The organism is Paenibacillus sp. GCM10027627 (genome assembly GCF_042675505.1).
Classification (GTDB): Bacteria; Bacillota; Bacilli; order Paenibacillales; family Paenibacillaceae; genus Pristimantibacillus.
In genome coordinates this window covers 572,465-803,150 of the sequence record NZ_JBHTHB010000001.1, presented here as the reverse complement: position 1 = coordinate 803,150, position 230,686 = coordinate 572,465, and the positions used below count along the sequence as shown (strand labels likewise).

Genomic DNA, 230,686 nt, shown 5'->3' with positions numbered 1-230,686 from the left:
TTCCTTCTACAACTTGTCCAGTTGATATTGTGATGGACGAATCCGCTTTCAGCTCTGTGCCGCCTGCGGAGGCAAGCGCTTCCGTGCTTGGAAGCTTAGTCGTGCCCGTCGCTTGGAAAGGTGCGATGTTTTGGAACGCTTCCGCAGTCTTTACGTATCCGGCGCCGCCTGAGAGGATTAACGTTCCGCCCTTTGCCACCCATTCTTCAATGGCTGCGATCCTCTCCTTGCTCCAATTGCCAGTCGCAAAATCATTGATGACCAGCGTATCCAGCATGTCCAGTTGGAAAGCTTCTTGCGGAAGATCCTCCTCATCTATAGGAAGGACGTCAATCCCGTATCCTTTCTGGTTGAGTGTCGGCATAAAGTTAAAGGTGTCCGGGTCGCGGGAAACGACACCGATCGTATAGTTCGTCCCCAACGCTCGGCCAACCAAATAATCGGTTCCAAGGATTGGAATAGAGTTCCCTTTATTCAGTCCGCCCTCGAAAAAGCGGATCAAATTGTTGCCTTTCGCCACATTGGTTTGACTAATGCCGATGACGGTTTCAACCGACGTGCCGATTGGCAGCTCAAGCGGAACGATATAATCCGTTGTTGCCGTAATATGATTGGATAAAACGGATAGAACAACCTCACCCGTTAAATCCCGATCCGTTTTATTCGTAAGCGTCAGCTTGACTGGAAATCCCTTCGTGTCTTTGTAAGCCCCTTGGAAACCGACTTCTGAACGAATTTCAATGCCTTTTTGATTTGGCTCCGCCTGTACATGGATGAACGGAGGCGCCGCAATTGCCCATATTGCCAAAACAACAATAAATGAGATCAACCCTCTGGAAGAAATAAGCCTTGCGTTCACGCAACATCCTCTTTTCTATATAATTTTGTTCATCTTAATATTAACGAAAATATTGAATAATTGGTTGCTATTTTTCCCAGTCTTTTCATTATAAAAAAGAAAACCGTCCCAGTTCTGCCGTTTACTTCGGCTAAAAACTGAGACGGCTTATATTAGGGTCGTCCTTTTTACTTATTTCAGCTCGTTTAAATGAACGCTTACCAACGAATCGTTATTTTCCTGAACCGTAACGGTAACTCGCACGCCAAACGATTTTCCTTCCCGGTTCAACCATAACACAAATCGTTCCTCCGCTTGTCCGTTCCTGCTTACGGTACGGCCTTCGTATTTGTAATCTACGATGTCTACGCCATTATAGCGTTTGGCCGTCTCCTCCATAACCAGTTTTCCCCATTTCACATTGCCGGGTACTGCATATTGAACCTGTAAGGCATTGGCCGATTCGATTGCCTGAAGTCCTTCCGGATTAGACATACTCATCAAAAAAAATATCGCTTTTACCACTATTTGTCCAATGATGGCGAACTCGCCCTCCATTTTCCCAAAATTGCCGGGTGAATAGGGTTAGTATATCCCACCCTTGGACGATTTAAACGAGACGGGATAAAGACGTATTAGTCCCAAGCGAAATAAAGCGCGTGAGTGCCTTTATCCCCTAAGCCCGCTTCTGAAATACGTTCGTACAATTGTTTGGCAAGCGAGAGGCCAGGGAGGTCAATTCCCATCTCTTTAGAAGCCTCAAGCGCAATACCCATATCTTTAATAAAATGTTTGACATAAAAGCCCGGCTCAAAATTGCCAGCCACAATACGCGGCGCCAAATTGGATAGCGACCAGCTGCCCGCAGCTCCGGTACTAATGCTTTGTAGCACGGTATCCGGATCAAGCCCGGCATGTTTGGCGTAAATGAGCGCTTCGCAAACACCGATCATATTGGATGCAATCGCGATTTGATTGGCCATTTTCGTATGCTGTCCCGCGCCTGGACCGCCCTGCAGCAAAATTTGTTTGCCCATGCGCTCCAAAATCGGCAGCACAGCTTCAAACTGCGGTTTGTCCCCACCGACCATAATGGATAGAGCCGCATTGCGCGCTCCAACATCTCCGCCTGAAACGGGAGCATCGAGGGCATATTGCTCCAGCCTTTGCGCTTCGGCATGAATCCGTTGCGCCAGCTCGGGGCTGGACGTTGTCATATCGATAAAATAAGTTCCTTTGCGTGCGGAGAAGAGCAATCCTCCTTCACCAAAGTATAACTGCTCCACATCCGACGGATATCCGACCATTGTAATGATGATATTGCAAGCTTTCGCAAGTTCGGACGGGGTATCGTGCCAAACCATGCCCTGCTCGATCAAAGCTTCCGCTTTCGATTTTGTACGCGTATAAATATGAGTTTCGTATCCACCTGCTTGAATATGGCTTGCCATGCTGCTGCCCATTACGCCGACCCCGATAAAACCAACTTTAATGTCTTGACTGGATGTCATAGTCATATTTAATGTCACTCCCATTTCTATTTCTTATGGAGTTATTCTACAAAGAAAACGTCATTTTAGATAGCCCTTGAATAAGAAACTTGATATCTGCCTTCAATAGAAACAAGAATAAGGACGATCCCGTTTGGGATCGCCCTATCAAAACTTATTTTGCAGCTACTTGCTTTTTAATCTTTTTGCGATTCAAGAATTCGTAAACGATTGGAACGATGATTAACGTCAAAAGCGTCGAGCTTGTCAAACCGCCGATAACGGTAACCGCCATCCCTTTGGAGATTAGACCGCCGCCGCCGGATTCGAAGCCGACTGCGAGCGGCAACAAAGCGCCGACTGTCGCGATAGCAGTCATCAGAATCGGACGAAGCCGCGTAACACCAGCCTCCAGCAACGCCTCGCGTACCGTCAGACCTTCTTTCTCTTTATGAATAACGCGGTCGATCAATACAATCGCGTTGGTCACGACAATACCGATTAGCATCAATGCCCCGATGAGGGCAGTCGCGCTGATCGTCTCGCCTGCAATCAACAAACCGACCATTGCGCCAATGACCGTAAACGGCAGAGAGAACAAGATCGTAAGCGGAGTCAGACCGCCGCCGAATGTGAGAACTAGCGCCAGATAAACAACGGCTACAGCAGCTAGCATCGCAAGTCCAAGCTGAGTGAACGTTTCCGTCATTTGCTCCGTAACGCCGCCCATTTCGATATCGACATTGTCCGGCAGCTTCATTTCATCGATTTGCTTTTGCAACTCTTGGGAAACAGCTCCTACGTTTGATGCTGTCACGTCTGCGGATACTTCCGCATAAATGCGGTCATCCTTCCGCGTAATTGTATTTGGCGATTCGCCAACTTCAATTTTAACTACATCTTTAAGCGCAACTTCCATTCCAAGCGGGGAAGTGAGCTTCACATTTTCCAAATCGGCTAATGTGGAATACGTTTTAGCTTCCGTTTTTACATAAACGTTAAACTGTTCGCCTTCTTTTTCAATCGTTGCGAGTACAGGACGTTCGCGAACTGGGCTTAGCGCCATTGCGACTTGGCCAGCAGTCAGACCGTATTGGCTCAGCTTCTCGCGATCCGCAACTAAACGGTATTGCTCATACGTTTCGGACAAGCTGGAATCGATATTTTTCAAATCTTTGTTTTCGCCAAGTTTTGCGGTCAAGTCTTTTACGACTGGACGGAGAGTTTCCATATCCGGGCCGTATACGAGCATTGAAACGCCGGAACCGCCAAGGCCGCCGCCGGCAAAGTCCTGCTCTTTCCATTCGCCTTTGCCGCCAAGTTCTTTCAGCAGCGGTACAATTTTTTCTTTTTCTTCGGCAAAGCCTTTAAAATCTTTGTTATAGGATAAATTGAACAAGGCTTGTTTGGAAGCTCCAGGATTCATCGGGTTTTGCCCGCCAACCCCATATTGCATAATGTCGAGACCTTCACGCTCAAGCAAAAGCTTCTCCGCTTCAAGCGCCATCGCCTCTACTTGCTCGCGCGTCTCACCCGGCGCAGGGTTGTAAGTGATCATCACCGCTTTTTGCTCGTCAGCCGGCATAAAGCTGAAACCAACGACCGGAGCCAGCAGCAAGCTGCCAATCAGCAGCAAGACAGCCCCACCAAATGTAACCAACTTATGGTTAAGCGTCCACTGAAGCACTTTTTTGTACCAGAGCGCCAAGCGTCCCGGTTTCTCTTCATGAATTTGGTTGGCTTTCAATCCATTGCGGAACATCATATGCGCCATCATCGGCACGACCGTAATGGCCACTACGAGCGAAGCGGCAAGCGCAAATACGACGGTTAACGCAAATGGCATAAAGATTTCGCCAACCATGCCCGATACGAAGCCAAGCGGCAGGAATACGGCAACCGTTACGACGGTCGAAGCCATAATCGGCACAAACATTTCTCTCGTCGCTTCCAAAATAAGCTCGCTTCCTTTGAGCTTCTCTGTAGAAAGCGACATCCTTCGATAGACGTTTTCTATAACGACAATGGAGTCGTCAATGACACGTCCGATGGCGACTGTAATCGCTCCAAGCGTCATAATGTTCAGGGTAATATCCATTTGCTTCAGAATAAGCATCGCAATCAAAATCGAAAGCGGAATGGACACGACAGAAATGATCGTCGAACGGATGTTGCGCAAGAACAACAAGATGATAAGGATGGCTACGCCAGCACCGATAAGAGCTTTGCTCAGCATCGTGTGGACGGAAGCTTCAATCGGTTCGCCTTGGTCAAATGAGATCGTTACGGCAAGCCCTTCGTTAGCGGACTCCAAATGTTTAATCTCATCCTTAACGGCATTAACAACTTCTACCGTATTGGCATCCGCCGATTTGACGATGCTGACACCGATCGATTCTTTCCCGTTTGTACGGGAGATGGATTCTGCTTTGTTTGTAATCGTTAAGTCGGCTACGTCGCTAAGCTTGACGCCCGGCAACAGAACTAAATTTTTCAGGTCCTCTTCCGTTACGACGTTGCCGTCAACGACAATCGCTTTTTCTGTATCGCCAAATTCATAAATGCCAAGCGGTACGGAAATGGTCGAAGCTTGAATGATGCCTCTGACCGCGTCTTCGGTCAGCTTGACTGCGGCGAGCGCTTCAGGCTTGAAAGCAAGTTCGCCTTCGACGATATTTTGACCGGAAACTTGTACGTCGGCTACCCCTTCAATCCCTTGCAAACGGGTCAAAACGTTGTCGTTTACTTGCTTGGTCAACTGGTCCAGCTTCAGGCTGTCATTGGACATGCTGAGTGAAATGACCGGAAATGCGTTAAAGCTGATCCGAGATACGTCGGGATCATGAACGCCTTCAGGGAAACCGATCTCCGATAGTGCATCGCGCACTTCGTTTTGCGCCTTTTCCATATTCGTTTCATAGGTATATTCGATAACGACGGATGAAGCATTTTCGAACGAGGTCGAGGTTACGCTTTTCACTCCGCCTAAATTGCGGGTCCGCTGCTCGATCGGCTTCGTAATTTTGTCCATAACTTCTTCAGGCGCAGCGCCTGGGTAAACGGTCGTGACGCTTACGATTGGGATCGTAATGTCCGGAATCGTCTCCATCTTCATGCTAGTGCCCGCATTCAAGCCCGCGAACAGCACGATGAGAGTAATGATCCATAGCGCAAACTTGTTGTTTAGCGAAAATCGAATAACACCTTTCACTCTTCTCCACTCCTCTAATGTCTTTATACTTTAAACCGATACCCAACGCCCCAGATCGTTTCGATATATTGAGGGTTGGATGGGTCGTGCTCAATTTTTTCCCTAAGTCTGCGAATGTGAACGGTAACGGTTGCCGCATCGCCATTGGAATCCAGTCCCCATACTCGCTCAAACAACTCTTCCTTTTCAAAAACGCGATTGGGATGAGAAGCGAGCAGCAGCAGCAGCTCATATTCTTTAGAGGTCAGCATCGCTTCATTCTCATGAATCGTCACGCGCCTCGCCTGCTTGTCGATTTGCAATCCGCGAATATGGACGACGTCGCCCCTGCTTGGCCTCTCCGCCGTCAGTCGCTCGTATCTGGCCAAATGCGCCTTGACGCGGGCGACCAGTTCGCTTGGGCTAAACGGTTTGGTCATGTAATCGTCCGCACCGAGTCCAAGTCCGCGAATTTTATCGATATCTTCTTTTTTGGAGGTGACCATCAAAATCGGAATGTTCAGCTTGCTGCGAATTTCCCGACAAATTTCAAAACCGTCCAGCTTGGGAAGCATGACGTCGACAATAATAAGATCAAACGATCCTTCCAGCGCCTTCGCAAGCCCAGTATCGCCTCGCCCTTCTATGTGAACCCCATAGCCGTGACTTTCTAAATAATCCCGTTCCAATTCGGCGATTGATTTCTCGTCTTCAATGATCAGGATGTTCTTCACATTCATTCACCGCCTTATCTCCTCTCGCCACGGGAAGCTTCAGGCAAAATCTGGCCCCGCCCGACTCCCGGTTTTCCGCCCATACCGTGCCGCCATGTCCATCAACAATTTGTTTGACGATGGCAAGCCCAAGTCCGCTTCCACCCGTCTCCGAATTGCGCGACTGCTCTGCCCGGTAAAATCCATCAAAAATGTGGGGGAGATCCTCGGTGCTGATTCCAGGGCCGTTATCTTCAATAGCGATGAAAGCCGTACCATTTTTTTCACCGACGCTTACCGCTATAATGGGTTCCCGATCCCCCGTATTTTGAAGCATGTACTTAACGCTGTTGTTCAACATGTTGGCAAATACCCGATTAAGCTTGTCTGGATCGGCCGCGACGGGAACTGGCTCTAACGTCTCTTTGGAGTACTGGAGCTTCACTCCTGATTTTTCGAGATCAAATTTCTGCTCTTCCATAAACTGCTCTACATATAGGCCGACGTCCAACACTTTGAAATCGTAATTTACTTTTTGCAAATCGAGTTTGGAAAATAAAAATAATTCATCAATCAGCTGATCCATGTCCGTCGCTTTCCGGTAAATCGTGTGCATGTAGCGAATACGCTTTTCGTCCGTATTGGCAATGCCGTCCAAGATGCCTTCGACGTACCCTTTAATAGCCGAAATTGGCGTTTTTAGATCATGCGAAATGTGGGACAGAAGCAGCTTTCGGTTATCCTCGTACTGCAAGCTTTGGTCAATCGACTGCTTCAGTCTGATGCGCATTTCCTCAAAAGCCGAGCTAAGCTGGCCGACTTCATCCATTCTGCCGCTTTTTCTTGGACGCGGAGTACGAAGCTCATACGACAGGTCTCCTCCTTTAATCCGCAAAGCAGCTGTCCTAAGCGATTGAATCGGCTTAATAATGCTTCTCGACACAAAGTAGGTTAGCAGCAAGCTCGTCAACCCGACAAACAATAATCCAACGATCATCGAAAGCTTGTGCCAAAACACAGGGACCGGTTCCGTTCGGTGCAAAAGAACAACTTCCCCATCCTTGCCGTCTGGGTAGGAGAATGGGATGCGATGAACGGTGTAACGAAACAGCTTAAACGATAATTGTTGTTGCTCAGGAAGGTTTACAATCCGTTGCCAATCTTCTTCCGGGGACAATTGCTGCAAAAAGGCCGCAACATTGGTGACGGCTCCATCGCGTACGACGATAAGCCCCGCCCATTGCTCCTCCAACCGCTCCTGCAAGCTTTCCAAAAACTCGGTCTGCTCAAGCTTCCCGGAATCTTCGCGAAGGACGTATGCCAATTCGCCATAAATGAGAGCTTGATTGAACCTTTCGTTTTTTTGCGCCTCGGAAAACTCCCTTACGTCCTGCTGCCCTCCCGCCAAAAAGATAAAAAGCGTAAAGAGCGTGAACAGGATGACCGGGACAAAAGCCATAGCCAGATAAGACATATACAGCTTAACTTTTATCGACACCGCATCACGCTCCGTCAATCCTTCTTAGTTGAATCTATCGTTTATCATAAAGGTCAATTCTAAACGGAATTGAAATCATTTCTTACAAAATTATTACGTTTTGAGTTTAGGTTCGTAATTAAAGATTGCCAAATACGTTAAAAGGCCAAATGCGCCAAACCGCTTTACCTTCCAAATCCGTTATCGCTACTGCGCCGAAAGCACGGCTGTCCAGACTGTTTTCCCGATTGTCCCCCATCACAAATACATGGCCTGGCGGTACGGTAAACGGCATCGCGATTCCACCTGCATTCGTTTGTCCTTTAGCGTAGCTTTCCTCAAGCTTGGCTCCGTCTACATAGACGCTGCCTTCTTTTATATCCAAAACTTGTCCTTCCAAAGCAATGACTCGTTTGACCAATCTTCCTTCATGCTGCGGGCCGTTAATGATGACGATATCGCCCTGACCCGGACCATGGAAGCGGTACGACCATTTGTCTTCGATGAGCCTCTCTCCAGCCACCAGCGTATTTTGCATGGAGACGTTATGTACTTCCGTTTGCGCGTAAACATAGTTTTGGAACAATAAGGCGACTACAATTGCGATTCCGAGCGACAAAGTCCAGTCTTTCAGTTCTTTTACCCAGCGGTTTGCCGGTTTTTTCTCCGCTTTTTTCACAGTTACGCACCTCATTATCGATTAATTTGTTGAATGAACGGGAAATAAGTCCATTAACCTATAGTGTATACGAAAATGGCTGGATATGGTTTCCTTGCCCAATCTTTTGGATGCCTCTCATAAGCAAATGTTTTATACTTTATTAAAAACCGACTTATTTGGAGGAGACGCAATATGTTTGCAGATGGGGAAAAACAAAAGAAGTATGTTGCGGGGCAAATTGCGGGGGAAGAAGCAACTGGACGCATTGCGCGGCCACAGCTTGTTTTGGATATCGGCGGTGTGCTCGCGACCAATTTGTCGCCGTTTTTTTGGAACAAAGTTAGTGAAGCAGGTTCTATACCGATTGATAGGCTATATGCAAAGTATAAACAAGAGCTAAGCCATGCTCTTTGGACTGGAACGGCGACGGAGGAACAATTTTGGCAATGGATGGAGCGCGAAACGACTGTAAATGAGAGATTGGGCAAAGCGATTTTGGCCCAGAGCCTCCAGCCTCTGCCTGCGCTGCAAATGATTCCGGAATGGAGCAAACGCGCAGACATTCATATTTTAAGCAACCATGTGGAAACTTGGGTAGAGCCTGTTTTAAGGCCGCTGCGTCCCTATTTGTCGGAAGTTTTCATCTCTAGCAAAGTTGGCATGCGCAAGCCGGACAAGCTTGTATATGAGCATGTCGCGGCTGCGCTGCCGCTTGGTTCCCACGTCTTATTTGTAGACGACCAGCCTAAAAACCTAGTTCAAGCGATGTCGGTCGGCTGGGACGTCTTGGTTGCGGATGAAGAGGGGCAATGGACCCGCTTTGCAGCCAATTGGCTCGGACAAGGCTAAAGGAACGAACCAAAAGCTAGAATGAGCAGGCCGCCGCATCCAGCCGCTACTATGAGCAGAAAGTCCTGCTTCCGAAAGCGTACGCGAAATCCGTACGTCGCTTTACGCGGCATGCTGCCGTAACCCCTTGCCTCAAGCGCGTCGGCCATCCCTTCCGCCATACGCAAAATCGCTCTTATAAAAGGAATAAATATAATACGAAGCATGGGAATCGGAATAGCACCGATACGGGCTGCCGATTTTCCTCTTGCATGGGCGATTTTGGAAAATCGGCCCCATTCTCGCGATAAAAGCGGAATAAAGCGGAATATTAATGTGATTAACAATCCAAATGTATGAATCGGCAAACCAAACCTTGCCGTCCATCCGAATGTTTGCTGGATCGCCCTTTGCAATCTGAGCGGGGTCATCAACGCAAGCATCGGCATCCCCGCAACCATAATAAGCAGCAATTGCAGCAGCCGGATGGCGGTTGGCTCCGCGCTCGACCATTGAAACTGAAGCGGAGACAAGGACGTTCCTCCGATGGCGATCAAAATAGCCGTAATGATGGCAAATCCTCTAATAATGCCAGCCATGCCGCGCACAAGCGGCCAAAAAGGAGCTATTGCCGCAGCAACAACGAAAGCGGAAAGTCCTAATCCCGCGATGCTGCCCAGCCATAAAATAGACGCCGTCAGCATGAAATAGGCAGCAACAAGCGCTCTTGGATCATAGTGATCGGAGCGGAGCCATGGCTTCCTCTCCGATTTCACCTGCCCCGCTGCTGGCTTGAACTGTTCCTGAGCAGCACGGTCAACGGTTCCCCGCCGCTTAACATCAGCTGCCGGATGTTCGCTCTGCTCTGAATGGCTTATATTCGCGGCAATCGCCGCAGCCATCTCCTGCGGCGATTGCCACAACGCGCCGCCGCCTCGGCCCGCGGCAGCCTCCGGCGGCAAAGCCGCCGCCTCGCGGAGCAAAGCTCCCGCGCGTAGCGCCTGCGGCGCAGCCGGACCGAGCGTCTCCGCCGCCTCGGCCGGAGCCGCTTCGCGGACTTTGCCGTCGCGGACGACGACGACAGCGTCCGCGAGCGGCAGCAGCGCCTCGAGGTCGTGCGTAGCCACGACCGCTCCGCGCCCTGCCTCTCTATGCGCGGCAAGCACCGCGCATAATCGGCTGATGCCGCCAGCGTCAAGTCCCGCTGTCGGCTCATCCAGCAGCAGCCAGTCCGGCTCGCACGCGAGCAGACAGGCTAATGCAAGTCGACGCTGCTGGCCGCCGCTCAGCGTCCAAGGATTGCGCTCCATCATGTCCGGATGGAGCCCCACCGCCCCGAGCGCCTCGTAAGTTCGGCGCTCCCTCTCGCCGGGTTCCAGCTTATATGGCCGCATGGAATAGAGCATTTCTTCATATACCGTGGAGGAAAACCATTGAGACTCCGATTGCTGCATTGAAATGCCAAGCTGAAGAAGCACGTTGCGGTTAAGCTTCTTTCTTCTTTTACGAATCCATAGCGGATCTTCTCCCAAGCTTATATGGCCCGATTGAAGTTCTCGAAGTCCCGCCATCGACTCCAGCAAAGTCGATTTTCCCGAGCCGTTGTGTCCGATCAGCAGCGTAATCGTTCCCGCAGCAAATGAAAGCGATACGTCTTCCAGCAGTAGGGTCCCTTCCTGCTTTTGTCCAGTTGGCCCGACGGCAAGACGATCCAGTATCCAGTTATCGGCCATGACGCGTCACCGCCTCTGCCAATTCCTCCGGCGTAAAGGGAAGCTGCGACAGCTTAATGCCGCTTTTCTCCAGCTCCCAGGCGACTTGCACGGAGTAGGGAGCGGTAAAACCGAACTGCTCCGCGGCGCTTAGCGAGGCGGATTGCCCATCGCCACGGCGGAACAACTTCTCGGCTGTATCGTCGAATGACAAGCAACCGTCATCAATGACGAATAACCGATCTTGCGGACGAAGCTCGTCCATATTTTGCGTCACCCAAATGACGGCTGTGCCAGAGGCATGCAGCGACCTTGCCTGTTCCAACACCTCTATAGACATTAACGGATCAAGCATCGAAGTTATTTCGTCGAGCAGCAGAAGCGACGAATTTACAGCCAAGCAGGCGGCTATCGCCACAAGCTGCTTCTGCCCGCCGGACAACGTTTCGACCGGCTGATGCATCCGATCGCCGAGCCCTACAGCCCGAAGCGCCTCTTCTGCCTGCGCGGCAATCGTACCGCCCTCTTCCGAGTTTTTCTCCAGCATCGCCACAACGTCTTCCCATGGCGTCGCGCCAATAATGCCGCCCTCCGGCTGCTGCATCACAATAGGAACGACAGCCCCATCAGTAGACTTGCGTCCCGTATAGTGGACGCGGCCTTGCGCACCGTTTACCGGCATGCCCGCAATCGCTTTCAGCAACGTGCTTTTTCCGCTGCCATTTGCTCCAATGAGACTGATCCATTCCCCTTTTTGCACGGTAAACGAGGTCGGCTTTATGAGGGTTGTTTCCCCCAGACCGGTCACGGAAGGAATCGCTACAACAAGCTCTTGAACGATCAACTCTAGCTGTTCCTCCAAAATCATTCACCCTGCCTCTTCCCATGTCCTAATGACTATGCTACAATTCGATTTGTTAACCTTGAATAATGATAGGAGGTTAACAATAAAAAAGCAACTACATAAAGGAGTCGTCATCATGCAAACCGTCAATATCCGTTCGCTTGTGTTTACCGCATTATTCGCCGCGTTGTTTATCGTTTTAAGCTTACAGCAGCTTAAATTAACGTTTACTCCGGTTCCTATTACACTGCAAACATTAGCCGTTATTTTGGCGGGCGTCTTTCTCCGGCCGAAACAAGCGTTTGCCAGCATTTTAATCGTCATTGTATTAGCCGCGTTTGGCTTGCCCCTCTTTGGCGGCAAAGGAGGCATTTCTCATTTAATCGGATATACGGGCGGCTTTATTATGGCCTTCCCGTTCTGCGCCCTGCTCATCAGCTTGTCGGTTAAGGCGCTTTACAAAAATGACATCATGCGTAACAAGCCGCTTGCAGCCATCCTTTTATTCATCATTTTCGAACTGTTCAGCTCGCTGCTGTCTTATGTGCCGGGCGTGCCTTGGATGATGCATGTGCTGGAATGGCCGCTAGACAAAGCGCTGAAAGAAGGCTTCTACCCGTTCCTGCTTGGCGATGCAATCAAATCGGCGGTAGGCGTAATCATTACTTTGTCGCTTGCCTCTTACGTTCAGCATATTCGCACTTCTACGATTAAGAAGAAACAAAAGGGAATCACTTTCCAAGGTTAAAGAAGACGACGCAAACAATGCCCGCAAGCGCTTTTGGACGCTTGCGGGCATTGTTTTTTTTCATTAGTCGCTGCAGTTTTCAGGAGCAGGCTCGCTTGCGTCCTGTACATTGATTCGGTCGGAAACGGTGTCGCGAATAATCGTAACGACTAGCTGGAGCAAGTAGTTGATGTCGGATTGGCTTTGCTGGAACTGGCTAACAAGCGGGATATTGTCCAGCTCATCTTGCAGCGTCTCCATTTCCGTCTCGATCTTTTTGACCATGTCCGGATTTTTGAACGTCGTTTCGAACGCCACAACTTCTTTTTGCTTTTTCTTAATCTGGTTAATTAACACCTGTACGCGCTCGTTTGTGTTAATTTGCTGTTCCGCACGGCGGTATTGTTGAACCTCGTCGGAGTGGAAAATGACTTCCGCAAGCTCTTTCGTTTTGGCCATAATATCTTCTTTCACGATCAAATCGCGGGTATGGAACGACGGCATATCTGTTGTTCCGTTATGAAAGCTGCAAGCTACTCCGTTTTCGTGGTCATGGTTATGTCCCATTTGCTATTCTCTCCTATTATGCCGTCATCAGCTTACGGCTTCGTCTAAGGCCGAATCGATCGGCTCCGCTTTGATATACCAGGTTTGCGCGTCTACGACGCGGGCTTGCACTAACTCCCCGATCCATTCTTTGGGGCCTTCCAAATGAACAAGCTTATTGCCGCGGGTACGTCCGGAAAGCACATGGGCATTGTTTTTGCTTTCGCCTTCCACCAGCACTTCAATGACCTTGCCCATCATGTCTTCGTTTTTCTGTTTTGCAATGTCAGCAAGGAGATCGTTTAATTGCTTCAGCCTGCGTTTTTTCGTTTCCATCGGTACATTGTCTTCCATCTCGGCTGCCGGAGTTCCTTCTCTAGGAGAATAGATAAAGGAATAAGCGAAATGAAACTCCACTTCACGGACAAGAGAAAGCGTATCTTCGAACTGCTCGTCCGTCTCGCCGGGAAACCCTACTATAATATCCGTAGTCAACACGACATCCGGAACTGCGGCTTTCAGCTTAGCTACCAAATTCAAATACGTTTCTCGCGAATATTTGCGGCTCATCCGCTTCAGCACCTCCGTGCTGCCCGATTGAACCGGCAAATGGACATGCTCAACGAGATTGCCGCCCTGGGAAAGCACTTCGATCAGATGATCGTCAAAGTCGCGCGGATGACTGGTCGTAAACCGAACGCGAGGGATATCGATTGTGGACATATCATGCATCAAGTCGCCAAAACGATATTCCCGGTCTTCAAAATCTTTCCCGTAAGCGTTGACGTTTTGGCCGAGCAGCGTAACCTCTTTGTATCCTTGCCTAGCCAGCTCCCGAACTTCGGCAATAACGTCTTCCGGCCTTCTGCTGCGTTCCTTGCCTCTCGTATACGGCACGATGCAATACGTGCAAAACTTGTCGCAGCCGTACATGATATTGACCCAAGCACGCAAGCCGTCGCGCTTCTTGGGCATATTTTCGATAATGTCGCCTTCCTTCGACCATACCTCCACAACAAGCTCTTTGCTGAAGTATGCGTTTTGCAAAAGGTTAGGCAGACGGTGAATATTATGTGTGCCAAAAATGATGTCGACAAAGGAGTGTTTGTTCAAAATTCGGTTAACGACAGACTCCTCCTGCGACATACAGCCGCACACGCCGAGCACCAAATCCGGCTTTTCGGTTTTTAACACTTTCAGATGGCCGAGCTCTCCGAACACTTTGTCTTCCGCATTTTCGCGAATGGCGCAAGTGTTAAGCAAAATGACGTCGGCAAGCCTGCGGTCTTCCGTTGGCGCATAGCCCATCTCCTCGAACATGCCCTTCATCACTTCCGTGTCATGCTCGTTCATTTGGCATCCGTATGTTTGAATCAAATAATGTTTGCCGATCCCCATTGTGCGCAGCTCTTCCGGAATCGAAAAGTCGTAATGAACCTCGATCGATTCTTTGCCGCGTTTTTTCTCATCCTTGTAAGATGGCGCAGAGCTGAGCTGAATTGTGCGGCCTTTTATTCTCATCGTGGTCACGCCGTCTTCCTCACGGAGTATTTTGGCGTCGCTGAAATCAAAATATTTGGAGTAGTCCTTATCGCTTTTGCCCTTGGAAGTTGCGCTTTGCGACGGATAAGTCTCCTTACTCATTTTTTATCTCACGTCCTTTATGGGTAACTCAGAAGCTGAGTAACTTTACAATCTAACAACATAGCAATACAAAATTATACCACAACCTTGCCCGCTAATCCATTGGGATAAACAAACGGATAACGTCTTTGCTAAACCGTCTATACCTCCGGCTTCTCTTTAAATAAAGTGTCGATATAAAAGCTGCAAAAGCGGTCATGCACTTCTTTTTTCGTATACCCTTTTGTATTGACCAAATGGCAATACGTATGCGGCGATATGGTGGCAATGTACGTATGCGCCAAAAATTCCGGGTCGATCCTCTGAGTCAGGCACTCGCTGTCCGCACTGGCAAGCAAGCCGCTTAAAATCCCGTGCAAATATTGATACGGCGGCGAACTGAAAAAATCTTCTCTCTTTTTCTCCATCAGCTGTTGAGCTTGAATGACCCCTAGCACTTTTAATTTTTCATCTAAAAAGTCTATGATGATAGCGAGCAAGCCCCGCAGCCTGAATTGGGCGGACTGATGGGCATTCGACTCTAAGAAGTCGGAAACGCGGCAGCGAAACTGGTCGAAGTTGTTTTGCATAAGCCCCATGCATAAATCCGCTTTGTTGGCGTAACGGCGGTAAAGCGTCCCTTGGCCAACCCCTGCGGACTTGGCAATTTGATGCATGCTGACCGCTTCCACTCCGTATTCGTTAAACAGCCTGCTGGCTGTTTGCAAAATCGCGCTGCTAAGCTCTTCCTTTGAACGGTTTTGGTCTGGAGGTGTCATTTGCGTATCCCCTCACGTTTAAACAAAAAATTAGTTTGACTTTTACTGTTAAGCTCATTATGATTCAGTAATGCGGACAATTGTCCGCTGTATGCACACAACACTACTATTGTAGCTGTGGCGGTGCGGAAGGTCAATGATTCAAAGAGAGAGTACCCTTACAGGGATAGGAGGAAATTAAATGTCATCCGTAGCACATCAAGGCGGTAAAGACGAGGCGCTTTCGATCAAGTCGATCATGCTGCCTTTGCTCGCTATTATTGTAGGCATGTTTATGGTTATTTTGGACGGAACGGCGATGAATGTCGCGCTGAACCAGTTTATGGAGGATTTCGGCAGCAGCTTTAATTTAGTCCAATGGACCGTTACGGGGTATGCGCTTGCTCAAGCAGCCGTTATTCCGCTCGCGGGATGGCTGTCCGATCGCTTTGGAGCGAAACGCGTATTTTTAATTTCTATCGTTATGTTTACAATCGGCTCCGTGCTTTGTGCGCTCGCCGGAACGGTAGAGCAATTAATTGTGTATCGTATTATCCAAGGCTTAGGCGGCGGAATGGTCGCTCCTATTGCAATGGCCTTTACTTACCGGCTTAGTCCTCCGGGCAAACAAGGAGCCGTTATGGGCATGATCGGCATTCCGATGCTGCTTGCTCCCGCGCTGGGCCCTGTAGTTGCAGGCTGGCTCGTCGATTACGCCACTTGGCACTGGATCTTTTTGATCAACTTGCCAATCGGAATCATTGCCGTTATTATCGGCATTCGCACCCTTCCTAATTTGGGACGTCAAACCGTTCCAACGCTTGATCTACTCGGCATGATCTTTGCTCCAATCGCCTTTGCCGCACTGGCTTACGGCATCAGCTCGGCTGGCGGAGAACATGGCGCTGGCAGCGGCTGGACGGCTCCCGAAACGTTGATCGGCTTAATTGTAGGCGGGATCGCTCTTATCGTCTTTATTATTGTAGAGCTTAACCGCAAGCAGCCTTTGCTTGAGCTTCGGGTATTCAAATCGAGCGACTTCACGCGCGGCATTATTTTGCAATGGATCGTTCAGATTGCTCTGTTCGGCACCTTATTCCTAATTCCTGTTTTCTTAATTCAAGCAAAAGGCTACAGCGCCTTTGAGACGGGCCTTATTTTATTGCCGCAAGCGTTGTCTGCTGGCATATTTATGCCGATTGGCGGGAAGCTGTTTGATAAATTCGGGGCCCGCCCAGTCGTTATTTTCGGTCTGTTGCTTGTTTCTACAGGAGCTTATTTGCTCTCCAACATCTCGGCAAGCACAAGCATTCCGGAAATTATGATTCCGCTTGTGTTGCTTGGCTCCGGCATGGGCTTCTCCATGATGCCGCTGAATACACATATTATACAGTCTGCGCCAAGAGAATTGGTCGGACGCGTTACGTCGCTGACTAGTGCGGCGCAGCAAGTGATGAGCTCGTTTGCAATTGCGGGCCTTTCGACTTTGCTCGCCAGCAGAGTTAAACACTATTCTGCAACAAACCCTGGACCTGACATTCCTTACTTGTCCTTTGGCGATGCTTTCCATGCGTTGATGCTTATCGGCATCTTCGGCATAGTGGTCGCTTTATTGCTTCGCAAGCCGAAGCAGCAGGAGCAAGGGGACGGAGCCGGTGAAAAAGCCGAAATGTCTATGATGATGGGGCATTAATAATAAAAAGGGCAAGCGGACGATGGTCCGCTTGCCCTTTTTTTCGCAGTAACTTCTTCTTCGGTTCATCCATACCTTCATTTGCTGAACATTTTATTGGCAGCCCTTAATTAACCACATTAACCTTTAAGCTCCGGCACCACATGTGCAGGCTGCTCCCCTTTTAAAGCAGCCACAAGGTTGCGGGCCGCAAGCACAGCCATGTCGTCGCGTGTTTTGGCCGTAGCCGAACCTATGTGAGGAAGCAGCACCGTGTTCGGCAATCGGAACAAGGGATGATTTTCCGGCAATGGCTCTGTTTGAAATACATCCAGTCCGGCTCCTCTAATGGTACCTTCGCGCAACGCTTCGATCAATGCCTCTTCATCTACGGTGGCCCCTCTAGAAGCGTTAATGAAAATAGCAGATGATTTCATTAAGGAAAATTGCTTTTTCCCCATAAGCGCTTTAGTCTCTTCCGTCAGCGGTGTCATCAGAACGACAAAATCCGACTGGGACAGCAGTTCCTCTAGCCCCCGATATTGGGCGTCATACTTCTCCTCGGCCTCGACTCTGCGGTTCCGATTATGGTACAGCACCTTCATGCCAAAACCTAATGACGCTCTTCGTGCAATCGCTTCCCCGATCCGTCCCATTCCAATAATCCCTACCGTGGCATGATGAACATCCACGCCGAACAGTTGATCTCCGTCGCTGCGCTTCCATTGTCCGTCCCGAACGTAACGATCAAGCTCGGCAACTCGTCTTGCCGTTCCTAGCATGAGCGCAAAAACCAAATCGGCTACCGTCTCATCGAGCACTCCTGGAGTATGAGTGCCGATTACGTTTCTTTTTTTCATTTCGGCGAGATCAAAGTGATTGTATCCGACTGTAACGGTGCTGACGGCTTTCAGCCCTGGAGCCGCATCCAGCAAAGCTCCATCCACTCTGCGGCCAACCGTCAAATAACCATCGGCTTTCGAAAGCCGGTTATACAACTCCCCTCTTGGAATCGTATCCTCCTCTTCCCATACATCAAGCGAGCAATGCTGTTCCAAATAAGCTCTTGCTTCGGGCGGGATGCTGCGGTCTGCAAAAACATGCGGTTTCATTTGGGAATCCTCCTATACGTAGGTTTTACAACAGCCCAGCTCTCCTTTGCACCATGCTGGACAACTTTCCCTGTCGTTCTCCTCACTAGAGCTTGTTTTCCGTGGGAAAACTACATAAGCATTTATAAATCCATTTCCGGCAAGGAGGGTTTACATGGCTCATCATAAGCATGGTTCGAAAAAACAAGCTACGGATCAGTCTTACGAATATCGATCCAGACAAGCCGAAAATCAAACCGCGGCTTCAGTTACGAAAAACCGCAATCAAAAAGGACATGTCCCGAATAGCCCCTCTACCGGCTAAAGCTAAAGCTTCAAACGAAGCGGCTCTCCCGTCATAACATGGGACAGCCGCCTTCATTAGCTTTATTTTTTAATGGATACGACGATTTTGCCGCGCACGTGGCGTTCCGAAAGTCTGCGCAGAGCGTCTGGCACTTCCTCAAGCGAAATGAGTTCCACTTGAGGCGTCCGAATCTTTCCTTCTTGCATATATCTCATAAACTGATCAGCCATCGCCGCAAGCTCTTCTTCCACCTGGCGACTGCCTGAACGGTATGCGCCGCCAAGCATCAGCTTATGAATCGTAAATGATTTGGAGGCGGGCTGAAAATCAGCCACCGTCTCAGGCGCTCCGGCAATACAAACGAGCTGTCCTCCAAACGACAGAGCGCTTAAATCAATCTGTGATGTCTTCCGGTCCACTGTATTTAAAATAAGGTCAAAGCCAAACCCGTCCGTCAATTCAAGCGAGCGCTCCAGCACATCTTCGGTCGAATAATCGATGACATGATCTGCTCCAAGCGATTTTACATATTCCGCATTGCCGGAGGATGCGGTTGCCGCAATCATTCCTGCGCCCAATGCCTTAGCCAGCTGGATCGCATATCCGCCAACTCCACCCGCTCCGGCATGAATTAGAATACGCTGACCCTGCTGAAGATTCATTTTTTTAAGGAGGGCTTGATAAGCTGTAAGACCTGCGCACGGAAACGTTGCCGCTTCCTCAAATGTCAGCCCTTCGAGCATTTTGGCTGCCGTATGGGCGCTCGTCACGGCAAACTCCGCACAAACGCCTTGCTTAGCGAAGTCGGCATGAAATACCGCCCGATCGCCAGGCGACCATCCCGTTACGCCCTCGCCAACCTCAGCAACGATCCCAGCTGCGTCAACGCCGGGAACATGCGGATACGTCCAATCGGGATGACCGCCCGCCATTACCTTGTAATCGACAGGATTTAATCCCGCCGCATAAACCTCAATCAACAGCTCGCCGGGTCCCGGCTTCGGAATGGCCAGCTGCTCCAATTGGAGCTTGTCCGGACCTCCTGGAGCCTGTTGCGCTATCGCCTTCATTACCAATTTCCCCGCCTACTTTCCTTTCAGTTTTTGAACCAAAACATCGCTAGCAACTTCTGGACCGCCATTTATCCGCTTTAATGCAAACAAGCTGTCCTGATCTCCTTTTACGATCGTGCTGATGCCGGAAGTAGTTGAGAGCGTGATGCGATAACCCATATCTTTAAGCATCTGCTCAGACAAATGCGAATAAAAGCCGAATGGATACGTAAATACGTCGACCGTATTGCCAAGCCGGGATTCAATCATGTCCTCCATCTTGCCAATATCGGCTTGAAATTGACGGCTGTATTGACCGTCGCTTTCCTTCTCCTTGCGCAAAACGCCGCTGCGAACGCTCGGATCGTCGGGGTTCGATTCATGCATATCAAAACTGTGGTTTTGAATATCGATCACACCGGAATTTTGCATTTCTCTCGCCTCCGCCCATGTAAAATGCGGATAAAACTGCTTGCCTGGAATGCGGTGCTCCTCTAAGCCGACCGACCAGCCTATGATGGAGATGGTGGCGTTCATGCCAAGCTCTTTTAGTACAGGGTAAGCATATTCATAATTGCTGTAATAACCGTCGTCAAACGTAATGGCCACCGGATTTGGCGGCAGCTCCTTCTTTCCGTCTACGTAATCGATTAGATCACGCACAAGAATGGCGTTAAAGCCCGCAGCTTTCACCGCTTCCATATCGGCCTTAAATTTGGACGGAGGCGTAATGAGCGAATTAGGCTCATACGGATCGTCGTCGATATGATGGTAGACGAGAATCGGAATGTCGACCGTATCTTTGGAAGGCGATGGAGGCTTTGTAAAGACACGCTCAGCATGCTCGCGTACATTTGCCTTTGTCGTATAATGACCGAATTGCTTCGGAACATACACCTCCGGATCTTCAAAAACAAATCCAAGCATCATTTTGCCAAGCGTATTGCGGTAATGCATCGTATCATAGAAATAACGCGGATCACCGCTTACATTCGTATAGCCGGTAAAATCCCAAAAATCCGTTACTTCGGCAATTTTAGCCCAATACTCCTTTAGCGCATTCATATCGTAGCTTTGAAGCTCCTGCTGTGACGTGGCTCCGGTTATGAGCCGGAATGTCGCTCCGTTATTTTCAGCGTATTCCTTTATCCGCTTCAAAGCTTCCACGTTTTTGTCCAGCGCCACCGCTTCCAGCTTTCCAAACGGAGCAAAAGCCGCTTTGTTGGCTTCCATGTAAGCTTCCAGATTGTCGATTTTCTCCGCATCCCGCTTTACCTTGTTGTAAACGCCCGTTTCGGGAACAAATTGCGAATATTCAAAGGAATCGACCGAGCGTTTGGCAAGTCCTTCAAGTTTATCGTAGCTATAAGAAGGATTCAGCTTCAAATAATCCAAATAAAAGGATAGCTTCGATTCGCCAGACACCTTCGCATGAAGCGATTGCTTAAAATCGGTCGGTTGTTCGTTAAAATGGCTGATTTCTTGGAGACTCATATGAAGGACGATATTTTTGGGCTTATATTGATCCATGATATAGTATAACGTTTTTTCATAATCATGGAAATCTCCTCCATACATAAGCATGCTGTAAAACTTCGCATCATCTCCATAATACTTGTTCAAAAGCTCAGGAGAAATGGAGCTCGACTTGGAGCCCCCGATAATGTAGGAATTATAGCGTTCATGGTTCTGGTCGAGATAAGCGATTTTCGCTACCCGCGGATTGTTGACCATATTATAAGAATGCCATTTTAGCACTTTGTCGCCGAACACGCCGAATGGATCGACGATCACATTGAAGCTCGCCACTACTGTCGCAGCAAGCGCAAGGGAAGCGATAAAGGCGATCAGCCATTTGCGCAAAGTCATTTTGCCACCTCAAAATTGGAAGTATAGAAAATTGGATACGGATGTCATTTGCGTCAAAGAAACGCCTAGCAGAAAAGCGGCAGCCACGGCATGTCGAACGGTTGGCTTAAAATCTTGCGTAATCTGCATCGTATTTTTTCCAAAAAAGGAAATGCCCATGCCGATTAGCAGCAATACAATCGTATAGGCGTTATAGGCGGCAAAAGCGGTAAGCTTGTCGATGACGGCCGCAGCTCCTATTCCGGTAAAGTCGGCCGTGCTGACCATTTTTGTTAGAACATGCCATGCCTCTCCCATCGTGTCTGACACAAACAAAACTCTCGTGGCGATCACGCCGGCAAACGTCAAACACCAGGCGAGCAAAAACGGGAGCTTGAGCTTGTTGCGGTACATGAAATGAGACGCGCACACAAACAGTCCGTTAATGAGCCCCCATACGATAAATTGCCAGCCTGCCCCATGCCAGAAGCCCGACACAAAAAAGGTCATCATGACGGCAAAATAAAAGTTGAAGCTGCCGCTTCCTTTCTTGTAGAAGCTGCGAAAAACATAATCAGACAAAAACTTGGACAACGTCATATGCCAGCGCTGCCAATATTCTCTGAAGTTTCTTGCTTTGTAAGGCGAGTTGAAATTATGCGGCAAGCGAATATTGAACAATAGCGCCAGGCCAAGCGCCATGTCTGCATAACCGGATAGATCAAAATAATACGAAATCGTATAGCCGAGGGAAGCAAGCCAAGCCGACAGCGTGTCGCCAATTGCGGGATCGGCATAAAAAGAAGCCGCGTAGCCGGTCAGCGGATCGGCGAGCATAATTTTTTTGGCGCAGCCTATCGAAAACAAAAACATCCCCAGCATCAGGTTTGCAGAATTGAACAACCGCATTTTTTTGTCCTGCACTTGCGGCATAATGTCGGCGTGATGCACAATCGGGCCTACAATAAGCTGCGGGAAAAACGTAATGAATACCAAAAAGTCGATGATCGGCGTATCTTTTGTATACCCTCTGTAGCAGTCCACCAAAAAGGCGATGAGCTGAAAAGTATAAAACGAGATGCCTAGCGGCAGCGCAATTTCCAATAGAGGGAATGCTTGTCCGCTAATTAAATTAATATTTTCAATGGCAAAGTTGGCGTATTTGTAATAGCCGAGAAAAGCGATGTTAAGCAGCAACCCGATCGTAAGCAACAACCTTTTGAGCCAGACCGCCCCGTTTTTGTTTGCTTTCATAATCATGCTGCCGATTGTAAAGTTGATCAAAATATCCGCAATGAACAAAACGACAAAGTTGCCGCTGCCCTGCGCATAAAAATAAATGGAAGCCATGACGAGCCACAGCTTCGATATATTCGGATTTTTAAATAAAGTCAGCAGCCGATAACCTAAAAAAGTAATCGGCAAAAACATAAAGATAAACGTGTATGTAGAAAAAATCAACGATACAACCTTCTTTCGCTAAATGCGTATGATGGGCTTTTATTAAGGAACCAGCTTTTTGATCATGCGAATATGCGGAATTCCTTCTTCCATAAACGTTTCGGAATCAACGCTATAGCCCAGCTTCTCGTAAAAACCGGCCGCATGCGTCTGGGCATGCAGCTTCGCCTTCGCAAGTCCTTTGTCTAGTGCAAGAGCTTCCAGCTCCTTCATGATTGCTGCCCCTACCCGATGCTTGCGATGAGAGGCTAGCACACAAATCCTCTCCAGCTTCGCAATGCCGTCCACCTCGCGCATTCTGCCAGCTCCCGCCGGTTCTCCGTTATACAAAACAAGAACGTGGCTCGACACCGCTTCGTTGTCGTCAATTTCAAGCTCCTGCGGAACGCCTTGCTCGTGAACGAATACTTCCGTTCGAATGCGGTACGCCTCTTTTAGTTGTTCTTCATGTTCAATTCTTATCGGTGTCAACATGGCCGCCGCCACTCCTTTCATCATTTCCCTATCTATTATAATGCGCCTGCGTCCCAATTGCCAAAATCAATCATTTTTCGACGATGGCCTTCTTTTTCCCCATTGATTGACAACCTTTTCAATCCGGCTCTATAATAGCTCTAGTTCATTGGAGCGATAATGATTATCACAACAACGAGGAGGCATTCCATGCCTAAGTCAGAGATGCTTGATTTCAGTCTGGTTAAATCATATTATCATATTTCTCCTGAAGGAGCGGACGCCCCTTTTTACGAGCTTCCGGCAGCTCAGCTTCTAGAGAGAAACTATGCGCTTGAAGCGCTCGCGAAAAAAGGAGCTAGTTGGAAAGCGATTGGCATGGAGCTGCCCGTTTCTTTTACGGGGATTCCCTTTTTTTATTTAGGACTGATGAATTTGCTGTTCAGCGCTCAATACAATCAGTTTATAAAACTGCCGCTCAGCGCGTTAACTCTGCAATTGGAAAATCACAATGATCATGTTCATATCGGCTTTAAAATCAATGAACTGCAAACGGTCGATATCCCGACCGATCCGGTTGAAAGAGCGTCCGTAATAGCTAACGAATGGTCCGAATTTATTGGAGAGACCGTTATTCCCGCGTTTGACGCTCTTGCGGAAGCAGCTGAACTGAAACCCGATATTATCTGGAACCAATTTGGCGCTGCCACTCACTCTGTGCTGGCCTATGTGCGGGACGAGCTTCAAGTCCCCGGTCTAATCGATCTTATTGAAGCTGATTTTAAAATCATTGAGGCATTGCCGGCCGAAGTCTTTAAGCGCAGACGCAATCCGTATGTACATAAGCCTCGTTATATCGACAATCCTTGGTCGCCGCCGGACGGACAGCTTATCATTCGTTCGTCTTGCTGCATGTACGACCGCCGGGAAGAAGGAACAAAATGCTACAATTGTCCTCAAATGCTCCCCGCCGAGCGTGAAGAGCGGAGACAAAAAATATTGGTCGAGCAGCACTAACATAAAGCTTAATCGTCGCTTCGGCAGCGGTTAAGTTTTTTCTTTTTGTGTCTTGTGCTTCCATAGTATACTAACCTAATCTGATCCGTTTATTTTTTAGCGGAGCCAGCCATTTTATACGATATTATGCTTGTAAGGAGGCTTGTATCTTTGAAACCATTGTTCAAGTGGCTGCTTCTTTGTCTATTGATCGGAGCTGCGGCAGGTACCGCTTCCGCCTTCTTTTTATATTCGTTAGATGTGGCAACCGCACTGCAAACTTCGTATCACTGGCTGCTTTGGCTGCTCCCGCTAGGCGGGGTATCGGTTCAATGGCTTTATATCAAATATGGGCAAAATACCGTACGCGGCAACAATCTTGTATTGGAGCAAATCCACGACGGCGACGGCTCAGTTCCACTGCGCATGGCTCCGCTTGTCTTGATCGGCACTCTCATTACGCATTTGTTTGGAGGTTCTGCTGGCAGGGAAGGTACTGCCGTCCAAATGGGCGGCAGTCTAACCTCTGGTCTTACCCGCCTCTTCAAGCTTAACTCTGACGAACGGAGAATGGCGCTGTTATGCGGGCTTGCCGCAGGCTTCGGTTCGGTATTCGGCACTCCGCTTGCAGGAACCGCATTTGGCATCGAAGCGAGCGCACGCGGCGCAATGAAATTCAGAGCGCTCATTCCATGCCTTGCAGCGAGCTACACCGGGCACTACGTCACTATCCTATGGGGAGCCAAACATACCCATTTTCACATGGGAACAGTACCCGCCTTCAGTTTCAACGTCATTGGGAAAGTTATATTGGCCGCGATAGCGTTTGGACTAGCGGCGAAACTATTTGTCCTGTCTGTTGCCGCAATCAAAAAGCTGCTGGCGCGTTGGATGTCGAATCCTCTGCACCGCAGCTTTATCGGCGGTATTGCAATCATTGCCTTCGTATATACGCTAGGTACCAGACAATATCTAGGCCTTGGTCTTCCGCTTATGGAACAGGCTTTCCACGAGGCGGTCTCCCCTGTTGTTCCGCTGCTTAAAACGATGTTTACTGCGATGACGCTTGGTTCAGGCTTTGTTGGCGGAGAAGTAACCCCTTTATTTGTCATCGGGTCAACGCTTGGGAGCGCGCTTTCTCCCGCCTTGGCGCTGCCTGCTTCTTTTTTGGCGGCTTTGGGACTTGCTGCCGTGTTCGGTGCAGCTTCCAAAACACCGTTTGCCTGCACCATTCTCGGACTGGAATTATTCGGGGTTCAAGGCGCCTTTTTTATATTGCTCGCTTGCCTTGTCAGTACATTCGTTTCCGGCCGCTCCACCATTTATGAATCCCATATTCGATTCTACGTGCCAAAACGTTTGCGATAGCCGCATTTTCTGCATAGCTCTTCGACGGCTTGTCTATTCGAGAAGCCGTCATAGAGCCGATTAGCCCTTTCCCCTTCAACAATATCTGAAAAATGACTTTCATGAATATTGCCTAGCTTAATTACTCCTTCGCCGTCTAGGCAGCACGGAATAACGGTACCATCGATCAAAACGCCGGCCTGGTTGCGCAGCGCATGGCAGAACCCTCTGCCATCGTCCTCAGGCTCGTTCAAATCGGGCCATTTAAACTCCGGATCTTGATTCAAATAGATGCGTTCCGCAATTTTCACCCCGGTACCGGGTTTAAATTTTTCCTCGATCCGATAATCCAATCCGAATGCCTCTTCAATCATTGCAAGCAGCTCACGGTTTTTTTCTTTTTGAATATTCGCTTCGTTATCCATTTCCAAATTCCAAAGCCGGAATGAAATAATAACATTGCTTGCTGCCGTGGCCTCTCTGACAAAGGATAAGATTTCAGCTAAATAACCCGCTTTGTCCTTGGAACCGGGATGTCCATCAAAGCTGTGCAGCGAAAAATTAATTTGCCGCAGCGCCGGCTTGCCGAGCAGCTTCGCTTTATTTTTTGTGATGAGTGTGCCGTTGGTCGTAATATTGACTTTAAATCCTTTTTCGTGGCTAATATCGAGCAGCTCGTCTATTTTAGGATGCAGCAGCGGTTCGCCCTTAACATGAAAATATATATAGTCCGTATGCGGTTTAATTTGATCCAATGTTTTTTTAAAATCTTCAACGGATACAAACCCTTTAGCGCGCTGGGTCGGCGGGCAAAAATAACAAGACAGGTTGCAAATGCTTGTTGTTTCGATATAAAACTTTTTAAATCTCTTCACTTTATGCTCCACCGTTCTTTATCTAGTATTCGTGCCGTATCCGTCTTTCAAAAAACGGGACATCACTTCTTTTGTAGGCATCAAGCAAGCGTCAGTGCGCCCAAACCAGCGGTAACGATTGCGCGCAACCCACTCATACACATAATCTCGAATGGGAGCCGGGACAATTATAAAAACATACAGGAAGCTCCACCAGCCGCCAAGTCGCTTCGCAACTCGCAGCGCTGCTCCGGACTTGATATGCAATCCCCCATTTTCGATTAAAACAAAGGAATCCCAAACGGCCTGGTTCAGTCCATGATGCTGAAGCAGGTTTTGTCCTGCCTCGGACTGAAGCGCTGCAAACGCAAACCGAAAATGCCGGTCATGTTTCACCAGAAAACGGGTAATGGTTTGGCACATTTGGCATTCTCCGTCGATGAGAACGATCGATTTGGCAGGGCCCTCCATCCTCTTCATCTCCTTCGTTTTCAACCTCTCCTCTTATCCTATCATATTCTCAGCCCCCATGCACTTGACCCCTTGATGGGGATGGTATATAATCAAACGAAACTTCATCAAAAACGGTCTTCTAGGGTTCCGCGGCTTATGCCGGACTGGTCCGAGGGAAGACACGCGACAGTCGTCGCGGACACACGGAGGGACAAAAGCCCGGGAGAACATCGAGAGATGCTTCCAGGGCTTTTTTTATTTGCTTTTTTTCCTTGCCGGCAGGAAAAAGCAAAGTTTGTTCCTTTATGGTGAATGAGAGAAGTGCCTGTTTCAAAAGCTACAAAGAGAAAAGGAGTGAGCGTTTATGGGGCAAAGTCAAAATAAATATTGGCTGCTTGTCGTGGTGGCTGCCTGTTTTGAAGTCGTTTGGGTCATGGGGCTTAAACATGCCGATTCCATCGGCTTTTGGGCGTTGACGATTGTGGCCATTATGATCAGTTTTCTATTGTTGATTTATACAGCCAAAAAGCTGCCCACCAGTACGGCCTACGCCGTATTCGTAGGGCTAGGAACGGTCGGCACGGTCATTGTGGAAATGACGGTATTTGGAGTTCCGTTCAGTTGGGCGAAAGTGCTGTTGGTCGGTCTATTGCTGACCGGCATCATTGGCCTCAAGATGGTCACTCATGAGCCGGAAGAGCAGCATTCGGATAAGCGAGGTGAACCCGCATGAGCTGGTTGTTCGTCATTTTGGCAGGATTGTTTGAAGTCGTTGGCGTTGCGGGCATTGCCCAAATCAATAAAAAAGCTTCCGCCCGCAATATTTTGATGATGGCCGGCGGCTTTACCATCAGCTTCCTCTTTCTATCGCTGGCCATGAAAGACATGGCGATGGGAACGGCCTATGCCGTTTGGACCGGAATCGGCACAGTGGGAAGCGCAGTTGTCGGCATCTTGTTTTTTAAAGAGCCCCGCAGCCTGATGCGCATGGTCTTTATCGCGCTCGTTTTAGGCGCTGTCATCGGATTAAAGCTGATTGAATAGCCTACCTTAAAAAAAGAGTTGTCGTGGCAGCCGCTATAGGGCTCCTTAGACAACTCTTTTTTATAACTAAAACTGCGATTTTGGCTTGCGCGGCTGAGGTTTCGGTTTATTTTGAACGGGAGGCAAATGTCTCATGCTTCGGTGCATAGGACCTTTGCAAATGGGACAGCTTTGTTCAGTAGCGGCGAACTCATCCCGCACCCATGCCTTGCAATCCGCGTTTTTGCATTTCCATATCTTTGTTGGTTTTAAATTTGAAGTCGTATCGCTGTTTGTAGTCACTTATTTGATGATTCCTTTCAAGCATATCTGCCTATTGTTAATGTAGTTAATTATTTAAGCCGTTAAACAGAAAAATAAGTCGGAACAACGCAAACCGGTTTGGAAACCTGAGCATGATATCCAGTCGACTCCAGAGTTCCCTGCTCCCCATCGATTCGGAACGTCACAAGGTTGTTGCCGTCACGATTCGCCGCAATTAAATAATTGCCGTTTGGCGTCAATGCAAAATGTCTCGGATGCCCGCCTTCAACCGAAATATGCTGAATAGGCGCCAGTTTTCCCGATTCGGTATCGACGGAAAAGACGACGATGCTGTCGTGGCCTCGGTTGGAGCCGTAAACGAACCGGCCATCCTTCGAAATCGCGATTTCCGCTGTGTAGCTTTCCCCTTCGAAGGTTTCCGGCAGTGTGCTTACCGTTTCAATCGGTTCAAGCTTGCCTTCCACCGAATCAAACGAAAATGCGGATACGGATGATTTTAATTCGTTAATGGCATAAACAAATTTTCCATTCGGATGGAACGTCAAATGGCGAGGCCCCGCCCCCGGCGGAAGATCAGCTGCGCTATGAAGAATCAGCTTGCCGTTCTCCGGATCAAAACGATATACAATAATTTGATCCTTGCCAAGATCCTGAACGAGCAAAAAGCGCTCATCGTGGCTGAAAAAGCTGGAATGCGGATGAGGTCTGTCCTGAACTTCAGGATCAACTAAGCTGCCGCCTTCATGCTGCTGAACGTCGAGAAGCTCTCCGATGCCGCCATCCGGCAGCAAGCTAATGAGCCCGATCATCCCTCCGTGATAGCTCGCAACGATAGCGTAACGACCTTCTTTATCCCGCTGAATATGACAGGTCGAGCTTTCGACCGTGGTCTTGCTGTTGATTGAAGCCAGCGTCCCAGCACTAGCGTCAATCCGGTATGCCGCCGCCGAGCCAACCCGATTACCGGCCTCGTTCGTTGTCTCCGCAATGGCGTACAAAACGCCTTTGTCCGCATCCACATTTAGGAAAGTCGGATTTTTTAGTCCGGCGTAATGGGATAATCCCGATAATTGTCCGGATTGCTCGTCCAGTTCAAAGACATGAAGTCCTTCTTGATCAGCCTCCGAATAAGAGCCGACAAATACAAGCAAACGGTTTTCTTTTTCCGACACTGGCTTACCCTCCATCACTTTATTTCTGCTCCCCCGGAACGCAATAACCGTCTCCGCAAACGCCATCCCCTTGATCTTCTCCAACTTGCTGGAGCGAAGGGTATAACTCACCCCATGCTTTGTTCAGCGTATCTAAAAAAACAGCGGGTGATTGCGCTCCCGATATTGCATATTTCCGGTCAATGACCAAAAACGGAACGCCGCGAATGCCAAGCTTGCTGCCTTCATCCTCCTGCCCTCTTACCACATCGGCAAAACGGCCCGTTTGAAGCACTTCCAAAGCGGCCTCTTTCTGAAGTCCGGCTTCTTCGGCAAGCTCCGCTAGCCGATTGTAATCCGAAATGTTGTCGGTATCGGTAAAATAAGCGCGAAACAGTCGTTCCGCCATCGCAGCCCCTTTGCCTTCCTGTGCCGCAAACTGAGTTAACCGGTGAGCATGGAACGTATTTTGCTCCAGCATACCGTCAAACACGAATTCCAGGCCGACAGCCGCAGCTTGCTCCGCTACGCCTGCGCTCGTCGCTTTTGCTTGCTCTGGGCTCATGCCGTATTTTTTCGATAACATGTCATGAGTGCTGATTTTAGCCTCTGAATCCGCATTCGGATTAAGCTCAAAACTTCTGAATTCCGTAACGACATGCTCTCTATTCGCAAATTGAGACAATGCGTCTTCAAATTTTCTTTTGCCAATGTAGCAAAATGGACAAACAAAATCGGACCAAATTTCCACCTTCACGATTGGTACACCCCCCGTATGCATAATCAGATTCTCATTATAGCATGAACGATCGGAGAGAACGAATATTGTCAGCGATTGCATGCAAAAAAAACATGCCAAGCGGCCGTCGCAAGGCATGTTCATACGTTTATACTGCAAAAAGATGTCTTCCAATTTTCCCCGTCTGCTGTCTGGACCATATCCATGAAGACGTAGCCGTCTTCGGGTTAAAGTAATACATAGCACCGTTTGTCGGATCGATACCCCGCATCGCATCCATTGCTGCTCGGTAAGCCTTTTTGTCCGGTTTAAGGCTGTATTGCCCGTCGTCGACAGCAGTGAAAGCCCGCGGCTGTTCAATAACACCCTTGACCGTATCGGGAAAAGCTGTAGAATCGAGCCGGTTCAACACAACCGCACCGACGGCAACCTGTCCTTCGTAGGGTTCGCCTCTTGACTCTGCGTGTATAATTTTGGCGAGCAGCTCCAATTCATGGCGATAAATCTGTTTGATCGTTGCCCATGACAAATGGCCCGAAGCGTCGTCCATGCTCATATCATACTCTTCTTGAAGCTGAAGCACCGCTTTTTTAGTGGTCGGCCCCAAATAAGTGGCTACGCTAGCGTCAAAGTGATGAAGCGATGAAGGACGATTTTGAGCGTCGAATGCGTCCTCCCGTTGCATGAATGTATTTGAAGCTGCCGCATAAGCGGCAGGAGCTGAATTGCCGAACCAGGCCGACATCCCTTGCAATAATGTAAATGTAATAGCAACAAGTGTTTTGTTCATTTTGGCGAGTGCCTCCCTGAGTGGATTTGTCGTCGCCAAACGACTCGTTGAAGTGTACCATAGAGGGAATTCAATTGTAATTCATTTTTAATCATTACATATATTTACTAGGTACCGTTATTCATTTTGCTTGAGCTTGCGTTTGCTCCAACTGCACATAAGAATCTTTTATGAAATCCAGACTTTGAGTATGTTTAACAATATTATGCCCAGCCGTTGTCAACGTGAAAATGAGGATGACGATACAGCCGATTGTTTTGAGCAAACCTTTTCGGAGTCCAATGATAAAAGATGCCGCAAGCAAAAACGGTGCGAACAAGAAATGTCCCGCATACATGTACAAATCGTTTTGAAAAACGGCTAAACCAAAACCAATCACCAGATGCAGCCCAATGCCCGCTCCCACATACATGACCAGCATCCATGCTTCCTTCGTCTTAATGCCGCGAATGAACCCCGCAATTGCAAGCGCCAGCAAAGAAAAGCCGATAATGTTTACATACAATGGATATGGAATACTAAGGCTGCTCGCAAACGCCACAATACCAGGGCTCACGAGCACGATGTCAGGCGTAAGCACCGGGTTAATAAACATTAAATAAACCGACTTCCAATGCGCGCTGAAGGAGAAAGGCGCCACATAAGAAAAGCCGCCGTTTTCAATGCCTTTTTGCCAGCTGGTAAACCAAGCTTTCCCGTCAAACGCGGCCATTTGAATCAAGCCAAACAGAATGATAAACAATACGATGATGGCACCGGCCAGCAGCCAGCGGCGAATGAGCGCCTTGTGCTTGCCATTTACGTTTGCAATAAATAAAGCCGCCATATAGGGAATAATATTTGTGGACGTAATCGCAAAATGAAAAAATCCCAATATCGCGGAAGGCCAAAGCCGCGCCTCTCCCCTCTCCGAGCTGTATGCCAAATAAACAAAAGACAGCACAAGAACAAACTGAGCATACACATAAGAATCCGGAATGAGCGATGAAAAAATGGAATAAGAGCTAAATCCGAAAAAAGCGGCAAACAACAGCGGGATGAAGCTCGTTCCTTCCGCTTTGCGTTCTTCTTTCCTTTTTAAATAATAAAAGATGGCCGCTACCGATAATCCGTTCAGAGCGCTTTGCAAAAACAGAAACATCGCATTGCCGCCCAAAGACTTAGACAGTTCGCCAAGCGCCCCCGCCACAAAACTTAAATAGGGATGAGTGACTGTCATGTTTAAATAGCCATAATAAAAGGAGGGGTCGAAATTGAATAAATTGAGTGAAAACGGAACCCCATAAAACGGACTCAGCTTAAGCAGCGTCTCCGCATTTTCCTTCATGTAAGAAATAAACGGCATATTTATAAAAAAATAAAAGACGGAAAATCCGATAAACAAGCACAATGCTTGCATATTGTCTCTGCGGTTATGAAAGAGATAGCCGGCAAAAGTTTCTTTGGCTCCCGCCCATTTCACCGTATTGCTGCTTGCGTACATGTTTCTACCACCTGTCTGTTTTCCTTATTCAAATAAAGCCATGATGAGCACAACGACGATCCCATAAAGCAATACAGTAATCAAAATAGGCTTGTCCTCCAGCAAAACCTTGTCTGGCGACCCGCCCTTTTGCTCCATATGAACCAAATATAAATAACGGAATATGCCATATACGACAAGCGGAATGGTCCACATCAAATGTACCGTTCTTCCCGAAGTAAAGGTAAACAACGAATAGCATATAATGGTAGCGGCGGCCACAATGCCCATTAGCTGGTCCAACAAAGCAAGCGAATATTGACCAAGCACTTTGCGATGCGATGCTCCTTCCCCTTCCATTACGAGCAGCTCATGCCTCCGTTTGCCTACCGCCAAAAACAGCGATAACAGCATCGTACATAGCAAAAACCAAGGGGTAAACTCCACTTCAATGATAAGCCCCCCCGCAAGAGCGCGGAGCACAAAACAAGCGGCAATAATCATCACGTCGATAATGACGACACTTTTTAAATAAAAGGAATAAAGCAGGTTTATTAAAAAATAGACGAGAAGCACCGTTCCGAACAATGGCTGAACCAAAAAAGCGATCGTCAAAGATACGATCAAAACGATCAGTCCGAAGCTAAGCGCCGCTTGCGGCTGAAGCTTTCCGGATGCCATAGGCCGATACTTTTTCGTTTCGTGCAGCTTGTCCTTCTCCCTGTCTACGTAGTCGTTCAAAATATAGACGGAGCCCGCTACAAAACAAAATAGGATAAATCCTAGAACCGACAGGAGCACATCCATCCGCTCCGCCTGCTGGAAAGAAAACAGGAGCGCAGCAAACAAAAGCAAATTTTTGGTCCATTGCTTCGGTCTCATTTGAACTATAAGAAGAGTCAGCACATTTTCATTCTGCCTCAACCGTTTGCCGGCCAGCTCTTCCTTCGTTACTTCCATAATCAATTCACACCTTCCAAAATATTGAATCCTCTATAAATCTAACATATTGTACCCCATGTATTCCATTGATACAATAATTGAAAACAATAAAAAATGATTATAACACATATTGAAGGAGCAACAACGTATGAATGTCATCAAAATGAAAGACCGACAGGAATTGGATGCCAAGCTGCCTTCCATGCCGTGGTATATCGAGCAATTCATCAATTATAAGCTGCCCGATCTGTCTCCTTCGACACTCGTAGAATACATTAGAGATTATGAGACGTTTATGAAGTGGATGATGATGGAGGGCTTGACGCAAGGTGCCAAGGTGAAAGAGGTTACGCTGCTGGAACTGGAGACGCTGAGGATGGAGAGCATCGACAATTATCGGATGTTTCTCTCTACCTACAAGCCTGAACGAAACAATCGGACTACGATTACAAGAAAGCTCTCCTCTTTGCGCTCGCTCTTTCACTATTTGAGCCAAATTGCGGAAGATGACGATTTTTATCCATTGCTGAAAAGGAACGTGATGGCGAAGGTGGCGATTAAGCGTACACACAAGCCGAAGGATACAGCCGCCAAGCTAGAAGGCAAGCTGCTGCAAGAGGAGGAAATAACGGAGTTTCTATCGTACATCAAAGTCTATTATGGAGAAGAAGTGGCAGCCAACAAGCAAGCAAGCTATTCCTACGGGCTTAATCGTATGAGAGATGCATGCATTATTAGCTTGATTCTCCATTCCGGTCTGCGCGTATCGGAACTCGTCAACTTAAACGTCGAAGACCTCGATTTGAAAAAAAGGCTTTGTTACGTGTACCGCAAAGGCAAAAACGACGATACGTTCAAAACGCCCGTTTATTTCCGGCAAGATGCAGTAGACGATTTAACTGCCTATCTGGAAATGAGAGATTCCAGGTACAAGGCTCCGAAACGGGAAAAAGCGCTGTTTCTCGCTATAGCCAACGGAAATAAAGAAGGCTCGCGCATGACGAAGCGAGCCATTCAAGCTATGGTATTAAAATATGCGAAACGGTTTGGCAAACCGTATTTGTCCGTCCATAAGTTAAGGCATTCTTTCGCCACCGACTATTACTTGCAAAACGATATTTACAAAACGCAAGAGCAGCTTGGCCACGCATCCCCGGAGACGACGCAAATTTATGCTCATCTAACCGACAAAACGATGTCTGAGGCGATTGATCGCCGGAAAAAAGAAAACGGCGAAGACGAAGAACGCTAGAAGCTGTTTACAATTCCATATCAACCGGAGAGATGCCCTCTTCCACTGCAAATTCAAAATCTTCAATGTCGTATACTTGAACAGGCACTTCCGCTTCAATCAATTTATCCTGAAACTCGAACTGATCCGAAAGCAATGGAATATTCAGCTTTAGCCCGGTGAGCAGCAGCTCCGTTTCAATCGGGTCGAACAGTTCTCCGTATTGAGCATTGTCTACGGCGTGGACGACAGTAAATTGAATTTGATTGCTGAGCAAAAGCGCGGAGCTTTCCCGCCAAGGGACTTGCAGCGCTTTTTCGATTTTTTTGCGGTTTAAGGAATCTTCAAAAAAGGCAATTAATTCATTGATTTTCTCTTTTACGTGTCCATCGTCATCGGGATCATCCATTACGGGATCGGAGCCGTCCCTCATATCGTAAAGCTCTGCAATAGAGGAATACGGGACAACGTAATCGACCGGACGGCTTGGCACCAGAAGATGTCCATACGTAGCTACCATCACGGCCTCGATTACAAAACGTCGACGCATGGTCTCACCCCCCTATTTTTAAACTGCTTTTGGCTGCGCTACCCTACTATTATACAATAAACCAAACGCGGTACAAGATGGGCATTGCCGCAAATTTGCCAAGCCGCTTTAACACGAAGTACAATGGCATTGACTTTTAGAAAATCGATTCACGACCTATTATTGGGGTTTTAGGAGGACATTCCGTTGCAAATTGAACATACGATTATTATCGGCGCAGGTCCATGCGGGCTGGCTGCTGCTATCGAGCTGCAAAGCATCAGCGTTTCGCCGCTTATCATTGAAAAACGCAATATCGTTTATTCCATTTCCCAATACCCGACGTACATGCACTTTTTCAGCTCGCCCGAGTTGCTTGAAATTGGCGACATTCCGTTCACAACGGCCAATGACAAGCCATCCAGGCTTGAAGCGTTGAACTACTACCGTACCGCCGCCCAGCGGCATAACGTCCGCATTCAGCCTTATGAAACGGTAACCGGAATCGTACGGGAAGCGAACGGCTTGTTTAAGCTGTCCAGCCACGACCGATTTGGAGAGCCTATCGAAAGAACTTGCCGCCATGTCATTATTGCGACCGGATATTTCGATCATCCTAACAGACTAGGCATACCGGGCGAAGAGTCGGATAAGGTCAGCCATTTTTTTCGCGAAGCCCATCCTTACGCCGGTATGAACGTCGCTATTATCGGTGGCAGCAATTCGGCAATTGATGCAGCTTTGGAACTGGAGAGAATTGGCGCCAAAGTGACAATCGTTTATAGAGGCGCCGATTACTCGAGGAGCATTAAGCCTTGGGTTCGGCCTATGCTCGAAAGCAAAGTATCGAAAGGCTTGATTGGATTCCGTTTTTCCTCGAAGGTTATTGAAATTCATCCCCGGCATATTGTAGTCGAAAACGGGGATGAAACGGTTGAGCTCCCCAATGACTTTGTGCTCGCCTTAACCGGCTTCCACCCCGATCGGCAGTTTTTGACGCAATCCGGCGTTACGATCGAAGAAGAAGGTTACCCGACGTTCTGCGAAGAAACGATGGAAACTAATGTGAGCGGAATCTATTTGGCTGGCGTTGTCGCTTCCAAACATGAAGCCAACGAAATTTTTATTGAAACGGGACGTTATCACGGCCGCAAAATCGCCGCCCATATGACGGAGCGAATGAAGGAGACGAATAGCGAAACCTAGCTATAAAAAATGCGGCTGGGAGCAAAAAGGTTCATGGGGACATGAACCTTTTTGCTTCCGGCCTATTCACATTTAAATTGCTTTCCCTTCGTTACCGCTTACTGCGCCGGCTGTCTACCCATGCTTTTTGCTCATCCAATTCTTGATTGGCAGGCTCCTTTCCCCCGTAACGCGTATCTTCATATAGGGAGACGAATGAATCTAGTTTGTCGCGATCCGTCTCGCCAAAGGGAACGGACGTCGCCCATTGTCCAGCCGTTTCTCTTGGAGTCAAATGCTCCTTGTGCTTATAGCCAGAGCGCACATTTTCACGAAGCAACAGACGGTATAAATAACGTATCCTCTCACCGTTGGATTGAAGCTGCTCCCATTTCATCTCCCGCTGAAGGCTATCCTCTTTTCCGCTCCGTTTCCTTAGGCGCAAATTGCTTTTTTGAAGCTTCTCCGTCTCGTCCCGGTAACTTTCTTCGCCTATTTCTTCTATATCCCGTTTAAATAACAGCTTGTCCCAAATCGCTTGCAGAAGGCCCTTTGATTTTTTAATTAGGAAATAAAGAGCGAAAACTCCTGCAACAACCGCTGCGATCGAAGCCGCCACAACGATGATCCGTTCCAACACTTCCATAAAGACATTGTCTTTTGGTTCCGACATCCATTCCGGCCATTCTGACGGCTGTGCCGTTTGTTCCGGCAAAGGCGCCTGCTCGCTGCTATTTCTAGAGAAAAGGGCTCTAAGTAGAGCACGAAGCTTTTCTTCAAGCCATTGCCGAACTTCTCCAAAAGCGAGAAAACCAATCATAATTCCAAGCAGAATACCCATTAAAGCGCGATTTTGCTTGCGGGAACTGCGTAACGCCGGAGTAGACCGCTTATCGATCGTCTCCTTCCACACAAGTCTTTCATTAATCATAATAAAAAATAAAAGAATAGCGGCAACTCCGCCTGCATTTAACATCAGCTCGTAATCGAGCAGCTTCTCAAGCAATAGCACTTTTAGCGGTAGAAGGACGATATAGCCCATAATGCCGACAAACATATGGACGGAGTGGAAAGAACCCTCCCAGCCCTGCTTTTGAAGATAGCCCCGATCGGCAAAAAAAGCTCCAAGCAAGACGAGTGGAACGAGCTTAACCGGATTAAGCGAAGCCGCCCCCCCTGCCATAATGACCGCAAAAGAATGTACAAACGCCAGCAAAAGCGACATTGTATAGCGGGATATATTGCGTGCTGCCATTTGGCTAGGCCGCCAAACTCCAGATCCAATATAAATAAGCGGCAAGGTGAACACCCACCACAAAATCGAAGGTTCAGGGACAAAATAAACGGCTGCCGCAACCAAAAACGGAAAATAAAAAACGAGTTCGAGCCAGCTTCTACCTATCGTTTTCCAAAAAGGAGCACCCGTGTCCATCTTCACGCGCCCCTCCCTTCCACTTGGCCAGTTGTAGTCTCCCTGTTGCCAATCGGTTCGTCGTCTGTCAGCTCGTTCAGCTGCCAAACGGATACGGAATTACCCTTTGCGCGAAGCCTATTCGCCGAAAGCTCCAGCTCATCGTTCCAATAGGCCGAAATGACAAGCACATCGCAATTGGAATACGCTTTCAAGCTTTCTGTTTCCAGCAGCTCCTTAAACGACTCCGTCCGCTCCAATATAAGTCTTGCCAACGTTTCATAGATCAACACTAGATGCTCTTGGCCCCGGCCCGGCTCCACCGAAACGCTTTGCCGCGATGGATCCATCGGCATATTGGTGCAAAATCCGACCTCCATACTTTGAGCGACGGCTCTTTCCGCCACTCCTGCAGCCCACTCGATTCCGTGCTCAATCAGCTTTTCGTTGGAGATGGATTTCCACATCTGTTCGCCATCTTCCCCATTAAGGCAAATAAGCAGCTTGCGATCAGCTGTAAAATCGTATTTGTGTACTTGCAGCTCACCTCTGCGCGCCGTCGCCTTCCAGTTGATTTGTTTCATGGAATCGCCAGCGCTGTAAGCTCTTGCTCCGGCTACAACAAAAGGATCCGGCACGATAAACCGACGCACGGAATGATCGCCTTGCCAACTGCATGAGGGCAGCTCATCAAACGGCACATCTGCCGGCTTTGGATATACGACCAGTCTGTCGTTCAACGGAATTTGCATGCATACATGCGTATGGCCAAACAAATCTCCGCCCGTCATCGTGACCGAGTTAAGCTCGTAAACCCCTCTTCGCATCGGACGAATCGTATGGGTCCGCGTCAGTCTCGTATAACCGCCCAAGCTGAACAAGCTGCGATGATTTTGATAGACTTCGCCGCTGCTAACGTCAAAGTTTTCACCTTTGCGAAAAGCCAGTTGCGAAGAAAGCTGCGATTCGACCCGGAGCCACGGAATTGGCAGCCGTTTTTTGTTGTCCAGCCGTTCCACCAGCTCAATTTCGTCTCCGCGAAAGCAAACCGTTTGTTTAAAAGCGCGGCTGTATTCCAACTGGTGAAAAATAAACCTTCTGAACAGTAGAACTTGACCGTACAAAAGCATTAATGCAAACAAGGCAAACCAAAAAATAAACATGAGCGGCTCCTACCCCGCCGTCACACCGGCTTCGGCCGGCACGGCGATTTCGGACAAAATAAGCTCCAGCACCCTTTCGGCTCCACCAGACGTTCTGGCAAGTCCTTTCATCGAAATCCGATGGGACATAACAGGCACCGCCATCGCCTTAATATCATCAGGCGTCACATAGTCTCGCCCTTTCAAAACCGCATGCACTTGCGCCGCCCGCAGCAAAGCCTGACTTCCACGCGGGCTTACGCCAATGGCCACTTCATCCCGCGCTCTTGTCCGTTCCACAATCGTCAATAAATACCGGAGCACTTCATCCGAAATCGCGACAAGAGGATAAGCTTTTTTCGCCGCCTCTATGGCGCCCGCGTCCGCAACGGGACGCAGCTCGGCAAGCGGATCATGTTCTTTAAACCGTCTGAGCAATTGCAAGCTTTCTTCCGTGGTCGGGTAGCCCATTTTAATTTTGAACAAAAAGCGGTCGAGCTGCGCTTCCGGCAGCGGAAACGTTCCGTGCTGCTCAACCGGATTTTGTGTGGCAATGACCATAAAAGGGGAGCTTAGCCCTTTTGTTTCCCCGTCGATGCTGACTTGCCTCTCCTCCATACATTCCAGCAAGCTCGATTGCGTTCGCGGCGTCGCGCGGTTGATTTCATCGGCGAGCAGCAAATGAGTAAACAACGGGCCAGGGCGGAACTGAAAATCGCCTTCCTTCTGATTATAAAAATGAATGCCGCTCAAATCGGAAGGCAGCAGGTCAGGCGTAAATTGAACCCTTTTAAAATCCAGACTAAGCGACCTCGCAAACGATTTGGCCAGCAATGTTTTCCCAGTACCCGGCACATCCTCAAGCAGCACATGCCCTGATGTAATTAATCCCGTTAACAATAAGTCCACAACTTCTTCTTTGCCTACAATGACTTTGCCCACATTGGCTTTAACCGCATGCGCCAGTTCCCGTATCGCTTGAAATGTCATAGTTGCTTCCCCTTTTTATTCGCTTAGGCTTATACCTTCGCCCGGTTTCTTTGAAGATTTTGCAGCTCGCGCCATCTAATCAGCTTAATTCCTTCATCCTCCAACGTTTGGCGCACATCCGCATCGCGGAACAGCTCAAGCTCCATCGCCCGTTTCTCCGGTTCGAAATGAAAAGCTTTAAGCTCATCCGTCAATAACGCCGGGTGGATGAACAGCTCCGTCACCCCAGCCTTTAACGAACGAAGCAAGCTCTGCACATCCGACTTTAAAGAATCAAATGTTTCGCCGGCTTGCAGCTGGAACGGATAGCTGACCAAATAATCCAAAATGACGACTCCTTTGGAGTCCGCAAGAGCTGCGATTGCATTTGCTCTCTCTTGCATTTCCGGAGGCGCGGCCCCGTGCTCTGCGCTGACATAACGCGGCAAACGGAACGGCAAGCCATAAGCGGCGCATACGTCCATCACTTCAACCATAAAGTGATTGCCTGTCTGCAAGCCGTACAAGCTGCCCATATGATTGTCCGCATGCGTTGGCTTCATGCCAAGCTTCAGCGCTCTATCCAGTTGACTGATCAATTCCAGCTTAACGTGCTCCGAAGTGGCATTTTGCTCAAAAGCCAATGTTCCTTGATGAAAATAACCTTCCTCCGTTACTAAAGAAGAGACGTCGGCTCCGGCCGAAATCGGGCCCCATTTGTAGGCATCCCATTCGCTTGTAAACGTAAAATGAACGCCGACGTCGTACTGCGGATTTTGCGCGCTCCATAGCGCCGCTTCTCTCGACCAGCCGCATGGCGGCATAAGCGTTGCCGAACTGATCACTTCCTCTTGCAGCAGGTTCTGCACGCCTTTATTTACCGAATGGCACAGTCCATAATCATCCGCATTTACGAGCAGCAAACGATCCTCTTCCTTGTACCCCAACGCTTTAGCCAAACTCATTTCTTATCCCTCCATGCTCTATTATAAAAATGCTAGGACCGCAGCTTCATTAGCCGTTTCTCCAGCTGACTTTGCCAGCTTTCGGCCAGCTCCCTCACGCTAAGCAGCCTCTCTATTTCTTTTATATTTTCTTTTTCGATATACATAACTCGGTTCGCTTCCGCTAGGGTCAGCCTTGAAGGATGGCGCTCTTCCAGTTTAACGGCGTCTCCCTGCTTCACAAAACCTTCTACCAATACTCTAAAATAAAACCCGGTATAGCCCGTTTCCTGAGCCAGTGCCGGCAGCATCGGCCAATCGTTGCGAAGACCAAGCTTGAAGCAAGGCTGGCGCGGCTGACTCACTTGAAGCGTCGTTTCTCCGACCGTCAAAATGTCGCCGATGCACACATCTTCTTCGGTCCACTCTGAAAGCGTGAAATTTTCCCCGAAAGCGCCGTTTGTCATCGGTTTCCCCATAAGGGTCGTCCAATAGGGATACCGTGCTTCAAAATAAGCGCAAACCGCTTTGTCGGGGCCGCCATGATGGATCGTATCGCCTTGCCCGTCGCCCTGAACGCCAAGCGTGCCGACAAAGCGGGCCTCCTCTGAAGCCTGTTTAAAAATGCCGCTCAGCACCTCTTTGGAGCCATGCTTAATCATTTGAGGTTCGCCCACTTGCAGCGAGGCAAGCTTAGCTTCGATCTGTTTTACTATCATGAATATGGATTCTCCCGCTTTCTAGATTCTATTCTTTTCCATTATAAACGTGGTAGGGAGATGTTGGCAAAAAAAATGCCGCGATTGCGGCGCACACGATTTTTTGTTTCTATTTAACGGGGTTAATGTTCGGATTTCGACAGCTTTTCTCTCACCTCGCCCCGGCATGTCGAAACTGTTACATTTTATGTCCCTTATTGCGCTTCCCCGGGAAATGATCACGAAGGAAATATTCATTTCCCAACCCCCCCCCTCTTATTTCTTATTGCTAACCCATAAGCCGCCGCTGCTATCCAAAGAACTCCCGCTACCGCTATGGCGATAAAATCTAAAAACAACGCAACCATTACAATACCGGCTGCCAGCCAGATTAAAGCAACAACATGAATCGTTTTGCTCCAGCTTCCAAGGTGCCAAGGCGCATCTCGGAAAACGGCAGCCCCGCTCCCAATGCGCGAATGGATGCGGGATCGCTTCTCTAACCTCCATTGCCTAAGCCTGAGGCCTAGCGGGATGGCATACGCGAGATGCAGCAGCACCACAGCAGCCGCTACAAGTAAAATAAACATCCCTTCCGGGCGAAAAAGTTGCACCGCTAAGAGCAAAGCGACGGAGAAGCCCGCGCTAAACCAAAGTGCAGCATGTGGACTTCTGCCGCTTGGCGCCACCTGTACAGCTGCATGGGCGAACGGAACCAGCTTATCTCTGCCTAAGCTAAAAAGCGCCCTAGAGCTGCCCGCCATCGCTTGCAAGCCGCTCCACCAAAGTGAAGCCAAGACGAGGAGCACAACAAAACCTGATCCTCCCCATCCCGACAAGGCGCCTTGAATAAAAAGCTGATCGCCTTGCAATCCCGGTATAGCGGAAGACGAGAATTGGGGGCCTCCCATGTAAATTCCGGCTGTCAGAGCCATAAACGTCAACAATACCAATGCTGCGATATACGTATAGCTGGTAGACAAATAAATGCCCCATGGCGTTCGGACTCTAGGCTCCACCGTTTCCTCGGACTGCAAAGCGGCCCCGTCCATTCCTAAAAACAGCTTCATAAGCAGCAACAATCCCGTTACATACATACCCGGCTCTACGCCGCCTTCCAACCCCAGCCCTTGAAATTGATATAGTACCGCAGGAGAATAAGTTCCTGGCCAAAACATCCATGCCAGTCCCCCGAGGATAAGCGCGATCGTCATCAGTTGCAGCCACAACCCTACCGTTCCCGCCCATGGCTTCCATTTCGCGCCCCAATAATTAAATGCGGCTTGCGAGCCGGCAACGATGGCAACCATGCTCCAAAAGCTGATCCAGGTAGGAGCATACCCCCATTTCCATGAGGCGATGCTGTCAGCCAAATATGCGCAGCCTCCTATCATCAGAGCCGTCATGCACAAGTTGCCGGCAGCGTGAAACCAGCCTGTGTGCAGCGCCCACCTTTTGCCGCCAAACAGCTTGGCGGCATGCGACAAGCTGCCCGCGGTAGGAATAGCTGAAGAAAGTTCAGCAAGACCCGCGCTAACGCAAATATAGAACAAAGCCAATATAGGCAGCCCGAAGCCGACTACGGAAAAACCGCCATGCTGCAAAGCCGGACCAAACAGCAAGGCAGCGGCTCCGACTAACCCCATTGAATTAAACGACGCGCTTAGAGCGGAAATGCCGCCTCCGTTTCTTTTGAGCAGCTGCTCCAGCCCTAGCCGATTGAGTTCCTGCTTGTCTTGGAGCAATTGCGTGTCCTCTCCGTAATGCGCCATGCTTTGATAACCTGTAATATGCAGCCCTTGCTGCGCCTTCCAGGCTACCGCGATAGCGAATGCGCAAACGCCAGCAGCGAGCAGCATGCCTAAATAGATTGCCGTCAAGCTCCCACCTCCATAAAGTAAATCTATGTATGGACTGCTTCCTCCATAACCGCCGCCAATGCAAAAAAGCCCTCTAGCCTTGCCAATCGGCAAGTTAGAAGAGCCCCAATGTTAGTCGTTTACGATCATCGGTCCAAGCGGGCCGTCCTCGCGGATAATATTTTGCAGGTCATAAACCGATATCGGAAAATAGAGAAATCCGTATACATACGCAGCCAGCTCATACAGCTGAAAATAGACGACGAGCGAGCGATCGGCAATGTAAAAAGACTGCTCCGGAGAAATCGCCTTAAACGGCTCCAACGTTTCAATACCTCGCTGCTTGATTTGCTCCGACACGATGCGGCTGATACGTGCAACATAGTCGCTCCCCGGCTTGAACAGATCTTTTAACGCATAGGCTTGACCGGTAGACGCTTTGAACGTTAACGATTGCTGAAGAGTCATGCCATGCGCTCCGCCCGTGTAAGCGTAATTGTATAAAGAGAGGCTGAGCACATCCTTTTCATTCGTTTTCAGCTCATAATAGCCAATCATCTCCGCCCTCGGATCCTCCAGACTGCCTTGGCTGTTAACTAGCTTCTGCGCATGAGCGACTATGGAGTTGTTTATTTTGCGGTCCGCATCCGCGCTGACCCCTCCACTGGCATGAGGGATCGCCAAATGAGCCTTCGGAAAAACGGCTTTTGCCGTTTGGACAACGAGAGGAGAAGATACAGCCATCGAACCATCCACCACCCCATCCGGCTTGATGGTACATTGTATGAGTCAACCGGCTTTTCCCATTCACCCTCGCCCAGTTATAACTACAACAATTGCTTCTCTCGCTCCGTCAGCCTTCTGCCGTACACGTCCAAAACTAGATTTCCTTTATTTAATCCTAAAATGCGATCCGCGTATCTCTCTGCCCAATCCCCTTGATGAAGCACCGCAATGACGATGATCCCTTCATTTTTGCAAAGGGATTTAAGCTCCGCAAGCACCGCGTCCGCCGCATGCGGATCTAGGCCCGATACAGGCTCGTCGGCGACAATGACCTTCGCGCCATGGACAAGCGCTCTTGCAATAGCCATCCTCTGGCGTTCGCCGCCGCTTAAATGTCTGGCATGCACATGCGCTTTGTCCAGCAGCCCTCTTTTTTCGATCAGATCCATCGCGCCCATATAATCGTCGCTGCGAACCATGCCCGTCCATCTGCGCCAAGCCGGAGTTTGGCTGACAGAACCGATGATCACATTTTTAAGCCCGCTTTTATTGGGGTATAAAAAAGGCTTTTCTTCCAAATAAGCAATTTGGCTCCTTACCTTCAGCTTTCCGAACCAGCTCTTTTTGAGGACATCTTTTCCGTTGAATTGAAACGCTCCGGAGCTCCATCCCTCTTGCAGAGCCAAACATTTCAGCAGCATCGACTTGCCGCTTCCACTGCTTCCTTTAACCGCTATAAAATCGCCCTCATAAGCTTCAAAACTAATATCGTTCAGCACTTTTGGACCGCCGGGAATCCGTTTGGTCAACCCTTTAATTCTAAGCATGTTCCGCTCTCCTTCTGCTCGCCTGTAAACGCTTCTATTAATCTAGTTTACGGTAAATAAAAAACACTTTCCATACGAACAAATGTTTGCTATAATGGAAATAAGAACAAACGTTCTCTATGATCTCTAATCCCCATATAAAGAAGGAGGCTAGATCACCATGAAATCCAACTGTGAAAATTTCCGTTTTGTTGAGAAGATACGCCCTTATCGAGATTTAACTTTTAAGTTTTATAAGGACGGAAAGCTTGTCATTATCGATAATGCCACGGAGGAGGTGGTCAGGCCTAAAGATTTAAGGGCAGATAGCCGAGATTTTTATGTTCGTCAACGGATCGCTTTTATTAAGAATCAATTGGTCGAATCCCAATTAAAATATGCCTAATGGAAGAGGTGTAGAACATATGTTCTACACCTCTTCTTTTGTTGCCTAACGCAACCTCTTAGGATTGTCCCTTGTTGATGCCTATAAGCTTGGAAGACGCTTTGCAAAAGTGCCCTCAGACATCCATACATTGACTTCATGCCGTCATTTGCGGTAGATTGGTCATACAATAGCCATGACTGCCACAAAGGAGATTTTACACGTATGAAGCAACAAATTATGTTTGACCTGGACGACACTTTAATTTATTGCAATAAATACTTTTTTTTCGTGATTGATCAATTTATCGACTCCATGACAACTTGGTTTGGCGGATCATCTTTGGTTACGGCTGAAGGGATCCGGGACAAGCAAATGGAGCGGGACATAGCCTTGATTGGGAACACGGGCTTTAAAAGCGAACATTTTCCGCAATCTTTTGTTGATACATACCATTATTACTGCGATTTAACCGGTAAAAAACGCTCTGCATCGGAAGAGCAATTTTTATGGAAACTTGGCATTGGCGTTTACGAGCATGATACGGAACCGTATCCAAACATGGAGCGTACCCTCGATACTCTTGCCGAAGCAGGTCATGAGCTTCATCTCTATACAGGCGGAGAAGCACTTATTCAGCAGCGCAAAATCGATCATATGGGCCTTACGCGTTATTTCGAATCGCGAATCTATATTCGGCAATTAAAAAATTACGATGCTTTGGAGCAAATTTTGTCTACTGGCCCTTTCGACCGCTCCCGTACTTGGATGATCGGCAATTCCATTAGGACGGATGTTGTTCCTGCCCTGACGGCAGGCATCCATGCCATTCATATGAGAACCCATCAAGAATGGCATTACAATGTCATTCAAATCGACGTTCAGCCCAAAGGAGCCTTCTTTACACTGGATCAGCTACAGGATGTCCCACCCGCCATTCAGGACTATTTAAACCGCAGCTAGTGTATGCCAGGCGCTATTGCTCGATTGAAAGCTCACCCGTGTTCGGGTTGCGAAGGACAATGCGTCCATCCGAAGTTGTGCCATCTTGCCGCTTAAGCTTTAGCTTGGCGGTTTTTCCTTTTTCAGCCAATGCTTTAACCTGTGCATCCGACAAGCTGCGGCCGAAGCTTTCTTTCCAAATGACAAAACCGCAGCCTGACCGGTAGTTGGAGCAGCCATATCCCTTTTTCCCCATAAAAAGGTGGCCTCCGCAGCCTGGGCGCGGACAAGCGGCAATGACCGAAGGCGCAGCCGATGCCCCCGTGGCCGAAACTTGTTTTGCCGCAGTTGCCACTCTTGATTTGCTGCCGCTTGCGCGTGATTGCGAGCCTCCGCTACCTCTAGTCGTTTTGCCGCGGCCTCTGGCAGGCGCAGCATCCCCCTCAAATGAGGTTTTATCGGCTCTCGACTGCTGCTTGACTTTATCGACAATCATCGTTGCAAACTTTTTGACATTTTCCATAAACTGAGCGTGGGAAGCAGTGCCTCTCGAAATTTCCGTCAGCCGTCGCTCCCACATTCCTGTCATTTCAGGCGACGTCAACAATTCGACTCCCGCTGCGCGAATGAGATCGATGGCGGTACGCCCCTTTTGTGTAATCATAATCCGTTTTCCTTGCATATCTACATATCCGACGTTTTTTAACCGTTCGATCGTGGCGGCGCGCGTGGCCGGCGTTCCGAGGCCGGAATCCTTCATCGCGTCCCGCACTTCCTCGTCTTCGATTTGCTTCCCTGCGCTTTCCATCGCTTTGAGCAGCGTGCCTTCTGTAAAATGTTTAGGCGGCTGCGTATCTTTTTCCTTCACCAAAGCGTTATCGCAAAGGGCAGCGGCGTTTGCTACAACACGGAAAGGCTCTGTTACTTCTTCCTCTTCGTCCGCCTCTTCCTCTTTTTTGCTGGATTTCGTTTTTTCCTTCTTTTGATCGGCGTATAAAACTTTCCACCCTAAGCTCAGCAGCTGTTTGACAGAGGTTTTAAACGTTTCCCCTTCAACTACCGTCAGAACAGTATGGGATTTATATTCTGCCGCCGCATAAAATTGCGCCAAAAAACGGCGAACAATTAAATCGTACAGCTTCTGCTCATCGGCCGATAAGCCGCTCGCTTTTCGATAGGTAGGCAATATCGCATGATGGTCTTCCACTTTGGCGGGATTGCAAACAAACTTGTTGCCCTTGTGGACCAAGCTTTTGTTGGCGCCTTTGGCCCATTCGTCATATTGCGTTCCATGAAGGGCATTTAGCGTCTTGTGCATTTCGGCGATATTTTGTTCTGTGACATAGTTGGAGTTCGTTCTCGGATAAGAAATCACTTTATGCTTTTCATAAAGGGCTTGCGCTGTATCCAGCGTTTTCTTCGCCGAAAAACCGTATTTCCCGTTTGCTTCCCGTTGAAGCAACGTCAGATCGTACAATTTGTAAGGATATTCTTTAACATCCTTAACTTCATATGAAGTAATTTGCCCCCTCTTGTCCTTCACCTTGGCGACTATTGATTCCGCCTGCTTTTTGTCCGTTATCCGTTCTCCTTGCCAAAGTCCGCGATAGCTTGTCTCCCCTTGGGTGAAATGGCCCTCCACTTCAAAATAGGTTAACGAATCAAAGGTTTCGATCAGCTTTTGCCGATCGTAAATAAGCGCAAGCACCGGCGTCTGGACACGGCCGACCGACAACAGCACATTATGTTTCGTTGTGAACGCCCGCGAACCGTTCATGCCTATGAGCCAGTCCGCTTCGCTTCGCGCAGTAGCCGCTTTTGTCAAATTATCGTATTCCGATCCATCCTTCAGCTCTGCAAAACCTCTGCGAATCGTCTCCGGCGTCAGGTCGGAAATCCATAGCCGTTTAACAGGCTGATTCAGCTTTAGATGCCTTTGAATAAGCGAAAAAATATATTGCCCTTCTCTCCCGGCATCGCAGCAGTTGATTAGAGAGTGGCAGCGCCCCGCCAATTGACCAATCACTTTAAGCTGATCGGCCGTCTTTTTATTCGGCACAAGCTTAAACTTAGTCGGGATAATCGGCAAATCTTGAATATTCCATTTTTTGTAGCGTTCATCATAGGCATCTGGTTCGGCAAGTCCGATCAAATGCCCAATCGCCCAAGTAATGATATATTGCTCGCCTTCTATATAAGTGCGGAAATTTTTGGCCTTTGGATCGATAGCGGCGGCAATGTTGCGACCCATGTCAGGCTTTTCCGCCACAATTAATATTTTTCCCATAGGATGGTCGACCACCTTTCCGTTCTTCCGCTTTGTAAATGAGTTTGGGTAAAAGCTTATTTTATTTAACTAGCTCGAAAATATCAATCCGCCGTGCACAAAGAAACATACGGATTTACCGGGTTTAACATGACCGGCAATGCCTATACATATGAAGACTGAATTCAGCAACTGAAGCTAAAACAAATACTAGTATGCAAAACGGATTTACTCTGTCTTTCTATGTCTCACTCATGAGGAACTGGTAGGTTGGATATTTTCGCATTTTCCATTTTGGCTATATTTTTTTGTTTTTCTCTCTTTACACTGCGCGCCATTCATGTAAGGAATAAACATTTTACAACACTTGCTCTCCTTACATAGCTATTAGCAGGTATTGTTTTTTGGGTGCTCATTGTTGATATAGACGCTTAACTTCAAGTTTATTTTTTATTGGGCTCATTCAAATGTTGCTCAATGCGGGCAAAAATAGACCGGACTCCCTTGGACCAGTTAGGGTCCTCGGCATATTCTCGATTAATCCAAGTGATGGGATCAACGGAATCCGGCTTATTTTTGCTTAAACGAGCAATGGTACGTGCCGCTATTTCAGACGATTGCTCTATCGTCGTGTTAAATTCCTGCCAGCTATGGAACACGTTAAAAGGATTGTTGGCGATTTCCTTCGCCTTCTCATGCGATCTCGGGACAAAGGCTTGCTCTTGGCCTGTAATAGCAACAAGCAAAACGGGATGAATATCAAATTGCTTCGCGGCTTGAAAAATAGCATCCAAATAGAGGGGCTCCGCCAAAATAGAGTCCTTGCTGTTCAAATAAGCAACCAGCTTCTCCCGATCGACCCCAGCATACCGCAGTTCTGCTGAAAGTCCATTAAGGTCCCCCAAAGGTTTGACCGGCGCAACTTGCTGTTGCACGGCTTTAAGCTTGTCCGGCTGCGGAGTTTGCCCCACCGTCATTAACGACCAGCCGTACAATAGCGAAACCGCCGTCAGGCAGAGAGATAAGCCTCCATATAAGTAGGCTTTTTTTCTATTATTTTTACGAATAAAAGCTTCTCCGGCTATAGAAAGCTCTAAAGCCGCTTCATTCGATTCGTTTAGCTCGATATCGACTTTTCGAGAAGCGTGATCAGATGAGAGAAATGCACTGGAATTGCGAACCCACTTTTGCAATGGAAGGGATATTCCTTCGTCCGTATGATCAAGATCCATACATAAGCAATAAATATCGTCCGCCGTAACAGCCCTCTGCTGATCCAGTACCGTAGTCCGGATAAGAGTGCCCGTTAATTGGCGTTTCAAGGCATCGTCAAAGTCAGGCAGCTGCTTATGAATAATGCGCGTGACGGCATCCGCAACGATTTCCGCCCTTTTCTCATGCGGCATCGCCGCATACTTGGCTTGCACATAGCTTCGTATATTGCGGACGTCTCTTGGCGTCAGTACATAAGCATGATCGGCATGCATGACTTGTTCTCCCTTCACGTCATCTCAAACCGATTTTACCACAACTTTCCTAGACCGGGGAGGACAGATTTTGAATCGCCTGCTGAATTTCTTCGCTTTCCACAAATGATTTGATTTGTTCCTTTTCGCTGAAAGTAAATTGATATTCACAGTCGCAATCTTCATCCTGAGGCACCATTTGGACAACTGTGCCGTCCAGCGTGCAAATAACGAGCGCAGAAAATTGAATAAGATCATCCGGAATAGGCGTTGCTTTATCCAAAACGGGATGCAATACAATATCGATCCACTGTTCATCTCTTTTTTCAATGACTGGCCGGAACTCAACAAACTTCAGCTCCATGACCCGGTCCAAACCATACTTTATCATCTTTATTTCCCTCCAGTAATGTGAACTTGTCCAATCTGTACCCGTTCTCTCCTTAGAAGCAAGAAAAGCGCCCGTAGGCGCTTTGGCTGCTTGCTAGCGTTAAGGGAGCATAGACGATCCCATCAAATATTTGTCGACCTCGCGAGCTGCCTCACGGCCCTCGTTGATCGCCCAAACGACCAAGCTTTGCCCACGGCGCATGTCGCCCGCTGCAAACACTTTTTCTACGTTTGTAATATATTTGCCGTATGTCGCTTTAACATTGGAACGGCGGTCCTGCTCAAGACCCAGGTTTTCGATCAATGTCGATTCCGGTCCTTCAAAGCCTACTGCAATAAATACGAGATCGGCAGGCCATACTTTTTCCGTTCCTGCAATCTCGGTATAAATTCTACGTCCCGTTTCATCGACGGTACGTTCGATTTGCACCGTGTGAAGCTCTTTCAAGTTGCCGTTTTCATCACCGACAAATTTCTTTGTCAGCACCGAAAATGCGCGCGGGTCTTCGCCGTACAAAGCTTTCGCCTCTTCTTGCGCGTAGTCCAACGTGTACACGTTCGGGAATTGCGGCCAAGGATTGTTTATGGAATCCCTTTGCAAAGGGGCTTTGGCATGCGTGCCAAATTGGGTTACCGATTTGCAGCCGTGGCGCAAAGCTGTAGCTACGCAGTCCGTACCGGTATCGCCGCCGCCAATGACAATGACGTCTTTTCCTTTTGCCGAAATATATTGGCCGTCTTCAAGATTGGAATCCAGATAGCTTTTAATCGTGCCGTTCAAATAGTCCATCGCCATATGGACGCCATTCAAATGACGGCCTTCCATTTCAACGTCACGAGCACGAGTAGCTCCTCCGCACAATACAACTGCGTCAAACTGCTCCAAAAGCTCGGAAGCGGAAATGTCTTTGCCGATTTCCGTGTTCGTCACAAACTGAATGCCTTCTTCAGTCATCAAATCGACACGGCGCTGAACGACATGTTTCTCCAGCTTCATCGTCGGAATGCCGTACGTCAGCAAGCCGCCAATCCGATCAGCGCGCTCGTATACGGTAACAGTATGACCAGCTTTGTTCAATTGAGCAGCTGTAGCAAGTCCTGCAGGACCAGAGCCTACAACGGCAACACGTTTGCCAGTACGCACTTTCGGAGGCTGCGGTACAACCCAGCCCTCTTCAAAGCCGCGTTCGATAATGGCATGTTCGATTGTTTTAATAGTAACCGCATCGCCAATCAGGCCAACCGTACAAGAACCTTCACACGGCGCCGGACAGACGCGGCCAGTAAATTCAGGGAAGTTATTCGTCTTATGAAGCCGCTCAAGCGCCTCTCTCCATAATCCTCTATAAATCAAATTATTCCATTCTGGAATGAGATTGTTGACGGGGCAACCCGAAGTTCCGCCTGTCAGCTCTATGCCCGTGTGGCAATACGGCGTGCCGCAGTCCATACAACGGGAGCCTTGCGTACGAAGCTGCTCGTCTGACAAATGCTTATGAAATTCATTCCAATCCTTGATGCGCTCAAGCGGGTCGCGATCGGCCGGCAATTCGCGCTGATATTCCATAAAACCAGTTGGTGTAGACATGATCGAATTTCCCCCATCCCTGTTTCCCGGTGCTGCTGAAACGATTCTCTTTCAAACTATATCGGGAATCCATATATTATTCAACCATAAACTTCGCTTTCAAATCCGCTAACTATATTATAACATGCTAACATTCCTTTGTTTAGCGCGTTAATGGATTAACCGGACAATGATTTGCACTTTATGACGAATTGTTCGTTAAATCGTCATTCTCGCCAGACGGGCTTATGTCTAGACTCTCTTATACGTTTGAAAGGTAAAGGCGAATGGATTTTTTTCATCGCGTTCTCTATGTTCGCTTTCCGTGAGCTTCCACTCTTCCGCGTCCATTTCAGGGAAAAAAGCGTCGCCGCCAGAAACCTCTACTTCAACATCAGTTAATAGAATTGTGTCCGCGTACGGCAAAAAAAGCTCATAGATTTCGGCGCCGCCGATAATCATCAGCTCTTCGCTCCCGTGCTGCTCCAAAGCTTCTTCGACGGTATGGATAACTTCACAGCCAGCCAGTTCCAGACCGCGCTGCCGGGTCAAAACGACATTTTTGCGGTTTGGCAGCGGCTTTCCAAGAGATTGGAACGTCTTGCGCCCCATCAGCACCGTTTTCCCCGTTGTATTAGCTTTAAAATAAGCCAGTTCGGCGGGCAGATGCCATGGCATCTTATTCCCGATGCCGATTGTCCGGTTCCGGTCCATGGCCGCAATCATTGCGATCGCCATCTCATTTCCTCCTTTGAACAGCTGCGCTTGCGAATGTCCTTCTCTTAAACGGCGACTGGAGCCTTAATAGAAGGATGAGGATTATAGCCCTCTATAGTTAAATCCGATAGTTCGAAATCAAAAACGGATGTTTTGTCCTTGTTCAAAATAAGCTTCGGCAACTGTTTCGGCTCGCGTTCCAGCTGAATTTCAATCTGCTCTAAATGATTGGAATAAATATGCGCATCTCCAAGGGTATGAACAAAATCGCCTACGCCTAGTCCGCATTCGTGAGCGATCAGATGGGTAAGCAGAGCATAGCTCGCAATGTTAAACGGGATGCCGAGGAAAATGTCGGCGCTGCGCTGGTAGAGCTGACAAGACAGCTTGCCTTCCGACACATAAAATTGAAACATCGTATGGCAAGGTGGAAGTGCCATATTCGTTGGCACATCCTCCGGATTCCAAGCGGATACAATATGCCGTCTAGACTCAGGATTCGTTTTGATAGCGGTAATAACATCCTTCAATTGATCCATTGTCTCACCCTGCGACGTTTTCCAAGCTCGCCACTGTTTGCCGTATACGTTGCCTAGCTCGCCAAATTCAGCTGCAAAAGCATCGTCGCTCAGCACTTTCGCTTTAAACAGCTCCATTTGTTCATCGTATTGTTTGGCGAATGTCTCGTCGGTTTGGGAGCGTAAGCCGAAATGGGTCATATCCGGCCCTTCATAAACATCGCTTTCCACCCACTTTTTGAACGCCCATTCATTCCAAATATGATTATTGTTTTGCAACAAATAGCGGATGTTGGTGTCCCCTTTTATAAACCATAACAACTCGCTTGCCACCAAACGGAACGGCACACGTTTTGTCGTCAGGAGCGGAAAACCTTCTTCAAGCGGAAACCTCATTTGATACCCGAAGGTTGAGATGGTCCCCGTGCCTGTCCGATCCCCTTTTTTAGTACCCTTGTTCAATACATCCCGGAGCAGCTGCAAATAAGCCTGTTCGCTTGTACTCATTTCAGTTCCTCCTCTATCTTTAAGCACAAGGCTTATGTAAACTCATTTGTGCAAAATAACTCTAATTATAACACTAGCTGCGTTTAATTTCCTAGCCTGTTTTGCTTCCGTTTTTTGCGCAACTGATGGCGTTCCGGCGCGGTGTCGAACAGTTCGCGCTCCAGTTCGCTTTCCGGCAGGACAGCCGGAACGGGCGAAGGTTTGCCATTTTCGTCGAGTGCAACAAACGTGAAGAAAGCAGTAACCATAACAGCACGATTTCCTGTGTATAAGTTTTCGGATGTAACCGACACATAAATTTCCATAGAACTTCTATGCGTCCAAGTTACAAAAGCCTCCACCTCGATCACCTCTCCGACGCGAATCGGCGCCAAAAAGTCAAGGCTGTCCGTCGAAGCCGTCACGACCCGCGATCTGGCATGGCGCATAGCGGCAATGGCCGCAACCTTGTCCATATACTCCATCAGCTTGCCGCCAAACATCGTATCGTAATGATTGGTGTCGAGCGGAAAAATGAGCTGCGTCATTAACGTTTTGGATTCGCTTGCCCGTTTTGTTGGCGCTTCTTCCACGAATAGGTGCCCCCTTTTTAAATGAAAATCGTTATCATATGCGAAAAGAGGCCTCGACGGCTGTACAAAACCGTCGTGACCTCTCTCCTTTCAGCGCTATATAACTGAACTGAACGATTACTTCACAAATGTGTGGATAGGATGGCCTAGCGCTACTTCCGCAGCGTCAAGCACGATTTCGCCCAAAGTCGGGTGAGCGTGAATAGTCAGTGCGATATCTTCAAGCGTAGCGCCCATCTCGATTGCCAGAGCAAGCTCGGCGATCATGTTGGAAGCTTCTATGCCAACGATGTGCGCGCCCAGCAGAAGACCCGTGTCAGCATCTCCAACCAGTTTCACGAAACCTTCGTTCGCATTAAGCGACATAGCGCGGCCGTTGATTGCAAATGGGAATTTGCCCACTTTAACGTTGTGGCCTTGCTCTTTAGCTTCTTTTTCGCTGAGACCAACGCTTGCGCACTCCGGATCGGAGAAGCAAACCGCTGGAACGCATTTGTAGTCGATTACGCTTGGCAGACCGGAGATCGCTTCCGCAGCAACGCGGCCTTCGTACATCGCTTTGTGAGCGAGCGCAGGGCCAGCGATGATGTCGCCGATTGCGTAAATGTGCGGGATGCTTGTGCGGCATTGATGATCAACTTCCACGAGACCGCGGTCAGTCGTTTTTACGCCGATCAGGTCAAGCCCAAGCTCTCCGTCTGTATTTGGACGACGGCCAACTGTTACGAGCAAGTAGTCAGCTGTCACTTTTTCTTCTTTGTCGCCTACAGTATAAGTCACTGTAACGTCTTTGTCCGTTTGCTCAGCGCTTTTTGCTTGTGCGCCAGTTACGATGTCCACGTTAGTGCCTTTCAGCTTCTTCGCAACGATGGATGACATGTCTTTGTCGAAGCCTGGCAAAATGGAGTCGGAGCCCTCGATAACCGTTACTTTAGTGCCGAATTTGGAGTACATTTGGCCAAGCTCGATGCCGATGTAGCCGCCGCCGATTACGACAAGGCTTTTCGGAACTTCAGGCAAGGACAATGCGCCAGTCGAAGATACGATGCGTCCGCTGTAAGGGAACGCCTTCAACTCGATTGGACGGGAGCCCGTTGCGATAATGCAGTTTTTGAAACGGTAGCGCGGCGCTTCTTGATCGTTGAAGACGCGTGCTTCGTTTTCGTTGATGAACATCACTTCACCGTGGAAATATTGCACTTTGTTAGCTTTAAGCAGCGATGCAACGCCGCCTGTCAGCTTTTTCACGATGCCGTTTTTGAACTCTTGCACTTTGCTGAAGTTAACTTTCGCTTCTCCCACTTCAATGCCGAATGCCGAAGCGTGGCTTATAGCCTCGTATTGATGCGAAGCGGAAATTAGCGCTTTGGACGGAATACAGCCTACGTTCAAGCAAACGCCGCCAACATGCTCTTTGTCTACAACCAAAACACTTTGTCCAAGCTGAGCTGCGCGAATAGCAGCTACGTAACCGCCGGGACCTGCACCGACAACTAGAGTATCAATATCCAAGGAAGCATCTCCAACTACCATTTGTTAGACCTCCATTATGAACAGTTCCGGCTGTGCCAGAAGCTGTTTGATATAGTTCATAAAGTTTTGAGCTGTTGCGCCGTCGATGAGACGGTGGTCGAAGCTAAGCGACAAAGCCATAACCGGAGCGGCTACGATCTCGCCGTTGCGAACGACAGGTTTTTCCGAAATACGGCCTGTGCCCAAGATGGCTACTTCTGGGAAGTTGATGACAGGCGTAAAGAACATGCCGCCAGCGGAGCCGATGTTGGAAATTGTAATCGTGCTGCCTCTTAGCTCGTTTGCTGTCAATTTTCCGTCGCGGCCGCGTACAGCCAGATCGCGGATGGAATCGGCAACCATAAACAAGTTTTTGCGGTCGGCGTCTTCGATAACAGGAACGATCAAGCCGTTGTCCGTATCGGTTGCGATACCGATGTTGTAGTACTTTTTGTACACGATTTCTTGGTTTTGCTCATCCAGCGTGGAGTTCATGATCGGGAACTGGCGGCAAGCCGCAACAAGCGCCTTCACGATAAACGGCAAGTAAGTGAGCTTGGAACCTTTTTTCTCTGCATATGGCTTATACTTGGAGCGTAGTGCAACAAGCTCGGTTACGTCCACTTCGTCCATAATTGTAACGTGCGGAGCTGTGTATACCGATTTAACCATTGCATTTGCAATCGCTTTGCGGATGCCTTTGAACGCTACGCGCTCTTCCGGACGGTAAGCTGTACCAGAAGCAGCAGCAGGTGCGGACGATTTCGCTTCGCTCTTCGCAGCAGCTTCAGTTGGTGCCGCATCAGCCGCAGGAGCTGACGTTTGTGCTTGTGCAGCAGGTGCGCCGCCAAAGCCGCTAACGTCTTCGCGAGTAATACGTCCGTTTTTGCCGGATCCAGTCACTTGCGTCAGGTCTACTCCCTGCTCGCGAGCAAACTTGCGCACGCTTGGCGTAGCAAGAACAAGCTCGTTAGAAGGTTTTGCTGCCACAGCAGGAGCTGCCGAAGCTTCGCTTGCTGCCGCCTGTGCAGGAGCTTCTTCTTTCTTCGCTTCATCCGCAGCAGGAGCCGCCGCTTGCTCAGGAATGTCGCCTTCCGCTTCAATGACGGCAACAAGTTCGCCAACATGGCATACCTGTCCGTCCTTCACCAATACTTCCAGCACTTTGCCGTTAACCGGGCAAGGCACTTCAACGATAGCTTTATCGTTTTGCACTTCCATAATAATATCATCGTCCGTCACTGTAGCGCCCGGCTGAATCAGCACTTTAATGATTTCGCCTTCGTGCAAACCTTCGCCCAGCTCCGGGAATCGATATTCGAATTTAGCCACCGATGGTAACCTCCTTAAAAATATATCTGTTCTCACCGCCCGCGAGGGAGCGGCGAGCCTAATCCAAGTTCAATTAAAACTGAATAACTTTTTGCGCTGACGCTACGATGCGGGCTGGCGATGGAAGCCATGCGTCTTCGATTTGAGCAAAAGGATAAACCGTGTCCGGGCCCGCAACGCGAAGAACCGGTGCTTCCAAATGAAGAATTGCTTTTTCGTTGATTTGAGCGATTACTTCGGCTGCTATGCCTGAAGTTTTTTGCGCTTCCTGTACCACAATCGCACGGTTCGTTTTCTTGATGGACGCGACGATCGTGTCGATATCGAGTGGAACAAGGGAACGAAGGTCGATGATCTCAGCTTTGATGCCTTGTTTCTCCAGCTCATCCGCCGCTTTAACCGCTGTGTGAACCATCATGCCGTAAGCGATGATCGTTACGTCGCTGCCTTCGCGAACAACGTTAGCTTTACCGATTTCAACCGTGTATTCTCCCTCAGGAACGTCTGCCTTGAATGCGCGGTACAGGTTCAAATGTTCCATGAAGAACACTGGATCGTTATCGCGAATAGCGGAAATCATAAGGCCTTTTGCGTCGTATGGGTTAGATGGGATTACTACTTTAATACCCGGAGTTTGAACAGCCAAACCTTCAAGGGAATCCGTATGAAGTTCAGCCGCTTTAACGCCGCCGCCGAAAGGCGTACGGAAAACGATTGGCGAGTTGTAGCGTCCGCCGGAACGGTAGCGCATACGAGCCGCTTGGATGAACATTTGGTCCATCGCTTCATAAATAAAGCCTACAAATTGTATTTCGGCAATCGGACGGAATCCTTGAAGACCCATGCCTACCGCGAGGCCCCCAATTGCGGATTCCGCAAGCGGAGTATCGAATACGCGGTCTTCGCCGAACTCTTCCTGCAAACCTTCCGTTACGCGGAATACACCGCCTACTTTACCTGCGTCCTCACCGAAGATGAGTACATTTGAGTCACGTTTCAGTTCTACGCGCATCGCATCGCGAATCGCTTCAAGCATATTCATTTGAGCCATGATCGTATTTACCTCCCCTTCTATTGAAAATCAGCCTTTTGCTCTTCCAAGTATTGCGGTGTCGTTTCGAACATCGTGTCGATCAAGCCGGCAACAGTCATTTTTTCAACTGCTTCAGCTTTTTTGATGTTTTCAGTAACGACCGCTTTCGCTTCTTCCTTCACGCGATTCGTATCCTCTTCAGACCACAAGCCTTTTTTCTCCAGAAACTTGCCGAAACGGATAAGCGGATCTTTAAGAGCCCATTCTGCTTCTTCATCTTTTGTACGGTATTTCGTAGCATCGTCCGCCATGGAATGCGGGCGGAAACGGTACGTCAACATCTCGATCAAAGTAGCGCCTTCGCCATTGCGGCCGCGCTCAGCTGCGTCTCTTACCGCTTTAATAACGGCAAGAACGTCCATTCCGTCTACTTGCAAGCCTTTAATGCCTGCAGCAACCGCTTTATGAGCGATGGACAACGAAGCCGTTTGCTTGGAGAATGGAGTTGTAATCGCATAGCCATTGTTCTGAACGGCATAAATAACAGGCAGTTTATAAACGCCTGCAAAGTTCATACCTTCGTAGAAGTCGCCTTCCGACGAACCGCCGTCGCCTGTGTACGTAATGGCTACGCGTTTTTCGCCTTTTTTCTTAAATGCCATTGCAACGCCTGTCGCGTGCAAAATTTGTGCGCCAATAATAATTTGCGGCATAAGAACATGTACGTCTTCAGGAATTTGGCCGCCATGCTGATGGCCTCTGGAGTATAGAAACGCCTGGTACAGCGGCAATCCGTGCCATACAAGCTGTGGCATGTCGCGGTAGCCCGGGCAAATAAAGTCATCTTTATTTAGCGCATATTCACTGCCGATCATGGAAGCTTCTTGTCCGGAAACCGGAGCGTAGAAGCCAAGACGGCCTTGGCGGCCCAAGTTAACGGCACGCTCGTCCCATGTGCGGGTAAATACCATGCGATACATAATCTCTTTTAGTTGATCATCCGTTAAATCCGGCATTAGGTCCTGGTTAATTACGTCCCCATCGAGTGACAATACAGATAGCGGCGTGACCGGTTCTGTTTGAACTTCGTATGGCAATTTGCTCATTTTGAACGCTCACCTCAATCGAAATATTTGAAAAACGTGTACCTCTGTTATAGAATTATTATAACCCTGTTTCACGAAAATGGTCAAAGCAAAAAACAAAAAAACCGTTGTTTTTTCGCCAATTCTAATCTTTCTGTTAAGAAATTGTATATGCTACAGCTTCATTTTTTCACTGTAACAGCATAATACAACAAACAAAAGGACGCACCATTTCCTTCTTCACCTTACTATTGTTTACCCACATCCCGCGCATTCCATGCAATGGTTGAAAGGAGTTTTAACGTTGACTGAAGCCAAGTATTTAAAACGAACCATTTTGAAAGAAACGGTAAACAGCCGCTATTTGCCAGAAGGGGAAAGAAATCTCCGTGTTTTCCTCCCTCCAGGCTATAATGAAGTGCTCAGCTACCCTGTCGTCTATTGTCAAGACGGGGAAGATTTTTTTAATTTCGGCCGAATTGCTACAACAGCGACCAAGCTCATTTTGGACGAGGGGCTAGAACCCTTTATTATTGTAGGGGTAGATGTCGACAAAAAAGTGCGGACAGAAGAATATGCGCCCGATGGTTCGAGACATGTTTCGTATTTGCGTTTTTTTGCAGAAGAGCTGCTTCCTTTTATAGAAGAAAAATATCCGGTCAGACGCGAGCCGGAGCACAGACTTCTCGCTGGCGACTCTTTGGGCGGAACGGTTTCCCTGCATTTGGCGCTCCAGTATCCGCAGTTGTTCACCAGAGTCATGTCGCTGTCGGGCGCGTTTTATGCCAGCTCGCAAAACATCATCGGTAACAGCGAAGATTTAAGCTGGCTTTCGATCTATATGATCGTAGGCCTTCAAGAGAACGACTACGAAACGGATCGCGGCGTTTATGACTTCGTGGCGCTTAACCGCAACGCGCGCGCTTTGCTCCAGCATAAAAACGCCAACATCTTTTATGAAGAAAAAGACGGCAAACATCAATGGGGCTTTTGGCAAATGGAAGTTCCGCAGGCGCTGCGTTATTTTATCGAAGTGGAGTAAAAGAAAAGACCGGCTTAGCCCTGATTAACTCAGAGCCAAGTCGGTCTTTATCCGTTTCAGAAGCGCTTTACAGCCTTCCTCCACCAATTCGTACACGTAAGGGAAATTCCCTTCATAATAAGGGTCTGGAACGTCCAAAACGCCTTTTTCCGGCGTAAGCTCCATAAACGGAAACACTTCAGCCCGATGCTCTCCTTCGTTCCCCTGTTTAGCGAACATTTCGGTTATGTCCCGCAAATTTTTACGATCCATCGCCACTATATATTGGAATTGTCCATAATCGGCAGCTTGCACAAGGCGGGCCCTCATCCCGGCATAAGAGATGCCATGCTCGTCTAGAACTTTACGCGTTCCTTCATGCGGCGGCTTGCCTAAATGCCAATCGCCCGTACCTGCCGAATCGACTTCAATGGCCTTTTCCAACCCTTCGGCAGCAACTACATTTCTCATCACCGCTTCCGCCATCGGCGAACGGCATATATTTCCTAAACAAACGAACAAGACTTTCACTTTTGCTTCCATCCGGGCACCTCCTTATTGGCTTTCCTGTTTGCCTTTTACCGGCACTGAATTTGATGCCGGAACGGCAAACGCACCTTTTAAAGATCGGCGCGGCAGCTTCCATTTGAAATAAACAGACAACATGCGGAATGTAATAATAATGACAAACAGAATGAGCAGCTCAGTCGTCGACTTGAACCAGCCAAGACCGATCGCGAGACCCGCAAGCATCGCCCATACCGCATAAATTTCATCTTTAAGAACAAGCGGTTTTCTTCCTGCGAGCACATCGCGAATAATGCCGCCGCCAATGCCGGTCATCATCGCCGCTACAAGTACCGCGCTAAGCGGATGCCCCATCTTGGTTGCATACAAGGCGCCTTGAATGGCAAAGGCCGACAGGCCAATCGCGTCAAATAAAGCTTCGCTGCGCCGCCAGCGCAATATCCATCTCACCGGTAGCAAAAAGGCGATCGTCATTGCGATCAATGCTATTTTTAGCAAATAGCCCTGACTCCATAACATCGTCACCGGCATACCGATAAGCAAGTTACGAACAACGCCTCCGCCAAACGCCGTTACCAGCCCAAGGACGTACACTCCCAAAATATCATATTCTTCCTCCATTGCTACGACAGCTCCACTCACTGCAAAAGCAATCGTCCCGATAAGGCTGAATATATTAAAGATATCCATACTCACCGTCTGTATCCCCGCTTCCCGTACGTATTGTTCAGGCAAGATTGAAACATCCCTTCCCAATTTTAGCGTCGCCCAAGCATAAGCGCAACGACAAATTTCCGGAACATTGCCCAAATTTCGCAGAAAAGTTATACTGATACTCATGCTTTATTCGTTTTTGCAAAAGAAACCAATTCACTCAGGAGGTTAGACTCCATATGCATCATCGTATCGTCATTTGTTCGGGAGGCACGCTAGGCGATTGGGCGCTCGGCCATATTGCTCCCGATGATATGTTAATCGGCGCAGACAGTGGCGCCAGCTTTCTCATTCAAAACGGCCTCGCCCCCGATATTTCCATCGGCGATTTTGATTCCGTCAGCGTTATGGAAATGGCAACGATTCGCAAACATAGCGGTAAAACGATAAGCTGCGATCCAATCGATAAAAATTATACAGATACGGAAATGGCATTTCGACTGGCCCTTGATATGAAACCTGACGAACTGATATTGCTTGGCGGGCTCGGAACAAGATTCGACCACTCCCTCTCCAATGTGCATCTGCTTGCTTTGGCGGATGAAAACGGAGTGGCCGCATCTATCATCGACGAGCGTAACGTCATTATGCTTATTTCTTCGACTTCTATTATTCGGGGAGCGGGTCATCGGCAAGTTTCGCTGCTTCCTCTGACGGAACAAGCAACCGGCATTACACTAACCGGATTCCAATATCCGCTCACTAACGCCACTCTAAAAATAGGCATGTCGCTCGGGATCAGCAATGTTCTTCTAGGCGACGAAGGAACGATAGAGCTGACCGGAGGCAAGCTGCTCGTTATGCGCAGTCGTGATTAACGGCTATTCATCAGCAGGAGTGACAATTTGCAGCCCTTCCACATGCTTGCGATTCATTTGATGACGCGCCTTCCTGTTATCCTTCGATTCGAACACAATATCCAAATCGTACGACTGTCCCGGGTACAGTTTCTCTTTTTCAATATAGAGCTTCAATCGCTTCTGGTTGAAGCTCAGCTTCTCCCCTTTTACTTGAACGATGACATTTCCCCGCTCATCCGCTGTCCGAAATACGACTCCTGCCCTTTTTAGCGGATAAATCCAAACGGAGTCGCCTACTTGCAGCAATTGCTTCGGTTTGCTCCGTGCCGGCTGTTCTTCTTTTTCCGATTCGGTAATTTTTGGGACAATTTCTTTCTCGATTAGAACCTTTTCCTCTCGTCGCACTTCTTCCTCACGGTGAAATTCATCGCTTTCCGTTGCTCTTTCCCCTTGATCGGCAACATATTGTTGTCTAGTTCCCTTCTTCTGCTCAAGCAATTGCTCCGCTCTTGACATGACCGTCTCTGGCAATCCGAATCTTCTGGCTATCGCAAAAGCGTGGCTGTCTCCGGCTTCCCCGATTTCCAAACGGTAAAGCGGCCGCAGCGTTTCAGGATCAAAGGCCATTCTGCCGTTTTGGCAGCCTGGTGTGCGTGAAGCGAAAATTTTAATCTCGTTAAAGTGAGTGGTTGCCGCAACTAACGATTTTTTCTCCAAAAGAATCTCCAGCACCGCGATCGACAGGGCGATCCCTTCCGACGGATCGGTACCGGCAGCAAGTTCGTCAAGCAGGAGCAAAGACCGCTCATCGGCTAAGTCCATCATTTCCTTCAGGACAGAGATGTGGGACGAAAACGTGCTGAGCGAATGCTCCAAGCTCTGTCCGTCTCCCAAGTCGGCAATAATATGACGAAAAATGCCTATTTCTCCTCTTTCCACCGGAATGAGCAAACCGCATTGCGTCATAAGCGCCAGCAGCCCCATCGTTTTGAGCGCCACCGTTTTCCCTCCGGTATTAGGGCCGGTAATCATAAGCTGTTTCCACCGCATTCCCAGTTCGATATCGAGAGGCATAGAAGCGGCCCCAATGAGAGGATGCCGCGCTCCCTCTAACTTAAGAACAGGCTTGTCGCTTAGCGCTATTCTCCTGCCGTTGTAACTTCGGGACAACTTTCCTCTCGCAGCAATAAAATCGAAGCTGGCCATTGCCTGGACATTTAGCGTCAGCATACTCCCATAGGAAGCAGCGAGTTCGGACAATCCGGCCAGTACAACCGTCCTTTCTCTTTCTTCGGCAGAGCGCCATTCCAGCAGTTCAAGCTGCAACTCGGCAACATCGTTTGGTTCCACAAACAAGGTTTGGCCGCTTGAAGATTCGTCCAGCACTGTTCCGGGCACTTGTTTGCGAAGCTCGCGTTTTACTGCAAGGACAAATCGGTTTCTTCTTTTGCTAATAACCGTCTCCTGCAAAAAGCTGCGATATTTATTTAACGCTTGGTTCATTTTTCGCTCGATTTTGTCTTCCGCCCCAATTATATGCCTTCTGATGTATGCTAAATTCGGGCTGGCGTCGTCAAGCAAATTTCCGAACCGAATACATCGATTCAGCTCATCCCGGAGCGGCTGGCATTCATTCATTGATTCTGCGTAGCCGGCTATTGTAGGCGCAATATGCGCTTTGCCCCGCATATACTTTTTCATCTGTGCTACGGAAGTTAGCCAAACGGCCAGCTGCTCCAGCTCTCCTTCAACATAAATTCTCCCTTTGCCAAGCAGCGACAGAAACGGATCGATTCCTTCCATTGCAGACAAAGGTATGCTCGCTCCGCTGGCCAGCAACGCTGACGCTTCCTCCGTTTCTTGCAGCCATGATGAAATTTGTTTCAGCGAGACGCTTGGGCTCATTCGTTCGGCCAGCGTCCTTCCACCCGGCGATACCGTAAACTCAGCGGTCATCCCTTTAATTCGGTCAAATTCCAGTTTTCTCATTGTCGTTTCATTCATTTCTTTCGTCCTCCTAAAAATAAAATAAAAAAAGACAGAAATGAAAACGCGGGCGCGTTCCATTCCTGTCTCGATTGATGATTGCCCAATCCCCTTTCTACGCATAAAGTACATTTGTATGCTTAAAAAAGGGTATAAAAAAACCGCGCTGCGTGAGCACGGTGATTGGGCCTCATCTACAAAGCATGCAGGCGGAAATCCTCATGTTCTCAACTCATGGGATCAGTTCACGAAATAAACCTTCCTTCAATGCTTCTAAAAGCATAGAAAAGGCTAAGCCATTCGCTCTGATCATATCCAATTACGAGTTAAGAACACCATTAATCATTAAAATTTCCCCTTTGCTATACACTCAACGATAATATTACCGAATCAAAACTGAATCGTCAACCCCAGGGGCCAATAACTACATTTCCTCAATAAGCTCATCGAGCTTTTTCTGGCGTTTTCTTTCTATTTTTCGTTTGGCACGATCCTCCTCGCGCAAACTTCTGAGCAAGGCAGCGCACATGCCGACAATAATAACGGCAAACGGGAGCGAGGTGATTATTGAAGCGGTTTGCAAACCCGATAAACCTCCACTAATGAGCAAAACGATCGCAATAGTAGACTGCAGCAAACCCCATGTTATCTTTGTTTTTGCTTTTGGATTTGGATTCCCATCCTCCGAAAGCATCCCAAGTACAAAAGTAGCCGAATCGGCAGAAGTAATAAAAAATATAACAATAAGCAAAGTGGAAACTGCGCCGGCAATAAGGCCTAGTGGAAGCTGCTCCAGCATTAAAAACAATACAGAAGTGACATCCTCTTTGGCTGCCTCCGCAAGCGGTATATGTTTCATCAATTCCATATGCAAACCCGTTCCTCCGAATACCGAAAACCAAATGAAGCCGAGCAGGCTTGGAACGATTAAGACGCCGAGGATAAATTCTTTGATCGTACGCCCCCGCGACACTCTTGCGATAAAAGTGCCGACAAACGGTGCCCATGCGATCCACCAAGCCCAATAAAACAACGTCCAATTTCCGATCCATTCGCTTTGGGAAAACGGCGTCAGCCTAAGACTCATTCCAATAATGTTTTGGGTGTATGATCCGAACGTATTGGTCAGCATATCCATCAAAAATGCAGTAGGTCCTGTTAAAAAAACAAACAACAACAGTAAAAACGCAATAATTAGATTAGTGGAACTTAACAATTTAATGCCCTTATCCAGTCCACTAAGCGCCGAGCCCATAAAAAGAACCGTTACAATCGCAATAATCCAAATCTGCAGCGTTGTTGTATTCTCCATTCCAAAAAGCGACTGCAAACCTCCTCCGATTTGCAGCGCGCCAAGGCCTAAAGAGGTTGCAACTCCAAAAGCAGTTGCAATAACTGCCAATGTATCTATTCCTTTTCCGATAGGTCCGTTTACTCGTTCGCCAAGCAACGGGTAAAACGTTGAGCTAATTAATGCTTTACGTCCTTTACGGAATTGATGGTAGGCCAAAACTAAACCCACGATGGTATATATGGCCCAAGGATGAAGGCCCCAATGGAAGAAGGAATAACGCATCGCCACACGCGCCGCTTCCGGCGTCCCCCCTGTTACTCCTTCAGGAGGCGTTAAATAATGAGAAAGCGGCTCGGCAACTCCCCAGAAAACTAAACCTATTCCCATCCCCGTACTAAACAGCATGGCAAACCACGGGAATAGCCCATACTCCGGTTCATCATCATCTCCGCCCAATTTGATGCTTCCGTATTTGCCGAATGCCAATATAAAAGCAAATACAAGAATGCCAAACATCGTAAGCAAATAAAACCAACCGAATTTTTCGATCGCAATATCATAAACAGCACCTACAACGCTTGCGAACTGATCGGGCAAAAGAGCCCCCCATATTACAAAAAAACCGATAATGACAATGGATATCCAGAAAACCATGGTACACACTCCTTTTTATGCCATAGCATTTCCGAATACGGCAATAAATATAGGGCAATGCAGCAAATTTTACACCGGCTGCACTGCCCTTCGTTTTTAAAAGCAATTATAGTGGCAGCAAAGCAACCGTTTCTTTTGCTTTGAGTCCCCTTATCATCTCATGCCACGCGTCTGGTTTATTTGGAAGCGCAGCATAATAACCTTCTAGAAAACGTGCAACAATTATAGCATCAAGCTCTAATAATGTTTCATCTTTAGGCAAAAAGCCCAGATCAAGCTCAGTTACCGCTGCCCCTTCATGATCCCAGGATGGGTGTACATAAGGGAGATCCAGCTTCATATAGCCGATATGAGAAAGAACTTCCCTTCTGACAAAAGGATTCATTGGAGATACTCCGCCGAATTCATGGGAAGCTGCCCGGTAAGGATCATAAATTTCCGCGAACATGCCAATCGGTTTCGTGCCGGACTGTTCAGCCAGCCTTGCTAAATCCTCCTCTCTCTGACGCAATAGAAACCTGCCTACCCCCAAAGAAGGTTTTCCTATAATCGTAAAATCAGTCATCGCTACTTTTAGCTGTGGATAATAGCGATACTCCGTTGAACCTACAACTTCACCGTTATGTAAAGCGACATAAACATGAATGCCGTCGTCCTTAAGAGGTTCCTCCCACAATTCATAAGCGAGCACTTCTTCCGGTGGAAAAATCGAACCTAGCAATTGATGCAGCGGTTTAAAATAAGGATCGTCAATTGAAGTAATTCGATGGTAGCCTAACATATATACCACCCTTTCAGTAGTTTTGAAACACTGTAAACGGATTGCGCCATTCCATCAAAACGGCATTATGATGCGATTCCTCATCTTCCAAATAATGCTCAGCAATGCCTATCGGCACTCTGCCGCAGCGCAACAGAAAGGAAACGACGGGATCGCTCCACTCTCCCGACATAATGTTGTCCAAATATTGCTGCGGAGTGGCCTCCGCCGCTTTAGACGAATACCCTGGCATCCTCGCCCCGCCAAGCAGTCTGGCCAATTTCATATGGACGACCGTCTCATACATGGTCTGCATCAGCCATTTTCCGATTCCTGATTTTCTATATTCCGGGACGACGCAAATGTCGACCACATAAAGAGTTTCCCCGTCTGGTCGATGATTGCGGATATATCCGGCATCCGTAATGGTTTCCCAATTATGCGAGCCGCCGAAATCGCTCATTTTTACAATAAGTCCCGTCATAGAGCCAACGATAGCTCCATCTGCCACTGCGCAAAGAGCCCCCTCAGGAAATCTTGACACATGCTCCGAAAGCTGTTCCTTGTTCCATAAAAGTTCTTCGGGAAATGGAGGCGGGAAGCTGGCTCGCTGGACGTCTATCAATGCTTTAAAATCGGCTTTGGTATAAGGTCTTATGACCGTATGCAACGGCTTGCCATTATGAGCAATATAAAGCTCCTTGTGCATCACGACCCCGCCCTTCTGCTTACCGAAAAAGTATGGATTAACTCCAATCCGTATAAAGATCGACTCTTCTGTCTCGCCAAGTCATGACAGAGCCGTTCTTTCTCACGTCTTCCAGAAGACTAAGATCAAGATCGCCTACGACCAGCATATCGTTGTTAACCACTCCTTCGGCAATGATGCCGCCGGGAGGAAACGGAATGTCGTTCGGGGCAATAATAGCGGCTTGACCGTAGTTGGCGCGCATAAAGTCTACCTTGCGCAGCGATCCTACCGTTCCTGTTGTGACGACATAGATTTGGTTTTCAATCGTTCGGGCATGGCAGCAATACCGCACGCGGTGGAAGCCATGACGGTCATCCGTACAAGAAGGACAGAAAATAACATCGGCCCCTTTTGCTCTCGCCATCCTAACGATTTCAGGAAATTCAATATCGTAACAGGTTAACATCGCGATCGTTCCAAACGGAGTTTGGAATACTTCCACTCCATCGCCCGGAGACATGTCCCATTCCGTCACTTCGGTTGGCGTCAAATGGATTTTGTGCTGGACATCCACCCGCCCATCCGGGTGAAAAAGATGAGCCGCATTGCGGCGTTTCCCGTCCTCCATTTCAACGATATGCGTTCCGCCAATCAAATACATGCCGTATTGCTCTGCCAACCCGCGAAACAGCTTCAAATAAGCATCTGTAAAACTTGGCAGCCCATCGATTGTTAGCGGTTCCCCGTTTTCATCCCCAATCGACAGCAACTGAGTCGTCATAAACTCCGGAAACAGCAAAAATTGAACGCCATACTCCGAAGCGTTGCGAACATAATGGGATACTTGCTCCTCAAATTGTTGAAATGAAGAAATATCCGCTAGATGATACTGAACGGCCGCAACCCGGTATTTCATCTCTCCTACACCCTCTCATGATGCAATTGCCCGCTTTATTTTCTTTGTTTGAACTGAAGCGTAATCGTCGTCCCCAAATTGGGCAAGCTGAACACATCAATTTTTCCTTCGTGCAAATCCACAATTCGCTTCGCAATGGACAAGCCTAGTCCTACGCCGCCAGTCGAACGGCTTCTTGCTCCGTCCACCCGGTAAAACCGCTCGAACAGATGCGGAATTTCATTTTCTGGAATACCCATGCCTTTATCTTTTACTTCAATTTTAACGATATTGTTTTTCATTAAAGTAATTGAAATATCGATGGGGTCTTTGGAATATTTGATAGCGTTGTCCAAAAGAATGACCAGAAGCTGTCTGATTTTATCTTTGTCTCCGGTCATCCGAACCGATTTAGAGAGCGCCTTCACCCGAATGGATCGTTGGAACGTTGTCTGCAACATCGTTGAAAGCTCGTCTACCACCTGCACTACGTCAAACATTTCCAGCCTCAGCCAATCCTCTTGCTCCGCTTCAGCCAGCATAAGCATCGATTTCGTCAAATTTTGCAGACGGGTCGCTTCCTTCGAGATCGCTTCAATCGCTTCATCTCTCAAGCTTTCGTCATCTCTTCCCCAACGCTTCAACATGCCCGCATAGCTGCTAATAACGGTAAGCGGCGTTTTCAGCTCGTGGGAAGCGTCCGCCACAAATTGCTTCTGTCTGGCAAAGGTGCGGTCCAGCCGCTCAATCATTTGATTAAATGCTCTTAACAACTGCTGCAGCTCGGCAGATTCCTCGCGATTTCCCATTTCAATTTTTCTTAGCTTGCCGCTTCGATCAATTTCCCGCATCGTATTGACCATTTGCTGAATCGGAGCGGTAAGTCTAGATGTGAACCAGTAGGTGCCGAAAATAGCAAACAAGATGGCTCCCCCGCTCGTTACGCTAAGCGCCGCTACCAACACTTGCAAATAGTTGTTGAGCTCATCCAACACGCGTGTGAATTCCAGCATATATTTTACGCTGCCGGTACTGTTGTCGTACAAAGGCACGCGCATGTAAATAATTCTCTCTCCGCCTTTTGTAATCATTCCAGACTGGTGGTAAGGAAGGAATTCGGCAGGCAGCTCCTGCAAGATCGGGTGAGCGACGGAAGAATCGGCCATTCCGATGTTGACAACCCGGTTGTTAGGCGCGATAATCCGCACCATTTCATTAATGTTGCGAAACTCCTCCAGCAACTCCCCTGAGCTGATGCCCCGTAAGCTCTGAATTCTCGGATTTTCCAATATTAAATTGATTTTGGTCGTAATGACTTCTTCTTCGCTTTCCGTCGTAATTTTGATGACGTAGAAATAAACGAAAATATTAAAGAAGATAAGAATCAAAATAAGCCAAAAAATTGTAAAAAGCGTAAACCGTTTACGCAGTGTCATGCATCCGGCTCCTTAATCATATAACCGACTCCGCGAACCGTATGAATCAGCTTATGGCGGTAGCCTTTATCCAGCTTCTGCCGCAAATATCGAATATAGACATCCACCAGATTCGTCTCCCCGATAAAATCGTAACCCCATACCTCGGATAAAATATCTTCCCTAGACTTTTCTTCATTCCGATTTTCCACCAAATAAACGAGCAGCTCAAATTCGCGAGGAGTCAGCTCGATTAAAATATCTTTGCGGTATACTTTTCTAGTCCGCAATTCAATGGTGAGGTCTCCTAGCTTAATAATATCGGAGCCTTCCGCTTCTTTTGGATATTGCTGAAAAATACGCAAAATGTTGCGCACACGAGCCAGCAGCTCCTCCATGGCGAATGGTTTCGTAATATAATCGTTTGCTCCATGCTCAAATCCGCTAACTTTATCGGGAACCGTGTCTCTGGCCGTCAGCAAAATGATCGGAACAGGATTGCCGGCTTGTCTAATCAATCTCAACACTTCAATTCCGCTCATCTCCGGGAGCATCACATCCAAAAGGATAAGCTGCCATTCACCGGAAGAAGCCATTTCATAGCCTTTGCGTCCGTCAGGGGCTACCCCAACGATATAACCTTCGTGCTCCAATTCAAGCTGCAAAATGCGGGCAATTCCCGCTTCGTCTTCAACAACGAGAACGCGCTCGTTCATACTCCGGGCACCTTCCTCTTCTTCAGAATAATACTATCATCATAAAGAAGGGGAGGTTGAATTGCAAGCCGTCTACTATGCGCTGGAAGTAGGTTGGAAGTGAAAAGGCGCTTTAGAAGCAGGGAAAAAAGCTATCTTCATAGCCCGTTTTGCTTGGATCCAAGATCGCTTAAAATAAGCTCGCATAATGGCATAAGAGCCCTCGAAACTCTGTAATCCAGCACGGTATTGTCCGTAATCCATTTGCTGCTCCATAAGGCGTTGAGGACGGCATCTTGCGGTAGAAGCGGCACCGCGCATAACGGATTGTCGGGAAATAAAGAAAGCCACTCTCTTCTGCCGCGAAACCTTACGTCCTTATTGGCAATCCAATGAAGATGGTTGCCTTTTGATTTGAGCTCTTTTCCAAGCTTGACCAGCTTCTGCACATGACCGACCTGCCATTTGGCAATAAAGGGATCTCCAACTACGACAACATGACGGGATTCATTCAGCCAGTACATGGCATGAGGATCTTGCCAACGGCTGGAAAAGTCGATTACATTGACGTCGCTGCCGTAATCTCTCAGCTTTTGCTCAAAAATGCGCTCATCCTGCAACCGTTCGGAAAAATTATGGCTATTGACAGCAAGCCAGTTAATTCCGCTGCTTCCATCCCTCCGGCGTACAAAGCGATCTGTAAAACTAATGATTCCATCATCCTCCGAAGCTTCTTTTTTCGATTTGGAGGGCAGCAATTCTATCCATTCCGGGGAGGCGCCGTAATATTCGGCAGCGGTTACGGAGCAGTCTCTTCGGCCCATCATCATGGCAAGCGTAATCGACAGCAGCGTGGCTCCAGAGCCAGGAGATAAAGATACAACGCTGACGAGCGGCGGCTTTGTTTGATTCATATGGATATCCCAACGTTTCGGCTCATCCTCCAGCAGCGGTGCTTGAGATACAAATGCGAGCAGCGCCTGTTCCACTTCTTTCATCGTTTGATAACGATGCTCGGGCTTTGGCTGAATCATTCTTTCCAGCACCATGCCAAACGATCTCGGCACATGTTTCGGAAGTGGAAGAATCGATGATTTTCGAATGGCCGGATCCAGCAGCTCTGAAAAGCCTGTCCCGTTTGACGCCATGCAATACAGCAGCGCGCCAAGTCCATAAATATCCGTTCGTGCATCGGTTTGTCTTCCGCTTAGCTGCTCAGGCGCCGCAAATCCTTTTGTACCTAGCCTGACCGTGTCTGAACTTTGGCCTTCTTTGAATTTTCTCGAAATTCCAAAATCGATCAGCTTGGCGTGGCCTTTGCGGTCTATCATGACATTGGACGGCTTTACATCCCGGTGAATAATTGGCGATGGAAGAGTATGTAAATAAGAAAGTGCGGAGCATAGCTGCAAGCCGATATGAAGCATTTCCGAGAACGTGAATCCCGCCATGGAATGCGCTAGCATAGAACCAATCGTATCCCCTTCTACGTAATCCATGACGAGCGCTTCTTTACCGCCTTGATGATCCGCGGTGAAATAATCCGTAATTAACGGCAAATAAGGATGGCTTAGTTTCATTAACGTAGTCGATTCTTCCGAATAAGCGCCTTCTCCCCATTTGGCTTCCGTTACTTTCATAGCTCTCAAAGTACCCTCAAGCTTCAAATCTTCTACAGCATAAACGACACCCATCCCTCCTTGCCCAAGAGTACGAATAACTTTGTATCTTCCCCCAATGATCGACCCTTTTTCTATATCGTGGAGTCCATTCTCTTGCTTCTCCATCCCTATTCCTCCTCGCGAATTGACGAAAAAAAACATCCCGAAAATGACTGCCGCAAGCAGACGTTTTCGGGATGCTTTCCCTGACAGATATATAATTGTAATTATTGTATCATAGCCGCTCTAAAGGCTACAATGCGTATTTGATGAAGCGGTTTACTTTTTCCTCAAATAAAGAGTAATCTCTTCTCGATTGTGGAACAGCTGCTTCGCTTTCAAAACGGTAAACGCTGTTTCCAGCCGCTCCGTTACTTCTCGTATCGTTTGCATAGGCTTGCGGTGCATCAGCTTCACGGTAATAATCGCAGTCGCGTCTTCCTTTAACGCCACTTTTAAATCCAAAACCAGCCTAGCCATCATCATCGGACTCCAGCTCATATCGCAAACGATCAAATCGAATGCGCCAGTCGCAAGCTTCGCTTCCGCCGCATTGCATTTCAAATGGGTAAAGGACGACCCGTATTGAAATAGAGTAGGATGCATGTCCGCAGGATCGATAGCCGTTACGCGCAGCCCTCTTTCCAAAAGCAACGAGCTCCAACCCCCGGGTGCCGCTCCAACGTCCAGTGCTTGACGGTAGTCCGAATAGTGCAAGCCAAAAGCCCGCTCCGCCTCAAGCAGCTTAAATTTGGCTCTGGACACCTGCCCTTCCTCCCGCTGAAAGCGAACAGCTCCACCAGGCCAGTCCGAAAGCATGTCTTTAGGATGGCCGAAACCCGCGTACAGTGTGTTCTCCCCAGCATAAATGGACACGATGACTTCGGGATTTTGCACGGCAGGTTCGGCGTCGACTTCCTCCAAAACCGCATCCAACACCGCTTTTGTATCCGAAGATGAGTAAGGAAAAAGCGTCTTAGAAGTGCGGCGGATATGGACAGCCGTCCGCTTGTCCGCAAAAATGTTGCGGGCATTTCGTATCATGTCAGACAGCCCTTCCAGATCATTGGCGCTGCCTGTTATGGCGAGCGTTCGATCCACAGACTGAATATGCCGCAAAAAAATAGGTTCTTGCCTGTGAATAGCATCCAATACAATGTGAGGTTCACCTTCGGCCTCCATCAAGAACACCTCTCCAGGTGCCAGCTGAGTAAACCGAATGCCGGGCAGCAGCCTGCGAAGCTCTTCCATCGCATAAGGTGCATAAGTTTGATTTGCCGTTCCAATCCATTGACTCACGTTATCAGTTGCCTCTTTCATTAGGTAGTGGGAGCTGCTGCGCCTGCTCTAGCCGTTCGCGGCGCTTGCAACCTCGTCCAGCAAGCTTTGCGGCATCGGCCCGCCATGCAGCATAACCTCTGCGGGAAGATGTGCCGATAGCAGATGATACATTTGCATTTTGCCGGACTCGCTTGATGTATGCAAATAAATTCGTTTAGGAAATTTTCCGCTTTGAACCAAATGGAGCACCGCTTCATAACCAGTCGGCTGCCCCCAGCCCAAATCATAATCCAGCGACAAAATATCGATGCTCTCTCCATCGATCAGCCATTTGCATTGTTCTGCCGTTTGGGCTAATACAAATCCGTCCGGACATTTGCGGAAATCGTCCAAATAGACATGAATCATCCGGTTATTTCCTCCAATCTCCCGCTTGGCCTACTTATTCTCCCTTTTGACAGGCGCCGCATGCAAATGTTTTGCGATTGCCGGCAATTCCTCTTTTTATTTCTCCTCCGCAACGTGTGCAAGTTTCCCCTTCACGGTTGTAAACCTGGAGCCGCTCCTTAAATCCGCCTGTAAAAATATCGCCAGCAAACAATGGGCGCTCCCCGGCGCCCCCATGAGAGATTGAATCACGCAGCACGCTGCCCAAAGCATGATGCAGCTTCTCCCATTGCTTCTCGTCAAAAGACGCCACTTTTGTATCAGGCGCCAATCCAGCCGCAAACGCAATTTCATCCGAATATACAGGACCGATGCCAGACAATAGCTTCTCATCCATCAGTGCGGTTTTGAGTGAGCTTTTCTTTTTGGCAAACTGCTCCTTTAGCCGGATTAAAGAAAACCTTTTGTCCAGTGGGTCGAGCCCTCGGTCTTTCATATACTGCTCCACAGCTTTTACAGTCATAATGGCGATATCGCCAGCTTTAAGTCCAAAAAAGGATAATCGTCTTCCGTCAAAATGCAACGTTAAGGAAGCGTCCGCCTTCTCCTGCTCCTCCGGTTGCGAACAATAGACATATGCAGAATTGGAAACCAAAACGAGCAATCTTTTTCCATTATCCAAATGAAAAATAAGATGCTGCGCTCTTCTTTCGACAAACCACACCGTTTTGCCGACGATTTCATTTTCGAGAAGGGTAAAGTCTTCCTCTTGAATCAACTTCTCCTGTTTAACAGCCACTTTTGTAATTAACGCTCCGGCGAATCTCTCCGCGAGTACCGCCCGGTATATTTCCAACTCCGGCAACTCCTGCATCTAAGCTCTAATCCTCCCTGCGCTCTATTCAAATGGCGTACTTCATTAATAGCAGCCTTATAGGTATGAAATAAAATCGTATAATGTGCCGCATACGGCGTCCGGCTTGCAGCCGGCTTGTTGCGCGTATAATTCGTAATTATCGCTATTTGTCAGTCCCGTAAGCACAAGCACGGTCGTGCAGCCCGCTGCTATTCCCGCAGCAATGTCGGTTGCGATATTGTCGCCTACCACCCAAGTGTCTCCCGCTGCAACTCCAAGCCGCTCAAGCGCATAATTCATCAAGATCGGAGAAGGTTTCCCGATCAATATAGGCTCGCAGCCCGATGCCGCCTTGAGCATAGCGCCAATGGAGCCTGCGCCAGGAATAAGACCGTTAGTAGACGGCAACAGCAAATCGGGATTCGTCAACAGATAAACTGCGCCGCCACGTATATATTGAACAGCCTTCGCTAACCGTTCATATGTGACCTCGCGATCAATACCTTGCACGACAAGCTCCGGCGCTTCCTCCGTTAATCGGTGTCCTGCAAGCTGGAGCTGTTCACGCAAACCGGATTCCCCGATGACAAACACGGATGAAGCGCCGTATTCCTCCGCCGCGTATCCGGCAGTCGCTTGAGCCGACGTGCATACTTCATGCGCTTCAGCCGGAATCCCCATCCCCCGAAGCCGCTCTGCAACCTCTTCAGGTGATGAAGCGGAATTGTTCGTCACAAACAGGTAAGGGTAACCTCTTTCCCGTAATGAGGCAATTAAGCGATCGGCCCCCTCTATTTTGCTAGAGCCGTGATATAACGTACCGTCCAAATCTATAAGCAATCCTTTTGGCTTTTGAAGATTTTTGCTCATTGCTACATCCCTTTATCGCGTTGTTTTTCCAATTTGCGGCGCAGCCGCATTACCCGATTGCGCATTCCTTCTTGCTCCGTCCTTTGCTTCTTGTCTATGCGCTGATATGCATAAGCGCTTTCCGACAATTGCAATGCTTCAGTCGCATATGCCAGTGCTTGGGGCAAATCTTTTATTCGATGCTCATAATACATAGCTAGTTCAATACAAGCCTCCTTCGCCTCGGAAGCGGGATGCCCCCGTGACAACAAGTCGGCTTTCTGCCACAATAACACAGCCCGTTCCCAATTGCCAGCCTTCTTGTCTCTAGAGGCGAGCCTTAGCAGGGGAGATGGATCCGCATCTTCCATTTTGCAAACGAGAGCAAACAGAAGCTCAGATAAACGGCCCTTTCCCATTTTTTCCAGCCATAATCCGGTACGCACCAGCTCTTCCGCTTCAGTCGGATATGGAATCCGGTCAAATATCCCCTCCTGGAGCAAATATCCAAACCGAATAGACAAACAAGCGAGTGAAAGCAAGTCGCTTTCATTATGCTTGAATACGCCTTCAAGCGGCGACGGATCGCCATCCGCCAAAAACTGAAAATAAAGCTGCGGCGCAAGCGAACCCGGCACATCGTCTTCCCGGCTTATGCCTAGCCGCTCTTCTTCTATGTGGCTTAATTTGCACGAGGTGAGAGTATTTCTCCATATCGACCGCGACGGATGCAAAAAATCGAGATGCAGAGGCTGCCACGGCTTTCTGTCAATCCCGTTCATAATAAAGCGGTTTTGCACGAGCGGCCAATCAAACGTCTTTCCATTATATGTAGCAAGAAACGTATAATTGCGAAGTTTGCGGCGCAAATCATGCAGCATGGCGTATTCCTCTGCGGGATGCCGGATGAGCGTCTGCTCGATTACGAAAAAATCTCCTTCCAAATATCCAATTCCGATCATAAAAGGAACGTTGCCCGCACCCACGCCAAGCCCCGTCGTTTCCAGATCCAAATAAAGTACCCCTTCCGGCGCAACTCCCTCTTCATTTGGATGAAATTCAATGAGTCCAGATGCGGCCGCAGTCAGCTCTCCTATCGCATGCGTGCCATGGCAATGGGCAAGCGGATAAGCTGTTTTCCGAACCAAATATTGTCCCCATTCGTTTTGCGCCAGCTTCACGCCAAAGCCGGACCAGGCAGGATGCAGCATTTCCGTATCGTTTGACTCTATAAAATCGTGGCCTTCTTGACTCGTTGCCTCATCCCGTTGAGAATCCGCCAAAGCCTCCTCGATGTGCCCCGATCCTTCATTCAAACTAGCGCTGTTTCCACTTGCGGATACGCTGCTGCCCCGCAGCCGGCCCATCCTTTCTTTTAATCGGCTCATCGTTTACCCTCCGCTTCCTTCAGAAGCTCCAGCGCCTGCAATTTCCCCATCAAACCAACTTCCTCGATAGGGCCTACGCAAGCAGGACAGCCGCTTAAGCAGCCACAGGATTGAATCATAGACTGGGCGTGCCGGATCAACTCATCGTGAACTTCATATAGCCTCTCGCTTAGACCAATTCCGCCCGGATAACGGTCGTAAAAATAAATGGTCGGCCGCTCCGTATGAACGGCTTTTACTTGCGGCACTACCCGGATGTCGTACGGATCGCACATGAGATAGAGCGGCGCGATATGCACAAGCACGTTTGCAATGCCGAGCAGCGCGAACTGCATCTCGTTTTTGCTTTTGCGTGCGGCCGCCTCTTCGCTGAATGAAAACCAATACCCGCTCGTATGAAGCTCTTCCTCAGGTAAATGGATAGGCCCCGAACCGATATTTTCATGCGTGCGCAGCTTAATTTTTTTGAAAATAGTCGCTTTTGCGTTAAGCGTCAGTTCTCCGTATTGCCGCAGCAATTCGCCCGAAGCCGCTTCTTTGTCCACATGAAGCACCTTAAGCTCTACTGCCATATTCGCATCTGTATAATAATCAACGTCCACTTCACGGACATACGCCTTTTTCTCTTCAAAATCAAGCTTTTCCACCTGAAATTGGATGCCCTCATGGATATAAATAGCTTCCTCATGAATTAAAGTAGGAGCGCTGAACCGGTCAACCTCTCCAAGCACCCTATGAGTCGCCGTGGTGATATCGATAATGACAAAGTTTTCTTGTGCGGCGGAGCGAAGCGAAATATTGTGCGCGGGAAAAGACTGCTCCATCCAAAACCAGCGGTCTCCCGCATGATGCAAAACTTTTTCCTCGACGAGAAATTCCATCATATCTTCCAGCCGCTCCGAACCGAACGTATCCCCTTTTTGAAACGGGAGCTCGTATGCCGCGCATTTGACATGATCAATTAAAATCAATAAATTGTCGGGATGAATAAGTGCTCTCTCTGGCGGCCGATTAAAAAAATATTCCGGGTTCTGAATCAAATATTGATCGAGCGGATTGCTGCTTGCCACAAGAAAAGTGACGGAGCTTTCCTGCCTTCTGCCCGCCCGACCCGATTGCTGCCACGTACTGGCGATCGTTCCCGGATAGCCGTTCAATACGCAGGCTTGCAGCTGACCGATATCGATGCCCAGCTCAAGCGCGTTCGTACTGACAACCCCCCGAATTTCCCCGCTTCTTAGTCCTTTTTCAATTTCCCGCCGCAGCTTGGGCAAATAGCCGCCCCTGTAGCCGCGTATCGTTTTGCCGTCCAGCTTGCCGCGGGTCAGCTCCTGCAAATAAGTAAGCAGCAGTTCAACCCGTACTCTGCTCCGGGCAAAAACAATCGTTTGAACGCCTTGCTTAAGCAGCATAGCGGCCAGCTTTTGCGTCTCCAGCACGCTGCTGCGCCGAATGCCAAGCTGCTTGTTAACGACGGGAGGATTATAAAATACGATATGTTTTTCGCCCATTGGCGCCCCGTTGTTGTCGATCAGCTTCACCGTTTCTCCAATTAGGCGCTCCGCATGCTCTTTTGGATTGTCTATCGTGGCCGATGCGCAAATAAATTGTGGATTAGAGCCGTAGAAGCGGCATATCCTCTTTAATCTGCGGATCACATTTGCCACATGGCTGCCAAAAACTCCACGGTAGGCATGTACCTCATCAATGACGATAAATTTAATATTTTCAAATAGTTTGACCCACTTCGTATGATGAGGGAGTATCGCGGAATGGAGCATATCGGGATTTGTGACCACAATATGGCCCGCATTGCGGATAGCCGTTCGTACGGCAGGAGGCGTATCTCCATCGTATGTATGAGTTTTAATTCCGCTATCCATCAAATCTGCTACAGCTTGCAGCTCGGCCACTTGATCTTGAGCCAAAGCTTTAGTAGGGAACAAATAAAGCGCTCGTCCCTCTTCATTTTCCAGCAGGCTCTGCATGACGGGCAAATTGTAGCATAACGTCTTCCCGGAAGCCGTTGGGGTGACGGCAACGACATGATTGCCGCTCCTTGAAGCGGCATACGCTTCCGCTTGATGCACATAAAGCCCATCAATACCGCGCAAGCGCAAAGCTTCCCTCCAGGCTGGATGCAAGCTCTCGGGAAGAGGCACGCTTCTTGCATCGCGAGGCGCGACCGTTTGCCAATGGGTCACGTTCGCCATAAACTCCTTATTGGATCGAAAATGGGCGAGCCACTCCGACAAGTCCTCCGCTCTGCCTGTCCATCGATTCATACCGTCACTCCTTAGCCGTGCCTTCCAACTACGCTATTGTTCTTTTATTCATTATCTTCTCATTTTACAGAATGCATGTTCGCTAATCAATTACATTTTCAGGGATGACGACGCTTAATTTCCACCATCATCAAATCTTGTGCCGCTAACGTGTCAGGAAAAACGGATTGAGCCTCCTCGGTGAGCAGGATCAGCTCCTCATTGCCGTACCGCCCGCTGAAATGGGTCATCGCAAGCTGTTTCGCCCCCGACTTGCTTGCGGCAAGCGCCGCTTCCACCGTCGTGCTGTGCCCGAACTCATGGGCCTTTTCTTCCATTCCGGTTGCGAAGGTAGCTTCGTGAATTAGCAAATCCGCGTCTTTGCCCAGCTCAAGAACGGCATCGCAAGGGCTTGTATCGCCAAGCACCGCAACTACTCGTCCTCGGGTGACGCCGTCCGTTACCATTTCTGGACTAATCGTTCTTCCATCCGCCAGTACGACGCTTTCTCCGTTTTTCAGCTTGCCAAAAAGCGGCCCTTCCTTTACGCCTAGCGCACGCAGCTTGTCCGCTTGCAGCTTGCCCGGCATATCCGCTTCCTCTACTCTGTAGCCAAAGCAAGGTACCCGATGCTGCAGCGGCATAGCCGTTATTTTGAGGCGGCCGTTATCCATAACGACAGTCGGCTCCTCCGGCAATTCTTGAATATTCAGCTCATAGTCCAAAAAGGTTCCAGTTAGCTCAAACGTAGTTTCGATATATTTTTTTAAGCCGATTGGTCCATAAACCGTTACAGGAGTCACTCCGCCATCGAACGAGCGGCTGCTCAGCAAGCCCGGCAAACCGTATAAATGATCCCCGTGCAAATGCGTAATAAAGATCGCTTCCAGCTTGCTGAATTTAAGCGGCAGCTTCATGAGCTGATGCTGAGTTCCTTCGCCCGCATCGAACAGCCACCATCCCGGCATCGGTTCAGGCAATTGCAAAGCCATTGCGGTTACATTCCGATGTTTGTTGGGTCTGCCCGCCCCTGTTCCCAAAAACCACATTTTCATCCCTTTCGACTCCCTCTGCCTCTGGCTTGCAATTGTTTACGATATGAAGGAGCCTTCCGTATACGATGGGATGATCCAACGAATAACGGAAGGCTCGCCGCGCAAATATTTACACTTTTTCTACATTAAAATATTGCGCTTCAGGATGCGCAAATACCATGGCCGAAACGGAAGCCTCCGGCTCCATCATACACCCTTCCGTAAGCTCGACACCGATATCTTGCGGTTTCATCAGTTCGAACAACGGCTCCTGATCTTCCAGGTTAGGGCAGGCCGGATAGCCGAACGACACGCGAATGCCTTGATAACGCGCACCAAGACGCTGCTTCATCGTCATTTCCACAGGGTCGGGATATCCGCATATATCGCGCATCATATGGTGGACTCGCTCAGCAAGCCCTTCCGCCACTTCAAGCGCGACAGATTGCAGCGCATGAGAGCGCAAATAATCCCCATCATCCTTCCACTTATTAGCAAGATCGCGAATGCCTTGACCCGCCGTCACGACCAGGAAACCGACATAGTCCATAACTCCGCTTTCCACCGATTTCAAGAAATCCGCCAAGCAGAGATAAGGTTCCACGTTTTGCCGCGGGAACGTAAAACGTTTGAGCTCTTTCGAATGATCGGCCGGATCGTAAATAATAACATCGTTTCCGGAAGATTGGGCCGGGAAGAAACGATACATCGCCTGAGCTTTCAAATATCCTTCCGCTGCCCCTTCACGCATAATGGAGTCAACGGTTTCTTTCAAATGAACAGCCTTTTCGTTGCCTTCCGCGAGCAGCTTTTCAACCGTTCCCTTCAAGCCAAGATGATGTCCCAGCAGCATCTGCATATTGACATACGGTATAATCTGCGGAATCGGAACGTCGCGCAGCACGCGCCGCTCTAAATCCGGCGGCATAAATACCGGCGCATCCGGATTAATGTTGGAGCGAACCGCTCTTGTCAATTGCGGCAACGGCTTGCTGACTTCCTCTTCAGCAGCTCCCGCTGCTTTGTAAGCTGCAAGCTCTTCCTCCAGCCGCTGGCGATGCTCAGGGTCCATCAGCTTGTTTGCGATATCAAGACCGTCCATCGCATCTTTGGCGTACAAAACAAGGCCGTCGTATTCGGGTCCGATCCTTGTTTTTGTAAATTTGCGAGTCAACGCAGCCCCGCCAACGAGAATCGGCACGTCGATGCCTGCGTTTCTCATATCTTGAGCTGTAATGACCATCTGCTGCGCCGATTTGACCAGCAGGCCGGACAAGCCGATCGCATCGACCTTTTCGTTGCGGTAAGCCTCAATGAGCTGCTCCGGCGGAACTTTAATGCCAAGATTAATAATTTTGTATCCGTTATTCGAAAGAATAATTTCCACCAAATTTTTGCCGATGTCATGAACGTCGCCTTTTACGGTTGCCAAAATAATTTTCCCTTTAACCGAGGATTCGTTCTTTTCCATAAACTGTTCCAAATGAGTAACGGAAGCTTTCATTACTTCGGCGCTTTGAAGCACTTCCGCTACGATCAATTCATTATTGTTGAACAGTCGGCCAACTTCCTCCATGCCTTTCATCAACGGCCCGTTAATGACTTCGAGCGGAGCATATTTATTGAGCGCTTCATCCAAATCGGGAATCAATCCTTCTTTGGTTCCTTCAATAATATAGGAAGCGAGCCGCTCCTCCAGCGTCAGGTTCGAAATTTTTTCTTTCTTTTCTACCTTCTTATTACGGAACGCCGCTACAAACGCCGCGAGCGTGTCGTCGGTCGTATTGTAAATCAGTTCTTCCGCCAGCTTACGCTCCTCATCGGGAATAGATGCGTATCTTTCCAGCTTCTCCGTATTTACGATAGCGTAATCCAATCCCGCTTTGGTCGCATGGTACAAATAAACGGAATTCAGCACTTCCCGGCCCGCATCCGGCAAACCGAACGAGATGTTGCTAAGGCCAAGAATCGTTTTTGTTTTTGGAAACTTCTCTTTAATCATCCGTATACCTTCGAGCGTCTCAACCGCGGAACCAATATACTGTGGATCGCCGGAGCCGACAGGAAACATATTCGGGTCAAAAATAATATCTTCAGCATTAATGCCGTATTTGTTCACAAGCAGGTTGTAGGACCTCTCCGCTACTTCCAGTTTGGCCTCGCGGGAGACGGCCTGCCCTCTCTCGTCAATCAGAATCATGACGACTGCTGCGCCATAACGGTGAATGAGCGGAACGATTTGTTCAAACTTTGATTCGCCGTCCTCTAAATTAATCGAGTTGATAATGGCTTTTCCTTGCGAATATTTTAAACCGAGTTCAATGATATGATCATAGGTCGAATCCAACATTAAAGGAGCTTTAATTTTTTTAACGACTTGCGGCAAAAATTGATGGACGGCATACGCTTCGTCGATATCGGTGTCCTGCAAGTTGATATCGATAACATGCGCGCCTCCCTTCACTTGTGAACGGGCGATTTCCGATGCCTCGTCGAACTTTTCTTCCTTAATGAGGCGCTTGAATTTCCGCGAGCCGGAAATGTTAGTTCTCTCCCCGATCATAATCGGGCGGTTGTCGGCTTCAATAAACACGGTATCAATGCCCGATACCGCATCAGAATGGCTTCCCATTTGCGTACGCGGCGCATACTTCGCCATCGTCTCGGCCATTTTGCGAATATGTTCCGGCGTCGTGCCGCAGCAGCCGCCTGCGATGTTCAACCAGCCCTGCTCTGCAAAAGCGGCTAATTTGGCAGCGAGCGATTCTGGCGATTCGTGATAATGGCCGTTTTCATCGGGCAATCCCGCATTGGGATAACAACTGACGGAAGTATCGGCAATTTCGCTTAACGTCCGAATATGGTCGCGCATAAATTCTGGACCGGTCGCGCAGTTCAGGCCAATGGATATCGGCTTCAAATGCTCAAGCGAAATATAAAAAGATTCGATCGTTTGTCCAGCGAGCGTTGTTCCCATCGGCTCAATCGTGCCGGAAATCATAATCGGCAGCTCTTTGCCCAGCGTTTCAAAAGCGTTTCGTATCCCGATGCTGCCCGCTTTTACATTAAGCGTATCTTGCGAGGTTTCCAGCAGCAGCGCGTCAACATCAGCCTCAATTAGCGCAAGCGCCTGCTCGTAATAACTTTCGACCAACTCGTCGAATGTAACGCCGCCGGTAACGGACAACGTCTTGGTCGTTGGGCCAAGCGCCCCCGCAACAAATCTCGGTCTGTCTGGAGTGCTATATTTATCTGCCGCCACTCTCGCAAGCTTAGCCGCAGCCAAATTGATTTCCCGCGCTTTCTCCGGAATGTCGTAATCCGCCAGAACGACGCTGGTCGCACCGAACGTATTCGTTTCCAAAATATCGGCTCCAGCTTCCAAGTATTGCTCATGTATCGTTTGAATGACATCCGGACGTGTAAGAACGAGCATCTCGTTGCATCCGTCTAGTTCCGGTCCTCCGAAATCATCCTCCGTTAAATTAGCCTGCTGAATCATAGTGCCCATGGCGCCGTCCAAAATAAGAATGCGCTCCTGGAGCAGCTGCTGTAAAGTCGCTTTCGACAATTTGCTACACCCTTCCCGAAATCGTTACAAAATAGTTTATCAGAATCGTTATGCGCTGAAAAGGAAGATCCATCGACATTGGAACTCATTTGATTTATAATTATTATATCATTTAATTTCTATTGGAAAAGAGGGAATGATCATGGCTGAAATTAGAATTCGCAATACCGAGGAACGGATTCAAGGAGAACAAAATGTCCGCGCATTTTTGGAGAGCCAGGAAGTACTTTACGAACATTGGAATCCTAGCAAGCTTTCCGAGGATTTGAAAGATAAATTTGTATTGTCCGATGAAGAAAAGGGACAAATTTTGTCTACGTTCGACGCGGAAATTCGTGATCTGGCAGAACGCCGCGGCTACCGCACATGGGATATCGTCGCATTGTCCGATGCCACTCCGAATTTGGATGAATTACTTAAAAAGTTCGAAAATGTCCATACACATACCGAAGACGAAGTACGTGCGATTACAGCCGGACGCGGCATTTTTATTATTAAAGGAACAGACGATGTCGGTTACTTCGACGTAGAATTGGAAGCTGGAGACGTCATTTCCGTGCCAGAACATAAGCCGCATTTCTTTACGCTTATGGAAAATCGTCAAATTGTGGCCGTTCGCCTCTTTATTGAAACAGAAGGCTGGATTGCACATCCTTTCGCTGACGCCGCATTCCAATCGAAATAAAGCGAAAGCCCCTCGAAATCGCGCAAAAGCGCCTGACGAGGGGCTTTTTTTGTTCTACTGTTCCAAAAGCTGAAGCAGCTCGTTTAAGTTGGAAATTTCAAATGTCGGCACAATTTCGTCGTCACGAACCATGTCATGACGGTTTATCCAGACCGATGTCATGCCGATCGTATTGGCTCCCAAAATATCGGTAGTCAGCTTGTCGCCAACCATAATGCCATGCTCGGGCTCGATTCCAAGCTTGTCCAATGCATGCTGGAATATAGGAGCGGCAGGTTTGCCTTGGCCAAACTCTCCGGAGATAATAATGTGGTCAAAATAAGGGATCAGTGCAGGCACGCCATCCAGCTTTTCCTTTTGCAAGTCAGGCGAGCCGTTCGTCAGCAAAAGAAGTTTATATTTGCCCTTCAGCTTGTCCAAGACAGCAAACGTTTCATCGTAAACAAATGGTCTAGAGCGTCTTTCAGCAGGAAATTGCTCCGCCAGCTTGGCGCCAAGCTCTTCATTGTCTACGCCTAGCGCTTTTAATCCTTGGGTCCATGCCGCCTTGCGGTATTCCGGGGCAAGCTTCTGAAGCTTGCGGAACTCTTCTTGCTCTCCGCCGGAGAAATGAGCCCATAGCCCCTCAAAAGGGTTAATGCCGATCATTTTCGTAAACGGAAAGGTTTCGTACGATTCGTAAAGCGCTCTCGCTTCCTTGCGTACAGCTTGCTCCAGCTCCTCCGCGTCGACGCCTGCCGCCTGCGCACCCGCTAGGCAAGTCGTTTCGAACGCTTCCTTCACGCTGCGGTCATCCCACAGCAAAGTATCGTCTAGATCGAATAAAACCGCTTGCTTGGCCATCTTGGTTTCGACTCTCCCTTATTTATGTTATTTCTCTTCGAAGGAAATGCCGTTTGCTGCGGCAAAACCCTTCAGCTTCTCCGCCATTTCATCCGTTTGGAAACGGTTCAGCAATCTAGAAAACGTCCAGCCCGCGCCTTTATTCGGCATTACCGTCACATATCCGTCTTGAACACGAATCGCTTTAATTGCATCAGCGCTAAGCCTTCTGTCTCCTGAAAAACGACGGGTTTGCACATAGTCTTTGCCGATGGTCAAATAAGGCTTGCGCAAAAAGAAGATTAGAGCAAGCAGGAAATAGGCGCCAATCGTCACCCAGTACATCGTCCCGGTTTCAAATTTGGGGCTCGTTTGAGAGATGAAAATGTAAGCCACAATAAACATAATCAATAGAATCGGGAAAACAAAATTTCTCCCGGTAAACCGGGCAGACTTCTCGGCGTTAAAAACAAGTTGCCCGCCTCCCTGCTTTTTGCGAGTGTGGTTCACTTTGCTCATATTTTTGCGAACTTTGCGTTCCCATGAACGTGACAATATCTTTTCCTCCTTGTAATAACAACTAGACGAACACATAGCTTAGTGCTTTATATTGTCCTCTTCGTCCTCGACATATTTGATAGTGTCCAACTGTTGCCTAAAGTTGCGCTTAAAATTGTTTAGATATTGCTGCCTAAGATCATCCCGTTCCTTTGTTTCCTCATCTGTAAGGCCAACCGTTTTATTTTTCCGCGACAGCTCGTTAATTCGCGCGATTATTTTGTCGATATCCACTTCTGTTTCCACTCCTCTCTAGCTGCAAACACGCTACTCCCTATTTTGACTTTTTAAAGGATGCATTGTCAAGGTATCGCAGCGGACAAGCGGAACAAATAGGCAATAAAAAATAGAGCGAGACAGCCCATTATTGGACTGCATCCCTCTATTCATAAATTCAATGAATTATTCCACTTGAAAAGTAAGTCAAAAGTCCGGAATAATGAGCTTCTGCCCCGGCTTAATCGTTGCGTCTTCTAAGTTGTTCCGGTTCTTTATCATAAAAACCAGATAACCGGTATCATTGCCCTTACTGGCGAGTTGGTTGGCAATCCCCCACAAGGTGTCCCCGCTCTTTACGGTTACGATGCTTTCGTTTTCATGAAGCACGTTTGATCCCGAAGCGTTAATACCTATTAATAGAAAGCTTGAAAACAATAACGCAGCCAACAATAGGCTGGCAATGACTTTTGCCCCATTCCTCTTTAAATGACGAATAAAATGCATGGCTATATTAGGTCTATGCTCTCTGCTGTTGTTATTATGTATTGAACGGTACGAGCTTTCATTTATCATCATCATATTCAGCACCCCAAACATTTGTTCTGCTATTACAATAACACGAACAAATGTTTGCAGTCAATCTTAAATACGAACATTTGTGCTCAGAACTTATGTTTGTACGAACGGCGGTTCTGTGTTATAATTTGACACAACTATACGAATGGAGTTGATACTAGTGTCGAAGCTGTCCAAACGGCAAAATTCGATTCTTGAATTTATTAAGCTGGAAGTTCGGGAGAAGGGTTATCCGCCCTCCGTTCGGGAAATCGCGGAAGCCGTAGGCTTGCTGTCCAGCTCTACTGTTCACGGACATCTGGACCGTCTGGAGAAAAAGGGATTTATTCGTCGGGACCCGACCAAACCGCGGGCCATTGAAATATTAAGCCAAGATGGCGATGGCGAAGACAACGTTATTCCATTCCCAGTCGCACAAGTGCCGATTGTAGGCAAGGTTACGGCCGGCGTACCGATTACGGCGACGGAAAACATAGAAGATTATTTCCCTCTTCCTTCTCACTTCGTTGGCGACAACAATGTATTTATTCTTAACGTCATTGGAGAGAGCATGATCGAGGCCGGTATCCATAACGGCGATTACGTCATTGTCCGCCAGCAGCAATCCGCGAACAACGGAGATATTGTTGTAGCGATGACGGAAGATGACGAAGCCACTGTTAAAACCTTTTACAAAGAAAAAGATCACATTCGGCTTCAACCCGAAAACTCTACTATGGAGCCGATCCGGCTGCATAATGTTACGATTTTGGGCAAAGTCATCGGCCTTTTTCGCGATTTTCATTAGCACAGACAAAAGCAGGGTGTTCCGCAGACTGAAGTCGGCGAAACACCCTGCTTTTTCTATTAGCCTGAGATTAAATACGGCGAAACCCGATAGGCAAAATGCCGGTAGCGCGAATACGGCGAATTTCGCGTTCGGATAAGAAGCGGTCCGAAGAAATTATTGACTCCACGTCGCCGCCGCGAATCAGATTGTCCAGGATGCGAAGATTCGTGTTGCCGCGAAACACTCTAAAGGCTCCACGGAATCTCGTTCTGGAAAACACAACTAAAGTTGCGCCTGCTCTTGGAGAAAAGAATTTCAAGCTTTCAATTCCGTCCAAAATCAAATCCGTATTCCGAATGCCAAGATTGCCTCTTAATATTCTCCGGCGTCCTCGGAAATTTTCATCGGAATAAACCGTCAGCCTGGGAAACGATTGCGATACTTCTACTTCCTTGCTCATTGCTTCATCATCCTCCTTTATTTTGCTACTTAATATGATATGTACGAGCAAATTCGTTGGAATGGATGAAATGGAAAGGTTGATGCACATTTTCATAGAGTGCCTTGTGTTATATAATTGTATGGGCAGAAATATAATCCATTTTTATAAAGCAGATCCGAGAGGGGTTTTTACCATGGAAATAGGGACAGTAAAACGACCGAATCGATATAAATGGTTGAAACGAATTGGGAGTGCAGCAGCAATACCGCTTGCCTTTTTGGCCGCTTTTCTTATTTACATTACCGTCATGGACTATAAACCTGCAGCTAAGGTGGAGCTGCTTTCGGTTGGTCCGAAAAGCGCTGATCCATTAGACGCAAACACTTCTTTTACAATTACGACCTATAATATTGGTTATGCCGGGAACGATCAAGGCCAAGATTTTTTCATGGATGGCGGCTCCATGTCGCGGTCTAGCAGCCAAGGACAGACCGATCGAAATCTATCCATAATGGCAGATTTTCTTAAGACAACCGGTTCTGACATTTACCTGTTGCAAGAAGTCGACAAAAATTCTTCACGCAGTTATGGGATTGACGAGGTCGACTATCTAAGTCAGTTTTTACCCCATTATGAGCATGTTTTCGCGGCAAATTATCGTGTTCCTTGGGTTCCGGTTCCTGTCTTTAAGCCAATGGGAAAGGTACATAGCGGATTGATGACTTCATCAAAGCTTAGCGTCGGCTCCAACCATACGCGTTATGATTTGCCAGGCAAAGAAAGTTGGCCTGTTCAGCAAATGGAGCTTGACCGTGCTTTTATTGAAACCCGAATTCCCGTCAGCAACGGCAAAGAGCTTATTATTGTCAATCTGCATCTGTCCGCTTTTGACAAGGGTGGCGCTATTCGGAAAAAACAGCTGAATTTTTTGTCCTCCTATATCGAACAAGAAATGAAAAAAGAAAATTACATAGTCATAGGTGGAGACTGGAATCACTCCTTACCCGAAACTGATCCAGCAGCGTTCCCTTCTGAACAAGAATGGCCGGAATGGCTGCAACCTTTCCCGGAAGCATTTACGCCAGAGGGCTTTAATTGGGTAGTCGATCCCAGTATCCCTACCGTCCGCACTTTAGATAGGCCCTACAAGGAAGGAACAAACTTCCTTGCTGTAATAGACGGCTTCCTCGTTTCGCCTAACATTGATGTCGCTGTCGTTGCAGGCCACGATCAAAAGTTTACAGTCAGCGACCATAATCCGGTAACGGCTACTATGCGATTGAAGTAGCGAGTTTGCCCAATACATTTTGATCCCGATCAAAAATGACGCTATGTATTTCCCCCCAAAAATCTTCCTCTGAAACGATACGAAATAAAAATACCGGGCCAACCGATGAAGTGAAAAACTTCTACGGTTGGCCCGGTTTATATATTGTAGCTATATTCTTTATTAATAAAGAGTCAAATACTGATCTCTTTCCCATTGATGCACTTGGGTTCTGTACATATCCCATTCGATTTCTTTCAGCTCATAGAAATGGGCCAAAGCGTGATCGCCTAGCGCCTCGCAAATGATGTCGCTTCTCAGCATTTCATCCAGCGCTTCCTTCAAATCGACTGGCAAGCTTGGAATGCCTGCGTCCAAACGCTCTTCTTCCGTCATGATGTAAATGTTGCGATCCGTTGGAGCCGGCAGAGGAAGCTTGTTTTGAATGCCGTCGAGCCCAGCCTTAAGCATGACTGCAAGCGCCAAATACGGATTCGCCGCTGGATCAGGATTACGTACTTCTACGCGAGTTGATAATCCGCGCGAAGCCGGAATACGGATCATCGGGGAACGGTTGCTGGCCGACCAGGCTACATAACATGGCGCCTCATAACCAGGCACCAGACGTTTGTAGGAGTTGACCGTCGGGTTCGTGATCGCCGCCATCGCTCTTGCATGCTTCAAAATACCAGCCATGTAATAACGAGCTGTCGGGCTAAGACCCAGTTTGTCCTTTTCTTCGTAAAAAGCGTTGGTGCTGCCTTGGAATAACGACTGGTGACAGTGCATGCCGGAACCGTTTACACCAAACAGCGGTTTTGGCATAAAAGAAGCATGCAGCCCGTGAACGCGTGCAATCGTTTTGACAACAAGCTTAAACGTTTGAATTTGGTCCGCCGCTTTAATGGCATCGGCGTATTTGAAATCAATCTCATGCTGACCCGGGGCAACCTCGTGATGGGAGGCTTCGATTTCAAAGCCCATTTCCTCCAGCGTCAACACGATTTCGCGGCGGCAGTTTTCACCGAGGTCCATTGGCGCCAAATCGAAATAACCGCCTTGGTCATTAAGCTCTGTCGTCGGTTCTCCTCTTTCGTCCGTCTTGAACAAGAAAAATTCCGGTTCCGGACCTACATTCATCGCCGTATAGCCGAGCTCTTCCGCTTCTTTAAGCGCACGTTTCAAAATACCGCGCGGATCTCCCGCAAACGGAGTTCCGTCCGGCATATAAATATCGCAAATCAATCTGGCTACGCGATCTTGTGCAACCCATGGAAAGACGACCCACGTATCCAGATCGGGATATAAGTACATATCCGACTCTTCAATTCGAACATAACCTTCGATGGAAGAACCGTCAAACATCATTTTATTGTCAAGGGCTTTATCGAGTTGACTCACTGGAATTTCCACATTTTTAATAGTGCCAAGCAAATCGGTAAATTGCAGGCGAATGAACCGCACGTTTTGCTCTTGCGTTATTCTTTTGATGTCCTCTTTTGTGTAACTCACAGAATCATCTCCTCTTGTCTTATATCATTACCGTTTGTTCAAAAATCGGGTTAGCTGACCTTGAATGAGCGACGCTTGACCTGGTCTCTTCTCCAGCAACTGCTGCTTCAGCATGCGATGCAACTGTTGATCCGACAATTCGCGTCTTTTCACTTCAGACTGCTCGCTTACAATCGTTGCATCGTCGGATTCCTTCGAAACCGGATTCATGACCTGCTTAATGCCGGCTATGTTGACACCCTTCTCAATCAGAGACTTAATTTCCAACAAACGTTCTACATCGTTGAAAGAAAACAATCTCTGGTTACCCGCCGTGCGGGCGGGAACGATCAGCTCATGCTGCTCATAATAACGGATTTGTCTGGCCGTTAAATCCGTCAGTTTCATTACGATACCAATAGGAAATAAGGCCATATTTCTGCGAATTTCATCAGCCATGTCGCATCAACCTTCCAGTTGCTCATTTATAGCTACATTGTATCGTCGCCCCTGAAAGGTGTCAAGTTATGTGAGGTTTGGTTACAACCAACCCTTTATCGACCATTTTTTTCAAAGCGGTCAAAACGCCATACTTCGCATGCGAATAAGTAAGTCCTCCCTGCATATAAGCGATGTAAGGCTCACGGATAGGGGCGTCAGCGGACAGTTCCAAACTTCCCCCCTGAATAAAGGTTCCGGCTGCCATAATGACCGGATTTTCATAACCAGGCATGTCCCACGGTTCCGGAACGACATGCGCGTCAACCGCGGCCGCTTGCTGAATGCCTTGAACAAAAGCGATCAAATGCTCCGCGCTCTTGAACTTCACCGCTTGAATCAAATCGGTGCGCGGCTCATGCCATTTCGGCTTAGACTCAAAGCCCAGCCGCTCGAACAAAGCAGCGGCCAGCACACTGCCTTTGACAGCTTGTCCAACGATATGAGGGGAAAGGAACAATCCTTGGTACATAGAGCGCAACGTTCCTAACATTGCCCCTACTTCTCCGCCAATGCCCGGCGCCGTGAGACGGTAAGCTGCCGCCTCCACGGCAAAACGCTTCCCGGCGATGTAACCTCCTGTTTCCGCGAGGCCTCCGCCGGGGTTTTTAATCAAGGAACCTGCCATCAAGTCTACACCTACTTGCGTCGGTTCCAGCAGTTCCGTAAATTCGCCATAACAGTTGTCTACAAAAATAATCAGGTCTTCTCTAATCGCTCTAATTCTTTCCACGATTTCCGCAATCTCCGCAACGGTGAAGGAAGCTCTCCAGTCATATCCCCGTGACCGCTGTACGCCGATGACTTTTGTTTTGTCCGTAATGGCCGCTTCAATGGCATTCCAGTCTAGCCCACCTTCCGGCAATAAGGATACTTCGGAATAATCGACGCCCCAATCGCGCAGCGAACCTTTGCCGTCACCCGGCTTGCCAATCACTTTGTGCAGCGTATCGTAAGGTTTGCCCGTTACATACAGCAGCTCATCGCCAGGGCGCAGCACGCCAAACAAAGCGCAGCTGATCGTATGCGTGCCCGATGCAAAATGTGGCCGTACCAAAGCAGCCTCTGCACCGAATACATCCGCATAAACCAGATCAAGCACTTCCCTGCCGCGATCATTGTAGCCGTAGCCCGTTGACCCGGCAAAATGATAATCGCTTACCCCGTGACGTTTAAAGGCTTCAATGACTTTCCATTGATTGCGTTCAGCGGTTTTGTCGATTTTTTTGAACGCCTCCGCCGCCACTTCCTCAGCGGAGTCAGCAAGCTCCAGCAAATGATCCCATAATTGTGTATGCTCTTGTTGCCCGTTATTCATTTCCATTCTCCTTCTGCGTCGTTTGCTTCAGTACCTCTTCATTACATTTTAAGGTCTTCCGGCCTGATCGACATCAGCTCACCTCTACCGGGAACTGAGCTCGAATATTGGCCTATCAACCTGACCGCCTGATGGCGGATTGCCTTTTCAATTGTGTTGCGAACAAATCTGGCGTTGCTGAACGAAAACATTTCGTTTATTTTTTCTTGCATTAGAGATTGGCGCAGCTTAAAAAGCGTTTGAGGCAGCATGACATAATCCCGCTCTTTCACCATCAGCTCCCCGATTTGCATCAATTGGTCAACGGAGTAGTCGGGAAATTCAATCTGGATCGGAAATCGGGAAGGAAGCCCCGGATTCGTCTGCAAAAACTGCTCAATTTCAAGCGGATAACCTGCCAAAATAAGCACAAATCCATTTTTATGGTCTTCCATAGCTTTTACAAGCGTATCAATCGCTTCTTTCCCAAAATCCTTTTCCCCGCCGCGCGCCAAACTATAGGCTTCATCTACGAATAAAACGCCGCCCATCGCTTTCCGCACCAGGTCTCTTGTTTTTTGAGCGGTATGTCCAATATATTCGCCAACAAGATCGGCACGTTCTACTTCAATTAGATGGCCTTTGGACAATACCCCCATCTTTTGGAACAGCTTCGCTACAATACGCGCTATGGTCGTTTTCCCAGTCCCCGGGTTGCCTCTAAAAATCATGTGGTACACCTGAGAGCCGCCATATAGTCCCGCTTCCGTTCTCATTCGGCTAATATACAGAAGGGCGTAAATCTCATAGATCAGCGACTTTACATTTTCCATTCCGACCATCGGCTCCAGCTCTTTCTGGATATCGGCAAAATGGTCTACTCCTGGAAGCGGCTTAACGGCCGGCAATGGCTCAGCTTCTAGCGCATGTGCGGAAGATGTGCTCCCAAACGTTTCATGACTGCGAAGCACCACATTAATTTGACGAGAAGGTCTTGTCGTTCCGTTGCCTGGTCCCGATATGACATGTCCGTTCATCTGACGCATCACCATTCCTTTGTACATAAAGCTGCTCGCACTACAAGCTTATTCTATCTTGCAGCCGCATATTAGCAGATTTACAGCAAGGATTCGGGAGAGCGAATACCTAGAACGAGCGACAGCCAGTCCAGTTTCCACTTCGTAAACGCCAGCACTTCACGGGAATCGTTATAAAACTCGTTTAGTACGGTCGATTGAACGCCGGCCGCCGCAACAGCGTTTATTTCCGCATAGTCCGCCATTTCTTTTGCCCGCGCGGCATGGTAATCATGCGTAATAATTATATAAGTACGGAAGCCTTCGGCTTGTCCGAGCTGCTGACTGAACAACAAATTTTGATACGTGCTCGCCGCTTTTGTCTCTAGCAACAACCTGTCCTCCGAAATGCCCTTGGCCGTTAAATAGTTGCGCATCCCTTCCGCTTCCGTAAGCGTAGAAGAACGTCCGCCGTGTCCGCCGGACAAAATAAGCGCTTTGACCGTTCCATTTTCGAGCAGCTTTGCGGCAAAATCGAGCCGTTCCCGCAGCGCTGGACTTGGCTGATCGTTCCATAACGCAGCTCCGAGAATGATTCCGGCGTCCGCTTGTGGATAACTGTCTTTTTCGCTGTAGCCGTTAATGAGCCAAAACAAGTAGCCGCACCATAAAATAGCCGCCGCCAAGAGCCACAGTGCGGAACGAAATAAGAGCAGCCAAGGTCGAACAACGGTCTTCCGTCTCCGCGGGCTGCTCCTTCTCTGCGATTGGGTTTTCATGATTCGCTAAGCTCCCCTGTTCGCTGTACCAAACTTTTTTTGTGCTTTAGGCTAAGTGTAAAATAGCGGAACCTTCCATTGCGTATGCTCGACAGCAGTCGGCCCGCCGTTTTTCTCGCCAGCGCGGCATCTTTGTTGCTCACATCGCCTTGTCTAACCGCCTCTTCCAGCTCATCTTCATCCATTAAATAAACTTCGCCGCTTGGAAGCACGACAACATCCAAATACAAATCGTCAAACCATGGCACCTGTTGATCCGTCAGCCCTTGCGTTTTGCAAATATCAATATACCATTGAACGACTCTTCCCTTATCGTCAAACATTGTTGTGACAACAAAGTGCTCGCCTTTCGGAAAATGCTGCATCCAAAGATATCCACGGTCTGCCAAACACAACTTGCGACCGTCATACTCTTTCCAGAGCGGCTCCCGAAGCTCATGTATTCGGTAAAATGTAACGAGGCCCCTGAATTCATCGCCGTCAAGCGCTAAGCAGGAGTAGCTTCTTCGCAATATGCGGCGCCAATTTGCGCGGTCAGAAAATTTTCTTTTCATACGGAACGTACCTTTCCGTTCAATTGGAATTCCCTATAGAAAAAGATTACCATATCTTAACGTCCATCTCCAGCGAACGAAAAAAATAAAAAGGACGCCTCGTCCAGCAACTTGCCATTTGGACTTGTACATGAATGAGACGAAAGGCGGCTCATCGGACAGTTCAAACTGCCTGGAGCCGCCTTGCGCATCAGCTTTCTTTAATTGTAATGGATTCCACAACGACAGGCGTAAGCGGTGCCCCGTCTTTGACTGGTGTAGAAGCGATGGCTTTCACAATTTCCATGCCACTGTTCACTTTTCCGAAAATCGTATAGTTCGGCTGCTGATTCAAATTGGCCGCATCAGGGCCTGTACAAATAAAAAATTGGCTGCTGCCCGAGTTGGGCGAACCCGCATTAAACATAGCAACGGTGCCCTCCGTATATTTGTCCTCCGAATCGAGCTCGTCTGGGATACGATAGCCCGCCGTGCCTGTTCCATTTCCTTTCGGATCTCCGGTTTGAATCATAAAAGACTCGATAACGGAATGGAAGGTCAGCCCTTCATAAAAACCTTGCTTCGCTAAAAATACAAAGTTGTTGACTGTGACAGGCGCTTTGTCGGAAAACAGCTCCATTGTAAAAACGCCTTTTGTTGTCCGAATAGTCGCTTCATACCGCTTGTCCAGATCGATCGACATCTCCGGCATTTTGTTCCAGCTAATCGTTTTGGCCGAAGATGTAGATTTTCCGTCCATATTGCTGCCGTTGCCACCATTTCCCTTGCCGCAGCCGGCAAGGAAAATGAGAAGCGACATAAGAACGATAACACTGCGGTAAACCTTTATCCTTCCACTTGTCATATCCAACCACCTATTCTAGAACAGTGTCGCTTTATTGGCCCGGTATCGCAGCTCAGTTCCCAGCTTGACCGAACATTTCTCCACCTGCCGCTTCCGGAGGAATGGAAGTCGTCTCCGGCGAAGGAGTTACCTCTCCGCCTGGCGGCTGCGTTTCAGTTGGAGGCACCGATTCGCTAGGCTGTCCGCCGTCGCCTCCGTTGCCCGTACCTGGATCGGTCGTTGGCGGCAGCGTAGGTGTTGGCGTCGGCTCAAGCGGGATATCCGGTGTTTCGATTTCCACTTCGGGAATCGTGACCGTTATCGCTTTCGTCGGTTCGCTTCTTTGGTCGTTTGCTGCGTCATATGCTACGACATAATACTCATAGCTCATGCCCGGGAATGCGCTGAAATCGTCGAGGGAAGGGCTGGCCGCATCGCTGAAATGGGTGAAATCCGCCGCTCCGCTTTCCTTACGGAAAACTTCATAGGTGACTCCCTGCTCTTTTACTGGATCCCAGCTCAGATGCACTTTACCCTCCGCTTCCACAAAAGCGGCATTAAAGTTCAAAATTTGCATTGGCGGTTTTTCTTCTTTAACCCCGCCTGGACGTTTAAAGCTTCCTTTTTCTACGCCTTTCATTGCAGGACGCATGACTTTGGCAAACATAGCGGCGGACTCGCCCCCGCCCTTTTTCAAAACATGTTTTACATCCGTTTTATCGTAGCCCATCCATACAGCTGCTGTCCACTCTGGCGTATAGCCTACAAACCAGGCATCCTTTATTCCTCTGCCATTATAATCTTTAATGCCATGCTGCGTTGTACCTGTTTTGCCGGCTACCGGACGATCAATGGCCGCTCGTACACCTGTGCCGCCTTTTTGTACGACGGTTTGCATCATCTCGGTCAAATACCATGCCGTCTCAGACGATATAAGCTGCTTCGACGCAGGCGGGTTGTACGTATATTTCCGTTTCCCTTCGATACGAGTAATCGTATGCGGGTCGACGGATTTTCCTCCGTTAGCCATAATGCTGTACGCTGTCGCCATTTGAAGAGGCGAAGTTCCCCGGGTCAATCCGCCAAGCGCCGCAGCAAGGTTTTGATCTTCTTTTTCAAGCTTGATGCCCAATTTCTCCGCGAATGCGCTCGCCTGCCTAATGCCCACTTCATTCAACAGCCAAACGGCGGCAAGGTTACGGGAGTCCTTCATCGCTTGAGTCATTGTAACGGGAACTGCTCCCCATCTATCGGTAGGACAGTAGTTCGAAAAACATTTTTGATCGTTTTTGAGTGTTGTCCCCGGTAAATACTTTCCAGATTCAAGCGCAGGTCCAAAAGACATTATCGGCTTGATTGCGGAACCTGGCTGACGCAGCTTGTCAACGCGGTTCCAGCCCTTCTTCTCATAATCGCGTCCGCCGGAAAGAGCTTTAATTTCTCCGTTGCGGTGATCGATAATAATCATTGAGCCTTGGACAATTTGCTCGTCAACGCTTTTCTCAAAATTGTTTGCGTCGGCGAATTCTTTGTCCATCGATTTCTGAGCCTGCTGGTTCAGCGTTGTGTAAATATGCAGACCGCTGACACGAAGCTCTTCTTCGGTCATGTTCGTTTTTTGCATCGCTTCTTCGATGACAAAATCAACAAATGCATGGTAGGAACCGGATTTCATCTCTTCGTTATTGGCCGGCGGCGTGTAGACAACCGCTTGCGCTTCTTTCATCTCAGGTTCCGTTATATAACCTTGGTCGTACATCAGCTTCAGCACAACCGCTCTGCGATTGGCCGACTCCTCAGGATTGTTCAGCGGGTTGTAACGGTTTGGCGCTTTCGGCATAGCTGCGAGCGTGGCCGCTTGCCATAACTCCAGCTCCGACAGCTCTGCTCCAAAATAATATTCGGCCGCAGCTTTTACACCGTGGATACCTTTGCCGAAATAAATCCGGTTCAAATACATCGTCAAAATTTCGTCTTTCGTCATATCCTGCTCCAGCGCAACGGCAATGGACGCTTCCGTCGCTTTGCGGAAAAACGTTTTGTCAGCGGACAAAAATACGTTTTTCGCGAGCTGCTGGGTGATGGTACTGCCGCCCTCTACCGCGCTTCTTGCAATGACGTCTTTCACAACGGCGCGGCCGATCGCCCAGAAATCGAGCCCGGAGTGTGTATAAAACCGCTGATCCTCCGTTGCGACAATCGCTTCCAGCATCTCCTTCGGTATTTCAGAAAACTCCGCTACTTCGCGGTGGTCAAGCACATCGTAAAGCCTTGAAATTTCTTGTCCCTCCGCGTCGTATATGATGGACGCCTCTCCGAATTCCAGCTTGCTTCCATGTTCTGCAAGCAGTCTTTCTCCATTAACTATAATAAGCAAATATCCGATAATGCCGCATACGATGCCGATCACGACTGTAAAAAACAAACCGTAAAACCACGCTTTGCCGGATATCCTCTTTTTCTTTTTTGTTTTTGTTTTGGCTGTCGTTGATGGCCTTCTCTTAGGTTGTTCGTTCATGATGTCTCCCCCTCCTGCTCTTTCAAGCTTTCGTTTTTATTCTAGCATTACCTCGAAATGACAAAGGCAACCCAGCTTAAGAGCGGGTTGCCCTTGCATGCCGCTATCTAGTTAAACGAGAAGCTCTATAAGAAAGTTTCAACCTCATCTTCTGACTAGACCTCAGGCGGGTTATTGTCCTGCTGCATTAAGGAAACGTTACGCTGCGGTACAAAGGTCGAAATGGCATGCTTGTACACCATTTGCTGGCGCCCTTCGCTGTCGATAATGATTGTGAAATTATCAAAGGCTTTAATAACACCTCTTATTTGAAATCCATTCATCAAAAAAACGGTAACCGGAATGTTATCCTTGCGCAACTGGTTCAGGAACGTATCTTGAATATTAATTGATTTGTTCATATGGCTAACCCCCGTCTAAAAAGATTGATTAGAAGTATATTCAAGATGATCTTGAAACTTTCCTGCTATTATACCATGAATTAGACTTAAATTGTTGTGAAAATTTTCCCCCATATCAATCCAGTGAATGTCTTCCATATGACGGAACCAGGACAACTGCCGCTTGGCAAACCTTCTCGTATCCCGTTTCAGCAGCTCCACCGCCGCATCGTAGCTGCATTCCCCCCGCAAATAAAGTGCAAGTTCCTTATAGCCTAACGCCTGCATAGGAACTGAATTTGGCGGAAGCTCTCGGCCAAGCAGACGTTTCACTTCCTCCAAAAGCCCTTCTTCCAGCATGAGGTCAATGCGCTGCTCAATTCTGCGGTAAAGCTCCGCCCGATCCATCGTAAGTCCGATGATACATAGTTCGTAAGGAGATTCTTTTTTTTGTCCGGCTTGCTGCTCTGTAAACGTCTGCCCGGTCATATGATAAACTTCAAGGGCCCGAATGACCCGGCGCGTATCGTTTGGATGAAGCCTGCCCGCCGCGATGGTATCAACCGCCTCTAGCTTGCGGTGCAGCGCTTCAGCGCCATGCTCGGCTGCATAAGCTTCCTGCTCCCTGCGAAACGGCTCGTCCGAACCGTGATCTGCAAATTGATAATTGTAGCACAACGATTCTACGTACAGGCCCGTTCCCCCGACGATAAACGGCAGTTTGCCTCTACTTGCAATTTCGAGAATTTTTTCCTTAGCCCCGGCTTGAAAATCAGCCGCAGAATAAGCTTCCTCCGGCTCGCAAATATCAATTAGGTGATGCGGAATGCCTTCCCTTTCGCTTTCCTTGATTTTTGCCGTGCCAATATCCATCCCCGTGTACACCTGCATGGAATCTCCGGAAATGATTTCCGCATTCCACGCCTTTGCGAGGCTGAGACTTAAAGCGGTTTTCCCGACTGCCGTCGGTCCGACGAGAACAAGCAGCGGCTGCTTGCGGCCGGAAATATCGGAAGGCTTCTCTATCTTCTCGCCTTGCTGTTCAGCCAACATGTATCACTCCATATGCAATTTTGGAAGAGTTGATCCGGCTTCGAACGAATCCTAACCGTTCAAATTCTCCGCTATCTTGGTTTTCCTTCATTATAACCGTTTTCCGTGCGACACGCTTCGCATGCCAGATGGCTTCTTCCGACAAAGCATCCGTGTTCGCGAGCGTACGGAACGCTCCGATTGCGGCGGATTCCAAAATGGGCTGTCTGAACATCGGATCAAAATAAACGATATCTACGCTATTGTCTGGAAGTTTCTTCAAATAGCTCACATTATTTTCGCAAAGCAGCTCTATTCTGCGCATAGCCTCGTCCACCTCCGGCAATCCGGACTTGTATTCCGCAAGACCGCTTTGGACCAGCGCGCATAACACCGGCTCGCTTTCGATCGCCGTCACATGGCCAGCGCTCCCTACCGCATACGAAAACACCAACGAATCGGAAGCCATTCCCGCCGTGCAGTCTATGACGCGATCGCCCGGCCCGCAGCCGGAAAGCTGGATGAGCGGGTCACTTTCCCCTTTTCGCATCCGCTTTACCCTTACATACGCCATGCTGGGATGGAAAAAAAGCGGGGGCTGCTCCGCATCCTCATAATATCTCGTTTCCGTTTCCGTTACGATGATGACGCGCCCGTCAACGCTTGAGGCAAGAAGTTTGCCGATTGACATTCCCTTGCGGGGCCGTACCGCTGCCGACAATTGCTCTCCCAACCTTTTGGCCTGCTGCCAAACCTTCTCCGTTGGGCGCGGAGCGGTCGTAATAATCATGACATCACCCGTTTAAACATTTTTTCAAGCTGATAGGTAGACAAATGAACAATAATAGGACGACCGTGCGGGCAAGTATACGGTTGATCGCAAAGCGACAGCCTTGCAAGCAGCGTCTCGCCTTCCTCACGGTTCATTCGGTCGTTTGCTTTAATAGACGCTTTGCAGGCGCACATAATGGCCGCCTTTTCCCGAAGCTTTGCAAGATTAATTGATTTCCGCTCTTGAATAAGAAGCTCCGCCATTTCTTCCAGCAGCGCCTGCTCTTCTCCCGCAGGCATCCATTCGGGGTAGGCCCGCACAATAAACGTTTGCGAACCAAACGGCTCAATTTCCACACCCGCTTCCTGGAATAAACCTGTCATCTCCCGAAGCTGAGCAGCCTCTCCCGGCGTAAACTCAAGCGTTAAAGGCACAAGAAGGCCTTGACTTGCCGCAACAGGATTCCCAAATTTATGAAGGAAATACTCATAGTTAATTCTTTCATGAGCCGCATGCTGGTCGATTAAATAAAGCCCGTCCTCGGACTGCGCTACAATATAGGTGCCATGATGTTGGCCAATCCAATGCAAATCCGGAAAGGAAGGAGTATCCGTTCTGCGTACGTCTTGGGACGTCGGCATCTCAGATTCCGACTTTAGTCCAGACTCCGCCTTATGCATAAGAGTCTCTTTTGACTCCGAATCATAACGGGTATCCTTCACTTGGTCCGATGGAGAGACCGTCTCCCTAACTGCCGGAGCTTCGCTTCCCGCACGTAATGGATAGGTCATGTCAGATTCTCGTTGGACTGCTGGAGCGGTTGAAGTCTCCTTCAACGATCGCCCTTCAGCCAAGCCGTATATTCGCTCCGTCGCATCTCTAGGAACGTATTCACGGTCGGTTTGCGCCGGCATGCCTACAGGTCTGGAGGAGTAGTTAAAAGAGCTGGCCTGCGTCCTCTGTACATTCTCCCGCGTATCGCTGGGACGAGGCGCCGGGCGTTCCGCAGGCTTGTCTCCCAATCTATCCGCCATATGAAAAGAGATGGAGTCCTGCACGTACAGCGGCTTTGACCTCTCTCCCCGCCTTGCTGAATCCGGTCCCGGAATGTGGCGCTGCTTTCCAAGAGCCGTTTTCACGGCGCCTTCCAATAAAGCTTTTAATTCCGCTTCTTTGCTGAAACGAACCTCCATTTTGGAAGGATGGACGTTGACGTCGAGAAGGCTTGGATGCATGCCGATTTCCAAGACGGCAAGCGGAAACCGGTTGATGGGCAGCAGCGTATGGTAGGCTTGCATTAGCGCTTGATTGACGGCGTGGCTGCGAATATAACGCCCGTTGACAATAACCGTTATTCCGTTTCGGTTCGCTCTTGTCAGTTCAGGCTTTGAGACATAACCTGAAATCTCATAATCGGAATCCGACGCTTCAACGGGAATCATAACCTTCGCCGTGCTGGTGCCGTAAACCGCCGCAATGACTTGCAGCCGGTCTCCCGTTCCGAGCGTTCGCAGCAGCGTGTTTCCATTATGCTTTAATGTAAAGGCAATGCCGGGATGGGCAAGCGCAATTCTATTAATATAATCCGATATATGGCCAAGCTCTGTTTGAATCGATTTCATATACTTTAACCTGGCCGGCGTATTATAAAACAAATCTTTGACGGTCATGTCCGTTCCTTGTGGGGAACTCGTCGGCTCATCCGCCGTCACAGTACCGCCCTCGATCAGCAATTTGCGGGCAAGTCCGCCGCCGGAATCCGCCGATACGCATTGCAACCTGGAAACGGCCGCTATGCTGGGCAGCGCTTCTCCTCTAAACCCAAGGCTCGCAATACGGAACAAATCGCTGCCGGACGATATTTTGCTCGTGGCATGCCGCTGAAATGCCGTCCTCATGTCGCCTGCTTCGATTCCACCGCCATTGTCCGAAACCCGAATGAGCATCAGTCCGCCTTCCTCGATTGTAATATCGATCGTTGTGCTTCCTGCATCCACCGCGTTTTCAACTAGCTCTTTGACGACGGAAGCGGGCCGCTCCACCACTTCACCCGCCGCAATTTGGTTGGCTAGCTGCTCGTCAAGCACTTTAATTTTCGACAAGACGCCTCACTCCTTCCGCCGTATCAATCTCTTAATTTACTCTTCATATCGTTAATCCATTGCATCGCCATCATAGGCGTCATATTAAATAAATCGAGCTTTCGCAGCTCCTCTGCAAGCTGCTCCGCTTTTGGCGAAGCTTTTTTGACCTTGGACGGCTCAGAAGCGCGGGCGGGCTCATCAAACATGGAAAGTTGTACGATTGGGTTGCCATTCGCCGCGGTTTCCGTTGCCTCTGGCATTAACGATTGTTCAGCTGTGGCAACCGAGACAGCGCCAGCAGTGTTGACCGTGTCCACACTTTCGTCAAACGCGTCATATCCGCTTGCCGCAGCCGTCTCCTGAACAGCCCAACGGCTATCGCTTCGCGGCCTAATCGGCACAGCCTTTGCTATCCGCTCTTCTTCGCTTGGCTCTTCCAACAATTCGTAAGCCCGTCCAATAATGGATTCAGGCAATCCTGCCAACTGCGCGCAATAGATGCCGTAACTTGTGCTGGCTGCGCCGGAGACCAGTTTTCGCAGAAACGTAACATCATCCCCGCTTTCCTCAACAGCCATTCTAGCATTGGATAGCGACGGCAGCGATTGCTCCAAATGGGCAAGCTCGTGGAAATGCGTCGAGACTAGCGCCTTGCAGCCGATATGGTGATGAACATATTCGATCACCGCTTGCGCAATTGCCATTCCTTCCGCAGTTGAAGTGCCTCTGCCAAGCTCGTCGATAATGACTAGACTGTTAGCGGTCGCTTTTTCCGTCATGATTTGAATATCTTTCATCTCTACCATAAATGTGCTTTGGCCGCCAATCAAATCATCCGCTGCGCCGATGCGCGTAAAAATACGGTCGATCAGCGGGACGGAAGCCGATTTCGCCGGTACAAAGCAGCCGATTTGCGCCATTACGCTTACAAGCGCGGCTTGACGCATGTAAGTGCTTTTGCCCGCCATATTCGGTCCTGTAATAAGCAAAATCCGCTGTTCATCCTTACGCAGAACCGTATCGTTGGCTATAAAAGGGACGCCGTCCATCATCGCTTCAACGACCGGATGCCTCGCCTCTGTTACGGTCATATCAAACGATTCCGTAACGACAGGGCGAACAAGGCGGCGTTCGGCGCTTACTGTTGCAAGCGATTGGTATACGTCCAGCTCCGCAATGATCGCCGCCGCTTTCTGCAAGCGGTGCAAATGAAGCGCAATATGGTCTCTTAGCTCCAAAAATCGGGCGTATTCCAAATCGACCATTTTGTCCTCGGCTTCCAAAATAAGACGTTCCTTCTCTTTAAGCTCCGGAGTAACAAAACGTTCCGCATTCGCTAAAGTTTGCTTGCGCTCGTAACGCCCTTCAGGCAGCATCGACAAATTGGATTTGGATACTTCGAGATAATAGCCGAATACTTTGTTGAAGCCGATTTTCAGCGATCGGATGCCCGTCGATTCCCGTTCGGCGCGCTCAAGCTCTGCAAGCCATTTCTTCCCATTCGTGCTCGCTTCGCGCAACTGGTCGAGGTAGTCCTCATATCCGTTTTTAATAAGTCCGCCCTCGCGAATGGAAACCGGAGGCTCTTCAACCAGAACCGTATCGATCATATCCGCTAGGTCGGAGCAATCGTCGCTGCCGCTTACTAGCTCCCGAAGCACATCCGATCCGGAGTTCTCGCATAGCGACGTTAGTGCCGGAATTCGGCGAAGCGAAAGCTTGAGCGCATGAAGATCACGGCCGTTTGCATTTCCGTAAGCGACTCGGCCTACGAGCCTTTCCAAATCGTAAATCGGCTGAAGCTCCGTACGCACATCCTCGCGCAAAATCAAGTTGCGGTGCAAAGTGTCAACCGCATCAAGCCTTCTCTCGATGGCCGCGCTGCTAAGCAGCGGTTTGTCGATCCAGCGGCGCAGCAATCTGGCCCCCATGGAAGTGCCTGTCCGATCGAGCAGCCAAAGTAAAGAACCTTTTTTGCTGCGGTCCCGCACCGTTTCCGTCAGTTCTAGGTTCCTTCGCGTATAATGATCCAAAATCATATATTGGTTAGGCTCGTAAGCCCGAATGGCTCTAACATGGGCCAAAGAGCGCTTTTGCGTCTCGGCCAAATAACCCGTCAACACGCTAACCGCTTTTAGTCGCGCTTCCGTCAGCTTTTCCAACTCTATTGAATCAAACTGCTCGGTCAGCCTTTGAGCGGATAATGGCTCGCGTGCCGTCAATGGGATGTTTCTGCTCCACGCGGCGGATGTTTTCAGCTTCTCCAGCAAATCGGCATCACCTACCAGCTCGGAAGGCGAATACACATTCAGCTCATCCATCAGCGATTCAATCGACACCGGAAAAGAAGTGACATAAAGCTCCCCGGTCGACAGATCGCAGGCAGCGAGGGCGGCCATTCCGCCCGATAGAACGGCGGATGCAATAAAATTGTTGGCGCGGCTTTCAAGCGACTTGGTTTCCATAACCGTGCCGGGCGTAACGATACGGACAATTTCCCGGCGAACGACGCCTTTGGCAGCGGCAGGGTCCTCTACCTGCTCGCAAATCGCCACTTTGTAGCCTTTGTCGATCAGTCTCGCGATATAGTTTTCGGCAGAATGATAAGGAATGCCGCACATCGGAATTTTGGCGTCGCCTCCGCCTTCCCTGCCCGTCAGTGTAATCTCCAGCTCTCTAGAAGCCTGAATGGCATCGTCAAAAAACATTTCATAAAAATCGCCTAAGCGAAAAAACAGAAAAGCATCTTTCGCTTCTTCTTTTATCGATAAATATTGCTGAATCATCGGAGTATAGCCGGCCATCTTGTTTCCTCCCGGTATGTATATAATAGGAATCAGCCTCGATCGGACTGAATCCTCCCATAAAAAACATCATCATACCATTATACCAAGAGGAACAGATGTGCGCTATAACCTAAACCTAGCAGCGGCACGCTTCGGTTTGACTGAAGAGAAGGTTGTTGGGACAAAAGTCGAGTTGGGAGTGTCAGTGGGATGCAATGTGGTTGACGGAAAGTGAAGATAGATGTGGATTGCGAATATTTCAAATGGTTATAAGTGATGGATTGAAAAATAGATGTGAATCACCGAAATTTCGATTTGATTAGAGACGATGTTTTTAAATTAGATGTGGATTCATAGGCATTTAAAGTTGTTACGAATGGCGGACATTTTTATAGCAGTACTTAGAAAGAGGCTAATTTTTCATGGTGATGCGCCATTTCTGACGGATATCGGAGCGTTCGTCCCATGTTTTTCCTTGCCTAGCCGCTTCAAAAAGGGGCTCGATATAGCGGGCTTGCTCCTCGTAGCCCTCTAATGAAGTCAACGCCTCTGCAATAGGGTCAAGACTGGCGGCAAGCTCTGTGCGGTCTCCAGCGTAATAGGCCGCAGCAAACCGTTCCTCGCGAGCAGGAATTCGGTCGATGCGATGAGCTTCACGCGCGCATAACAGAGCAAGCGCGAAAGCAGCTTTGGCCGCTGCCGGCGAAACAAGCCAGCTTGGCAGCGTTCGATATTCAAACCCGCCATACGGCTGCCGGCGAAAGTCCCCGAGACTGCCGTAACGGGGACGCCGACCCCGCCCGGCGGGATCCTCTACTAGCGCGAGCGGATATGCCGCGCAGCTGTCCAGCATGCGGAGCAAGCGCCCCGTCAGCGGCGCTCCGCTTATATGGATGTGCCCGCCGAGCGCCAGCCCCGGCAAGGGCATTGCCCCGGCGACCCAGCGCAGCTTGGGATCGCCAATTTGGGCTGCGGCGGCGTGCAATAGCCGCCGCACGTTCGCGGCCAGAGCGGCGGGCGTCGCCGCCGGCTCGGGCCTGATCTCGGCGACGGGGTATAACACCCGTCGCCCCACAAGCATGGCGTCGGCGCCGGCAGCTCCCCCGGCGCCCTCGCCAAAAAAGCGCGACGCCAGGGCAAGCTTGCCCTCTAGCGTCAGCAGCGCAAACTCAGGATCGGCGCCGAGCAATATGCCGCGCCGATCCTGAGTGCGGGCTATCGCCGCGGCATAGCTCCCGGCGAACCGCTCCAGCGCTTCCGCGCCTTGCCGCGTCCCCGGCTGCAGCGGCCAAGCGTCGATGACGGCGACTTTGCCGTTGTCGCCGACCCAAATATCGGCCTCCCCGATATCGAGGCCGAGAATATAGAGCGCTTTGACGGCCATATTCGCCGCGCGCCTCAAACTGGCGTTTTGCTCAGCAGCCGCCAAGCTGATGGAGCCGCCGCCAAGGACAGCGGCCTCGCCGGAAGCAAGCGCTGACTGGCCGATTAAATAGCGGCTTGCGCGCCAGCTTTTGCCAGACGCGTTCGCCTCCTCAATTCTGCCGATTCGATAAGGCTCAAGCATCGCGGTCATAATACGAAAGGTTCGTCCACTTACCCCTTCCGTCACGCCTGTCCTGAGCCCCCCGCGCCGCCACAGTTCGGATCGCCCAGAAAGGCCGATGCGCTGTGCATTTGCTGCCCCTTCATTTAAAACCCATATTCCCTGCCCTAAGTGGGGCACAACATCCGTTTGCGGCACTCCCGCAATGATCGCATCTCCGGCTTGCGGTCTCTTGTGAGCAGCGGATGCTGACTTGTCCGCCAAAATCGGACTTTTTCCCGGCCCCCGCCATATCCAGGTGAAAGCCATGATTAACCGCCTCTTTTCGCCTACACCGAAATATTTCGAAAAAAAAGGAGGGCTTTCGCCCTCGATTTTGCCGTACGCCCGGCATATAATGCGTTATCCGCCCCTGAAGCGGACCACAGTTCCTTACAACTCGTCGTCGAGCAAATCGGGATCCAAATCCTCGTAATCGCCGTCATCATCGCCGAGGCTGAAGTCTAAATCCTTGTCGTCCAGGTCGTTGCAGCCGCCTGGAAGGACCGCTACGCAAACTTTCGTCTCGGCAACCATTTCAACCGCGAACTCGCGCTCCACCCGAACAATAACGCTTGCGCCGTTTGTCGAAATATTCGCTTCGATCGCATTCGGCTCCTGAAGCACTTCCGCGGCCACTTCCTCCGTTGAAGCCCTATGTTTAGGATCTACATACGAGAGCGGTACATTTTCGACGAATTGTACAGATTCTTTTGCTACGTCGGTTTGCGAGTTTTTGTTATACGAATACCAAACGTTGATATCGTAAGTACCGATCACCTCAATACCGTCGCCCGAGCGGACCGCTTCATACTGATGGTTGATGACCCACGCTCCCAGTATACTGGTCGGATGATGAGGCGGCGTAACGGTATGGGTTACAGTGGAAAACTTACGACCTTTGCCGCAGACAGCTTTTGTAATAATTTCTCTGTATTGGAGCTGTTTATCTGCATTAGCCATTGATTTAACCTCCTCCACACAATCATTCATTTAAAGTGTATGCAGGTCATAGGCGTTTGTTGATAAAACAAGTCTAAACAAACAAATTTATTTTACATGCCCCCCTGCCGCAATCCCCATTCCCCGCAGGAAACGATAGCAGCGGCCGTCAGTTCATCCCTCTTGATTCATCTATATTCGCTCCGCTTATTGAATATGAAATATTTCAAACAATCTAGCATTGCGATTTCAACCATCAAGTTTAATGTATCCATATAAAAAACTGGCCTATCCATCAAAGGTATAGACCAGTCTAATATGTAACCGTGCGTATAGAAAGTTGTGTATGTAACTAAACTAGCTGCTTGTGTAAACTGACTCCCCCCGGAAAAATAATGGCTTTCGCTGCCTCTAACTATTTCGAGCCGCGCTCAACCCGTTAATTAACGAATTATCGTACATCTAACTGGTACGGGAGGGAACCCCTATCACTTAGTTGTTTCTCACACCACTACATGACCTAAAAGGCGCCCAGCTGTGCTTCTAGTTATTTCTCACAACACTAAACCACCCAAACGCTGCCCAGCCATACTTTTAGTTGTTTCTCACACAACTAAACCACCCAAACACTGCCCAGTTGTGCTTTTAGTTGTTTCTCACACAATTAAACCACCCAAACACTGCCCAGCTATAATTTAGTTGTTTCTCACACCACTACACCATCCCAAAGGCGCCCAGCCGCGCTTTTAGTTGTTTCCCGCACCGCTAAACTGCAGCGGAGGCCGATTCCTCCGGCTTTTTCTTAAGCCGCTTGGCAATGGCCAAATAACGGTCAACCTCATGCAGAAGCGTGTATAGCGCAGCCCGAATTTCAAACTCCTCGCGCGTTTGCGGCAGCTCCATTTCTCGGAACGATCTCATAAGCTCGAACACCTTTTTCTCCGATTGTCCCCGGTATACATCCGATTTGACGTCGTCCGACAATTGATCCAGCAATTCCGCAATCAGCTCTCCTTGCGGCCATTTTTCGTAGACGAGGGCAAGCTCCGCCATCATTTGCTGGATGCAGTACAGCTGCTGGCGCCGCATTTCGAAATATGTCGACCAGTAGGAATGCGAGCTTCTGATCCGATTTTCGCGATTGCGCACAGACAGCCTCGTTCCTTCCTCCATGATGACATGGGCATCCAGCAATTCAGCGCCGTTCCAAAGATGGCTGGGATTACGCAAAGTAAAGGCCATCTCGCGAAAAATCGAGCTGAAATCCTCCTCCAGGCGGGATCTGATCGACAACAGCCCCGCTTCTTCCCTCGGCATATAGATGAAGTTAATGATGGTAGCGCTGCCTAGACCCACTAACAGCAGCAGCACTTCATTGACGATAAAATCGACCGTCACCATTTTGTAATCGAACAAATGAAAAACGATGACCGAACTCGTAATGATGCCGTCCTTCAATTGGAATCTCGACAAGATCGGGAATGTGATCAAAATAAAAATAGCCACTACCCAGTGGTGGAAACCGAATACCGTAAAAATAAGCGAAGCGAAAAAAAGACCCAGCACAGATGCGACAAAGCGGACGGAAGCGCTCTTCAGCCCTTTCATCCGCGTCACTTCCACGCCGAGTATAGCCAAAATGCCCGCCGATAAAGGCGGCTCAAGCCCTAAATAAATCGCGGCATAAATAGCCGCAATGGCGGCAGCCGCCGTTTTGATGACCCGAATTCCCATAATATCTGTCTCAGCTCCAGTAAGATGATGTCCTTCCATCATCCTACCGCTCCCTCCAGCCCTCCGTCAACCTTCTCTCAAGCGCCGACACTAGCTGATACATGACCGTCGCCACAATGGCAATGACGACAAGGCTGGACAAAACAAGCGTAAAATTGAACACTTGGAACCCGTAAATAATTTGGTAGCCGAGCCCGATTCGCGCCACTAGAAATTCGCCGACAATGACGCCTACCCACGCGAGTCCGACATTGACCTTAAGAGTCGCGATAATGACGGGAAACGAGCCCGGCAAAATGACGAGCTGAAACAGCTGCCAACGCGATGCCCCAAACAGTCGAACCACTTTAATGTATCCGCTGTCGATTTCTCTAAACCGGTTATAAATGTTTATAGTCGTAATAATAACGGTAACCGATAGGGTGATCGCTACAATCGACATAAATCCGGGACCAAGGCCTACAATAAAAATGGGGCCGAGCGCAACCTTCGGCATACTGTTCAGGACGACGAGATACGGATCAAAGACACGCGATAAAAAAGGAAACCACCACAGCGCTGCCGCAAGCAAAGTGCCAAGCAGCGTACCTAGCGCAAAACCCGCTACCGTCTCCGTGACCGTCGCTCCGACATGCGGCCAAATGGAGCCGTCCAGCATCGTAGTCCAAAGCTGGCGGAACAGCTTGGTCGGATAGCTGAATAACAGAGGATCAATCCATTTATTGCGGCCAGCCGCCTCCCACCAGCCGATAAACAACGCGAGAATCGTAATTTGTGTAGCGGTCACCGCTCCTGAAACTCGTCGGGACCGGCGTTTATGTTTGCCGTACAACCGATCCAGCAGCTCTGTCCTATCTTCACGTAGCCCGGATATTTCAGCCATTTCGGCTCCATCAGGCAACTCTGCCCTATCTTCACGCAATTCTGCTATTTCCGCTGTTTCCGCTCCCGCAAGCAGCTCACGCTCCCAATCTTGTCTGCCGTCTCCTCCGCTAGTCAAAAGGAATACCTCCTTCCTCGCCGTCTGGACCCAGTTCAGCCCATAGCTCCTCAAACAGCGGCTGGAAGCCGGGTAATTTTCGAGCCGTCATCGGGTCCGCCAGCCTGATTTCATCGGGAATTCGTATTTCTTTGCGAATATGGCCGGGATTCCGTCCCAGCACGATGACACGATCGCTCATCGCAGCAGCTTCGGCCAAATCATGCGTGACAAGCACAGCTGTTTTACCGAGTCGCTGAAGCGTCCGGCAAACGAGCACTTCCAATTGAAGCTTAATTTGAAGATCAAGCGCCGAAAACGGTTCATCGAGCAGAAGTACCTCCGGCTCCGTTACAAGTGTCCGCACAAGCGCGACCCTTTGGCGCATGCCTCCCGATAGTTCATGGGGATACCGCCCCCCGAATCCTTCAAGCCCCAGCTCGGTCAGCCACTGTTCCACAGAATCCATCGCAGCCCTCGTTTTTGTTCCGCTTATTTCAAGGCCGACAGCCGCATTGTCTCTAATCGTCCGCCATGGAAACAAAAAGTCTTGTTGCAGCATATAACCAACTTTGGCGGAAGGACCGGTCACAACTTCTCCTGCAAGCAACACTTGGCCACTCGTCGGAGGGAACAAACCGGCAAGCAAGCTTAGCAAAGTCGTCTTGCCGCAGCCGCTTGGTCCGACCAGACTGACGAACTCCCCCCTGGCAACCGCAAGCTCAATCCCTTCCACCGCAAGCGAAGCGCCTTTATCATTAACATATACATGAGAGAGGCCGTGCAGCGCGAGCGCCGAAGTCTCTGTCATCTTAACGCCCCCTCCTCCATCAGCCCTTCGTTCATTTGACCGTATCTATCGCTTGATTTGCAAAATCAACGTTAACCAGAGCATGATGCTCCGTCCGTTCTTTCAATTCACCTGCCGATTGGATCACGTCCAGCAAATTGTTCCATTCGCTCTCATCAATAACGGGATTGGAAGCGAAGGAGCCTTGCGATTTGTACCTGTCGATGGAGCTGATCAAAATGTCGCGGTCGACGTTTTCAAAATAAGGCAGCACCGTATCGGCAATCGCCTCCGCGCTGTTGTCCTCGACCCAGCGCTGCGCTTTATAAATCGCATTTGTAAACGACTGCACCGTTTTTTCGTTTTTGTTGATAAAGCTGTTTTTCGCCATGTACACCGTATAAGGCAAATGTCCGCTTTCCGTGCCAAATGAAGCGACAACGTATCCTCGGCCTTCCTTTTCAAAAATGGACGCCGTCGGTTCGAACAGCTGCACGTAATCGCCCGTCCCGGACGAAAAAGCGGGCGCAATGTTGGCAAAATCGACATTTTGAATTAATGTCATATCGGCATGGGGGTCCAGTCCTTTTTTCTTTAAGGCGAATTCCCCAGCCATTTGCGGCATTCCGCCTTTTCTTTGGCCCAAAAAAGTGCTCCCTTTGAGCGAATTCCAATTGAACGGCTCCTCTTTATTTCTTGCAACTAAAAAAGTACCGTCCGTTTGCGTAAGCTGGGCAAAATTGATGATGGGATCGTCTGCGCCCTGCTGATGAACGTAAATCGATGTCTCGGAACCGACGAGCGCAACGTCCACTACGCCTGACAACAGCGCCGTCATCGTTTTGTCCCCGCCCGGAGTGGTCGTCAGCTCAATGTCGAGTCCCTCTTCTTTAAAAAAACCTTTTTCAATCGCTACATATTGCGGCGCATAAAACAAAGATCTCGTTACTTCTCCAATTCGAACCAGCTTCTTATCCGAGTCGCCTTTGCCGCAGCCTGCAAGCGCCGTTGTCGCTGTCAGCGCAGCTACCAGCAGTAGCGTTCCAACGATACGTCTGCTCATTTTCCATACCTCCTGCCGATAGGCATAAATTGATGTACCATAGCCTATGCGGCGGACGCATTGAAAGTGAGGAAAATGGTTTTGTCTACAAAAAAAGGCCGTGCCTCAAACATCCGAAAATGTTTAAAGCACGGCCACGCCGTCTCTATGACTACAGCTTATAAATATCGCTGTATTTTTTCGTCAAATAGTGAACCAAATGCTGCGGATCAAGCGGCTTTCCGGTAATGGACTGGATCAGCTCGGACGGGGAGCGCAATTTTCCGTAACGGTAAATGCGTTCTTTCAGCCAGTCCTTGATCGGATGCAGCTCCCCATTTCCAACTAATGACCACATACCCGAAAGCTCCTTCTCCATCGTATCCGCAATTTGAGCCGCGTACATATTGCCAAGCGAATATGAAGGGAAATAGCCGAACGCTCCGCCTGACCAATGAACGTCTTGCAATACGCCTTCCGCATCGTTAGGAGGAACAATCCCTAAATACTCTTTGTACTTGTCGTTCCACAGAGCAGGCAAATCGGATGCTTTGGCTCCTTCGTTAAAGATCAGCTTCTCCATCTCATAACGAATAATGATATGCAAATTGTAAGTCAGCTCATCCGCTTCAATCCGAATAAGCGAGGGCTGAACGGTATTGTTGCCACGATAGAAAGTATCGACCGGCATATCGAGCTGGCCGGGGAATTTCTTTTGCAGCTCGGGGAAATAACGATCCCAGAACGGACGGCTGCGACCGATCACATTTTCCCAGAAGCGGGATTGCGACTCATGAATGCCCATCGAAGTACCGGTGCACAGCGTTGTAAATGTCAGCTCCGGCATAATATTTTGCTCGTACAAAGCGTGTCCGCCTTCGTGAATCGTACCGAACAAAGCGCTTGTGACGTCATCCTCCAAATAACGAGTCGTAATCCGTACGTCGCCCGGATTCAGCCCCGTCGCGAAAGGATGAGCGCTCTCATCAAGTCTTCCCGCTTCGAAATCGTAGCCCATTTGCTCCAAAATATAGAGGCTGAATTCCTTCTGTGCCGCTTTGTCAAAGGTTTGACGCAGGAAAGAAGTATCCGGCTGATGAGGCGAAGCCGCAATGGCCGCAGCCAGCGGAACAAGCTGATCACGCAGTCCGCTAAACACTTTGTCTAGCTGGGCAACCGTCATCCCCGGCTCATATTGATCGAGCAGCGTATCGTATCTCGTTTCCTTCGCTCCCCATAAGTCGATAAACTGATTCGTATAGGAAATCACTTTGTCCAAATAAGGCTGGAATCCGGCATAATCGTTGTTTGCCTTGGCTTCCTCCCATTTGTTTTCCGACTGGGCAGCGAGAACTACATATTCCTGATACAGCTTTGGAGGAATTTTAACGCTTCTGTCGTATTCTTTTCTAGTCTCCGTAACAAGTCTTTGGTCGATTTCAGTCAGCTTTTGGAACTGCTCCTTCTGCTCCAATTGCGCGAGCTGTTCCCCTAGCTCCGGAGACGTAGACACTTTGAACATATCGCCGGACAAAACGCCGATCGCTTCCGATCTGACGTCCATCCCTTTACGGGGCGCTCCCGTACGAAGATCCCAATAGAGAAGGCCTAGCGATTCTTCGTAGCTTTTGATCTTATGTATCGTTCCTTTAAATTGCTCCAACACCGTTTGTTTCGTTTCTGACATGGGGATGCCACCTTTCTCTTATAAGCCTTTCTTTCACCATAGAGCCTTGATCTTGAGGATTTCACTCCTTATAATCATCTTAAACCTGCGAGACCGGCAATCGCAACACCAAAAGGAGTGAAATCACCTTGCATATTACATTTACGGCATCCGCTGTACAGAAATTGACTCCTTATTTGAAAGACGGGAGCGCAAAGCTGAAGCTGCTGCATGATACGGAAGGCTGCGGCTGCGTGATGAGCGGAGTGCCCGCCCTACAATTAATTAAGGAGCCGTCCGTCGACGATGCAAAAGCGGAAGGCGATCCGTTCTTCTTTTATTATGAGCCTAGACATGAAGTATTTTACGAGTCTAAAATGAAAATTGATTACAATGCCGCATTGGGCAGCTTTACTCTAAAGAGCGACAGCCAAATTTATACGACGCATCTTCGTTTTATTTCGAATGTGTCTAACCATACATAGGAGGTTGTTTGATTGAGTACGTTAAGCGATATCTTATCCTACAACAAGGACTTTGTTGCAACCAAAGGTTATGAGCAATACGCAACAAGCCGTTTTCCGGACAAGCGAATGGTCATTTTGACATGTATGGATACTCGTCTGACTGAGCTTTTGCCAAAATCGATGAATTTGAAAAACGGCGACGCCAAAATTATTAAAACGGCAGGCGGCATTATTACTCAGCCGTTCGGCAACATTATGCGAAGCGTGCTTGTGGCGCTCTATGAGCTGCAGGCGGATGAGGTTTTTGTCATTGGCCATCATAATTGCGGGATGACAGGCCTTAATCCTCAAGAAATGGTGCAGCATATGAAAGAACGCGGCGTCCCTGAATCGACCATCGAAACGCTCAAGCATTCCGGTCTCAATTTGATGAGATGGCTGACCGGCTTTGACAATGTACGCGACAGTGTCGTGAACAGCGTCGGCATTATTCGCAATCATCCCCTGCTGCCAGCTGACATCCTTGTACATGGACTTATTATCGATCCCGATACGGGAGAGCTGGAACTGGTCGATCCGGCTGGTTAACCTTTAATAGACACAAATAAAGGAACGAACCGTTTAGCGGTCGTTCCTTTCTCCTTTTTCACGCAGCGCTTCCGCTCTCGCAGCAATCACGTCCGATCGGTCTCTAAGCTTATGCCGATGGATAATGGACTCCAGGTGCATTGGACTGGCAGCTCCCCATATGAGGGAACGCTGACCGCATAATTCCAAGCATTGGTCCAACAGCTTCGAATCAACGATACGGATCTGGATATCCTCGTAATCGCTCTCCCCCGCTTCCGCGGCTAATTTTCGTTGGGAAATTTGATTAAGCAACGATGGCCCGTCTAGCCCAAAACCGGAAAGATCCGCGCCGCCCAGTCTGGACTCCGCTTGGCTGTACATCATGGCAGCGCCTCTCCTATTGCCTCTTCTTTCATGGTATTGTCCAACCGCAAGTTGTATAAGTCCAACCCAAGCCTCTCCGAGACCGTCCTCGGGATTCTCTTTCCAATACTCCTCCAGCAGCTCGTGGCATTCAAAATAATCGCGTGTTGCATGAAATTCCACTAAATACGCAATATAAGCGTCAGGGTATAAGGTCATGTCTGCCCCCAATGTATCAAAATGAATCCATGATCTATTCATATTTTTGAAACCTTCCTTCATCTTAGCCGTATTCTAGGATGATAGCAAACATTGCAAAACATATAGCAGGAGGAGAAAGATTAGCATGAAAAAAGGATTACTCGTAATGATGGCGCTCACACTATTCCTCGCCTTTGGTTTTGGACAAGTCGCGGATGCCAAGCGTGGCGGCGGCGGTGGCATCAAGTCGCCTAAGCAAAGCATCACGCAACCGAAGAAAACGGATAACGTAAACCAAACGAATCCCGGCTCCAAAGCAACGCCTGGCACAACGGCAAAGCCAAAAAGCTTTGGCGGCAGCTTGATGAAAGGTCTTATGATCGGCGGTTTGGCGGGCTTGTTGTTCGGCGGTATTTTTGCAAACATGGGTGCCTTCGGTGAAATTTTGGGACTGATGGTTAACTTGCTTGCCATCTTTGCGATTATTATGTTCATCCGCGTCGCATGGGTGTATCTCAAAAACAAAAAGAAGCAAACGCCAGATAACCGGAGACCTTACTAATCGTGAGAATCTATACGGATGAAATAATAAATGCGGTATGCTATCATATCGCGGAGCGCCGCGGCGTTCAGCCGACGGATGTTGAAGTCCAGCTCGCATGGGACGAAGAATACGGTTTTACCGCAGAGCTATGGGTAAACGGCCGCAGCCAATATATTATTGAAGCCAACTTGCTGGAATCCATTGAGCAGTACATGTTTACTCAATACAATTGTCGCGTATTCCGCTCCGACATCAAGCTTGACGCAGATGAAGAAACCGGCGAATTTTGGGCCGAAATTCAAGCCTAACGCTTTATCTCTAAAATATCCTCTTCCTTACCGGAAGGGGATATTTTTTTGTCTATATGCCGCTTCCACTTTTTACATTCTTTTTTTCCAGCAACTCTCCCATTTAATTTGCGTCTAATAGAGTAGATTTCTAGAGGAGAGTGATCATGAAAACGATGAACAAAAAATGGAGCCTGCTTGTAGCTATTCTCCTGTTGGTGCAAGCCTTTGCCGCCACAGGTGCAAGCGTATCGGCAGCATCACAAGCAGGGATGACAAAGTATCGCGTCTATCAAAACGACAAAGCGCTGAAAGAATTTGTGAAAGAAGCCGATGCGATTCGGTACGCGCAAGGATTCGGCTACAGCCATGTCGAGCAAATTGCGGACCGCAAATGGCTATGGGACAATTTCCCTCGCTACAAGGTGTATCAAAACGGAAAGTCAACGGCTAAATGGGAGTTCCGAGATTACAACGGCGCTTTAGCCATTGCCAAAACGATGAAAAATGTACATATTCGCGACTTGGAGACGGTGGGATGGGCTTATGAATCCTTCAGCAAATACCAACTGTACCAAGGCGACAAAACGATGCCCGGCTGGTCGTTCCGAACGCTGGACGAGGCAAAAAAAGAAGCGAAAAAATGGGGCAATGCCCACATTATCGAACTAAGCAGCAACTCTTGGGTTTGGGATAACTTGACGGCGTCCCAAATAAAAGCGCAAAGCTCTGCCAAAGCCGTTTATCAGCTCGTTGTAAACGGTGAAGCAGTCGCAGGCAAACAGCCCTCTTCCTTCTTGAAAACCGCCGTTCAAGCCTCGCAAAAGCTGGCGGGCAGCGAAGTGCTGAATACGGCTACGGGCACCATTGTTTATTCGAACGTACCATCTTATGAAGTGCGTCAAAACGGCAAGTTGATCAAAAGCTACATCGGACTTAACTCTGCCGTCAATTACGCCAAAACATTGGCCAATGCCGAAGTGTTAAAAGACGGCGCGGCGCTTTGGTCCAGCTATCCTTATTTAGAGGTTTACCAAGGCGACAAAAAAATTAAAACCTACCACAAACTAAGTACGGCCTTATCCTATGCAAAAGGATTTGCAAACAGCTCTGTTCGGATGTTGGATGGCCGAGCAGTTTGGAGCAATGTCAAAACGCTGCAGTTTTTGGGATGGAACGGGAGCAGCAACAGCTCTACCATTTTGAGCCATGTTGCCAATACGCAAGGCCTGTCCATCGATTCTCCTACCTGGTTTGAGCTGACGGCGGCGGACGGCACACTTAAAGATATGTCCGACCCTGCTATCGTGAAAACGTTGAAGGAAAAAGGAGTTGCAGTTACGCCGCTTGTACACAACGGCTTTAACCGTGCTATGACTACAGCGTTTCTGAAAGACGAGGCAGCGCAAACCAAATTCATTAATGCGCTCGTTAACCGCTCTGCCGAGCTTGGCGTCTACGGCATTAATCTTGATTTTGAAGAGGTGGCTGGAGCGGATCGTGCCGCTTATACCGCTTTTGTCAAAAAACTGACGACAGCCGCCCATGCCAAAAAGCTCAAGCTGTCCATCGATTTGCCAAGGGGCAGCGTGAGCTGGAACCATTTGACGGCTTACGATCATGCCGCCATTGGAGCAATTGTTGATACCGTCATCATTATGGCTTATGACGAACACTGGAAGGGCAGCGAGGAGCCGGGTTCCGTCGCCGGTCTAAAATGGGCCGAGGATGGCGTCAAACAATTTCTCGACTATGGCATTCCACGCAGCAAGCTGATGCTGGGCATTCCATTTTACGTCAGGGAATGGCGCATCGGAGTGGATGGCAAGCTGGTCGATAACCGCGCTATCTTAATGAAAGAAGTACCTCGAATCATTGCCGAAAATAAAGCCAAAGGCGTATTTGACCCGGAATCCGGGCAATGGAAATATTCGTACAGCAAAGACGGCTACACGCATGTGTTTTGGGCAGAAACTCATGATACCGTTCTGGCACGGATCAACATTGCCAAAAAATACGATCTTGCCGGCGTTGCCGCATGGCGTTTAGGCTATGAAGATTCCGAGCTGTGGACAAAAATGTTACAGGCCAGATAATTGTAAAAGCCTTTCAGCTAACATGTGAAAGCTTGATCCGCAAGTATCCACTTACGGTTCATAAGCTCCATGGCTGGAAGGCTTTTTAATTAAAAGCTTTTCAGTATCGTTTATTTTTGAAATGAAATGACGATTTTACCGAAATAAGAACCTGCGGCAAAGGAATGGAAAGCATCCAGCGCTTCATGAAACGAAAACACCCGATCCACCACCGGATGAAGCTGACCGGCTTCAAGTGCCCGATTCATCGCCTCAAACATATCCCGGCTCCCTACATTGATCGCTTGCAAGGCCGCTCTTCTTACGATAGCCGGAACAATTTGAAAGCCCCCTACCTCAAAACCCGACAGTCCGCCGATCAAACTAATTTTCCCGCCTACGCGCAAGCATTCTACCGATTGGTTAAGAGTCGCTGCCCCGCCCAGCTCGACAATATGATCCGCACCTCGTTCTCCGGTCAGCTTCAGCACTTCCTTCTCCCAATTCGGATTTTCCTTGTAGTTAATGCCGTGATCCGCCCCCAAGCTTTTGGCACGGACAAGCTTATCATTGCTGCTGGATGTAATGATCACTTTTGCTCCATGAAGTTTGGCAAATTGCAGCGCAAACAAAGAAACGCCGCCCGTTCCTTGCACAACGACCGTATCGCCTGCCTTCACCTTGCCTTGTTCTACAATAGCGTGCCACGCCGTCACTCCCGCACAAGGAAGAGTCGCCGCTTCTTCATCGGTTAAATAGTCCGGTACACCGACCAATCCCGTTTCCGGCAATACCGCGTATTCCGCAAGCAAACCTGGAAGCGGTCCGCCAAGCGTGCTTTCAGCCGTTTGTTTCGTCGCCTCTCCGCTTATCCACTTTTGTGTAAAAATACCGTTAACCCGATCGCCGAGCTGAAACCTCGTCACTTGGTCCCCTACCGCAACCACTTCTCCGACGCCATCCGATACGGGGATTAACGGCTCGGACAAATCGGGAAAATAAAATCCGTTAATGACGCCTAAATCACGGGAATTCAGCGAAACTGCCCTCAGCTTTACAAGAACTTCCGAAGGACCCGGTAACGGCATCTCCTTTTCTTTCACTTTCAAATGCTCCAGCCCAAATCCATTTTCAATGACGATTGCTTTCATGTCTATCACTCCTCTGCCGGATGGAATAGACATACGATAATATATAAACTAAAATTAGGTAAGTAGGCACTTTAAAGTATCCAAGGAACAAAAAGGTGCAAGGAGGCTTGAGAGATGACCCCTTTGAAAAAACAAACACAGCCAGATATTTCGGTAACAGTGTGCAGCTATAGCAAGGTTTTGGATATCATTTCGAGCAAATGGTCTGCGTTAGTAATCTACGCGCTTGAAGACGGAACGATCCGCTATGGCGATATCCAAAGGAGAATTGAAGGCATTTCCAAAAAGATGCTGACTCAGACGCTGCGGCAATTGGAGCGCGACGGCTTGATCTGGCGCGAGCTCCATGCTTCCGTCCCTCCTATCACACAATACACGCTCACTCCTTTGGGCGAAACGCTTCTTCTGCCTTTGAGGGAGCTCAAGCAATGGGCAAACAGCCACTATGCCGATGTAAAAAAAGCAAGGGTCGATTACGACCTGCTCCACGGCAAAATAGATTCTGAATAGCGAACCCTTGCGCATCATCCTTCAATTGGCGGCGATTGGTTGAAATGCTGCAGCTTTTCGGGATTTAGCATAATATAAAGCTCTTCTATTGCATGTTTCCCATACCGGAAAGAGATGACGGAGAAGGTATACTCTCCTGTTTTCATAACAATGCCGGGATTGCCGTTCAACTCACATATTTCGCAACTGAAAATGGCGGGCACTTGCGGTCTTAACGCAGTGAAAAAACGAACAATAAGAGTGGAGCCGACAATCGGACGCAACGCCGTTTTTATTTGGCCGCCTCCGTCCGTGTACATGACCGTTTCGGCAGAGAAAATGGCAAGCAGCTGATCGAAATTGCCCGACATAATTGCATTTACAAAATGTTCTGCCATGGGAGCCGCTGTTTCTTTTGGCGCTATATTGCGATTTGATGCGGAACCGATACTCATTTTTGCCCTGTAATAAATTTGCCGGCAATTTCCGCTGCTTTTGCCAAGCATTTCGGCTATGTCCTGAAAAGGATATTGAAACAGCTCGCGCAGCAGAAAAACGACACGCTCCACTGCGGTTAACTGCTGCAATAACAGCAAGTAGGCAACGGTTAACGATTCTTTGAAAATGTACTTATCGAGCGGGTCGCTGCCGAGCCCGGCACCTGTATCAAGCGGCTCCGGCAGCCAAGGTCCCACATACATTTCCCGCCGCCTGCTGCTCGACTTTAAGCTGTTCAAACATTTATTCGTAACGGTTTTACACATATAAGCTTTCATAAACTGGATAGAATCCGGCCGATTTTCCTGCAACGTTATAAAAGACTCCTGGACAATGTCTTCCGCATCCGCAACGCTGCCCAGCATTTGATACGCAAGAGAAAACAATAACGGCTTTAACTCGATGTACAGTTTTTCTATATCCACATTAACCATTCCGTTTCTGAGTTTGAAATTGGGCTATGACGGCGTCTGCGGCTCTTTTTGCGCTGGCAAGCACAGCGTCTGCCAATGTTTCTTCTCCGCGGCCGCACCAATCCCCTGCTGCATAAAGTCCCGGGATGTCCGGAATTTCCGGTCCGGCATGGCCGCCCCGCTTGTCAATTGAGCCAAAATCGCTGGCGACCATTATGCTCGGGAGAAACTGACGGGCGACTTCTTGTTTGCGCCACCCCGGCTGGACTACATCCAGCGCCCGTTCCAATTGCCGTTCATCTTCTTTAGGATCGCTTGGATTTTCCCCGAGCTGTTTCGTCATATGGATAACGATTGAACTGCTGTCGTCGTTATATTTTGCAACGGAAGTCGGGTTGTTGTAAAAGATCGGCGCGTCAAGCCAAAATCCGGCTATAAAAGTTGATTTGGGATTCGGCAGACGGCGCAGTACGAGATCAAGGCAGGCCGCTTTTATGGGATGCGCTTCAGCCCTCCATTTTGCAATTCGGGCCCCTTCTTTAACAAGCTTGCTTGCGTCTGCGAGCGGTGTTGCGACAACAACGCTCGAAGCCTTTATCTGCTCTCCATCTGCAAAACGAATAGAAAAGAGGCTCCCTTCCGAAGCAAGCTCAATGGCAGAACATCCCGTTGCGATTGTTACACCGGCCCGCTCCGACTCCTCCCGCAAATCGTCCACTAAAGTGGACCACCCCTTCTCCATATAAAACGCTTTTCCGCCAAACGTCCTCTGCAACTGCCTGACAGCTGAAGCGGCTACTTGTAGCTCAGGATGCGGCACAAACGTGTTGGTCCGGCAAAGCGAATAGACGATATGCCGAATCATCGGATCGCGAATTTCTTGCTCCGCCCATTCCCGCAACGATATTCCGCTCAGTTTGGCTGTATCGAGCTTGCCAAGCTGCCCCATAAACTTCGCCAACTCTACCTTTCCCGATAATGATAATAGGCGAGAGCTCAGAAGTTGAACCGGGCTGGCAGGCAGCGGAAACACCTTATCATTCCATACGGCAACCGCATGGGCTGAAGGATTGCCCCCTTTTAGCTCCACTCCAAGCTCCTTCAAAACTTCTTCGCCTTTCCCGCCTTGATAAAAGGCATGAACGCCCAAATTAAGATAAGCGCCTTGCTTCTTAGCCGTCATAGCCCTGCCGCCTAGACGACTCGCCTTTTCGGCTAGCAACACAGATAAACCTGCATTAGCGATATAGATAGCGGCTGTAAGACCCGCCAAACCGCCGCCAATGACAACGGCGTCATACGTTGTTTTTTCTGTTTGCATAATAAAACACCTCCTATTTTTGTCTCTATGACAAATAACGGAGGTGTTTTGTTACATTTTTTTATTTTCACACTATAGAATGTATCTAACAGCCGACAGCAGCATAATCACGCCAATTGCAAAGCAAAGTCTCATCAGCCACAAATCGTGGCGGTCAAACCGGTTCACGACGCTTCTCCCCTTACATATTTGGCATTAAACAAAAATAGGCGAAGCAGCAAATATAGGGCCGGAACAAGCAGCACAAGCCCCGCTACAAACGTCACGACAAGCGTCCTCCCCATCACTGGGTTCGTAATGCTGCCGGACAACGTCAAGTAGGGGTACAGCAAATAGGGCAAGTGCGAGCTGCCGTACCCGAAAAAAGCAAACGCAAACTGCAGCATGACGAAAATAAACGCCGTTCCGTAGTTCCGTTTTTTCCAAATGAGCCAGACGGCGATGACAAAACTAAGAAGCGACAGCCCGAACATCCACCATAAGTCGAGCGTGTTTTCGAAATGCTCCAAATTGTGATTGCGAAGAGCGATAAAAACAAACAGGCTCGAAATAATCGTTGGAACACCTCCCCAAAGCGCAAACGACCGAAGCCATTCCAGCGCTCTTTGGTCTTTGGCATGAGCGGCGTAATAAGCGAGAAAAGTCGAGCTGATAAACAGTACGCTGGAAATAGCCAAAAGAACGACCGCCCAGGAGTAGGTGCTGAAAAACAGCTCGTCCATGTGGAGGGTAATCGTTTTGCCGCTCACGGACAAAAAGCCGCCTTCCGAAATAGTAAATACGGTGGACAGCGCCGCTGGAATAAGCAGTCCCGTTGCTCCATAGGCAAGCAAATAAAGATGGCTTTTTCGTGCTCCGTAATTGGAAAATGCGTAGAAGGAACCGCGAATGGCAAGCAATACAAGCGCGATACTGCCGGGGATTAGCAGTGCAGTCCCGTAATAATAAGCCGTCTCCGGAAAAAAGCCGACGATGCCGACAAAAAAGAAGACGAGAAATACGTTCGTCACTTCCCATACAGGCGACAAATATCTGGAGATGACCGGCCCGATCACCGTTTCAATTCCGATCACTTTGCCGTAATACGCATAAAACCCAGCCCCGAAATCGATGGAAGCGACGATCAAGTAACCGTATAGAAACGTCCATAAGACGGCAATCCCGATTTGTTCTAGCGACATGGCCGAGCCCTCCTATAAAATGATGCGTCTCTCTTCAAGCTCCATTTCCGCCGGCTTGTTGCGGAACAATCGGCTAAGCACAAGCAGACAGACGATGCCAAGCAACAAGTATAAAGCGGCAAATAGCCAGAAGGTGAACTGAACGTTGGGGTTCGTCGTCGCCGCCTCGGACACCCTCATATAGCCCCTCAAAATCCACGGCTGCCTGCCAACCTCCGCATAAAACCAGCCCAGTTCAATCGCCATTAATGAAAATGGACCGCCCGCCACAATGGCCGCAAGAATCCACTTGTTGTATGCGTTCCACTTTTTAACCCAGCTAAAAAGAAGGAAAAAAATGGGAACCGCAAGCAAATAAAACCCGATGCCTGCCATGGCGTCGAACAAATAATGGACATACAGCGGCGGCCAGTCCTCTTTCGGAAACTCGTTTAAGCCAATGACGGTGCCATCCGGGTCGTTCGTAGCCAGAATGCTCAGCACCCATGGAATTTCGATAGCGCGCTTAATTTCGAGTGTTTCGGGGTCGATGCGTCCCCCAAGAATAAGAGGCGCCCGACTCCCGGTCTCAAAGTGCCACTCCGCTGCCGCCAGCTTCTCGGGCTGGACTTCGGCCAGAAACTTTGCAGAAAGATCGCCTATCCCAATCGTTGCCGCCGCCATGATCAATCCGGAAATCATGGTGAGACGAATCGCCTTTTGATTGTATTCGTTTTTGCGTCCGCGCAGCATGGAGAATGCCGCTATCATTGCCAGTACGAAGGCCGCTGTCAAATAGGCGGATGACAGCACATGCCCCGCTTTGGACGGAGTGGCGGGATTAAACATCGCCGCAAGCGGGTCAAGATGCGTAAGCACGCCATTTTCAAGCGTAAAGCCTTGTGGAGTATTCATAAAAGCGTTCACCATCGTAATAAACAACGCAGAGGCCGATGCCCCAAGAACGATAGGCAAAGTGAGCAGCCAGTGCAAATAAGGATTGGAGAACCGATTCCACGTATACAAATAGATTCCCAAAAAGATCGCTTCAAAAAAGAAAGCGAACGTCTCCAAAAATAACGGCAAACTGATGACGTTGCCCGCAAAATGCATAAATTCAGGCCACAGCAAGCTAAGCTGGAGACCGATGCAAGTTCCCGTCACTACACCTACCGCCACTGTAATGACATAACCGCGAGTCCAGCGGCGCGCCATCAGCGTGTAATGAGGGTCTTTTTTTCTGATCCCGATCCATTCCGCAATTGAAATAAAGATAGGTATGCCGACCCCTACCGTCGCAAATAAAATATGAAACGCCAGAGTCATTTCCGTTAACCCGCGACTCCAACCCACTGAATCCACTATAACCCCTCCAACCTTTGCCCTTCGCCTTGCAGCGAGTGGACATGCACTTTCAGGTTAATATGGCTTTCCTTGCCAAAGCCTATTCTTAAATAAGCTCGGAGCTTAACGACAGATACTCAGCGACAATAAAAAAAGACCGCATTTCGCGGTCTATTGCATAATTTTTTTTCATCATCATTATTTGGAATATATCATTCAAAGCTTCAATTTTTCTATCGGGACAACCTTTCCGTTTAGTGTGACTGATGGAATGAGTTCAATACCGCGCTCCTTCAACCTTTGTGCAAATTCGGAATCCTCCGTCCTGTTCCGATCATACACGACGATTTTACATTTATGGCAAGCAATTTTCCGTACTTTATGGATAAGTTCATTACTTTCTAGGCTTCCATCCACAAACACCTCTATAATGGCTCCCATCTTTCCTCCTCCTCCCCTATGCACCTTTGTATAATGGGGCATTCCGATTTAGCAACCGGCTGGCTATTATTGGGCTGCCCAGACACTTGCTCAAGCAACGCTTTAAATGCTGCAAGCCGAATCATTTGTTCTTCGATAACGGCGATTTTAGCCAGAGCATAACGTTTCATTTCTTCCGCCGGCAGCGGGTCTTCCATTTTGTACAAAGCGAGCAACTGTTTAATTTCCGCGAGTGTAAAACCGATCGTTTGCGCTTCTTTAATGAAACGGATATCATGAACGGCCGACCTCGGGAACATGCGATAGCCGGCATCGCTGCGCGGCGGCTTTTCGATGAGCCCTCTTTTTTCATAATAGCGAACGGTCTCTATTGGCACTTGGGCTCCAGCCGCGACTTGACTAATCGTTAACCCCATCAACTTGACCTCCTTAAACCCTATCTTAAAGTCTGTACCTAGGAACAGAGTCAACCTATAAAAAGCCTCTTTTCTAACAAAAAAAAGCCGCATGCATGAGCAAACAGCCAAATAAACCTTTCTATGTATATGTTTACTATTACATAGCAACCAGAATGTCCAATGCCTATAGACGGCCCCATTTGCTATTCTGAATAAATAGAATGAATATGCCCTTCTGGATCTGCAAAAAAAGCGGTCGTATGCCCCCACGTCATGAGTGATGGCCCTTTGATTGGAGTGGCACCGGCTAGGACGATTCGCTCATATGTGGCTGCTACCTCTTCAGGGGAGTCGCATGGAAAACACAATTCAAGAGCTTGTCCGCGGAAAGGTGTATGGTAGGAAGAATGTCCGTCTGTTTGCTCAAACATCACACTTCTTGCACAGATCGAAAACCGCACGCCCTCGTTTTTGAACTCTGTATAAGTTTCCGATTCGACGAGCGGTTCAAATCCTAGAACATCTCTATAAAACGCCGTCAAATGAGCGACATCGTCCGTCATAATCGTAATTACGGTAATTTGCGGTCTCATGCTCTTCTCTCTCCCGTCTTGTTGATTTGCATTCATTAATGATAACCCGCCGCCGATATTTATAGCAAGGAGGTGATTTTATTGGATATAGCAGCACTATCGACATCTTTAAGCCAGGTATCGCTATCCCAGTCCGTCGGAATCCAGGTTTTGAGTATGGCTAAGTCGCAAGCAGAGCAGCAAGGTCAAAATTTGGTGAAGCTAATGGATACCGCTAACTTGAACCCAAACCTAGGCCACAGTCTCGATATACGAGTTTAAACAAAGGGACCCGCTTATATGGCGGGTTTTTTTATACGGCGGAACTCGCCTTTTCAGCCCCTTGCTCTCCCTTCCCATTAGAAATATTCAAGAGTGTCACACCGCCAATAATAAGCACAAGACCCATTAGCGTAGTCGCATCAAAAGGCTCGCTCCATACCAAAATGCCGATTAGTGCGGTCAAAGCCGTTCCAACACCGGACCAAATGGCATAGGCCAAACTTAAAGGTACCGACTTTAACGAAATCGATAAAAAATAAAAGGCAATGACAAACCCAACCACAACGCCTAGCGAGGGAACGAGGTTCGTAAACCCCTCCGAAAGCTTTAACATCGTTGTCCCAAAAACTTCGGACGCAATCGACACGGACAAAGCAAGATATCCTTTATTCATAGTTGAATCCTCCTTTAATGAGAGCCGTCAGATGCAAGCTTCATCACGACTACCCCGGCAATAATACAAACAAGCCCTAGCGCTTTTTTCCAATCTAGATGTTCCTTCCATACTACGATTCCTATAGTAGCGGTAAGCGCCGTACCGGCACCGGACCAGATCGCGTACACCGTTCCAAGCGGCAACGTTTGAAGAGTTTGCGACATGAGGTAAAACGCCGTTCCCATACCAATCAGCACGCCGATTGCCGGCAGCTTCTTCGTAAATCCTTTCGACAGCTTCAGCATCGTACTCCCGAATACTTCACTTACAATGGCAAATGCCAGCATAAAATAAGGGTTCATATGCAATCTCCTATTCCGTCATTTTCATTAAACGTCCAATAACTTCTTCCCTCACCGCATCCTGCAAAGGCGGAATGTTATAGTGCAGCCCGTAATAAAATCCGTCAATCGTCAGCCGGATGATGCTTGCCGTTGTGGCGTCCAGTCCGTCATCTAACATTTTTTCAAACATCTGCTGGCAGCTTTGAGACATTGTCGTCACAAATGCCGAACTGGTAAGCGCCGCAGACATAAGACTTATATCAAGCAATCCATTGTTTTTAAGATCGTAATCCGAAGCTCGAATATAGGCACGGCACCATTTCCCTTTCTCTATCGAATCGTCATTTGCAAAGCGGTAAAACATTTCCGAAAAGTCATCAAATATGTGAAGCGCCAACTCTTGAAGCAGTTCCTCTTTGTTCGCAAAGTGATACAGAAGTCCTCCTTTGCTCACCCCCGCTTCTTTGGCTGCGGCTTCCAGCGTCAACGATTGAATGTTGCCGTCCGTAAGCAGTTTTATAGCTGCTTTAAAGATCATTTTACGAGTTGCGTTCGCTTTTGAATCCAATGTTTTCACTCCTTTACTATACCGTCTGGACGGTTTTTTTATTTACTATACCGTCTGGACGGTTTTTTGTCAAATTCCGCTTCTAAAAGGGGTAGTCCAACCTTTCACCCGCACCACAATGTGTTAAACTAAGTGTTCAAGGAGGGATTCAACATGAATGCAACTATAGAGAGAGCCATTGCTTACTTGGATCAATATGAGCAAAACTGGCCACTCAGCGGAAATGTGTTAATCGCACAAAACGGCGAAATCGTATTTGAAAAAAGTTTGGGCTATGCCAACCTAGAGCATGCGATTGCTAACCGTCCTTCAACGAAATTTGGCATCTGGTCGATTACAAAATCGTTCACCGCTATGTCATTAGCACTGCTGGAGGAAAACAAGCGTTTGCGGCTCGATGACCACCTCAGCGATTATATCCCATCGTTTAAACGATACGAGCCTATAACGATCAGGCAGCTCATGCAGCATACTTCGGGAATGCCCAATTTTACTAGCCTCCCGGAATTTAACAGCATGTGGAACAAGTGGACGCTGGCGCCGGACAAGTGGCTACAATTGCTCGACGACAAGCCGCTTCACTTCTCCCCCGGAACAGCCTTTTCTTACAACAACACGGGTTATTACTTACTTGGTAAAATTATTGAAATGGTTTCCGGCGAACCGTTCCACCAATTTGTTCAGCGTCGAATTCTAGATCCGCTTGAGATGAAGGATACTGGCGTAAACGACGGAAAAACGGTCATTACTGGGCTCGCTTCTCCTTATCAAGCTTCAGGAGGGGAGCCTAGGCCATGTGAATTTGTCGAGATGAGCACCGTCTCCGCCGCCGGCGGCATGTATTCCACTGCCCAAGATTTGTTGAAATGGGATCAATCGTTTTATACGGGACAACTGCTTGCGGCCGACAAGCTTTCCTATTGGCTGGATCTGGAGACGGAAGGCTACGGTCTTGGCTGGTTTCAGGACAGCAAATTCGGGAAAAAAAGAATCTTTCATGGGGGCGCATATCGGGGCTATCGCAGCGAGTTGCACCGGTTCCCTGAAGAGAATGCGACGATTATCCTGTTGACGAATTACGACTACATCCCAGTTACCAAAATTGCCGATGCGCTAGGGGGGTCTTTTGTCGGGTGAAGCGGTGGAGATACCGGTTTTTCCACAAGTCCATCCAATGTCGGATGATGAATATGAACAGCTCGCAGGAATATATGAAGGGTACGGCTGCAAGGCGGAAGTGGCCCAACAAAATGGCGAGAAGTTTTTTATTTGGAACGATCGCGAAGTAAATCCGTTTTATCCGATCACGGCTACTCGATTTCACCACACTCTTTATCAACTGGAATACCCTTTTAAGCAAAACGGCGACGGAGAATGGACTTTTCTCGGAATGAAAAAAACTACGCTGCAGTGAGCGGCTTGCCGCTTGTGGCGTTGCATCACTCTACGCTACATAGATTGTTCACAACTTGCAGGATTGAAGAAGTCGCTCTCTTGCTATAATAAGGCCAACAACTACTTCTTTCTGGAGACGATTTCATATGAACACTGTGGATAAGCCGCTGCTGCTCGAGGAAGCAGCAAATTTCATTCAACTAGCCTATACGGAATTAGGAAAAACCGACTATGACATTCAAATGCGATTATTAGATATAGAAGCAGAAATAGCGGCTACAGCAACTTACACACACACGGCGGAAGAATTGCAGCATGGCGCAAAGCTCGCTTGGCGCAACAGCAATCGCTGTATAGGGCGGCTGTTTTGGGAAAGTCTGTCCGTCCTTGACGCCAGGCATGTCCACACGACTACGGCGATGGCGGAAGCTTTGTTTGAACATATTAAATTGGCCACAAACGACGGCAAAATCCGTCCTGTCATGACCATTTTTCCACAAGCCGATTCCAAAGACGATTTTACAGGGCCATGCATTTGGAACCATCAGCTTGTTCGATATGCAGGATATAATACCGCTGACGGCGGAGTTGTAGGCGATCCCCATTCCGTTTCCTTTACGGACTTCTGCCAAAAGCTTGGCTGGCAAGGGGGCGGAACGCCGTTTGATGTGCTGCCGCTTGTAATCAGCATAAAAGACGGGCATCCCGAATGGTTCCCTATTCCGCCTGAACTCATTTTGGAGGTCCCGATCTCCCATCCCGACATTCCGGGCATCCGTGATCTCGGGTTGCAATGGTATGCGGTTCCCTTTGTTTCGGATATGCGTCTGGAGATTGGCGGGGTCCATTACTCCGCCGCGCCTTTTAACGGCTGGTACATGGGAACTGAGATTGGGGCCAGAAATTTGGCGGACGAGCAGCGCTACAATATGCTCCCGCAAATTGCCCGCTTAATGGAGCTCGATACGTCCAAAGCATCGTCGCTTTGGAAGGATAGAGCGCTAGTTGAGCTAAATATCGCTGTGTTGCATTCGTTTAAAGAAAGAGGCGTCACGATAGTTGATCATCATACGGCCGCCCAGCAGTTTATGCGGTTTGAAAAAAATGAAGAAGCCGAGGGACGGAATGCGACAGGCCGCTGGTCTTGGCTAGTCCCCCCGCTCTCCCCCGCCACGACGCCTATTTATCATAAAAGCTATTCCGATACAATCGCATCGCCAAATTTTTTTTACAGGGTGGAAAAAAGGCCGTAACTGGCCTTTTTTATTTGTTTTTGAGGGGTTTATTTTCTGTCAATAGTTACTTTCGATAAAAATAATCTATCATGTTCACATTTGTTATAAATGTTATTTAGAGGGATAAATTTCAATTAATAAAATAATTCCCCCTCCACAGCCATATCAACTTCCTCTATACTAAACACATCCACAACATGTGTTAATGGCAATTAACATGACATACTCGTTTCATCACTCGCCTTTATTCGATTTTCACCTACTCCATATCCAGTCTTTCGACAGCACTCTTTTCTCACTTACATCATTGCCCCTACAAAAACTTACGTTTTTCGACCCTCGTGTATAGGCTCAATTGAGTTTATATAAATTTGATTTCTCATGGAAGGAGGCCGTTTTTTCCGCATTACCGCGAAACTTACGTTTGACTAGCTGCAGCATCTATCCCGTCAGAAAGGAGAACACGGCGTACGTTTTTTCAATTTTCGGACAAGTAAGCGTTATCATGAATTTACCACTACATTTTAGGAGGTTATTTATTTATGACATTGCTTCAGAACCCGCGTCAAATTATGGTTAAAGCACTAGTAGCAGCAGGATTTATGTTAGTATTGATAGCTATTATGACTATTATGGCCGACAGAGCTTCCGCTCACGGTTACGTAGAATCTCCTGCAAGCAGATCGATTCTTTGTAAACAAGGCGTAAATACAGATTGCGGCGCGGTTGTGTACGAGCCACAAAGCTTGGAAACGCTTAAAGGCTATCCGGCAGCTGGTCCTGCCGACGGCAAAATTGCAAGCGCTGGCGGCATCTTCCCTAAACTTGACGAGCAAACTAGCACACGCTGGAGCAAAGTAGCATTGTCCGGCGGTACGCAAACGTTTACATGGAAGTTTACAGCTAACCACGCTTCCACAAAGTTCCACTACTACATCACAAAGTCCAACTGGAACCCGAACCAACCGCTTACTCGCGCTCAGTTCGAGTCCACTCCTTTCTGTACTGTAAACTACGGTGGCGCTCAGCCTCCAATGTCTTATTCCCACACTTGCAACGTTCCAACTGACCGCACAGGCTACCATGTTATCCTGGCTGTATGGGATGTCGACAATACTGTAAACGCATTCTACAATACAATCGACGTTCAATTGGGACCATCCACTGACCCAACAGCACCAACAGCTCCATCCAGTGCTGCGGTTTCGAACATTGGCACGACTACAGCTACTGTTTCCTGGAACGCTTCCACGGATAACGTAGGCGTAACTGGCTACCGTATCTACAACGGCGCTAACCAAATCGCTGTAACTAGCGGCGCAACTACGGTTAACCTGACAGGACTGGTATCCAATACAGCTTACAACATTACGGTAAAAGCAATTGATGCTGCAGGCAACCTGTCCGCAGCCAGCAACGCTGTATCCTTCACAACGGCTGTTGTAGTTGGTCCTGACACTGTAGCTCCAACTGCACCTGCAGGCCTGCACTACATGGGAACGATTACTCAAACTTCCGTTCCATTAATGTGGAGCGCTTCGACTGACAACGTAGCGGTAACTGGCTACCAAGTATTCCGCGGAACGACTTTGGTCACTACAGTACCGGCCAACACGCTGGCCTACACAGTGACTGGACTAACTGCAAACACAGCTTATACATTCACGATTAAAGCGATCGACGCTGCAGGCAACGTATCCGCAGCAAGCAATGCGCTGACCGTTACTACAGCTTCCAACACAACGACATACCCTGCTTGGAACGCTACCACTGCTTACCTTGGCGGTGCCAAAGTAACGCATAACGGCGTAAACTATGAAGCTAAATGGTGGACTCAAAACCAAGCTCCAGGCACAACTGCTGGCGCTGACGTTTGGAAAGTTATTCCTTAATAAGATCACTTACGTTTAACTCTTATCTCCTACTCACCAACAAGCCAGCCTCGATTCCAAATCGGTGCTGGCTTGTTTTTATTTATTAAACCTACGTCCTAAGGACTAAAAATAGGCCTTTTTTGACAAAATTTTGGTTTACAACACCTACATATTAAGGTAAAATTCTCTATAAAGAACTACTAAGTTCTTTATATTGCACATTCAGGAGTGAATCCAAATGAAGAGGACAAAAAGGGTCTTACTATTAACCGTACTCCTTGCTCTCATGGCTTTTCCTGCATCTGCGTTCGCTTCCAGCTATTCGGGATATGAGGAACAGAAGAACAAAGGATTTTTTTCCTCCGTCTTCTCTTTTCTCGGATTCTCGTCCAACAAGGGGGACAAGGACAAGCACGACGACAGCAAAAGTTCCAGCTCGACAAAAGGTGGCAATAAAGACAAGGACGATAAAAAGGGCGGGAAGAAAAAAGACAAATGGTGGGACGACTGGTTCGACGATGACGACTGGTGGGACGATGACGACGATGATGATGACGATGATTGGGACGACGACGATGACGATGATGATGACGACGACGATTGCTGGACAGAATCCAAAAAAATATGGGACAAGTATTACGGGTATTAAAAAAAAAAGGACTGGTGAAGCGGAAACGTCCGCTTCATCAGTCCTTTTTCCCCTTTATTAGGCAATTACTCCCGCAGCAGGGACTACTTTTTGAGCATTGTACATGTTAACCGAGGAGGTAATGATATAGCTTGGCGGTTCCTCAGTGCGCTTCTCCCGATGTCCAGCTAGATGCACAGGGTCCTTCTCCCAATTTTTCCATGCGTCTTCCGACTCCCATCTGATCATGGAAATCACTTCCTCAGACTCGCCTTTGCCGCGGCTAATCATAACGGTACGGTCAATTAATCCTGGCATTGTATCGATGTGGCCCGGCTCTCTGAAACTTTCCGCCAGTTGCTCCGCGTAACCCGGTTCCACGACTATAGTTCTAAGTTGGATAAGCAATACGATTCCACTCCTTTACCGTTGTCCATTCCTTTCCATTTTATCGATAACGATTATCAATGTCAAATGGACGAATCATATTGCTGCAGTTTGTATCGATACCCGCAAAAGGAACAACGAAACACAACGTTGCCCTCCCCTATTTGAAACGTAAAGCGGTCTTCGTCCTCAAACTCAATAAATTCTCTTCCATGCTCATCACGGTCGCCAGTCGCAAATAATGGGGTGCGGTTGCCGCATTCACATTCAATATGCATCATTTAGCATTTTCCCTTCTTTATTATATACAAGTTTCATTGCTTAGTTTTCCTCGCTTCGTTATAATAAGCGATGATATTATTTCATGACAAGACTGATGTCGCAAAAGGAGTTTGAATGATGTATTTGGCAGATAAATGGACCGATTACGAAGTAATAGACACGGGCGAGGGGGATAAGCTTGAACGTTGGGGGGCCTATACATTAAGACGTCCCGATCCACAAATTATTTGGCCTATCACAAGCGAAACAAAAGAATGGAAAAAACCGGATGGCTACTATCATCGCAGTACGTCCGGCGGCGGGCAATGGGAGTTTTCTCCTAACTTGCCAGAGAGATGGACGATCTCCTATGGGGAGCTGTCTTTCCACATTAAACCGACCAATTTCAAGCATACGGGCCTATTTCCGGAGCAAGCGGTCAACTGGAGCTGGATGATGGACAAAATCCGCTCCGCAGGACGTCCTATTCGCGTGCTGAACCTATTTGCTTACTCTGGCGGCGCAACGGTAGCCGCGGCTGCAGCCGGCGCAGAGGTATGCCATGTCGATGCAGCTAAAGGAATGGTCCAATGGGCCAAAGAAAACGCCCAGCTGTCTGGTCTCGAATCGGCGCCTATCCGCTACATTACCGACGATGTGTTCAAATTTGTGCAGCGCGAGCAGCGGCGCGGCCGCCAATACGATGCAATCATTATGGACCCTCCGTCCTATGGACGCGGGCCTAACGGAGAAACTTGGAAGCTGGAAGAAAACTTGTATCCGTTTTTGCAAACCTGCACGACAATACTATCTGACAATCCGCTGTTTATGCTAATCAACTCTTACACAACCGGACTGTCGCCTACCGTTCTCCACAACCTGCTGCATATGGCGATGAAGCCAAAATACGGCGGAAACATTCATTGCGGAGAAATCGGACTGCCGATTACGAAATCGGGGCTTCACCTTCCTTGCGGCATTCTCGGCCGCTGGGAGTCGGAGTAATGTCGATCGACATTTTGTATGAGGACAATCATTTGCTTGCCGTTGTCAAACCGCCCGGCATTCCTTCTCAAGAGGATGAAACCGGCGATGCAGATATGCTGACTTTGTTGAAAGCCGATTTGAAAGAGCGCCATAACAAACCAGGCAATGTGTTTCTTGGATTGGTACATCGGCTGGATCGGCCAGTTGGAGGCGCTATGCTGTTTGCCAAAACGTCGAAAGCCGCCTCCAGGCTGTCTGAGGCGATCCGCAGCCGCAGCTTCGGTAAAACCTATCTCTGCGTTGTACAAGGGGTTCCAGCGAGGCAAAGCGCCCGTTTGACGCACTATATCCGCAAAGATAACAAAAGGAATCAAGTAACGGTGTTTGATCGCCCTACTGACGATGCTAAAGAAGCGATTTTAACGTTTTCGGTTGCGGCTGCAATGGATCGTTACAGCCTTGTCGCCGTTCAGCTTCATACAGGAAGGCCGCATCAAATTCGGGCACAGATGGCTCATATCGGACATCCGCTTGTTGCGGATTTAAAATATGGCGCTGCCAAGCTAACCGGAATTTCGGATATCGCTTTATGGTCGACATCTGTATCCCTTTCTCACCCTGTTTCGAAAGAGACTCTCGTTTTCCGCTCTGTTCCAGGAGGCGCAGCCCCGTGGACTTGGTGGCCAGCCGATGACCTTGAGGCAGCTTCGAAACATTTTACCTAATGCACTCTGTCAGGCAAGGCGGTTAGATTAAGCTTCCTAATTGCTTGCCTGACAGACTACGAGAGGACGAACGGCCGCTATGCGACGCAAAAAAACATGGATTACCGCCTTTACTGTGCTAAGTCTGCTTACTGTCGGACTGGCTTATTTGTGGATTCAGCCTCTTTTCGGCGGGGAATCCGGCGGCAATGGGCAAAGCTCAACGGGACTCGGAGCAAAAAACAGCTCAACCGAAACGGCCATCGCTTCAGCAACGCCAACGCCGGAGCCGACTCCGGCTGAGCCGGTTTATACGGAAGCGGTTTGGATTGGCGTTGGCGATATTATGAGCCATTCCCCCCAGCTACCGGGCGCATACGATGCCCAAACAAAAACGTACAATTTTAAGCCGTATTTTGAACATGTAAAGCCAGTACTCTCTGGCGGCGACTGGATAATGGCCAATTTGGAGACGCCAATCGCAGGCCCCGACTTTGGCTATACCGGCTACCCTACCTTCAATGCTCCGATTGAGCTTGCGGAAGCGCTGAAAGACGCCGGTTTCAATCTTCTCTCCACAGCAAACAATCATTCGCTTGATAAAAGAGAACAAGGGCTGCTCAAAACACTCGATCATTTAAAAGGACTGGGGCTTCAAGCCGTTGGCACAGCGGCCTCTCAGGAAGAAGCGGCTAAACCCGTCATTGTGGAAAAAAACGGGATTAAAATGGGATTTCTCGCTTACACTTACGGGACAAACGGCATTCCTATTCCCGAGGGAAAACCTTATTTAGTCAATATGATAGACGAAGTCAAAATAATAGCCGATATCCAGACATTAAAACAATCCGGTGCCGATCTCGTATCTGTCTCGCTTCATTTTGGTAACGAATATCAGACAGAGCCAAGCGAAGAGCAAAAAAAGCTGGCCAGATCGCTCGTCGCAGCCGGAGCGGACATTATTGCCGGCTCACATCCCCATGTCGTTCAGCCTTACGAGGTCATCGAAACGACGGATGCGAACGGAGAGGTTAAACGGTCATTGATCATTTATTCAATGGGCAATTTTATTTCAAATCAACGTGGCGACTCCAAAGATTACGGCGTTATTTTTAAAGTGGGCATCCGCAAAAACAGCACCGCGGGAACGGCAACGGTGACCGAGGTGGAAGCGATCCCGACTTGGGTTCACCGTTACAAGCCGGATCGCTCATTCCGCTACCGGATATTGCCGATCAAAGAAACGCTCGCCGCCAAAAATGATAAATTGCTGAAGGCGGGCGACTACGAAACGATGCAAAACGATTACGACATGCTTGTCACGCGACTGGATTCTATGAAATAGAACTCTAGCAGCAAGAAACGGCCGCCGTCTCTGTAAGAGACGTGCGGCCGTTTCACATTTAAGCGTTAGCTACCTTGCCCAGCAAATATACAAGAAGCTGTTGATTGTGGGAAGAAATGCGGTCTAGCGATTGCTCGATCAATTGACTGCGAATCGTTCTGCCTCTCTCCGTTTCCGATTTCCCCTTATCCGAAACGGTAATCCACACAATTCTTCGGTCCTGATCGTCTCTTGTTCGGGCGATCAGCTCGTTTCGCTCCATCCGATCCAGCAGCGTCGTAATTGCAGCTGGCGTCGTTGATAAATGCTGAATGAGATCAGAGGGCTTCATCGTCTGGGATTCCAGCAGCAATTCTAGCACATTCAGTTGTCCTTCTGTTAATGGAGCAAGCGATTGCTCCAAGTTCATCTTCCACTCGCGCGACAGCTTTGTCCACAATCGAGTAAAATCTTCAGAAATCAAACCCTCCACCCGCTTCCTATCCAATTTCGCTACTATATGAATATTATAACAATTGCTAATGTCGAATAAAAGATTAACGGAATTAATAGTTTGCGCGATTAATCGCTATTATCCTGAACCGTTTGACAGCAATAGACATATAATGAGGCGTCAGCCCATACTATGCGCTTGATGAATGTTGCCGTCGCCAATGACTGAAGGAGAGTGATCCCATGGACGTGAAAAAAGCGGAAACCATTAAACGTATCCGAATGTATGGCATATTAAAAGACCCGCAATGGCTTGATCGCCCGGATGAGCTCGTGCCATTGTGGGTCATGCTGGATGCTTTGATTGAGCTAATTGAACGTTTTGATCCGCCTAATCAGCCTTTTGATTGAGGTCTGGGACGCTGCGAATAAAAGAAGCGATGATCGATTCATTTTTTTCGACGGAAAAAAGTCCTTTGCCTACCGATTTGCGCTCGTCGATTGGAGCTTTTTCGGAGTCGCAAACCAGTTTGGAGCCGCCCGATGTGAGCGCCACGATCTCGATCGGCTTTCGGCAGTAATAAGCCGCAACAAGCCGTTCCCCGTTGGAGCGCACACGCTTTCCTTCTTTGAACTCAAACGTTTGTACGCCGCGCCCGCCGCGCCCTTGAATCGGATAGTCAAGCAGGAGCGAACGTTTCGCATAGCCGATTTCCGAGATGACGAGCACTTCCCCTTCGTCATCGGCCACCCATAAGGCCGCTACCAACTCATCGTCGTCCTTCAATTGCATGCCTCTTACGCCGGCGGCCACTCTTCCCATTGCATTCACTTCGGATTCCGTAAAACGAATGCTCATTCCGTTTTTGGAGACAAGCAAAATATGTTTGAACCCGTCGCTTACCGTGACATTGATGACTTCGTCTCCATCCGCCACTTTGCAAGCCGCAACGGCAGTCGAACGCGTGGTGGCGTATTCCTTCAGCTCAGTCCGTTTGACTTGTCCCCGCCTCGTTACAAACACAAGCGACAAGCCCGACTCCTGCAAATCTTTGATCGGAATGACGCTTACGATGGCATCGTCCTTTGGCAGAGGGACAATATTGACAATAGCCGTTCCCGTATCTTTCCACTTGAACTCCGGAATTTGATGGACAGGCAGCAAATAATATTGTCCTTTTTTAGTGAAGAGCAGCAAGTTGTCAATGGTATTGACCTGTAGCAGCTCGCGGACAATATCTCCTTCTTTTACGCCGGCGCTTTCCACCTCGCCTCCCGAACGGGTAAACGAAAGCATGCTCGTCCGCTTAACGTAACCGTCTTGGCTGAGTGTAACCAGAACATCCTCCGGAGTAACAAGCACCTCCAGATTGACCTTCAGTTCCTCAACTTCGCCTTGAATATCGGATCTGCGATCAATTCCGTATTGATCGCGAATTTCCGTCATTTCATCTTTAATGACGCCGATCAGCTTCTTTTCGCTTTCTAGAATGGAGCGCAAGTAGGCAATCCGCTTTTGCGTTTCTTTCCATTCTTTCTCCAGCGACGTAATTTCCAAATTCGTAAGCCGGTAAAGCTGCAAAGTAAGAATAGCGTCCGCTTGACGCTCCGTAAACGCAAATTTGGCCATTAAATTGTTTTGGGCATCGCCACGATTTTTGGAAGCTTTGATCGCTGCAATGACGTCGTCCAAAATGTTTAGCGCCTTCACTAGACCCTCTACAACATGAGCCCGGTCTTCGGCTTTTTCCAGCTCATATTTCGTCCGGTGGGTCACCACTTCTTTTTGGTGATCGATATATGCGGCAAGCATTGGAATCAGTCCAAGCTGCTGCGGCGCCTTGTTGACGATAGCGACCATATTAAAGTTATAGGTCACTTGCAAATCCGTCTTTTTCAACAAGTAAGCCAAAATACCGTTTGCATCGGCATCCTTTTTGAGCTCGATGACGATTCTGAGGCCCGCGCGACCGCTCTCGTCCCGCACTTCCGCAATGCCTTCTACTTTTTTCTCAAGACGAATCGTCTCCATCGCCGTCACTAGTCTCGATTTCACTACTTGGTACGGAATTTCCGTAATGACGATTTGCTGTTTGCCGCCGCGCATATCCTCGATAGACGTTTTGGAGCGGATATGAATGCGGCCTTTGCCCGTTGAATAAGCTTCGCGAATCCCTTCTTCGCCCATGATGAGACCGCCCGTCGGGAAATCCGGTCCTTTTACAATCGTCATCAACTCTTCCAGCGGCATGTCGGGCTTCGCCATATAGGCGATACAGGCGTCCACCACTTCGCGCAAATTATGCGGCGGTATTTCTGTCGCAAATCCGGACGAAATGCCGCTGACGCCATTTACGAGCAAATTAGGATACCGTGAAGGCAGCACAACCGGCTCTTTTGTCGTATTGTCAAAGTTGTCTTTGAATTGAACCGTCCGCTTCTCGATATCTCTTAGAAGCTCCATCGCAATTTTGGACAACCGCGCTTCGGTATACCGCATTGCAGCAGCCGGGTCATCGTCCTGAGAGCCCCAGTTGCCATGGCCATCAACGAGCGGATGCCCCATTTTCCAAGGCTGTGCCATCCTCACCATACCTTCGTAAATCGACGAGTCTCCATGGGGATGGTAGTTGCCCATCACGTCGCCCACCGTTTTGGCCGACTTTCGGTACGGCTTGTCCGGCGTATTTCCGGCATCGTACATAGCATACAAAATGCGGCGCTGCACCGGTTTCAGTCCGTCGCGGACATCGGGGATCGCACGGTCTTGAATAATATATTTTGAATAGCGTCCGAAGCGGTCTCCAACGACCTCCTCCAGAAACGCCGGCAGAAATTGCTCCAGCATACTCATGTTTGCTCCCCCCTATTCCTCGTATTCCGTAAAGTCCACATTTTCGATAATCCAGCGCTTGCGGGGATCCACCTTATCTCCCATAAGAGTGGATACACGGCGCTCCGCTTTGGCGGCATCCTCGATCTGAACTTGCAGCAGCGTACGGGATTCCGGGTTCATCGTCGTATCCCACAGCTGATCCGGGTTCATTTCGCCAAGTCCCTTATAGCGTTGAAGCTCGTAGCCTTTTCCGTATTCCTTCAAATAATTTTGCAGCTGCTCGTCCGTCCAAGCGTACCGCATCGTTTCCAGCTTGCCCGATTTTCTCGTAATTTTATATAGAGGAGGCTGAGCGATATAAATCCGTCCGCTGTCGATAAGCGGCTTCATATACCGATAGAAAAACGTCAGCAGCAGCACTTGGATATGCGCGCCGTCCGTATCCGCATCCGTCATAATAATAATTTTGTTGTAATTGCTTTCTTCCGCTTCAAACTCGGAGCCTACTCCGGCGCCAATCGCGGAAATAATGGCCTTGTATTCGTCGTTTTTCAAAATGTCGACGAGCTTGGCCTTCTCCGGATTCATCGGCTTCCCTTTAAGCGGCAAAATCGCCTGATGCTTGGAGTCGCGGCCTTGCTTGGCCGAACCGCCTGCGGAGTCGCCCTCTACAATAAACAGCTCGTTGCGGGCATAATCCTTCGACTGGGCGGGCGTCAGCTTGCCGCCAAGATTGGAGCTTTCGCTTTTTTTCTTGCCGCTGCGAATTTCTTCCCGCGCTTTGCGCGCCGCTTCGCGTGCTCTGGACGCTTGAATCGCCTTTTTGAGCAGCGTTTGCGCCACTTGCGGGTTTTCCTCCAGAAACACTTGCATTTTTTCCGTCACTACGGCATCAACCGCACTGCGGGCGGATGCGCTTCCGAGCTGGTCTTTCGTTTGGCCGACAAATTCCACTTCGGACATTTTGATGTTGATAACCGACATCATGCCTTCGCGAAGATCGTTGCCCTCCAAATTTTTGTCCTTTTCCTTCAGCAATGCCGTTTTGCGCGCGTAATCGTTCATGACCCGAGTATAGGCCGTTTTGAAGCCCGTCTCATGCGTGCCGCCGCCTCGCGTCGGAATGGAATTGACAAAAGAAGCTATCGTTTCCGTATAGCCGTCATTGTACTGCAACGCGACTTCCACTTCGATATCGTCCCGTTCTCCGGCAAAATGGATGACGTCATGCAGCACCGATTTGTCTTCATTCAAATATTGCACAAATTGGCTGGCTCCGCCCTCGTAATGAAACACATCCGCTTTGCCGCTACGATCGTCTTTAATCGTCACTTTCAAGCCTGAATTCAGAAAGGCGATTTCTTGCAGCCGCTCCGCCAGCGTATCGTAGTTGAACGAAGTTCCGTTTTGGAAAACGCGGCCGTCCGGCTTAAACGTTACTTTCGTTCCGGTCCGGTTCGTATTGCCTGTAATCTCAAGTCCGGTTACAGGTTCGCCGACATGCTCTTTGCCGGCATTGTCGACCCAATATTCGAATCTCATTTTATGTATTTTGCCGTCGCGGAAAATTTCCACTTCGAGCCACTCGGACAGCGCGTTCGTAACGGAAGCGCCAACGCCGTGCAAACCGCCGGACTTCTTATAGCCGCCGCCGCCAAATTTTCCGCCCGCATGAAGTATCGTATAAACGACCTGCGGCGTAGGAATACCCGTTTTGTGCATGCCGGTTGGTATGCCGCGACCGTTGTCATGAACGGTGATGGAGCCGTTTTTGTGCAGCGTCACTTCGATAGCGGAACAAAATTTTGCCAAATGCTCGTCCACTGCGTTATCGACGATTTCCCATACCAAATGATGCAGTCCCGAGGTGCTTGTGCTGCCAATGTACATGCCCGGCCGTTTGCGAACGGCGGTCAGTCCCTCTAGCACTTGTATGTCATCGGCCTCGTAATTCCGGTCCCCGGCCGCTGTACTTGTGAATAGATCTATATGCTCAGCCATGAGCTTCCCCCAATCCAAAATCGTACTTCTCGTATCTTCAAGCTATTTTAATTCAAGATATCCCCTTTCGTAAAGACGCGGAATGAAACGCCAACCCCCACAATTCCCCACATCGCAAGCACCGCAAGGGAAAACGGAAGCGTCATTCCTTCTATTGGAGGCGGCGCTCCTTCCAAAAAACCGGTCAGTTTCAAATTGACGGAAAATAAATATTTGGCGCTTGTCCATGAGGACGACATTGACGATAATATCGTACCCGCTATAATAGCCGCCATCATCGTAACCATGCTTGCCGCCGTGCTTCGGATCAGCACGCTGACCATTAACCCAAGCGTCGCCACCGTCATGGCGGAAAACCAGCAAAGACCCGCTTGCATAAGCAAAAACCGCCATTGCGGCATCGCATAGACACCCGTACTGTCTATCGTCGATCCTGTAATTTTAAATCCGCCGAGAACGGGTGCGCTCCATTCCCCATATCCAAAAACAAAGCCGGATATAAGGTAACACAATATGATCGTAACCGCAATGGTCAAGGAGACATATAACGCTAAAGCGCAAAGCTTGCTCAGCAATATTTTCCACCGCTTGACCGGCCTTGTGAGCAGCATTTTGATCGTTCCGGCCGTTCGCTCGCCGGAGACAATATCGGAGCCGATAGCCAGCACCAGCATAGGAAAAAGCAAGGAAGTCGCATTTCCGAGAAAATGCCGCGTAAATTGAACTCCGCTCGGCGCATGCGGGTTCACGTCATGATCCAAATAATATTGAAGCTGTTTAACCGCAATACGTCTGCTTCGCTTCCATTCCTCCGGAATTCTATCACTTGCCAGAGTGTTTTCCAAATCCGCAATTTGCTGCAACGTCTGATTTCGCCAATCGGAAAAATGTTCGGCGTTATTTCTAGCCAGCTTCAGCTCCGCATAGGTAAAGACAGGAATAAGGACAAATAAAATAAGAACAATGACTAAAAAACGCCGCTTCAGCCACAATTTCATTGTTTCATTTTGAATAAGCGCTCCTAATTTGCCCAAGTGCTTTCCCCCTCCGTAAGCGCAAGAAACAGATCCTCAAGCGTTGGCTCCGATCTGCAAACGGACAATACCTGGATGCCGCCCCGTACAAGCCGTTCAACCACGTTCGGAATATGCTCATCCGCCATAACAGCAGCTATGATCCCCTCTAAAGCCCCGTTGCCGGGCACTTGCTCTTCTACCCGTATCATGGGATCAGAGCGCAGCATGTCTCTGCCCGCTTCCAACGGCGCAAGACGCCAATGGACATAGCTTCTCGCATGATGGATCAATTGCTCCACATGTCCTTCCGCCACTATTTTGCCGCCGTCAATAATGACAACCCGGTCGCAAAGCCACTGAATTTCACTGAGCAAATGGCTTGAAACGAGCAGACTCAGTCCATCGTCCGCCAGCTTCCGCACGAAAGCCCGCAGCTCTTTGATTCCTTTTGGGTCAAGCCCATTGGTTGGCTCATCCAAAATGAGGAGTTTGGGCCGACCAAGCAAAGCTTGTGCGATGCCGAGCCGCTGCCGCATTCCGAGCGAATACGTCTTGACTTTGTCATGAATTCGATCGTCGAGCTGAACGATGCTTGCAACTTCTTTCAGCCGGTTATGCCCGATTCCGTCCAGCATTCTAGCAAAATGCTCTAGATTTTGCCATCCCGTCATGTAGCTGTACATTTCCGGATTTTCCACGATACACCCGACATGCCGCAAAGCTTGCTCCGGCCGCTTCGCAACGGAATAACCGCAAATGTTTACCTCGCCGGAGGAAGGCTTAATAAGATCGACCAGCATTCGGATCGTCGTTGTTTTCCCAGCGCCGTTCGGGCCGAGAAATCCGACGATTTCTCCCTCTTGAATACGAAAATTGATGTTTTCTACAATCATTTTTCCGCGTATGCTTTTGCTTAGGTCACTAACGTTCAAAACCGTCTCATTCATGAAAATCGATCCTCCATTCCATGCTATTTCAAAGATTCCAGCATCCGGGAAGCTATCCGTTCGTACCCCACATCGCCGGGATGAAAATGATCCGAAGACAAATAATCGCCGATTTTGCCCTCAAATAAATCAAAGGTAGGCACCATTAACATGTTCGGGTAAGCATGAAGCGTCTCATAAGCTTCCTTGTTCCAAACTTGTATCTTTAAGCTAATGTCCCTTAACCCTTCGATATCGTAAAAAGGGTTGTACAATCCCATATAAACAATCGTCGCCGCAGGATTGAGCTCATGCAACAGCCGAACCACTCCTCGAAACCGGTCCAGTGCAACATCCATATCTACCGTCAGCTCTTCAACGCTTACCGCCTTTAGCTCGCGCTTCCCCATTTTCGCTCGTGCAGACATAAACAAGTCGTTGCCGCCTATCGTGAACACAATCAGATTTGCTTCCTCGACCGCCATACGGTAACCGTTATCCTTCGCCAACCTTTCGCTGAGCTCGCTTGCCCGCATGCCTCCAACTGCCAGATTGTTCAATACTTTTGCGGGCTTGTCCGCTCTTTTGTTCAGCCCCTCCGCAAGTCTCGTTACGTAACCTTTGCCACTTGAATCCCCCGTTCCTTTTGTCAATGAATCGCCTAAAGCGACAATGCGGATTTCATTCGCCTCTTCAAGCGGAGTCGCTTTAGTCGTTGACGGTGGAGATTTAACCGTTTCGCCACTCGCGGTTGAACTGGGCAGCCACATCTCTTTTACCACTAGTCCAAAGCCGGCAATAAGCGTTAAGGAAGCCAAAAGCGAGGCCGCAGCGAGCAAAGGCCATATCGACCGCTGTTTCATAGAGATATCGCTCCTCTTGGGAATGTGGTCGTTATTAAGCAAGTGTCAGTTGTTACCATGGTTTGCATTTCCGTCTTCGCTTATGCCCAAAACGAAAAAAAAGAGAGCGCTCAGCGCTCCCCCTCCTTGGCTTATTTAGATATAGCTGTCAAAATGATGCTTAATGCCGCTTCATACATGTCATTCAATTGGCCGAGCGGAAGCGGATTAACGCCGAGACCAAACTCTACCGTAAAGCCGGGGCGTCTCCAATTCTGAATAAACCAATCTTTGTATCCCGCCGTGCTATCGACATAGCGTACCGCCCGGTAGCCGCTTGCGTTCGATAGCTCATTGGCCAGATTCTCCGATTCCGGAGGCTCCAACCCTTCAAATCCCCAAAAAATAACTTCGCCTTGCGTATGAAAGGCAAGCACCCGCAAAAAGCTGCTTTCTCGCGTAAGCTTTGCAAGCGCCTGAACTTCAGGTTCCGTTAAGGGCGCCGATCCGGAATAATCTCGCGGAGACGGCTCCTGAGGTCCATTAACCGCATCCCTTTCCCATAAAGCCGGAAATTGCTTGTTCAAGTCGACCCCGCGAATGTTCGCTTTCCATCCGTTAAAATCGGTGCTCCCGTCATTGATATCCAGTACATTTTGCCGATAAGGCTCTTCCCTAGGGAGACCCTCTGCCACAAGCTCGACACCGTCCGGGTTCAGCATAGGCACAATCGATAAAACCGCATCAAAATAAAGCGGATAGGAGGGCTCGCCTTTTAAATCAAGGCTATTCGTTAAAGCGAGGGCATATTCATTCATAAAGCGGACGAGCAGCGGCGCGGTTATCCATTCATTGGCGTGGATCGCAGCATTAAAATGGACGATTCCGGGGCCGCGGCCAATCCGGATTTCAGGAATGGCTTTGCCCATCACCGAATTTCCGATCGACCGCCTTTGCAAAAAAGGATAGATGCCGAGCAAACGCTCCAAATCCTCCTGCAAAGCTTTATAACCGTATATACGGTCCGTTTGGACAACGAGCGTCTCGATTCGCTGCGGTACGCGGATATTGGCTCCGATTTGCAAGGAATGGAGCTGCAAGCCCGGATTGCTTCGAATCAAAAGATCCGGGGATATTCCGTTTGCTTTGGCAATTCTCCAAACGCTGTCGCCCGCTTTGACCGTATAATCCGCCCATACATATCCGGGAATTTGCATCTGTTGCCCTACGGTCAAAGTGTTCGCATTAATGCCCGGATTGGAGTCCGCAATTAATGGAAAAGGAACCCCGAAGAGAATACTGTAGCCCCAAAGAGTATCGCCGGGGCGAACTGTAATTTGCATTCTGCATTCGCCTCCTTCCTATTTCCTGCCGAGAGGGGGAATCATCGCAGCCAATCCGCTTTCATATTTCGATCAAACAAATGATATCGTGTTAATGATATGGCCTTTCCTTGCAATTCATGTTAAAAAAGAAAGGCATCCCGTTAACGGATGCCCCATCGTTGTTTATTTGTATTTGCTCCAATTTGAATCGCTGTTGTCGAGCAAATAGGAAAAGTCGTTTTCCTTTTGCTTCTGCTCCAGCTTTTTCGCTTCATCCGCTTGTTTCTTCTGAAGCTCCTTCTTATCGTTTTCCTCAGCCTTAAGCTGCTCGGCCTGTGCTTTGAGCTTGCTTAATATATCCGCGCCTAGACGCTCTTTCAGCGTTGCACCTTGTTCAACAGCTTCTGTCTGCTGCTGAGGCCTTTTGGGAGCGCCGCCCTTTGATTTTTTTGCCATGTTTTGCACCTACTCGTTGTCATATTCAATATAAAGCGATTCTGCGGCCGTTCTTGCAAGCGCTCTGGCGGATTCCGCGTCGGCCGCGGAGCTAAGCGCCACAGCCATCCGTCTGCCTGGCTTGGTCTCGGGCTTGCCGAACACGCGAACCGCTGTATTCGGAACGGACAAAGCTTGTTCTAATCCGCCAATACGGAAAGATTGCGAATTGCGGTCGGCTTTTAGTGTATGCGATGCGCCCGGAGTTAGCAAACGAATGCCCGGAATCGGAAAGCCTAGTATCGCTCTTATATGAAGAGCGAATTCCGACAAGTCCTGAGTCGCCATCGTCACCATCCCTGTATCATGAGGTCTTGGCGAAACTTCGCTGAACAATACGCCTTCCGGCGTAATAAACAGCTCTACGCCATAAATGCCGAAACCGCCCAGTTCGTCCGTTATTTGCAGAGCAATCGCTTCCGCTTGCCTAATTTGCTCCTCTGTCATCTCATGCGGCTGCCAAGACTCAATATAATCTCCATCCTTCTGAACGTGACCGATTGGAGCACAGAAACTTGTGCCGGAAACGGAACGAACCGTTAGCAGCGTAATTTCCGATTCAAAAGTAACAAAGCCTTCCACAATAATACGCTGCTTTTTGGCGCGGCCGCCTTCCATCGCGTAATTCCAACAACCCTCAAGCTCCGACTCGGAACGGCAGACGCTTTGCCCTTTGCCTGAGGAGCTCATAATCGGTTTAATGACGCATGGATAGCCCAGTTGTTCCGCCGCTTCCTTAAGCTCTTGGAAAGAGTCAGCAAACTGGTAAGGCGCGGTCGGAAGTCCAAGCGTCTCAGCCGCTAAACGTCGAATGCCTTCCCGGTCCATCGTCAGACGCGCCGCCCTTGCGGTCGGAATGACATTATAACCTTCCGCCTCTAGCTCCAGCAGCGTTTCGGTCGCAATCGCCTCGATTTCCGGCACGATATAATCCGGGCGCTCCCGTTCAATAATGCCACGAATAGCAGCTCCGTCCAACATATCTACTGTATAGCTGCGATGCGCCACTTGCATTGCCGGCGCTTGATCGTAACGGTCAACGGCAATGGTTTCTACGCCGAGACGTTGCGCCTCCACTATCACTTCTTTTCCGAGTTCTCCGGAACCTAATAAAAGCACTTTGCGAGCATGAGCAGTAAGCGGTGATCCATACATAAAAATAAGAACCTCCTGGAACGTCTGCCGACCTGAAGCAATCGACAAACCTTTTTTATTTCCATTGTGGAGGTTCCCTTCGCAAAAATCAATATATTTTCGGATCACGACTCTAAATTGTTCGGAATTAGACTATAAAAAACGGTATTGCGCTTCAATCAAGCCGTTATACATGCCTTTTTTCGCAATTAGCGCCTCATGATTTCCTTGTTCTACAATTTTGCCGTGATCTAAAACGATGATGTCGTCCGCATGACGGATAGTAGAGAGGCGGTGCGCAATTATAAATGAAGTTCGTCCCGCCAGCAGCGTTTTTAAAGCTTCCTGTATGCTCAGCTCCGTTTCTGTATCGATGCTTGCCGTCGCCTCGTCCAAAATCAATAGCTTCGGATCCGCGAGCAATGCCCGGGCAAAGGATAGCAGCTGGCGCTGTCCCATCGAAAGGACATTTCCTCGTTCCTCTACCTGAGTGTTATAGCCGTCCGGCAGCGACATTATGAAATCGTGGGCATACACCGCTTTTGCCGCTTTCATGACCTCGTCATCGGTTGCGTTCAATCGTCCGTACCGAATATTATCGCGAATCGAGCCCGCAAAAATAAATGTATCCTGTAGGACGATACCGACCTGCGAGCGCAAGCTTTCAATGGTGACGTCGCGTATGTCGACTCCGTCAATTTTGACGCTGCCTTGGACGGGATCGTAAAACCGGCACAATAAATTAATGATCGTGCTTTTCCCGGAACCGGTATGGCCGACTAGAGCAATGGACTGTCCGGCTTTGACCTCTATGCTTATCCCTTTTAAAGCAGGCCGGTTCTTTTCATATTCAAATACGATATTTTGGAAAGACACATCGCCTTTAATGGACGGCAGCTCCCCTGCTCTCTCCGACTCCGCGACTGTGGTCTCTTCGTCGATAAATTCAAATATGCGCTCAGACGATGCCATAGCAATAAGAAGCTGAGAGTACATTTGGCCGAGCCGGTTGATGGGGTCCCAAAAGTTTCCGATATAGTTGGCATAGGCGACGAGCAGTCCGACCGTGATAGCGCCGCTTTGAATCAAAAAGGAGCCATACCAGAACAGAATGCATGTTCCAATTGCAGCCGTAACGTCAATGACGGGACCAAACGATTGATTAAGCGCCGAAGCTTTGTTCCACGATTTCATATTGTCCGTATTCATATGGTTAAAAAAGGCCATATTGTCCTTTTCCTGCACATAGGCCTGAGTTACTCTCATCCCTTGAATGCTTTCATTCAAATGCGCGTTGATGCGAGATTGCTTCATCCGAACGTCCTGCCAGGCAAAGCGGATTTTTTTGCGCAGCGAGGCCGAAACCAAAAACATAACAGGTACGGTAATCATAACCGCCAACCCGAGTTTCCAGTTGAACGCCAGCAAAATAACGACTATGCCAGCAAGCTGAATACAATCCATAAGCAAATTGACGACGCCGTTCGTAAACAAGTCTTGCAAGGCGTTGACATCGTTAGTCACCCGAACGAGCACGGAGCCAGCCGGCCTCTTGTCATAGAAGCGGAAGCTAAGTTTTTGAATATGGCGGAACAAATGATTCCGAAGATCGTAGATCACTTTTTGCCCGATGATGTTCGTATATTTAATCCGGTATGTATTTGCAATCCACTGCACGACATACAACAACAGCATACAAGCGCCCGTCAAAAGAAGCGCGCCCATGCTGCCGGAGCCCTTATCCGGGTCCACGATCCGGTCGATCACGACGATCATAAGCGAAGGAACCGCCAATCTTGTGAGCGTTCCGATGATCATCATCAAAATAACGGGCGTCATTTCCTTTTTGTACGGCTTCATATAGGAAAACAATCGGCGCAGCTGCTCCCAGTTAAACGGTTTCTCGATGGCATCGTCGTCTTGGTAAACAAACCGTTCATGTCGACTGCGGCCCTTTAACGTCTTTTTGCTGGCACTCATATTCCGGCTTCTCCCCTCAGTGGCGCAATGACTGTGGCTGCATCCACTGGTTCAAATGCCGAATAATCGCCGTATTGAATAAGATATGTGTCCCGGTAAGGCCCATCTTGCGAAATAAGTTCCGAATGAGTGCCGCTTTGGACGATCCGGCCTTGATCCAGTACAAAAATTTCATCCGCATGGCGCAGCGAAGAAATCCGGTGAGCAATAATAAAGGTCGTTCTGCCGGCCATCAATTGTTTAAACCCGGCTTGAATCTCATGCTCCGTTTCCATATCGACGGCGCTTGTCGCATCGTCCAATAGTAAAATACGCGGATTTTTAATTAGCGCTCTCGCGATGGCAATCCGCTGCTTTTGTCCCCCTGAAAGTCCCATGCCGCGCTCTCCCACCACTGTGTCGTAGCCAAGCGGCAGCTCCATAATAAAATCATGCGCTTTGGCCAGTTTCGCCGCATGCACAATTCCCTCGTCAGTAGCATCCTTAACGCCATAGGAAATGTTGTCGCGAATAGAGGCGGAAAACAGAAAGGTTTCTTGAAATACCGGAGCTATGCAACGGCGCAGCGAAGCTACATCCAGCTGGCCGATCTCGATGCCGTCTAGCGTAATACTGCCTTGCTTCGTATTGTACGTCCTCATAAGCAGTTGAATGATCGTTGATTTGCCTGAACCGGTGCTGCCAAGCAAGCCGATGACGGAGCCGCTCGGTGCGTGAATGTTAATATTCGTTAGTGCCGCCGATTTGTCCGGATAATGGAACGTGACGTTTTGAAAGCGGATATCGCCCTTTACGGTTGCCGCATCAAGCTCTATCGCCGCTTCCTCATTTTTGACATGGACGGGCTCGCCCAGCAGCCCTAGCACTCTTTCACCGGATGCTTTAAACTGCGTGTAGTTGTTGATATGAAAGCCAAGTCCCCACATCGGGCCGATAATGTACCAAATAAGACTGAAAAAAGCGACAAATTCGCCGAGCTGAAGCGATTCGTTCATAACCATCGCTCCTCCGGCTACGAGCAAAATAACGGCGCTTATATTGGCTGCAAGCTCCATCGCTGGAAAATACTTGGCCCAGAGCAGCGCGGCGCCAACTTGATTGTTTTTGTACTCTTCGCTTCTAACGGAAAATTTGGACACTTCATGGCTTTCCCTTGCAAAAGATTTGACCGTGCGGACGCCCGTAATATTTTCCTGAACCGCTGTCGTGAGGTTGCTCATCGCCTGCCGCATTTCTCGGAAGGCGGGATGGATCAGCTTTTCAAACCGCAAAGCCAAAAATACAAGCACCGGAATCGTCGCTAGCGTAATGAGAGTGAGCTGCCAGTTCAAATAAAGCATCATCGCTCCGCCAAATACGACCATAAGCGCCATGTTTAAAATTTGTGCAAAGCCGAATCCGATAAAGTTGCGGATCGCCTCCAAATCGGCCGTCAACCTCGACATTAAATCGCCCGTTTTGGCTTTGTCATAGTATTGTGCGGATAACGTTTGAAGCTTGTCATAGAGGGCGTTTCGCATCCGAAATGCGACCCTGTTGCCCAGTCTTCCGCCAAAAAAACCATGCAGAAATTGATTGAACGCTTTTAAAGTAATGACGCCAATGACAACGAGCGCCAGCTGCGGCACAAGATCGAAGCGTTCCGGACGAATGACATCGTCAATCAAATATCGAAGCAAATTCGGATAAACAAGTCCTAACGCAGTCGCGCACATTAAAAATAAGATGGATAGGATCAAAAACTTTCTCTCCGGCATATAAAATGCTTTCAACTGCTTCAGTACGTCCAACTCGGCCAGCTCCCTCTCTCTTTTTTAGTATGAAAGAATCGTATCAGCATCGGTTTAGCGGATCAAATTCGAAAATTTTGCGAATTTTTAAGTGAAACCGCTTAAACTGCCAATATGGAAACGGAGCAGCGCTTATGCTTTCTAATCGTCTTAAATCGTTGCCAAAATGTGCGTATTACTCCGTTTTTGCACAAAAACACACTAATAATAAAAAATGCTTATAACAGGCAATACATGCCTGGTATAAGCATTTAGCGATTTTTGCGATCATAGGAGGACGTTCCTAAGCCGATTATAGATGAATTAGCTTATCGTGAAGCTGCTTCATCTGATCCAACTGAGTATGATCCGTAAGCGAAGTCCGTTTCCCGTCCGCATAGGCGGTTAAATCTTGGTGCAGCTCTGTTTTTGCTTGAAGGGCCGCCTTCTCCCATTCTTGTTCGTAGTGATGGGTCCACATAACCGCTACGTTCCCCGTCCATTGCTGCAAAGCAGGAGCAAGGAGAGCTTCCAGCTCTTTGCGGAGCAGCGTTTTGCCATCGCCTTCAAAAAATTGCCTTGGCGATTTAAATCGGCCCCACAGCCATTTGGCGTCGATGCCCTCCGCTTCCCAATCTTTTGCCTCTTCAGGCGCAATCAAGCTCTGGATGGAAAATGGCAACGCCGAGTACTCCGCCACATACGATTCAACCGTTTCACAGCACCGTTCGTACTGTTGCTTTAAAGAAGCGACAATCGCCCGCTCCATTCGAAGTGTCGTCGCAAGTAGCTCTTGTGAAAGCTCCCTTTGCATCAACCGCTGCAGCTCTAGCCAAGCCGTCCAAATGACGCGGCGCAGCTCTCTGCCATCATCCTGAAGCGTAGAGGGGTTAAAAGCCAAGTGGTAAAAGTCTCCGAATCGGTATTGCAGCCTTTGGATGACGTAATATAAAAGTTCCTGAGCTTCTTGCTTCATGCCTTCCGGCAACGATCCGCCCTTCAGCTCTTCAAGCGGAAGCTCTGCACGCCGAAGCGATTGTTCCAGTTCAACTAGTTCCTTCTCCCGCACAGAAGCGTCGCCTTCGGCTCCGCGAAGCCAGCCTCCAACCCGCTCGATTGCGCGCCCCAGCTCCAAATGAGCGGATTCTACGGCAAGCCGGCCAAGATCATTTTGAATAAAGGAAAGGAAAGAATGTTGAAACTCAAGCATCCGGGACTGCTCCAGCAGCTTCTCGTTTCCGTCCATTTTGCCATCCAGCGCTTGAATGCTGGAAACCGGGAATAAGCGAGGCGAACGAATGGAATGTTGCAGCAGGTTGCTCTCTACATGTCGCAGAACACCTTGAAGCTCCTCTTCATCCGAAGCCAAATCGGCCGCGTTGACGATAAAAAACATTTTATCTAGCTCAAACTGGTCCTTCACCCGGCCAAGCTGATCCAAAAATTGACGGTCCGCTTGGGAAAAGGCATGGTTGTAATACGTCACGAACAAAACGGCATCGGCATTTTTAATATAGTTGAAAGCAACTCCCGTATGCCGCGCATTGACGGAATCGGCTCCCGGCGTATCGACAAGCACAATACCCTCTCTTGTTAACGGACAATCATAGTGGAAGTCGATTTCGCTAACAAAACAAGAACGAGACTCCTCTGCGACATAACGGACATATTCCTCGCGCCCGCATTTTAACTCCTTGCCAAGCAACTGCTCATGCTCCTGCCAGCCTGCTCGTGCCGCACGCAAAAAGCTGTAATGAGGCCGCCCTCCCGCTCCAATCGATTGCGGCGTAAGACGGTCGATCGCCTTCATCAATGCGCTGGCATCCGGCAAATGCTGCTCTGTCGCCTGTTCGCCCAGCAGCGATAATGAATAACGCAAATCCGCCAATACCGCCTCTTTCGATTTCATCACTACGCGCGCTTCCCCATGCGCGTAATGCTCGTTGGAGGGCATCAAGCGGTTAATGGCTGCTGTAGTCGGGTTAGGAGACACAGGAAGAACGGAGTCTCCTATTAACGCGTTGGCGAGCGACGATTTGCCCGCACTAAAGGCGCCAAACAAAGCGATTGTAAATTTGCTGCTTTGCAACCGCGCTGCTTTTTCTTTCATGGCTGAAGCAGCGGAACGAAGCGTCGGATGCGGCTCCAGCATTTCTGCTGCTTCAAGCAACCGTGCAGCCGCTTGCCTTTGCGCGGACAAAGCAGGTTTGCCCTCCGTGCCAAAACCGGAATCTATCGCGGCAACGTTGTTTGTCGCAAGCGCCCGCTGCTGCGCTGCTTCCAGCCCAGCTGTTTCGGCAGACGCCGATCCGTCAGCTTTTGCATCGCTTACCGCACTTGCCTCGCGTATAGGGTGGGCACTTGTCCCGATGCTTGCTGAATCGTTTGAAGCCGGCTCCGGCAAAGAAGGTACAGCTGCCGGCTCCGGCAAAAAGCTGCGCAGCTTCTCCGCCCGTTTATCGGCATTAGACTCCATGGCCGTGAGCCGTTCAAGAGCGCCTGCCTGTTCCGTCAAAGAAGCCAGCTCTTGCGATATTTGTTCGGATTCCTTTTCGCTGGCAACGGATGCAAAGGATGTAAGCTCGTCGATGACATCGAGCCCGTGTTGCCTGTATACGCCTTTAATATCTGCAGCCAATTCTTTGCTGTAGATCATTGTGTATTCATTGCCCATGACAGCGCCTTGCTTTACGCGCGCGATCATCCAGCTAGAGTCGGGAAGCCACGATAAATGCGCGGCAAGCCTCTCCTCCATTTTTTCGGATGGATATCGAATCGCTGAGCCTGCGTTGCGAAGCAACTGCTTGACATGCCATTCGATTGCTGCGCCGATTAAGGCGCTCAGCTCGCCAAGAAACGCGTTTGCACGACGCTCCTGCTCTGCGGCGGTTTTGGCGCCAGAAAACAACAAACCCGTTTTAAAACCCGGCTTTCGGCTTTCCAAAAACTGATGAGCCAAATCTCGCAAACCCGCAGGCGTAATATTGGCATTGTCCAGAATCGATTGCAATTCCAGACGAAGCTTCCCTCGGTAATTGTCCCGCTCGGAAGACAACCGGCTAAGCGAAGCTTGCAAGCGCGCTCTTTCCTCCGCCACTTTTTTGGCTGTCTCTTCTCCTCCGGCCTCTTCCAGCAAACGGTCGCGTTCCGGCTGCTCCAAATCATCGGCCCATTTCAAATGAGATTCCAATAGATGACGAAGGGAAGCATCGACGCTATAGACGCAAAGCTCCTGCCTCATTGTAGCAAGCGTCTTTAATAACCCGGCCAGCTTATCCCATTCGTGATGAGGATGCTGCGGATGCCGGAGCGACAAATAAACGATCCCTGCCGGCTCCAAATGCCAGGCTTGAAACGCTTCCTCCACACTCCTCCGATAGGCGTCGAAACTAAGCTCGCGATCGCGATGTTTATCAATCTGATTTACGATAAAATATAAGGGCTTTCCCCAATCCTTTAATTCTTTTGCAAACGCAAAATTAATTTCGGACTGGACATGATTGTAATCCATTACATAGAAGACGACATCCGCCAAATGAAGCGCCGACTCCGTCGACATCCGATGAGCGTCATCGGTCGAATCAATGCCCGGCGTATCAAGAAGTACGATGTCAGAACCAAGCGTTTCGCTCGGATAAACAATCGACACAGATAAGTAACGCTCGCCGTCTACGCAATATTGATCCAACTCGTCAATCGGGACTTCTGCCTGAATCGTCTTGCCGTTTTCCGCTACCTTTACTACTGCCGCATAAGCCCTCTCGCCGCCGCGAATCGAAACGACATTCGCGCTTGTGGGGATAGGACTTGAAGGAAGCAGTTTTGCTCCGCATAATTGATTGACCAATGTCGATTTGCCCGCCGAAAAATGTCCGCATAAAGCGACAGTAAGCCGACCTTCGGTCAGCTTACTGTTCAGCTCGCGCGCTTGCCGCCCGCGGGTATGATCTCCAGCATCGGTCATCGCAGCGGCTGCCGCCTGTATAGCTTCCGCTATGCCCTGTACCGTCATCACTGTCATCTCCTGATGTTCTCCTAAACGGCTTCCTCTTCGTCAGAAGGCAAGCAAATTTCGAATACATTGCCATGCTGCAAGATCATGATGTTACGCTCTTTTTCTTTCATCACAACAACTTCCGGCTTAATCCGCATACGTTCGATATATTGGTCCGGCACGTCTCCCGATCCGCTTACTGTAATGCCTTCAATAACAATATCCTCATTTTCCGCTGGAGGGGATTGCAACACTTGCTCGTAAATGTCGGAAAAAAGCTCAAAATTATTGGTATACACGGAAATACATTTCATATTCATCATCCTTCGTTCGCTATTTTGGTTTTTATTGCTTTATTTTTGGTTTTAACCGCCGGCTTCATACGTACCTTGCCTTCCTTGCAGCCATCCAGCAAGGGGCAAATTGGACATTGCGGATTTTGTGCTTTGCAATGATAACGTCCAAAAAAGATAAGCCGATGGTGCGTGATCGTCCATTCATCCTTCGGAACAAGCTTCATGAGCTTCTGTTCTACAGCTAAAACGGAATCTTCCGCTTTGGCAACGCCGAGTCGCTTTGATACCCGGTCAACATGAGTATCCACCGCGATCGCAGGTACGCCAAAAGCGTTTGACATGACCACATTTGCCGTCTTGCGGCCAACGCCGGGCAGCTCTGTCAGCCCCTCGTGACTCTCCGGCACTTCTCCATCGTATTTGTCGATTAAAATGCGGGACAACTTTTGAATATTGGACGCTTTGCTCCTAAACAGGCCAATTCGTCTAATATCGTTTTCCAGTTCCTCCAAAGGCACCGCCAAATAATCTTCAGGAGTCTTATACTTTTGAAAAAGCGTTGCCGTAACTTTATTTACAGTTTCGTCTGTACATTGCGCCGACAACAAAACGGCGATCGTTAATTCAAAAGGATTGTCATGGATCAGTTCGCAATGCGCATCCGGAAACATATCGGCGATGGTATCCAATATATGACGCATCTTTTGCTTTGCATTCATGGCAAGCCCCCACTTCATCACTATCGTTCAAAGTGTAGCGAAAATTGCATCGGTTCGCAACCTTTAATCCTTATTATTCATGAAAAAACTGCCCGGAAGGGCAGTTTTTTCACAAAACGTTCCTGCTTTTCGGATAGATGAGGCAGGATGCTCATATTAACCGTTCGAGGCGTTGCTCATCACTTGCACTTTCACCGCTGTTGTGCCAACGTACGATACTTGAATCGCATTTCCTGCAATAAGTTGTCCTAAAGTGCCTTTGGTTCCGTTAGCCAAAATGACTTCGGCGTTTGCAACTAAAATATCATAGGTGTCGTTGACCGCAGTTTTGATTTTTACTTTTTTGTTCAATACATCGACAGATACAAGCTCATATCGGTCTGTGCGGTGAACTTGGATCGACAAAGCTTCCATTTTGTTAAGATTTAATACAAGCGTAACGACGTCTCCTGTTTTCAAATCAAGGTGAGTAGCCGAAGGTTTGTCTAAAAGTCCTATCGACGTATTCGTATACGGCAGTTTTACAGGTACGCCTTCGGTTGTCATGAGGGTGATCGATTTGTTTTTGACGTCGATTTCCGTAATCGTTCCCGTGTAGTTAAGAACAAACCTTAATGAAACAACGCTATTGCCCGTATATCTTAAAACCACGTGAACGTTTTGTTTCGCCATCGTCATAGCTGAAGTTAAATCCATCGCTGTGCCCATATAATCAAATTTAGTTTTATCCGTTAGTTTGAGCGCTACAGGCTCATTATTGGAATCTACCACTAAAATAATTTTGCGGGCTTCATCGAATGATGTAATCGCCGCTCCTGCCAGCACTTTAATGTCACGGTTAGTAACTTTAACTTTTGTTACTTGATCCTTGTCATTTAAAGTAACTTCCACTTGATCGATATGATCCCCGGTTTTAATCAGATCGTCAAAAGTAGCATTGATCAAACCGCTAATTTCAACAGTAGCACCCGGCGCGACATATTTCGAGATAAGTTCTTTCTCTTTTGTTTTAATCGTAACAACTTTTTGATCGGCCGATACGAGCTCGCCAGACAGTTGTGTTTGAACCGGCGCTGCCGCCGCAACAATTTTAATCGCTACCGGCTTGGAGCGGAATTTATCTTGGATGACAGAAATCTGAGCGTTCGGCTTCAAATCCAAGATGGAGATGGCTTTGCCATCCGAGTTTTCAATAATGAGATTTTTGTTATAGTTGATGGCAACCGGCTTGTCTTTAATCCATACGTAAATGATGCTCTCTTCAGCATTATATCTGGCATAAGTGCCCGTAATCGTTTCAACATGCTGAACGTCGCCCTTTACCTCGACATAAAGTGCCTTTCCATCCTTAGCAATAACGGTGGCATCCCCATATTCCAGAAGCTGGTCCTTTTTGATTGGCTTCTCCGTATTGTAGTGATAGTAGAGCGTATTGGCATCCAATGTATACGTTGTTTCTTTATCATCCTTGTAAAGAGTCAGAGCGTTTTCTGCGAGATCAGAAACGATGCCGGCCGTCTGCCCTTCATAATTGACCGGATAGGCAGCTTGCGCTCTGCTAAACAAGGTCGCTAAGCTAGCGCGGGTAACGGACTTGTTAGGAGCAAACGTATATTGATCCATCCCTTTTACTAGACCAAGCTGCACCGCTGCATTAACGTAACCTTTGTAAATGGCGTCAATTTCCGCTGCGTCCTTAAAGCTTGACGGCGTATTTTTGAGCTGCTCTGCTACAGCCCCTTGACCAATCGCCTTTACAATCAGCTTCGTTACCCATTCGCGGCTCGCAGGCTTCGTTCCCCAAGTATTCGCTTTGTCTGCGGAGGCCAGCTTATACTCCTCTTCGCGGTCCAGCAATCCTTTTGTAAATGCCAGTTCCACATACTTTTTGTAAAAGTCGGTAACGACAAACGATTTATCAAATACAATAATCGAACTGTCGTCCGCTTGACTTACTAATCCAGAGAATTTTAAAGCTAATAATACAGCTTCTTGTTGCGAAACGTTTTTTTCAGGTGCAAAGGTTACTTTTCCGTTTACTTCGTAGCCTGTGATCACCTTTTGCAAATAGAGCTTAGCGATATGCTTCTCCGCCCAATGGCCCGGAGCAACGTCGGTAAACGGCGTAGTCGACACAAGCGCTTCCGCTCTTACGGCAACTGGCGAAGACAGGACAGCCGTTCCGCTTCCTGTCACCAGCGTAATGGCTAACGCTCCAGTAAGAAGCTTTTTCCACGTATTAGAATCTATCGGCATTATAGTAGTCTCCTTCTATTTGAAGCATACATGTTGAAAATTATCTTTTGATAGGATGATCCAGCTCTACATGGCCCATCAAGCTTTCTACCGCTTCGCCTACGACAAGCAATTCGATTTCTTCTACAAATGGAAATTGGAAAATCGTACTTTTCATCGTCTCTATCATTTGCAGCTCTCCCGGCGCTCCCAAACGGGCTTCATCCGGAATATGAAGATCAACCGTAAACTTGCCTTCTTTCAGTTCGGAGGATAATACGTGCACACCCTTCCACAACGAAACGCCGCTGCCGTCCACTTCTTTCTGCAATTCGGCAAAAGCCGCCTTGACGAAGTCCTCATCGGTTGTGCCCTTTAACGTCACTGTGCGCTCCACCATTCCTTCAAGCTCTGAACTTGAGCTATAAATAATGGCATCCCTTTGCTCTTCAGTCGGGGCATTTGAGGTCTCAGGCCGGGTCTCCCCCCCAGTACCGCCTGTACTTCCATTGTCACTAGGTGTAGCTGTAACAGCAGCGCTAGGTTGCACGGACGAACCGGATTCCGGTCCGCCTTTTGTCTCTGCGCCGCAGCCCGCTAGCACAGTCACGAGCAAGAGCGAAGCTAGCATCATTTGAAAGCTATGTTTGGTCTTAAGCATAAGCTTGGTATCCCGCCTTCTACTTCAGATTCAAATACGCTTTAATCCCTTTCGACAACTCAGCCGCGAATTTATTTTGGACGCTGTCTTTGAATAGCGCTTGAGAATCGATTGCGCTAGACAGATAGCCAGCTTCAATCAATACGGCAGGCATAGTCGTTTCTTTAATCACTTTAAAACCCGCTTTTCTGACGCCGCGATCGTTAAGCCCCGTTCCAGCGACTACATATTTATGAAGGAAGTTGGCAAGCGCCTTACTGTTTTCCTTGTAGTAATACGTTTCGGAACCGTTTACGCTCGTCTTGTCATAGCTGTTAGCATGTAAGGAAATAAATAAGTCCGCTTTTGCATTTTCGGCAAATTTAACCCGGTCCGCAAGTTCAAGAAACGTATCGTTGGAACGTGTCATATGTACCCGGATACGCTTGTCCTTCTCCAGTTCGGCTTTCAGCTTTAGCGCAGCGCTAAGATTAAACTCTTTCTCCGAACGTTTCGCCGTTTTGCTGAAAGCTCCCGGGTCCTTCGCGCCATGTCCCGCATCGATCACGATATCAAACACATCGTTGTTTACTGGAGGCTTAGGATCAACCGGCTTTGTTGGATTTGTCGGGTTAGTTGGATTTGTTGGATTCGTTGGATCAACAGGTTTTGTCGGATCGACCGGATCGACTGGAACTTCGGGTTCCGGCGGCACCTGCGCAGATGGCATTAAAGCAATGCTAAACGCATTTTCCTTTTCTGTGAGCACATATCCCGTATCGTCGCCAACCATAATAACCAATCGTGCGATGAGAGGATCGTTTTTGAATTGCGCAAAACGATAACCGGTAAGCAGCGCATTATCCGCGACTGAAACCGTTGTTTCTCCATTTACAAATTGACTCGAAAGCTCCGGCACAAAGGCCGTAAAGGCAAAATCGAAAACGAGTCGCTTCGGATTGCTTAACAACATTGGTTTTCCCGGCTTCTGAACGCCTGTGTGCGTAATTGTAATAATCGACTGCTCGTCCATCGCGATCCCGTTAATGTATCCTGTCGGCTTAGGCGCCACCGGATCTACCGGTTTCTCTGGCTCTACGGGCGGGGTCGTCTCGTTACTCATATGTACTTCTCGCTCGGCTTCTTTCCATTCAAACTTCAGTCCAAGCAGTTCCCCTACGAACCTTACGGGCACCATTGTTCTTTGGTTAATGAGCTTAGGAGCCGTCGTTGTCTCCATTACCGTGTCATTGACTTTGACTTTGGAATCGCCAATAATCAGCTCAATAACAGTACTGTCGTTTTTGACGGTCACCTTTTTGGCGACTGGCTCCCACTCCACCTTATAGCCGAGGCCTTCAGACAATATGGCTAGCGGAACAAACGTGGAACCGTTTTCGATCTTCGGTTCAACATCCGAAATAAGCTGCTTCCCGTTCAGAAATAGTTTGGGAGGCACTCCAGCGGCATGTCCTACCGAAGCGAACACGGAGAACAACAATGACATTAACAGCATAATGGATACAGATTTTTTCATTTCCCACCTCGATGACTGAATTGTCCCCCATCCGAATACGCACATTCGACATGCTGGACAAATCTATAGACGCATTCTGTCAGAAAAAGTTGCGTATAGAGGAAAAAAGAGGACAGCCCACACAATGGTCGGATGTCCTCTTCGTTGAATGCATTATACCAATCTTGCGACGTGTTTTTGCTCGTAGGCGGCGATTTTGTCCTCGTGTTGCAAAGTAAGACCGATATCGTCCAACCCCAATAGCAGAAACTGACGGCGATGCTCGTCGAGATCAAAAGCTAGATCCAAGCCATACTCGTCGGTCAGCTTTTTGTTCTCAAGGTCTACGCTCAATTTGTAGCCTTCGTGCTTAGCTGTGCGCTGGAACAAATCCTCCACTTGCTCTTCGCTAAGCTTGATCGGCAAAATGCCGTTTTTGAAACAGTTATTGTAGAAAATATCCGCATAAGACGGAGCAATGACAACTTGGTAGCCATAGTCCAAAATAGCCCAAGGCGCATGCTCACGGGAGGAGCCGCAACCAAAGTTTGCTCTCGAAATGAGAACGGAAGCGCCTTGATAACGCGGCTTGTTTGGCTCAAAATCCGCATTTATGTCTCCATTTTCATGAAAGCGCCATTCGAAAAATAGAAATTGTCCGAATCCGCTGCGCTCGATGCGCTTAAGAAATTGTTTTGGAATAATGGCGTCTGTATCTACATTGACCCGGTCAACCGGAGCTACGATTCCTGTTAGCTGTTTAAATGGTTCCATATTCGGTTATTCCCCTCTCCTCAAGGCAGGTTGCCTAGTTCAGCACTTCCGTTTTGATTTCCCATTCGCGTACGTCCGTGAAGCGTCCGTTCACCGCTGCGGCTACCGCCATTGCCGGAGAAACGAGATGCGTTCTTCCACCGCGTCCTTGACGGCCCTCAAAGTTGCGGTTCGAAGTCGATGCGCAGCGCTGACCCGGCTCCAGTACGTCCGGATTCATCGCAAGACACATGGAACAGCCCGCATCGCGCCACTCAAAGCCTGCATCTGTAAAGATTTTGTCCAAGCCTTCTTTTTCCGCCTGAATTTTTACGCGTCCAGAGCCTGGAACGACAATTGCCGTTACTTTCTCGCTTACTTGGTAGCCTCTAGCGATTTCAGCTGCAGCGCGCAAGTCCTCAATCCGGCCGTTTGTGCAGGATCCGATGAACACATAATCGATTTCGATTTCGTTCATTGGCGTACCCGGCTTCAGATCCATATATTCAAGCGCTTTTTCCGCTGCCTTGCGCTCGTTTTCCGTAGGAAGATCAGCAGGATTCGGCACTTTGGATGTAATGTCCGTACCCATGCCTGGGCTTGTGCCCCATGTTACTTGCGGGATGAGCGAGTCAACGTCGAAATCAACGACCGTGTCGTATTCTGCGCCTTCATCCGTCGTCAGCTGCGACCATGCCTCTACTGCGGCATCGAAGTCGGCCGGAGCGTACTGGCGACCGCGAAGATAATTAAACGTTGTTGCGTCTGGAGCTATTAGACCGGCGCGAGCGCCGCCTTCGATGGACATGTTGCAAACTGTCATCCGCTCTTCCATCGTCAAGCTTGTGATCGCATCGCCCGTATATTCGATAACGTAGCCTGTCGCAAAATCAGTGCCGTATTTCGCAATGACGCCAAGAATCAAGTCTTTCGCCGTTACGCCCGGTTTGCGCGAGCCGATAAAACGAACTTCCATCGTTTTGGCTTTCGATTGCTGCAAGCATTGAGTCGCCAGCACGTGCTCTACTTCGCTTGTGCCGATGCCGAATGCCAAAGCGCCGAACGCTCCGTGAGTGGACGTATGGCTGTCGCCGCAAACGATCGTTTTGCCAGGATGCGTAAGGCCAAGCTCCGGTCCCATAACGTGAACGACGCCTTGATCTACGCTGTCAAGATCAAATAGAGTAACGCCGAAGTCTTTGCAGTTTTGTGTAAGCGTGTCGATCTGCTGCTTCGAAATCGGGTCTTTAATGTTAAAACGGTCTTTCGTCGGCACGTTGTGGTCCATCGTTGCAAAAGTCAAGTCCGGGCGGCGGACTGGACGGCCGGAGAGGCGAAGACCTTCAAATGCCTGAGGCGAAGTTACCTCGTGCACAAGCTGCAGGTCGATATAGATAACGCTTGGTTTTCCTTCCTCTTGATGAATGACGTGATTGTCCCAAATTTTCTCAAACATTGTCTTTTTCGTCATTGCGTTCACCCCATCTATTCATTGTTGCTTGCCGCATTAGCCAGCCAAAATTAATTGTTTTTATCATACCATGTCATTCTTCATTCATCTAAGATATAATATCTATAATGACTATAGGTAATAACTATAAAGCAAAGCACTATAGGCTATAAATGATAGAGAGCGTCGTCTCTCTTCATTTCATTATCCTACAAATGGCTCGGAAGGAGAACTATCATATGGAACTAAGACAACTCGGCTATGTCATTCAAATTGCAAATGAAAAAAACTTTTCCCGGGCGGCGGACAAGCTGCATATTGCCCAGCCTTCGCTAAGCCAGCAGCTTTCCAAGCTTGAGCAGGAGCTTGGCGTACTTCTGTTTAGAAGGACGACCAACTCCGTCGAGCTGACGCAGGCGGGACAAGTTTTCGTTGCAAAGTCGCAAACCATTTTGGACGCCGTTGAGCAGTTGAAGCAAGAAATGGACGACATGGCGCAAATGAGACGGGGAAAATTGGTCGTCGGCACCCTTCCCATCACAGGCTCGCATGTTCTCCCCCTTGTCCTGCCCGCTTTCGGCGAACATTACCCGCAGATTGAAGTCGTGCTTGTAGAAGAGACGACCGCAAAGCTAGAGCAATTAACCGCAAGCGGAGGAACTGACTTAAGCCTTCTTTCGCTGCCGCTGATCGACACCTCTTTATCGTGGGAGCCTTATTTGGAGGAAGAAATATGTTTGGCCGTTCCGCCCCAGCACCCGTTTGCAACACGCAAGGATCCCATTGCGATCGGCGAGCTTGCGCAGGAGCCGTTTATCGGGCTTAAGCGAGGCCAAGGCTTCCGGCAAATTACGGTAGAGCTTTGCGAGCAAAAGGGCTTTACGCCGCGAATCGTGTTTGAAAGCAGCAACATTGAAACGGTACAATCGCTTGTGGCAGGCGGGATGGGCATCGCTTTTGTCCCTCAAATGCTGACCAGAACCAGAGGGGACGGCTTTGCCCCCGTCTATTTGAAACTTTCCTCAAAGCCTACCCGGACGCTTGTTGTCGCCAGCCGGAAAGGCCGCTACTTGTCCAAGGCGGCGCAAGCTTTTATTTCAACCTTAAATGACACGATAGCCGTATACAAAGATTCGCTTACAAAAATTAAATAGGCGTGGCTTATTCTAATGAGTACAGGCCGGGACGGCGATCTTCGAAAACCGGGATTTTGGAGCGCACCTGCTCAACCAGTTCCAGATCGATTTCTCCATAAAGGATCGTTTCTTCTTCACCGGCCTCCGCCACCACTTCACCCCATGGATCGATGATGAGCGAATGTCCGAAAAAGGTCGTTTCGCAGCTTTGTCCCATCCGGTTGCAGGCGATGACATACATTTGATTTTCAATCGCTCTTGCCGTAAGCAGCGTGCGCCAATGATGCAGCCTCGGATTCGGCCATTCCGCCGGCACAAACAGCATCTTGGCTCCTTGAAGCGCTAAAGTGCGGGCAAGCTCCGGAAACCGAATGTCGTAGCAGATCATCATGCCGGCCTGCTCTCCTTCGATTTGCAAGCCCCCTGGCTTGTCTCCCGCTTTTAAATATTTTTCTTCATCCATCAACCGGAACAAATGAATTTTGGAATAATTTCCAATTTCTTTCCCCTCGCGGTCAAAAGCATAAATCGTATTGTATACGCCGTCCGTTTTTGTCTCCGCAATCGAGCCGCCAACGATGCTGACTCCATTTGTTTTGCTGAAATCGGATAACAGCGCCCTTGTTTCTTCCCCGTTTCGATCAGCCAATTGCCGAATTTCCGTTAGGGCGTAACCCGTGTTCCACATCTCGGGCAATACGATAACGTCGGGTTTGCCTCCCTCTGACACAATGGATTGTTCGAGCATCGCCTTTAATTTGGCTTTATTAACTTCCGGCTTTCCCGCCTCGATGTGCATTTGCAGCAGCGCAATCCGCAATCGCTTGGACATATCGGCCATGCCTCCCTGAATGTTTTATTTCACTAATGATAACTTTTCATGGTTCCCTGTCAAGATGGGTAATTTAATGAAGAAGAAAGCGTACCCGATTACCCGACAAAGGAGTTTTGGATTTATGAAATCCCTGTATGGCAAAAGATTTCCTTTATTAATCGCCGCCTTTATCGCGGTATTGTCGCTGCTTGGCGCCCCTCTCCATACTTCGGCTTCTACTTTTGATGCAAAACCAAGTCCAGCGGAGCATGCCGCGGGACCGATTCAAGTGTTTGAAATTGCGGCCGGAAAAGTTGTCAAAGCGATGCCCAACGATGAACAGTTTCAAAAGATGGCGACGGAAATGGCCGCTTCCGTTACCGGGCTTGCCCCTCAGCTGACGGCGGATAGAAGCTGCACTTACGTATATCGCATTCCGCTCGCGAGGGACGCGGTTCTGACGACAGGAAACCACTCGGTAACGGCAAACGAGCTGTTCCTTTTTTATTGCAAGGAGGAGCCGCCTCTTTTATTGGCATTCGACAACGGCCACAAGCCGTATTTGTTCCTGTTTAACGCCGATATAGCTCCCTTTCTGAAAAAGGTCGGTTTGCCCTAAAATCCCGTCCGCCCTTGAAATACGCAATGTTCTTCAATTCTCCGCCCATTCGTGCTACATTATTGCTAATGTCTATTCGATAACGACTGACAAATAGCGTTTTAGCCAAGCGATTCGGAGCGTGATGAAATGGAAGCAGGAACACAAAAAGGGCGCATTCAGCCCGCGCAGCGGATGCAAGGATTGCCGACGCAATTTTTTGCGAGGCTGGTTGCAAAAGCGAATGCGCAAATTGCGAAAGGACGGGACGTCATTAATTTGGGACAAGGCAATCCCGATCAGCCTACCCCTCCCCACATTGTAACCCGTCTGCAAGAAGCAGCCGCTAACCCGTTATACCATAAGTACCCGCCTTTTAGCGGCTTTGCCTTTCTTAAAGAAGCTGTGGCAGCGAGATACAAGGAAGACTACAATGTTGATTTGGACCCGGCGACTGAGGTCGCGATTTTGTTCGGCGGAAAAACCGGATTGGTCGAAATAAGCCAATGTCTTCTCAATCCGGGCGATGTCTGCCTTGTACCCGATCCTGGCTATCCCGATTATTGGTCGGGCGTCGCTTTGGCGGGAGCGGAAATGTCCTTTATGCCGCTTAAGGAAGAAAACGGCTATTTACCCGATCTGAAGGCGATCGATCCTTCCATTGCCGAGCGGGCCAAGCTGATGTTTATGAATTATCCCAACAATCCGACTGGCGCCGTTGCCAATGCGGAGTTTTACGCTGAGGCGGTTCGCTTTGCGGAGAAACACGGAATCGTTGCCGCTAGCGATTTCGCATACGGCGCCATCGGCTTCGACGGCGCGAAGCCGATCAGCTTCTTGCAGACACCTGGCGCCAAAGAGGTTGGAGTGGAGTTTTATACGTTGTCGAAATCTTACAACATGGCAGGCTGGCGCGTAGGCTTTGCTCTTGGAAACCGCGATATCGTAGCTATGATCAACTTGATTCAGGATCATTACTATTGCAGCCTGTTTGGCGGCATTCAGGAAGCAGCGGCGCTAGCATTGACCGGACCTCAGCAATGTGTAACGGAGCTGTCAGCTACATACGAACGCCGCCGCGAAGCTTTATTTGCCGCGCTGGACGAGATTGGCTGGAAGGCTTCCCGTCCAGGCGGCTCCTTCTTCTGCTGGCTTCCCGTCCCTGCGGGCTACACCTCGGAATCGTTTGCCGACAAAGTGCTTCTTGAAGCAGATGTCGTCGTAGCGCCTGGCGTCGGCTTTGGCACTCATGGCGAAGGGTACGTGCGGCTTGGCCTTTTGTCAGACGAGGCAAGGCTCCAAGAGGCTGTTCGAAGAATCGGAAACTTAGGCCTTTTTTAAAGCTTTTGCGCATCACAATGGTGGTTTGCCTTTCTTTACAGAGCAGTGCGATCATGTTATCCTTAATTTAGTATATATTTGAAACGTGATGACGGGACCAGTAAGCAGAACAGGCCTCCTCCAGAGAGTAAATTCCATCGGCTGAAAGAATTTACGGTTGGCCCCTGACGAACCTACCTCCGAACGGCCGGCGACAAGCCGGACAGCTCCTCCTGTTACGAGGGTCAAAGATGGACAGTCCGCTTTTATCGCAAGAGCGGTTGTCAACGAAGGTGGTACCGCGGAAGCATTAGACTTTCGTCCTTTATGGACGGAAGTCTTTTTTGTTGTCACGAATTTGGGATAGGATGGGTGGAACATGTCGGAACGTATCGTAGTGAAAATCGGGAGCAGCTCCCTCACCTCCGAGGAAGGTGGGCTCAACCGGGAACGAATTCGTTTTTTCGCATCAGAGCTGGCGTCCAGACATTCGCAGGGCGAAGCTGTCATGCTCGTTACATCAGGTGCGGTAGCGGCGGGCTTCCGGCAAATCGGCTATACGGCAAGGCCAAAAGCCGTTCACGAAAAGCAAGCGGCGGCCGCCGTCGGTCAAGCCCTGCTCATGCAAGCGTATCAGGAAGCTCTTAGCCAGTACGGCATCGTAGCGGCGCAAATTTTGCTCACGCGAGCGGATTTCTCCAACCGGAGACGAATCCAAAATGCGTTAATGACCATTGAAGAGCTGCTCAAACAACGCATTATTCCTATCATTAATGAAAACGACACGGTGGCGACCGATGAACTCGTTCTCAAATTTGGCGACAACGACAACTTGTCCGCGCTCGTCGCAGCGATGACGAAAGCCGCAAAACTCGTTATTATTACGGATATGGACGGCCTGTACACCGAGGACCCAAGAAAAAATCCGCAGGCTGTAAAAATAGAACGCGTCGATCAAATTTCCGAGGAGATTATGAAGCTGGCTGGCGGTGCGGGTTCTGCCGTCGGAACGGGCGGCATGCGCTCCAAAATAGAAGCGGCCCGAATCGCCATGCGCGGTGGGGTTCGTGCATTTATCGGGAAAGTGCAGCAGGATGGAGATTTAAGCAGCGCTGTAGAAGGCACGGGAAGAGGCACTTATTTTGATACTAAGCTGCACAGTCTCCCAATGAAGAAGCAGTGGCTTGGCTTTCATTCCATGCCGCAAGGAAAAATTACAGTCGACGACGGCGCCGTCAGCGCATTGCTTATCGGGGGCAAAAGCCTCCTTCCTGCTGGCGTCACTCTCAGCGAGGGCGACTTTCACCCTGGCGATGTAGTCGAAGTCATCAACCGGCAAAACGAGATTTTGGGGCGCGGCGTCGTCAATTACGCCTCTTGGCAGCTGCAAGCGGCAGCTGGGCTCGGCACGGAAGAGGTAGCGCGCCGCGTCGACGTGACCCGCATCGAAGTGATTCACCGGGATGAATGGATTACGCTGAAATAAGGGATCGAAACTAGGATGAAACGGGAGGGAACTGGTATGATAAGCGAAGTGAGAGAAAAGGCGGCTTTGGCCGGGGAAGCGGCCGCTGCCATGAACAAGTTGACGACGGAGCAAAAAAATGAAGCTTTGACGGCGATGGCGAATGCGCTATTGGCCCGAAAGGAAGAAATTATCGAAGCGAATGCGGAAGATTTGCGCCGCGGGAAAGAGCTTGGCACAAGCCCTTCCCTGCTCGACCGTTTGGCTTTAAACAGCGAACGGATGGAAGGCATCGCGGAGGGCCTTAGTCAAATCGTCGCATTGCCCGATCCCGTCGGCGAGCTGCTGGAATCGTTTGAGCGGCCAAACGGCATGAAAGTGGAGAAAATACGCGTTCCGCTCGGAGTGATCGGCATGATTTACGAGGCGCGTCCTAACGTAACCGTCGACGCTGCTGGCCTCTGCCTCAAAACAGGCAACTGCGTTGTATTGCGGGGAGGCTCTGCCGCCATTTCGTCGAACCGCAAAATCGTTGAAGTGCTAAGAGACGCCGTCCGAAATACCGCCTTGCCTCCAGATGCCATTCAATTGATTGAGGATGGCGATCGGGCTTCCGTTAATGAGATGCTGAAGCTTAACGGCTTGCTTGATGTCGTCATCCCTCGCGGCGGAGCGGCTCTTATCCGCAATGTCGTCGAAAATGCGACTGTACCCGTTATTGAAACCGGAGCCGGAATTTGCCATGTGTTCGTTGACGATACAGCCGACATTGCAATGGCCGCCTCTATCGCCTTTAATGCGAAGGTACAGCGCCCTTCCGTATGCAACTCAATGGAAACTTTGCTCCTTCACAAAACCGTAGCCGAAGCGCATCTTGCCGAACTTCTTGCGCCGCAGTATGGCGCATCGGTTGAAATAAGAGGCTGCGAGCGAACTCGTACGCTAGTGGAAGGCATTGCGCCTGCAACTGAAGAAGATTTCGCCACAGAATACAACGACTATATTTTAAATGTGAAAATAGTAGATTCCTTTGACGAAGCGCTTGCTCACATCCGGCGGTACGGCACCAAACATTCCGAGTGCATCGTAACGGAGACTGCCGACCATGCGGAGCGCTTTTTGCAAGAGGTCGATGCTGCCGCAGTCTATCATAACGTTTCCACCCGCTTCACCGACGGCTTCGAGTTCGGCTTCGGCGCAGAAATCGGCATCAGCACGCAAAAGCTTCACGCTCGCGGGCCAATGGGATTGCCGGCGCTCACTTCGACCAAATACCGGATCTATGGAAACGGACAAATTAGAGGATAATTGTTTTAGGAGGAATGGAACCATGACTACACTTACACAAACCGGCATCGCATCCATGGCTATCTGCTTCTATGGAGCAGGTTCCATGGCGGAAGCCATCGCTCGCGGCCTCATTTCCGAGAAGCTCGTTGAGCCGGGAAAAATCTCAATGCTTAACCGTAGCAATAAAGACCGTCTAGCGGAGCTGCATGAGAGGTATGGCGTTCAAACCGTCATTCAAGGTTCATCCAATGAAAACTTCCTGCAGGAAGCCGACATTATTTTTCTCGCCATGAAACCAAAAGACGCTGCGGAGGCGCTAGCCTATCTCGGTCCGATGCTTAAGCCGAATCAGCTCATCGTTTCTGTCATTGCTGGATTGTCTATTGCCTCTATGGAACGGTTGCTTGGGGAAAACCAGCCGATCGTTCGTTCCATGCCCAATACGTCCAGCACGATAGGACTAGGCGCAACCGGCATCAGCTACTCGAAGCATGTTACGCCAACCCATCGCCTCATAGCGGAGGCGATGTTCCAATCAATCGGCATTAACGCCGTCATAGATGAGCCCCTGCAGGAGTCGATCACCGGCGTGTCTGGAAGCGGACCTGCCTATGTTTATTTCGTTATGGAAGCGATGCTGAAAGCGGCTGATGAGATGGGGCTTGCTCCCGATATGGCCAAAGAGCTTGTCGTTCAAACCGTTTTGGGCGCGGCACAGATGGTCAAACAGACTGGCGAAAGCCCGGAACAGCTGCGCCGCAAAGTGACGTCGCCTAATGGAACAACGCAAGCCGCTATCGAAACGATGGCTGAGGCGGGATTGCCGGAGGCGCTTATAAAAGGAATGCGCCGTTCCGCCGAACGCGCCGGAGAAATCGGAGCCGCTATCGAAAGGAGTCTTGCGGAATGAGCCAAGTATGTATTGCCACTTACCGTTCCTACGACGATAAGGCCGATTTTCATAAAAAAGCATTGTCCATTGCGGTCGGTTTGACCGTCGGCAGCTGGACGGAGCTGCCGGAAGCGCAAAAGGCCGACATGGAAAAGCATCTCGGCAAAGTGTTGTCCGTCGACGCGCATGAGTCCAGCCTACCGGGAGAACGTTTTGCAGATATCACAATTGCGTATCCAGACATCAATTTCAGCCGCGACCTTCCTGCCCTGCTCGTTACAGTGTTTGGCAAGCTGTCCATGGACGGACGCATCAAGCTGCTCGATCTTGATTTTTCAGAGTCGTTCGCATCCGCCTTCCCAGGTCCGAAATTCGGCTTGCAAGGGGTTAGGGAGCTGCTTGGCGTCGATGACCGCCCTCTGCTTATGAGCATTTTCAAATCGGTTGTCGGCCATGATCTGCCGAACTTGCAAGAGCAATTTTACAAGCAAGCGCTTGGCGGAGTCGACCTGATCAAAGATGATGAAATATTGTTCGAAAATCCGCTCACTCCTTTGGAGAAGCGTGTTGAAGCCTGTATGGAAGCGGCACGCAAAGCACAACAAGAAACGGGTCAGAAGCTGCTTTACGCCGTCAATTTGACGGGTCCAACCTCGCAGCTTGCCGCCAATGCGCGCAAAGCGATTGACGCTGGCGCCAACGCTTTATTGTTTAATGTGCTTGCTTACGGCTTCGATGTGCTTCATGAGCTCAGCAGCGACCCGACCATTCGTGTGCCAATCGCCGCGCATCCGGCTATGGCGGGAGCGATCTATCCATCGCCTCATTACGGAATCAGCGCTTCTTTATTGCTTGGCAAGCTCATGCGGCTGTCCGGCGCCGACCTTGTTCTTTTCCCATCGCCTTACGGCTCCGTCGTGATGCCGAAAGAAGAAAACTTGGCTGTCAAGGACGCTCTTATGCAGCCGTTCCATGGACTTAAATCCAGCTTCCCGGTGCCTTCCGCAGGCATCCATCCCGGATTGGTGCCGCTTATTCTGAAAGATTTCGGCACTGATGTCGTAGTGAATGCCGGGGGCGGTATTCACGGCCATTCGATGGGCACCGCCGCAGGCGGACAAGCGTTCCGCCAAGCTATTGACGCAGCGGCAAACGGCATTCCGCTTCAAGAAGCTGCGGCACAAGCGGGCAATGAAGCTCTTCACGCCGCAATTCAAGCTTGGGGGATTAGAGAAGCATGACGACAGCACAGAACTCACACAATGGAAACGCCAAAAAAACGATCGTCTTTTGCGATTTCGACGGGACGATTACCGTTAACGACAACATCATCGCCATCATTAAACACTTTAATCCCGAGGGCTGGGAATCGATAGCGGAGAGAACCATTTCAACCGAACTGTCCATTCAAGAAGGAGTCGGAGCTCTGTTCCACCTCCTCCCTTCTTCTAAGCAGGAAGAGGTCGTCTCTTATGGCGTCTCCAACGTTCGCATCCGAGAAGGATTTGGGCAGTTTCTAGACTACTGCAAGGAAAATGACATTGAATTTTACGTGACCAGCGGTGGCATCGACTTTTTTGTTTATCCCGTACTGGAGCAATTCAATATCGCAAAAGACCATATTTTTTGCAACGGCAGCGACTTTTCAGGACAGCGCATTGAAATCCAATGGCCGCATCCTTGCGATGAGCATTGCACGAACAAATGCGGCATGTGCAAAACGACGATTATGCGTCGTTTTCCAGAATCGGAATATCATCGTATTATTATTGGCGACAGCGTAACCGACTTTGAAGGGGCGAAGCTTGCGAATGCCGTTTATTCCCGCTCCCACTTGACGACCAAGTGCCGTGAGCTGGGACTCGCTCATACCGAATACGAAACGTTCCACGATATCATCGCCGCCATGAATCAAGAAAGGAAGACTGTGCATGAGCTTTAGCAACATTAGAACCGAGGACAAGCAGCAAGCCTTGTCCGAATTAAGGGAAGTAAAGGAACTGTTTGCTTCGCGGGGCTGGTTTCCTGGCACTAGCGGTAACCTCTCCGTCCGTGTCGGCGACTATACGCCGGAGCAATTCCAGTTCGCCATCACGGCAAGCGGCAAAGACAAAACGGTGCATACGCCTGAAGATTATTTGTTCGTCGACCAAGATGGCAAACCTTGCGAGTCCACCTCGCTGAAGCCTTCGGCGGAAACGCTGATCCACTGTGAAATTTACCGTTTGACTGGTGCGGGAGCTATTTTCCACGTCCATACTGTATTTAATAACGTCATCTCGGAATATTTTTGGGATCGGAAGTCGGTTCCCGTGGATGGCGTCGAGTTGATAAAAGGCTTTAACTTGTGGGAAGAGGAAAAACATATCGATATTCCGATCGTGTCCAACTTCGCCCATATCCCTTCCATCGTGCCGGAAATTACGGAACGAATCGTTAAGGAAATTCCAGGCGTCATTCTTCGCAAGCATGGCATTTACGCTTGGGGTGCTAATGCATTCGAGGCTAAGCGTCATTTGGAAGCATTCGAGTTTATATTCGAATATGTGTATCGTTTGGAGCTTCTAAAACGGGGCGGCGGACTGTAGGAACGTGCAAGTGGACCTTGTTCGAGCGCCAGTAGGCGTGTCATCAAGCTCCCTTTCAGTAGATTTTGAAAACAAAGCAACAAGCTGGCTCCGATATTTCATCGGGGTCAGCTTGTTTAATTTCCATTTAAGATTGACTTTGACGCTGCGTCAACGTTCATAATGAAGAGATAAATCCAGCAAACACAGGAGTGAGACGCCATGAAAGTGCATGAAGCCGCGAGGCTTCTCGGCGTGACGCCGCGAACGCTGCGTTTTTACGAAGAAAAAGGGCTTGTCGCTCCGCAAAAAGAAATTGAAAACGGATATCGAAGCTATTCGGAGGAAGATTTGATCGCCTTGCGCTGGGCCATTTCGCTCAGAGAGCTTGGCATACCGATCGCCCGAATTTACGAGCTCATTCCTCTTCTTTCTCATAAGGAGCTTTTTTTCAAAAAAATGGATGGCGTACGTGCCCAGCTTTACGAAGAGATGATAAGCGCTACTGAAGCCTTGCGGGCCTTTGACGATACGCTGAGCGCTTGGCGGGGCAGCGACCGCCCAGAGCTTGAGCAAGCTGAGCTGGCCGCGCACCAAATGAAGCAGAACCGTTCCTTGCGCTCCGCTTGGAAGGACGAGTGGAACTATGACGGAATGGCAGTTCAGCATGGGCAAAACGGTCCTCTTGTTGCGTTGTCGCCTTATTTAACTCCCCAGCTTTATGAAAGGGCGCTCAGGCGAACGGCAGATTGGATCGATCCATCCGCTGATGAGGAAGGGCTGGACGCCGGAGCCGGGAGCGGCAATTTGACCGTTTTGCTGCAGCAGTCTGGTGCTCGTATAACGGCTGTCGAGCAATCCGGCGAAATGGTGTCACTGCTGCGGGAGCGGCTGCCAACCGCCGATTCCAGACAAGGCAACTTGCTCGCTCTCCCCGTATCGGACCAAAGCTTCGATTTTATAGCCTGTACATTCGCTTTGCAGCATCTTACTCCATCCGGCCAATTGCTTACGCTGGCCGAAATGGATCGGGCGCTTCGCCCCGGCGGCAGGCTCGTGTTGACCGGCTGGATGACCGATAGCAACAGCCTCGCCCACAGCGCAACGTTTGAAGGTGCCGCTCCCCTTTCAAGCGGTGGGCTGACGGCCTCCCTGCTCACCGAACTTATCGAGTGGCTTCAGGCCAAATCATATTCCGTTGTCGTCGAAACAATACATGATCCTATTCGGCTGCTGTTCGCAGCCAAGCCGTAAGTCTCAAGTCCGGCGTGTTCAGGTCCTTGATGAATTTATCGCCGGACTGTCATGCAACAGGCTCATACCCCAAACATCTGAATCCATCCACGTAAGAGAACGGTCAGCGCTTCGATTGCCATTCTGTTTTTAATACATCGCCTTTTTCCCCGCCAAATACGATCATTCCGCCTTCAGGAAGGGCAACCGAATTTTTGCTCCCGATCTTTGAAAAATGGACAACGGCTCCTTTGGCATCATAAACCGCAAATCCCCCACTTGCAGGCGATTTTACCGTCAACACCTTGTTCGCCGTTTTTTTGTCAATTTTGTACCAGACTGCCTCGCCATTGTTTATGCGGACCGAGGAAGTTCCCTCTGGAAACGGTTTGATTCCATCTTCGCTCAAATAGGTTTCTCCGTTAATCGTTAAATACTCCGTTTGTTTCTTTTTGTAAAAACTCAAATCAAACGTATCCCTACCGAACATAATGGGAATTTGGACCTCATTGACTGCTTTATTCGCACTTACAATTTTAGCGCCAAATGCGTAACCGCTGCCGGCATCAAAGGATATTTTTTTACTCAATAATACTGGCCACAGGTAACCCACTGAGCTGATTTTTTCGTCCAAACGATAATACGTTTTACCGTTCCTTTGCTCCCATGCCTTTTGTATGTTTTGATCAAGCGGGTTGCGATCCAATTTTTGATAAATATATACGCCCATCAACATTTGGCCTAACCCTGGGTAGGATTGATAGCCGTAATACTTAATATAGGTCTTTCCGTTTTTCGCACGGTCAAAGCTGACAACTACACTTCCGTCCTTGTTTTTGAACTGCCCGTTGCCTGTATAAACAAATTTTTGGGGTGGCCCCATAGCGGTACTAAGCTCCGGAAATATTTCTCCATTTTTGATTTCCAAATGAACTGTGCCGCTTGGGGAACCATATATTCCAGAGTAACCTTCCATTTCTGCCGGCATTTCCGCCGGAACCGCCGGCTCAAACGTACGATCAGGCAAAATCTCCTTCACGCTGCCTTTTGCTTTCAAGTACTCCAGTAAAACTTTTGACGCCAACAGATTATTTGAGAAAGAAGCTCCCCCTGAAGAAAGCACGGCCATCGAAATATTATATTGGGGCAGCGAAATCAGACTTGCATGATACAAAATCGTATCCCCGCCTTTGGATAAGGCCGTAATGCCGTATTCGTCAAACGGAGCCTGCCTAACGGCATCCCAGCCTAGGCCGTAATTAAAGGAATTGGACTCCTCCTCTATCCACACTCCCTTTTTGTATTCATGGCTTTGCATAGCCTTAACCGACTTTTCGGATAAAAGATCGGTCCGGTTCCCGATGAGCACTTCCGCAAACTTGGTGACTTCCTCAGCAGTCGAATAAAGTCCACCCGTCCCGATGACGTTAATATTTTCAACAGGCAAAGCCTGCTGGAACTCTGGCACATACGTCTTTGCAAGCCTGCTTCTATCAAAAGAATCTAATGGAGTTTTAGTAGATTTTAGAGCAAGCGGGTTATAAAAATGTACTTGAAGAAACTTGCTGTAGCTTAACCCGCTTACTCGTTCAACCAAAATTTCAAGCAACTGAAAGCCGTCATTCGCATATACCGAAAATTCTCCTGGTTCCGCCTTTAATCGCGCTGACTTCAGCCTGTTTAACAGGCCATCATGAGCTCTCGTATCATTGTCATTGAACAAAAAGCTGCCTTCAAAGGAACTTCCGTACAATCCGGATGAATGATTCATCAACATGCGCGGCGTAATTTTTTTGTACCGTTCATCCGCCATTTTAAAATCTTTTAAGTACGTAGTGAGCGGCTTATCGATATCAATTTTTTTGGCATCGGCCAGTTTCATCGCTGCGGCCGTCACGTACATTTTGCTCGTTGAACCAATTCCAAACATCGTGTCTTTCGTTATCGGCGCCTTAGTCGCTTTGTCTTTTACACCGGCGCTGCCAGATAAAACGATGGACCCGTGATCCCGGATTGCGTACTGAATCCCGCTTACACCATAATCGGACACCATTTTCGAGGCCAACACCTTTGCCTTTTGTTCGACCGAGGAAGAGGCCGGCTCAGCAGACGCCGGAATGACCGGAATGGCGATAAGCAAAGCGCTCATAAACCCTAAAATCTTTTTTCTCATAAATTCTACCTCCATTAAATAGATTGCTTGAAAGTGCTGAATAAAGCATACAAAGAAATAGACGCTTTTATAGAAAAACGGCCTGAAACGAAAAAAACAATCCCTAAACAGCATGCTGCTGTGTAAGGATTGTTTCGTTAAACGGAAGAAGAACCATGTTGTTAAATTGTTTATGGTTCGTTTCAATTTTCATATGTCCGCCATATTTGTCGCAAATTCTAGCTATATTGGTTAAACCGATTCCGTGAAACTCCGGTTCTGGCTTTTCGCTGCGCAGTTGAGTTTCTTCATGATCCGTCCGATTTAAGATTTGAATGAGAAGACTCGACTCGGTAGAGTGTATCTTGATAAGAATATACCTGTCTTCCGCAATTTTCACCCTTTTGGAAGCTTCCATTGCGTTGTCCAGCATATTTCCAATTACAACGCATAAGTCATAACGGTCGATAGCAATTGGATGTACGTTTAAACTCAACTTGGTATCTATTTTAATGCCGTTGGCTTGTCCGATGTTCAGCGTATTGGTGACAAGAGCATCAATGACCAGATTCCCAGTATTCACTCGTTGATAGGCGTCTTCGACTTTATTTAATGTCGTTTTAATATGTTCAACTGCGGATACCAGCTCATTTCTTCTAATACATTCTTCAATATACAAAAACTGTTGATTCGTATCATGAATAATTCTTTTAATCGATTTAAAGCTATGAACAACCTTTTCATAATTCGCATCCTGGTAGTCCATTTGCTTTTGAAGCCGATCATTTTCATGCATGAATTGAAACTTGTCAATAATCGAATCAAAAAGATAAACAATCATAATATTTAAAAAAAGAAATGTTATGCTAGAGATAAAATAATAAAAATTCATGTAAGTTATAATACTTAGCTGGTAAATACTCATAGCGGGAATGACCAAAAATAACGCGTAGTATCGATAAGGCAAAGTAATACTTCTACGTTTTTTAACGAGTCTTATGATCTGAATGACAGGAAACATGATCAGACAATCGAGAATGATCGCTTTTGTATGAGCAATTTGCACTTGCTCCTTAATAGGTTTAAGAATGCTGAAGTCGACAGAATCGAAAGTATGAATCATATAAACGGAAATAAAATTTACGATAGTAAATAAAACAGCAAACAATATAGAAAAAACAATTTTTAATTTCATCTCAACTAGATAAGATTGCGCAACACTAATAATCATAATAATAGTGATTAACGATGAAAGGACGGGGCTGAAAGCAGTCGTCGTCAAATAGATATAATCGATCAATCCGAAAATGGCAAAATAAATAAATCGATTCCTCTTTTGAGCGAATTTGCCGAACACCGAATTAAAATAAAAATTTAACTGAACGCCCATTACAAGCACTACGAAAAGGACAATAGGCCAATTATTTTGAATCATAGCTACCGACCTTCATGATCATATATTTGGTGTAAACATCTTTGACCTCTTTTATTTTGGATCGGCCGATCGGCAATTCCAATCCACTCGCCATATGCACCTCTCCGCTGGAAAACTTCCTAACATGAAGCAGATTGATAATGATAGACCGATGAATTTGCAAAAAGCTATGGTCCCTCAAGGCCGATGCATATTCAGAAATAATCCCTTTGCTTTCATAGGTTCCATTAGTTGCCGTAAAAATGAGTTTGCTTTTCATCGTTAAGCTTTTGGCCGCTTCAATGCAAATGAGGTCATCATGCTTAAGGACGACTTCATCATAGCCCGATTTAATGATCATAAATTTTTTATCAAGAGACTTAAAATATTGGCAGAGCTTAATGATCTTCTCCTCCATAACGGAAGGAGCAACAGGCTTAATCAAATATTGAAAGGTCATCACATCAAAACTTTCCACCATATATTCAGGATAGCTGGTCAAAAAAATGATTCCTTCATCCAGTTTTTTTAAGCCTCTAATTTTTCGAGCGGTTTGAATCCCGTTTATTCCGCTCATTTCGATATCTAAAATCAAAATATGGAATGAAGGCTCCCCTTGCTCATAGTGGGATAAGAGCTGCTCACCCGAGCTGAATAATTGAATTTCAAAATCGATATTTGCCTTTACCGATAATGCAATTAACATACTTTTCACAAGCTCTCTTTGTTTTTCCTCGTCATCGCAAACCGCTACCCGGTACATGCAAGGTCCTCCCAACCCAAATCTTTATCTACATTTCAAAGCACTATATCATATCATATCACTTTTAAATCTTTCAAAAATAATCATGACTTGAAACGCAAATTCGAATCCCTAAAAAGGAATTGACATACAGTAAACGCAATGTTATATTGTGCATACACAACATACACAATTTGAGAGTGGAGGAAACGATATGCTGGCTTTAGATATTAAAAATATAAGCAAAAAATATGAGCATTTTCATCTTAAGAACGTATCATTTCAACTCGAGAAGGGCTATATTATGGGGTTTATCGGAGCCAATGGCGCTGGGAAAACAACGACCATCAAGTCCATTTTGAATTTAATTCATGTGGACAGCGGAGAAATTCACATTTTAGGCAAAAGTATGGCTGAGCAAGAGCTCCAATTGAAGCAAGAAATGGGCTCGGCATTTGGAGATATCAATTTCTATACCCGCAGCAAAATCAAAACATTAACAAGCGTGATCAAAAGATTTTACACCAATTGGGATGATGATATTTACTACAAGTATTTAAAAAAATTCAGCCTGATTGAAGACAAAAAAATCAACGAATTATCTACCGGCATGAAAGTCAAATACAGCTTGGCTATTGCTTTGTCACATGGCGCAAAACTGCTTATTTTGGACGAACCGACAAGCGGGCTTGATCCCGTTGCCAGAGACAATTTGCTTGATATTTTTCGGGAGCTGGTGCAAGACGGAGAAATTAGTATCCTGTTTTCCACCCACATCACGAGCGACTTGGAAAAATGTGCGGATTATATTACCTACATCCATAATGGTCAAATTATCAATAGTGCGGAAAAAGAAGATTTTATCGATACGTATCGCTTGCTTAATGGCAGGAAAGAACAATTAGATTCCGTTAAAAACCAGTTAATCTCTTACAAAACAAGCTCTTTTGGCTTTTCGGGCTTAATTCATACCAAAGACTTTGATCCATCTCTAGATATAAAATCAACCGTTCCGAATCTAGAAGAGATTATGATTTATTGCTCGAAAAAGGAGGATCATTATGTATAACTTGTTAGTTAAAGAGTTAAAGCTGGGAGTCCACCCTTTCTTTTTTATTATGCCTTTTTTAACAGGCGCTTTAATGCTCATTCCTTCTTGGCTCTATTTCCTCGTTACCCTCTACTTTTGTTTTATTACGATACCGAACATGTTTGCAGGCTATAAATCACATAATGACTTAATTTTTTCAAGCATTCTGCCCATTACTAAAAAAGACTTTGTAAAAGCAAGAGTGGTCTTTATCGTCCTTTTGGAATTACTGCACATTGGTGTTGCTATCATCTTTGGCCTAATATCGCTGCGCTTGTATCCCAATTTAGATTATACTTTTTTCGCCCCCTCTTTCGGTTTTTGGGGACTCACGTTCGTCATGCTCGCGATTTTCAACCTTGTTTTCATAACGATGTACTACAAGACAGCGTATAAATACGGCGTGGCAGCAGGCGCATCCATTACAGCTGCTATATTGTTTGCTGGGGGAGCAGAATGGATCGGCTTGCAAAACTCAAAAGTGTTTGATCTATTTAAAGGAAGCGGTATGGATAATTTAGCGGTCCATCTTCCTATTCTGGCAGCCGGCATCGCCATATTTGCGATATTTACGATAATCGCGTATTATATTGCCATCAAACGGTTTCAGAAAGTGGAAATATAATGGACATTGCAATTTTGAATAATTCTGATAAACCTATTTATCAGCAGCTTTTTGAACAAATCAGTTCCCAAATTTTAAATGGCGAGCTTGAAAGCGGGTATAGTCTGCCCCCGATCCGTCAGGCGGCAACCGAGCTTCGCATTAGTATTATTACCGTCAAAAAGGCATGGGAGGAACTCGAACGTCACGGATTGATTTATACGGTAACCGGCAAAGGATGTTTTGTCGCTGATTTAACGGCCGAACAAATGCTTCATAAACGTAATGAAATGATTCTTCAGCAGATGGCCGTCGATACCGCCTTTTACAAATCGTTTGGTCTCACGATTGAAGAGGTTTATGAGCTTCTAAAACGAATTTATTAAATCAGCCATCATCATCTAAATAGATGAAGGGGATGTCCCAAAGGCCGCTACTACATGCGGTCCCGTGGACATCCCCTTCATTATGCTTTCAAACCAACTTATGACTGCCCGCCGTAAAAACGCTGGGAATGAGCTCTTGCCTCTTCCGCGTTCGTAATCCGGTTGCGGCTCCAGTCATACAAGATGCGGTCGATATAGCGCAAGCTTAGCTTGCCCGCGAATACAGCTTCCTTTAATGCGAATAAAATGATTTCTTCGGTATAGCCGTCCTGATCAAGCCATATCGTAATCGTTTCGCATTCCATCGGCGAAAGCAATCTCCCAAATTCCTGTTCGAATACGGTGAATAAGCTTATCGCCGATAATTTGGGAGCTGCTGGCTCCGACTGCTTTCCCGCCTTTTTGGCTTCGCGCTTCGATGCTGCCAGCCATTCGGCCGCCTTCATGAGCCAGCCGTTCCAATTGTAGCGTTCAGCTTGAAGACCGGTCACCTCATCCACATAATCGTCGATGGTTAAATAACCTTCCTTCATGAGCCGGCCCAGCCATCCTCCGACCTGACGGACGGTTACTCCCATTCTCCCTGCCAATTCCTCCGGCGTCGGGAAGTCGTTCCGCTCGTTTTGCGCATACTGCATAATGTTCAAAAGCAACAGGGCTTCCGAATCCGAAAGCCCCAAGCTGTTGTAGCAGCGCAGCAAAAGGCCCGGAATGTAAACGCCGCCTTCGCCGTATGCCGCAGCCATTCCGTGCGAATACGCCTTCCAAATCTCGTCGTTCAAACCAGGCCTCTCCCCTCATCTATAAAAAACGATATTAAACTTCCTTAGAAGCGGCGGCATTAACGATGGAATACGTATCCCGTGCAATAAGCAGCTCTTCGTTTGTTGGAACAACCAGCACTTTCACGCGGGATGCCGGCGTTGAAATTTCTCTTGCTTCTTTGCTTCTTTGCGCATTCAGCTCGTTGTCGATCTCTATTCCGAGGAAGGACAGGCCCTCGCATACCGCTTGACGCACAATCGGGGCGTTCTCCCCTACGCCTGCCGTAAATACGATAACATCAATGCCGTTCATTCCAGCGGCATAAGCGCCGACATATTTTCTAAGACGATAGGTGTACATGTCAAATGCCAGCTTGGCATTTTTGTCGCCATCGTTCATCGCTTCCGTCACTTCGCGCATATCGCTGCTGATGCCGGAAATGGCCAGCATGCCGCTATGCTTGTTAAGCATAGAGTTGACTTCGCCAAGCGTAAGCTCTTCTTTGTTCATGACAAACGGTACAATCGCAGGGTCGATATCACCGCTTCGCGTTCCCATCATTAACCCTTCAAGAGGCGTCATGCCCATGCTCGTGTCGAACGATTTGCCATCCAAAATAGCTGCGCAGCTTGCGCCATTGCCGATATGGCAAGTCACCATCTTCAGCGACTCCAAAGGTTTGCCCAAATAACGCGCCGCCTTGTCGCTTACATAAGCATGCGAGGTGCCATGGAAGCCGTAGCGGCGAATTTTGTGGCGGCGATAAAGCACAGTCGGAATCGGGTACAAATAAGACGTATTAGGCATCGTCTGATGGAATGCCGTATCAAATACAACGACCTGCGGAACGCCAGGCATATTGGCTTCAACCGCGGAAATGCCCATCATATGCGCCGGGTTATGCAGAGGCGCAAGATCGAACAAACGGCGAATTTCCTGCTTCACTTCCTGTGTCACAAGTACTGAACCTTTAAACACCTCGCCGCCATGAACGATTCGATGTCCAACCGCATCAATTTCGCTCATCGATTCCAGCACGCCATGTTCTTTATGTGTCAGCATGTCAATAACGCGCTTAACGGCGGTTACATGCTCCAAAATTTCGCTAACATTGCTAACTTCCGGTTTGCCCGCCGGCTCATGCGTCACAATAGAGGAATCCATGCCGATTCTTTCGACACGGCCGCTCGCAAGCACGCTTTCGTTTCTCATGTCATAAAGCTGATATTTCAAAGACGAACTTCCTGCATTAATAACTAGAACTTTCATTAGATCCGATCCCCATCCTTATCGTATTGGAAAAAGCCGACTCCCGTTTTGGCGCCTAAGTGACCAGCGCGTACCATTTTTTTCAACACGATGGATGGACGGTATTTCAATTCTCCATATTCGCGGAACATGCGCTCCAGCGCGGCAAGCACCGAATCAAGTCCGAAGCGGTCAGCCATTTCGAACGGCCCATGCTGGAACGAGTAGCCGATCCGCATTGCGTTGTCGATGTCTTCTGCAGATGCGACGCCTTCTTCCAAAACATGCAGCGCCTCGTTAATAAACAGGCAGATCAGACGGGTCGTTACAAAACCTGGCGATTCGAAAACCATAACGCCTTTTTTCTGAATCGTTTCTTCAACAAAATGGTTTGTCTTCTTGAACGTATCGTCGGATGTCTTCAGCCCGCGAACGATTTCAACCAAATCGATTTTGAAAACCGGATATATAAAATGAAGGCCGATTACACGATCAGGCACACTCGTTACGCTGGCCAGCTCTGTCAAGCTGAGCGTCGACGTGTTGCTCGCAAGAATCGTGTTTTCTCCGCAAATGGCGTCCAATTGCTGGAACACTTCTTTTTTTGCATCCAAATCTTCCGAGATCGTCTCGATAATGAGCTCGCAGTCCGCAAGTTCCTTATACTCTCTCGTCTCGTGAATTTTGGATTGAATCAGTTTCTTTTCGGCTCCGGTCAGAGCCCATTTTTCGATTTGTTTATCCAAACTTACTTCAATCATTTGCAATCCGTAGGCAAGACGCTCCTCGGAACGCTCTAGCACATAGACATCCAGCCCTTTCGATGCAAGCATCTCTGCAATGCCTTGTCCCATAGTACCAATACCGATAACTCCAACTTTCTTAATCATTGATGCAATTGCTCCCTCTAGATAGTTTCAAATCTTATTATAACGTTTTTGAGGCAAAAGAGAAGGCGGACGCGGGGTCCGCCTTTAAATTGTAATATTGTTGACACGAATTCAGGCCGCTTCATGCCCTTTCATCAAAGCTCTAAACGATTCTCCGTCCAAACTTTCTTCCTTCAGTAAAATAGCAAGCGACGATTCGAACAATGCTTTTTTCTCTTTCAGCATGCCACCCGTCTTCTCCATTAATTCATCCAGCACGGACTTCGTAATGTCCGCCCATTTATCCGGAGTCATCATAGATGCATCGATAATGCCGAGCGGAGTAAGCCCGGATTCCACAAGCGTTTTAACGATGCCTACCGCCTGCTCGAAATCTCCTCTGGAACCTGTGCTGCGGTTGCCGTAAAATAACTCTTCCGCTGCCGCTCCGCCCAGCGCGATCATAATTTGACCATGGAGAAACGGAGTCGTATACAAATAGTGATCTTTGGCTGGCTGATGCCTGACGTACCCCAGCGCCCCGCCTCGCGGCGAGAGAGCGACCTGAGAGACGCTTCCCGGCCTTACAAGCTCTGCCATAATGGCGTGACCCAGTTCATGCAGCGCGACCCGCTCACGCTCCTCCTGCGTCGTTTCCCGATCAGTCTTTTCTCCCAGCATCACTTTGTCAATCGCCATCGTCATATGACGCTCCCCGATTTCGGCCGACTGTTCCCGCAGCGCATAAATCGCCGCCTCGTTCATTACCGACTCCAGCTGAGCGCCTGAGAAGCTGTACGTCTGCTCGGCAATCCGCTCCAGATTTACTGACTGTGCAATCGGCTTATTGTCCGCATGTATGTTCAAAATATGGAGGCGTCCTTTTTTGTCCGGCAAGTCAACGCCGATATGCCGATCGAACCGCCCTGGACGAAGCAGCGCGCTATCGAGCATTTCCTTGCGGTTGGTTGCGGCGATAATCAATATACGCGGCGATTCGTTTGCGTGTATGCCGTCCATTTCTGTAAGCAGTTGATTCAGCGTCTGATCGTACTCGCGATGCTGGCCGCCGTCCCGTTTGCCCCCGATCACTTCAATCTCATCGATAAAAATAACTGCGCTGCTTTTGCCCAATTTTTTCGCTTTTGTGCGCGCCTCTTTAAACAAATCGCGAATGCGGCCCGCGCCGACGCCAACGTACATTTCCACAAATTCGCTGCCGGATGCCGCCAAATAGACGGAGTCTGTATATTGCGCAGCCGCTTTGGCAAGCAGCGTTTTCCCGGTTCCCGGAGGTCCCGCCAGCAAAATGCCTTTGAGAGGCCGAATCCCCAGCTTTTCAATTTGCTCCCGCTTCACCAAAAAATCTAGCGCCTCAACAAGCTCCCCTTTGGCTCGCTCTTGACCGCCAATTTGTTCAAACGTAAAAGAGGTGGGAGCGACTTCGTTTCTCCCTTTGCCACCGGGAAACGCGGCAAGTTTGCCTCTCCCTCTTGCCGTATAAAAAACGGCGCCTCCGATCGCGGCCAAAAATAAAACCGGCAATACGTTAACGCCTAAAACAAGCAAAAACAAAAGCAGTACCGGAACGAATCCGATCGCCATTTCAAGTCCGTACTTACGCATTGCCCCACACCCCCAGTTTGTTCGGTGTTCTTGGCAAAACAATAAACTTTGCGTCTTGACCGCTCACAAGTGTGATGTACACATTCGTTTCGTCCATTTCCGTCTTAGCTTGTACGCCAGCTTGTCCGGCAACCACTCGATCCATCGTTTTTGGAATGTCCGAATACGTCTTAGTTTCCATCGCTTCGGCTACTTCAAACAGCGCTTTTTGCCATAGTCCGTCCAACCGTTTGTCCTCTTTCGACTTAATGTCTACAGCCAGCTGCTTGCCCGCTGCAACCTCATTGCTCTTTTTGCCTATCGCTGCGTAAACTTCCTTTAAACTAGCTTCCTGGGAAAGCTCAACCGACACCTGCACTTTATCTTGACTGATTGCCGGTTTCTCCGCTTTTACAACACCCGGAACGTTTTGCAGAGCATCCGACAAAGGCGCCGCCACGGCCGCTTGCTTATAAACCGTCCATCCGCCAAACAATGCGGCCGCAGATACAACTATGGTGACAACTATAGGAATAACACGAGGCTTTCTCATTAGATGATTCCCTCCTGTTTTATAATCTATATGAATGTATATATCATTTGCTATACGATAGTATATCATGTTAGAACGTTCATTTGTCGGTGTAAAAACAGGAAACGGGACCATTATGGTCCCGTTTTGGTTGTAAGCTTATAGGTTTCCAGCAAATCCGCTTTGGCGTCAAACGTATAAAAGTTATAGGCATGCCGTCTGTTCCCGTTATCCGGAAAACGATAATAAACTTCCCATACCGGAGCTTCGCGGAACATTCCCGGACTAATCCGAAGCAATTCGGCATCGGGATGATCCGCTTTAAATTTGGCTTCCAACGCTTCTTTAGAAGCGACGGATTGTCCGTCTACGACGGCCAGCACTTTTTTCTCTTCATCTTGGAACAAATAAGCGAGGTTCCCGTCTTCGCTTGAACCTTCGGCAATCCAAGTCGTTTTCTCCCACACATGCTTATACATTTCTTCTATAGAAGCAAGTTCGCCCGAATCTAAAGCGTTTTGGCGCGCCGTTTCGAACTCCGACCACCTTGGCGATTGAATATCTCTGAAATAGAGGCCAAACCATACGGCTAATGTAACGAAAATGGCAACGCTCAGCCAAATCCAGCGTTTAGGCGTCATAAACGGAGGACGTTTCTTTTCGACCGCGCGCATTTAGCCCCTCAATAGACGCTCAAAGCTTGCTTGCGCATCATAACGAATTTTTTCTTCATCCATAAACGTGCATTGACCGTTCTTCAACACTTGACGCCCGTCTACCCATACATGCTTGACGTCGCGTCCGGAACCGGAATAAACGAGATGCGACACGATGTCCGTTAGCGGATAAAAATGTGGCTGATCCAAATCGATGGCAATAAAATCGGCTTTCATACCTTCTTTTAGTTGTCCGATGGATTCCGCCTGCCAGATCGCTTCCGCTCCATAAGCCGTTCCCAGCTTCAAAGCTTCCCAAGCCGGAATTGCCGTCGGATCGCCGGAGATGCCTTTGTGCAGCAAAGCTGAAAAACGAATTTCTTCAAACAAATCCAAGTTATTGTTGCTGGCTACGCTGTCTGTGCCTAAAGACACTTTAACTCCAGCCTTCAATAGCTCCGGCACTCTCGCTATGCCGCTTGCCAGCTTCAAATTGCTTACCGGATTATGAGAAACGGATACGCCGCGGTCCGCCAGCAGCGCAATTTCTTCGTCCGTCAAATGAACCGCATGGGCGACAAGCGCAGGACGGGAGAAAAAGCCTAGACGGTCAAGATGCTCCACAGGCCTTACTCCGTAATCGCGCACGTTTTGCTCCACTTCGGCTTTTGTCTCCGACATATGCGTATGCAAAGGCAAATTTAGATCATGCGCCGCTTTTACAAACTCCTCGATATAAGCTGGCGGGCAAGTATAAGGCGCATGCGGCGACAGCATCGCGGAAATTCGGCCATCCGCTTTGCCATGCCAGTCGCGTGCGAAAGAGATGGCGTCGTTCAGCTTCGCCTTTTGCTCCTGTTCCGAGCACAAACCGATTACTCCGCGCGTCAAAATACCGCGAATGCCGGACTGCTCCGTCATTTGCGCCACTTGATCCATGCGGTCGTACATGTCTACAAAAGCGGTCGTTCCGCTGCGAAGCATTTCAATAATGGCAAGCGCGCTACCTGCTCTTGTGTCGGCATTGACGTATTTGGCCTCCATCGGCCACATTTTTTGCTCCAGCCAAACTTGCAGGTTCTGATCGTCGGAAAATCCGCGCAGCAGCGTCATCGCCGCGTGACCATGCGTATTAATTAGTCCGGGCATAAAGACAAGTCGGCTGCCGTCCACAATTTCCGCATCAGCGTTCACTTGCTGCGGCTCCTGCTCGCCTATGTATGTAATTCGGTCCCCCGTAACGATCATATGACCTTTAAAGGTTTTCGCCGCGTCGTTCATGGTTACGAACAAACCGTTTTTAATCCACAGCTGTTTCATCCGTTCCATCTCCTTCATGATTCAAGTAGTAGGCCAAGCTAAGCAACTCGCGAGTAAAATCGGCATTTTGAATGCGGACATCGTCCGGTACGCGCAAAATAGCCGGAGCAAAGTTAAGAATGCCTTCCACGCCTGCTTCCACAAATTGATTGGCTACGTTTTGCGCTTCAAAGGCCGGGACGGTAATGATTCCGATTCGAATATTTTGCTCCTTCACCACTTGGGTCAAGCGGCTCATCGGCTGTACAATCAAATTGTTGATCTGGGAGCCCACTTTGCCAGGGTGAACATCGAACACCGCCGATATTTGCATGTTGTCCTTGGAATACTTATTGTAATTGCACAAAGCTAGTCCTAAGTTACCGGCACCAACAAGCGCCACTTTAATGGTTTGATTCACTTTTAAAATTTGCCGAATTTTTTCAATCAGGTAAACAACGTCATAGCCGATCCCCTTGCGGCCAAATTCTCCAAAATAGGCAAGATCCTTGCGGATTTGCGCCGGATTTAAATCCAGCTTTAAGCCAAGCTCTTGAGAGGAAACCGTCTGAATTTCGCGAGCATACAGCTCGTTAAGCACCTGCAGGTAGATGGGGAGGCGTCTGACAACGGCCTCCGATATTTTTGCATGCTTCATGAATATCTATTCCTCCTCCACCAAAGTCGCAAGCCGTTTTTCATTGCCCGTTTCCGCTGCCGTCTCTGCAAGCCATTCTTTCATCCGCGATACCATTTGCGCCGTATGCATCGTTTCGATTTTGGGTCCGGGCAGCGAATAAAGAAAATGTTTACCATAATAAGTATCGATAACTCTGGTATCGTAAATGATGACAATTCCTTTATCTTTCGCCGTCCGAACCAATCTGCCAAACCCTTGTTTAAAACGGATGACGGCTTGCGGAATGGAAAGCTTCATAAACGGATTTTGCTTCTGCCGTTGAAGCAGCTCCGCTTTCGCTTCGAGGAGCGGGTGATTAGGCGGCTGGAATGGCAGCCTGACAATCGCAAGGCAGATCAACCCTTCGCCAGGAATATCGACTCCTTCCCAAAAGCTGCTCGTCCCAAGCAGCACCGTCTCCGGCTGCTGAAGGAAACGCCGTGTCAGCTTAGTCCGATTGCTGCTGTCGATCCCTTGGCCTAGCAAGCCAATCCCTGCTTCGTCAAGCTTCAGCTTAAGCGGGTCGTATACTTGCCTCAACATTTTGTAGGATGTAAACAATACAAGCATTCTGCCCTTTGTCTGCACTGCCGCATCAGAGAGGGACTGCACCAGTTTTTCCAAATAGTCGTCATCGACCGAAGCGCCTTTCAATACCGGAAAATCGCGCGGAATGACGACAAGCGCCTGCTCGCGATAATGAAACGGGGACGGCAGCAGCACGCTGCGCAATCGTCCTTGTTCTTCATAGCCACGAAGACCAAGCTGCTCCTCTGCATATTGGAAGCTTTTTTGTACTGTAAGAGTGGCAGATGTCATTACGATGCTGTCTTTTACGTCAAAGAAAAATTTTCGAAGCTGTCCGCTCACATCAACGGGGGCCGCATAAAGCTGCATAGAACGAGATCGGTATGCCGTGCTGGCTTCCATCCAATAAACAAAGTCCTGATCTTCCAGCTTGGCAAACAGCCTCAATTCTTCCTTGATCCGATTCAAATCGCGCAAAGCTCCGTTCAAATCGGTAATCGCCGCTTGAACGGACAAATCATCGACTCTGTCCTTCACATCGTTGACTAGCTTCTCGACCGTTTTAACGACGCGCATCAATTCCACATGTACATTGTTTTCCGCCGTCAAAGCATCGTCCCAGCCCTGCGGAACCTCGTCTTTGCTAATTCGCTTTACGAGCGCGCCATTTTCTCCCAAGCTGTCCGCTGATTGAGCGGCAAAGCCGTATAGAAGCTCAAACAGCTTGTCCCAATTTTCCTTGATTTCTTGAAAAATCGGAATAACCGTATCAATGGTCTCCACCCAAGCAGAGGAATGCTCGTCATCTTCGTTTTGAAGCTTGAATTTCAGCGAAGGAAGCAAACCAGAACGATGGTCTTTATAAAGCCGCTGCACCGCTTGTATCATCGAAAGATAATGAACGCCAATGCCTAGATGTTTTCCCGCTACCTCTTCTACATGATGGGCCTCATCGATAATTAAATGACTGTAGGTCGGAAGCAAGCGATGATCCGCCTGAACGTCCGTAAACAGCATCGAATGGTTTGTAATGCAAACATCAGCGATATTGGCTTCGTGTTTGGCACGGTGATAATAGCATCGCTTAAACCAAGGACAAGCCCTGTTTAAACAGGAATCGGCATCGCTTGCCACCGTCGACCAAAAATCGGCGCCTCGGCTGCCGAAATTAAGTTCCTCTTGATCACCCGTTTCCGTTTCACTGAGCCATACGACCATTTGAGCTGCCGTCATTCCATCTTCGATAGGAGAAGACATATCTCCTGTATTCAATTTGCCTTCAAATTTTCTTAAACATAAATAATTGCCTCTGCCTTTAAAAATCGCCGCTTTGAACGGAAACGGGAGCACTTCCCCAAGCAGCGGCAAATCGCGATGTCTAAGCTGCTCTTGCAAATTAATGGTATGAGTGCTGACCACTATTTTGCTTTTGCTTTGAATGCTGTAGTACAAGGCTGGAATCAAGTAACCCATCGATTTGCCTGTGCCCGTGCCAGCTTCAATAAGAAGATGCTTATCTTGGGACAACGATTCATAAACTTCATGGAACATCGCAGTTTGGGCTTGACGTTCTTCATAATGATCAAACTTTTGCTGAAAGCGTTCTCTAACTTGAGATAAATAATCGTCGAAAGTGACGCCGGACAAGCTATTATTTTGCTCTTCTCCAGCTTCGTTTTGCCTTGGTGGCTTCTCTTCGCTCCACTCTTTCGCTTTTAACGCAAATTGCCGATAATAATCAAACTCCGCCGAATCAAACACGGTTTGTTGTTCGATTATCCGCTCATTTTGTTTCAAATACCAATGCAAATCCTTGCTTTCATCGATCAATGCAGATAGCCGCTGCACAGTAAGCAGCGGCATCGAGCGCAATTTTTTGACCATTTCAATAAAAATTAAAGCCGTTGCCATAGCATCGCTGTCGGCTTGATGATGATTCAAGTGAGGAACCCCGAATAACTCGGCAACGGCTCCGAGCTGATAAGTAGTAATGGATGGATACAAAATGCGCAACAGCTCAATGGTATCCAGCCTTCTTCCCGTAAAAGGCATGTAGCCGCAACGATCAAGCGCTCCGTTCAAAAATCCGGCGTCGAAACCGACATTATGAGCGACAAGTACGGTTTCATCAAGCAAAGGAATAAGCTGAAGCAAAACTTCACTAAGCTCTGGCGCATCCTTTACCATCTCTTCATTAATTCCCGTCAATCCCGTAATAAAGGGGGGAATTGGAATAGTCGGCTTGACAAAAGCGCTGTAGGTTCCTATTATTTCGAGCTCATCGGAAACGATGACAAGCCCCACCTGTAAAAGATCATCTTCGGCGCTATGTCCAGTCGTTTCTAAATCCAAAACTGCATAATTCATCATTCCCCGATCCTCTCTTACAAACAGCACAACTCCGTGCTTCCAAAATATAACGACAACTGCCCAGGAGTTTCTTGACATGACTTTAAATTATTTAATGAGTCCGTAAAGCTTGGATACACCTCGTATGCTTTTCTGAACAGCTTTTCGGCATGAGCCATGTTCATATGCACCGCTTGAATGCACCCAAGGGCATTATAGCCTAAAGCAAGCCATTTCGGAAAGTCCGATAAAACAATAAGCAATTGAAACTGTCGTTGAGCTTCATGCCAATTTTTTCTATGCATTTGGCTCATGCCCAAAAAAAGTCTGGCTAAATTGCATTCCGGCGCCATGGTGACCGCTTCTTGGAACAACTCGGCTGCTTCGTCAAACATAAACAATTTATAATAGCCTTGACCTTTGTTAACGATTTCTGCGGCTTCGTCAGGAATAACCAAGTCGGACATCTGGCATGTTGATACGGATTGAAACCCATAAGACGCTTCAGACAACTTTTGCTTGCTGGAGCAGCCTTCTTGAAAATCGGCGACCTTTTCCTCGAACTCCAGCCATTGCTCGATAAAACTGTCGCTCATTTGCTTCATCTGGCATACCTGCTGTTGCAACTCAAGCCGCTCTTGATCGCCTGCTTGATCATATTGCTCCATAATCCCGTCAAGGGTTTCACTCATCGAAGTGAACATATGCTGAAACATGCCGCATCCCGCCTTTGCTTTAGGTTAAGGAGTGATACGGTCATTTTTTGTTTGCAGCAGCCTTTTCATACAGCATCCCAAGCGTTACATAAGACAGGGATGTTGCCCCTTGCCCGCTTCTTTATTTACAGAATAGTGGCGTGAAGCTCTTCCGTCAACACTTTAAGCGGCTTGTTGCTGTCATCCAAAATTGTAATAATCGGCTTATGCGTTTTTGCTTCTTCGCTTGTCATCATGCCATAAGAAATAATAATGACTTTATCTCCAGGTTGAACAAGCCTGGCAGCCGCCCCGTTAAGGCAAATGACACCCGATCCTCTGGCTCCGGTAATGACATAAGTTTCAAATCGTGCACCATTGTTGTTGTTTACGATTTGCACCTTTTCATTTTCCAGCAAATCGGCCGCATCCATTAAATCCTCGTCAATCGTAATGCTGCCAACATAGTTTAAATTAGCTTCCGTGACCGTCGCGCGGTGAAGCTTTGATTTCATCATTGTTCTAAACATCGTAAATCCCTCCGACCGGTTGATACAATTGGTTGTCGATTAAGCGTGTCGTGCCGAATTTAACCGCTAAGGCTAAAATGACAGGAGTAGAAATACGGTTCATTTCCATTTCCGAATCAATCGTTTCCAGCGATGGATAATGCAGCAGTTCAACGTAATCAATGACAGCATTGTTTGCCCCATGAATATGGGAAATTACGCGCTGCACCATTTGCTCCGCCGTCATTCCTTCTTCTCTTATCCAAGTTTTGGCCAAAGTTAGCGCCTGGGACAAAACGACGGCATCCTTCCGTTGCTCAGCGGATAAATATACATTCCGCGAGCTTAAGGCAAGGCCGTCAGGTTCTCTAACTGTCGGGCAAGGAACAATTTCCAAATCCAAATTCAAATCGGATACCATTTGCTCAATAACCGCCACTTGCTGGGCATCCTTCATTCCGAAATAAGCTTTGTCCGGCTTTACTAGATGGAACAGCTTGCTGACGACAAGTCCAACTCCGTCGAAATGGCCCGGCCTTGACGCGCCGCACAAACGGCTTGTCAATCCGCTTACCAACACAGATGTTTTCGGCTGCTTCGGATACATTTCTTGTACCGACGGCATAAACACGATATCGATTCCACATTCCAAGGCGAGCGCCAAATCCCGCTCTTCATCCTTTGGATAGCGGTCTAAATCTTCGTTGGGTCCAAATTGCATCGGATTAACAAAAATACTTAACACAGCAATATCGTTGCCCGCTTTCGCTTCCCGCAACAAGCTGCCATGCCCTTCGTGCAAATAGCCCATCGTAGGAACAAAACCTACGGAAGCGCCATTTTCCCGTGCTTCTTGCAACGAGCTCTTCAGCTCGGCAATGGTCCGGCAAACTTTCATCCCTGCGGAACCCCTTCCCGTCCTTCGGCTCCTTGCTTCGCTGCTTCTACAGCTTTTGCCTCGCCGCCATACAAAGTATTAAAAGAAGCGTCCGCTTCAAAAACATGTTCTTGCGCCGGAAATTGACCGTTTTTCACTTCATCTACGTAAGTCTGGATAGCGTCCCGAATCGTTGTGCCAATGTCGGCATACGTTTTCACAAATTTTTTCTCAAAATACGGAGACGAATATTGCAGCAAATCATGATAAACGAGCACCTGCCCGTCGCATCCACGGCCTGCGCCGATTCCAATCGTCGGTATCGAGAGCGCTTCGCTGATCGCCTTTGCAATCGGCTCCGTCACTAGCTCAAGCACGATAGAAAATGCCCCTGCGCGCTCCAAAGCAAGCGCGTCATCCAATAAACGCTGAGCTTCCTTTGGCAGCTTGCCTTGAACCTTATATCCGCTAAGCTGATGCACCGATTGCGGCGTCAAGCCGATATGGCCCATAACCGGAATACCTGCCTTTACTAGCGCCTCTACATCGTCAGCGATTTCCGCTCCGCCCTCTAGCTTAACGGCTTGCGCTAAACCTTGCTGCATAATTTTTGCGGCATTCAGCAATGTTGCTTCGCGGCTTGCGCCATAAGTCATAAACGGCATATCCGCTACGATAAACGTATGAGTAGCCGCTCTGGCAACCGATCTTGTATGATAAACGATATCGTCGATCGTCACAGGAATCGTCGTTTCATAACCCAATACGACATTCCCAAGCGAATCTCCTACCAAAATAACGTCAATTCCAGCTTCTTCCGAAAGCTTTGCGGACGGGTAATCATACGCCGTCACCACGGAAATCGCATTGCGTTCCCTCTTCATCTTTTGAAGAGCGGAAATCGTCAGTCGTTTCCTCATGTGCTTCATCCCCTTTTAGGCTATTTTAAACACAAAAAAACCTTTTAGCCGCTGCTAAAAAGGTTCCCAAAGAGAAAAGGAAACATTTCCTTGTTGTGCTTCCTTCTGTCTCGGTCCCTACGGCTCAGAGCAGAGTGTGCAACACCAATCATTGACACTTACAACCATCTGCAACTATCAGTGCAGCTTCTAAAGAATACCGCCTGATAGTTGTAGTGTACCAAATAAATCCGCATTCGTAAATCGTGTTAAAGCGGCTCTCCCATCTCGGCTGAAAAAATATTCTTTTGGCTGCCGTCCTCAAGCTCGATTCGAATAGCCCCGCTTTCATCAAGTCCAATCGGCACCCCAACCCATTCTCCTTGAGGTGTCGTAAGCTTGACCGGTTTTCCTAAAGAAACCGAAAGAGATTCCCACAACGTAGCGATCACGCCAAAGCCCTCTTGCTGAAAAAGCCGATATAGCGTTTCCCACTCCTTCAAAAACTCGGCAAGCAATTCCGTACGGTCAAACGAACGATCGCCCGCAATGCGAAGCGACGTCGCTTTTTGCAGCAGAGCTTCCGTGTAGTCCTTTTCGGTTAAGTTAACGCTAATGCCTACTCCGGCAACAATATGTTTAATTCTTTCGTCTTCGGCTGCCGACTCCAGCAAAATGCCGCTAATTTTTTTACCATCGATTAATAGATCGTTCGGCCATTTAATACCGATTGGAAGTTCCGTCGTCCGTCTTAAACTTCTGCATAGGGCTACAGCCGTCAAAAGCGTAAGCTGAGGCGCGCAATGGATAGGGACCTCAGGACGAAGCACAAGGCTCATCCAAATGCCTTTCCCTTTGGGGGAAACCCAGCTCCGTCCCATTCGGCCGCGGCCTCCGAGCTGCTCCTCGGCAACAACCATCGTCCCCTCCTCGGCACCGCTCTCCGCCAGCTCTCTGGCCAGATTTTGCGTCGATTTGACCGAATCCATAAAAACCGCTCTGTGGCCAAATTGCTCTGTCGCTAGCTTTTCCGACAATCGATTCTGACTTAACAGCTCCGGTTCGTAAACGAGCCTGTATCCAAGCTTTGTGGATGCTTCGAATTCATATCCGAGCCCCTCCAGCTTGCGAATTTGCTTCCAGATCGCGGTACGGCTTACGCCAAGCTCTTGACTCATTAATGCACCTGAAACATATTGATCCGGGTATTGCCGGAAAAGCTCCAGCAAAGCGTGGCTACTCATCATTTTGTCCCTCATCATTCCATATTTCCGCAAGCTCAAGGAGCGGCTCTTTCAGGTTTGGAACTCGGCCCAATGCCGCCTCTATAAGCAAAACTTGCAGCAAAGCGGCAAGCCAAGGTCCAGGTGGCCGTTGTAGCCGCCTCTGAATGTCGGCTCCGCCAACATTAAGCTCTTTCAGCGACTTAACCGGCATCGCGCTTATTTCTTCTCTAAGCTTCTCAATAGTTTCGGAAGACCATTGTTCTGCCAGATCAGGCAAAGCCGAAACAATATTCAGCCAATGCGCTGCATGCCCATCTCCGAATTGTACAACCGTCTCCACCCAAGCCCGTTCTCTTTGTTCCTCGCTCAATGTACCGCTTTTGACGGTTGACATCTTTGAATGAAGGAGGAGCATCGATTGCAAAAAAGCGGCCCGTTTATTGGGCAGACGAAGCGAACTCGTCAATCTGTTGACATCATGCTCGTCAAACTTGAGCGCAATGAGCAAAGCGGCCCAGCGCTCATCCTTGTCTGCAAGCCGCTTTAAATCGACTAAGGGCTCCCCATTAACAAGATTAAGGTTATGATCGGTCAACGGTTCTTTCACATGATGGATTAACCCGCTTGCAGCCAGCCAAACCATAGACCGTTCCGGATAGCTGCTTCCCATCATCTTGTCCAGTTCGGCAAAAACACGCTCCATCGCAACAAACCGCAAAAGCGGAGCATGCCGTTTAAGCGCTCTCCAAGTCGATAATGCCGGCTTTAAGGAGTATGCTCCCAGGAAGCGAACCGCTCTAACCATCCGGAGGGCATCTTCCTGAAATCGGTCATCCGCCTCGCCGACGCAGCGAAGCACAGAACGGGCCAAGTCAGATTGTCCGCCATAAGGATCATACAACTCTCCGTCCCCCGAAATGGCCATTGCGTTCATCGTAAAATCCCGTCTCAGCAAATCATCATCCAAGCTAGAGACAAACGTAACTTCTGCCGGCTTGCGATGATTTTCATACTTCGACTCCGTTCTAAACGTCGTCACTTCATACGGAGTATCCCGATAGATGACCGTCACCGTGCCATGTTGCAGCCCCGTTGCTATGCAGCGGGGGAACCGCTCCATCGTTTCGCCGGGCAGTGCGGAAGTAGCGATATCGATATCGTTGACCGGCAAACCAAGGACAGCATCGCGCACGGCCCCTCCGACAATAACAGCTATATGTCCATGTTCCCGAAAGGTTTGGAGCAGCGGCAGCGCTTCATTCATTTCGGGTGTCCACTCAAGCCTCATCCTGCATCCCCCGTAGTCGAATTAATCGCATACAGATACAGGAAGCTCAGCATCAATACCGAGTACACGGTAATAGATACGCTCATACTGATCCGTTATATAATCATTGCAAAAATCATGGCGTGCCCGGTGCAAACAAGCCTCTCTTACTTTTTCGCGCAATTCATCGTCAGTGAGCAATGTGATTGCATAGTCAGACATTTGCTCCACATCGCCAATCGGAGACAGATACCCCGTCTCTCCGTGAGTAATAAGCTCAGGAATGCCTCCGGCATTGGAGCCAATCGTCGGCACTCCGCAAGCCATCGCTTCCAGCGCAACCAGACCGAAGCTTTCCTTCTCAGAAGGAAGCAGCAGCACATCGGCAAGAGAAATGACTTGCGCCACATCCTCTTGTTTTCCTAAAAAATGAACCCGATCCTGCAATCCCATACTATTAATCTTATATTGTGTCTTTGACAATTCAGGTCCTTCTCCAACCAGCAATAGCTTGGCAGGAATTTGTTTCGAAACTCTCTCAAATATGTCAATGACATCTCCAACCCGCTTGACCGGCCTAAAGTTGGAAATATGCATCAAAATCTTTTCATGCGGCTCGGCAAAATCCGCGCGTAGAGACGTAACTTCCCGCGGATAATAAACCCGTTTGTCTACGAAGTTGTACGTTAGATCAATTGGCGTCATAATATCAAGCAAATTTCTTGTTTCCTTGATCAAATCGTTGGAAACAGCCGTAACGGCATCGCTTTTATGAATGGCAAGCCGAATCAAATCTTTAAGCGATTCATCCTGCGCCAAAACGGTAATGTCTGTGCCATGAAGCGTGGTCACCGTTTTGAGGCCGTCTCCAATCATCTGCTTCGCTAGATGCGCACACACCGCATGAGGCACCGCATAATGAACATGAAGCAAATCGAGCTGCTGCATCTTGGCGACTTGAGCCATTTTGCTCGCTAATGATAAATCATACGGCGGATAACGGAACACATAATAGTCGTTTACTTCCACCTCGTGGAAAAAAATGTTTTTATGAAACTTGCCCAGCCGAAACGGAATGCTGTGCGTAATAAAATGAATTTCATGGCCGCGCTCGGCAAGCAGCTTGCCAAGTTCCGTGGCGACAACACCCGATCCTCCTAGCGTTGGGTAACAGGTGATGCCGATTTTTAGTTTACGAGTCATTCAGGATGCACCTCCCACTCAAGTGGCTTATCTCTATCTTATTCCTTATGGGCTGTACGTCTTGTCAAAAGAGTGAAACGCCAAAAGGACGCTTAATCGCAAATCCTTCCGCATAGCTCCAGCCTCTCCCTTGCGCAAGCAACGAATCCCTTGCCTCCACCCGCTCCAAATAACCGTTTGTGAGCGGAGTAGCGACGGAACCGGGGCTGGCCGCAAGATCGAACTGGGAACGGTAAGCACGAAGCGCTTTGCGCTTCGCCTCATAAGACGACGTTATATCCACAACCAAAGAAACCGATTCTACATCATTAATATAATAATACATAAGGCTCTCGACTTGAACGGGGGAAAAATCTGGCAAATAGTTGCGCAGCTTGGCGTTAAAAACCGCTTCCTCAATCAGTTTGCTGCATTGTACATGATCGGGATGACGGTCCACCCAATAGGGCGCAAACACGATACGAGGCCGCAGACGTCTAATTTCCGCTACAATCGCTTCTATTTGTACCCGCTCAGTCGCAAGGCCCCGATCTGGAAGACGCAAATTCGACCTCTCACATAAACCAAGCACCGCAGATGCTGCGGCAGCTTCCTGCCGCCGCAGTTCTACGGTGCCGTTAGAGGACATCTCCGCCTCGGTCAAATCGCATATGGCTACGCGGTAACCTGCTTCGGTATGTTTGGCGATCGTGCCGCCCATACCGATCTCCGCATCATCCGCATGTGCGCCAAAAACGAGGATATCTACTGGCTCCATTACACTTCCGCCCCCGGCTTATATTTGTGGACAAGCTCCCTCCATGCAAAATCGCCCCGCTCCACAGCCTTTACAAGTACTTCAGCCGTTGCAATATTCGTTGCCACTGGAATTCCTTGAACATCGCACAGGCGAAGGAGCGCGATAATATCGGGCTCATGCGGCTGTGCCATAAGCGGATCGCGAAGGAAAATAATAAGATCCATTTGATTTTCGGCCACAAGCGCCCCAATTTGCTGATCCCCGCCGAGCGGGCCCGACATAAAACGTTTAATCGAAAGGCTTGTCTGCTCCATAATGCGGGAGCCTGTTGTTCCTGTAGAATACAAAGTATGCGGCAAAAAAACATGTTCGTAAGCAATGACAAAGTTGACTATCTCATCCTTCTTGCGATCATGAGCAATAAAAGCGATATTTAACATGCCGTTCCCCTCTTTCGCTGTCCATTCTTTTCGCTTTGACTAGTCCATAATATGTTCAAAACCATAAATCAAACCGGAGTACGTCATTACTTTTTTAACGGCAACATTTACACCTGGCATATAACCAGCGCGGTCATAGGAATCATGACGAATTTTCAGCGTTTGGCCGTAACCGCCAAAAATAACTTCCTGCTGAGCAAATACGCCCGGCAATCTGACGCTATGTATACGGAACCCGTTATAATAGCCGCCCCTTGCGCCTTCGATAATCTCTTCTTCCTTCGGATTGCCTTGCTTCAGCTCTTGGCGTACTTGCGAGATCAGCTCCGCCGTTTTGATCGATGTGCCGGATGGAGCGTCAAGCTTCTGATCGCCATGATATTCAATAATTTCAACATGAGGCAAATATTTGGATGCTTGAGCCGCAAACTTCATCATTAAAATGGCGCCGATTGAGAAGTTTGGAGCGATCAAGCCGCCGATTTCTTTCTCCTTGCAAAGCTCGTCCAGCTCATCGATTTGCTCCGGAGTAAAGCCGGTTGTCCCAATGACGGGACGAACGCCATACTCAATAGCCGTTCTTGTATTACCATAAGCGGCTTGCGGCACCGTAAAATCTACAAGCACATCCGCTTTAGCGTTACTTAATGCTTCTTCAAGAGTTGAACTGACAATGACTCCTGTTTCCTTGCCCCCTGCAAAAATACCGGCATCGATCTGCCCCGAAGATGGATCGACCGCTCCGACCAATTGCAACGCTTCATCTTCCAGCACCATTTTTACTACTTCACGGCCCATTCTGCCGCCGGCGCCCGTTACAGCCACTCTAATCCGCCCAGTCGTCATATCCCATCACCTTATCCTTATTTTCTTCTCATTGTCGAACGAATTCGCTCCATCCTTCGCTTGCGGTTAATATCCGCAAACAAACGCCTCGCGGAAGAATGCTGCGGATCAAGCCGGAGCGCTTCTCTTGCATGGATAATGGCTTCATCCAGTCTTCCTTCTGTCAAACAAACCATTCCAAGCAAATAAAACGCTTCAAAGCTGAGCGGATCAAGCGTCGCCGCATGCCTCAGCAATTCTGCCGCCTCCTTTAAATCAGGAGGGGTTGACGCTACTAATCCTTTCGCCTCTGCGAGCAAAAGCTGTGACTGAATTAATTGAGAGTGGTAGCGATACTCCTCGTTGCCCGGCTCAAGCTTCTCGGCGACATCCGCATATATTTTGGCCTTGGACCATTTGCCGCTGCGAGCACAGGAAACCGCACATTTATGATAATAGCCTGCGTTCTCCGGGTCGGCGGCAATCGCCTGCTCGAACCAATAGATCGCTCCTTCAAAATCGCTTTGGAAAATAAACTCGTAAGCTTTCTTAATGCAGCTTTCCCCATCCATCTGCCCATCCTCCTTGCACAAGGATCGATGGTACAGCATATGTAGGTAGCTTGCTTACAGTTCGCCGTTTTTCTTCGTCCAGCGATTTGCGTCGCGCGTATTAAACTTATTCATCACTTTGTCATGCGCTTCCGTCAAATCAATGCCAAGCGAATTGGCAAAGCAGGACAGCAGAAACAAAATGTCGCCCAGTTCCATTTCCACCGAATTGTCGGCTTCGTCCGGCTTTTTCGGCTTTTCGCCATAGTAATGATTAATTTCCCGCGCCAGCTCGCCAACTTCCTCCGACATTCTGGCCATCAGAGCAAGCGGACTAAAATAACCCTCTTTAAACTGTGAAATGTATTCGTCCACTTCCCGCTGTATATCCGATAATGATTTCTCTGACATGGCAAGCTTCCCTTCCATTATTAGCTATACGTTACTATGTTACCGTATTGGCATCGCTAAAATCAATGTTTTTTGAACAGGCTAAAAAAGCCAAAAAAAGACGCCGTCATGCAAGCAAAAGCTTGTTTGACGCCGTCCAAAACTGTACCTCAGGATTGCTGCTGTGGTTGCATTAATCTCGTTTAGTTTTTTTGATCCCATAGGGCCTTTGTTTATATTTCCGCCAGCCGGTCCAAGAAAGCACGGCTGAAATAAACGTGCCGAGGAAAAAGGCCCACTTCACAGGACTGAAAAAGGCGGCTGTCGTCACAATAGGCTCAACCGACACTGCCTGCGCATTGGAAAAAATTCCGTTAATCGCATTTTCCATTGCATGAATGGAAGACTCCACCGCTGCCCCGTTATTGGCTCTCGCCATTTTATTTTTGCTTAATAAAAGCTGCTTTGTATAGCGGATTCGCTCACTAAGCTCTTCCATTCGAAGCGTATCTCCCGAAAAAGAGGCGGCTGCTTCTATTCTTGTAGCATGCATCTCAAGACCTTGGAGCATGGCGGCAGAGGCTAACGCCGGGTCCGACGATTGCGCTCTCCACGTTTGCCTAACGTTGGCTATATCGTCAAGCAGCAGCTTCTCGTATTGCAGCCATAACGCTTGATTTCCTGCGATCAGGGAATCTGTACCGAGCCGAATGCGAACGGCATGCTCAATCCACAGCGAATGCTTGACTCCGCTGGCCAACGCATGCTCGATTGCGTTCCATTCCTGCTCCAGCGCAAGCCAGCCCGGCAAAGTCCCGTACCCTCTCAACATTTCATTGTTAAAATGCCGTTTTAACTTTTGCAATTCGGCAAAAGCAAGCTGTCTGTTGTTCGTATTGGCAGCCGTATATAAAGCCGTCGCCGTCTCATCCATCCGAAACAGCTCTTCGTATGGCCTATCAGTAAACAGAAAACTGTTGTTTCCGCTGGGGATCGCGCCACCCCAAACGATTCCCGCCGATCCGAACGTTAGAACCAAGCAAACAACGAACGGAATCCAAAATCGCGATTTCATGGACATCCCCCCATAGAGCAATCTATGAGGGGATGTCCATCTTTATTCCTGTTTTCTAAACGGCAGGACGGCGAATGCCGCCGCAAAGCTGGCGAGTGAAAGCCCGTACGTAAACCATTTTACGGCTCCAAGATCATCTTCCAGCTCCGCAGGCAACCAAGGAAAAATACCGTACGTATAATCGATCGTATCGTTGAGCAGCAGCCAGCCAAGCCCAAACAACAGGGCAAATGCCCTCGCTTTCATAAAACGGAAATAAAGCAGCGTCTCCACCGCCATAGCCAAATGAGAGGCAATCAGCATGTAGTGTTGCCAGCTCAATACGTCGCCTTGCGACGCTCCCGCTACAATCATCGCAACGGCCCAAATGCCATATTTCACAGAGCAAACGACTGCTAATGCCTCGATAGCGCTTCTGCCGACCTGAGCTAATTTAGTCGGACGTTTCGGCGGAAACAGTAAATAAAGCAGCGAAATCGTAAAAAACAAACTGGAAGTCGGCGAATCCGGCACAAAGGGAAGCATCCAAGCCGGTTTGTTGTCCATCGTCCAGATTAGCTGATTTTCGTACCATATATAACCGTAAAGCGTTCCCGCCAAATTCACGATAAAAAGGAGCCATAACAGATTTCGGTTCAGCAAGAAGCTGCGGCTCCAAAAAAAGTGGATATTCAACGTAATGCTCCTTTCGAAAAAAAACCTGACCGTATAATACGATCAGGTTTTTCTTTAGAGATGCGATCCCGCTATTCTTGCTTCTGCTTGGCAAGCCAAGTGGCAAGCTGGTCGATTTCTTCCGTGGACAATTGTCCCTCGTATGACGGCATCGCGCCGCCCCCACGACCTTTAGTAATGGTCTCTACAATCTCTTCTTTGGATAAGCGATTGCCTACGCCGATCAATGCAGGCGCTGCGGAACCGCTAAGGTCTGCAGCGTGACAGCCAAGACATTGCGCCTGTTGTGCGATTGTCATTGCAGGATCTTCCGGCTCAATAACAGCAGCCGCTTTTTTCATAAAGTTTGGACGCGGTTTGCCTTCCTTAATCGCTTCCTCAACCTTTTGTTCACGTTCGTGATGCTCAGGCGTTTGTCCGTTTTTCTCCAGCATATGCTGGTAATGATCCCAAGAAACAACAGTCAAGTAAATACATGCCACAAGAGACACGAGCATCAACGATGATGCGATTGGACGACGGTAGAAGCGGCGCTCCTTGCCAGTGTCCAAAAATGGAGCAAGCAATAACGCTCCAAACATGACGGCAGGTACGCCCATCGTTCCCAGAAGGACATACTTTTCTGCTACATATGGATATTTCAAAAATTGATACAAGAACAAGAAGTACCAGTCAGGCATCGGTATAAATGCCCCATTAGTCGGATCCGCAGGATAACCTAGCGGAGCCGGCTCGGCAATTACCCACACCAGGAAGCCGACTAGCACCACGCAGCCGACCATCCATTCCTTAAGCAAGAAGTTCGGAATGAAAGCCTCTGACTTTCCCGGAAAAGCGGTATAGTCTGGCGGAGTTTGAAACATGCCCGCTTTTTTGACGCGGGAGTCGCCGACATAAACCACTTTTTCGTTCGATTTGTGTCCGTGAGCCATAAGTGAGCCTCCCTTCGCTTAAAGTGGTCCTGAAATGCCTTGCTTTCGAATCATCATGAAATGCGCTGCAAGCATCGCAATTAACGCGCCAGGCAAGAAGAATACGTGAATCGCAAAGAAGCGAGTCAACGTCTGGGCGCCTACGATATCGCCGCCGTAAAGGAAGTCGGCGATGTAAGAGCCGATTACCGGTACGGATGCCGCGATTTCAACCCCTACTTTTGTAGCGTAGTAAGCTTTGTTATCCCAAGGAAGCAGGTATCCCGTGAATCCAAGGCCTAACATGATGAAGAAGATAAGCATTCCGACAACCCAGTTCATTTCGCGCGGAGCTTTATAGGAACCCGTAAAGAAAACGCGCAGAGTATGTAGGAACATCATTACTATGACCAAGCTCGCTCCGAAATGGTGCATGCCGCGAACAATTTGTCCGAAAGCAACTTGGTGTTGCAGGAAGTCAACGCTTGCATAAGCGTTAATAATATCCGGCACATAATACAACGTCAGGAACATCCCCGACAAAATCTGGATAACCGTAATAAAAAACGTCAAGCCACCGAAGCAATAGACAAATGCGGAGAAGTGATGAGCGGGGTTAACGTGCTCCGGCACTTCATGGTCAGCCACATCTCTCCAAAGCGGCGTAATGTCAAGACGTTCATCGATCCAGTTGTATACGCTTTTAAACATCTGCCATACGCCCTCCTTAGGTTCTTGTGTTTGGAATAATAGGTCCCAAATAAACGAATCCGTCTCTCACTTCCGCTTCGTATTCGTCAAGCGGGGAATTGGCAACAGCCAAGTTTTTCCCGTCTTTCGAATAGCGGGCGTCGTGACAAGGGCAATCGTATTCGCTTTTGCCTTTTGTATTCCAGAAAATCGTGCAGCCCAAGTGTTTGCAAATTGGGGATAAGGCAAAAATTTTGCCGTCTTGTCCCTTCGAAATCCATGCCACAAGCTCGGGTTCGCTTTCGTACCATCCGTCAATCTGATGGATTTTGAATTTGAATTCTTGCGGTTCCGCCGTAATTTTACTCTCTTCAACAACTTTAACTAGGTCGCTACCGCTCTTTTTAATAAGAAGCGGGTCTACCGCAAAGCGTACCATCGGCAATACCGCGCCGCCCATCATAAAGGCCGTTGTGCCACCAAGCGTATACGACAAAAATTGACGCCGGGACATTTCTTTGCGCTGAACCGGACGATGCGCCGTCTCGTGTTGTTCATGATTACTCATCTTCTGTTCTAACCCCCTTTGCCAACCATATCTCGCGTCTTGCCGCACGGCAAAAACACATGACGAACTAGGACATAACTTATAATAGCCTAGGTGTTTGGGAGCGTCAAGAATATGGCCCGATATTTGCGTCAATATGGAAATGACGTTCAATAATTTGTTATCAATTTGTCACAATTGACCTGCCTTGGCATATGATTTCCCACATTACGCTCTAATTATACGGAAGATCAACCATATTTAAGGAGATTTACGCTCCCATAACGCTCTAATTTGTGACGAAACTTCCCGAGCATCCGGCCATTCTTCCTCGTTCTTCGGCTGCAATACCAGATCGGCAAGAGGAGATTGAAACGACAAGGCCCAGTCGGCCGTAATGAGGATGATGTATTTGAATCCCGCTGCCTTCAGTCTCGCGCACCAGACATCGAGCTCCCTTCCCATGCTGCTTTCTCCTGTCGCATAATGGCATGCTGGATAGGTGACGACTCTCCCCTTAAACGGACCTTCCACCATATCCATCATATCGCGAAGCTTCTCCAGCTTCTCCGTTGCCTCATAAGGCGTCTCGGTCCCGTTCATCCCCGTTACGGGCAACAGGCAAGTGTCCAAATAAGGCTGAAGCTCGTCCCATTGCTCCTTGCTGATCTCGCTAAATTTCATCCTGCTTCCCCTTTTCCCCTCGGTCGAAATGCTGAACCCTTCCATTTTACAAAAGAAAGCCTCCAATTGCTAGAGACGAAACAGGGTTCGCCATCCGCATGGAAGCTTCTTAATCCGTGTTAATGTTTTAATTCATTCAATTGCTTGACGAGACGATGAAACGTATCCTCATCTCCCGAAGCCAGCGCTTGGTCAATCGCGCTGTTCAACTGCTCCGTTTGAAATTTGAGAACCGCCTCATCCAAAACAAGCTCAGCCGCAAGCCCCAGCATCGCCTCGTACGTTACTTTCATTTTGTCCATAGGATACACCTCCACACCGGCGCTTACGAGATCCTATATTCGATTCCTTTCGTCACATAGCTCTCCATCGTTCTTTTCATCCGCTGCAAATCATCCTCTGTCAACTCTCTTACGACTTTGGCAGGTGATCCGAGAGAAAGCGTATAGGATGGTATTTTCTTATTCTCTGTAACAATCGAACCGGCTCCTATTAAAGCATATTCACCAACATCGGCGCCGTTAAGTACGATTGCCCCCATTCCAATTAATGTGCCTTTGCCCAGCCGGCAGCCATGAATGATCGCGCCGTGACCGACTGAAACTTCTTCTTCTACAAGAAGCGGCTGGTCCGTATTTACATGACCGACTACTCCATCCTGAATATTGCAGGATGTTCCGATCCGGATAGGGGCAAGGTCCCCCCTGAGCACGGCATTAAACCAAACTGTACTGTTTTCGCCAATCGATACATCCCCGATTAGCTTAACCCCTTCAGCGATATAGCAGCTGGCATGAACAGCCGGCAAAATTCCTTTGTATGGCAGCAGCATTGCCCATCATCTCCCATTCTAAAGTGTCTACTCCATTTACGTTGGGGAGATTCTATCAAGCGTCTGCGCCAAAGTCAATGACGGACTGCCGATTGCCCGTCCAAAGAGAGTCCATTGCCGGACACAACGGCGTTGCCCGCTTTTGTCATCCGAATGACCGTTCCGTATACGGGATGTTCGCCAATGCGCAGCAATCCCATATGCATCATCATTTTCATAACCCGCTTCTCCAAAATCGCATTGGCATCGTCATAATAAAACGATTTGGTTAACGGCAGCAGCACTCTTTTGACCGATTCGACCGTCACCCACTCCTCCGAGAGGGCATGAATCCAGTGCACCAGCGACAGAAGGTTCGGGACAGGCGTTTTGTACAGCTTCAGCCAAAACCGAAACAGCTTGTCGACTTCGGAAGCAAGCGGCTTTTTTATCCACTCCGCGCCTGTATCCGTTACGGTCAACGCTTCATTGTCTTCCGCAATATATTTCGCTTGGCGCATGTAGTCATAGAGCAAGCTCAGCCGATCAGGGTAATAGTGGAAGTGACGCCCGTATCCGAAACGCCAGGTCCCCTTCGCAGGCATTTCTTCCGAGATGCCCATCCGATCCATTAATTGTCCCAAAAATCGTTTGTACATCGACCCGTCGTTCGTCAGCTGAACTTCATTTTGGGCAACATAATACAGCAGTTGTTTAGCGTCCTCCAGTATAAGCCCTTGCTCGTCACGGTAAATCGGCGGTTCATCCGTATATTGCAATTGTTCTGCAAATTTTCTTTGCAGCGTTTCGCGGAATCGGGCTTTTAAATCATTTGGCACTTGAAACAGATATCGTCCCGGACCGGTATAGCCGTTAAACAGCCAGCCTTGATGCTTAAAGCGGATGATGATGTCCCTTGGGCTAGGGGGCGACGGCGGGACAACCGCCTTTTTCTTCCCCTTTTTTACGGCCTTTTCCGCTTCCGGTTCTTTCGCCTCTTCTCCAAACCTGCTTTGCTGAACTCTGGCGACTAAATCTTCCATGCTGTAAGATGGCCTTGATTCAAACAACAGCGTGTTCAAAAAGCGAATATCCTCAATCTTCATTCCGCTAATTTGCTCCTCGAACACGTCATGACGGCTTACTTGGGACAAGATCGACTGAATCAACTCGTTTTTGGAATTTCCGTTGCATTCGCATCGATAAACTCCGGCAATTTTGCAAAGCTGTCCAATATCCGCATAGCTCAGCATATCCGATAGGTTCATAGCGCTCTCCTTTCCGCAAAATTCCGGTTCCGTCTGTATCCAAAGCGAAGTTTTTACTATCATTATTGGACATTTCTCTTATTTCATACCCATTATCCACAAATAGAAGCCTATGGTTCGACGAAAGAAAGTGCCTTTTAGCGCAAAAAGGCGGGAAAGCGAAGCGCAAATGCTTCACTTTCCCGCCTTTGGTAGAGCGGTATTGACGATTCTTATTTAATGGTTTCCAAATGTCTCGTGCAATTATGAAGGACAGGCTGCCAGCCCTGTTCCCCAAGGCTCAATACGGAATAGGATAAATTGCCGATTCGCGTATCCGTCAGATCGGAGCAAAGCTCCTGCAACATTTGAGCCAGGAAGCTTCCGTGGGAAACAAGAAGTATATTTTGATCCGGATGCAGCTTCATCATATCCGCTATCGCTTCCTTCCCGCGAGCCCGAACCGCTTCGTCGGATTCCATGCCAAGCTGCTGCACGCCGCTTTCACGCCAATCCGGCCCCCAACGCTGGATGCGTTCTTCCTCCGTCGTCCCTTCCACCTCGCCAAAAAACCGTTCCCTTAGGCGCGGATCGGGATCAAGCACCGAAATTTGAAGCGCTTCTGCAATTATGGCCGCCGTATGCTGGGCCCGCCCCAAGTCGCTGGACACGACCAGATCCCAAATTTTCGTTTCTTCCTGCAACCTCCGCGCAAGCGCACGCGCCTGCATAATTCCTTCTTCATTTAACGGAATGTCGGTTTGGCCCTGTATAATGCCCTTCAAGTTCCAATCTGTTTTCCCATGTCTGATAAGGCCGATCAACATTCCGTTCCAGCTCCCTTCATATCTGTATTCCTTTGAGAGTCTATCCTCAGCTTCTCGTTCTGGCCAGCCAGTTTAAAATAAGCAGAGCGACTACCAGTCCAAGAACCGATAAAGCTACATAATATTGAGGAAATGCAGGAACCACTTCCAGCACAAAAGGTTCGCTTATGCTTGCAACCGGCACCTCCGCATATAATCCAGTTGTCATAAACGCGTTGTCCACCGAGGCGTTGGCTGCTTCAATCAGCCCTGTCATCTGCTGCATCTCCTCAGTAGACACTTCGCTGTAATCGACAATAAAAACGAAAAAGGCGCATGCAAACATGGCCATGCAGCCCGCCAGCAAAATCGCGACATTCCTTCTGAACGATTTGGAAAAATGATAGCTTTTGCTTGGCACAGGCATATACCAGGATTGATCCAAATAAATACGCTCCATAACGGTACGGTTAATATGTTCGGAGGGACCGATCAAATCAGGCTCTTCCGTCAACCCGCGGATAAACTCTTCACTCTCCTGCCAGAAACCGAATTGCTCCGTACATTCGGCGCATTCCAGCATGTGAGCCTCCAGTTCTATTCTTTCCGCATCGTCTTCGGACATATCCCAGTATTCGCTTAGCTTATTTTGCACGTCCTCGCAATTCATCAAGTATTCATCCTCTCGAAAGGCTCCGCCATCGGCATCGCTCCGAAATAAGGCTCCAGCTGCGTCTTTACGCTCGCTCTAGCCCGGAACAACAAAGACTTGACGGAACTGACAGACTGACCAAGAATATTCGCGATTTCTTGATAATCCATCCCGTCATATTCCCTAAGAATAAGCGCCGAGCGCTGCTTCTCCGGCAAATTGTTAATCGCCTCACGCACCATAGCCATTCTCTCATTGCGGAGCAATTGCTGCTCCGGAGCCCCTTCCGCAGCGGCTACAGGTTCAAACCCCGCTTCATCCAGCGACACGTTTGCCGCTTTCCCCTTGCGCAGCTCGCTAAGCACCGTATTGCGGGCAATCGTGTAGAGCCACGTAGAGAAAGAAGCGTCCATTTCCCGGAAGGAATGAAGGCTGCGATAAGCTTTATAAAACGTTTCCGAGCACAAATCTTCCGCCATCAGCTCCAGCTTTGCGCTCTTCAGCATATGAAAAATAAAGGCCAATATTTTACGCTGGTACCGCCGCATCAGTTCGGAGTACAGCTCAATATTGCCGTCCTTTATTTCACGGATTAATTGGGAATCAGTCATGACAGGCGAGCCTCCTCCACCTGCAGATTATTCCCGGATCTTCTGATACATTGTACCGATCCGAGAACAAAAAGTTGCGGCCGTATTTCTAAATTCGTCAACTTAAAAGCAGTAGTTAACTATTCGAGTTTGAAGAGCAAATTCCTGCTTATTTCGACAAAAAGGATAATAAACCTATTTTTCCCTATGGGAATACACCTGGAAATGGGCAAAAAAAAAACCACTCCGAGGAGTGGTTACCGTTACTTAGAACGGTACAGTTATTGGATAGGAGTGGAGAGAAACCATACTGTACTTTTATTATATGTATACGCTTCCATTTTGTCAACAAGCGTTTTCATTTTATATCTTTTTCAATGAAAACGCTCAAAACCTCTTATAGATGCACCGAATACCCTTTTTCCTCAAGCAAAATAATCGCCTGATCCAAATACTCCTGAGTGCGGAAAGAGAGCCTTAGCACTCCCGGCACGTCTTCCCTGCTCTCAATAATGTGCAGATTGCTTAAATTGATTCGATGATTGCCTAGCTCGCTTGCAATTTTACCGATAATGCCCGGATGATCCGGCACGTCGACATAGCAGTCGTAAACCGAATGAATCATCCCTTTGCGGCGCTCCGGCATCCGGCTGCGAAATTCTCCGGCCGTTTGAAACGCCGTTTCGATTTTTTCGCCGTCTTCAGCCACCAGCATGTGAGCAAATGCTTCCATTCCCTTATTCCAGTCGCGAATAAGCCTTAGCAGCACGGCCCGGTTGTCGAGCAATATGTCGCGCCATAGGGCAGGATCCCCGGAAGCGATACGCGTAATATCGCGAAAGCCCCCCGCCGCCAGCGATTCGTAAAGTCCGTCGCGCTCATTATAGCCGCGCACCTGATTAACAAGCGCTACCGCGATCATATGAGGCAAATGGCTGATTGCGCCAACAATGTCATCATGCGAGTCGGCATCCACCTTTACGATGTTTGCTTTTGTATGCGAAAGCAGCTCGGACAGCTTCTCCACCGCTTCAGGCGGCGTCGACTCATCCGGTGTCAGCACATAATAAGCGTTCTCCAGCAAATGAGAGGAGGCCGCTTCCACGCCCGATCTTTCCGAACCGGCCATCGGATGTCCGCCGATAAACGTAGCGTTTTTCAGCCGAAGCGAACGGGCAAACGAGGCCACCGACGATTTGGTGCTGCCGACGTCCGTAATGATGCAGCCCTCTTTCAAATGGCATTTGCTAATTTGATCCAAGTACTCTTGCAAATTCCCGACGGGAACGCACAAAAAAATAAAGTCGGCACCTTCGGCAGCCTCTTCCAAGGAAGTAGTCCCGACATCGACTACTCCTCGCTGCACATATTTCGTTACGGAGCTTTCCCGATTGGAAAATCCGACTACCTCAATACCAGGCTTGCCTTTTAGGCACAGCGCAATGGATCCTCCAATGAGTCCCACTCCAAAAATCGCAACTTTGATCATATCTTGTAATTTACACCGTCACTTCCTGTAAAACTTGCTCCAAAGCTTTAACGAATTTTTCGTTTTGTTCCGGGGTGCCGACCGATACTCGAATGTAAGTCGGGTATTTCGCCCAACGACCTTTAACAATAACGCCGCGGCGCATTAGAGCCTCAAACACATCCCCCGAAGGCCGCTTCGCATCGACCAAAATAAAATTGCCATGCGCCGGAAAATAAGAAAGGCCAAGCCGGTCAAATTCTTTGCCCATGTAGGAGATGCCCTTCCGGTTCTGCTCTTTGCAAAAAGCGATAAACGCATCGTCCGCGAGTGCCGCTTTCGCCGCTGCCTGAGCCAATCTTGTTGTATTGAACGGCTCGCGTACTTGATTAATAACCCGGATGACATCGGGATGGCCAACACCGTAGCCGATTCTAAGCGATGCCAAACCGTAAACCTTCGAGAAGGTCCGCAGCACGAGTAAGTTATTGTGTTTTTTCAACAGCTCGACGCCGTCGCTGTAGTCCGCATCGTCGACAAACTCTCGGTAAGCCTCGTCCAGTACAACCAGCACATGGTTCGGAACGGCGTCAAGGAATGCAGCGAGTTCGCTGTCACTCACGATCGTTCCTGTCGGATTGTTTGGATTGCAAAGCCATACCACTTTTGTCGCTTCCGTAATGCTTGCAAGCATTGCCGGCAAATCGTGTTTCCCGTCCTTCAGTGGCACTTCTACGATTGTGGCATTTTCAATCTCCGCATTATGCTTGTATTGCGAAAACGTCTCATCCGCCATTACCGTCTCGTCGCCCGGTACCAAAAACGCGCGCGCAGTCATCAAAATAATGTCGCTGGAGCCCGTTCCAAAAATAAGCTGGTTTGCGGACACGCCAAACTTTGCGGCAACAGCGGCTGTCAACTCAATACTTGCCCCATCGGGATAAATATGGCTATTGGACATCTCTTCGATCATGGCGGACTTCGCCTCATTCGAAAAGCCGTAAGGATTTTCATTGGAAGCTAGTTTAATGACCTCCGTGAGGCCTAGCTCTCTCTTTACATCTTCCACTGGCTTGCCTGGATTATAAACGGGAAGATGCAATATATTGGACTTCGGTTGCATGGGACTTCACCTCTTCTAAGTATTGAAGTGTTAATGTACTGTCACTCATTGTCTCACATCTCTATTTTCTTTTAAAGTAGTTTTAACAAAAAAGAAGAGGCTTCCAGTTTTGGAAGGCCTCTGCGATCCTTGCTTGCCTGACTGCCGGGGGTTAGTTGCCTTTCAACGACGCGACGAACCGCTCGATGCCGGCCAGACCTTCTTCTCTTGAAGATTCATTCGCCAGCAGCGGCAACGCCTCTTCGATTTTCCTTACAATGGCGCTTCCGACGATGACCGCGTCGCATTGTCCTTCAAAGCGTTCTACCTGCGCCCTGCTGGAGATGCCAAAGCCGATGCCGATCGGCAAATCTGTAGCCGATCTGACCGTCGCCAAAAATTCGTCGATATCGGAATGAAAGTCCGTCCGGACCCCGGTAACGCCAAGCGACGATACGCAGTAAACAAAACCGCGGGCTTTGCCCGAAATACGGGTAACGCGGTCTCTTGAAGTCGGCGCCACAAGAGGGATTAAATGAATGCCATGCGCTTCGGCAAGCGTCCGCACCTCTTCGTCCTCTTCAATAGGCAAGTCGGGAATGATAAGGCCGCTTAACCCCTTCGAGCGAATCAATTCGAAAAAGTCGTTTAGCCCGAATTGAAGCACAGGATTAAAGTAGGTGAACAAAATAAGCGGAATCGTTACGCCCTCTTCCTTGGCCCGCTCCGCAAGCGTGATGCAGTCTTTAAGCGTAATCTTGTTTATTAATGCGCGTTCCGACGCTTTTTGAATGACGGGACCGTCGGCAAGAGGATCGGAATAAGGGACGCCTAGCTCGATCATATCGGCGCCTGCCCGCTCCAACCTTTTGACGATGGCCAGCGAAGTGTCCAAATCAGGATCCCCTACCGTTACAAACGGAATTAGAGCCGTGCGTCCTTCCGCTCTCAGCCTTGCAAATGATTGATCGATGAGATTCATTTGTTTTGACCTCCCAAGTAGCCCATGATAGCTTCAACATCCTTGTCGCCGCGGCCGGACAAACTGACCACGACAATTTTGTCCGAATCAAGAGTCGGAGCAAGCTTAATCGTTTGGGCAATGGCATGGGCGGACTCCAAGGCCGGAATAATGCCTTCGGTGCGGGACAGCAGCTGCAGCGCCTCCAACGCCTCCGCATCCGTAACCGGCACGTACTCCGCACGTCCGGAATCCTTCAAGTAGGAATGTTCGGGACCGATGCCGGGATAATCAAGTCCGGCAGAGATGGAATGGGCCGGTAAAACTTGTCCATGCTCGTCCTGCAAAACATAGCTGAGCGAGCCTTGGAATACGCCATGTTTGCCTTTTGTCATTGTAGCCGCATGCTCAGCCGTATCCACGCCATGTCCAGCCGCCTCGACCCCTAGCAGCTTGACACCTTCATCCTGCACAAACGGGTAAAAGATACCCATGGCGTTGCTGCCTCCGCCAACGGCTGCAACTACGTAATCCGGCAAGCGGCCTTCCTCCGTCAAGATTTGCGCTCTCGCCTCGTCTCCAATAATCCGCTGAAAATCGCGAACCATCATCGGATACGGATGCGGACCTGTTACCGATCCCAAAATATAATACGTATCCGTCACATGGCTTACCCAATAACGAAGCGTTTCGTTGCAAGCATCTTTAAGCGTTCTTGTACCCGAAGTGACCGGCACAACTTCGGAGCCAAGCAGGTTCATGCGGAATACGTTCAATTGCTGGCGCTTCATATCTTCTTCGCCCATAAACACTTTGCATTCGAGTCCAAGCAAAGCGGCAATCGTTGCCGATGCGACGCCGTGCTGGCCCGCCCCGGTTTCCGCAATAATTTTCGTTTTGCCCATTCGTTTGGCGAGTACGCCTTGTCCGATCGTGTTGTTGATTTTATGAGCGCCCGTATGATTCAAATCTTCTCTTTTGAGATAAACTTTGGCGCCGCCCAAATGCTCGCTTAGTCTTTTGGCATAATAAAGCGATGTCGGCCTTCCCGAATATTTATAAAGGAGCTCCTTTACTTCGTTTTGGAAATCGGGGTCCTTGGAATAATGAGCGTAAGCCTCCTCCAGCTCTAGCAATGCGTTCATAAGCGTCTCCGGCACATAACGGCCGCCGAACTTGCCGAATCGGCCGTTCGCATCTGGTACTTGTATCATGCTTCCATCACCCTTCTGACAAATAATCTAATTTTCTCGATGTCCTTCTGGCCCTCCGTCTCCACTCCGCTGGAAACATCGATTCCGTCAGGCGCGTAAGTGCGCAGCAGCTCTTGAACGTTGTCCGGCGTGAGGCCTCCTGCTACATATAGCGGAAGTCCTTTGGCTGCGGCCGCCTTTTTGTAAGCGTCGATTAGCGACCAGTTAAACGGCTGTCCCGTGCCTCCGCCTGGTGCATCTATCAATATAGCGTCTACCAAACCCGAATAAGGTTCAACCGACTCTTTGGCTTCATTCGCCAATAACGGCTCATCCGAAATGTCGCCCTTACCCTTCATGGACAAAACTCGCCAAATATGAAGCTCCGGATGGTTTAGGCGCAGCTGCGCGCAAAACTCGGGAGATTCATCCCCATGCAGCTGTGCCACGTCCAGCGGCGCTTCCTCCATCAATTCGTCGATTTCCTTAAGCGACGCATTGACAAAAACGCCTACCGCACGGGGGCTTGCACCATACGCCGTCGTCAGCTTGCGAATGGCGCGGACGAGGCGCGCTGCCGTCTCTTTATCCACTTGTCTTTTGCTCGGAGCAAAAACAAGTCCGATCTCGCGAATAGGCAAGCCGTCCAGCAGCTCTACCGTTTGAACGTCTCGCAAGCCGCAAATTTTAATCCGCGCGCTCATGACCGTGCAGCGCCAAGCAAGCTAATGACAGCGGCTTCCACGTCGTCTTTTCTCATGAAATGTTCGCCAATGAGAACACCGTGGGCGCCAATCGACTGCAAATAGTCCATATCCGCATTGCCGGCAATTCCGCTCTCGCTAATAACCGTTACATGATCTGGAATAAGGCCAATCAGTTGCTCCGTCGTTTTCAAATCGGTGACAAATGAACGCAAGTCCCGGTTGTTGATTCCGATGAGCGTCGCTTTGCCCATGTCCAGCACCGTATGCAATTCTTCCGCGTCATGTACCTCTACCAGCACGTCCATGCCAAGAGACTTCGCAAGCTCATGATACTCTGCAAGCTCGGATTTGCTCAAAATAGCCGCAATCAGCAAAATCGCATCCGCTCCAATAACGCGCGCTTCGTAAATTTGCCGGAAATCGGTTGTAAAGTCCTTTCTGAGCAGCGGAACCCGAACGGCTTCTCTCACCTTCGTCAAATAATCGTTGGACCCTTGAAAATAATCGCGATCCGTCAACACCGAAATACAGTCCGCTCCGGCAGACTCATAAGCTTTAGCCAGCTTGACAGGGTCGAAATCCGGTCGGATAAGCCCTTTGGACGGAGACGCTTTTTTCACCTCGGCGATTAGACCCATGCTGCGGCGTCTGTTGCCATGAAGCAGTGCCGCTTCGAAGCCTTTACATGGCGGTAGCTTCGCTATTTTTTCTTCATACTCCGATAGATGAAAGGTTGCGGCAAGCGAATCTACTTCGGCCCGCTTGGTAGCTACAATTTTGTCAAGAAACATGCGTCAACTCTCCTGTCGTATTAATAAGCTCATTCAGTTTCGCATAGGCTTTGCCGGAATCGATTACTTCCGCAGCAATCGCTGCTCCCTCTTTGATCGAACTCGCCAGCCCGCCGACATAGATGCAAGCACCCGCATTGGCAAGCACAATATCACGGTAAGCTTCCTTCTGTTCTCCTGTAAAAATAGCCCGGATCAAAGAAGCGTTTACTTCCGGCTCGCCGCCCTTTACTTCGTCGATCGGACGCCGGGTTAGACCGAGCTCCTCTGGGTCAAGATCGTAAGTGACGACTGCCCCGTCCTTCAGCTCGGAAATTTGCGTCGGAGCGGAGATGCTAATTTCATCTAGCCCGTCGTGGCTGCTGACGACCATCGCCCGTTTAAGCCCCAGCTCTCCAAGTACCTCCGCTATTGTTGCGGTACGAGAGCGGTCGTATAAACCGAGCAATTGGCGATCCGCTCCCGCCGGGTTCGTCAGAGGCCCCAGCATATTAAAAATGGTTCGGATGCCAAGCTCTCTGCGCGGTCCTGCCGCATGCCGCATGGAAGGATGATAGATTTGAGCAAACATAAAGCAAATGCCGATATCGCGCAGGCAAGACGCCGCCTGCTCGGGGGAAAGCGTAATATTGACGCCGAGCGCCTCCAGCACATCTGCGCTCCCCGTCTTGCCAGACATAGCGCGGTTTCCGTGCTTGGCGACGCGGATGCCCGCAGCCGATGCAATGATGGAGGAGGCGGTTGAAATGTTAAACTTGTGGATGCCCGATCCGCCGGTGCCGCAAGTGTCGAGCAGTCCTTCCTGCTCCGCTTTTACATGGCTTGAATGCGCGCGCATTGCTTCGGCGAAACCGGTAATTTCCTCTTTCGTTTCACCTTTCATACGAAGCGCCGTAGCAATTGCGCCAATTTGGGCTCCCGTCGCTTCTCCGTTCATAATCGTATTCATAACCGTACCGGCTTCAGCGCGCGTCAGATGAGCGCCGCCCATCACTTTATTTAACGCCGACTGAATTGTAATGGTTTCGTTCATCTTCCGCGCCCCCTGACGAAAGTGTCGTAATCCGCATTTACGGCTGCCGGTGCAGCCTTTTCGATTACTCCTTCATTATCCTGAACAGACTGCTGTTCCTTGGCAGCTGTTCCTTTCCCAAAACTCAATTCGGCTGCCCGGATCGATTTCAGCATTCCTTTTGCTTTGTTGACCGTTTCGATATATTCGCTCTCAGGTACGGAATCCCATACAATTCCAGCTCCGCTTTGTACATACGCCTTACCGTTTTTGAAAATAATCGTTCGAATCGTAATGCATGTATCCATCGATCCGCCAAAGCCCAAATATCCGATTGCGCCTGCATAGGCACCGCGCGCTTCATTCTCAAGCTCGGCAATGATCTCCATAGCCCGCAGCTTCGGCGCTCCCGATACCGTTCCGGCAGGAAGGCACGATACAAATGCGTCGAAAAAATCTTTATCCTGGCGAAGCTTTCCGGAAACGTTGGACACGATATGCATAACGTGGGAATATCGCTCGATCTCCATGTACGAGTCGCAACGAACAGAGCCGAATTCCGACACGCGCCCAATGTCGTTGCGGCCCAAATCGACCAGCATGAGATGCTCCGCCCGCTCTTTCTCATCCGCCAGCAATTCCACCTCCAGCGCCTTGTCTTCCTCCGGCGTTGCGCCTCGCGGGCGAGTGCCCGCTATCGGCCGTGTTTCCACTCTGCCGTCCGTTACTTTGACAAGCGCCTCCGGGGATGTTCCGACAATCACTTCTTCTCCCATTTTCAAATAATACATGTATGGCGACGGATTCATCGTCCGCAGCACCCGGTACACATGAAGCGGATCAACATCCGTTTCGATACTGAACCGCTGCGACAATACGACTTGAAAAATATCTCCGGAGCGGATATATTCTTTGGCTTGCTCCACGTTCGCAATAAATTGTTCTTTCGTTAAATTGGACTGGACTTCGCCAAGCTCCGGGTCGGCAGGGATCGCGTTAACTGGTGCCGCTGCCGCTACCGGCTGCCGCAGCCGTTCGATGGTCGCTTCAATTTTCGTAAGGGCAGCTTCATAAGCAATCGCGATTTCGCTATCCGTTGCGCCTTGCCCGATATGCACATTGCCGATAATTTGCAAATGCTGCTTAAAATGATCGAACACGATGACTTGATCGCAAAACATAAATTGAAGGTCGTTCATCTTCAAATCATCGATCCGATGAGCCGGCAGCTTTTCGTAATATTGAAGCAAGTCATACCCAAAAAATCCGATTGCCCCGCCCGTAAATGGCGGCAACTCGCTAGAAGAAGGGCTCCGGTAAGAACGCAGCTTCGCTTTGAGCAGCTCAATCGGCTTCTCGCGAAGTACTGTTTTCTCCCCTTTGATCTCCAATACCATCTCGCCGTTTTTTCCATACAGCTTCATGAAAGGATCCGTGCCGATAAAGGAATATCTAGCCCATTTGGCTCCTCCTTCAACACTCTCCAGCAAAAAGGCATGTTCTTCTTTAGCAAAATGCTGGAACAGTCTAATCGGCGTTTCTGTATCCGCCATTACGGAACGGACGATTGGAATTAAATTGTATGATCCTGCTTGTTGTATCACTCTGCTCAGCTCATTCGTCATTTTAAACGACCCCCATCTCTCATAATCACAATTTTCAGTCAGGTCAGTCCGTATTGCCGCCAATGACTGCCGATGTGGATGAACATATAAAAAGCCCCTGCCGTAGCAGGGGCCGTCATTTGAGATTTGTGAACGATACCTTAACAACTCGCCTCACTGCAATGCGGTAAAGTGAAAGAGCCAAGGGATAATAAATTCCCTTCCTCGCTCCACCTCTGCAAAAGAGCGGCAAGCATCGCCATCAGGTGACGGCCGGGTTATGGTATTTTACTCAACTGTTCTCATCTCATCTCGGCTAAAAACCTACTAGCACTCATCTCATCTTTGTTTCTAAATATACTGCATGAAGTTTGTACCCGTCAACCGTTATTTGCTTTTGGACAAATCGGGACGAAGCGCCTCCGCGCCGCCCAAATAAACGTGACGAATCTCATTTTGTTTTTTGTCCGTATTGACCAAAGCCATTAACCGGATGCATTTCTCCAAACTTCCTTTGACCGGAACCTCCATTGCGCACATAAGAGGCACAAGCTCCCAGCCTGGTAGCTGTCTAATCGATTGTGCCGGGAACGTCTCATCCAGATCGCCCGTCACCGTAATCAGCACGCTGCAAATATCGGCCGGGTCCAGCTCGTTTTGGGCAACAACCTCATTTACCATTTGCAGCGTGGCGCCCGCAATCTGCTCGCGCTCATTTGCTTCGACAGTGATCGCGCCTCGAATTCCGCGTACACTCATGGCCCCTCAGCCTCCAATTTTAGTTCTTCCACTATTTCGCGTATCCACTCCACCGGAACATTCGGTTTAATTTCAACCTCTCCGATCGACGTCGGAACAATAAATACCATCGTACCTTCGGCAAACTTTTTGTCGTGCATCATAGCAGCCATTACAGCGTCTATATCAAAATGTTTCGGCAGCGAGACAGGCAAGCCGCACTTCGCCAGCACCCGCTTCGTCGTTGTATATACCTCTTGCGGTGCGCCGTAGCGCAATCCAAGCCTGGCGGAGCCGATCATGCCAATCGCTATCGCTTCACCGTGTTGAAGTTCGTTGTAGCCAGCTACCGCTTCCAGCGCATGACCGATCGTATGCCCCAAATTCAATATCGCCCGCAGGCCGTTTTCGCGTTCGTCTTCGGAGACGACAGCCGCTTTGACGCTGCATCCGTTATATAGCGCATACCCTAATGCATCCGCATCCAGAGCCAACATATTTTCCGCATTCTGATCGCACCAATCGACAAATCCGGCATCTTTAATCAAGCCGTGCTTCACCACTTCAGACAAGCCCGAACTAATATCGCGCGGGGGCAATGTTTGCAGCGTCAACAAATCGTAAAGAACAAATTCCGGCTGATGAAACGCCCCGATAATATTTTTGGCTTGGGGATGATTGACGGCTACTTTTCCCCCAACGCTGCTGTCATGCGCAAGAATCGTTGTTGGAATTTGAACAAACTTGACGCCGCGCATATACGAAGCTGCGACAAAACCGGCCAAATCTCCTACAACTCCGCCGCCAAGCGCCACAATAGTAGATTTTCGGTCCAACCCCGCATCCAGCGCTTTCCCGACAAGCTCGCCGAGCACCGATAGCGATTTGGAGCTTTCGCCCGCTGGAACAATCTCGCTATGGACAATATATCCGCCGTTTCGCAATGCTTCTTCAAGCTTTGGCAGATGATGCCTTGAAACATTAGCGTCGGTTATGATCATAAGCGGGGATTTTTTCCCCACTCCATGTTTTTCGAAAAAAGAGGCTGCCTGCTCCAGCAGCCCTTCCCCAATATAAATAGGATAAGAACGATCGCCTAAATCCACCGTCAGCTCGCGCATAGCTTAGTACCGATCCAATTGCTCAAGATAGCTGTTTACGTTTGCGCGAATTTCTTCAATGGAGTCTCCGCCGAACTTTTCCAAAAATGCTTTTGCCACTTCCCAAGCGACTACATGCTCCATAACAACGCTGGCAGCAGGTACGGCGCAGCTGTCGGAACGCTCTACTTGTGCGGTAAACGGCTCCTTAGTATCGATGTCAACGCTGCGCAGGGGCTTGTACAAGGTCGGAATCGGCTTCATCACACCGCGTACAACGATTTGCTCGCCGTTTGTCATCCCGCCTTCAAAACCGCCGAGACGGTTTGTCGCACGATGATAGCCCTTCTCTTTTTCGTACAAAATTTCATCATGCACTTGAGAGCCTCTTAACTTCGCCGCCTCAAAGCCGATGCCGATTTCGCAGCCCTTAAAGGCATTGATCGAAACGACCGCTTGCGCAATTCGTCCGTCCAGCTTCCGGTCCCACTGTACGTGGCTGCCGAGCCCGATCGGCACTCCTTCGATGACACATTCTACGATGCCGCCGATCGAATCGCCTTCCGCCTTAATTTGATCGATGTACTCTTCCATTCTTTTTTCCGTCTCTTTGTCGACGACGCGAACGGAAGATTCCTCTGTCAAACGGATAAGCTCATCCACCGGAAGCTGGTTCGCTGGAGCTTCAATTTCCCCGATACGAATGACTTGACCGGCCACTTTAATGCCAAATTCAGCAAGCAGCTGGCGGGCAATGCCGCCGACCGCTACACGTGCAGCCGTCTCGCGGGCGCTGGAGCGCTCCAATACGTTGCGCAAATCCTTTAAGTTATATTTCAAGCCGCCGTTCAAATCCGCATGTCCAGGACGCGGGCGGTGAACTCTGCGCTTTTCTTCGTCGCTGCCTTCAATCGGCTCAATATTCATAACGGAAGTCCAATGCTTCCAGTCGTTATTTTTGACGATTACCGCAACCGGCGCACCCGTCGTTTTGCCGTGGCGCACGCCGCCTACAATGTCGGCCGTATCCTTCTCAATTTGCATTCTTCTGCCTCGGCCATGGCCTTTTTGACGGCGGTGGAGCTGGAAGTTCAATTCCTCGAAATCAATTTTCAAGTTGCTTGGCAGACCCTCTATAATGGCGGTCAATTGTGGACCATGGGTTTCTCCAGCTGTCAAATAACGTAAACTCAAGCTTAAGCTCCTCCTTCAACGCATGCCTTTACCCGGCAGCTCTCATGTAGTGCCCGAAACATCTTTGCTCATTATAGTACAGCGTTGCTGGTTTGACAAGAAATCTCATCTTCCGCCAAAGGGGCATCGCAGCCCGTAAAATAGAAAAAGCCGGGATCCCCCCCCATTTGCTGCTTTGGGGAATATCCCGGCTTAAGCCCTAACCTCAAGCTTTTGCACGCATTCCAAAAAAGGATCTACACGCGCCGATAGAAAAAGGTATCCGCCGTCTCAAAGCCATATTGAGAAGGGCTGAAAATTTGTTCCGTGCTTCCGACAAACAATAGGCCGCCGGGCTTCAAAGCCGCAGCGAACTTATGATACAATCCATGCTTTGCTTCCTCTGTAAAATAAATCATAACATTGCGGCAAACGATCAAATCAAAACCGCTTTCAAAAGTATCATGGAGCAGATTGCCCTGTTTAAAGGAAATTCCCTTTTTGAGCGAATCCGTTACCTGAAACGCGCCGTCCACCGGAGCAAAATATTTCGATCGGCATGCCGGCGGCACATCCCGGAGCGACCGCTCCAAATAGATGCCCTCCTTCGCCTTCTCAAGCACATTATGATCCAAATCGGTGGCAAGCAGCGACGTTTTCCCTATCGCCCCAATCTCCGTTAAGATCATCGCGAGCGTATAAGGCTCCTCCCCCGTCGAACAAGCTGCGCTCCATACTTTCAGCCGGGGGCTTGACGCCATTAGTTCGGGGAGATAACGCTTTTGCAGCACTTCCCATCTGGCCGGATTGCGCCAAAACTCCGAAACATTGATCGTCATCCGATCCAAAAACTCGAACAGCAGCGCACGGTTTTGCTCCATCGCCTGACCGTACTGCTCAAAAGTCGTAAACCCGTTTTTGAGCCGAAGCGTCGTCAGCCTTCGTTTCATCTGCGCTTCTTTGTACTGAGATAAGTCAATGTCTGTTTTACGCTTGATTCGGGTAATGAAATTAGAAAAGTCCAGATCCTCAGACATAGCGACCTCCATGATGTATGGCTTAGTAATCTACATTAGACCCAGCGCTGAATGGTATGCTCGTAGTCGACGAGCTCTTCGGCGGAGAAAAAGATGCCGATTTCCCTTTCCGCATTGGCGGGAGAATCGGAACCATGTATTAAATTAAAATTGGTATGTACAGCAAAATCGGAACGAATAGTGCCAGGCGCGGCATCGAGAGCATCCGTTTTTCCAATTAGGGCGCGGGCGAGCGCAATGACATTGTCGCCGCTCCAAACCATCGCAAATACGGGACCTGAAGAAATGAACTCCAGAAGCGGTTCATAGAATGACTTGCCTTTATGCTCGGCATAATGGATCTCAGCAAGCTCGCGCGTAACCCGCATGAACTTTGCGCCCGACAACTGCAGCCCTTTTCTCTCGAAACGCGACACGATTTCACCGATCAGTCCGCGCTGAACGCCGTCAGGCTTGATCATCAGAAACGTTCTTTCCATCTGCAAACCATTCCTTTCAATCCCTTGAATGAATTAATAGTTGCGTTTCCCGACAAAATGCGCGATGTCGGTTAAATTCTTTTTCGCCGCGATATCGGGCAATCCCTCTAAAGCGTGCAAAGCTTTTTGTATGTATCGATTGGCCAAATGATCCGCCAGTTCGCCACCGGCGCTTCCTCTTATGAGCTGTATGGCTCGTTTCGTATCCGCAAATCCTTCATTCACCCTAATTTTGCTGATTTCCTCCAGCAGTTTGCCGCGCACATCTTCATCCTGCAGAGCCAAAATAACGGGCAGCGTTATATTGCCCTGCCGCATATCGGAGCCTGGCGGCTTGCCGATTTGCTTTTCGGTGCCATATAAATCGAGCAAATCGTCGCGGATTTGGAACGCCATGCCGACATTGTAACCGAACCGGTACAGGCGGCTCGCCGTTGCCCGATCCGTGCCCGCCGCCACCGCGCCAAGCTGGCAGCTGATCGCAATAAGCAAAGCCGTCTTTCTGCGAATGCGAAGCAAATAATTGCGGATCGTTTGCTCCGTATTGAAGAAGTCGCGAATTTGCTCCATCTCCCCGATGCACATTTGAACGAGGGCGTGAGAGAGCACCTGGTGAATATGCGGGTTCGGCAAGCTTGTAGCGATCGACAATGCCTTGCCATGAATATAGTCTCCCGTATACATAGCGATTCGGTTGTCCCATTTGGACTTGACCGTCAGCTGTCCCCGCCTCGTTTCCGCGTCATCAATGACATCGTCGTGAACGAGCGAAGCCATATGAATGAGCTCAAGAGGCACCGCAACCCGCTTCAGCACATCCAGCTTGTAATCGCCGAATTTGCCGGCGAGCAGAACAAAAACAGGACGAATGCGCTTCCCGCCCGCTTTCAGCAAGTGAGTAGACGTCTCGCTCAGCAGCGCATGGTCGTCCGTGACGCTCCGCTCAAGTTCCTTTTCGATTTGATTCAAATCGCCTTTCATCTTCGCGTACAAATCTAATAGTTTCATTCGTTCACCTTTTGGAGGGATTGTCCTTCAAAAAACGTCATCTCTACGTCGTCTTTCAGTAGACCAAGCTCTCTTGCATACCGGAAATACAACGAAAGACCTTCTTGAAGGCTTTTCCCAAAATCGTACTGCAGAGACTTAAAATAAGTGGCCCAATAGTCGGGATCGCCGCCAAGTCGCTGGCATGCACGCGCGATCAAACGGTCGGGCCGGCTTAAATTTTCATTTTTGGAGGCTAACAAAGCTTCGTACAAAAGGCCAATTTCCTTCGCGTTGCTCCGAATCGCTGACTTTCGCGCCGCAACGACCGCATAGGTCATGCCAAGGCCTGTCCAATCCCGCCACAGCTCTCCCAAATCGAGAATGTTGAGGCCGCTGTTTCTCCATGACGCAGCGATTGCGGGATCGCCGATGAGCAGCGCGGCATCCGCATCCTGCAGCATTTCATTCAGGTTCGGCTCGGCAGCGACATATTCAGGCTCGCAATTGAACCGTTTTGCCATAATAATTTTCAATAAATTAACCGATGTTTCCGAAGCGTTCGTCACCGTAATTTTGCGTGGCTTCTTCTCCTCGATCGAATGCTTTAGAAAAAGCAATATGGAATGGACGCGGCCGGTAGACCCGACCGACAACTCCGGCAGCAGCACATAGTCGCGGCTGTACTGGCCATACGAAAACGAAGAAATAGCCGATAAATCGAGCTCTCCTATGCTGAGCAAGCGATTCAGCTCGGACGGTACTTTGGATACCATCTCGTAATCCATCCCCGCTGCGTGCTTTTCAAAGTTTTGAAACAGCGGCCAAGCGTTGGCGTAATCAATTTCACCGATGGTGATCGGGCGAAGGTGGCCCATTGTGCTCATCTCCCCATCTTCTGTACAAATCATGTTCGATATCTACGTTGTCCAGTACTTTCCCTACAAGGAAATTAACCATTTCATCCATCGATTGCGGCTTAAAATAAAATGCGGGCATAGCCGGAACGATTTTGACTCCCAGTCTGGCGAGTGTCAGCATATTTTCCAAATGAATTGCATGAAGCGGAGTTTCTCTCGGGACTAGCAGCAGCTTGCGCCCTTCCTTCAACATCACATCCGCCGCTCTAGCAAGCAGATTGTTTGAGGAACCATGCGCGATAGAAGCAAGCGTCCCCATAGAACAAGGCATAATCAGCATCCCTTCCACCCGGAAAGAGCCGCTGGCAATAGAGGCGCCGATATCTCCGTTCGGATGGTAAATGAGCTTGCCCTCTCCTATGCTTCCAGGGAACGCGCGTTCCAGCGTATCCGCTCTTCGTGTTGTTTCCCAGCCCAGTTCTTCTTTTATGACCCGCCAACCGGCCTCTGTCACAACTAAATGAACTTCAAAACCGCCGCTCAGCAGCTCTTCAATCAGCCTTACGCCGTATATCGCTCCGCTTGCGCCCGTAATGCCGACGACCCAGCGGTTTTTTGCCGCGGTTTTCCTTACCATGCCTCGCTCCTCCTCCCTTACCATGAACGAAGCACCGCCAAATCAACAATCGTAAACAGGAACAGAATAACGCTTAACGTTCCGTTCATGCCAAAAAAGGCAGTCTGCACACGAGACAAGTCGTTTGGCTTCACCATCCAGTGCTGATAAAAAAGAAGTCCGATCGACAACAGCGTGCCGAGCAAATACATCCAGCCTAGCTCCGTGACCCAAAACAGGGCGATAAATCCGACCGCCGTTGCGATATGCAGCGAGCGGGCAATCCACAAAGCGCCGGCAATGCCAAACCGGGCAGGAATGGAATGCAGTCCGGCATTGCGGTCATACTCAAAGTCTTGCGTTGCGTAAACGATATCAAATCCAGCAATCCATAAGGCTACAGTGCCAAACAACAGCCAAGCCGCGGCGTCAAATTGTCCCGTAACGGCAACCCAGCCTCCGAGCGGAGAAAGGGCGATTGTAAGACCCAGAACGATATGGCACAGCCATGTAAATCTCTTTGTGTAGGAATAAATGACAAGAAAAAAGACCGCTACAGGCATAAGCTTCATAGCAATAGGATCCAAATTGGCTGCCGCAAGCAGCAGCAAACCGAAAGATACGATAATAAAAAGCAATACTTCAGCCGATTTCAACAGTCCCGCAGGCAAAGCGCGCTCTTTTGTCCTCGGGTTGCCAAAATCGATTGCCTTGTCGATCAACCTGTTCAAGCTCATGGCGGCGCTTCTAGCTCCAAACATCGCTAGCGCGACCCATCCGATTTCCGCCCAAGACGGCAGCCGGTTTTCCATGACAATGGCGCCTAGCAAAGCTCCCATAAACGCAAACGGCAAAGCGAATACGGTATGCTCAAATTTAATCATTTCTAAAATAATGCGCAGTTTGCGAATCATGGCTGGCTATTCTTTCCCTTCGTGCCTATATGCAAGGCGGCAATTCCCCCGAAGAAGAGACGAACGTCCACGTCCGCAAGTCCGGCTTGTCTATATAGTTTCGTCAGTCCTTTGGAATCCGGAAACAGCTTAAGCGAAGCCGGAAGCCACTGGTACTCTTTCATGCGGCCTGCGAACATCTTGCCGAAAAGAGGCATAATCCGCTCAAAATACAAATAATAAATGCCTTTGAACGGCTGCCAGGTCGGCTTGGACAGCTCCAGGCAAACGACCTTTCCGCCTGGCTTCACGACGCGCTGCATCTCGCTGAGCACCTGCAAATAGTCTGGTACGTTGCGGAGGCCGAAGCCGATGGTCACATAATCAAAGCTGTTGTCCTCGAAAGGCAGCGACATGGCATTGCCTTGCACAAGCCGAATTTGCTTGCCAAGGCCTTGCTTGTCCACTTTGACCGCTCCGACGTCCAGCATGTTTTGACTGAAATCCAGGCCGACAATTTCGCCCGAATCGCTCGCCCTCGCCAGATCGATTGTCCAATCGCAAGTGCCGCAGCAAATATCGAGTGCGGTCTGACCCTTTTGCACATTCATCCGATCCATCGTATATTTGCGCCATGCCTTATGTCTTCGGAAGCTTATAATATCGTTCATCAGATCGTATTTTGGAGCAATCGTTTCAAACAATGCGTGCACATGGCTTTTTGAATTGGTGTTATCCACTTTAGTTTCACCTCGTTTCATTCAGCGCCGGTATATTTCCGGCCAGCTTGCCCGTTAAATTCCCGACGATGCTGGACAGTTCACGGATTAACAAGTCCGATTCCAGCTTGCCTGCCGCGCCGATGACGGAATCCGCCGCTTGTTTTGCTTTGGCGGCCAATTGGCTTTTGATATCATATTTATGGATCAACGTGCGGATAAAGCCGCCATCAGCCGGCGTAGACAGAATCCGCTGCCGTTCCTCTTCCGTTCCGGCTTGAAGCAGATGCCAATACGCCCATCCCTTTTCAAATCGGTTCCAATCGTCGCATCTGTCGAGCTCCTCCATCGCAACCTCGCAGCGGCTGACGCCTTGGAGCAGTTCCGGCCAGAGCCTTGACGCTGCGCCTTCGAGCATTTCCGAAAAATGATGGAACAACTCGCCTTTTAACTGGACAGCCCCGTTGAAATAGTCATCCGCAGCCAAGCGCTGCGACCTCATCCGGACGTACAGGTTTACTTTCAGCCGATTGACTTCGCATACGGCATTGCTAATCCGGGTAATCATCTCGATTTGACCGGCAGCGGCCAGCAGTTGGTAGAAGCGGGCGCTAAAAAAATCGCCGGCCAGCACCTTCAATTGCCTCGACCGCATCTCTCGCTCCGTTCGCTGAGCCGTCTCCGTATCCAGCAAGTCATGCGTATCCAGACCAAGCTGAACAAGCGCCACAACCAGCGTATAAAGCTCGCTTTTGTCCGGCGCCTTGCCTTGTTGATTCAAAAAAGCAAATAGCATCCGGGCTCTTGGATCCGCGAGCGGAGGCAGCTCCGTATGAGCTTGAATCATATCGTGCTTCGCATAATGATGCGACAATTCTGGAATGCGGTAAGTTGTCATGATAAAAGCCTCCGAACTAAAGTAGCAGGGGTTGCCGCTCAATAATCTAAACTATTATAGCACAACTTTACATTAGCGCATACGACTGCGCTCCTTATGTTCACCATTTCGCAACATCCTTGCAGCGCTTTCTCACATGCCCGTCGTCGATTGCGCCGAGTAGCCCTCCGGAGGGCCAAACCGATTGATCCACGCCGTAGTAAAGCTCAGCCTAAGCCTTTCTCTCCACAGGTTGTCGTGCACGGGATTTGCGATGCGCGGCTCCTTCCCGCTCTCCGCAAGCCATTCATCTGTGCTTCTTATATCGACTGCCGCCATCAACTTTTGTTCCGACTCGCCGTTTTCAACAATATGGATGAGCAGCCGTTTCACATTGTCTAGCTGACGGAACGAAACGCCAATCAGCGTCTCTATGTCTTGAAACCAAGCTTCCGGCCGTCCCTTGTCCGCCATGACCAGCAAATCCACCGCTAGGACAGAGCCCCTCCATTCTGCCCGGCCAAGCCGTTCATGCAGCGAAACGACGCTCAAAACGTCAACGATATTTCCGCTGGTCAAATGAGATATCGGCTCATTCCGAAATACGGTTATTTCCTTGCCAGTTGGCTCCCGCTCGCCTATCGCCTTCATTACTCCCAAAAAGACCAGCATAATGGCCAGCGTCATCGAACAAGCGATTGCAACCGTCCTGCCAAAGCGCATTCAAAACACTCTCCCGTCCGTTTATAGAATAACGGTCCTAAAATTAAGTCTGGTCATTCCAAACTCGACTCATACCGTCTTTAGGCTCTACATCATTGTACGAGCGGGAAAGTTTGATTATTCGAATGTTGTCCTTATTTACTTCGGCCTGAAAAAACAACAAAAAGCAGGCTGCGCCTGCTTTGCGTAAAGCCTTATTGATCTGTCTCCACCGTACCGTATTTCGTCATGACAATCGCTTTGCCTCTAATCTTAATAGCAGAGGTGTGATCCGTAAACTGGCAGATCAATACTTCGTTTTTGTCCAACTTTTCCGTATGATGAAACCGGGTGTCTTGACCGCGGGTCAAGCCGATAACTTGCACGCCTTGGTCCTTCGCTTTCACTACAATATAATCGCCAACCGTAGGCTCCATGGTGATCCCTCCGCATTTGTCGTTCCAAGCCATCCATGTGAATTATAGTGGAAGTCGCACGTTTGTGCAATGACCTCTCCCCGATCGTCCCCATTACATACAAAAACGCTCAAACCAAAATACGTTCGAGCGTTTCGCTGATGCATATACGTTAATTGGATACTAGGTCCTTAAGAGATTTGCCCGGTTTGAATGCTGGCATCTTGCTAGCGGCAATATCAATCTCCTCGCCCGTTTGCGGGTTGCGGCCCTTGCGTGCTTGACGCTCGCGAACCTCAAAGTTGCCGAAGCCTACCAACTGTACCTTGTCGCCGCTTTGCAGCGCATCGGAGATTGCTTCAAAAACGGCGTCTACCGCTTTTGTTGCGTCCTTTTTGGACAGCTCCGTCAATTCAGCCACCTTTGCGATCAGATCGGTTTTATTCATGATTTCACCTCCTTAAACATTTGCTTTGCAATTCCTCTTATCCCTCTTATTTACCGAAAACTTCAAATATATACCTTTTGACCGAACAAACCTATAGTAATACAGCGGAATGGCAATTTCAAGTGCATTCCTGCTCAACATTGGCAAAAGTAGGGAATTTTCATAATAGCATTGGGGTAAAACGGTGGATGAGACGGCGTACAATAAGAAAAGACTGACACGGAAGACGCAAGCGCGCCTCCCTGGCAGCCTTTTTCGGGATTCAGGATTCGGTTACAAAATGATAGCGATGAGACCGCCCGAACCTTCGTTAATGATGCGGCCAAGCGTTTCTTGCAGCTTATAGCGCGCATTGTCCGGCATCATGGCGATTTTTCCTTGGATGCCCTCTCTAACGATGGAATGGAGCGAACGGCCGAAAATGTCGGACTCCCAAATTTTAATAGGATCGTTTTCAAAATCTTGCATCAAGTAACGAACCAGTTCCTCGCTTTGTTTCTCCGTTCCGATAATCGGAGCAAACTCGGATTCTACGTCGACGCGAATCATATGGATAGAAGGCGCTGTCGCCTTTAACCGCACGCCGAATCTGGAGCCTTGGCGTATGAGCTCCGGCTCGTCTAGAGCCATCTCGGCCAGTGAAGGAGCCGCTATACCGTAGCCCGTCGTCTTGACCATTTCGAGCGCCTCCGCAAAGCGGTCGTATTCTCGCTTCGCATGAGAAAACTCCTGCATGAGCTGAAGCAAATGGTCTTTGCCTCTAATTTCAACGCCGACCACTTCCATTAAGATGCGGTCATACAGCTCGTCGGGAGCGTACAGATCAATTTCCGCTACGCCTTGCCCCATGTTCATGCCGCTAAGGCCGGCTCTCGCAATAAAGTCGTAGTCCATAAACTGGGCGACAACCCGCTCCACGTCTCTTAAACGGCGGATATCCTTAACGGTATCGCGCACCGAGTTTTCATAGTTGTTGCGCAGCCAGTGGTTGTCGTTCAGAACCATGACCCAGCTCGGAAGGTTAACGTTGACTTCATGCACAGGGAACTCGTAGAGCACCTCGCGCAGCACCGACATAACCTCTTCTTCGCCCATCGTCGCAACGCTGAGCGTCATAACCGGAATATCGTATTTCGCTTGCAGCTCGCTTCTCAGCTGCTGCGCCTCATCGCTTTTGGGCCGCGTTGAGTTGATGACTAGCACAAAAGGTTTGCCAACCTCTTTCAGCTCATCAATGACTCTCTCTT

At 48.8% G+C, this 230,686-nt stretch carries 227 protein-coding genes and 1 riboswitch (2 of these 228 cut by a window edge); of the genes, 46 read left to right on the top strand and 181 right to left on the bottom strand.

Translation table 11 applies throughout. The annotated features are described in order from the left end of the window. The 7 genes from ACFQZE_RS03815 to lepB form a co-directional block, all read right to left on the bottom strand. Positions 1-859 carry the 5' end (the start) of a DUF4350 domain-containing protein gene (locus ACFQZE_RS03815; protein WP_379353821.1) on the bottom strand. Its footprint begins 1,541 nt before the window's first position, so 859 of the gene's 2,400 nt are visible here — the first part of the coding sequence; its start codon is at positions 857-859; its stop codon lies beyond the left edge, outside the window. Positions 860-1,030: 171 nt separating this feature from the next. Continuing rightward, a complete protein-coding gene (locus ACFQZE_RS03810) occupies positions 1,031-1,339 on the bottom strand; it encodes a DUF3889 domain-containing protein (protein ID WP_379353819.1) in 309 nt (102 codons plus the stop codon). A gap of 134 nt (positions 1,340-1,473) precedes the next feature. Beyond that, on the bottom strand, positions 1,474-2,355 hold the full coding sequence (locus ACFQZE_RS03805) for an NAD(P)-dependent oxidoreductase (RefSeq protein WP_379353817.1): 882 nt from the start codon (positions 2,353-2,355) through the stop codon (positions 1,474-1,476). Between the two features lie 148 nt (positions 2,356-2,503). Further along, positions 2,504-5,539 (bottom strand): efflux RND transporter permease subunit, encoded by a 3,036-nt coding sequence (locus ACFQZE_RS03800; protein ID WP_379353815.1) that lies wholly within the window; start codon positions 5,537-5,539, stop codon positions 2,504-2,506. Between the two features lie 23 nt (positions 5,540-5,562). Beyond that, positions 5,563-6,258 carry a response regulator transcription factor gene (locus tag ACFQZE_RS03795; RefSeq protein WP_379353813.1) on the bottom strand — a complete coding sequence of 232 codons (696 nt, stop codon included), beginning with the start codon at positions 6,256-6,258 and terminating at the stop codon, positions 5,563-5,565. Beyond that, positions 6,230-7,729, bottom strand: a complete 1,500-nt coding sequence (locus ACFQZE_RS03790) for a sensor histidine kinase (protein ID WP_379353810.1) — start codon at positions 7,727-7,729, stop codon at positions 6,230-6,232. Before ACFQZE_RS03790 ends, ACFQZE_RS03795 begins: the two co-directional genes overlap by 29 nt. A gap of 118 nt (positions 7,730-7,847) precedes the next feature. Next, on the bottom strand, positions 7,848-8,387 hold the full coding sequence (gene lepB, locus ACFQZE_RS03785; protein ID WP_379353808.1) for a signal peptidase I: 540 nt from the start codon (positions 8,385-8,387) through the stop codon (positions 7,848-7,850). 174 nt (positions 8,388-8,561) lie between these two features. Between lepB and ACFQZE_RS03780 the strand changes: the two genes are divergently transcribed. Next, positions 8,562-9,218 carry an HAD-IA family hydrolase gene (locus ACFQZE_RS03780; protein ID WP_379353806.1) on the top strand — a complete coding sequence of 219 codons (657 nt, stop codon included), beginning with the start codon at positions 8,562-8,564 and terminating at the stop codon, positions 9,216-9,218. On the opposite strand, the gene ACFQZE_RS03775 is transcribed toward ACFQZE_RS03780, so the two are convergent. Beyond that, positions 9,215-10,930: an ATP-binding cassette domain-containing protein gene (locus tag ACFQZE_RS03775; RefSeq protein ID WP_379353804.1), complete on the bottom strand. Its 1,716-nt coding sequence runs from the start codon at positions 10,928-10,930 to the stop codon at positions 9,215-9,217. The genes ACFQZE_RS03780 and ACFQZE_RS03775 overlap by 4 nt on opposite strands. Further along, a complete protein-coding gene (locus tag ACFQZE_RS03770; RefSeq protein WP_379353802.1) occupies positions 10,920-11,777 on the bottom strand; it encodes an energy-coupling factor ABC transporter ATP-binding protein in 858 nt (285 codons plus the stop codon). The genes ACFQZE_RS03775 and ACFQZE_RS03770 overlap by 11 nt, the downstream gene beginning before the upstream one ends. Positions 11,778-11,889: 112 nt before the next feature. On the opposite strand from ACFQZE_RS03770, the gene ACFQZE_RS03765 reads away from it, so the two are divergent. Beyond that, on the top strand, positions 11,890-12,501 hold the full coding sequence (locus tag ACFQZE_RS03765; protein ID WP_379353800.1) for a biotin transporter BioY: 612 nt from the start codon (positions 11,890-11,892) through the stop codon (positions 12,499-12,501). A 63-nt stretch (positions 12,502-12,564) separates the two neighbouring features. On the opposite strand, the gene ACFQZE_RS03760 is transcribed toward ACFQZE_RS03765, so the two are convergent. The 3 genes from ACFQZE_RS03760 to ACFQZE_RS03750 all read right to left on the bottom strand — a co-directional run bounded on the left by ACFQZE_RS03760 (position 12,565) and on the right by ACFQZE_RS03750 (position 15,428). After that, positions 12,565-13,047, bottom strand: coding sequence for a YlbF/YmcA family competence regulator (locus ACFQZE_RS03760; RefSeq protein ID WP_379353798.1), 483 nt, complete (start codon positions 13,045-13,047; stop codon positions 12,565-12,567). 27 nt (positions 13,048-13,074) lie between these two features. Continuing rightward, positions 13,075-14,670 carry a tRNA (N6-isopentenyl adenosine(37)-C2)-methylthiotransferase MiaB gene (miaB, locus tag ACFQZE_RS03755; RefSeq protein WP_379353796.1) on the bottom strand — a complete coding sequence of 532 codons (1,596 nt, stop codon included), beginning with the start codon at positions 14,668-14,670 and terminating at the stop codon, positions 13,075-13,077. A 140-nt stretch (positions 14,671-14,810) separates the two neighbouring features. Next, positions 14,811-15,428: a TetR/AcrR family transcriptional regulator gene (locus tag ACFQZE_RS03750; RefSeq protein WP_379353794.1), complete on the bottom strand. Its 618-nt coding sequence runs from the start codon at positions 15,426-15,428 to the stop codon at positions 14,811-14,813. A 181-nt stretch (positions 15,429-15,609) separates the two neighbouring features. On the opposite strand from ACFQZE_RS03750, the gene ACFQZE_RS03745 reads away from it, so the two are divergent. After that, positions 15,610-17,100: an MDR family MFS transporter gene (locus tag ACFQZE_RS03745; protein ID WP_379353792.1), complete on the top strand. Its 1,491-nt coding sequence runs from the start codon at positions 15,610-15,612 to the stop codon at positions 17,098-17,100. A 119-nt stretch (positions 17,101-17,219) separates the two neighbouring features. On the opposite strand, the gene ACFQZE_RS03740 is transcribed toward ACFQZE_RS03745, so the two are convergent. Continuing rightward, a complete protein-coding gene (locus ACFQZE_RS03740; RefSeq protein ID WP_379353790.1) occupies positions 17,220-18,191 on the bottom strand; it encodes a 2-hydroxyacid dehydrogenase in 972 nt (323 codons plus the stop codon). A 154-nt stretch (positions 18,192-18,345) separates the two neighbouring features. Between ACFQZE_RS03740 and ACFQZE_RS03735 the strand changes: the two genes are divergently transcribed. Continuing rightward, positions 18,346-18,495, top strand: a complete 150-nt coding sequence (locus tag ACFQZE_RS03735) for a hypothetical protein (RefSeq protein ID WP_379353788.1) — start codon at positions 18,346-18,348, stop codon at positions 18,493-18,495. A 62-nt stretch (positions 18,496-18,557) separates the two neighbouring features. Here the strand turns inward: ACFQZE_RS03735 and ACFQZE_RS03730 are convergent, their stop codons facing one another. The 4 genes from ACFQZE_RS03730 to ACFQZE_RS03715 are packed head-to-tail and all read right to left on the bottom strand — an operon-like array spanning position 18,558 to position 23,312. Continuing rightward, positions 18,558-19,547 carry a zinc-binding dehydrogenase gene (locus ACFQZE_RS03730; protein ID WP_379353786.1) on the bottom strand — a complete coding sequence of 330 codons (990 nt, stop codon included), beginning with the start codon at positions 19,545-19,547 and terminating at the stop codon, positions 18,558-18,560. A gap of 15 nt (positions 19,548-19,562) precedes the next feature. After that, on the bottom strand, positions 19,563-21,398 hold the full coding sequence (locus tag ACFQZE_RS03725) for a polysaccharide deacetylase family protein (RefSeq protein WP_379353784.1): 1,836 nt from the start codon (positions 21,396-21,398) through the stop codon (positions 19,563-19,565). Between the two features lie 9 nt (positions 21,399-21,407). Further along, complete coding sequence (locus tag ACFQZE_RS03720) at positions 21,408-22,838, bottom strand: MBOAT family O-acyltransferase (protein WP_379353782.1); 1,431 nt, start codon at positions 22,836-22,838, stop codon at positions 21,408-21,410. Between the two features lie 42 nt (positions 22,839-22,880). Further along, the gene (locus tag ACFQZE_RS03715) at positions 22,881-23,312 is read right to left on the bottom strand and encodes a GNAT family N-acetyltransferase (RefSeq protein ID WP_379353780.1); all 432 of its coding nucleotides are present in this window, start codon (positions 23,310-23,312) and stop codon (positions 22,881-22,883) included. 189 nt (positions 23,313-23,501) lie between these two features. On the opposite strand from ACFQZE_RS03715, the gene ACFQZE_RS03710 reads away from it, so the two are divergent. Continuing rightward, a complete protein-coding gene (locus ACFQZE_RS03710; protein WP_379353778.1) occupies positions 23,502-24,308 on the top strand; it encodes a (2Fe-2S)-binding protein in 807 nt (268 codons plus the stop codon). 150 nt (positions 24,309-24,458) lie between these two features. Then, positions 24,459-25,655: a chloride channel protein gene (locus tag ACFQZE_RS03705; RefSeq protein WP_379353776.1), complete on the top strand. Its 1,197-nt coding sequence runs from the start codon at positions 24,459-24,461 to the stop codon at positions 25,653-25,655. On the opposite strand, the gene ACFQZE_RS03700 is transcribed toward ACFQZE_RS03705, so the two are convergent. After that, on the bottom strand, positions 25,631-26,509 hold the full coding sequence (locus ACFQZE_RS03700) for a radical SAM/SPASM domain-containing protein (RefSeq protein WP_379353774.1): 879 nt from the start codon (positions 26,507-26,509) through the stop codon (positions 25,631-25,633). The genes ACFQZE_RS03705 and ACFQZE_RS03700 overlap by 25 nt on opposite strands. Positions 26,510-26,527: 18 nt before the next feature. Then, positions 26,528-26,983: a thiol-disulfide oxidoreductase DCC family protein gene (locus tag ACFQZE_RS03695; RefSeq protein WP_379353772.1), complete on the bottom strand. Its 456-nt coding sequence runs from the start codon at positions 26,981-26,983 to the stop codon at positions 26,528-26,530. A gap of 86 nt (positions 26,984-27,069) precedes the next feature. After that, positions 27,070-27,169: riboswitch (guanidine-I (ykkC/yxkD leader) on the top strand. Between the two features lie 136 nt (positions 27,170-27,305). Between ACFQZE_RS03695 and ACFQZE_RS03690 the strand changes: the two genes are divergently transcribed. Both ACFQZE_RS03690 and ACFQZE_RS03685 read left to right on the top strand, forming a co-directional pair. After that, complete coding sequence (locus ACFQZE_RS03690) at positions 27,306-27,674, top strand: DMT family transporter (RefSeq protein WP_379353770.1); 369 nt, start codon at positions 27,306-27,308, stop codon at positions 27,672-27,674. Next, positions 27,671-27,985 (top strand): DMT family transporter, encoded by a 315-nt coding sequence (locus tag ACFQZE_RS03685; RefSeq protein WP_379353768.1) that lies wholly within the window; start codon positions 27,671-27,673, stop codon positions 27,983-27,985. The genes ACFQZE_RS03690 and ACFQZE_RS03685 overlap by 4 nt, the downstream gene beginning before the upstream one ends. A gap of 66 nt (positions 27,986-28,051) precedes the next feature. Here the strand turns inward: ACFQZE_RS03685 and ACFQZE_RS03680 are convergent, their stop codons facing one another. The 6 genes from ACFQZE_RS03680 to ACFQZE_RS03655 all read right to left on the bottom strand — a co-directional run bounded on the left by ACFQZE_RS03680 (position 28,052) and on the right by ACFQZE_RS03655 (position 33,351). Further along, positions 28,052-28,267, bottom strand: coding sequence for a cold-inducible protein YdjO-related protein (locus ACFQZE_RS03680; protein WP_379353766.1), 216 nt, complete (start codon positions 28,265-28,267; stop codon positions 28,052-28,054). A 62-nt stretch (positions 28,268-28,329) separates the two neighbouring features. Continuing rightward, a complete protein-coding gene (locus ACFQZE_RS03675) occupies positions 28,330-29,436 on the bottom strand; it encodes a lactonase family protein (protein ID WP_379355495.1) in 1,107 nt (368 codons plus the stop codon). A gap of 4 nt (positions 29,437-29,440) precedes the next feature. Then, positions 29,441-30,157 (bottom strand): DsbA family oxidoreductase, encoded by a 717-nt coding sequence (locus tag ACFQZE_RS03670; protein ID WP_379353764.1) that lies wholly within the window; start codon positions 30,155-30,157, stop codon positions 29,441-29,443. Positions 30,158-30,287: 130 nt separating this feature from the next. Continuing rightward, complete coding sequence (locus ACFQZE_RS03665) at positions 30,288-30,929, bottom strand: cell wall hydrolase (protein ID WP_379353762.1); 642 nt, start codon at positions 30,927-30,929, stop codon at positions 30,288-30,290. A 121-nt stretch (positions 30,930-31,050) separates the two neighbouring features. Next, the gene (locus tag ACFQZE_RS03660; RefSeq protein ID WP_379353760.1) at positions 31,051-32,412 is read right to left on the bottom strand and encodes a DUF6080 domain-containing protein; all 1,362 of its coding nucleotides are present in this window, start codon (positions 32,410-32,412) and stop codon (positions 31,051-31,053) included. A gap of 24 nt (positions 32,413-32,436) precedes the next feature. Beyond that, on the bottom strand, positions 32,437-33,351 hold the full coding sequence (locus ACFQZE_RS03655; RefSeq protein ID WP_379353758.1) for a decaprenyl-phosphate phosphoribosyltransferase: 915 nt from the start codon (positions 33,349-33,351) through the stop codon (positions 32,437-32,439). 130 nt (positions 33,352-33,481) lie between these two features. Between ACFQZE_RS03655 and xerS the strand changes: the two genes are divergently transcribed. Further along, on the top strand, positions 33,482-34,585 hold the full coding sequence (gene xerS / locus ACFQZE_RS03650; protein WP_379353755.1) for a tyrosine recombinase XerS: 1,104 nt from the start codon (positions 33,482-33,484) through the stop codon (positions 34,583-34,585). A gap of 7 nt (positions 34,586-34,592) precedes the next feature. On the opposite strand, the gene ACFQZE_RS03645 is transcribed toward xerS, so the two are convergent. Beyond that, entirely contained in the window at positions 34,593-35,114 is a 522-nt protein-coding gene (locus ACFQZE_RS03645; RefSeq protein WP_379353753.1) for an ADP-heptose synthase, read from the bottom strand. Between the two features lie 192 nt (positions 35,115-35,306). Here ACFQZE_RS03645 and ACFQZE_RS03640 point away from each other — a divergent pair, with 192 nt between their 5' ends. Continuing rightward, complete coding sequence (locus ACFQZE_RS03640) at positions 35,307-36,299, top strand: YpdA family putative bacillithiol disulfide reductase (RefSeq protein ID WP_379355493.1); 993 nt, start codon at positions 35,307-35,309, stop codon at positions 36,297-36,299. A 91-nt stretch (positions 36,300-36,390) separates the two neighbouring features. Here the strand turns inward: ACFQZE_RS03640 and ACFQZE_RS03635 are convergent, their stop codons facing one another. From ACFQZE_RS03635 to ACFQZE_RS03600, 8 genes are all read right to left on the bottom strand, one after another. After that, on the bottom strand, positions 36,391-37,710 hold the full coding sequence (locus ACFQZE_RS03635) for a DUF4129 domain-containing protein (protein WP_379355491.1): 1,320 nt from the start codon (positions 37,708-37,710) through the stop codon (positions 36,391-36,393). A 2-nt stretch (positions 37,711-37,712) separates the two neighbouring features. Further along, complete coding sequence (locus ACFQZE_RS03630) at positions 37,713-38,852, bottom strand: DUF58 domain-containing protein (RefSeq protein ID WP_379353751.1); 1,140 nt, start codon at positions 38,850-38,852, stop codon at positions 37,713-37,715. A gap of 9 nt (positions 38,853-38,861) precedes the next feature. Continuing rightward, a complete protein-coding gene (locus ACFQZE_RS03625) occupies positions 38,862-39,821 on the bottom strand; it encodes an AAA family ATPase (protein ID WP_379353749.1) in 960 nt (319 codons plus the stop codon). 29 nt (positions 39,822-39,850) lie between these two features. Continuing rightward, positions 39,851-40,765: a polysaccharide deacetylase family protein gene (locus tag ACFQZE_RS03620; RefSeq protein ID WP_379353747.1), complete on the bottom strand. Its 915-nt coding sequence runs from the start codon at positions 40,763-40,765 to the stop codon at positions 39,851-39,853. Positions 40,766-40,797: 32 nt separating this feature from the next. Then, a complete protein-coding gene (locus ACFQZE_RS03615) occupies positions 40,798-41,463 on the bottom strand; it encodes an MOSC domain-containing protein (protein ID WP_379353745.1) in 666 nt (221 codons plus the stop codon). A 233-nt stretch (positions 41,464-41,696) separates the two neighbouring features. Further along, positions 41,697-43,322 (bottom strand): amino acid permease, encoded by a 1,626-nt coding sequence (locus tag ACFQZE_RS03610; protein ID WP_379353743.1) that lies wholly within the window; start codon positions 43,320-43,322, stop codon positions 41,697-41,699. A 111-nt stretch (positions 43,323-43,433) separates the two neighbouring features. Next, complete coding sequence (locus ACFQZE_RS03605) at positions 43,434-44,045, bottom strand: DUF3298 and DUF4163 domain-containing protein (RefSeq protein ID WP_379353741.1); 612 nt, start codon at positions 44,043-44,045, stop codon at positions 43,434-43,436. An 83-nt stretch (positions 44,046-44,128) separates the two neighbouring features. After that, complete coding sequence (locus ACFQZE_RS03600; protein WP_379353739.1) at positions 44,129-44,854, bottom strand: phosphonate ABC transporter ATP-binding protein; 726 nt, start codon at positions 44,852-44,854, stop codon at positions 44,129-44,131. A gap of 160 nt (positions 44,855-45,014) precedes the next feature. Between ACFQZE_RS03600 and ACFQZE_RS03595 the strand changes: the two genes are divergently transcribed. Both ACFQZE_RS03595 and ACFQZE_RS03590 read left to right on the top strand, forming a co-directional pair. After that, on the top strand, positions 45,015-45,239 hold the full coding sequence (locus ACFQZE_RS03595) for a hypothetical protein (RefSeq protein WP_379353737.1): 225 nt from the start codon (positions 45,015-45,017) through the stop codon (positions 45,237-45,239). Positions 45,240-45,443: 204 nt separating this feature from the next. Further along, positions 45,444-46,181 (top strand): HAD family hydrolase, encoded by a 738-nt coding sequence (locus ACFQZE_RS03590; protein WP_379353735.1) that lies wholly within the window; start codon positions 45,444-45,446, stop codon positions 46,179-46,181. 13 nt (positions 46,182-46,194) lie between these two features. Here ACFQZE_RS03590 and ACFQZE_RS03585 read toward each other — a convergent pair whose 3' ends face one another. From ACFQZE_RS03585 to pdhA, 11 genes are all read right to left on the bottom strand, one after another. Further along, entirely contained in the window at positions 46,195-48,447 is a 2,253-nt protein-coding gene (locus ACFQZE_RS03585; RefSeq protein ID WP_379353733.1) for a type IA DNA topoisomerase, read from the bottom strand. Between the two features lie 422 nt (positions 48,448-48,869). Continuing rightward, complete coding sequence (locus ACFQZE_RS03580) at positions 48,870-49,913, bottom strand: hypothetical protein (protein WP_379353731.1); 1,044 nt, start codon at positions 49,911-49,913, stop codon at positions 48,870-48,872. 49 nt (positions 49,914-49,962) lie between these two features. Continuing rightward, on the bottom strand, positions 49,963-50,283 hold the full coding sequence (locus ACFQZE_RS03575; protein WP_379353729.1) for a hypothetical protein: 321 nt from the start codon (positions 50,281-50,283) through the stop codon (positions 49,963-49,965). A gap of 99 nt (positions 50,284-50,382) precedes the next feature. Next, complete coding sequence (locus ACFQZE_RS03570) at positions 50,383-51,870, bottom strand: glutamate synthase subunit beta (protein ID WP_379353727.1); 1,488 nt, start codon at positions 51,868-51,870, stop codon at positions 50,383-50,385. Positions 51,871-52,101: 231 nt separating this feature from the next. Further along, positions 52,102-52,587 carry a dihydrofolate reductase gene (locus tag ACFQZE_RS03565; RefSeq protein ID WP_379353725.1) on the bottom strand — a complete coding sequence of 162 codons (486 nt, stop codon included), beginning with the start codon at positions 52,585-52,587 and terminating at the stop codon, positions 52,102-52,104. Between the two features lie 44 nt (positions 52,588-52,631). Beyond that, a complete protein-coding gene (locus tag ACFQZE_RS03560) occupies positions 52,632-53,591 on the bottom strand; it encodes a thymidylate synthase (RefSeq protein ID WP_379353723.1) in 960 nt (319 codons plus the stop codon). Positions 53,592-53,674: 83 nt separating this feature from the next. Further along, complete coding sequence (locus ACFQZE_RS03555) at positions 53,675-54,118, bottom strand: acyl-CoA thioesterase (protein ID WP_379355489.1); 444 nt, start codon at positions 54,116-54,118, stop codon at positions 53,675-53,677. Between the two features lie 162 nt (positions 54,119-54,280). Then, positions 54,281-55,696: a dihydrolipoyl dehydrogenase gene (gene lpdA / locus ACFQZE_RS03550; protein WP_379353721.1), complete on the bottom strand. Its 1,416-nt coding sequence runs from the start codon at positions 55,694-55,696 to the stop codon at positions 54,281-54,283. A 3-nt stretch (positions 55,697-55,699) separates the two neighbouring features. Beyond that, a complete protein-coding gene (locus ACFQZE_RS03545) occupies positions 55,700-57,007 on the bottom strand; it encodes a dihydrolipoamide acetyltransferase family protein (RefSeq protein ID WP_379353719.1) in 1,308 nt (435 codons plus the stop codon). Positions 57,008-57,080: 73 nt separating this feature from the next. Continuing rightward, complete coding sequence (locus ACFQZE_RS03540; RefSeq protein ID WP_379353717.1) at positions 57,081-58,058, bottom strand: alpha-ketoacid dehydrogenase subunit beta; 978 nt, start codon at positions 58,056-58,058, stop codon at positions 57,081-57,083. Between the two features lie 20 nt (positions 58,059-58,078). Next, positions 58,079-59,146, bottom strand: coding sequence for a pyruvate dehydrogenase (acetyl-transferring) E1 component subunit alpha (pdhA, locus tag ACFQZE_RS03535; RefSeq protein ID WP_379353715.1), 1,068 nt, complete (start codon positions 59,144-59,146; stop codon positions 58,079-58,081). Between the two features lie 283 nt (positions 59,147-59,429). Between pdhA and ACFQZE_RS03530 the strand changes: the two genes are divergently transcribed. Further along, positions 59,430-60,167 carry an alpha/beta hydrolase gene (locus ACFQZE_RS03530; RefSeq protein ID WP_379353713.1) on the top strand — a complete coding sequence of 246 codons (738 nt, stop codon included), beginning with the start codon at positions 59,430-59,432 and terminating at the stop codon, positions 60,165-60,167. A 24-nt stretch (positions 60,168-60,191) separates the two neighbouring features. Here the strand turns inward: ACFQZE_RS03530 and ACFQZE_RS03525 are convergent, their stop codons facing one another. Beyond that, a complete protein-coding gene (locus ACFQZE_RS03525; protein WP_379353711.1) occupies positions 60,192-60,689 on the bottom strand; it encodes a low molecular weight protein-tyrosine-phosphatase in 498 nt (165 codons plus the stop codon). Positions 60,690-60,701: 12 nt separating this feature from the next. Continuing rightward, positions 60,702-61,364: a trimeric intracellular cation channel family protein gene (locus ACFQZE_RS03520; protein ID WP_379355487.1), complete on the bottom strand. Its 663-nt coding sequence runs from the start codon at positions 61,362-61,364 to the stop codon at positions 60,702-60,704. Positions 61,365-61,567: 203 nt separating this feature from the next. On the opposite strand from ACFQZE_RS03520, the gene ACFQZE_RS03515 reads away from it, so the two are divergent. Continuing rightward, entirely contained in the window at positions 61,568-62,206 is a 639-nt protein-coding gene (locus tag ACFQZE_RS03515; protein ID WP_379353709.1) for a thiamine diphosphokinase, read from the top strand. A 3-nt stretch (positions 62,207-62,209) separates the two neighbouring features. On the opposite strand, the gene ACFQZE_RS03510 is transcribed toward ACFQZE_RS03515, so the two are convergent. From ACFQZE_RS03510 to metH, 16 genes are all read right to left on the bottom strand, one after another. Beyond that, the gene (locus tag ACFQZE_RS03510) at positions 62,210-64,192 is read right to left on the bottom strand and encodes an endonuclease MutS2 (protein WP_379353707.1); all 1,983 of its coding nucleotides are present in this window, start codon (positions 64,190-64,192) and stop codon (positions 62,210-62,212) included. Positions 64,193-64,598: 406 nt separating this feature from the next. Further along, positions 64,599-66,122 (bottom strand): glycine betaine uptake BCCT transporter, encoded by a 1,524-nt coding sequence (locus ACFQZE_RS03505; RefSeq protein ID WP_379353705.1) that lies wholly within the window; start codon positions 66,120-66,122, stop codon positions 64,599-64,601. 106 nt (positions 66,123-66,228) lie between these two features. Continuing rightward, positions 66,229-66,903 (bottom strand): GNAT family N-acetyltransferase, encoded by a 675-nt coding sequence (locus tag ACFQZE_RS03500; protein ID WP_379353703.1) that lies wholly within the window; start codon positions 66,901-66,903, stop codon positions 66,229-66,231. A gap of 13 nt (positions 66,904-66,916) precedes the next feature. Beyond that, positions 66,917-67,594: a GNAT family N-acetyltransferase gene (locus ACFQZE_RS03495; RefSeq protein ID WP_379353701.1), complete on the bottom strand. Its 678-nt coding sequence runs from the start codon at positions 67,592-67,594 to the stop codon at positions 66,917-66,919. 34 nt (positions 67,595-67,628) lie between these two features. Continuing rightward, the gene (locus tag ACFQZE_RS03490; RefSeq protein WP_379353699.1) at positions 67,629-68,489 is read right to left on the bottom strand and encodes a carbon-nitrogen hydrolase family protein; all 861 of its coding nucleotides are present in this window, start codon (positions 68,487-68,489) and stop codon (positions 67,629-67,631) included. A gap of 35 nt (positions 68,490-68,524) precedes the next feature. Then, positions 68,525-69,904, bottom strand: coding sequence for a sensor histidine kinase (locus tag ACFQZE_RS03485; protein ID WP_379353697.1), 1,380 nt, complete (start codon positions 69,902-69,904; stop codon positions 68,525-68,527). Beyond that, on the bottom strand, positions 69,901-70,599 hold the full coding sequence (locus ACFQZE_RS03480; protein WP_379353695.1) for a response regulator transcription factor: 699 nt from the start codon (positions 70,597-70,599) through the stop codon (positions 69,901-69,903). The genes ACFQZE_RS03485 and ACFQZE_RS03480 overlap by 4 nt, the downstream gene beginning before the upstream one ends. A gap of 137 nt (positions 70,600-70,736) precedes the next feature. Beyond that, a complete protein-coding gene (locus ACFQZE_RS03475) occupies positions 70,737-72,365 on the bottom strand; it encodes a serine/threonine protein kinase (RefSeq protein ID WP_379353693.1) in 1,629 nt (542 codons plus the stop codon). Positions 72,366-72,518: 153 nt separating this feature from the next. Then, positions 72,519-73,538, bottom strand: coding sequence for an SAM-dependent methyltransferase (locus tag ACFQZE_RS03470; RefSeq protein WP_379353691.1), 1,020 nt, complete (start codon positions 73,536-73,538; stop codon positions 72,519-72,521). A gap of 48 nt (positions 73,539-73,586) precedes the next feature. Further along, positions 73,587-73,928: a cyclic-phosphate processing receiver domain-containing protein gene (locus ACFQZE_RS03465; protein ID WP_379353688.1), complete on the bottom strand. Its 342-nt coding sequence runs from the start codon at positions 73,926-73,928 to the stop codon at positions 73,587-73,589. A 34-nt stretch (positions 73,929-73,962) separates the two neighbouring features. Beyond that, positions 73,963-74,781 (bottom strand): Fpg/Nei family DNA glycosylase, encoded by an 819-nt coding sequence (locus tag ACFQZE_RS03460; RefSeq protein WP_379353686.1) that lies wholly within the window; start codon positions 74,779-74,781, stop codon positions 73,963-73,965. 57 nt (positions 74,782-74,838) lie between these two features. Then, positions 74,839-75,633, bottom strand: a complete 795-nt coding sequence (locus ACFQZE_RS03455; protein WP_379353684.1) for a TIGR01457 family HAD-type hydrolase — start codon at positions 75,631-75,633, stop codon at positions 74,839-74,841. 2 nt (positions 75,634-75,635) lie between these two features. Further along, complete coding sequence (locus tag ACFQZE_RS03450; RefSeq protein WP_379353682.1) at positions 75,636-77,000, bottom strand: ribonuclease H-like domain-containing protein; 1,365 nt, start codon at positions 76,998-77,000, stop codon at positions 75,636-75,638. Further along, a complete protein-coding gene (locus ACFQZE_RS03445) occupies positions 76,997-79,285 on the bottom strand; it encodes a DEAD/DEAH box helicase (RefSeq protein ID WP_379353680.1) in 2,289 nt (762 codons plus the stop codon). Before ACFQZE_RS03445 ends, ACFQZE_RS03450 begins: the two co-directional genes overlap by 4 nt. Before the next feature lie 98 nt (positions 79,286-79,383). Next, the gene (gene rnz / locus ACFQZE_RS03440; RefSeq protein ID WP_379353678.1) at positions 79,384-80,319 is read right to left on the bottom strand and encodes a ribonuclease Z; all 936 of its coding nucleotides are present in this window, start codon (positions 80,317-80,319) and stop codon (positions 79,384-79,386) included. A gap of 109 nt (positions 80,320-80,428) precedes the next feature. Further along, positions 80,429-83,869: a methionine synthase gene (metH, locus tag ACFQZE_RS03435; RefSeq protein WP_379353676.1), complete on the bottom strand. Its 3,441-nt coding sequence runs from the start codon at positions 83,867-83,869 to the stop codon at positions 80,429-80,431. Between the two features lie 142 nt (positions 83,870-84,011). On the opposite strand from metH, the gene ACFQZE_RS03430 reads away from it, so the two are divergent. Continuing rightward, entirely contained in the window at positions 84,012-84,554 is a 543-nt protein-coding gene (locus ACFQZE_RS03430) for an acireductone dioxygenase (protein WP_379353674.1), read from the top strand. A 54-nt stretch (positions 84,555-84,608) separates the two neighbouring features. Here ACFQZE_RS03430 and ACFQZE_RS03425 read toward each other — a convergent pair whose 3' ends face one another. The 4 genes from ACFQZE_RS03425 to ACFQZE_RS03410 all read right to left on the bottom strand — a co-directional run bounded on the left by ACFQZE_RS03425 (position 84,609) and on the right by ACFQZE_RS03410 (position 86,732). Next, on the bottom strand, positions 84,609-85,397 hold the full coding sequence (locus ACFQZE_RS03425; RefSeq protein WP_379353671.1) for an HAD family hydrolase: 789 nt from the start codon (positions 85,395-85,397) through the stop codon (positions 84,609-84,611). A 27-nt stretch (positions 85,398-85,424) separates the two neighbouring features. Then, positions 85,425-85,931, bottom strand: a complete 507-nt coding sequence (locus ACFQZE_RS03420; protein WP_379353669.1) for a hypothetical protein — start codon at positions 85,929-85,931, stop codon at positions 85,425-85,427. A 42-nt stretch (positions 85,932-85,973) separates the two neighbouring features. Further along, positions 85,974-86,168, bottom strand: a complete 195-nt coding sequence (locus tag ACFQZE_RS03415) for a DUF896 domain-containing protein (protein ID WP_379353667.1) — start codon at positions 86,166-86,168, stop codon at positions 85,974-85,976. A 189-nt stretch (positions 86,169-86,357) separates the two neighbouring features. Beyond that, positions 86,358-86,732, bottom strand: a complete 375-nt coding sequence (locus ACFQZE_RS03410) for a LysM peptidoglycan-binding domain-containing protein (protein WP_379353665.1) — start codon at positions 86,730-86,732, stop codon at positions 86,358-86,360. Between the two features lie 157 nt (positions 86,733-86,889). On the opposite strand from ACFQZE_RS03410, the gene lexA reads away from it, so the two are divergent. Then, the gene (lexA, locus tag ACFQZE_RS03405) at positions 86,890-87,516 is read left to right on the top strand and encodes a transcriptional repressor LexA (protein ID WP_379353663.1); all 627 of its coding nucleotides are present in this window, start codon (positions 86,890-86,892) and stop codon (positions 87,514-87,516) included. Between the two features lie 70 nt (positions 87,517-87,586). On the opposite strand, the gene ACFQZE_RS03400 is transcribed toward lexA, so the two are convergent. Further along, the gene (locus ACFQZE_RS03400; RefSeq protein ID WP_379353661.1) at positions 87,587-87,958 is read right to left on the bottom strand and encodes a hypothetical protein; all 372 of its coding nucleotides are present in this window, start codon (positions 87,956-87,958) and stop codon (positions 87,587-87,589) included. A 61-nt stretch (positions 87,959-88,019) separates the two neighbouring features. Here ACFQZE_RS03400 and ACFQZE_RS03395 point away from each other — a divergent pair, with 61 nt between their 5' ends. Next, positions 88,020-89,228: an endonuclease/exonuclease/phosphatase family protein gene (locus tag ACFQZE_RS03395; RefSeq protein WP_379353659.1), complete on the top strand. Its 1,209-nt coding sequence runs from the start codon at positions 88,020-88,022 to the stop codon at positions 89,226-89,228. Positions 89,229-89,390: 162 nt separating this feature from the next. Here ACFQZE_RS03395 and glnA read toward each other — a convergent pair whose 3' ends face one another. From glnA to ACFQZE_RS03295, 20 genes are all read right to left on the bottom strand, one after another. Further along, positions 89,391-90,719: a type I glutamate--ammonia ligase gene (gene glnA, locus ACFQZE_RS03390; RefSeq protein ID WP_379353657.1), complete on the bottom strand. Its 1,329-nt coding sequence runs from the start codon at positions 90,717-90,719 to the stop codon at positions 89,391-89,393. Positions 90,720-90,746: 27 nt separating this feature from the next. Further along, positions 90,747-91,157, bottom strand: a complete 411-nt coding sequence (locus tag ACFQZE_RS03385) for a MerR family transcriptional regulator (protein ID WP_379353655.1) — start codon at positions 91,155-91,157, stop codon at positions 90,747-90,749. Positions 91,158-91,218: 61 nt separating this feature from the next. Continuing rightward, the gene (locus ACFQZE_RS03380; RefSeq protein WP_379353653.1) at positions 91,219-92,514 is read right to left on the bottom strand and encodes a methionine gamma-lyase family protein; all 1,296 of its coding nucleotides are present in this window, start codon (positions 92,512-92,514) and stop codon (positions 91,219-91,221) included. 41 nt (positions 92,515-92,555) lie between these two features. Then, entirely contained in the window at positions 92,556-93,530 is a 975-nt protein-coding gene (locus ACFQZE_RS03375; protein WP_379355485.1) for an AAA family ATPase, read from the bottom strand. Between the two features lie 80 nt (positions 93,531-93,610). Beyond that, positions 93,611-94,288, bottom strand: a complete 678-nt coding sequence (locus tag ACFQZE_RS03370) for a YdcF family protein (RefSeq protein WP_379353651.1) — start codon at positions 94,286-94,288, stop codon at positions 93,611-93,613. Continuing rightward, the gene (locus ACFQZE_RS03365; protein WP_379353649.1) at positions 94,285-94,842 is read right to left on the bottom strand and encodes a ribonuclease FAU-1 family protein; all 558 of its coding nucleotides are present in this window, start codon (positions 94,840-94,842) and stop codon (positions 94,285-94,287) included. The genes ACFQZE_RS03370 and ACFQZE_RS03365 overlap by 4 nt, the downstream gene beginning before the upstream one ends. 190 nt (positions 94,843-95,032) lie before the next feature. After that, positions 95,033-95,686 (bottom strand): peptidylprolyl isomerase, encoded by a 654-nt coding sequence (locus ACFQZE_RS03360; RefSeq protein WP_379353647.1) that lies wholly within the window; start codon positions 95,684-95,686, stop codon positions 95,033-95,035. Between the two features lie 52 nt (positions 95,687-95,738). Next, complete coding sequence (locus tag ACFQZE_RS03355) at positions 95,739-98,183, bottom strand: transglycosylase domain-containing protein (RefSeq protein ID WP_379353645.1); 2,445 nt, start codon at positions 98,181-98,183, stop codon at positions 95,739-95,741. A gap of 155 nt (positions 98,184-98,338) precedes the next feature. Beyond that, positions 98,339-98,584, bottom strand: coding sequence for an RNA chaperone Hfq (gene hfq / locus ACFQZE_RS03350; protein WP_379353643.1), 246 nt, complete (start codon positions 98,582-98,584; stop codon positions 98,339-98,341). Between the two features lie 15 nt (positions 98,585-98,599). After that, on the bottom strand, positions 98,600-99,616 hold the full coding sequence (miaA, locus tag ACFQZE_RS03345) for a tRNA (adenosine(37)-N6)-dimethylallyltransferase MiaA (RefSeq protein WP_379353641.1): 1,017 nt from the start codon (positions 99,614-99,616) through the stop codon (positions 98,600-98,602). Further along, entirely contained in the window at positions 99,606-100,385 is a 780-nt protein-coding gene (locus tag ACFQZE_RS03340) for a class I SAM-dependent methyltransferase (protein WP_379353639.1), read from the bottom strand. The genes miaA and ACFQZE_RS03340 overlap by 11 nt, the downstream gene beginning before the upstream one ends. Further along, complete coding sequence (gene mutL, locus ACFQZE_RS03335) at positions 100,382-102,469, bottom strand: DNA mismatch repair endonuclease MutL (RefSeq protein ID WP_379353637.1); 2,088 nt, start codon at positions 102,467-102,469, stop codon at positions 100,382-100,384. Before mutL ends, ACFQZE_RS03340 begins: the two co-directional genes overlap by 4 nt. Before the next feature lie 23 nt (positions 102,470-102,492). After that, entirely contained in the window at positions 102,493-105,255 is a 2,763-nt protein-coding gene (mutS, locus tag ACFQZE_RS03330) for a DNA mismatch repair protein MutS (RefSeq protein WP_379353635.1), read from the bottom strand. 394 nt (positions 105,256-105,649) lie between these two features. Then, on the bottom strand, positions 105,650-107,092 hold the full coding sequence (locus tag ACFQZE_RS03325; RefSeq protein ID WP_379353633.1) for a putative amidoligase domain-containing protein: 1,443 nt from the start codon (positions 107,090-107,092) through the stop codon (positions 105,650-105,652). Between the two features lie 123 nt (positions 107,093-107,215). Then, entirely contained in the window at positions 107,216-107,785 is a 570-nt protein-coding gene (locus ACFQZE_RS03320) for an outer spore coat protein CotE (protein WP_379353631.1), read from the bottom strand. A gap of 744 nt (positions 107,786-108,529) precedes the next feature. Continuing rightward, positions 108,530-109,540 (bottom strand): aromatic acid exporter family protein, encoded by a 1,011-nt coding sequence (locus ACFQZE_RS03315; protein ID WP_379353629.1) that lies wholly within the window; start codon positions 109,538-109,540, stop codon positions 108,530-108,532. Position 109,541: 1 nt separating this feature from the next. After that, complete coding sequence (locus ACFQZE_RS03310; protein WP_379355483.1) at positions 109,542-110,381, bottom strand: ABC transporter permease; 840 nt, start codon at positions 110,379-110,381, stop codon at positions 109,542-109,544. A gap of 109 nt (positions 110,382-110,490) precedes the next feature. Next, positions 110,491-111,288 carry an ABC transporter ATP-binding protein gene (locus ACFQZE_RS03305; protein WP_379353627.1) on the bottom strand — a complete coding sequence of 266 codons (798 nt, stop codon included), beginning with the start codon at positions 111,286-111,288 and terminating at the stop codon, positions 110,491-110,493. A gap of 31 nt (positions 111,289-111,319) precedes the next feature. Then, positions 111,320-112,330 carry an ABC transporter substrate-binding protein gene (locus ACFQZE_RS03300; RefSeq protein WP_379353625.1) on the bottom strand — a complete coding sequence of 337 codons (1,011 nt, stop codon included), beginning with the start codon at positions 112,328-112,330 and terminating at the stop codon, positions 111,320-111,322. A 151-nt stretch (positions 112,331-112,481) separates the two neighbouring features. Then, positions 112,482-113,996 (bottom strand): carboxypeptidase M32, encoded by a 1,515-nt coding sequence (locus ACFQZE_RS03295; protein ID WP_379353623.1) that lies wholly within the window; start codon positions 113,994-113,996, stop codon positions 112,482-112,484. 128 nt (positions 113,997-114,124) lie between these two features. Here ACFQZE_RS03295 and ACFQZE_RS03290 point away from each other — a divergent pair, with 128 nt between their 5' ends. Next, the gene (locus ACFQZE_RS03290; protein ID WP_379353621.1) at positions 114,125-114,460 is read left to right on the top strand and encodes an iron-sulfur cluster biosynthesis family protein; all 336 of its coding nucleotides are present in this window, start codon (positions 114,125-114,127) and stop codon (positions 114,458-114,460) included. Between the two features lie 12 nt (positions 114,461-114,472). Continuing rightward, positions 114,473-115,030: a beta-class carbonic anhydrase gene (locus tag ACFQZE_RS03285; protein WP_379353619.1), complete on the top strand. Its 558-nt coding sequence runs from the start codon at positions 114,473-114,475 to the stop codon at positions 115,028-115,030. A gap of 33 nt (positions 115,031-115,063) precedes the next feature. Here the strand turns inward: ACFQZE_RS03285 and ACFQZE_RS03280 are convergent, their stop codons facing one another. Further along, on the bottom strand, positions 115,064-115,636 hold the full coding sequence (locus ACFQZE_RS03280) for a DUF309 domain-containing protein (RefSeq protein WP_379353617.1): 573 nt from the start codon (positions 115,634-115,636) through the stop codon (positions 115,064-115,066). Positions 115,637-115,721: 85 nt separating this feature from the next. Here ACFQZE_RS03280 and ACFQZE_RS03275 point away from each other — a divergent pair, with 85 nt between their 5' ends. The 3 genes from ACFQZE_RS03275 (at position 115,722) to ACFQZE_RS03265 (ending at position 118,503) form a co-directional block, all read left to right on the top strand. Further along, positions 115,722-116,138 (top strand): hypothetical protein, encoded by a 417-nt coding sequence (locus ACFQZE_RS03275; protein ID WP_379353615.1) that lies wholly within the window; start codon positions 115,722-115,724, stop codon positions 116,136-116,138. Continuing rightward, a complete protein-coding gene (locus ACFQZE_RS03270) occupies positions 116,138-116,428 on the top strand; it encodes a YxcD family protein (RefSeq protein WP_379355481.1) in 291 nt (96 codons plus the stop codon). The genes ACFQZE_RS03275 and ACFQZE_RS03270 overlap by 1 nt, the downstream gene beginning before the upstream one ends. A gap of 146 nt (positions 116,429-116,574) precedes the next feature. Then, positions 116,575-118,503, top strand: a complete 1,929-nt coding sequence (locus ACFQZE_RS03265; RefSeq protein ID WP_379353613.1) for a glycosyl hydrolase family 18 protein — start codon at positions 116,575-116,577, stop codon at positions 118,501-118,503. A gap of 110 nt (positions 118,504-118,613) precedes the next feature. On the opposite strand, the gene ACFQZE_RS03260 is transcribed toward ACFQZE_RS03265, so the two are convergent. Next, positions 118,614-119,633 (bottom strand): zinc-dependent alcohol dehydrogenase family protein, encoded by a 1,020-nt coding sequence (locus ACFQZE_RS03260; RefSeq protein ID WP_379353611.1) that lies wholly within the window; start codon positions 119,631-119,633, stop codon positions 118,614-118,616. 114 nt (positions 119,634-119,747) lie between these two features. Here ACFQZE_RS03260 and ACFQZE_RS03255 point away from each other — a divergent pair, with 114 nt between their 5' ends. After that, complete coding sequence (locus tag ACFQZE_RS03255) at positions 119,748-120,143, top strand: winged helix-turn-helix transcriptional regulator (protein WP_379353609.1); 396 nt, start codon at positions 119,748-119,750, stop codon at positions 120,141-120,143. A 14-nt stretch (positions 120,144-120,157) separates the two neighbouring features. Here the strand turns inward: ACFQZE_RS03255 and sigJ are convergent, their stop codons facing one another. The 7 genes from sigJ to ACFQZE_RS03220 form a co-directional block, all read right to left on the bottom strand. Next, positions 120,158-121,045: an RNA polymerase sigma factor SigJ gene (gene sigJ / locus ACFQZE_RS03250; RefSeq protein WP_379353607.1), complete on the bottom strand. Its 888-nt coding sequence runs from the start codon at positions 121,043-121,045 to the stop codon at positions 120,158-120,160. A 1-nt stretch (position 121,046) separates the two neighbouring features. After that, entirely contained in the window at positions 121,047-122,354 is a 1,308-nt protein-coding gene (locus ACFQZE_RS03245) for a phytoene desaturase family protein (RefSeq protein WP_379353605.1), read from the bottom strand. Positions 122,355-122,518: 164 nt separating this feature from the next. After that, the gene (locus ACFQZE_RS03240; protein WP_379353603.1) at positions 122,519-123,535 is read right to left on the bottom strand and encodes a cytochrome d ubiquinol oxidase subunit II; all 1,017 of its coding nucleotides are present in this window, start codon (positions 123,533-123,535) and stop codon (positions 122,519-122,521) included. A 12-nt stretch (positions 123,536-123,547) separates the two neighbouring features. Continuing rightward, a complete protein-coding gene (locus ACFQZE_RS03235; RefSeq protein ID WP_379353601.1) occupies positions 123,548-124,876 on the bottom strand; it encodes a cytochrome ubiquinol oxidase subunit I in 1,329 nt (442 codons plus the stop codon). Between the two features lie 198 nt (positions 124,877-125,074). Continuing rightward, positions 125,075-125,299, bottom strand: coding sequence for a hypothetical protein (locus tag ACFQZE_RS03230; protein ID WP_379353598.1), 225 nt, complete (start codon positions 125,297-125,299; stop codon positions 125,075-125,077). Continuing rightward, complete coding sequence (locus ACFQZE_RS03225; RefSeq protein ID WP_379353596.1) at positions 125,284-125,715, bottom strand: MerR family transcriptional regulator; 432 nt, start codon at positions 125,713-125,715, stop codon at positions 125,284-125,286. The genes ACFQZE_RS03230 and ACFQZE_RS03225 overlap by 16 nt, the downstream gene beginning before the upstream one ends. Positions 125,716-125,900: 185 nt before the next feature. Continuing rightward, entirely contained in the window at positions 125,901-126,326 is a 426-nt protein-coding gene (locus tag ACFQZE_RS03220) for a VOC family protein (protein WP_379353594.1), read from the bottom strand. A gap of 45 nt (positions 126,327-126,371) precedes the next feature. Here ACFQZE_RS03220 and ACFQZE_RS03215 point away from each other — a divergent pair, with 45 nt between their 5' ends. Further along, entirely contained in the window at positions 126,372-126,551 is a 180-nt protein-coding gene (locus ACFQZE_RS03215; protein ID WP_379353592.1) for a YjfB family protein, read from the top strand. A 31-nt stretch (positions 126,552-126,582) separates the two neighbouring features. Here ACFQZE_RS03215 and ACFQZE_RS03210 read toward each other — a convergent pair whose 3' ends face one another. Genes ACFQZE_RS03210 through ACFQZE_RS03200 form a run of 3 tightly spaced genes read right to left on the bottom strand, consistent with a single transcriptional unit; the run spans position 126,583 to position 127,839 of the window. Beyond that, positions 126,583-126,945, bottom strand: coding sequence for a DMT family transporter (locus ACFQZE_RS03210; RefSeq protein WP_379353590.1), 363 nt, complete (start codon positions 126,943-126,945; stop codon positions 126,583-126,585). Positions 126,946-126,959: 14 nt separating this feature from the next. Beyond that, positions 126,960-127,289 (bottom strand): DMT family transporter, encoded by a 330-nt coding sequence (locus tag ACFQZE_RS03205; protein WP_379353588.1) that lies wholly within the window; start codon positions 127,287-127,289, stop codon positions 126,960-126,962. Positions 127,290-127,299: 10 nt separating this feature from the next. Next, complete coding sequence (locus ACFQZE_RS03200; RefSeq protein ID WP_379353586.1) at positions 127,300-127,839, bottom strand: TetR/AcrR family transcriptional regulator; 540 nt, start codon at positions 127,837-127,839, stop codon at positions 127,300-127,302. Positions 127,840-127,992: 153 nt separating this feature from the next. Here ACFQZE_RS03200 and ACFQZE_RS03195 point away from each other — a divergent pair, with 153 nt between their 5' ends. The 5 genes from ACFQZE_RS03195 to ACFQZE_RS03175 all read left to right on the top strand — a co-directional run bounded on the left by ACFQZE_RS03195 (position 127,993) and on the right by ACFQZE_RS03175 (position 132,992). Beyond that, on the top strand, positions 127,993-128,976 hold the full coding sequence (locus ACFQZE_RS03195; RefSeq protein WP_379353584.1) for a serine hydrolase domain-containing protein: 984 nt from the start codon (positions 127,993-127,995) through the stop codon (positions 128,974-128,976). Beyond that, a complete protein-coding gene (locus ACFQZE_RS03190; RefSeq protein WP_379353582.1) occupies positions 128,966-129,253 on the top strand; it encodes a hypothetical protein in 288 nt (95 codons plus the stop codon). Before ACFQZE_RS03195 ends, ACFQZE_RS03190 begins: the two co-directional genes overlap by 11 nt. A 127-nt stretch (positions 129,254-129,380) precedes the next feature. Next, positions 129,381-130,487 (top strand): nitric oxide synthase oxygenase, encoded by a 1,107-nt coding sequence (locus ACFQZE_RS03185; RefSeq protein ID WP_379353580.1) that lies wholly within the window; start codon positions 129,381-129,383, stop codon positions 130,485-130,487. A gap of 524 nt (positions 130,488-131,011) precedes the next feature. Then, positions 131,012-132,361, top strand: a complete 1,350-nt coding sequence (locus ACFQZE_RS03180) for a lytic polysaccharide monooxygenase (RefSeq protein WP_379353578.1) — start codon at positions 131,012-131,014, stop codon at positions 132,359-132,361. A gap of 220 nt (positions 132,362-132,581) precedes the next feature. Continuing rightward, positions 132,582-132,992: a hypothetical protein gene (locus ACFQZE_RS03175; RefSeq protein WP_379353576.1), complete on the top strand. Its 411-nt coding sequence runs from the start codon at positions 132,582-132,584 to the stop codon at positions 132,990-132,992. 57 nt (positions 132,993-133,049) lie between these two features. Here ACFQZE_RS03175 and ACFQZE_RS03170 read toward each other — a convergent pair whose 3' ends face one another. Together ACFQZE_RS03170 and ACFQZE_RS03165 are read right to left on the bottom strand one after the other, a co-directional pair. Next, positions 133,050-133,379, bottom strand: a complete 330-nt coding sequence (locus ACFQZE_RS03170; protein ID WP_379353574.1) for an antibiotic biosynthesis monooxygenase family protein — start codon at positions 133,377-133,379, stop codon at positions 133,050-133,052. Between the two features lie 62 nt (positions 133,380-133,441). Beyond that, a complete protein-coding gene (locus ACFQZE_RS03165; protein ID WP_379353572.1) occupies positions 133,442-133,639 on the bottom strand; it encodes a hypothetical protein in 198 nt (65 codons plus the stop codon). Between the two features lie 118 nt (positions 133,640-133,757). On the opposite strand from ACFQZE_RS03165, the gene ACFQZE_RS03160 reads away from it, so the two are divergent. The 3 genes from ACFQZE_RS03160 to ACFQZE_RS03150 all read left to right on the top strand — a co-directional run bounded on the left by ACFQZE_RS03160 (position 133,758) and on the right by ACFQZE_RS03150 (position 136,655). Beyond that, positions 133,758-134,624: a class I SAM-dependent methyltransferase gene (locus ACFQZE_RS03160; protein ID WP_379355479.1), complete on the top strand. Its 867-nt coding sequence runs from the start codon at positions 133,758-133,760 to the stop codon at positions 134,622-134,624. Next, on the top strand, positions 134,624-135,331 hold the full coding sequence (locus ACFQZE_RS03155) for an RluA family pseudouridine synthase (RefSeq protein ID WP_379353570.1): 708 nt from the start codon (positions 134,624-134,626) through the stop codon (positions 135,329-135,331). The genes ACFQZE_RS03160 and ACFQZE_RS03155 overlap by 1 nt, the downstream gene beginning before the upstream one ends. Before the next feature lie 79 nt (positions 135,332-135,410). Next, complete coding sequence (locus ACFQZE_RS03150) at positions 135,411-136,655, top strand: CapA family protein (protein WP_379353568.1); 1,245 nt, start codon at positions 135,411-135,413, stop codon at positions 136,653-136,655. A gap of 58 nt (positions 136,656-136,713) precedes the next feature. On the opposite strand, the gene ACFQZE_RS03145 is transcribed toward ACFQZE_RS03150, so the two are convergent. Further along, a complete protein-coding gene (locus ACFQZE_RS03145) occupies positions 136,714-137,118 on the bottom strand; it encodes a MarR family winged helix-turn-helix transcriptional regulator (RefSeq protein ID WP_379355477.1) in 405 nt (134 codons plus the stop codon). 212 nt (positions 137,119-137,330) lie between these two features. Between ACFQZE_RS03145 and ACFQZE_RS03140 the strand changes: the two genes are divergently transcribed. Beyond that, a complete protein-coding gene (locus ACFQZE_RS03140) occupies positions 137,331-137,498 on the top strand; it encodes a hypothetical protein (protein ID WP_379353566.1) in 168 nt (55 codons plus the stop codon). Here the strand turns inward: ACFQZE_RS03140 and gyrA are convergent. The 18 genes from gyrA to leuC form a co-directional block, all read right to left on the bottom strand. Beyond that, positions 137,479-139,941, bottom strand: coding sequence for a DNA gyrase subunit A (gyrA, locus tag ACFQZE_RS03135; RefSeq protein ID WP_379353564.1), 2,463 nt, complete (start codon positions 139,939-139,941; stop codon positions 137,479-137,481). The two genes, ACFQZE_RS03140 and gyrA, sit on opposite strands and share 20 nt — an antisense overlap. 12 nt (positions 139,942-139,953) lie before the next feature. After that, positions 139,954-141,924, bottom strand: a complete 1,971-nt coding sequence (gene parE, locus ACFQZE_RS03130) for a DNA topoisomerase IV subunit B (RefSeq protein WP_379353562.1) — start codon at positions 141,922-141,924, stop codon at positions 139,954-139,956. 47 nt (positions 141,925-141,971) lie between these two features. Continuing rightward, positions 141,972-142,958, bottom strand: coding sequence for an ABC transporter permease (locus tag ACFQZE_RS03125; RefSeq protein ID WP_379353560.1), 987 nt, complete (start codon positions 142,956-142,958; stop codon positions 141,972-141,974). Next, on the bottom strand, positions 142,946-143,887 hold the full coding sequence (locus ACFQZE_RS03120) for an ABC transporter ATP-binding protein (RefSeq protein WP_379353558.1): 942 nt from the start codon (positions 143,885-143,887) through the stop codon (positions 142,946-142,948). Before ACFQZE_RS03120 ends, ACFQZE_RS03125 begins: the two co-directional genes overlap by 13 nt. Positions 143,888-143,910: 23 nt before the next feature. Further along, positions 143,911-144,729 (bottom strand): GDSL-type esterase/lipase family protein, encoded by an 819-nt coding sequence (locus ACFQZE_RS03115; RefSeq protein ID WP_379353556.1) that lies wholly within the window; start codon positions 144,727-144,729, stop codon positions 143,911-143,913. Positions 144,730-144,860: 131 nt separating this feature from the next. After that, the gene (locus tag ACFQZE_RS03110) at positions 144,861-146,051 is read right to left on the bottom strand and encodes a M14 family zinc carboxypeptidase (protein ID WP_379353554.1); all 1,191 of its coding nucleotides are present in this window, start codon (positions 146,049-146,051) and stop codon (positions 144,861-144,863) included. 165 nt (positions 146,052-146,216) lie between these two features. Next, positions 146,217-146,489 carry a YqkE family protein gene (locus ACFQZE_RS03105; protein WP_379353552.1) on the bottom strand — a complete coding sequence of 91 codons (273 nt, stop codon included), beginning with the start codon at positions 146,487-146,489 and terminating at the stop codon, positions 146,217-146,219. 9 nt (positions 146,490-146,498) lie between these two features. Then, the gene (gene purT, locus ACFQZE_RS03100) at positions 146,499-147,683 is read right to left on the bottom strand and encodes a formate-dependent phosphoribosylglycinamide formyltransferase (RefSeq protein WP_379353550.1); all 1,185 of its coding nucleotides are present in this window, start codon (positions 147,681-147,683) and stop codon (positions 146,499-146,501) included. A 132-nt stretch (positions 147,684-147,815) separates the two neighbouring features. Then, positions 147,816-149,642: an ABC transporter ATP-binding protein gene (locus ACFQZE_RS03095; RefSeq protein WP_379353548.1), complete on the bottom strand. Its 1,827-nt coding sequence runs from the start codon at positions 149,640-149,642 to the stop codon at positions 147,816-147,818. Beyond that, positions 149,639-151,432 carry an ABC transporter ATP-binding protein gene (locus ACFQZE_RS03090; protein ID WP_379353546.1) on the bottom strand — a complete coding sequence of 598 codons (1,794 nt, stop codon included), beginning with the start codon at positions 151,430-151,432 and terminating at the stop codon, positions 149,639-149,641. The genes ACFQZE_RS03095 and ACFQZE_RS03090 overlap by 4 nt, the downstream gene beginning before the upstream one ends. Positions 151,433-151,724: 292 nt before the next feature. Further along, complete coding sequence (locus ACFQZE_RS03085; RefSeq protein WP_379353544.1) at positions 151,725-155,432, bottom strand: dynamin family protein; 3,708 nt, start codon at positions 155,430-155,432, stop codon at positions 151,725-151,727. 14 nt (positions 155,433-155,446) lie between these two features. After that, on the bottom strand, positions 155,447-155,719 hold the full coding sequence (locus tag ACFQZE_RS03080; RefSeq protein WP_379353542.1) for an NAD/NADP transhydrogenase alpha subunit: 273 nt from the start codon (positions 155,717-155,719) through the stop codon (positions 155,447-155,449). A gap of 5 nt (positions 155,720-155,724) precedes the next feature. After that, complete coding sequence (gene nth / locus ACFQZE_RS03075; RefSeq protein WP_379353540.1) at positions 155,725-156,420, bottom strand: endonuclease III; 696 nt, start codon at positions 156,418-156,420, stop codon at positions 155,725-155,727. A gap of 156 nt (positions 156,421-156,576) precedes the next feature. Further along, positions 156,577-158,676 (bottom strand): S-layer homology domain-containing protein, encoded by a 2,100-nt coding sequence (locus tag ACFQZE_RS03070; protein WP_379353538.1) that lies wholly within the window; start codon positions 158,674-158,676, stop codon positions 156,577-156,579. A gap of 40 nt (positions 158,677-158,716) precedes the next feature. Next, positions 158,717-159,316 carry a GerMN domain-containing protein gene (locus tag ACFQZE_RS03065; protein WP_379353536.1) on the bottom strand — a complete coding sequence of 200 codons (600 nt, stop codon included), beginning with the start codon at positions 159,314-159,316 and terminating at the stop codon, positions 158,717-158,719. Positions 159,317-159,335: 19 nt separating this feature from the next. Further along, positions 159,336-160,832, bottom strand: coding sequence for an N-acetylmuramoyl-L-alanine amidase (locus tag ACFQZE_RS03060; RefSeq protein ID WP_379353533.1), 1,497 nt, complete (start codon positions 160,830-160,832; stop codon positions 159,336-159,338). Between the two features lie 153 nt (positions 160,833-160,985). After that, the gene (gene leuD, locus ACFQZE_RS03055; RefSeq protein ID WP_379353531.1) at positions 160,986-161,585 is read right to left on the bottom strand and encodes a 3-isopropylmalate dehydratase small subunit; all 600 of its coding nucleotides are present in this window, start codon (positions 161,583-161,585) and stop codon (positions 160,986-160,988) included. 34 nt (positions 161,586-161,619) lie between these two features. Continuing rightward, positions 161,620-163,035, bottom strand: a complete 1,416-nt coding sequence (gene leuC / locus ACFQZE_RS03050; RefSeq protein WP_379353529.1) for a 3-isopropylmalate dehydratase large subunit — start codon at positions 163,033-163,035, stop codon at positions 161,620-161,622. A gap of 218 nt (positions 163,036-163,253) precedes the next feature. Between leuC and ACFQZE_RS03045 the strand changes: the two genes are divergently transcribed. Then, complete coding sequence (locus ACFQZE_RS03045) at positions 163,254-164,168, top strand: LysR family transcriptional regulator (RefSeq protein WP_379353527.1); 915 nt, start codon at positions 163,254-163,256, stop codon at positions 164,166-164,168. A 7-nt stretch (positions 164,169-164,175) separates the two neighbouring features. Here ACFQZE_RS03045 and ACFQZE_RS03040 read toward each other — a convergent pair whose 3' ends face one another. Next, positions 164,176-164,982: a carbon-nitrogen family hydrolase gene (locus ACFQZE_RS03040; protein ID WP_379353525.1), complete on the bottom strand. Its 807-nt coding sequence runs from the start codon at positions 164,980-164,982 to the stop codon at positions 164,176-164,178. Between the two features lie 124 nt (positions 164,983-165,106). Here ACFQZE_RS03040 and ACFQZE_RS03035 point away from each other — a divergent pair, with 124 nt between their 5' ends. From ACFQZE_RS03035 to ACFQZE_RS02995, 9 genes are all read left to right on the top strand, one after another. After that, positions 165,107-165,583, top strand: coding sequence for a hypothetical protein (locus ACFQZE_RS03035; protein ID WP_379353523.1), 477 nt, complete (start codon positions 165,107-165,109; stop codon positions 165,581-165,583). 129 nt (positions 165,584-165,712) lie between these two features. Beyond that, a complete protein-coding gene (locus ACFQZE_RS03030) occupies positions 165,713-166,903 on the top strand; it encodes a pyridoxal phosphate-dependent aminotransferase (protein ID WP_379353521.1) in 1,191 nt (396 codons plus the stop codon). A 358-nt stretch (positions 166,904-167,261) separates the two neighbouring features. Then, positions 167,262-168,368: a glutamate 5-kinase gene (gene proB / locus ACFQZE_RS03025; protein WP_379353519.1), complete on the top strand. Its 1,107-nt coding sequence runs from the start codon at positions 167,262-167,264 to the stop codon at positions 168,366-168,368. A gap of 36 nt (positions 168,369-168,404) precedes the next feature. Beyond that, complete coding sequence (locus tag ACFQZE_RS03020; RefSeq protein WP_379353517.1) at positions 168,405-169,655, top strand: glutamate-5-semialdehyde dehydrogenase; 1,251 nt, start codon at positions 168,405-168,407, stop codon at positions 169,653-169,655. A 22-nt stretch (positions 169,656-169,677) separates the two neighbouring features. Continuing rightward, a complete protein-coding gene (gene proC / locus ACFQZE_RS03015; protein WP_379353515.1) occupies positions 169,678-170,547 on the top strand; it encodes a pyrroline-5-carboxylate reductase in 870 nt (289 codons plus the stop codon). Continuing rightward, entirely contained in the window at positions 170,544-171,770 is a 1,227-nt protein-coding gene (locus tag ACFQZE_RS03010; protein WP_379353513.1) for a 2,3-diketo-5-methylthiopentyl-1-phosphate enolase, read from the top strand. Before proC ends, ACFQZE_RS03010 begins: the two co-directional genes overlap by 4 nt. Further along, positions 171,767-172,471: a 2-hydroxy-3-keto-5-methylthiopentenyl-1-phosphate phosphatase gene (locus ACFQZE_RS03005; RefSeq protein WP_379353511.1), complete on the top strand. Its 705-nt coding sequence runs from the start codon at positions 171,767-171,769 to the stop codon at positions 172,469-172,471. The genes ACFQZE_RS03010 and ACFQZE_RS03005 overlap by 4 nt, the downstream gene beginning before the upstream one ends. Then, the gene (gene mtnB / locus ACFQZE_RS03000; RefSeq protein WP_379353508.1) at positions 172,461-173,117 is read left to right on the top strand and encodes a methylthioribulose 1-phosphate dehydratase; all 657 of its coding nucleotides are present in this window, start codon (positions 172,461-172,463) and stop codon (positions 173,115-173,117) included. The genes ACFQZE_RS03005 and mtnB overlap by 11 nt, the downstream gene beginning before the upstream one ends. 201 nt (positions 173,118-173,318) lie before the next feature. Then, a complete protein-coding gene (locus tag ACFQZE_RS02995; RefSeq protein WP_379353506.1) occupies positions 173,319-174,350 on the top strand; it encodes a MerR family transcriptional regulator in 1,032 nt (343 codons plus the stop codon). A gap of 103 nt (positions 174,351-174,453) precedes the next feature. On the opposite strand, the gene ACFQZE_RS02990 is transcribed toward ACFQZE_RS02995, so the two are convergent. From ACFQZE_RS02990 to ACFQZE_RS02980, 3 genes are all read right to left on the bottom strand, one after another. After that, a complete protein-coding gene (locus tag ACFQZE_RS02990; RefSeq protein ID WP_379353504.1) occupies positions 174,454-176,502 on the bottom strand; it encodes a serine hydrolase domain-containing protein in 2,049 nt (682 codons plus the stop codon). Positions 176,503-176,605: 103 nt separating this feature from the next. Then, a complete protein-coding gene (locus ACFQZE_RS02985) occupies positions 176,606-177,916 on the bottom strand; it encodes a GHKL domain-containing protein (RefSeq protein WP_379353502.1) in 1,311 nt (436 codons plus the stop codon). After that, entirely contained in the window at positions 177,903-178,658 is a 756-nt protein-coding gene (locus ACFQZE_RS02980) for a LytR/AlgR family response regulator transcription factor (protein ID WP_379353500.1), read from the bottom strand. The genes ACFQZE_RS02985 and ACFQZE_RS02980 overlap by 14 nt, the downstream gene beginning before the upstream one ends. Before the next feature lie 193 nt (positions 178,659-178,851). Here ACFQZE_RS02980 and ACFQZE_RS02975 point away from each other — a divergent pair, with 193 nt between their 5' ends. The 3 genes from ACFQZE_RS02975 to ACFQZE_RS02965 are packed head-to-tail and all read left to right on the top strand — an operon-like array spanning position 178,852 to position 180,717. Further along, a complete protein-coding gene (locus tag ACFQZE_RS02975) occupies positions 178,852-179,706 on the top strand; it encodes an ABC transporter ATP-binding protein (protein WP_379353498.1) in 855 nt (284 codons plus the stop codon). Continuing rightward, positions 179,699-180,352, top strand: a complete 654-nt coding sequence (locus tag ACFQZE_RS02970; RefSeq protein ID WP_379353495.1) for an ABC-2 transporter permease — start codon at positions 179,699-179,701, stop codon at positions 180,350-180,352. The genes ACFQZE_RS02975 and ACFQZE_RS02970 overlap by 8 nt, the downstream gene beginning before the upstream one ends. Next, entirely contained in the window at positions 180,352-180,717 is a 366-nt protein-coding gene (locus ACFQZE_RS02965) for a GntR family transcriptional regulator (protein WP_379353493.1), read from the top strand. Before ACFQZE_RS02970 ends, ACFQZE_RS02965 begins: the two co-directional genes overlap by 1 nt. Positions 180,718-180,815: 98 nt before the next feature. On the opposite strand, the gene ACFQZE_RS02960 is transcribed toward ACFQZE_RS02965, so the two are convergent. From ACFQZE_RS02960 to spoIVA, 56 genes are all read right to left on the bottom strand, one after another. Continuing rightward, positions 180,816-181,499, bottom strand: a complete 684-nt coding sequence (locus tag ACFQZE_RS02960; RefSeq protein WP_379353492.1) for a DnaD domain protein — start codon at positions 181,497-181,499, stop codon at positions 180,816-180,818. A 34-nt stretch (positions 181,500-181,533) separates the two neighbouring features. Next, positions 181,534-182,751 (bottom strand): acetate kinase, encoded by a 1,218-nt coding sequence (locus ACFQZE_RS02955; protein ID WP_379353491.1) that lies wholly within the window; start codon positions 182,749-182,751, stop codon positions 181,534-181,536. Next, a complete protein-coding gene (locus ACFQZE_RS02950) occupies positions 182,751-183,620 on the bottom strand; it encodes a 3-hydroxyacyl-CoA dehydrogenase family protein (RefSeq protein ID WP_379353490.1) in 870 nt (289 codons plus the stop codon). The genes ACFQZE_RS02955 and ACFQZE_RS02950 overlap by 1 nt, the downstream gene beginning before the upstream one ends. Positions 183,621-183,731: 111 nt before the next feature. Next, complete coding sequence (locus ACFQZE_RS02945) at positions 183,732-185,225, bottom strand: AAA family ATPase (RefSeq protein ID WP_379353489.1); 1,494 nt, start codon at positions 185,223-185,225, stop codon at positions 183,732-183,734. After that, positions 185,218-185,757 carry a hypothetical protein gene (locus ACFQZE_RS02940; protein WP_379353488.1) on the bottom strand — a complete coding sequence of 180 codons (540 nt, stop codon included), beginning with the start codon at positions 185,755-185,757 and terminating at the stop codon, positions 185,218-185,220. Before ACFQZE_RS02940 ends, ACFQZE_RS02945 begins: the two co-directional genes overlap by 8 nt. Positions 185,758-185,870: 113 nt before the next feature. Beyond that, entirely contained in the window at positions 185,871-186,410 is a 540-nt protein-coding gene (locus ACFQZE_RS02935) for a hypothetical protein (protein ID WP_379353486.1), read from the bottom strand. Next, positions 186,411-187,712 carry an amidohydrolase gene (locus tag ACFQZE_RS02930; RefSeq protein WP_379353484.1) on the bottom strand — a complete coding sequence of 434 codons (1,302 nt, stop codon included), beginning with the start codon at positions 187,710-187,712 and terminating at the stop codon, positions 186,411-186,413. Then, complete coding sequence (locus ACFQZE_RS02925; protein ID WP_379353482.1) at positions 187,693-188,349, bottom strand: redox-sensing transcriptional repressor Rex; 657 nt, start codon at positions 188,347-188,349, stop codon at positions 187,693-187,695. Before ACFQZE_RS02925 ends, ACFQZE_RS02930 begins: the two co-directional genes overlap by 20 nt. 6 nt (positions 188,350-188,355) lie before the next feature. After that, the gene (gene dinG, locus ACFQZE_RS02920; RefSeq protein ID WP_379355475.1) at positions 188,356-191,265 is read right to left on the bottom strand and encodes an ATP-dependent DNA helicase DinG; all 2,910 of its coding nucleotides are present in this window, start codon (positions 191,263-191,265) and stop codon (positions 188,356-188,358) included. 17 nt (positions 191,266-191,282) lie between these two features. Continuing rightward, positions 191,283-191,963: a tetratricopeptide repeat protein gene (locus ACFQZE_RS02915; RefSeq protein WP_379353480.1), complete on the bottom strand. Its 681-nt coding sequence runs from the start codon at positions 191,961-191,963 to the stop codon at positions 191,283-191,285. 125 nt (positions 191,964-192,088) lie between these two features. After that, complete coding sequence (gene panD / locus ACFQZE_RS02910; protein ID WP_379353477.1) at positions 192,089-192,472, bottom strand: aspartate 1-decarboxylase; 384 nt, start codon at positions 192,470-192,472, stop codon at positions 192,089-192,091. Beyond that, the gene (gene panC / locus ACFQZE_RS02905) at positions 192,465-193,349 is read right to left on the bottom strand and encodes a pantoate--beta-alanine ligase (protein ID WP_379353475.1); all 885 of its coding nucleotides are present in this window, start codon (positions 193,347-193,349) and stop codon (positions 192,465-192,467) included. The genes panD and panC overlap by 8 nt, the downstream gene beginning before the upstream one ends. Continuing rightward, complete coding sequence (gene panB, locus ACFQZE_RS02900) at positions 193,346-194,248, bottom strand: 3-methyl-2-oxobutanoate hydroxymethyltransferase (RefSeq protein WP_379353473.1); 903 nt, start codon at positions 194,246-194,248, stop codon at positions 193,346-193,348. The genes panC and panB overlap by 4 nt, the downstream gene beginning before the upstream one ends. 248 nt (positions 194,249-194,496) lie before the next feature. Further along, a complete protein-coding gene (locus ACFQZE_RS02895) occupies positions 194,497-195,474 on the bottom strand; it encodes a biotin--[acetyl-CoA-carboxylase] ligase (protein WP_379353471.1) in 978 nt (325 codons plus the stop codon). Beyond that, positions 195,464-196,741 carry a CCA tRNA nucleotidyltransferase gene (locus tag ACFQZE_RS02890; protein ID WP_379353468.1) on the bottom strand — a complete coding sequence of 426 codons (1,278 nt, stop codon included), beginning with the start codon at positions 196,739-196,741 and terminating at the stop codon, positions 195,464-195,466. The genes ACFQZE_RS02895 and ACFQZE_RS02890 overlap by 11 nt, the downstream gene beginning before the upstream one ends. 21 nt (positions 196,742-196,762) lie before the next feature. Further along, positions 196,763-197,923 (bottom strand): N-acetyl-alpha-D-glucosaminyl L-malate synthase BshA, encoded by a 1,161-nt coding sequence (bshA, locus tag ACFQZE_RS02885; RefSeq protein ID WP_379353466.1) that lies wholly within the window; start codon positions 197,921-197,923, stop codon positions 196,763-196,765. Positions 197,924-197,987: 64 nt separating this feature from the next. Then, on the bottom strand, positions 197,988-198,680 hold the full coding sequence (gene bshB1, locus ACFQZE_RS02880; protein WP_379353464.1) for a bacillithiol biosynthesis deacetylase BshB1: 693 nt from the start codon (positions 198,678-198,680) through the stop codon (positions 197,988-197,990). Beyond that, on the bottom strand, positions 198,680-199,102 hold the full coding sequence (gene mgsA, locus ACFQZE_RS02875) for a methylglyoxal synthase (RefSeq protein ID WP_379353462.1): 423 nt from the start codon (positions 199,100-199,102) through the stop codon (positions 198,680-198,682). Before mgsA ends, bshB1 begins: the two co-directional genes overlap by 1 nt. A gap of 39 nt (positions 199,103-199,141) precedes the next feature. After that, a complete protein-coding gene (gene dapB, locus ACFQZE_RS02870) occupies positions 199,142-199,948 on the bottom strand; it encodes a 4-hydroxy-tetrahydrodipicolinate reductase (protein ID WP_379353460.1) in 807 nt (268 codons plus the stop codon). A gap of 17 nt (positions 199,949-199,965) precedes the next feature. Beyond that, positions 199,966-200,499 carry a tetratricopeptide repeat protein gene (locus ACFQZE_RS02865; protein WP_379353457.1) on the bottom strand — a complete coding sequence of 178 codons (534 nt, stop codon included), beginning with the start codon at positions 200,497-200,499 and terminating at the stop codon, positions 199,966-199,968. A 54-nt stretch (positions 200,500-200,553) separates the two neighbouring features. Next, positions 200,554-200,889 carry a nucleotide pyrophosphohydrolase gene (locus tag ACFQZE_RS02860; protein WP_379353455.1) on the bottom strand — a complete coding sequence of 112 codons (336 nt, stop codon included), beginning with the start codon at positions 200,887-200,889 and terminating at the stop codon, positions 200,554-200,556. 172 nt (positions 200,890-201,061) lie between these two features. Next, on the bottom strand, positions 201,062-201,943 hold the full coding sequence (locus ACFQZE_RS02855) for a sporulation protein YpjB (protein ID WP_379353453.1): 882 nt from the start codon (positions 201,941-201,943) through the stop codon (positions 201,062-201,064). Positions 201,944-201,985: 42 nt separating this feature from the next. Next, on the bottom strand, positions 201,986-202,618 hold the full coding sequence (locus tag ACFQZE_RS02850; protein WP_379353451.1) for a DUF1405 domain-containing protein: 633 nt from the start codon (positions 202,616-202,618) through the stop codon (positions 201,986-201,988). 71 nt (positions 202,619-202,689) lie between these two features. Further along, complete coding sequence (locus ACFQZE_RS02845) at positions 202,690-203,550, bottom strand: c-type cytochrome (RefSeq protein ID WP_379353449.1); 861 nt, start codon at positions 203,548-203,550, stop codon at positions 202,690-202,692. 18 nt (positions 203,551-203,568) lie between these two features. Then, positions 203,569-204,240: a menaquinol-cytochrome c reductase cytochrome b subunit gene (gene qcrB, locus ACFQZE_RS02840; protein ID WP_379353447.1), complete on the bottom strand. Its 672-nt coding sequence runs from the start codon at positions 204,238-204,240 to the stop codon at positions 203,569-203,571. 16 nt (positions 204,241-204,256) lie between these two features. After that, entirely contained in the window at positions 204,257-204,787 is a 531-nt protein-coding gene (locus ACFQZE_RS02835; protein ID WP_379353445.1) for a QcrA and Rieske domain-containing protein, read from the bottom strand. 240 nt (positions 204,788-205,027) lie between these two features. Next, a complete protein-coding gene (locus tag ACFQZE_RS02830; RefSeq protein ID WP_379353443.1) occupies positions 205,028-205,450 on the bottom strand; it encodes a DUF2487 family protein in 423 nt (140 codons plus the stop codon). 119 nt (positions 205,451-205,569) lie between these two features. Then, positions 205,570-205,752 (bottom strand): IDEAL domain-containing protein, encoded by a 183-nt coding sequence (locus ACFQZE_RS02825; RefSeq protein WP_379353441.1) that lies wholly within the window; start codon positions 205,750-205,752, stop codon positions 205,570-205,572. Between the two features lie 23 nt (positions 205,753-205,775). After that, complete coding sequence (locus ACFQZE_RS02820) at positions 205,776-206,282, bottom strand: gamma carbonic anhydrase family protein (protein WP_379353439.1); 507 nt, start codon at positions 206,280-206,282, stop codon at positions 205,776-205,778. Positions 206,283-206,356: 74 nt separating this feature from the next. Then, the gene (locus tag ACFQZE_RS02815) at positions 206,357-207,529 is read right to left on the bottom strand and encodes a hypothetical protein (protein ID WP_379353437.1); all 1,173 of its coding nucleotides are present in this window, start codon (positions 207,527-207,529) and stop codon (positions 206,357-206,359) included. A 212-nt stretch (positions 207,530-207,741) separates the two neighbouring features. Continuing rightward, complete coding sequence (locus ACFQZE_RS02810; protein ID WP_379353435.1) at positions 207,742-208,335, bottom strand: histidine phosphatase family protein; 594 nt, start codon at positions 208,333-208,335, stop codon at positions 207,742-207,744. Positions 208,336-208,381: 46 nt separating this feature from the next. After that, positions 208,382-208,984, bottom strand: coding sequence for a zf-HC2 domain-containing protein (locus ACFQZE_RS02805; protein ID WP_379353433.1), 603 nt, complete (start codon positions 208,982-208,984; stop codon positions 208,382-208,384). Next, complete coding sequence (locus ACFQZE_RS02800) at positions 208,984-209,577, bottom strand: RNA polymerase sigma factor (RefSeq protein WP_379353431.1); 594 nt, start codon at positions 209,575-209,577, stop codon at positions 208,984-208,986. Before ACFQZE_RS02800 ends, ACFQZE_RS02805 begins: the two co-directional genes overlap by 1 nt. Before the next feature lie 376 nt (positions 209,578-209,953). Next, a complete protein-coding gene (locus ACFQZE_RS02795; RefSeq protein ID WP_379353429.1) occupies positions 209,954-211,045 on the bottom strand; it encodes a prephenate dehydrogenase in 1,092 nt (363 codons plus the stop codon). Between the two features lie 10 nt (positions 211,046-211,055). Further along, positions 211,056-212,147, bottom strand: coding sequence for a histidinol-phosphate transaminase (gene hisC / locus ACFQZE_RS02790; RefSeq protein ID WP_379353427.1), 1,092 nt, complete (start codon positions 212,145-212,147; stop codon positions 211,056-211,058). 151 nt (positions 212,148-212,298) lie between these two features. Continuing rightward, a complete protein-coding gene (gene trpA, locus ACFQZE_RS02785) occupies positions 212,299-213,108 on the bottom strand; it encodes a tryptophan synthase subunit alpha (protein WP_379353424.1) in 810 nt (269 codons plus the stop codon). After that, complete coding sequence (trpB, locus tag ACFQZE_RS02780) at positions 213,105-214,301, bottom strand: tryptophan synthase subunit beta (protein WP_379353422.1); 1,197 nt, start codon at positions 214,299-214,301, stop codon at positions 213,105-213,107. Before trpB ends, trpA begins: the two co-directional genes overlap by 4 nt. Beyond that, complete coding sequence (locus ACFQZE_RS02775) at positions 214,298-214,984, bottom strand: phosphoribosylanthranilate isomerase (RefSeq protein WP_379353420.1); 687 nt, start codon at positions 214,982-214,984, stop codon at positions 214,298-214,300. Before ACFQZE_RS02775 ends, trpB begins: the two co-directional genes overlap by 4 nt. Next, positions 214,981-215,778: an indole-3-glycerol phosphate synthase TrpC gene (gene trpC, locus ACFQZE_RS02770; protein WP_379353418.1), complete on the bottom strand. Its 798-nt coding sequence runs from the start codon at positions 215,776-215,778 to the stop codon at positions 214,981-214,983. The genes ACFQZE_RS02775 and trpC overlap by 4 nt, the downstream gene beginning before the upstream one ends. Beyond that, complete coding sequence (trpD, locus tag ACFQZE_RS02765) at positions 215,768-216,811, bottom strand: anthranilate phosphoribosyltransferase (RefSeq protein ID WP_379353416.1); 1,044 nt, start codon at positions 216,809-216,811, stop codon at positions 215,768-215,770. The genes trpC and trpD overlap by 11 nt, the downstream gene beginning before the upstream one ends. Further along, positions 216,808-218,415, bottom strand: a complete 1,608-nt coding sequence (gene trpE, locus ACFQZE_RS02760; RefSeq protein WP_379353414.1) for an anthranilate synthase component I — start codon at positions 218,413-218,415, stop codon at positions 216,808-216,810. Before trpE ends, trpD begins: the two co-directional genes overlap by 4 nt. Positions 218,416-218,781: 366 nt before the next feature. Beyond that, complete coding sequence (gene aroH / locus ACFQZE_RS02755) at positions 218,782-219,153, bottom strand: chorismate mutase (protein ID WP_379353412.1); 372 nt, start codon at positions 219,151-219,153, stop codon at positions 218,782-218,784. Then, the gene (gene aroB / locus ACFQZE_RS02750; protein WP_379353410.1) at positions 219,150-220,253 is read right to left on the bottom strand and encodes a 3-dehydroquinate synthase; all 1,104 of its coding nucleotides are present in this window, start codon (positions 220,251-220,253) and stop codon (positions 219,150-219,152) included. Before aroB ends, aroH begins: the two co-directional genes overlap by 4 nt. A 3-nt stretch (positions 220,254-220,256) precedes the next feature. Further along, positions 220,257-221,426 (bottom strand): chorismate synthase, encoded by a 1,170-nt coding sequence (aroC, locus tag ACFQZE_RS02745; RefSeq protein WP_379353408.1) that lies wholly within the window; start codon positions 221,424-221,426, stop codon positions 220,257-220,259. Positions 221,427-221,662: 236 nt separating this feature from the next. Continuing rightward, entirely contained in the window at positions 221,663-222,442 is a 780-nt protein-coding gene (locus ACFQZE_RS02740) for a CheR family methyltransferase (protein ID WP_379353406.1), read from the bottom strand. Positions 222,443-222,477: 35 nt separating this feature from the next. Beyond that, a complete protein-coding gene (gene ndk / locus ACFQZE_RS02735; protein WP_379353404.1) occupies positions 222,478-222,921 on the bottom strand; it encodes a nucleoside-diphosphate kinase in 444 nt (147 codons plus the stop codon). Positions 222,922-222,954: 33 nt separating this feature from the next. Next, the gene (locus ACFQZE_RS02730) at positions 222,955-223,929 is read right to left on the bottom strand and encodes a polyprenyl synthetase family protein (RefSeq protein WP_379353402.1); all 975 of its coding nucleotides are present in this window, start codon (positions 223,927-223,929) and stop codon (positions 222,955-222,957) included. Beyond that, positions 223,926-224,786, bottom strand: a complete 861-nt coding sequence (locus ACFQZE_RS02725; protein WP_379353400.1) for a menaquinone biosynthetic enzyme MqnA/MqnD family protein — start codon at positions 224,784-224,786, stop codon at positions 223,926-223,928. Before ACFQZE_RS02725 ends, ACFQZE_RS02730 begins: the two co-directional genes overlap by 4 nt. After that, on the bottom strand, positions 224,755-225,405 hold the full coding sequence (locus tag ACFQZE_RS02720) for a UbiX family flavin prenyltransferase (protein WP_379353398.1): 651 nt from the start codon (positions 225,403-225,405) through the stop codon (positions 224,755-224,757). Before ACFQZE_RS02720 ends, ACFQZE_RS02725 begins: the two co-directional genes overlap by 32 nt. A 17-nt stretch (positions 225,406-225,422) precedes the next feature. Then, positions 225,423-226,298, bottom strand: a complete 876-nt coding sequence (locus ACFQZE_RS02715; RefSeq protein ID WP_379353396.1) for a UbiA-like polyprenyltransferase — start codon at positions 226,296-226,298, stop codon at positions 225,423-225,425. Beyond that, entirely contained in the window at positions 226,295-227,038 is a 744-nt protein-coding gene (locus ACFQZE_RS02710) for a demethylmenaquinone methyltransferase (protein ID WP_379353394.1), read from the bottom strand. The genes ACFQZE_RS02715 and ACFQZE_RS02710 overlap by 4 nt, the downstream gene beginning before the upstream one ends. Further along, a complete protein-coding gene (locus ACFQZE_RS02705) occupies positions 227,025-227,894 on the bottom strand; it encodes a heptaprenyl diphosphate synthase component 1 (protein WP_379353392.1) in 870 nt (289 codons plus the stop codon). Before ACFQZE_RS02705 ends, ACFQZE_RS02710 begins: the two co-directional genes overlap by 14 nt. 132 nt (positions 227,895-228,026) lie before the next feature. Continuing rightward, the gene (locus ACFQZE_RS02700; RefSeq protein ID WP_379353390.1) at positions 228,027-228,596 is read right to left on the bottom strand and encodes a hypothetical protein; all 570 of its coding nucleotides are present in this window, start codon (positions 228,594-228,596) and stop codon (positions 228,027-228,029) included. Between the two features lie 194 nt (positions 228,597-228,790). Next, positions 228,791-229,012: a trp RNA-binding attenuation protein MtrB gene (mtrB, locus tag ACFQZE_RS02695; RefSeq protein WP_116044760.1), complete on the bottom strand. Its 222-nt coding sequence runs from the start codon at positions 229,010-229,012 to the stop codon at positions 228,791-228,793. A gap of 151 nt (positions 229,013-229,163) precedes the next feature. After that, complete coding sequence (locus ACFQZE_RS02690) at positions 229,164-229,439, bottom strand: HU family DNA-binding protein (RefSeq protein ID WP_379353387.1); 276 nt, start codon at positions 229,437-229,439, stop codon at positions 229,164-229,166. A 273-nt stretch (positions 229,440-229,712) separates the two neighbouring features. After that, positions 229,713-230,686, bottom strand: partial view of a stage IV sporulation protein A gene (gene spoIVA, locus ACFQZE_RS02685; protein ID WP_379353385.1) — the 3' portion only. Its footprint extends 505 nt past the window's final position; the window shows 974 of its 1,479 coding nt (coding positions 506-1,479); its start codon lies beyond the right edge, outside the window; its stop codon occupies positions 229,713-229,715.

What these genes read in the sequence shown, in the direction of transcription:
- ACFQZE_RS02940 (WP_379353488.1), bottom strand. Translation starts at nt 185,757, where the DNA reads ATGAGAAAGCCTCGTGTTATTCCTATAGTTGTCACCATAGTTGTATCT.
- ACFQZE_RS02705 (WP_379353392.1), bottom strand. Translation starts at nt 227,894, where the DNA reads ATGACAACTTACCGCATTCCAGAATTGTCGCATCATTATGCGAAGCAC.
- parE (WP_379353562.1), bottom strand. Translation starts at nt 141,924, where the DNA reads ATGGCTGAGCATATAGATCTATTCACAAGTACAGCGGCCGGGGACCGG.
- ACFQZE_RS03210 (WP_379353590.1), bottom strand. Translation starts at nt 126,945, where the DNA reads ATGAATAAAGGATATCTTGCTTTGTCCGTGTCGATTGCGTCCGAAGTT.
- ACFQZE_RS02830 (WP_379353443.1), bottom strand. Translation starts at nt 205,450, where the DNA reads ATGAAATTTAGCGAGATCAGCAAGGAGCAATGGGACGAGCTTCAGCCT.
- ACFQZE_RS03460 (WP_379353686.1), bottom strand. Translation starts at nt 74,781, where the DNA reads ATGCAGGAGTTGCCGGAGTTGGAAATATACCGGGCGGTACTCGCGGAG.
- leuC (WP_379353529.1), bottom strand. Translation starts at nt 163,035, where the DNA reads ATGACGAAAAAGACAATGTTTGAGAAAATTTGGGACAATCACGTCATT.
- ACFQZE_RS03600 (WP_379353739.1), bottom strand. Translation starts at nt 44,854, where the DNA reads ATGCTTAGAATTAAAGGGTTGACCAAACGGATTCCCGGCGGTCCAAAA.
- ACFQZE_RS02995 (WP_379353506.1), top strand. Translation starts at nt 173,319, where the DNA reads ATGAAAGTGCATGAAGCCGCGAGGCTTCTCGGCGTGACGCCGCGAACG.
- ACFQZE_RS02890 (WP_379353468.1), bottom strand. Translation starts at nt 196,741, where the DNA reads ATGAGGCTTGAGTGGACACCCGAAATGAATGAAGCGCTGCCGCTGCTC.
- bshB1 (WP_379353464.1), bottom strand. Translation starts at nt 198,680, where the DNA reads ATGGAGCCAGTAGATATCCTCGTTTTTGGCGCACATGCGGATGATGCG.
- ACFQZE_RS02915 (WP_379353480.1), bottom strand. Translation starts at nt 191,963, where the DNA reads ATGTTTCAGCATATGTTCACTTCGATGAGTGAAACCCTTGACGGGATT.
- ACFQZE_RS03410 (WP_379353665.1), bottom strand. Translation starts at nt 86,732, where the DNA reads ATGATGATGATAAATGAAAGCTCGTACCGTTCAATACATAATAACAAC.
- ACFQZE_RS03555 (WP_379355489.1), bottom strand. Translation starts at nt 54,118, where the DNA reads ATGACGCAGCTCATTTTTCCGCTCGACACCAATCATTACGATACGATG.
- ACFQZE_RS03690 (WP_379353770.1), top strand. Translation starts at nt 27,306, where the DNA reads ATGGGGCAAAGTCAAAATAAATATTGGCTGCTTGTCGTGGTGGCTGCC.
- ACFQZE_RS02775 (WP_379353420.1), bottom strand. Translation starts at nt 214,984, where the DNA reads ATGAGCGCGCGGATTAAAATTTGCGGCTTGCGAGACGTTCAAACGGTA.
- ACFQZE_RS03310 (WP_379355483.1), bottom strand. Translation starts at nt 110,381, where the DNA reads ATGGCTGAAATATCCGGGCTACGTGAAGATAGGACAGAGCTGCTGGAT.
- ACFQZE_RS03320 (WP_379353631.1), bottom strand. Translation starts at nt 107,785, where the DNA reads ATGGCTAATGCAGATAAACAGCTCCAATACAGAGAAATTATTACAAAA.
- ACFQZE_RS03120 (WP_379353558.1), bottom strand. Translation starts at nt 143,887, where the DNA reads ATGAATGAGACGGTTTTGAACGTTAGTGACCTAAGCAAAAGCATACGC.
- ACFQZE_RS03675 (WP_379355495.1), bottom strand. Translation starts at nt 29,436, where the DNA reads ATGGAGGGTAAGCCAGTGTCGGAAAAAGAAAACCGTTTGCTTGTATTT.
- ACFQZE_RS03575 (WP_379353729.1), bottom strand. Translation starts at nt 50,283, where the DNA reads ATGATAAAGTATGGTTTGGACCGGGTCATGGAGCTGAAGTTTGTTGAG.
- ACFQZE_RS03295 (WP_379353623.1), bottom strand. Translation starts at nt 113,996, where the DNA reads ATGTCAGAAACGAAACAAACGGTGTTGGAGCAATTTAAAGGAACGATA.
- ACFQZE_RS03275 (WP_379353615.1), top strand. Translation starts at nt 115,722, where the DNA reads ATGAAAAAAGGATTACTCGTAATGATGGCGCTCACACTATTCCTCGCC.
- ACFQZE_RS03205 (WP_379353588.1), bottom strand. Translation starts at nt 127,289, where the DNA reads ATGAACCCTTATTTTATGCTGGCATTTGCCATTGTAAGTGAAGTATTC.
- ACFQZE_RS03380 (WP_379353653.1), bottom strand. Translation starts at nt 92,514, where the DNA reads ATGAATAACGGGCAACAAGAGCATACACAATTATGGGATCATTTGCTG.
- ACFQZE_RS03080 (WP_379353542.1), bottom strand. Translation starts at nt 155,719, where the DNA reads ATGAAATGTATTTCCGTGTATACCAATAATTTTGAGCTTTTTTCCGAC.
- ACFQZE_RS02925 (WP_379353482.1), bottom strand. Translation starts at nt 188,349, where the DNA reads ATGAAGCATGCAAAAATATCGGAGGCCGTTGTCAGACGCCTCCCCATC.
- ACFQZE_RS02980 (WP_379353500.1), bottom strand. Translation starts at nt 178,658, where the DNA reads ATGTACCGGGTAGCGGTTTGCGATGACGAGGAAAAACAAAGAGAGCTT.
- ACFQZE_RS03110 (WP_379353554.1), bottom strand. Translation starts at nt 146,051, where the DNA reads ATGCAAATTACAGTTCGCCCCGGCGATACTCTTTGGGGCTACAGTATT.
- ACFQZE_RS03615 (WP_379353745.1), bottom strand. Translation starts at nt 41,463, where the DNA reads ATGATAGTAAAACAGATCGAAGCTAAGCTTGCCTCGCTGCAAGTGGGC.
- ACFQZE_RS03540 (WP_379353717.1), bottom strand. Translation starts at nt 58,058, where the DNA reads ATGGCTCAAATGAATATGCTTGAAGCGATTCGCGATGCGATGCGCGTA.
- ACFQZE_RS03280 (WP_379353617.1), bottom strand. Translation starts at nt 115,636, where the DNA reads ATGAATAGATCATGGATTCATTTTGATACATTGGGGGCAGACATGACC.
- ACFQZE_RS03030 (WP_379353521.1), top strand. Translation starts at nt 165,713, where the DNA reads ATGGAAGCAGGAACACAAAAAGGGCGCATTCAGCCCGCGCAGCGGATG.
- ACFQZE_RS03225 (WP_379353596.1), bottom strand. Translation starts at nt 125,715, where the DNA reads ATGGGGTTAACGATTAGTCAAGTCGCGGCTGGAGCCCAAGTGCCAATA.
- ACFQZE_RS03620 (WP_379353747.1), bottom strand. Translation starts at nt 40,765, where the DNA reads ATGAGTTTGGCTAAAGCGTTGGGGTACAAGGAAGAGGATCGTTTGCTG.
- ACFQZE_RS02865 (WP_379353457.1), bottom strand. Translation starts at nt 200,499, where the DNA reads ATGGATGGGGAAAGCTGCATTAAGAAAGCTTACGAGTTTATTTTCCAA.
- ACFQZE_RS02725 (WP_379353400.1), bottom strand. Translation starts at nt 224,786, where the DNA reads ATGGGCCACCTTCGCCCGATCACCATCGGTGAAATTGATTACGCCAAC.
- ACFQZE_RS02810 (WP_379353435.1), bottom strand. Translation starts at nt 208,335, where the DNA reads ATGTTGATCGGCCTTATCAGACATGGGAAAACAGATTGGAACTTGAAG.
- ACFQZE_RS03010 (WP_379353513.1), top strand. Translation starts at nt 170,544, where the DNA reads ATGAGCCAAGTATGTATTGCCACTTACCGTTCCTACGACGATAAGGCC.
- ACFQZE_RS03105 (WP_379353552.1), bottom strand. Translation starts at nt 146,489, where the DNA reads ATGGCAAAAAAATCAAAGGGCGGCGCTCCCAAAAGGCCTCAGCAGCAG.
- miaA (WP_379353641.1), bottom strand. Translation starts at nt 99,616, where the DNA reads ATGTTGGCTGAACAGCAAGGCGAGAAGATAGAGAAGCCTTCCGATATT.
- ACFQZE_RS02730 (WP_379353402.1), bottom strand. Translation starts at nt 223,929, where the DNA reads ATGAAACTATTAGATTTGTACGCGAAGATGAAAGGCGATTTGAATCAA.
- ndk (WP_379353404.1), bottom strand. Translation starts at nt 222,921, where the DNA reads ATGGAAAGAACGTTTCTGATGATCAAGCCTGACGGCGTTCAGCGCGGA.
- ACFQZE_RS03770 (WP_379353802.1), bottom strand. Translation starts at nt 11,777, where the DNA reads ATGATTTTGGAGGAACAGCTAGAGTTGATCGTTCAAGAGCTTGTTGTA.
- ACFQZE_RS03425 (WP_379353671.1), bottom strand. Translation starts at nt 85,397, where the DNA reads ATGGCCAAGCAAGCGGTTTTATTCGATCTAGACGATACTTTGCTGTGG.
- ACFQZE_RS03525 (WP_379353711.1), bottom strand. Translation starts at nt 60,689, where the DNA reads ATGGAAGCAAAAGTGAAAGTCTTGTTCGTTTGTTTAGGAAATATATGC.
- ACFQZE_RS03220 (WP_379353594.1), bottom strand. Translation starts at nt 126,326, where the DNA reads ATGAATGCAAATCAACAAGACGGGAGAGAGAAGAGCATGAGACCGCAA.
- ACFQZE_RS03445 (WP_379353680.1), bottom strand. Translation starts at nt 79,285, where the DNA reads ATGAATCGATGGACAGGCAGAGCGGAGGACTTGTCGGAGTGGCTCGCC.
- ACFQZE_RS03230 (WP_379353598.1), bottom strand. Translation starts at nt 125,299, where the DNA reads ATGGGAGCCATTATAGAGGTGTTTGTGGATGGAAGCCTAGAAAGTAAT.
- ACFQZE_RS03605 (WP_379353741.1), bottom strand. Translation starts at nt 44,045, where the DNA reads ATGGCTGTATCTTCTCCTCTCGTTGTCCAAACGGCAAAAGCCGTTTTT.
- ACFQZE_RS03765 (WP_379353800.1), top strand. Translation starts at nt 11,890, where the DNA reads ATGCAAACCGTCAATATCCGTTCGCTTGTGTTTACCGCATTATTCGCC.
- ACFQZE_RS03520 (WP_379355487.1), bottom strand. Translation starts at nt 61,364, where the DNA reads ATGGATATCTTTAATATATTCAGCCTTATCGGGACGATTGCTTTTGCA.
- ACFQZE_RS02845 (WP_379353449.1), bottom strand. Translation starts at nt 203,550, where the DNA reads ATGGCTCACGGACACAAATCGAACGAAAAAGTGGTTTATGTCGGCGAC.
- mtnB (WP_379353508.1), top strand. Translation starts at nt 172,461, where the DNA reads ATGAGCTTTAGCAACATTAGAACCGAGGACAAGCAGCAAGCCTTGTCC.
- mutS (WP_379353635.1), bottom strand. Translation starts at nt 105,255, where the DNA reads ATGGCCGGCTATACTCCGATGATTCAGCAATATTTATCGATAAAAGAA.
- ACFQZE_RS03595 (WP_379353737.1), top strand. Translation starts at nt 45,015, where the DNA reads ATGAAATCCAACTGTGAAAATTTCCGTTTTGTTGAGAAGATACGCCCT.
- ACFQZE_RS03775 (WP_379353804.1), bottom strand. Translation starts at nt 10,930, where the DNA reads ATGGCCGATAACTGGATACTGGATCGTCTTGCCGTCGGGCCAACTGGA.
- ACFQZE_RS02700 (WP_379353390.1), bottom strand. Translation starts at nt 228,596, where the DNA reads ATGCGCTTTGGCAGGACGGTTGCAATCGCTTGTTCGATGACGCTGGCC.
- ACFQZE_RS03155 (WP_379353570.1), top strand. Translation starts at nt 134,624, where the DNA reads ATGTCGATCGACATTTTGTATGAGGACAATCATTTGCTTGCCGTTGTC.
- ACFQZE_RS03265 (WP_379353613.1), top strand. Translation starts at nt 116,575, where the DNA reads ATGAAAACGATGAACAAAAAATGGAGCCTGCTTGTAGCTATTCTCCTG.
- ACFQZE_RS03255 (WP_379353609.1), top strand. Translation starts at nt 119,748, where the DNA reads ATGACCCCTTTGAAAAAACAAACACAGCCAGATATTTCGGTAACAGTG.
- ACFQZE_RS02820 (WP_379353439.1), bottom strand. Translation starts at nt 206,282, where the DNA reads ATGCTGCTGCCATACAAAGGAATTTTGCCGGCTGTTCATGCCAGCTGC.
- ACFQZE_RS03115 (WP_379353556.1), bottom strand. Translation starts at nt 144,729, where the DNA reads ATGAAACAGCGGTCGATATGGCCTTTGCTCGCTGCGGCCTCGCTTTTG.
- aroH (WP_379353412.1), bottom strand. Translation starts at nt 219,153, where the DNA reads ATGAGTGTACGCGGAATTCGAGGCGCGATCACTGTCGAAGCAAATGAG.
- mgsA (WP_379353462.1), bottom strand. Translation starts at nt 199,102, where the DNA reads ATGTTAAATATCGCTTTTATTGCTCATGATCGCAAGAAGGATGAGATA.
- ACFQZE_RS03180 (WP_379353578.1), top strand. Translation starts at nt 131,012, where the DNA reads ATGACATTGCTTCAGAACCCGCGTCAAATTATGGTTAAAGCACTAGTA.
- ACFQZE_RS02985 (WP_379353502.1), bottom strand. Translation starts at nt 177,916, where the DNA reads ATGATTCAAAATAATTGGCCTATTGTCCTTTTCGTAGTGCTTGTAATG.
- ACFQZE_RS03655 (WP_379353758.1), bottom strand. Translation starts at nt 33,351, where the DNA reads ATGGAAGTAACGAAGGAAGAGCTGGCCGGCAAACGGTTGAGGCAGAAT.
- ACFQZE_RS02805 (WP_379353433.1), bottom strand. Translation starts at nt 208,984, where the DNA reads ATGAATTGCGAGGACGTGCAAAATAAGCTAAGCGAATACTGGGATATG.
- dinG (WP_379355475.1), bottom strand. Translation starts at nt 191,265, where the DNA reads ATGAATTATGCAGTTTTGGATTTAGAAACGACTGGACATAGCGCCGAA.
- ACFQZE_RS03325 (WP_379353633.1), bottom strand. Translation starts at nt 107,092, where the DNA reads ATGGCTTTCACCTGGATATGGCGGGGGCCGGGAAAAAGTCCGATTTTG.
- ACFQZE_RS03400 (WP_379353661.1), bottom strand. Translation starts at nt 87,958, where the DNA reads ATGAGCAAGGAAGTAGAAGTATCGCAATCGTTTCCCAGGCTGACGGTT.
- ACFQZE_RS03450 (WP_379353682.1), bottom strand. Translation starts at nt 77,000, where the DNA reads ATGAGCCGATTAAAAGAAAGGATGGGCCGGCTGCGGGGCAGCAGCGTA.
- ACFQZE_RS03735 (WP_379353788.1), top strand. Translation starts at nt 18,346, where the DNA reads ATGGCTCATCATAAGCATGGTTCGAAAAAACAAGCTACGGATCAGTCT.
- hisC (WP_379353427.1), bottom strand. Translation starts at nt 212,147, where the DNA reads ATGCAACCGAAGTCCAATATATTGCATCTTCCCGTTTATAATCCAGGC.
- ACFQZE_RS03165 (WP_379353572.1), bottom strand. Translation starts at nt 133,639, where the DNA reads ATGATGCATATTGAATGTGAATGCGGCAACCGCACCCCATTATTTGCG.
- nth (WP_379353540.1), bottom strand. Translation starts at nt 156,420, where the DNA reads ATGAATGCAAAGCAAAAGATGCGTCATATATTGGATACCATCGCCGAT.
- ACFQZE_RS03630 (WP_379353751.1), bottom strand. Translation starts at nt 38,852, where the DNA reads ATGTTTATTTTTTGGTTTGCCTTGTTTGCATTAATGCTTTTGTACGGT.
- ACFQZE_RS03060 (WP_379353533.1), bottom strand. Translation starts at nt 160,832, where the DNA reads ATGAAAAAATCTGTATCCATTATGCTGTTAATGTCATTGTTGTTCTCC.
- ACFQZE_RS02860 (WP_379353455.1), bottom strand. Translation starts at nt 200,889, where the DNA reads ATGTCAGAGAAATCATTATCGGATATACAGCGGGAAGTGGACGAATAC.
- ACFQZE_RS03665 (WP_379353762.1), bottom strand. Translation starts at nt 30,929, where the DNA reads ATGAACAAAACACTTGTTGCTATTACATTTACATTATTGCAAGGGATG.
- ACFQZE_RS03710 (WP_379353778.1), top strand. Translation starts at nt 23,502, where the DNA reads ATGCCTAAGTCAGAGATGCTTGATTTCAGTCTGGTTAAATCATATTAT.
- panD (WP_379353477.1), bottom strand. Translation starts at nt 192,472, where the DNA reads ATGTTTAGAACAATGATGAAATCAAAGCTTCACCGCGCGACGGTCACG.
- ACFQZE_RS03725 (WP_379353784.1), bottom strand. Translation starts at nt 21,398, where the DNA reads ATGACTTTGCGCAAATGGCTGATCGCCTTTATCGCTTCCCTTGCGCTT.
- ACFQZE_RS03510 (WP_379353707.1), bottom strand. Translation starts at nt 64,192, where the DNA reads ATGAATGAAACGACAATGAGAAAACTGGAATTTGACCGAATTAAAGGG.
- ACFQZE_RS03560 (WP_379353723.1), bottom strand. Translation starts at nt 53,591, where the DNA reads ATGAGTACAAGCGAACAGGCTTATTTGCAGCTGCTCCGGGATGTATTG.
- ACFQZE_RS03340 (WP_379353639.1), bottom strand. Translation starts at nt 100,385, where the DNA reads ATGATTATTACGACCGCTCCGCGCCCAACGGAGAAGGTTTGGCAGCAG.
- ACFQZE_RS03065 (WP_379353536.1), bottom strand. Translation starts at nt 159,316, where the DNA reads ATGCTTAAGACCAAACATAGCTTTCAAATGATGCTAGCTTCGCTCTTG.
- ACFQZE_RS03465 (WP_379353688.1), bottom strand. Translation starts at nt 73,928, where the DNA reads ATGATTCATGTCTATTTGGACGATTTCCGCAAATGTCCGGACGGATTT.
- miaB (WP_379353796.1), bottom strand. Translation starts at nt 14,670, where the DNA reads ATGAGTAAGGAGACTTATCCGTCGCAAAGCGCAACTTCCAAGGGCAAA.
- ACFQZE_RS02965 (WP_379353493.1), top strand. Translation starts at nt 180,352, where the DNA reads ATGGACATTGCAATTTTGAATAATTCTGATAAACCTATTTATCAGCAG.
- ACFQZE_RS03240 (WP_379353603.1), bottom strand. Translation starts at nt 123,535, where the DNA reads ATGTCGCTAGAACAAATCGGGATTGCCGTCTTATGGACGTTTCTATAC.
- ACFQZE_RS03195 (WP_379353584.1), top strand. Translation starts at nt 127,993, where the DNA reads ATGAATGCAACTATAGAGAGAGCCATTGCTTACTTGGATCAATATGAG.
- pdhA (WP_379353715.1), bottom strand. Translation starts at nt 59,146, where the DNA reads ATGAGCAAATTGCCATACGAAGTTCAAACAGAACCGGTCACGCCGCTA.
- ACFQZE_RS03745 (WP_379353792.1), top strand. Translation starts at nt 15,610, where the DNA reads ATGTCATCCGTAGCACATCAAGGCGGTAAAGACGAGGCGCTTTCGATC.
- ACFQZE_RS02815 (WP_379353437.1), bottom strand. Translation starts at nt 207,529, where the DNA reads ATGAACCTATCGGATATGCTGAGCTATGCGGATATTGGACAGCTTTGC.
- aroB (WP_379353410.1), bottom strand. Translation starts at nt 220,253, where the DNA reads ATGCGCGAGCTGACGGTGGATTTAGGCGATCGTTCTTATCCTATTTAT.
- ACFQZE_RS03585 (WP_379353733.1), bottom strand. Translation starts at nt 48,447, where the DNA reads ATGGGAAAAATATTAATTGTGGCGGAAAAGCCTGACATGGGTCGCAAC.
- qcrB (WP_379353447.1), bottom strand. Translation starts at nt 204,240, where the DNA reads ATGTTTAAAAGCGTATACAACTGGATCGATGAACGTCTTGACATTACG.
- purT (WP_379353550.1), bottom strand. Translation starts at nt 147,683, where the DNA reads ATGTATGGATCACCGCTTACTGCTCATGCTCGCAAAGTGCTTTTATTA.
- ACFQZE_RS03370 (WP_379353651.1), bottom strand. Translation starts at nt 94,288, where the DNA reads ATGAAAACCCAATCGCAGAGAAGGAGCAGCCCGCGGAGACGGAAGACC.
- ACFQZE_RS03160 (WP_379355479.1), top strand. Translation starts at nt 133,758, where the DNA reads ATGTATTTGGCAGATAAATGGACCGATTACGAAGTAATAGACACGGGC.
- ACFQZE_RS03485 (WP_379353697.1), bottom strand. Translation starts at nt 69,904, where the DNA reads ATGACACTGCGTAAACGGTTTACGCTTTTTACAATTTTTTGGCTTATT.
- ACFQZE_RS02795 (WP_379353429.1), bottom strand. Translation starts at nt 211,045, where the DNA reads ATGATCAAAGTTGCGATTTTTGGAGTGGGACTCATTGGAGGATCCATT.
- xerS (WP_379353755.1), top strand. Translation starts at nt 33,482, where the DNA reads ATGAATGTCATCAAAATGAAAGACCGACAGGAATTGGATGCCAAGCTG.
- ACFQZE_RS03095 (WP_379353548.1), bottom strand. Translation starts at nt 149,642, where the DNA reads ATGAGTGCCAGCAAAAAGACGTTAAAGGGCCGCAGTCGACATGAACGG.
- mtrB (WP_116044760.1), bottom strand. Translation starts at nt 229,012, where the DNA reads ATGGAGCCTACGGTTGGCGATTATATTGTAGTGAAAGCGAAGGACCAA.
- ACFQZE_RS02895 (WP_379353471.1), bottom strand. Translation starts at nt 195,474, where the DNA reads ATGATGAGTAGCCACGCTTTGCTGGAGCTTTTCCGGCAATACCCGGAT.
- gyrA (WP_379353564.1), bottom strand. Translation starts at nt 139,941, where the DNA reads ATGAGTATGCTGGAGCAATTTCTGCCGGCGTTTCTGGAGGAGGTCGTT.
- ACFQZE_RS03360 (WP_379353647.1), bottom strand. Translation starts at nt 95,686, where the DNA reads ATGACAAGTGGAAGGATAAAGGTTTACCGCAGTGTTATCGTTCTTATG.
- panC (WP_379353475.1), bottom strand. Translation starts at nt 193,349, where the DNA reads ATGAAAGTTTGCCGGACCATTGCCGAGCTGAAGAGCTCGTTGCAAGAA.
- ACFQZE_RS03070 (WP_379353538.1), bottom strand. Translation starts at nt 158,676, where the DNA reads ATGCCGATAGATTCTAATACGTGGAAAAAGCTTCTTACTGGAGCGTTA.
- ACFQZE_RS03760 (WP_379353798.1), bottom strand. Translation starts at nt 13,047, where the DNA reads ATGGGACATAACCATGACCACGAAAACGGAGTAGCTTGCAGCTTTCAT.
- ACFQZE_RS02970 (WP_379353495.1), top strand. Translation starts at nt 179,699, where the DNA reads ATGTATAACTTGTTAGTTAAAGAGTTAAAGCTGGGAGTCCACCCTTTC.
- ACFQZE_RS03315 (WP_379353629.1), bottom strand. Translation starts at nt 109,540, where the DNA reads ATGATGGAAGGACATCATCTTACTGGAGCTGAGACAGATATTATGGGA.
- ACFQZE_RS03795 (WP_379353813.1), bottom strand. Translation starts at nt 6,258, where the DNA reads ATGAATGTGAAGAACATCCTGATCATTGAAGACGAGAAATCAATCGCC.
- ACFQZE_RS03365 (WP_379353649.1), bottom strand. Translation starts at nt 94,842, where the DNA reads ATGAAAAGAAAATTTTCTGACCGCGCAAATTGGCGCCGCATATTGCGA.
- ACFQZE_RS03580 (WP_379353731.1), bottom strand. Translation starts at nt 49,913, where the DNA reads ATGCATGCCGATCATGCTTATGTACTGACGCCAAGAGACGTCCGCAAT.
- ACFQZE_RS03645 (WP_379353753.1), bottom strand. Translation starts at nt 35,114, where the DNA reads ATGCGTCGACGTTTTGTAATCGAGGCCGTGATGGTAGCTACGTATGGA.
- ACFQZE_RS03685 (WP_379353768.1), top strand. Translation starts at nt 27,671, where the DNA reads ATGAGCTGGTTGTTCGTCATTTTGGCAGGATTGTTTGAAGTCGTTGGC.
- ACFQZE_RS03185 (WP_379353580.1), top strand. Translation starts at nt 129,381, where the DNA reads ATGAACACTGTGGATAAGCCGCTGCTGCTCGAGGAAGCAGCAAATTTC.
- trpD (WP_379353416.1), bottom strand. Translation starts at nt 216,811, where the DNA reads ATGAACGAAACCATTACAATTCAGTCGGCGTTAAATAAAGTGATGGGC.
- ACFQZE_RS03730 (WP_379353786.1), bottom strand. Translation starts at nt 19,547, where the DNA reads ATGAAGGCGATAGCGCAACAGGCTCCAGGAGGTCCGGACAAGCTCCAA.
- ACFQZE_RS03480 (WP_379353695.1), bottom strand. Translation starts at nt 70,599, where the DNA reads ATGAACGAGCGCGTTCTCGTTGTTGAAGACGAAGCGGGAATTGCCCGC.
- ACFQZE_RS02740 (WP_379353406.1), bottom strand. Translation starts at nt 222,442, where the DNA reads ATGTCTGAGGATCTGGACTTTTCTAATTTCATTACCCGAATCAAGCGT.
- ACFQZE_RS02945 (WP_379353489.1), bottom strand. Translation starts at nt 185,225, where the DNA reads ATGCGTAAGTACGGACTTGAAATGGCGATCGGATTCGTTCCGGTACTG.
- ACFQZE_RS03040 (WP_379353525.1), bottom strand. Translation starts at nt 164,982, where the DNA reads ATGTCCAAGCGATTGCGGATTGCGCTGCTGCAAATGCACATCGAGGCG.
- trpC (WP_379353418.1), bottom strand. Translation starts at nt 215,778, where the DNA reads ATGTTTCTTGACAAAATTGTAGCTACCAAGCGGGCCGAAGTAGATTCG.
- ACFQZE_RS03150 (WP_379353568.1), top strand. Translation starts at nt 135,411, where the DNA reads ATGCGACGCAAAAAAACATGGATTACCGCCTTTACTGTGCTAAGTCTG.
- ACFQZE_RS02935 (WP_379353486.1), bottom strand. Translation starts at nt 186,410, where the DNA reads ATGCGCGCGGTCGAAAAGAAACGTCCTCCGTTTATGACGCCTAAACGC.
- ACFQZE_RS02800 (WP_379353431.1), bottom strand. Translation starts at nt 209,577, where the DNA reads ATGACTGATTCCCAATTAATCCGTGAAATAAAGGACGGCAATATTGAG.
- ACFQZE_RS03740 (WP_379353790.1), bottom strand. Translation starts at nt 18,191, where the DNA reads ATGAAACCGCATGTTTTTGCAGACCGCAGCATCCCGCCCGAAGCAAGA.
- ACFQZE_RS03750 (WP_379353794.1), bottom strand. Translation starts at nt 15,428, where the DNA reads ATGACACCTCCAGACCAAAACCGTTCAAAGGAAGAGCTTAGCAGCGCG.
- ACFQZE_RS03715 (WP_379353780.1), bottom strand. Translation starts at nt 23,312, where the DNA reads ATGTTGACACCGATAAGAATTGAACATGAAGAACAACTAAAAGAGGCG.
- proC (WP_379353515.1), top strand. Translation starts at nt 169,678, where the DNA reads ATGACTACACTTACACAAACCGGCATCGCATCCATGGCTATCTGCTTC.
- ACFQZE_RS03175 (WP_379353576.1), top strand. Translation starts at nt 132,582, where the DNA reads ATGAAGAGGACAAAAAGGGTCTTACTATTAACCGTACTCCTTGCTCTC.
- hfq (WP_379353643.1), bottom strand. Translation starts at nt 98,584, where the DNA reads ATGAACAAATCAATTAATATTCAAGATACGTTCCTGAACCAGTTGCGC.
- trpA (WP_379353424.1), bottom strand. Translation starts at nt 213,108, where the DNA reads ATGAATCTCATCGATCAATCATTTGCAAGGCTGAGAGCGGAAGGACGC.
- ACFQZE_RS03395 (WP_379353659.1), top strand. Translation starts at nt 88,020, where the DNA reads ATGGATGAAATGGAAAGGTTGATGCACATTTTCATAGAGTGCCTTGTG.
- ACFQZE_RS03565 (WP_379353725.1), bottom strand. Translation starts at nt 52,587, where the DNA reads ATGGCGATCGCAATGATTGCGGCCATGGACCGGAACCGGACAATCGGC.
- ACFQZE_RS03455 (WP_379353684.1), bottom strand. Translation starts at nt 75,633, where the DNA reads ATGAGCAAAAATCTTCAAAAGCCAAAAGGATTGCTTATAGATTTGGAC.
- ACFQZE_RS03475 (WP_379353693.1), bottom strand. Translation starts at nt 72,365, where the DNA reads ATGGAGAAGCAAGAGAATGGACTCCACGATATAGAAAAAGGGTCGATC.
- ACFQZE_RS02825 (WP_379353441.1), bottom strand. Translation starts at nt 205,752, where the DNA reads ATGGACAAAATGAAAGTAACGTACGAGGCGATGCTGGGGCTTGCGGCT.
- ACFQZE_RS02715 (WP_379353396.1), bottom strand. Translation starts at nt 226,298, where the DNA reads ATGATTCGCAAACTGCGCATTATTTTAGAAATGATTAAATTTGAGCAT.
- ACFQZE_RS02835 (WP_379353445.1), bottom strand. Translation starts at nt 204,787, where the DNA reads ATGAGTAATCATGAACAACACGAGACGGCGCATCGTCCGGTTCAGCGC.
- trpE (WP_379353414.1), bottom strand. Translation starts at nt 218,415, where the DNA reads ATGACGAATGAGCTGAGCAGAGTGATACAACAAGCAGGATCATACAAT.
- ACFQZE_RS02975 (WP_379353498.1), top strand. Translation starts at nt 178,852, where the DNA reads ATGCTGGCTTTAGATATTAAAAATATAAGCAAAAAATATGAGCATTTT.
- ACFQZE_RS02930 (WP_379353484.1), bottom strand. Translation starts at nt 187,712, where the DNA reads ATGAAACAGCTGTGGATTAAAAACGGTTTGTTCGTAACCATGAACGAC.
- ACFQZE_RS03805 (WP_379353817.1), bottom strand. Translation starts at nt 2,355, where the DNA reads ATGACTATGACATCCAGTCAAGACATTAAAGTTGGTTTTATCGGGGTC.
- ACFQZE_RS02710 (WP_379353394.1), bottom strand. Translation starts at nt 227,038, where the DNA reads ATGAAACGAGGTGAAACTAAAGTGGATAACACCAATTCAAAAAGCCAT.
- lpdA (WP_379353721.1), bottom strand. Translation starts at nt 55,696, where the DNA reads ATGGTAGTTGGAGATGCTTCCTTGGATATTGATACTCTAGTTGTCGGT.
- proB (WP_379353519.1), top strand. Translation starts at nt 167,262, where the DNA reads ATGTCGGAACGTATCGTAGTGAAAATCGGGAGCAGCTCCCTCACCTCC.
- ACFQZE_RS03490 (WP_379353699.1), bottom strand. Translation starts at nt 68,489, where the DNA reads ATGAAATACCGGGTTGCGGCCGTTCAGTATCATCTAGCGGATATTTCT.
- ACFQZE_RS02950 (WP_379353490.1), bottom strand. Translation starts at nt 183,620, where the DNA reads ATGATTAAGAAAGTTGGAGTTATCGGTATTGGTACTATGGGACAAGGC.
- ACFQZE_RS03500 (WP_379353703.1), bottom strand. Translation starts at nt 66,903, where the DNA reads ATGTTAGGCTACCATCGAATTACTTCAATTGACGATCCTTATTTTAAA.
- trpB (WP_379353422.1), bottom strand. Translation starts at nt 214,301, where the DNA reads ATGATACAAGTACCAGATGCGAACGGCCGATTCGGCAAGTTCGGCGGC.
- ACFQZE_RS02955 (WP_379353491.1), bottom strand. Translation starts at nt 182,751, where the DNA reads ATGAAAGTTCTAGTTATTAATGCAGGAAGTTCGTCTTTGAAATATCAG.
- ACFQZE_RS03260 (WP_379353611.1), bottom strand. Translation starts at nt 119,633, where the DNA reads ATGAAAGCAATCGTCATTGAAAATGGATTTGGGCTGGAGCATTTGAAA.
- ACFQZE_RS03085 (WP_379353544.1), bottom strand. Translation starts at nt 155,432, where the DNA reads ATGACAGTGATGACGGTACAGGGCATAGCGGAAGCTATACAGGCGGCA.
- dapB (WP_379353460.1), bottom strand. Translation starts at nt 199,948, where the DNA reads ATGACGACTGGGCGGATTAGAGTGGCTGTAACGGGCGCCGGCGGCAGA.
- leuD (WP_379353531.1), bottom strand. Translation starts at nt 161,585, where the DNA reads ATGGAACCATTTAAACAGCTAACAGGAATCGTAGCTCCGGTTGACCGG.
- ACFQZE_RS02855 (WP_379353453.1), bottom strand. Translation starts at nt 201,943, where the DNA reads ATGAAATCGCGATTTTGGATTCCGTTCGTTGTTTGCTTGGTTCTAACG.
- ACFQZE_RS03005 (WP_379353511.1), top strand. Translation starts at nt 171,767, where the DNA reads ATGACGACAGCACAGAACTCACACAATGGAAACGCCAAAAAAACGATC.
- ACFQZE_RS03810 (WP_379353819.1), bottom strand. Translation starts at nt 1,339, where the DNA reads ATGAGTATGTCTAATCCGGAAGGACTTCAGGCAATCGAATCGGCCAAT.
- ACFQZE_RS03590 (WP_379353735.1), top strand. Translation starts at nt 45,444, where the DNA reads ATGAAGCAACAAATTATGTTTGACCTGGACGACACTTTAATTTATTGC.
- ACFQZE_RS03660 (WP_379353760.1), bottom strand. Translation starts at nt 32,412, where the DNA reads ATGTACGCAAGCAGCAATACGGTGAAATGGGCGGGAGCCAAAGAAACT.
- ACFQZE_RS02720 (WP_379353398.1), bottom strand. Translation starts at nt 225,405, where the DNA reads ATGGTAAGGAAAACCGCGGCAAAAAACCGCTGGGTCGTCGGCATTACG.
- ACFQZE_RS03375 (WP_379355485.1), bottom strand. Translation starts at nt 93,530, where the DNA reads ATGAACGGACATGTCATATCGGGACCAGGCAACGGAACGACAAGACCT.
- ACFQZE_RS03355 (WP_379353645.1), bottom strand. Translation starts at nt 98,183, where the DNA reads ATGAACGAACAACCTAAGAGAAGGCCATCAACGACAGCCAAAACAAAA.
- ACFQZE_RS02690 (WP_379353387.1), bottom strand. Translation starts at nt 229,439, where the DNA reads ATGAATAAAACCGATCTGATCGCAAAGGTGGCTGAATTGACGGAGCTG.
- ACFQZE_RS03140 (WP_379353566.1), top strand. Translation starts at nt 137,331, where the DNA reads ATGGACGTGAAAAAAGCGGAAACCATTAAACGTATCCGAATGTATGGC.
- bshA (WP_379353466.1), bottom strand. Translation starts at nt 197,923, where the DNA reads ATGACTCGTAAACTAAAAATCGGCATCACCTGTTACCCAACGCTAGGA.
- ACFQZE_RS03625 (WP_379353749.1), bottom strand. Translation starts at nt 39,821, where the DNA reads ATGACATTTCAAGCGATACGGGAACTGGCGCATGCGGTTAAAGCCAAT.
- ACFQZE_RS03300 (WP_379353625.1), bottom strand. Translation starts at nt 112,330, where the DNA reads ATGAGCAGACGTATCGTTGGAACGCTACTGCTGGTAGCTGCGCTGACA.
- ACFQZE_RS03020 (WP_379353517.1), top strand. Translation starts at nt 168,405, where the DNA reads ATGATAAGCGAAGTGAGAGAAAAGGCGGCTTTGGCCGGGGAAGCGGCC.
- ACFQZE_RS03385 (WP_379353655.1), bottom strand. Translation starts at nt 91,157, where the DNA reads ATGGCTGATGAAATTCGCAGAAATATGGCCTTATTTCCTATTGGTATC.
- ACFQZE_RS03045 (WP_379353527.1), top strand. Translation starts at nt 163,254, where the DNA reads ATGGAACTAAGACAACTCGGCTATGTCATTCAAATTGCAAATGAAAAA.
- ACFQZE_RS03635 (WP_379355491.1), bottom strand. Translation starts at nt 37,710, where the DNA reads ATGGACACGGGTGCTCCTTTTTGGAAAACGATAGGTAGAAGCTGGCTC.
- ACFQZE_RS03430 (WP_379353674.1), top strand. Translation starts at nt 84,012, where the DNA reads ATGGCTGAAATTAGAATTCGCAATACCGAGGAACGGATTCAAGGAGAA.
- ACFQZE_RS03780 (WP_379353806.1), top strand. Translation starts at nt 8,562, where the DNA reads ATGTTTGCAGATGGGGAAAAACAAAAGAAGTATGTTGCGGGGCAAATT.
- ACFQZE_RS02990 (WP_379353504.1), bottom strand. Translation starts at nt 176,502, where the DNA reads ATGAGAAAAAAGATTTTAGGGTTTATGAGCGCTTTGCTTATCGCCATT.
- panB (WP_379353473.1), bottom strand. Translation starts at nt 194,248, where the DNA reads ATGAGGAAACGACTGACGATTTCCGCTCTTCAAAAGATGAAGAGGGAA.
- ACFQZE_RS03305 (WP_379353627.1), bottom strand. Translation starts at nt 111,288, where the DNA reads ATGACAGAGACTTCGGCGCTCGCGCTGCACGGCCTCTCTCATGTATAT.
- rnz (WP_379353678.1), bottom strand. Translation starts at nt 80,319, where the DNA reads ATGAAAATGTGGTTTTTGGGAACAGGGGCGGGCAGACCCAACAAACAT.
- ACFQZE_RS03245 (WP_379353605.1), bottom strand. Translation starts at nt 122,354, where the DNA reads ATGCAAACAGAAAAAACAACGTATGACGCCGTTGTCATTGGCGGCGGT.
- ACFQZE_RS03515 (WP_379353709.1), top strand. Translation starts at nt 61,568, where the DNA reads ATGCATCATCGTATCGTCATTTGTTCGGGAGGCACGCTAGGCGATTGG.
- ACFQZE_RS03035 (WP_379353523.1), top strand. Translation starts at nt 165,107, where the DNA reads ATGAAATCCCTGTATGGCAAAAGATTTCCTTTATTAATCGCCGCCTTT.
- ACFQZE_RS03505 (WP_379353705.1), bottom strand. Translation starts at nt 66,122, where the DNA reads ATGGTTTTCTGGATATCCATTGTCATTATCGGTTTTTTTGTAATATGG.
- ACFQZE_RS03570 (WP_379353727.1), bottom strand. Translation starts at nt 51,870, where the DNA reads ATGTCTACACCAACTGGTTTTATGGAATATCAGCGCGAATTGCCGGCC.